Annotated in this window: 188 protein-coding genes and 1 riboswitch; of the genes, 83 read left to right on the forward strand and 105 right to left on the reverse strand. The window is 66.0% G+C overall.

Annotated features, from left to right (window positions below):
- Positions 1 to 13 precede the first annotated feature (13 nt).
- A complete protein-coding gene (gene ahcY / locus PTT45_RS20605; RefSeq protein ID WP_273815854.1) occupies positions 14 to 1,402 on the reverse strand; it encodes an adenosylhomocysteinase in 1,389 nt (462 codons plus the stop codon).
- A gap of 23 nt (positions 1,403 to 1,425) precedes the next feature.
- Positions 1,426 to 1,577, reverse strand: a riboswitch (S-adenosyl-L-homocysteine riboswitch).
- A 237-nt stretch (positions 1,578 to 1,814) separates the two neighbouring features.
- Between ahcY and PTT45_RS20610 the strand changes: the two genes are divergently transcribed.
- The 3 genes from PTT45_RS20610 to PTT45_RS20620 all read left to right on the forward strand — a co-directional run bounded on the left by PTT45_RS20610 (position 1,815) and on the right by PTT45_RS20620 (position 4,563).
- Positions 1,815 to 3,401 carry a methyl-accepting chemotaxis protein gene (locus tag PTT45_RS20610; protein ID WP_273815855.1) on the forward strand — a complete coding sequence of 529 codons (1,587 nt, stop codon included), beginning with the start codon at positions 1,815 to 1,817 and terminating at the stop codon, positions 3,399 to 3,401.
- Positions 3,402 to 3,643: 242 nt separating this feature from the next.
- Positions 3,644 to 4,048, forward strand: a complete 405-nt coding sequence (locus tag PTT45_RS20615) for an acyl-CoA thioesterase (protein WP_273815857.1) — start codon at positions 3,644 to 3,646, stop codon at positions 4,046 to 4,048.
- A 65-nt stretch (positions 4,049 to 4,113) separates the two neighbouring features.
- Positions 4,114 to 4,563 carry a c-type cytochrome gene (locus PTT45_RS20620; RefSeq protein WP_443218218.1) on the forward strand — a complete coding sequence of 150 codons (450 nt, stop codon included), beginning with the start codon at positions 4,114 to 4,116 and terminating at the stop codon, positions 4,561 to 4,563.
- 7 nt (positions 4,564 to 4,570) lie between these two features.
- Here the strand turns inward: PTT45_RS20620 and ligB are convergent, their stop codons facing one another.
- The 4 genes from ligB to PTT45_RS20640 form a co-directional block, all read right to left on the reverse strand.
- On the reverse strand, positions 4,571 to 6,229 hold the full coding sequence (ligB, locus tag PTT45_RS20625; protein ID WP_273815859.1) for an NAD-dependent DNA ligase LigB: 1,659 nt from the start codon (positions 6,227 to 6,229) through the stop codon (positions 4,571 to 4,573).
- A 63-nt stretch (positions 6,230 to 6,292) separates the two neighbouring features.
- Complete coding sequence (locus PTT45_RS20630; RefSeq protein ID WP_273815860.1) at positions 6,293 to 6,685, reverse strand: DUF1090 domain-containing protein; 393 nt, start codon at positions 6,683 to 6,685, stop codon at positions 6,293 to 6,295.
- 145 nt (positions 6,686 to 6,830) lie between these two features.
- The gene (gene metK / locus PTT45_RS20635) at positions 6,831 to 8,021 is read right to left on the reverse strand and encodes a methionine adenosyltransferase (protein ID WP_273815861.1); all 1,191 of its coding nucleotides are present in this window, start codon (positions 8,019 to 8,021) and stop codon (positions 6,831 to 6,833) included.
- A 15-nt stretch (positions 8,022 to 8,036) separates the two neighbouring features.
- Complete coding sequence (locus PTT45_RS20640) at positions 8,037 to 9,044, reverse strand: ArsR/SmtB family transcription factor (RefSeq protein ID WP_273815862.1); 1,008 nt, start codon at positions 9,042 to 9,044, stop codon at positions 8,037 to 8,039.
- Positions 9,045 to 9,257: 213 nt separating this feature from the next.
- On the opposite strand from PTT45_RS20640, the gene tkt reads away from it, so the two are divergent.
- The 11 genes from tkt to PTT45_RS20695 all read left to right on the forward strand — a co-directional run bounded on the left by tkt (position 9,258) and on the right by PTT45_RS20695 (position 18,922).
- On the forward strand, positions 9,258 to 11,258 hold the full coding sequence (tkt, locus tag PTT45_RS20645) for a transketolase (RefSeq protein ID WP_273815864.1): 2,001 nt from the start codon (positions 9,258 to 9,260) through the stop codon (positions 11,256 to 11,258).
- Between the two features lie 45 nt (positions 11,259 to 11,303).
- A complete protein-coding gene (gene epd, locus PTT45_RS20650; RefSeq protein WP_273815865.1) occupies positions 11,304 to 12,350 on the forward strand; it encodes an erythrose-4-phosphate dehydrogenase in 1,047 nt (348 codons plus the stop codon).
- Positions 12,351 to 12,372: 22 nt separating this feature from the next.
- Entirely contained in the window at positions 12,373 to 13,533 is a 1,161-nt protein-coding gene (locus tag PTT45_RS20655) for a phosphoglycerate kinase (protein WP_273815866.1), read from the forward strand.
- 108 nt (positions 13,534 to 13,641) lie between these two features.
- The gene (locus PTT45_RS20660) at positions 13,642 to 13,836 is read left to right on the forward strand and encodes a hypothetical protein (RefSeq protein ID WP_273815867.1); all 195 of its coding nucleotides are present in this window, start codon (positions 13,642 to 13,644) and stop codon (positions 13,834 to 13,836) included.
- Positions 13,837 to 13,857: 21 nt separating this feature from the next.
- A complete protein-coding gene (locus tag PTT45_RS20665; protein ID WP_273815868.1) occupies positions 13,858 to 14,169 on the forward strand; it encodes an MliC family protein in 312 nt (103 codons plus the stop codon).
- A gap of 197 nt (positions 14,170 to 14,366) precedes the next feature.
- Positions 14,367 to 15,431: a class II fructose-bisphosphate aldolase gene (fba, locus tag PTT45_RS20670; RefSeq protein WP_273815869.1), complete on the forward strand. Its 1,065-nt coding sequence runs from the start codon at positions 14,367 to 14,369 to the stop codon at positions 15,429 to 15,431.
- Between the two features lie 62 nt (positions 15,432 to 15,493).
- Positions 15,494 to 15,943, forward strand: coding sequence for a hypothetical protein (locus PTT45_RS20675; protein ID WP_273815870.1), 450 nt, complete (start codon positions 15,494 to 15,496; stop codon positions 15,941 to 15,943).
- A gap of 28 nt (positions 15,944 to 15,971) precedes the next feature.
- Complete coding sequence (locus PTT45_RS20680; RefSeq protein WP_273815871.1) at positions 15,972 to 16,469, forward strand: M48 metallopeptidase family protein; 498 nt, start codon at positions 15,972 to 15,974, stop codon at positions 16,467 to 16,469.
- A 15-nt stretch (positions 16,470 to 16,484) separates the two neighbouring features.
- Positions 16,485 to 16,916: a hypothetical protein gene (locus PTT45_RS20685; protein ID WP_273815872.1), complete on the forward strand. Its 432-nt coding sequence runs from the start codon at positions 16,485 to 16,487 to the stop codon at positions 16,914 to 16,916.
- A gap of 187 nt (positions 16,917 to 17,103) precedes the next feature.
- Complete coding sequence (locus PTT45_RS20690; RefSeq protein WP_273815873.1) at positions 17,104 to 18,153, forward strand: cyclic nucleotide-binding domain-containing protein; 1,050 nt, start codon at positions 17,104 to 17,106, stop codon at positions 18,151 to 18,153.
- A 13-nt stretch (positions 18,154 to 18,166) separates the two neighbouring features.
- A complete protein-coding gene (locus PTT45_RS20695; RefSeq protein ID WP_273815874.1) occupies positions 18,167 to 18,922 on the forward strand; it encodes a substrate-binding periplasmic protein in 756 nt (251 codons plus the stop codon).
- Between the two features lie 6 nt (positions 18,923 to 18,928).
- Here PTT45_RS20695 and PTT45_RS20700 read toward each other — a convergent pair whose 3' ends face one another.
- Positions 18,929 to 19,399 carry a transcription elongation factor GreAB gene (locus PTT45_RS20700; protein WP_273815875.1) on the reverse strand — a complete coding sequence of 157 codons (471 nt, stop codon included), beginning with the start codon at positions 19,397 to 19,399 and terminating at the stop codon, positions 18,929 to 18,931.
- Between the two features lie 98 nt (positions 19,400 to 19,497).
- Between PTT45_RS20700 and PTT45_RS20705 the strand changes: the two genes are divergently transcribed.
- Positions 19,498 to 20,268 (forward strand): substrate-binding periplasmic protein, encoded by a 771-nt coding sequence (locus tag PTT45_RS20705; protein WP_273815876.1) that lies wholly within the window; start codon positions 19,498 to 19,500, stop codon positions 20,266 to 20,268.
- Between the two features lie 7 nt (positions 20,269 to 20,275).
- Here PTT45_RS20705 and PTT45_RS20710 read toward each other — a convergent pair whose 3' ends face one another.
- Positions 20,276 to 20,734 carry a GNAT family N-acetyltransferase gene (locus tag PTT45_RS20710; protein ID WP_273815877.1) on the reverse strand — a complete coding sequence of 153 codons (459 nt, stop codon included), beginning with the start codon at positions 20,732 to 20,734 and terminating at the stop codon, positions 20,276 to 20,278.
- Positions 20,735 to 20,909: 175 nt separating this feature from the next.
- On the opposite strand from PTT45_RS20710, the gene PTT45_RS20715 reads away from it, so the two are divergent.
- Together PTT45_RS20715 and PTT45_RS20720 are read left to right on the forward strand one after the other, a co-directional pair.
- Positions 20,910 to 21,725, forward strand: a complete 816-nt coding sequence (locus tag PTT45_RS20715; RefSeq protein WP_273815878.1) for an HDOD domain-containing protein — start codon at positions 20,910 to 20,912, stop codon at positions 21,723 to 21,725.
- A complete protein-coding gene (locus PTT45_RS20720) occupies positions 21,700 to 22,596 on the forward strand; it encodes a hypothetical protein (protein WP_273815879.1) in 897 nt (298 codons plus the stop codon). The genes PTT45_RS20715 and PTT45_RS20720 overlap by 26 nt, the downstream gene beginning before the upstream one ends.
- Positions 22,597 to 22,602: 6 nt before the next feature.
- Here the strand turns inward: PTT45_RS20720 and PTT45_RS20725 are convergent, their stop codons facing one another.
- A complete protein-coding gene (locus PTT45_RS20725; protein ID WP_273815881.1) occupies positions 22,603 to 24,378 on the reverse strand; it encodes a diguanylate cyclase domain-containing protein in 1,776 nt (591 codons plus the stop codon).
- A 173-nt stretch (positions 24,379 to 24,551) separates the two neighbouring features.
- Between PTT45_RS20725 and PTT45_RS20730 the strand changes: the two genes are divergently transcribed.
- Entirely contained in the window at positions 24,552 to 25,418 is an 867-nt protein-coding gene (locus tag PTT45_RS20730; RefSeq protein ID WP_273815882.1) for a type 1 glutamine amidotransferase domain-containing protein, read from the forward strand.
- A gap of 6 nt (positions 25,419 to 25,424) precedes the next feature.
- Here the strand turns inward: PTT45_RS20730 and PTT45_RS20735 are convergent, their stop codons facing one another.
- The 7 genes from PTT45_RS20735 to glnA all read right to left on the reverse strand — a co-directional run bounded on the left by PTT45_RS20735 (position 25,425) and on the right by glnA (position 34,503).
- On the reverse strand, positions 25,425 to 26,609 hold the full coding sequence (locus PTT45_RS20735; RefSeq protein ID WP_273815883.1) for an NAD(P)/FAD-dependent oxidoreductase: 1,185 nt from the start codon (positions 26,607 to 26,609) through the stop codon (positions 25,425 to 25,427).
- Positions 26,610 to 26,678: 69 nt separating this feature from the next.
- On the reverse strand, positions 26,679 to 28,868 hold the full coding sequence (gene yccS, locus PTT45_RS20740) for a YccS family putative transporter (RefSeq protein ID WP_273815884.1): 2,190 nt from the start codon (positions 28,866 to 28,868) through the stop codon (positions 26,679 to 26,681).
- Positions 28,869 to 29,031: 163 nt separating this feature from the next.
- On the reverse strand, positions 29,032 to 30,465 hold the full coding sequence (gene ntrC, locus PTT45_RS20745) for a nitrogen regulation protein NR(I) (protein ID WP_273815885.1): 1,434 nt from the start codon (positions 30,463 to 30,465) through the stop codon (positions 29,032 to 29,034).
- Positions 30,462 to 31,544 carry a nitrogen regulation protein NR(II) gene (gene glnL / locus PTT45_RS20750; protein WP_273815886.1) on the reverse strand — a complete coding sequence of 361 codons (1,083 nt, stop codon included), beginning with the start codon at positions 31,542 to 31,544 and terminating at the stop codon, positions 30,462 to 30,464. The genes ntrC and glnL overlap by 4 nt, the downstream gene beginning before the upstream one ends.
- Positions 31,545 to 31,733: 189 nt before the next feature.
- Positions 31,734 to 32,360 carry a DUF4124 domain-containing protein gene (locus tag PTT45_RS20755; protein ID WP_273815887.1) on the reverse strand — a complete coding sequence of 209 codons (627 nt, stop codon included), beginning with the start codon at positions 32,358 to 32,360 and terminating at the stop codon, positions 31,734 to 31,736.
- Between the two features lie 10 nt (positions 32,361 to 32,370).
- Complete coding sequence (locus PTT45_RS20760) at positions 32,371 to 32,916, reverse strand: DUF4124 domain-containing protein (RefSeq protein WP_273815889.1); 546 nt, start codon at positions 32,914 to 32,916, stop codon at positions 32,371 to 32,373.
- Positions 32,917 to 33,096: 180 nt separating this feature from the next.
- Entirely contained in the window at positions 33,097 to 34,503 is a 1,407-nt protein-coding gene (gene glnA, locus PTT45_RS20765; RefSeq protein ID WP_273815890.1) for a glutamate--ammonia ligase, read from the reverse strand.
- 330 nt (positions 34,504 to 34,833) lie between these two features.
- Between glnA and thiI the strand changes: the two genes are divergently transcribed.
- The 7 genes from thiI to PTT45_RS20800 all read left to right on the forward strand — a co-directional run bounded on the left by thiI (position 34,834) and on the right by PTT45_RS20800 (position 46,162).
- Complete coding sequence (thiI, locus tag PTT45_RS20770; RefSeq protein ID WP_273815891.1) at positions 34,834 to 36,291, forward strand: tRNA uracil 4-sulfurtransferase ThiI; 1,458 nt, start codon at positions 34,834 to 34,836, stop codon at positions 36,289 to 36,291.
- A gap of 131 nt (positions 36,292 to 36,422) precedes the next feature.
- Positions 36,423 to 38,240, forward strand: coding sequence for a translational GTPase TypA (typA, locus tag PTT45_RS20775; RefSeq protein ID WP_192314906.1), 1,818 nt, complete (start codon positions 36,423 to 36,425; stop codon positions 38,238 to 38,240).
- Positions 38,241 to 38,522: 282 nt separating this feature from the next.
- Positions 38,523 to 40,583 (forward strand): methyl-accepting chemotaxis protein, encoded by a 2,061-nt coding sequence (locus tag PTT45_RS20780; protein ID WP_273815892.1) that lies wholly within the window; start codon positions 38,523 to 38,525, stop codon positions 40,581 to 40,583.
- 127 nt (positions 40,584 to 40,710) lie between these two features.
- Positions 40,711 to 42,474 (forward strand): phosphoethanolamine transferase CptA, encoded by a 1,764-nt coding sequence (gene cptA / locus PTT45_RS20785; RefSeq protein ID WP_273815893.1) that lies wholly within the window; start codon positions 40,711 to 40,713, stop codon positions 42,472 to 42,474.
- 147 nt (positions 42,475 to 42,621) lie between these two features.
- Positions 42,622 to 44,553 carry an autotransporter domain-containing protein gene (locus tag PTT45_RS20790; protein ID WP_273815894.1) on the forward strand — a complete coding sequence of 644 codons (1,932 nt, stop codon included), beginning with the start codon at positions 42,622 to 42,624 and terminating at the stop codon, positions 44,551 to 44,553.
- 272 nt (positions 44,554 to 44,825) lie between these two features.
- Entirely contained in the window at positions 44,826 to 45,977 is a 1,152-nt protein-coding gene (locus PTT45_RS20795; protein WP_273815895.1) for a PepSY-associated TM helix domain-containing protein, read from the forward strand.
- Entirely contained in the window at positions 45,974 to 46,162 is a 189-nt protein-coding gene (locus tag PTT45_RS20800; protein WP_273815896.1) for a hypothetical protein, read from the forward strand. Before PTT45_RS20795 ends, PTT45_RS20800 begins: the two co-directional genes overlap by 4 nt.
- A gap of 22 nt (positions 46,163 to 46,184) precedes the next feature.
- Here PTT45_RS20800 and PTT45_RS20805 read toward each other — a convergent pair whose 3' ends face one another.
- Positions 46,185 to 46,580 (reverse strand): YkgJ family cysteine cluster protein, encoded by a 396-nt coding sequence (locus tag PTT45_RS20805; RefSeq protein WP_273815897.1) that lies wholly within the window; start codon positions 46,578 to 46,580, stop codon positions 46,185 to 46,187.
- A gap of 287 nt (positions 46,581 to 46,867) precedes the next feature.
- A complete protein-coding gene (locus PTT45_RS20810) occupies positions 46,868 to 47,761 on the reverse strand; it encodes a LysR family transcriptional regulator (RefSeq protein WP_273815898.1) in 894 nt (297 codons plus the stop codon).
- A 123-nt stretch (positions 47,762 to 47,884) separates the two neighbouring features.
- Here PTT45_RS20810 and PTT45_RS20815 point away from each other — a divergent pair, with 123 nt between their 5' ends.
- Genes PTT45_RS20815 through PTT45_RS20830 form a run of 4 tightly spaced genes read left to right on the forward strand, consistent with a single transcriptional unit; the run spans position 47,885 to position 50,712 of the window.
- Positions 47,885 to 48,583, forward strand: a complete 699-nt coding sequence (locus PTT45_RS20815; protein ID WP_273815899.1) for an MOSC domain-containing protein — start codon at positions 47,885 to 47,887, stop codon at positions 48,581 to 48,583.
- Positions 48,580 to 48,816, forward strand: coding sequence for a hypothetical protein (locus PTT45_RS20820; RefSeq protein WP_273815901.1), 237 nt, complete (start codon positions 48,580 to 48,582; stop codon positions 48,814 to 48,816). Before PTT45_RS20815 ends, PTT45_RS20820 begins: the two co-directional genes overlap by 4 nt.
- Positions 48,809 to 50,005: an aminotransferase class III-fold pyridoxal phosphate-dependent enzyme gene (locus PTT45_RS20825; RefSeq protein WP_273815902.1), complete on the forward strand. Its 1,197-nt coding sequence runs from the start codon at positions 48,809 to 48,811 to the stop codon at positions 50,003 to 50,005. The genes PTT45_RS20820 and PTT45_RS20825 overlap by 8 nt, the downstream gene beginning before the upstream one ends.
- Entirely contained in the window at positions 50,005 to 50,712 is a 708-nt protein-coding gene (locus tag PTT45_RS20830) for a type 1 glutamine amidotransferase (protein ID WP_273815903.1), read from the forward strand. The genes PTT45_RS20825 and PTT45_RS20830 overlap by 1 nt, the downstream gene beginning before the upstream one ends.
- 8 nt (positions 50,713 to 50,720) lie before the next feature.
- On the opposite strand, the gene PTT45_RS20835 is transcribed toward PTT45_RS20830, so the two are convergent.
- From PTT45_RS20835 to PTT45_RS20885, 11 genes are all read right to left on the reverse strand, one after another.
- Positions 50,721 to 51,701, reverse strand: a complete 981-nt coding sequence (locus PTT45_RS20835) for an alpha/beta hydrolase (RefSeq protein WP_273815904.1) — start codon at positions 51,699 to 51,701, stop codon at positions 50,721 to 50,723.
- 130 nt (positions 51,702 to 51,831) lie between these two features.
- Entirely contained in the window at positions 51,832 to 53,256 is a 1,425-nt protein-coding gene (mdtD, locus tag PTT45_RS20840; RefSeq protein ID WP_443218219.1) for a multidrug transporter subunit MdtD, read from the reverse strand.
- Positions 53,257 to 53,322: 66 nt separating this feature from the next.
- Positions 53,323 to 53,496: a hypothetical protein gene (locus tag PTT45_RS20845; RefSeq protein ID WP_273815905.1), complete on the reverse strand. Its 174-nt coding sequence runs from the start codon at positions 53,494 to 53,496 to the stop codon at positions 53,323 to 53,325.
- Positions 53,493 to 54,620, reverse strand: coding sequence for a PepSY-associated TM helix domain-containing protein (locus PTT45_RS20850; protein WP_273815906.1), 1,128 nt, complete (start codon positions 54,618 to 54,620; stop codon positions 53,493 to 53,495). The genes PTT45_RS20845 and PTT45_RS20850 overlap by 4 nt, the downstream gene beginning before the upstream one ends.
- A 61-nt stretch (positions 54,621 to 54,681) precedes the next feature.
- Complete coding sequence (locus PTT45_RS20855; RefSeq protein ID WP_273815907.1) at positions 54,682 to 57,078, reverse strand: TonB-dependent siderophore receptor; 2,397 nt, start codon at positions 57,076 to 57,078, stop codon at positions 54,682 to 54,684.
- A gap of 89 nt (positions 57,079 to 57,167) precedes the next feature.
- Positions 57,168 to 58,109, reverse strand: a complete 942-nt coding sequence (locus tag PTT45_RS20860) for a FecR domain-containing protein (protein WP_273815908.1) — start codon at positions 58,107 to 58,109, stop codon at positions 57,168 to 57,170.
- Entirely contained in the window at positions 58,106 to 58,624 is a 519-nt protein-coding gene (locus tag PTT45_RS20865) for an RNA polymerase sigma factor (protein WP_273815909.1), read from the reverse strand. Before PTT45_RS20865 ends, PTT45_RS20860 begins: the two co-directional genes overlap by 4 nt.
- 100 nt (positions 58,625 to 58,724) lie before the next feature.
- A complete protein-coding gene (locus PTT45_RS20870; protein WP_273815910.1) occupies positions 58,725 to 59,417 on the reverse strand; it encodes a 3'-5' exonuclease in 693 nt (230 codons plus the stop codon).
- Entirely contained in the window at positions 59,414 to 61,333 is a 1,920-nt protein-coding gene (locus PTT45_RS20875) for a putative nucleotidyltransferase substrate binding domain-containing protein (protein WP_273815911.1), read from the reverse strand. The genes PTT45_RS20870 and PTT45_RS20875 overlap by 4 nt, the downstream gene beginning before the upstream one ends.
- A 66-nt stretch (positions 61,334 to 61,399) precedes the next feature.
- Positions 61,400 to 62,533, reverse strand: coding sequence for a YbfB/YjiJ family MFS transporter (locus PTT45_RS20880; RefSeq protein ID WP_273815912.1), 1,134 nt, complete (start codon positions 62,531 to 62,533; stop codon positions 61,400 to 61,402).
- Entirely contained in the window at positions 62,530 to 63,408 is an 879-nt protein-coding gene (locus PTT45_RS20885; protein ID WP_273815913.1) for a LysR substrate-binding domain-containing protein, read from the reverse strand. Before PTT45_RS20885 ends, PTT45_RS20880 begins: the two co-directional genes overlap by 4 nt.
- 81 nt (positions 63,409 to 63,489) lie before the next feature.
- On the opposite strand from PTT45_RS20885, the gene PTT45_RS20890 reads away from it, so the two are divergent.
- Entirely contained in the window at positions 63,490 to 64,533 is a 1,044-nt protein-coding gene (locus PTT45_RS20890; RefSeq protein ID WP_273815914.1) for an NAD(P)H-dependent flavin oxidoreductase, read from the forward strand.
- A 52-nt stretch (positions 64,534 to 64,585) separates the two neighbouring features.
- Here the strand turns inward: PTT45_RS20890 and PTT45_RS20895 are convergent, their stop codons facing one another.
- The 7 genes from PTT45_RS20895 to PTT45_RS20925 all read right to left on the reverse strand — a co-directional run bounded on the left by PTT45_RS20895 (position 64,586) and on the right by PTT45_RS20925 (position 73,452).
- Positions 64,586 to 64,990, reverse strand: coding sequence for a phosphate ABC transporter substrate-binding protein (locus tag PTT45_RS20895; RefSeq protein ID WP_273815915.1), 405 nt, complete (start codon positions 64,988 to 64,990; stop codon positions 64,586 to 64,588).
- Positions 64,991 to 65,001: 11 nt separating this feature from the next.
- A complete protein-coding gene (locus PTT45_RS20900; RefSeq protein ID WP_273815916.1) occupies positions 65,002 to 66,159 on the reverse strand; it encodes a porin in 1,158 nt (385 codons plus the stop codon).
- Positions 66,160 to 66,182: 23 nt separating this feature from the next.
- Positions 66,183 to 67,805: a methyl-accepting chemotaxis protein gene (locus PTT45_RS20905; protein ID WP_273815917.1), complete on the reverse strand. Its 1,623-nt coding sequence runs from the start codon at positions 67,803 to 67,805 to the stop codon at positions 66,183 to 66,185.
- A 414-nt stretch (positions 67,806 to 68,219) separates the two neighbouring features.
- Positions 68,220 to 69,311 carry a M14 family metallopeptidase gene (locus PTT45_RS20910; protein WP_273815918.1) on the reverse strand — a complete coding sequence of 364 codons (1,092 nt, stop codon included), beginning with the start codon at positions 69,309 to 69,311 and terminating at the stop codon, positions 68,220 to 68,222.
- Positions 69,312 to 69,469: 158 nt separating this feature from the next.
- Positions 69,470 to 70,939, reverse strand: a complete 1,470-nt coding sequence (locus PTT45_RS20915) for a CapA family protein (protein ID WP_273815919.1) — start codon at positions 70,937 to 70,939, stop codon at positions 69,470 to 69,472.
- A gap of 17 nt (positions 70,940 to 70,956) precedes the next feature.
- Positions 70,957 to 72,273, reverse strand: a complete 1,317-nt coding sequence (locus PTT45_RS20920) for an MFS transporter (RefSeq protein ID WP_273815920.1) — start codon at positions 72,271 to 72,273, stop codon at positions 70,957 to 70,959.
- Between the two features lie 3 nt (positions 72,274 to 72,276).
- On the reverse strand, positions 72,277 to 73,452 hold the full coding sequence (locus tag PTT45_RS20925) for a M20 aminoacylase family protein (protein WP_273815921.1): 1,176 nt from the start codon (positions 73,450 to 73,452) through the stop codon (positions 72,277 to 72,279).
- Between the two features lie 157 nt (positions 73,453 to 73,609).
- Here PTT45_RS20925 and PTT45_RS20930 point away from each other — a divergent pair, with 157 nt between their 5' ends.
- Positions 73,610 to 74,080 (forward strand): OsmC family protein, encoded by a 471-nt coding sequence (locus PTT45_RS20930; RefSeq protein ID WP_273815922.1) that lies wholly within the window; start codon positions 73,610 to 73,612, stop codon positions 74,078 to 74,080.
- A 1-nt stretch (position 74,081) separates the two neighbouring features.
- On the opposite strand, the gene PTT45_RS20935 is transcribed toward PTT45_RS20930, so the two are convergent.
- From PTT45_RS20935 to PTT45_RS20950, 4 genes are all read right to left on the reverse strand, one after another.
- Positions 74,082 to 74,993, reverse strand: a complete 912-nt coding sequence (locus PTT45_RS20935; protein WP_273815923.1) for a LysR family transcriptional regulator — start codon at positions 74,991 to 74,993, stop codon at positions 74,082 to 74,084.
- A gap of 131 nt (positions 74,994 to 75,124) precedes the next feature.
- Positions 75,125 to 76,501, reverse strand: coding sequence for a DUF1329 domain-containing protein (locus PTT45_RS20940; RefSeq protein WP_273815924.1), 1,377 nt, complete (start codon positions 76,499 to 76,501; stop codon positions 75,125 to 75,127).
- A gap of 11 nt (positions 76,502 to 76,512) precedes the next feature.
- A complete protein-coding gene (locus PTT45_RS20945; protein ID WP_273815925.1) occupies positions 76,513 to 78,297 on the reverse strand; it encodes a DUF1302 domain-containing protein in 1,785 nt (594 codons plus the stop codon).
- Positions 78,298 to 78,663: 366 nt separating this feature from the next.
- Positions 78,664 to 80,841 carry a malate synthase G gene (locus PTT45_RS20950; RefSeq protein ID WP_273815926.1) on the reverse strand — a complete coding sequence of 726 codons (2,178 nt, stop codon included), beginning with the start codon at positions 80,839 to 80,841 and terminating at the stop codon, positions 78,664 to 78,666.
- 273 nt (positions 80,842 to 81,114) lie between these two features.
- Between PTT45_RS20950 and PTT45_RS20955 the strand changes: the two genes are divergently transcribed.
- Both PTT45_RS20955 and PTT45_RS20960 read left to right on the forward strand, forming a co-directional pair.
- A complete protein-coding gene (locus PTT45_RS20955; RefSeq protein ID WP_273815927.1) occupies positions 81,115 to 81,570 on the forward strand; it encodes a GNAT family N-acetyltransferase in 456 nt (151 codons plus the stop codon).
- A gap of 24 nt (positions 81,571 to 81,594) precedes the next feature.
- Positions 81,595 to 82,113, forward strand: coding sequence for a glycine cleavage system protein R (locus PTT45_RS20960; RefSeq protein WP_273815928.1), 519 nt, complete (start codon positions 81,595 to 81,597; stop codon positions 82,111 to 82,113).
- Positions 82,114 to 83,175: 1,062 nt separating this feature from the next.
- On the opposite strand, the gene rarD is transcribed toward PTT45_RS20960, so the two are convergent.
- The 5 genes from rarD to PTT45_RS20985 all read right to left on the reverse strand — a co-directional run bounded on the left by rarD (position 83,176) and on the right by PTT45_RS20985 (position 88,242).
- Positions 83,176 to 84,072, reverse strand: coding sequence for an EamA family transporter RarD (rarD, locus tag PTT45_RS20965; protein WP_273815929.1), 897 nt, complete (start codon positions 84,070 to 84,072; stop codon positions 83,176 to 83,178).
- Positions 84,073 to 84,146: 74 nt separating this feature from the next.
- Positions 84,147 to 85,520 carry a putative bifunctional diguanylate cyclase/phosphodiesterase gene (locus PTT45_RS20970; RefSeq protein ID WP_273815930.1) on the reverse strand — a complete coding sequence of 458 codons (1,374 nt, stop codon included), beginning with the start codon at positions 85,518 to 85,520 and terminating at the stop codon, positions 84,147 to 84,149.
- Between the two features lie 156 nt (positions 85,521 to 85,676).
- The gene (locus PTT45_RS20975) at positions 85,677 to 86,651 is read right to left on the reverse strand and encodes a serine/threonine protein kinase (protein ID WP_273815931.1); all 975 of its coding nucleotides are present in this window, start codon (positions 86,649 to 86,651) and stop codon (positions 85,677 to 85,679) included.
- 49 nt (positions 86,652 to 86,700) lie between these two features.
- Complete coding sequence (locus PTT45_RS20980; RefSeq protein ID WP_273815932.1) at positions 86,701 to 87,447, reverse strand: TOBE domain-containing protein; 747 nt, start codon at positions 87,445 to 87,447, stop codon at positions 86,701 to 86,703.
- 60 nt (positions 87,448 to 87,507) lie between these two features.
- Positions 87,508 to 88,242 carry a ComF family protein gene (locus PTT45_RS20985; protein WP_273815933.1) on the reverse strand — a complete coding sequence of 245 codons (735 nt, stop codon included), beginning with the start codon at positions 88,240 to 88,242 and terminating at the stop codon, positions 87,508 to 87,510.
- Between the two features lie 60 nt (positions 88,243 to 88,302).
- Between PTT45_RS20985 and bioB the strand changes: the two genes are divergently transcribed.
- The 18 genes from bioB (at position 88,303) to PTT45_RS21075 (ending at position 111,224) form a co-directional block, all read left to right on the forward strand.
- On the forward strand, positions 88,303 to 89,358 hold the full coding sequence (gene bioB / locus PTT45_RS20990; RefSeq protein WP_043311075.1) for a biotin synthase BioB: 1,056 nt from the start codon (positions 88,303 to 88,305) through the stop codon (positions 89,356 to 89,358).
- Between the two features lie 109 nt (positions 89,359 to 89,467).
- Positions 89,468 to 90,637, forward strand: a complete 1,170-nt coding sequence (gene bioF, locus PTT45_RS20995; RefSeq protein ID WP_273815934.1) for an 8-amino-7-oxononanoate synthase — start codon at positions 89,468 to 89,470, stop codon at positions 90,635 to 90,637.
- Complete coding sequence (locus PTT45_RS21000; protein WP_273815935.1) at positions 90,630 to 91,361, forward strand: alpha/beta fold hydrolase; 732 nt, start codon at positions 90,630 to 90,632, stop codon at positions 91,359 to 91,361. Before bioF ends, PTT45_RS21000 begins: the two co-directional genes overlap by 8 nt.
- Complete coding sequence (gene bioC, locus PTT45_RS21005; protein WP_273815936.1) at positions 91,354 to 92,151, forward strand: malonyl-ACP O-methyltransferase BioC; 798 nt, start codon at positions 91,354 to 91,356, stop codon at positions 92,149 to 92,151. The genes PTT45_RS21000 and bioC overlap by 8 nt, the downstream gene beginning before the upstream one ends.
- A 1-nt stretch (position 92,152) precedes the next feature.
- Positions 92,153 to 92,842 (forward strand): dethiobiotin synthase, encoded by a 690-nt coding sequence (gene bioD / locus PTT45_RS21010; RefSeq protein WP_273815937.1) that lies wholly within the window; start codon positions 92,153 to 92,155, stop codon positions 92,840 to 92,842.
- Positions 92,843 to 92,938: 96 nt separating this feature from the next.
- Positions 92,939 to 93,223 carry a hypothetical protein gene (locus PTT45_RS21015; RefSeq protein ID WP_273815938.1) on the forward strand — a complete coding sequence of 95 codons (285 nt, stop codon included), beginning with the start codon at positions 92,939 to 92,941 and terminating at the stop codon, positions 93,221 to 93,223.
- A 59-nt stretch (positions 93,224 to 93,282) separates the two neighbouring features.
- Positions 93,283 to 94,026 carry a putative metalloprotease CJM1_0395 family protein gene (locus tag PTT45_RS21020; protein ID WP_273815939.1) on the forward strand — a complete coding sequence of 248 codons (744 nt, stop codon included), beginning with the start codon at positions 93,283 to 93,285 and terminating at the stop codon, positions 94,024 to 94,026.
- A 167-nt stretch (positions 94,027 to 94,193) separates the two neighbouring features.
- A complete protein-coding gene (locus PTT45_RS21025) occupies positions 94,194 to 95,999 on the forward strand; it encodes a phenylacyl-CoA dehydrogenase (protein WP_273815940.1) in 1,806 nt (601 codons plus the stop codon).
- A 158-nt stretch (positions 96,000 to 96,157) separates the two neighbouring features.
- Entirely contained in the window at positions 96,158 to 97,450 is a 1,293-nt protein-coding gene (locus tag PTT45_RS21030) for a GGDEF domain-containing protein (RefSeq protein WP_273815941.1), read from the forward strand.
- A 119-nt stretch (positions 97,451 to 97,569) separates the two neighbouring features.
- The gene (locus PTT45_RS21035; RefSeq protein ID WP_273815942.1) at positions 97,570 to 99,360 is read left to right on the forward strand and encodes an acyl-CoA dehydrogenase C-terminal domain-containing protein; all 1,791 of its coding nucleotides are present in this window, start codon (positions 97,570 to 97,572) and stop codon (positions 99,358 to 99,360) included.
- A 188-nt stretch (positions 99,361 to 99,548) separates the two neighbouring features.
- Positions 99,549 to 101,327, forward strand: coding sequence for an acyl-CoA dehydrogenase C-terminal domain-containing protein (locus PTT45_RS21040; RefSeq protein ID WP_273815943.1), 1,779 nt, complete (start codon positions 99,549 to 99,551; stop codon positions 101,325 to 101,327).
- 330 nt (positions 101,328 to 101,657) lie between these two features.
- Complete coding sequence (locus PTT45_RS21045) at positions 101,658 to 105,266, forward strand: DUF2339 domain-containing protein (RefSeq protein ID WP_273815944.1); 3,609 nt, start codon at positions 101,658 to 101,660, stop codon at positions 105,264 to 105,266.
- Positions 105,263 to 106,606 (forward strand): DUF3999 domain-containing protein, encoded by a 1,344-nt coding sequence (locus PTT45_RS21050; RefSeq protein ID WP_273815945.1) that lies wholly within the window; start codon positions 105,263 to 105,265, stop codon positions 106,604 to 106,606. Before PTT45_RS21045 ends, PTT45_RS21050 begins: the two co-directional genes overlap by 4 nt.
- 93 nt (positions 106,607 to 106,699) lie before the next feature.
- Positions 106,700 to 108,532, forward strand: a complete 1,833-nt coding sequence (estP, locus tag PTT45_RS21055) for an esterase EstP (protein ID WP_273815946.1) — start codon at positions 106,700 to 106,702, stop codon at positions 108,530 to 108,532.
- 153 nt (positions 108,533 to 108,685) lie between these two features.
- Positions 108,686 to 109,696 (forward strand): class 1 fructose-bisphosphatase, encoded by a 1,011-nt coding sequence (locus PTT45_RS21060; RefSeq protein ID WP_273815947.1) that lies wholly within the window; start codon positions 108,686 to 108,688, stop codon positions 109,694 to 109,696.
- A 2-nt stretch (positions 109,697 to 109,698) separates the two neighbouring features.
- On the forward strand, positions 109,699 to 110,301 hold the full coding sequence (locus tag PTT45_RS21065; RefSeq protein WP_273815948.1) for a DUF924 family protein: 603 nt from the start codon (positions 109,699 to 109,701) through the stop codon (positions 110,299 to 110,301).
- Between the two features lie 74 nt (positions 110,302 to 110,375).
- Positions 110,376 to 110,630: a hypothetical protein gene (locus tag PTT45_RS21070; RefSeq protein ID WP_273815949.1), complete on the forward strand. Its 255-nt coding sequence runs from the start codon at positions 110,376 to 110,378 to the stop codon at positions 110,628 to 110,630.
- Between the two features lie 57 nt (positions 110,631 to 110,687).
- Positions 110,688 to 111,224: a lipocalin family protein gene (locus tag PTT45_RS21075; protein ID WP_273815950.1), complete on the forward strand. Its 537-nt coding sequence runs from the start codon at positions 110,688 to 110,690 to the stop codon at positions 111,222 to 111,224.
- On the opposite strand, the gene PTT45_RS21080 is transcribed toward PTT45_RS21075, so the two are convergent.
- A complete protein-coding gene (locus PTT45_RS21080; RefSeq protein ID WP_273815951.1) occupies positions 111,221 to 111,712 on the reverse strand; it encodes a DUF2141 domain-containing protein in 492 nt (163 codons plus the stop codon). The genes PTT45_RS21075 and PTT45_RS21080 overlap by 4 nt on opposite strands.
- Positions 111,713 to 111,750: 38 nt before the next feature.
- Between PTT45_RS21080 and PTT45_RS21085 the strand changes: the two genes are divergently transcribed.
- From PTT45_RS21085 to PTT45_RS21100, 4 genes are read left to right on the forward strand one after another with little or no spacing between them, the layout of a single operon-like run.
- Complete coding sequence (locus tag PTT45_RS21085) at positions 111,751 to 112,599, forward strand: dialkylrecorsinol condensing enzyme (protein WP_273815952.1); 849 nt, start codon at positions 111,751 to 111,753, stop codon at positions 112,597 to 112,599.
- Positions 112,600 to 112,619: 20 nt separating this feature from the next.
- A complete protein-coding gene (locus tag PTT45_RS21090) occupies positions 112,620 to 113,771 on the forward strand; it encodes a beta-ketoacyl-ACP synthase III (RefSeq protein WP_273815953.1) in 1,152 nt (383 codons plus the stop codon).
- Complete coding sequence (locus tag PTT45_RS21095) at positions 113,768 to 114,175, forward strand: hypothetical protein (protein ID WP_273815954.1); 408 nt, start codon at positions 113,768 to 113,770, stop codon at positions 114,173 to 114,175. The genes PTT45_RS21090 and PTT45_RS21095 overlap by 4 nt, the downstream gene beginning before the upstream one ends.
- Positions 114,172 to 115,185 (forward strand): BtrH N-terminal domain-containing protein, encoded by a 1,014-nt coding sequence (locus PTT45_RS21100; protein ID WP_273815955.1) that lies wholly within the window; start codon positions 114,172 to 114,174, stop codon positions 115,183 to 115,185. Before PTT45_RS21095 ends, PTT45_RS21100 begins: the two co-directional genes overlap by 4 nt.
- Before the next feature lie 20 nt (positions 115,186 to 115,205).
- On the opposite strand, the gene PTT45_RS21105 is transcribed toward PTT45_RS21100, so the two are convergent.
- From PTT45_RS21105 to PTT45_RS21130, 6 genes are read right to left on the reverse strand one after another with little or no spacing between them, the layout of a single operon-like run.
- On the reverse strand, positions 115,206 to 115,763 hold the full coding sequence (locus PTT45_RS21105; RefSeq protein ID WP_273815956.1) for a hypothetical protein: 558 nt from the start codon (positions 115,761 to 115,763) through the stop codon (positions 115,206 to 115,208).
- Positions 115,760 to 116,857, reverse strand: a complete 1,098-nt coding sequence (locus PTT45_RS21110) for a beta-ketoacyl synthase N-terminal-like domain-containing protein (protein ID WP_273815957.1) — start codon at positions 116,855 to 116,857, stop codon at positions 115,760 to 115,762. The genes PTT45_RS21105 and PTT45_RS21110 overlap by 4 nt, the downstream gene beginning before the upstream one ends.
- A complete protein-coding gene (locus PTT45_RS21115; protein WP_273815958.1) occupies positions 116,854 to 117,117 on the reverse strand; it encodes an acyl carrier protein in 264 nt (87 codons plus the stop codon). Before PTT45_RS21115 ends, PTT45_RS21110 begins: the two co-directional genes overlap by 4 nt.
- Positions 117,102 to 118,286, reverse strand: coding sequence for an ABC transporter permease (locus tag PTT45_RS21120; protein WP_273815959.1), 1,185 nt, complete (start codon positions 118,284 to 118,286; stop codon positions 117,102 to 117,104). Before PTT45_RS21120 ends, PTT45_RS21115 begins: the two co-directional genes overlap by 16 nt.
- On the reverse strand, positions 118,283 to 119,167 hold the full coding sequence (locus tag PTT45_RS21125; RefSeq protein ID WP_273815960.1) for an ABC transporter ATP-binding protein: 885 nt from the start codon (positions 119,165 to 119,167) through the stop codon (positions 118,283 to 118,285). The genes PTT45_RS21120 and PTT45_RS21125 overlap by 4 nt, the downstream gene beginning before the upstream one ends.
- Entirely contained in the window at positions 119,160 to 119,567 is a 408-nt protein-coding gene (locus PTT45_RS21130; RefSeq protein WP_273815961.1) for a beta-hydroxyacyl-ACP dehydratase, read from the reverse strand. The genes PTT45_RS21125 and PTT45_RS21130 overlap by 8 nt, the downstream gene beginning before the upstream one ends.
- An 82-nt stretch (positions 119,568 to 119,649) precedes the next feature.
- On the opposite strand from PTT45_RS21130, the gene PTT45_RS21135 reads away from it, so the two are divergent.
- On the forward strand, positions 119,650 to 120,204 hold the full coding sequence (locus tag PTT45_RS21135) for a methyltransferase family protein (protein WP_273815962.1): 555 nt from the start codon (positions 119,650 to 119,652) through the stop codon (positions 120,202 to 120,204).
- A gap of 6 nt (positions 120,205 to 120,210) precedes the next feature.
- Here the strand turns inward: PTT45_RS21135 and PTT45_RS21140 are convergent, their stop codons facing one another.
- On the reverse strand, positions 120,211 to 120,642 hold the full coding sequence (locus tag PTT45_RS21140) for a hypothetical protein (RefSeq protein WP_273815963.1): 432 nt from the start codon (positions 120,640 to 120,642) through the stop codon (positions 120,211 to 120,213).
- 92 nt (positions 120,643 to 120,734) lie between these two features.
- Between PTT45_RS21140 and pip the strand changes: the two genes are divergently transcribed.
- The 5 genes from pip (at position 120,735) to PTT45_RS21165 (ending at position 124,862) form a co-directional block, all read left to right on the forward strand.
- On the forward strand, positions 120,735 to 121,706 hold the full coding sequence (gene pip / locus PTT45_RS21145; RefSeq protein ID WP_273815964.1) for a prolyl aminopeptidase: 972 nt from the start codon (positions 120,735 to 120,737) through the stop codon (positions 121,704 to 121,706).
- Positions 121,703 to 122,140, forward strand: a complete 438-nt coding sequence (gene dtd / locus PTT45_RS21150; protein ID WP_273815965.1) for a D-aminoacyl-tRNA deacylase — start codon at positions 121,703 to 121,705, stop codon at positions 122,138 to 122,140. Before pip ends, dtd begins: the two co-directional genes overlap by 4 nt.
- Positions 122,141 to 122,287: 147 nt before the next feature.
- Positions 122,288 to 123,079, forward strand: coding sequence for a transporter substrate-binding domain-containing protein (locus PTT45_RS21155; RefSeq protein WP_273815966.1), 792 nt, complete (start codon positions 122,288 to 122,290; stop codon positions 123,077 to 123,079).
- A 93-nt stretch (positions 123,080 to 123,172) separates the two neighbouring features.
- Complete coding sequence (locus tag PTT45_RS21160; RefSeq protein ID WP_273815967.1) at positions 123,173 to 124,135, forward strand: amino acid ABC transporter permease; 963 nt, start codon at positions 123,173 to 123,175, stop codon at positions 124,133 to 124,135.
- The gene (locus tag PTT45_RS21165) at positions 124,128 to 124,862 is read left to right on the forward strand and encodes an amino acid ABC transporter ATP-binding protein (RefSeq protein WP_043311109.1); all 735 of its coding nucleotides are present in this window, start codon (positions 124,128 to 124,130) and stop codon (positions 124,860 to 124,862) included. The genes PTT45_RS21160 and PTT45_RS21165 overlap by 8 nt, the downstream gene beginning before the upstream one ends.
- 55 nt (positions 124,863 to 124,917) lie before the next feature.
- On the opposite strand, the gene PTT45_RS21170 is transcribed toward PTT45_RS21165, so the two are convergent.
- From PTT45_RS21170 to ubiE, 10 genes are all read right to left on the reverse strand, one after another.
- Positions 124,918 to 125,340 carry a UPF0158 family protein gene (locus PTT45_RS21170; RefSeq protein WP_273815968.1) on the reverse strand — a complete coding sequence of 141 codons (423 nt, stop codon included), beginning with the start codon at positions 125,338 to 125,340 and terminating at the stop codon, positions 124,918 to 124,920.
- Positions 125,341 to 125,563: 223 nt separating this feature from the next.
- A complete protein-coding gene (locus PTT45_RS21175) occupies positions 125,564 to 126,271 on the reverse strand; it encodes a 16S rRNA (uracil(1498)-N(3))-methyltransferase (protein ID WP_273815969.1) in 708 nt (235 codons plus the stop codon).
- A complete protein-coding gene (tatC, locus tag PTT45_RS21180; RefSeq protein WP_273815970.1) occupies positions 126,268 to 127,044 on the reverse strand; it encodes a twin-arginine translocase subunit TatC in 777 nt (258 codons plus the stop codon). Before tatC ends, PTT45_RS21175 begins: the two co-directional genes overlap by 4 nt.
- The gene (gene tatB / locus PTT45_RS21185) at positions 127,041 to 127,418 is read right to left on the reverse strand and encodes a Sec-independent protein translocase protein TatB (RefSeq protein WP_273815971.1); all 378 of its coding nucleotides are present in this window, start codon (positions 127,416 to 127,418) and stop codon (positions 127,041 to 127,043) included. Before tatB ends, tatC begins: the two co-directional genes overlap by 4 nt.
- 3 nt (positions 127,419 to 127,421) lie before the next feature.
- Positions 127,422 to 127,688: a twin-arginine translocase TatA/TatE family subunit gene (locus PTT45_RS21190; protein ID WP_273815972.1), complete on the reverse strand. Its 267-nt coding sequence runs from the start codon at positions 127,686 to 127,688 to the stop codon at positions 127,422 to 127,424.
- 22 nt (positions 127,689 to 127,710) lie between these two features.
- Positions 127,711 to 128,043: a phosphoribosyl-ATP diphosphatase gene (locus tag PTT45_RS21195; protein WP_043311115.1), complete on the reverse strand. Its 333-nt coding sequence runs from the start codon at positions 128,041 to 128,043 to the stop codon at positions 127,711 to 127,713.
- Positions 128,036 to 128,434, reverse strand: coding sequence for a phosphoribosyl-AMP cyclohydrolase (gene hisI / locus PTT45_RS21200; protein WP_273815973.1), 399 nt, complete (start codon positions 128,432 to 128,434; stop codon positions 128,036 to 128,038). Before hisI ends, PTT45_RS21195 begins: the two co-directional genes overlap by 8 nt.
- Positions 128,435 to 128,515: 81 nt before the next feature.
- Positions 128,516 to 130,105 (reverse strand): ubiquinone biosynthesis regulatory protein kinase UbiB, encoded by a 1,590-nt coding sequence (ubiB, locus tag PTT45_RS21205; RefSeq protein ID WP_273815974.1) that lies wholly within the window; start codon positions 130,103 to 130,105, stop codon positions 128,516 to 128,518.
- On the reverse strand, positions 130,102 to 130,716 hold the full coding sequence (locus PTT45_RS21210) for a ubiquinone biosynthesis accessory factor UbiJ (RefSeq protein WP_273815975.1): 615 nt from the start codon (positions 130,714 to 130,716) through the stop codon (positions 130,102 to 130,104). The genes ubiB and PTT45_RS21210 overlap by 4 nt, the downstream gene beginning before the upstream one ends.
- On the reverse strand, positions 130,716 to 131,486 hold the full coding sequence (ubiE, locus tag PTT45_RS21215) for a bifunctional demethylmenaquinone methyltransferase/2-methoxy-6-polyprenyl-1,4-benzoquinol methylase UbiE (protein ID WP_273815976.1): 771 nt from the start codon (positions 131,484 to 131,486) through the stop codon (positions 130,716 to 130,718). Before ubiE ends, PTT45_RS21210 begins: the two co-directional genes overlap by 1 nt.
- Before the next feature lie 115 nt (positions 131,487 to 131,601).
- On the opposite strand from ubiE, the gene PTT45_RS21220 reads away from it, so the two are divergent.
- The 3 genes from PTT45_RS21220 (at position 131,602) to PTT45_RS21230 (ending at position 133,292) form a co-directional block, all read left to right on the forward strand.
- Entirely contained in the window at positions 131,602 to 131,880 is a 279-nt protein-coding gene (locus tag PTT45_RS21220; protein ID WP_273815977.1) for a polyhydroxyalkanoic acid system family protein, read from the forward strand.
- A gap of 123 nt (positions 131,881 to 132,003) precedes the next feature.
- The gene (locus PTT45_RS21225) at positions 132,004 to 132,453 is read left to right on the forward strand and encodes a phasin family protein (protein WP_273815978.1); all 450 of its coding nucleotides are present in this window, start codon (positions 132,004 to 132,006) and stop codon (positions 132,451 to 132,453) included.
- Between the two features lie 14 nt (positions 132,454 to 132,467).
- Complete coding sequence (locus tag PTT45_RS21230; protein WP_273815979.1) at positions 132,468 to 133,292, forward strand: phasin family protein; 825 nt, start codon at positions 132,468 to 132,470, stop codon at positions 133,290 to 133,292.
- Positions 133,293 to 133,371: 79 nt separating this feature from the next.
- Here PTT45_RS21230 and PTT45_RS21235 read toward each other — a convergent pair whose 3' ends face one another.
- The 10 genes from PTT45_RS21235 to PTT45_RS21280 all read right to left on the reverse strand — a co-directional run bounded on the left by PTT45_RS21235 (position 133,372) and on the right by PTT45_RS21280 (position 146,091).
- Positions 133,372 to 133,986, reverse strand: a complete 615-nt coding sequence (locus PTT45_RS21235; protein ID WP_273815980.1) for a TetR/AcrR family transcriptional regulator — start codon at positions 133,984 to 133,986, stop codon at positions 133,372 to 133,374.
- A gap of 78 nt (positions 133,987 to 134,064) precedes the next feature.
- Complete coding sequence (gene phaC / locus PTT45_RS21240) at positions 134,065 to 135,747, reverse strand: class II poly(R)-hydroxyalkanoic acid synthase (protein WP_273815981.1); 1,683 nt, start codon at positions 135,745 to 135,747, stop codon at positions 134,065 to 134,067.
- A gap of 157 nt (positions 135,748 to 135,904) precedes the next feature.
- Complete coding sequence (gene phaZ / locus PTT45_RS21245) at positions 135,905 to 136,762, reverse strand: poly(3-hydroxyalkanoate) depolymerase (protein WP_043311618.1); 858 nt, start codon at positions 136,760 to 136,762, stop codon at positions 135,905 to 135,907.
- Positions 136,763 to 136,930: 168 nt separating this feature from the next.
- On the reverse strand, positions 136,931 to 138,607 hold the full coding sequence (phaC, locus tag PTT45_RS21250) for a class II poly(R)-hydroxyalkanoic acid synthase (protein WP_273815982.1): 1,677 nt from the start codon (positions 138,605 to 138,607) through the stop codon (positions 136,931 to 136,933).
- Positions 138,608 to 138,918: 311 nt separating this feature from the next.
- Positions 138,919 to 139,290 (reverse strand): DUF971 domain-containing protein, encoded by a 372-nt coding sequence (locus PTT45_RS21255; RefSeq protein WP_273815983.1) that lies wholly within the window; start codon positions 139,288 to 139,290, stop codon positions 138,919 to 138,921.
- 53 nt (positions 139,291 to 139,343) lie between these two features.
- Positions 139,344 to 140,684: an ATP-dependent protease ATPase subunit HslU gene (gene hslU / locus PTT45_RS21260; RefSeq protein ID WP_273815984.1), complete on the reverse strand. Its 1,341-nt coding sequence runs from the start codon at positions 140,682 to 140,684 to the stop codon at positions 139,344 to 139,346.
- Between the two features lie 27 nt (positions 140,685 to 140,711).
- Positions 140,712 to 141,242: an ATP-dependent protease subunit HslV gene (gene hslV / locus PTT45_RS21265; protein ID WP_273815985.1), complete on the reverse strand. Its 531-nt coding sequence runs from the start codon at positions 141,240 to 141,242 to the stop codon at positions 140,712 to 140,714.
- Between the two features lie 95 nt (positions 141,243 to 141,337).
- The gene (locus tag PTT45_RS21270) at positions 141,338 to 142,024 is read right to left on the reverse strand and encodes an SPOR domain-containing protein (protein ID WP_273815986.1); all 687 of its coding nucleotides are present in this window, start codon (positions 142,022 to 142,024) and stop codon (positions 141,338 to 141,340) included.
- A complete protein-coding gene (argS, locus tag PTT45_RS21275) occupies positions 142,025 to 143,764 on the reverse strand; it encodes an arginine--tRNA ligase (protein WP_273815987.1) in 1,740 nt (579 codons plus the stop codon).
- 107 nt (positions 143,765 to 143,871) lie between these two features.
- Positions 143,872 to 146,091, reverse strand: a complete 2,220-nt coding sequence (locus PTT45_RS21280; protein WP_273815988.1) for a primosomal protein N' — start codon at positions 146,089 to 146,091, stop codon at positions 143,872 to 143,874.
- 163 nt (positions 146,092 to 146,254) lie between these two features.
- Here PTT45_RS21280 and rpmE point away from each other — a divergent pair, with 163 nt between their 5' ends.
- From rpmE to PTT45_RS21300, 4 genes are all read left to right on the forward strand, one after another.
- Complete coding sequence (gene rpmE, locus PTT45_RS21285; protein ID WP_043311131.1) at positions 146,255 to 146,467, forward strand: 50S ribosomal protein L31; 213 nt, start codon at positions 146,255 to 146,257, stop codon at positions 146,465 to 146,467.
- Between the two features lie 8 nt (positions 146,468 to 146,475).
- On the forward strand, positions 146,476 to 147,276 hold the full coding sequence (locus tag PTT45_RS21290; RefSeq protein ID WP_273815989.1) for a thermonuclease family protein: 801 nt from the start codon (positions 146,476 to 146,478) through the stop codon (positions 147,274 to 147,276).
- Positions 147,273 to 148,712, forward strand: coding sequence for a M48 family metalloprotease (locus PTT45_RS21295; RefSeq protein WP_273815990.1), 1,440 nt, complete (start codon positions 147,273 to 147,275; stop codon positions 148,710 to 148,712). Before PTT45_RS21290 ends, PTT45_RS21295 begins: the two co-directional genes overlap by 4 nt.
- A gap of 87 nt (positions 148,713 to 148,799) precedes the next feature.
- Entirely contained in the window at positions 148,800 to 150,068 is a 1,269-nt protein-coding gene (locus PTT45_RS21300) for a malic enzyme-like NAD(P)-binding protein (protein WP_273815991.1), read from the forward strand.
- Between the two features lie 60 nt (positions 150,069 to 150,128).
- Here PTT45_RS21300 and PTT45_RS21305 read toward each other — a convergent pair whose 3' ends face one another.
- Positions 150,129 to 152,543, reverse strand: a complete 2,415-nt coding sequence (locus PTT45_RS21305; protein WP_443218220.1) for a penicillin-binding protein 1A — start codon at positions 152,541 to 152,543, stop codon at positions 150,129 to 150,131.
- A 184-nt stretch (positions 152,544 to 152,727) separates the two neighbouring features.
- On the opposite strand from PTT45_RS21305, the gene PTT45_RS21310 reads away from it, so the two are divergent.
- From PTT45_RS21310 to PTT45_RS21365, 12 genes are all read left to right on the forward strand, one after another.
- A complete protein-coding gene (locus PTT45_RS21310) occupies positions 152,728 to 153,792 on the forward strand; it encodes a pilus assembly protein PilM (protein ID WP_273815993.1) in 1,065 nt (354 codons plus the stop codon).
- Positions 153,792 to 154,418, forward strand: a complete 627-nt coding sequence (locus PTT45_RS21315) for a PilN domain-containing protein (RefSeq protein ID WP_273815994.1) — start codon at positions 153,792 to 153,794, stop codon at positions 154,416 to 154,418. The genes PTT45_RS21310 and PTT45_RS21315 overlap by 1 nt, the downstream gene beginning before the upstream one ends.
- Entirely contained in the window at positions 154,415 to 155,041 is a 627-nt protein-coding gene (gene pilO, locus PTT45_RS21320; protein ID WP_273815995.1) for a type 4a pilus biogenesis protein PilO, read from the forward strand. Before PTT45_RS21315 ends, pilO begins: the two co-directional genes overlap by 4 nt.
- Entirely contained in the window at positions 155,038 to 155,565 is a 528-nt protein-coding gene (gene pilP, locus PTT45_RS21325; protein ID WP_273815996.1) for a type 4a pilus biogenesis lipoprotein PilP, read from the forward strand. The genes pilO and pilP overlap by 4 nt, the downstream gene beginning before the upstream one ends.
- A gap of 53 nt (positions 155,566 to 155,618) precedes the next feature.
- Complete coding sequence (pilQ, locus tag PTT45_RS21330) at positions 155,619 to 157,682, forward strand: type IV pilus secretin PilQ (RefSeq protein ID WP_273815997.1); 2,064 nt, start codon at positions 155,619 to 155,621, stop codon at positions 157,680 to 157,682.
- Between the two features lie 2 nt (positions 157,683 to 157,684).
- Complete coding sequence (gene aroK, locus PTT45_RS21335; protein ID WP_043311139.1) at positions 157,685 to 158,203, forward strand: shikimate kinase AroK; 519 nt, start codon at positions 157,685 to 157,687, stop codon at positions 158,201 to 158,203.
- A gap of 49 nt (positions 158,204 to 158,252) precedes the next feature.
- Positions 158,253 to 159,356, forward strand: coding sequence for a 3-dehydroquinate synthase (gene aroB / locus PTT45_RS21340; protein WP_273815998.1), 1,104 nt, complete (start codon positions 158,253 to 158,255; stop codon positions 159,354 to 159,356).
- Between the two features lie 9 nt (positions 159,357 to 159,365).
- A complete protein-coding gene (locus PTT45_RS21345) occupies positions 159,366 to 161,033 on the forward strand; it encodes an AAA family ATPase (RefSeq protein ID WP_273815999.1) in 1,668 nt (555 codons plus the stop codon).
- A gap of 247 nt (positions 161,034 to 161,280) precedes the next feature.
- Positions 161,281 to 165,729: a glutamate synthase large subunit gene (gene gltB / locus PTT45_RS21350; protein ID WP_273816000.1), complete on the forward strand. Its 4,449-nt coding sequence runs from the start codon at positions 161,281 to 161,283 to the stop codon at positions 165,727 to 165,729.
- Positions 165,730 to 165,762: 33 nt separating this feature from the next.
- Positions 165,763 to 167,181: an FAD-dependent oxidoreductase gene (locus PTT45_RS21355; protein ID WP_273816001.1), complete on the forward strand. Its 1,419-nt coding sequence runs from the start codon at positions 165,763 to 165,765 to the stop codon at positions 167,179 to 167,181.
- A 338-nt stretch (positions 167,182 to 167,519) separates the two neighbouring features.
- Complete coding sequence (gene hemE, locus PTT45_RS21360; RefSeq protein WP_273816002.1) at positions 167,520 to 168,587, forward strand: uroporphyrinogen decarboxylase; 1,068 nt, start codon at positions 167,520 to 167,522, stop codon at positions 168,585 to 168,587.
- A gap of 123 nt (positions 168,588 to 168,710) precedes the next feature.
- A complete protein-coding gene (locus tag PTT45_RS21365) occupies positions 168,711 to 169,055 on the forward strand; it encodes a YgiW/YdeI family stress tolerance OB fold protein (protein WP_043310238.1) in 345 nt (114 codons plus the stop codon).
- Positions 169,056 to 169,106: 51 nt separating this feature from the next.
- Here PTT45_RS21365 and PTT45_RS21370 read toward each other — a convergent pair whose 3' ends face one another.
- Positions 169,107 to 170,333: an MFS transporter gene (locus PTT45_RS21370; protein ID WP_273816003.1), complete on the reverse strand. Its 1,227-nt coding sequence runs from the start codon at positions 170,331 to 170,333 to the stop codon at positions 169,107 to 169,109.
- A 124-nt stretch (positions 170,334 to 170,457) separates the two neighbouring features.
- On the opposite strand from PTT45_RS21370, the gene PTT45_RS21375 reads away from it, so the two are divergent.
- Positions 170,458 to 171,363, forward strand: coding sequence for a LysR family transcriptional regulator (locus tag PTT45_RS21375; protein ID WP_273816004.1), 906 nt, complete (start codon positions 170,458 to 170,460; stop codon positions 171,361 to 171,363).
- Between the two features lie 25 nt (positions 171,364 to 171,388).
- Here the strand turns inward: PTT45_RS21375 and PTT45_RS21380 are convergent, their stop codons facing one another.
- From PTT45_RS21380 to PTT45_RS21485, 22 genes are read right to left on the reverse strand one after another with little or no spacing between them, the layout of a single operon-like run.
- The gene (locus PTT45_RS21380) at positions 171,389 to 171,832 is read right to left on the reverse strand and encodes an excinuclease (RefSeq protein WP_273816005.1); all 444 of its coding nucleotides are present in this window, start codon (positions 171,830 to 171,832) and stop codon (positions 171,389 to 171,391) included.
- A 21-nt stretch (positions 171,833 to 171,853) separates the two neighbouring features.
- Entirely contained in the window at positions 171,854 to 172,252 is a 399-nt protein-coding gene (locus PTT45_RS21385) for a hypothetical protein (protein ID WP_273816006.1), read from the reverse strand.
- Between the two features lie 24 nt (positions 172,253 to 172,276).
- Complete coding sequence (locus PTT45_RS21390) at positions 172,277 to 173,503, reverse strand: beta-ketoacyl-ACP synthase (RefSeq protein ID WP_273816007.1); 1,227 nt, start codon at positions 173,501 to 173,503, stop codon at positions 172,277 to 172,279.
- Positions 173,503 to 174,231, reverse strand: coding sequence for a 3-oxoacyl-ACP reductase FabG (fabG, locus tag PTT45_RS21395; protein WP_273816008.1), 729 nt, complete (start codon positions 174,229 to 174,231; stop codon positions 173,503 to 173,505). The genes PTT45_RS21390 and fabG overlap by 1 nt, the downstream gene beginning before the upstream one ends.
- Entirely contained in the window at positions 174,228 to 174,689 is a 462-nt protein-coding gene (locus PTT45_RS21400; protein ID WP_273816009.1) for a hotdog family protein, read from the reverse strand. The genes fabG and PTT45_RS21400 overlap by 4 nt, the downstream gene beginning before the upstream one ends.
- Positions 174,686 to 175,888 (reverse strand): beta-ketoacyl-[acyl-carrier-protein] synthase family protein, encoded by a 1,203-nt coding sequence (locus PTT45_RS21405; protein ID WP_273816010.1) that lies wholly within the window; start codon positions 175,886 to 175,888, stop codon positions 174,686 to 174,688. Before PTT45_RS21405 ends, PTT45_RS21400 begins: the two co-directional genes overlap by 4 nt.
- Positions 175,888 to 176,382 carry a hypothetical protein gene (locus PTT45_RS21410; protein ID WP_273816011.1) on the reverse strand — a complete coding sequence of 165 codons (495 nt, stop codon included), beginning with the start codon at positions 176,380 to 176,382 and terminating at the stop codon, positions 175,888 to 175,890. Before PTT45_RS21410 ends, PTT45_RS21405 begins: the two co-directional genes overlap by 1 nt.
- The gene (locus PTT45_RS21415) at positions 176,382 to 177,092 is read right to left on the reverse strand and encodes a class I SAM-dependent methyltransferase (RefSeq protein WP_273816012.1); all 711 of its coding nucleotides are present in this window, start codon (positions 177,090 to 177,092) and stop codon (positions 176,382 to 176,384) included. Before PTT45_RS21415 ends, PTT45_RS21410 begins: the two co-directional genes overlap by 1 nt.
- A 13-nt stretch (positions 177,093 to 177,105) precedes the next feature.
- Positions 177,106 to 178,353 (reverse strand): NAD(P)/FAD-dependent oxidoreductase, encoded by a 1,248-nt coding sequence (locus PTT45_RS21420; protein WP_273816013.1) that lies wholly within the window; start codon positions 178,351 to 178,353, stop codon positions 177,106 to 177,108.
- On the reverse strand, positions 178,340 to 179,488 hold the full coding sequence (locus PTT45_RS21425; protein ID WP_273816014.1) for a sodium:proton antiporter: 1,149 nt from the start codon (positions 179,486 to 179,488) through the stop codon (positions 178,340 to 178,342). Before PTT45_RS21425 ends, PTT45_RS21420 begins: the two co-directional genes overlap by 14 nt.
- Positions 179,485 to 181,812, reverse strand: a complete 2,328-nt coding sequence (locus tag PTT45_RS21430) for an MMPL family transporter (protein WP_273816015.1) — start codon at positions 181,810 to 181,812, stop codon at positions 179,485 to 179,487. The genes PTT45_RS21425 and PTT45_RS21430 overlap by 4 nt, the downstream gene beginning before the upstream one ends.
- Entirely contained in the window at positions 181,802 to 182,410 is a 609-nt protein-coding gene (locus PTT45_RS21435) for an outer membrane lipoprotein carrier protein LolA (protein ID WP_443218221.1), read from the reverse strand. Before PTT45_RS21435 ends, PTT45_RS21430 begins: the two co-directional genes overlap by 11 nt.
- Positions 182,407 to 182,832: an acyl-CoA thioesterase gene (locus PTT45_RS21440; RefSeq protein WP_273816016.1), complete on the reverse strand. Its 426-nt coding sequence runs from the start codon at positions 182,830 to 182,832 to the stop codon at positions 182,407 to 182,409. Before PTT45_RS21440 ends, PTT45_RS21435 begins: the two co-directional genes overlap by 4 nt.
- On the reverse strand, positions 182,825 to 184,366 hold the full coding sequence (locus PTT45_RS21445; protein ID WP_273816017.1) for an HAL/PAL/TAL family ammonia-lyase: 1,542 nt from the start codon (positions 184,364 to 184,366) through the stop codon (positions 182,825 to 182,827). Before PTT45_RS21445 ends, PTT45_RS21440 begins: the two co-directional genes overlap by 8 nt.
- Positions 184,347 to 185,291, reverse strand: coding sequence for an LpxL/LpxP family acyltransferase (locus PTT45_RS21450; RefSeq protein WP_273816018.1), 945 nt, complete (start codon positions 185,289 to 185,291; stop codon positions 184,347 to 184,349). Before PTT45_RS21450 ends, PTT45_RS21445 begins: the two co-directional genes overlap by 20 nt.
- Complete coding sequence (locus tag PTT45_RS21455; RefSeq protein WP_273816019.1) at positions 185,288 to 186,022, reverse strand: glycosyltransferase family 2 protein; 735 nt, start codon at positions 186,020 to 186,022, stop codon at positions 185,288 to 185,290. Before PTT45_RS21455 ends, PTT45_RS21450 begins: the two co-directional genes overlap by 4 nt.
- On the reverse strand, positions 186,015 to 187,679 hold the full coding sequence (locus PTT45_RS21460) for an AMP-binding protein (protein ID WP_273816020.1): 1,665 nt from the start codon (positions 187,677 to 187,679) through the stop codon (positions 186,015 to 186,017). The genes PTT45_RS21455 and PTT45_RS21460 overlap by 8 nt, the downstream gene beginning before the upstream one ends.
- Positions 187,676 to 188,221: a hypothetical protein gene (locus PTT45_RS21465; protein ID WP_273816021.1), complete on the reverse strand. Its 546-nt coding sequence runs from the start codon at positions 188,219 to 188,221 to the stop codon at positions 187,676 to 187,678. The genes PTT45_RS21460 and PTT45_RS21465 overlap by 4 nt, the downstream gene beginning before the upstream one ends.
- Positions 188,222 to 188,224: 3 nt before the next feature.
- Complete coding sequence (locus tag PTT45_RS21470) at positions 188,225 to 188,488, reverse strand: acyl carrier protein (RefSeq protein ID WP_043310265.1); 264 nt, start codon at positions 188,486 to 188,488, stop codon at positions 188,225 to 188,227.
- Positions 188,489 to 188,500: 12 nt separating this feature from the next.
- The gene (locus tag PTT45_RS21475) at positions 188,501 to 188,761 is read right to left on the reverse strand and encodes a phosphopantetheine-binding protein (RefSeq protein ID WP_192312272.1); all 261 of its coding nucleotides are present in this window, start codon (positions 188,759 to 188,761) and stop codon (positions 188,501 to 188,503) included.
- The gene (locus tag PTT45_RS21480; RefSeq protein ID WP_273816022.1) at positions 188,742 to 189,551 is read right to left on the reverse strand and encodes a lysophospholipid acyltransferase family protein; all 810 of its coding nucleotides are present in this window, start codon (positions 189,549 to 189,551) and stop codon (positions 188,742 to 188,744) included. Before PTT45_RS21480 ends, PTT45_RS21475 begins: the two co-directional genes overlap by 20 nt.
- On the reverse strand, positions 189,524 to 190,240 hold the full coding sequence (locus PTT45_RS21485; protein WP_273816023.1) for a beta-ketoacyl synthase chain length factor: 717 nt from the start codon (positions 190,238 to 190,240) through the stop codon (positions 189,524 to 189,526). Before PTT45_RS21485 ends, PTT45_RS21480 begins: the two co-directional genes overlap by 28 nt.
- 228 nt (positions 190,241 to 190,468) lie before the next feature.
- Between PTT45_RS21485 and PTT45_RS21490 the strand changes: the two genes are divergently transcribed.
- On the forward strand, positions 190,469 to 191,233 hold the full coding sequence (locus PTT45_RS21490; protein WP_273816024.1) for a ParA family protein: 765 nt from the start codon (positions 190,469 to 190,471) through the stop codon (positions 191,231 to 191,233).
- Positions 191,234 to 191,406: 173 nt separating this feature from the next.
- Here PTT45_RS21490 and PTT45_RS21495 read toward each other — a convergent pair whose 3' ends face one another.
- The 4 genes from PTT45_RS21495 to PTT45_RS21510 all read right to left on the reverse strand — a co-directional run bounded on the left by PTT45_RS21495 (position 191,407) and on the right by PTT45_RS21510 (position 194,322).
- Positions 191,407 to 192,201 carry a universal stress protein gene (locus PTT45_RS21495; RefSeq protein ID WP_273816025.1) on the reverse strand — a complete coding sequence of 265 codons (795 nt, stop codon included), beginning with the start codon at positions 192,199 to 192,201 and terminating at the stop codon, positions 191,407 to 191,409.
- A gap of 113 nt (positions 192,202 to 192,314) precedes the next feature.
- Complete coding sequence (locus PTT45_RS21500; RefSeq protein ID WP_273816026.1) at positions 192,315 to 192,758, reverse strand: YiiD C-terminal domain-containing protein; 444 nt, start codon at positions 192,756 to 192,758, stop codon at positions 192,315 to 192,317.
- Positions 192,759 to 192,855: 97 nt separating this feature from the next.
- Positions 192,856 to 193,290 carry a thioredoxin TrxC gene (gene trxC, locus PTT45_RS21505; protein WP_273816027.1) on the reverse strand — a complete coding sequence of 145 codons (435 nt, stop codon included), beginning with the start codon at positions 193,288 to 193,290 and terminating at the stop codon, positions 192,856 to 192,858.
- A 54-nt stretch (positions 193,291 to 193,344) separates the two neighbouring features.
- Positions 193,345 to 194,322 carry a sulfite exporter TauE/SafE family protein gene (locus tag PTT45_RS21510; protein WP_273816028.1) on the reverse strand — a complete coding sequence of 326 codons (978 nt, stop codon included), beginning with the start codon at positions 194,320 to 194,322 and terminating at the stop codon, positions 193,345 to 193,347.
- 184 nt (positions 194,323 to 194,506) lie between these two features.
- Between PTT45_RS21510 and PTT45_RS21515 the strand changes: the two genes are divergently transcribed.
- On the forward strand, positions 194,507 to 195,769 hold the full coding sequence (locus tag PTT45_RS21515; RefSeq protein WP_273816029.1) for an MFS transporter: 1,263 nt from the start codon (positions 194,507 to 194,509) through the stop codon (positions 195,767 to 195,769).
- A gap of 220 nt (positions 195,770 to 195,989) precedes the next feature.
- On the opposite strand, the gene PTT45_RS21520 is transcribed toward PTT45_RS21515, so the two are convergent.
- The 5 genes from PTT45_RS21520 to PTT45_RS21540 form a co-directional block, all read right to left on the reverse strand.
- Complete coding sequence (locus PTT45_RS21520) at positions 195,990 to 196,946, reverse strand: hypothetical protein (protein WP_273816030.1); 957 nt, start codon at positions 196,944 to 196,946, stop codon at positions 195,990 to 195,992.
- Between the two features lie 102 nt (positions 196,947 to 197,048).
- Positions 197,049 to 198,167 (reverse strand): hypothetical protein, encoded by a 1,119-nt coding sequence (locus tag PTT45_RS21525; RefSeq protein WP_273816031.1) that lies wholly within the window; start codon positions 198,165 to 198,167, stop codon positions 197,049 to 197,051.
- Positions 198,160 to 201,633, reverse strand: coding sequence for a toxin VasX (locus PTT45_RS21530; RefSeq protein WP_273816032.1), 3,474 nt, complete (start codon positions 201,631 to 201,633; stop codon positions 198,160 to 198,162). The genes PTT45_RS21525 and PTT45_RS21530 overlap by 8 nt, the downstream gene beginning before the upstream one ends.
- Complete coding sequence (locus tag PTT45_RS21535) at positions 201,630 to 202,526, reverse strand: DUF4123 domain-containing protein (RefSeq protein ID WP_273816033.1); 897 nt, start codon at positions 202,524 to 202,526, stop codon at positions 201,630 to 201,632. Before PTT45_RS21535 ends, PTT45_RS21530 begins: the two co-directional genes overlap by 4 nt.
- The gene (locus PTT45_RS21540) at positions 202,516 to 204,582 is read right to left on the reverse strand and encodes a type VI secretion system Vgr family protein (protein WP_273816034.1); all 2,067 of its coding nucleotides are present in this window, start codon (positions 204,580 to 204,582) and stop codon (positions 202,516 to 202,518) included. The genes PTT45_RS21535 and PTT45_RS21540 overlap by 11 nt, the downstream gene beginning before the upstream one ends.
- Positions 204,583 to 204,668: the final 86 nt, after the last annotated feature.

Here is a 204,668-nt window from a genome sequence, read left to right on the forward strand (position 1 = left end):
CCTTCCCGGTGCATCAGTAGCGGTAGGTGTCCGGCTTGAATGGGCCGGAGGCGTCGACGCCGATGTAATCGGCCTGCTGCTTGGTCAGCTGGGTGACCACGCCACCGAAGCCCTTGACCATCTCCAGCGCCACTTCCTCGTCCAGCTTCTTCGGCAGTACTTCCACGGTCAGGCGCTCGGCCTTCTTCTCGGCGGAGAGGTCGGCGTACTTCTGCTCGAACAGGAAGATCTGCGCCAGCACCTGGTTGGCGAAGGAGCCGTCCATGATGCGGCTCGGGTGGCCGGTGGCGTTGCCCAGGTTCACCAGACGGCCTTCGGCCAGCAGGATCAGGTAGTCGTCGTTGGTCGGATCGAAGCTGCCGGCGCCGGTACGGTGGATCTTGTGCACCTGCGGCTTGACCTCTTCCCACGCCCAGTTCTTGCGCATGAAGGCGGTGTCGATCTCGTTGTCGAAGTGGCCGATGTTGCACACCACGGCGCGCTTCTTCAGGGCCTTGAGCATGCCGGCGTCGCAGACGTTGACGTTACCGGTGGTGGTGACGATCAGGTCGATCTTGCCCAGCAGGGCGGCGTCGACGCTGGCTTCGCTACCGTCATTGAGGCCGTCCTTGTACGGGGAAACCAGCTCGAAGCCGTCCATGCAGGCCTGCATGGCGCAGATCGGGTCGACTTCGGAAACCTTGACGATCATGCCTTCCTGACGCAGCGACTGGGCGGAGCCCTTGCCCACGTCGCCGTAGCCGATTACCAGGGCCTGCTTGCCCGACAGCAGGTGGTCGGTGCCGCGCTTGATGGCGTCGTTCAGGCTGTGACGGCAGCCGTACTTGTTGTCGTTCTTGCTCTTGGTGACCGCGTCGTTGACGTTGATCGCCGGGACTTTCAGGGTGCCGGCCTTGAGCATGTCGAGCAGGCGGTGCACACCGGTGGTGGTCTCTTCGGTGACGCCGTGGATGCGCTCGAGCATCTGCGGGTATTTCTTGTGCAGGATCTCGGTCAGGTCACCGCCGTCGTCCAGCACCATGTTGGCGTCCCACGGCTGGCCATCTTTCAGGATGGTCTGCTCGATGCACCACTCGTACTCCTGCTCGGTCTCGCCCTTCCAGGCGAAGACCGGGATGCCGGCGGCGGCGATGGCAGCAGCGGCCTGGTCCTGGGTCGAGAAGATGTTGCAGGACGACCAGCGCACTTCGGCGCCCAGCGCGGTCAGGGTCTCGATCAGCACGCCGGTCTGGATGGTCATGTGGATGCAGCCGATGATCTTCGCGCCCTTGAGCGGCTGGCTGGCAGCGTACTTGCGACGCAGGCCCATCAGTGCCGGCATTTCCGACTCGGCGATGATCAGCTCTTTGCGGCCCCACTCGGCCAGGGAAATGTCGGCGACTTTGAAATCATTGAAAGCCATGCAATAGCACTCCATTCGTTGTCTGCGAATGGGCGCCGTTGATGCGTATGGTTAACGCCCCATCCGAGCCTGACAGACTGAGCATCTGGTTCGAGTCCGCCGCGGGGCATTGCTGGAATGCGGGGCTGGGGATTCGAAACAGATATTTCAGGCTGCTGCAGCGCCCCTCGGACAGGTGGCGGGCACGACCGGGCGGAGCCGATCGCGTGAAGCCCGGCGATTATAGCCAGCCAGACGGCTCAGCCCAAGGTCTTCCGTCGTCACGCGATGGGGCGTTGTGAGTACGTGGTGCACCTGGTTGGTGCGAAATCGCGCGAATGCCTGCCAGGCTAGGCCGCCAGCGCTGGCCATGATCTTGCTTGCAGCAGGTATTGGCCGCCGGTTTGGCGACCGTTCTGCCGGAGTCACCGCCATGTCGCCCACCCGCCTCTTCGACAACCTGCTGCGCCTGGTCGGCATGCGCACCCTCAATCAGCAGTTCCTGTTCTCCTACGCGCTGATGTTCGTGCTCGCCGTCACCGCTTCGGTGGCCCTGTACCTGAGCATGTCGGTGTCGCCGGAGACCATCAACGTGGCCGGCGCCCAGCGCATGCTCAGCCAGAAGATGACCAAGGAGGCGCTGCTGCTGCGCCAGGGCGCCAGCCAGCGCGCGGCGCTGGACGCCACCATCGCCCAGTTCGACCAGGCCCACCGCGACCTGCTGGCCGGCAATCCGGCGCGCAACATCAGCGTGATCCGCTCGCCGCAGATCCAGGCGCAGATGGCCAAGGTCGGCCAGCTGTGGAGCGCTTTCCGTCCGCGCCTGGAGCAGGTCGCTGGCGGTGGCGAGGCCGATCTGGGCGCGCTGGAGACGGCCTCGTTGACCCTGCTCAAGGAGATGAACCAGGCGGTGGGGCTGATGGCCGCACACGCCGAGAGCTCGCAGCGCCGGCAGATGTGGCTGGCCTTCGCCTGCGTGCTGGGCATCCTGGCCCTGGTGGTGCTCGGTCGGCAGTTCGGTCTCAGTCCGCTGATGCGCGACCTGCGCGCGGTGGAGGGGGCGCTGACCAAGGTCGGCGCCGGCGACTTCACCAGCGCCCTGCAGGGCGGCCAGGCGGACAACGAGATCGGCCGCATCTTCGCTGGCTACAACCGCATGCAGGAACAGGTGCGTGCGCTGCTGGCGCAGGTCAAGGACAGCGGTGAGCGCACTCGCCGGCATGTCGACCAGGCGGCCAGTGCCGCCGGTGCGGCGGGCGAAGACGTGCGCCAGCAGCACGAGGACCTGGACCAGGTGGCCACGGCGATGAACGAGATGAGCGCCACCGTGGCCGAGGTCGCACGCCACGCGGTGGGCGCTGCCGACTCCGCGCGTGGGGCCGACGGCCATGCCCGCTCCGGCCAGCAGGCCGTGCGGCGCAGTGCCGAACTGATCGAGGCGCTGACCGGTCAGCTGCAGCACAGCGGGCGCCAGGTCGAGCAGCTGGAGGCGGAGACCGCCGGCGTCGGCCAGGTGCTGGAGGTGATCACCGGCATCGCCCAGCAGACCAACCTGTTGGCGCTCAACGCGGCCATCGAGGCGGCGCGGGCCGGCGAGGCCGGGCGCGGCTTCGCGGTGGTTGCCGACGAGGTGCGCACCCTAGCCAGTCGCACCCAGCAGAGCACCGGCGAGATCCAGGCGATGATCCAGCGCCTGCAGGACGGCGCGCGCCAGGCGGTGGTGGCGATGCAGCAGAGCGAGGGCATGGCGCGGCAGAACCTGCAGCACATCGGCGAGGCAACGACGGTGCTCGGGCATATCGTCGGCGCGGTGGACAGCATCAATGCGATGAACGCGCAGATCGCCACCGCCGCCGAGCAGCAGAGCCAGGTGGCGGCGGAGATCGACCAGCGCATCGTGCACATCTCCGGTCTGGCCGAGCGCAGCCACGGCGATGCCGATCTGGTGGTGGAGGCCAGTTCGCAGATCCAGGCCGAGGTGCGCCGGCTCAACGAGCAACTCGGCCGCTTCCGCACCTGAGAACCTGCTTACGATCTCCTGGCTCGCGGCCATACGGCGTTAAAAACGACCTCGGAATGCTCATTTACCACTCGTAAACTCCGCTTCCTCTGCCGTTTTTAACGCCGTCTGGCTCTAATCCAGAAGACCGTAAGCAGGTTCTGAGTGGCTATCGGGCCGATTGAAAACCTTGCCGGGACATCGGCGCCGCTGCGGTTCATCCTGTCGCTCGAAACTGACCGACCAGACAGGAGAAAGTGGCGATGAAATTCCACACACGCAAATGGGTCAAGCCCGAAGACCTCAACCCCAACGGCACCTTGTTCGGTGGCAGCCTGCTGAAGTGGATCGACGAGGAGGCGGCGATCTACGCCATCATCCAGCTCGAGAGCCAGAGCGTGGTGACCAAGCTGATCTCCGAGATCAACTTCGTCAGCTCGGCGCGCCAGGGCGACATCATCGAACTGGGCCTGACCGCCACCGAATTCGGCCGCAGCTCGATCACCCTGCGTTGCGAGGTGCGCAACAAGATCACCCGCAAGAGCATCCTGACCATCGACCGCCTGGTGTTCGTCAACCTCGGCGCGGATGGCCTGCCGGCGCCGCACGGCAAGACCGAGATCACCTACATCCGCGACCGCTTCAAGGAAGAGCCTGCGACAGCCTAGCGCTTGGCGGGCGGGCGGAGACTGGCAATACTGTCGCCCCCTCCGCCCCTCACCGGCTGTAGATGATGAAGTCCAAACTGCTCCTGGCCCTGCTGGCCTGCACCCTGATGGCCGGCTGCGACCGGGTCGACCCCAATTCGCCGCTGGGCAAACGCCAGACGCTGTTCAAGGACATGCTGCGCAGCAGCGAGGACCTTGGCGGCATGCTGCGCGGGCGCCTGCCGTTCAACGAGCAGCGTTTCGCCGAAGGCTCGGTCAAGCTCGACGAGCTGTCGCGCCAGCCTTGGCAGTATTTCCCTCAGGTGCGCGAGAGCGGCGACGACAGCCACGCCCGCGACGAGGTCTGGCAGCGCCAGGAGCGCTTCCAACAACTGGCCAAGGAGCTGGAGGCGGCCACTGGCGAGCTGCGCTCGGCGGCGCAGGCCAAACCCTTGCAGCCCCAAACGCTGGAGGCTCCGGTGGCCAAGGTCGAGGCGGCCTGCAAGGCCTGCCACGAAGAGTTCCGCATCTACTAGTTACCGCCTAGAAGCCGGCGACCCCTGCGCTCTGCAGCTGCTCGCGCAGCTGCAGCACCTCCGGGTGGCGGAAGAAGGCTGCCAGCTGGGCTGCGCGGGTGGGCCCCACGCCAGCGTAGCTGTCCCAGTCGCCGACACTGCGCGCGGCCAGCGTCTGCCAGTCGCCCTGCAGCGGAGCCGAGCCACTCGGTGGCAGGCCCAGCGCCACCAGCCACTGCTGGAACGGGCGCTGGCGCGCGCCGGTGAAGCTCGCGTGCAAGTTGGCGGCGCTGCGCTGGCCCAGACCGGGTCGGGCGGCCAGGTCGCTCTCGCGCAGCTCCAGCCAACCGAGCAAACCTTCTAGTCGCAGCTTGTCCCAGGTGCCGGCGCCAACGCCGGACATGCCCAGCCCGCGCTTGCCGCCCAACCATTGCAGGCGCGCGGCGAACTGGCTCTCGCAGCCGGGCGTCGGCCGCCAGCAGCTCAGCGCATGGTGTTGCGCCGGGTCCGGCACGCGCAGTTCGGCGCGTTGCTGGCTGCGCCAGACCACGCTGTCGACGCGCGGGATGGTCAGGCCGGCGAGGGCAACCTGCACCTGATCACCGGGACGGATGTCCAGGGTCTGCCAGCGCTGCAGCGAGCCGAGGCCGACGCGCTGCACGCGGCGCCCATCGAGCTCCACCGGCTGTAGTTGCAACAGTGGCGTGATGCGCCCGGTGCGACCGATGCGGAACTGCACATCGCGCACCTCGGCCAGGGCCTGGCGTGGTGGATACTTCCAGGCTGCTGCCCAGCTCGGTGGCTCGGCGACCCAGCCATCGCCGCTGGGGCGACTGCCCTGGCGCAGTACCACGCCATCGCTGGCGAAGGGCAGCGGCTGGCGATACCAGCGCTCGCGCCACTGCTCGGCTTCTTCCACGCTGCGCAGCGGCAGAGTCAGGGCGACGCTGTCGCCGAAGCCCAGTTCGCGCAGGCCCTGCAGGCGTTCGGGCATGCTCGCGGGGCCGTTGGGCCAGTCCCAGACGAACAGGCCGATCTGCGCCGCTCGTGCCGCATCCAGCTCGCCGCGGGCCATGGCGCCGGCGGCCTGACCACGCAGGCCGTTGCCGCCATCGCGCGCCTGGACGTGGGCGGGGGTACGCCAATACAGCTCGCCCTGCAGGATCAGCTCGTCGTGGCGCGGCAGCTGCCGGGGAATGGCGTCGATCATGCGGGCGCGCGCCGTCCAGTCCTGGCCGCTGCGCCCGTCGCCGCGGCTGATCGCCTGCTGCAGGTTGCCGTCGCGGTAGACCAGGGTGACGGCCACACCGTCGACCTTGGGCTGGATCCACAGATCTTCGCGGCCGGACATCCAGGTGCGCACCGCCGCTTCGTCGCGCAGCTTGGCCAGGCCGGTCTGGGGTGCGGGGTGGATCAGCGGTCCGTTGGCGCCACGCAGCGTCGCATCGTCATGGTTGGCCGCCTGGGGAAAGCAGGCGCGCCATTGGGTCAGGCGACTACGGCTCTGGTCATAGATGTCGTCGTCGACCAGGGCGCGGCCCTGTGCGTGATAGGCCAGGTCCCATTCGGCGATGCGCTGCTCCAGGGCGGCGATCTCCTCGTGGGCACGGGTGGCGGGCCAGTCGGGGCAGGGGGCTGCTTGCGCCGCGCAGGCGAGCAGGCCGAATGAGGCGATCCAGCGGTACATGGCGAGCGTCCTTGCTCGTGAGTGACCGGCAATAGCCTAGTCGAGCCGTCGGACGGTGTCGGGTCAGCGTTGCAGGGCCTCCTGGGCTTCGCGCAACTCTTCGCGGGCCTCGGCCAGTTTGGCGCGGCGCTTCTCGACCTTTTCCGGGTCGTCCTTGCTCAGTGCCTTCTTCAGCTCGGCTTCACGGGTGCGCACCTCGTGTTCCGCCTCCAGCACCTTCTCTTCGCGCGACTTGTGCAGGCTGGCGTCGTCGCAGTGTTCGACGACCTGGCTCAGCGCCTCCTCAAGGCCGGACTGGCGGTCGCGATTGCCTTGCGCCTTGGCCTCCTCGATCTGCTGTTGCAGGTGTTCGCGCTTGGCGGCGCAGCCGGTGGTTTCGGCAGCTGTGGTTGGCAGGGCAGTGAGAGTGGCGCAGGCGGTAAGCAGGGTGATGGCCAGCAGATGCTGATGGGGCATGACGTGTTCCTCCTCGGTTGCAGAGTGGACCGCTGCGGGGCAGGGAGGGTTGCATGTTGGCATGGATCTGCCGGCCCGGCCTTGATGCAGGGCATAAAAAAACGCCGCCTGCCGGGTAGGCAGGCGGCGTTCTTGCGGCGCGGGCTTAGAGGCCGGCAGCGGCGCGCAGGTCGGCGACCTTGTCGGTCTTCTCCCAGGTGAAGGTGCTGAAGGTGTCGTTGCCGACAGTCTTCTGCTGCGGGGTGCGACCGAAGTGACCGTAGGCTGCAGTCTCCTGGTACATCGGGTGCAGCAGGTCGAGCATCTTGGTGATGGCGTACGGACGCAGGTCGAACACTTCACGCACCAGCTTGATGATCTTGTCTTCGGCGATCTTGTGGGTGCCGAAGGTGTTGATCGAGATGGAGGTCGGCAGGGCCACGCCGATGGCGTAGGACACCTGGATCTCGCAGCGGTCGGCCAGGCCGGCGGCAACGATGTTCTTGGCTACGTAACGACCGGCATAGGCAGCCGAACGGTCGACCTTGGATGGATCCTTGCCGGAGAAGGCGCCACCACCGTGACGGGCCATGCCGCCGTAGGAGTCGACGATGATCTTGCGGCCGGTCAGACCGCAGTCGCCCACCGGGCCGCCGATCACGAAGTTGCCGGTCGGGTTGATGTGGAACTGGGTGTCCTTGTGCAGCAGTTCGGCCGGCAGGGCGTGCTTGATGATCAGCTCCATCACGCCTTCACGCAGGTCGGCCAGCGACACTTCCGGGTTGTGCTGGGTGGACAGCACCACGGCGTCGATGCCGACCACCTTGCCGTTCTCGTACTGGCAGGTGACCTGGGACTTGGCATCCGGGCGCAGCCACGGCAGCAGGCCGGACTTGCGAGCTTCGGCCTGGCGCTCGACCAGGGCGTGGGAGAAGCGGATCGGTGCCGGCATCAGCACGTCGGTTTCGTTGCTGGCGTAGCCGAACATCAGGCCCTGGTCGCCGGCACCCTGGTCTTCCGGCTTGGCGCGGTCGACACCCTGGTTGATGTCCGGGGACTGCTTGCCAATGATGTTCATCACGCCGCAGGTGGCGCCGTCGAAGCCGACGTCGGAGCTGGTGTAGCCGATGTCGCAGATGACGTCACGGACGATCTGCTCGAGGTCGACCCAGGCGCTGGTGGTGACTTCGCCGGCGACGATGGCGACGCCGGTCTTGACCAGGGTTTCCACGGCCACGCGGGCGTGTTTGTCCTGGGTGATGATGGCGTCGAGGACGGCATCGGAAATCTGGTCGGCGATCTTGTCCGGGTGGCCTTCGGACACGGATTCGGAGGTAAACAGGGAGTATTCGCTCATTTTAAAATCCTATTCCTATTCATACCTGGTTTGGCGGGTTTGCTTCGCATCCGGCTTGGCGAAGTGCCGTACCTGAATCTGAAAGCCGTTCTTGAGGCCCACATAGAGGCTCTCGCCGGGCGTGAGCCCCGCGGCATCGGCCCAACGGGCCAGATCTTCCTGTTCGAAGCCGAGCCAGAGATCGCCGCAGGCCGTCCTGGCCCAGCTCTGGTCGTGGCTGCACAACTCGGTCACCAGCAGGCTGCCGCCGTTCTTCACCAGGCGGGCCAGCTGTTTCAGCGCCTCGGCCGGGGCGGCGAAATGGTGCAGGACCATGTTCACCACCACGCAGTCGGCGGCGCCGATTTCATCGTTCAGTGCATCGGCGAGCTGTAGCTCGACGTTGCCCAGTTGTTCTTGCTCGCAGCGCTGGCGAGCCAGCTCCAGCATCGCCTCGCTGTTGTCCAGCGCGACCACGCGGGCGAAGCGCCGCGCCAGTTCCGGCAGAAAGCCGCCGTCGCCGGGGCCGACTTCCAGCGCGGTGCTGCCGGCAGCAAAGCCCAGCGCATCGAGCAGGGCCAGCACGCTGTCGCGATACTGCGGCAGGCCGGCGATCAGGTCCTGCTGGGCCTGGAACTTGTCTGCTGTCTTGGCGAAGAAGTCGCGGCTGGCGGCGGCGCGCTGGGCGTGTACGGCGGCGATGCGCGCCTGTACCTCGTCCGGCAGTTGCAGGCCGTCGACCTCGGCCAGCAGCGCGCTGTGCAGCGCACCACCAAGCAGCTCGCCCTGCGGCAGGGCGCGGCGGTAGAAGATTGCGTTGCCCTCGCGGCGGGTGGCCACCAGGCCGGCCTGGGCCAGCACCTTGAGGTGGTGGCTCATGCCGGATTGGCCGATGGCGAAGATCTGCGCCAGCTCCAGCACGCCGAACGAATCGTTGGCCAGTGCGCGCAGCACGTTCAGGCGCAGCGGATCACCGCCGGCCTTGCACAGGGCAGCGAGTTCGTCGGCTGGCTCGAAGCGGAGCTGGGGCGCGCGCATGTTCATAAGGGCCGCAGTCTAGTCGGTCACTTTTCATCCAGCAACAGCAATATCAAAACTTTTTGATATTGCTTGGTGGGGCGGCTGCAATGCCTTGTACGGGCGTTGCTTGGCGGCTTTCGTCGATCTTTCATTGCCCCGACGGCGCCTGCTGGGCGAAAATACGCGCCTTTTTCCGCCCCCCTTCATTTAGAAGCAGCCCCCGCAGGAGATTCAGCGATGCCCAGCCGTCGTGAGCGAGCCAATGCCATTCGTGCCCTCAGCATGGATGCTGTGCAGAAAGCCAACAGCGGCCACCCAGGCGCCCCCATGGGCATGGCGGACATCGCCGAAGTGCTGTGGCGCGACTTCCTGCAGCACAACCCGAGCAACCCGAACTGGGCCGACCGCGACCGCTTCGTGCTGTCCAACGGCCACGGCTCGATGCTGATCTACTCGCTGCTGCACCTGACCGGCTACGACCTGGCCATCGACGACCTCAAGCAGTTCCGCCAGCTGCACAGTCGTACCCCGGGCCACCCGGAATACGGCTACACCCCGGGTGTCGAGACCACCACCGGCCCGCTGGGCCAGGGCATCGCCAACGCCGTCGGCTTCGCCATTGCCGAAAAAGTGCTGGGTGCGCAGTTCAACCGCCCGGGCCATGAAGTGGTCGACCACTTCACCTACGCCTTCCTCGGCGACGGCTGCATGATGGAAGGCATCAGCCACGAAGTCTGCTCGCTGGCCGGTACCCTGGGCCTGGGCAAGCTGGTCGCCTTCTACGACGACAACGGCATTTCCATCGACGGCGAAGTCCACGGCTGGTTCACCGATGACACCCCGGCGCGCTTCGAGGCCTACGGCTGGCAGGTGATCCGCAACGTCGACGGCCATGACGCCGACGAGATCAAGACCGCCATCGAGACCGCGCGCAAGACCAGCGACCGTCCGACCCTGATCTGCTGCAAGACCGTGATCGGCTTCGGTTCGCCGAACAAGGGCGGCAAGGAAGAGTGCCACGGTGCCCCGCTGGGCAACGACGAGATCGCCGCCACCCGCGCCGCGCTGAACTGGAACCATGGCCCGTTCGAGATCCCTTCGGAAATCTACGCCGAGTGGGACGCCAAGGAAGCCGGTGCCGCCCGTGAGGCCGCGTGGAACGACAAGTTCGCCGCCTACGCCGCCGCCCATCCGGAATTGGCCGCCGAGCTCAAGCGCCGCCTGGCTGGCGAGCTGCCGGCCGACTTCGCCGAGAAGTCCGCCGCCTACGTCGCCGAAGTGGCCGCCAAGGGCGAGACCATCGCCAGCCGCAAGGCCAGCCAGAACGCGCTGAACGCCTTCGGCCCGCTGCTGCCGGAGTTCCTCGGCGGTTCCGCCGACCTGGCCGGTTCCAACCTGACCCTGTGGAAGGGCTGCAAGGGTGTGGAATCCACTGACGCCGCCGGCAACTACCTGTTCTACGGCGTGCGCGAGTTCGGCATGAGCGCCATCATGAACGGCATCGCCCTGCACGGCGGCTTCATTCCGTACGGCGCGACCTTCCTGATCTTCATGGAATACGCGCGCAACGCCGTGCGCATGTCCGCGCTGATGAAAAAGCGCGTGCTCTACGTGTTCACCCACGACTCCATCGGTCTGGGCGAAGACGGCCCGACCCACCAGCCGATCGAGCAGCTGGCCAGCCTGCGTGGCACGCCGAACCTCGACACCTGGCGCCCGGCCGACGCCGTGGAATCCGCCGTGGCCTGGAAATACGCCATCGAGCGCAACGACGGCCCGTCCGCGCTGATCTTCAGCCGCCAGAACCTGCCGCACCAGAGCCGTGATGCCCAGCAGCTGGCCGATGTGGCCCGTGGCGCCTACGTGCTGAAAGACTGCGCCGGCGAGCCGGAGCTGATCCTGATCGCCACCGGTTCGGAAGTCGGCCTGGCCGTAGAGGCCGCAGGCAAGCTGAGCGAGCAGGGCAAGAAGGTCCGCGTCGTCTCCATGCCGTCGACCTCCGTGTTCGACCAGCAGGACGCTGCCTACAAGCAGGCCGTACTACCGCTGCAGGTCGGCGCGCGCATCGCCATCGAGGCCTCGCACGCGGACTACTGGTACAAGTACGTCGGCCTGGAAGGTCGGATCATCGGCATGACCACCTTCGGTGAGTCCGCCCCGGCCGCGCAGCTGTTCGAGGAGTTCGGCTTCACCGTCGCCAACATCCTGGAAACCGCCGCCGAGCTGCTGGACGCCTGATGCGCCCGGCCCCCTTGCATGAGGGGGCCACGCCGAGACCCCGCCATGGCCAAACGCCCGCTTAAAGTCGCCCTCAACGGATACGGCCGCATCGGCCGTTGCGTGCTGCGCGCCCTGCACGAGCGCGGCGCCGCGGCCGGCTTCGAGATAGTCGCGTTGAACGATCTGGCCGACCAGGCCAGCATCGAGTACCTGACCCGCTTCGACTCCACCCACGGCCGTTTCCCCGGCGAGGTGAAGGTCGACGGCGACTGCCTGCACATCAACGGCGACTGCGTGAAGGTCCTGCGCCAGAGCGAGCCAGAGGCTATCGACTGGGCCGGCCTGGGCATCGACCTGCTGCTGGAGTGCTCCGGCGTCTACCACAGCCGCGCCGATGGCGAGCGCTTCCTCAACGCCGGTGCGCCGCGCGTGCTGTTCTCCCAGCCGATGGCCGGCGAGGCGGATGTCGATGCCACCGTGGTATTCGGCGTCAACCAGCAGCGCCTGACCGGCGCCGAGAAGCTGGTGTCGAACGCCTCCTGCACCACCAACTGCGCGGTGCCGCTGCTCAAGCTGCTCGACGAGACGCTGGGCATCGAGTACGTGTCGATCACCACCATCCACTCGGCGATGAACGACCAACCGGTAATCGACGCCTACCACCATGAAGACCTGCGCCGCACGCGCTCGGCCTTCCAGTCGGTGATCCCGGTATCCACCGGCCTGGCTCGCGGTATCGAGCGCCTGCTGCCGGAACTGGCCGGGCGCATCCAGGCCAAGGCCATCCGCGTGCCGACGGTCAACGTCTCCTGCCTGGACATCACCCTGCAGGTCGCGCGCGACACCAGTGCCGCCGAGATCAACCGGGTGCTACGCCAGGCCGCCGAGGCCGGCCCGCTCAAGGGCCTGCTGGCCTACACCGAGCTGCCCCACGCCAGCTGCGATTTCAACCACGACGCCCATTCGGCGATTGTCGACGGCAGCCAGACCCGCGTGTCCGGCCCGCGCCTGGTCAACCTGCTGGCCTGGTTCGACAACGAATGGGGCTTCGCCAACCGTATGCTCGACGTCGCGGAACACTTCCTCGCCGTCTCCAACCCATCCAAGTAACCAGCCCCGTGAAGGACTGACCATGACCGTTCTGAAGATGACCGACCTCGACCTCGCCGGTAAGCGCGTGCTGATCCGCGAAGACCTCAACGTGCCGGTGAAGGACGGTGTGGTGAAGAGCGACGCGCGCATCCTCGCCTCCCTGCCGACCATCAAGCTGGCCCTGGAGAAGGGCGCGGCCGTGATGGTCTGCTCGCACCTGGGCCGCCCGACCGAGGGCGAGTTCTCCGAGGAGAACAGCCTGGCACCGGTCGCCGCCTACCTGAGCAAGGCTCTGGGCCGTGAAGTACCGCTGGTCAAGGATTACCTGGGCGGCGTCGAGGTGAAAGCCGGCGACATCGTGCTGTTCGAGAACGTGCGCTTCAACAAGGGCGAGAAGAAGAACGCCGACGAGCTGGCCCAGCAATACGCTGCCCTGTGCGACGTGTTCGTGATGGACGCCTTCGGTACCGCCCACCGCGCCGAGGGCTCGACCCATGGCGTGGCCAAGTTCGCCAAGGTCGCCGCTGCCGGCCCGCTGCTGGCTGCCGAGCTGGACGCCCTGGGCAAGGCCCTGGGCAACCCGGCTCGTCCGATGGCTGCCATCGTTGCCGGCTCCAAGGTCTCCACCAAGCTCGACGTGCTGAACAGCCTGAGCCAGATCTGCGACCAGCTGATCGTCGGCGGCGGCATCGCCAATACCTTCCTCGCCGCCGCCGGTTTCCCGGTCGGCAAGTCGCTGTACGAGGCCGACCTGGTCGACACCGCCAAGGCCATCGCGGCCAAGGTCAGCGTGCCGCTGCCGGTTGACGTGGTCGTGGCCAAGGCCTTCGCCGAAGACGCTGAAGCGACCGTGAAAGCCATCGCCGACGTCGCCGAAGACGACATGATCCTCGACATCGGCCCGCAGACTGCCGCGCAGTTCGCCGAGCTGCTGAAGTCGTCCAAGACCATCCTGTGGAACGGCCCGGTCGGCGTGTTCGAGTTCGACCAATTCGGCAATGGCACCAAGGTGCTGGCCCAGGCCATCGCCGAGAGCCCGGCGTTCTCCATCGCTGGCGGCGGCGACACCCTGGCGGCCATCGACAAGTACGGCGTGAACGAGCAGATCAGCTATATCTCCACCGGTGGTGGCGCCTTCCTCGAATTCGTCGAGGGCAAGGTCCTGCCGGCCGTGGAAGTGCTGGAGCAGCGCGCCAAGTAAGGCCCTGCCGACGATCATGTCGTCGGCAGCTTGAAGAGCATCGGCGCTAAACCAAAGTCCTCTTCGCGCGGTCCCTTGCACAGGAACCCCGGAGAAAGGAGCACGGTCATGCGCCAGCTCGCGATACTGTTACTCTGTGCCGGCCTCGCCGGTTGTAGTGGCAAGGGCTCGGCCCCCAGCACCTGCGAGGTGCTGAGCCCGCCCGAGATCATCCTGCCGACTACCCAGGACGACCAGCGGGTCGAGGCGCAGAGCAGCGGCGACCCGACGGTGAGCGGCAGCGAGCAGCAGAACTGCCCCTGACGTTCTGACATGGAGTGTGCGATGAGAGCATTGATCCTGGCGTTGTCCGCGCCGCTGCTGAGCGCTTGCGCCAGCCAGTCGGAGCCAGCCGACCAGTGGACCCGCTGGGTCTGCGACAGCCAGGCCGAAGTGCTGTGGCGACCGGTGGGCGACGAGGCAGTCGACCTGCGCCTGGGCGGCGGTGACATCGTCCACCGCCTGCAGCGCGAACCCTCGGGTTCCGGCGTGCTCTATAGCGACGGCATCCTGGCCTTCCACAGCAAGGGCGAGGAAGGCCTGGTGTACCGGGTGGCGGACAACGACCTGATCGGTCGCGGCTGCAAGGCACAGTAATTGCGGTAAGCAGGGCTCGGACCACGGTTCGGGCCGCTAGTGCGGCGGGCACCTAGCCCCGCCGGATTCGAATCCCGCGCGCCGAGAAGGGGCGCGGGGCGGGAGAGGGTGACCCCCGATCCCCTGAAACTTGAACAAGGCCCGCCGCTGCGGCAGGCTTGCACGATCAACGACCCATTCCGGGAGAAAGGAACACCATGGCACTCATCAGCATGCGCCAGATGCTCGACCACGCCGCCGAATTCGGCTACGGCGTGCCGGCCTTCAACGTCAACAACCTCGAGCAGATGCGCGCGATCATGGAAGCGGCCGACAAGACCGACTCCCCGGTGATCGTCCAGGCTTCCGCCGGTGCTCGCAAATACGCCGGTGCACCCTTCCTGCGCCACCTGATCCTGGCCGCCATCGAAGAATTCCCGCATATCCCTGTGTGCATGCACCAGGACCACGGCACCAGCCCGGACGTGTGCCAGCGTTCGATCCAGCTGGGCTTCAGCTCGGTGATGATGGACGGCTCCCTGCGTGAAGATGGCAAAACTCCGGCCGACTACGAATACAACGTCCGTGTGACCCAGCAGACCGTGGCTTTCGCCCACGCCTGCGGCGTGTCCGTGGAAGGCGAGCTGGGCTGCCTGGGCAGCCTGGAAACCGGCATGGCCGGTGAAGAAGACGGCGTTGGCGCCGAAGGCGTGCTCGACCACAGCCAGCTGCTGACCGACCCGGAAGAGGCTGCCGACTTCGTCAAGCGCACCCAGGTCGACGCCCTGGCCATCGCCATCGGCACCAGCCACGGCGCCTACAAGTTCACCAAGCCGCCAACCGGCGATGTGCTCTCCATCGAGCGCATCAAGGAAATCCACAAGCGCATCCCCAATACCCACCTGGTGATGCACGGCTCCAGCTCGGTGCCGCAAGAGTGGCTGAAGGTGATCAACGAGTTCGGCGGCGACATCAAGGAAACCTACGGCGTGCCGGTCGAGGAAATCGTCGAAGGCATCAAGCACGGCGTGCGCAAGGTCAATATCGACACCGACCTGCGCCTGGCCTCTACCGGTGCCATCCGCCGCATGATGGCCGAGCACCCGAGTGAGTTCGACCCGCGCAAGTTCTTCGCCAAAACCATCGTCGCCATGCGTGACATCTGCATCGCCCGCTACGAAGCCTTCGGCACCGCCGGCAACGCCTCCAAGATCAAGCCGATCAACCTGGAAGGCATGTTCCAGCGCTACGCCAGCGGCGAGCTGACCGCCAAGGTCAACTAAGCTAGCTGCTGCACCGAAAGCCCCGCTCTGCGGGGCTTTCGTCTATCTGGGGGGAGGGGAATATGCGGCCCATCGTGCGTGGCGTCTTGTGGGGCACCGTGCTGGTGCTCACCGGCTGCGTCCAGCAGGCGCGGCAGGCAAGCTCTGTCGAACCGGCTGCACCTGTGCTGGTGCTGGTCGATCCACAAAGCTGCGGCGAACGGGCGGATTGCACCACCAAGGTCTCGCGCACGCTGCTGTTCGTCTTCGACTATGCCGCCGCCGGTGGGCATCTGCTGCAGCGCCAGGGGCGGTTGTTGTTCACCCCGGATGAGGTCGCTCCGAGCGAGTGGCCGGCCATTGCCATTCGCCTGGCCGAGCCGGCTGACAGCCGCTTCGAGTTCGCTGCCGAATGCCAGGTTGCGCAATGCCGCTACGGCGCAGATGAGCTGCTGCGGGTCTATCGCAGCTATCTGGCTGATCGGCCCTGCTCGCTGTTGCTGGACGCCGCGGTGCGTGGCTGCGCGCCCTGATGGTGGCTGGCGGGGTTACACTGCGCCCATGAGCACGCCTTTCAAATACCTCCAGGGCTACCCGCCGCACCTGCAGCAGCAGGTGATGCAGATGGTCGCCGAGAATCGCCTGGGCGATTACCTGGCCAAGCGTTATCCCGATCGCCACCAGGTGCAAAGCGACAAGGCGCTGTATGGCTACACCACCGAGCTGAAACAGGAATACCTGCGCAGCGCGCCGGCCATCGACAAGGTGCTGTACGACAACCGCCTCGACCTGACTCATCGGGCGCTGGGCCTGCACACAGCGGTGTCGCGGGTGCAGGGCGGCAAGCTCAAGGCGAAGAAGGAGATCCGCGTGGCCGCGCTGTTCAAGGACGCTGCGCCGGAGTTCCTCAACATGATCGTGGTGCATGAGCTGGCGCACCTGAAGGAGGCCGAGCACAACAAGGCGTTCTACAAGCTGTGCCAGTACATGTTGCCGGACTACCATCAGCTGGAATTCGACCTGCGCCTGTACCTGACCTGGCGCGATCTGGCGGACTGACCACGGAGCGCTCTCATGGATGAGATCAACCCTTACGCCACACCGGGAAGTGCTTTGCGGCGGGATGTGGCGGTGGTTCTCGGCAAGCCACGCGGCTACGGCTGGTACAAGTGGTGCAGCCTGATCTACGGCGCTCTCGCCCTGCTTACCGCCCTGATCGCCTGGTTAAGCAAGGCGCTCAACTTGGCGCCGATGAGCCTCGTGGTGACGACGATCATCTTGGCGCCGTTGATCAGCTACTTGCTGATCACTACGCGTGCGCGTGCACTCATCTATCTGTGGCTGCCTCTGCACCTCCTAGGTGCTTTGATGTTGCTGGCCTTTGGCTTCGACAAAGTAAGCGAGGCTGGCCCCTTGAGGGCCGGCATCATCCTCTTCATGGTCGGTAGCAACCTGCTGTCCTGGCCGGCCAGCCTGTACTTCCACTGGCGCCTGGGCAAGAAGTAGGCAACGCCAGCCAGCCCACGTGAGCGCTGGCCTGTAGCCATCCATCACCGGCTTATCCACAGAGTCATCCCCGGCCTCTGTGCACAACCTGCTGATTCGAAAGCGCTTTTCTGGTGTGCGACCAATGGCATGGGGGTTGCCGGCGGGCGGTGCCATAGTGGTGACATCACTCGCAGGAGGGACCGCCATGAGCAGCGCCCCGCTTACGCCCGAGCAGCTGAGCAGCTTCAGTCCGATGGACTTCCTCACGCCTGCCTATCGGCAGCAGCTGCATGCCGGGCTCAAGTATCTGCAGCACCCGGCCGGCACCCAACTGCTGACCAAGGGCGAGCGCGCCCTGGCCCAGTACTACCTGCTGGAGGGCAAGGTGGCGGTGGATGCCGGGCCAACCCGGCAGACCATCGAGGGCGGCTCGCCCCAGGCGCACATGCCGCTCAACCCCGGGCAGACCAACCCGCACAGCATCAAGGCACTCACCGACGTGCGCCTGTTCGCCGTCGAGCACCAGTTGCTGGAGCGCTTGCTCGGCTGGAGCCAGGATGCTGCCTACCAGGTCAGTAGCCTGGGTGGCGGCATGGTCGAGGAGCACGACGAGGACGACTGGCTGGCGCGCCTGCTCAATACGCCGCTGTTCGGCCGCCTGCCGCCATCGCACCTGCATGCGCTGTTGGCCCGCTTCGAATACCTGGCGGTGCGTGCCGGCGAGGCGGTGGTCACCTATGGCGAGCCGGGCGAGCACTTCTACGTGATCAAGCAGGGGCGGGCGCGCATCAGCCTGCCGCAGGCCTATCGCGAACAACCGACCCAGGTGCTGGAACGCGGCGACTTCTTCGGCGAGGAGGCGCTGGTCAGCGGTGCGGTGCGCTCGGCCAGCGTGACCATGCTGGAGGATGGCGAGCTGGCCCGCCTGCACCGCGAGGTGTTCGTCGAGCTGGTGCGGCCGAGCCTGATTCCGCGCATCAGCGGCCAGGACCTGGATCGGCTGAGCCACCAGGGCAGCCGCAAGTACCTGCTGCTCGACGTACGCCTGGCGGTGGAATATCGCCTGGGCCACCTGCCGGACAGCTTCAACCTGCCGGTGGCCAACCTGCGCACGCATGCCGACAGCCTGGATCGTGCCACCTGCTACGTGGTCACCCCGGACGGCGGCATTCGCAGCGAGCTGGCCGTGCACCTGCTCAATCAACTGGGCTTCGACGCCTACCTACTGAGCGATACGACTCCCCAAGCGGCCTGAGCAGGAGCGCTACATGCGCCATCCCACGTTGTGCTCGTTGTTGCTGATGTTGTGCTGCGGGGTGTTTGCCGGTGTGTCGGCGGCCCGCGAGCTGCTGGTGGTCGGCACCAGCTTTCCACAGGTCTATGAGCGCGATGCCAGCGGTGACTTCACCGGCCTGGCCCCGGCGGTGCTGCGCCGCCTGGCGGCCGAACTGGGTGGCGAGCTGCGCTTCGAGCTGTACCCCTGGGCGCGTGCGCAGCGCATGGTCGAGCATGGCGAGGCGGACATCCTGGTCGGTCCCTATCGCACCGCCGAGCGCGAGGCGCGCTTCGCCTTCGCTGCCGAGCCCTTCTACCAGGACCGCATCCTGTTCTATGCGCGCATCGACCGGCGCGCGGATTGGGACGGCGACTATGCCAGCCTGGCGGGGCGCCGCGTCGCGGTGGTGCGCGGCTGGATCTACGGCCGCCAGTTCGAGGACGCGCGGGCGCGCCTGCAGCCGGTCACGGTGGAGTCGGTGAGCAACGGCCTGCGCATGCTCGCGGCTGGCCGCATCGACCTGCTGGCCAGCAACCAGCGCAACACCCAGCCGTATCTGACGGCGCCATTGCAGCAGACGGTCGCCGAGCTGCTGCCGCTGATCGACGTGCAGCGCGGCTACTTCGCCTTCCCGCGAGATCCCGACCACGACCGACTGCGCGAGCGCTTCGACCGCGCCTTCGATGAGCTGGTGGCCTCGGGGCAACTGGCGCGGCTGGCGGCGCCGCTCGGCGTCAGCGTGCCCTGAGCGGCGTCACTCCACGCGCAGGATCTGCCAGGTGGCAGGGCCGGCCTGCACCTCGTCGCCAGGGCCACGACCGAGCAGCTGGGCGCCGAGCGGCGCCTGGGTGGTGATCAGTACCACCTCCTGCCCATCGTGCTGCAGCTTGAGGCCGGCGCCATCCGGGCCGAGCAGCAGGCATTGCTGACGACCGGCGGCGTCTTCCAGCCAGATCAGGGCGCCGAGCTGGATGCCGCTGGCGTCGTAGTAGGCGCGCAGCTGCAGGGTGCGCCAGGCATTCAGCGCACGGCGGATTTCCTCGACCCGGCGCGACTGCCCGGCGGCCAGGTAGGAGGCCTCCAGGCCACGGGTGTCGTACTTGTTCTCCGCCTTGCTCTCCTCGTGGGTGGCGGCCTGGCGCGCGGTTTCGGCGGCGGCGACCAGCAGCGCGAGATCGGCCTCGAGGCGCTGGCATACCTGTTGCTGGAGGAGAAGCTTGTCCATGGTGCGACATCGGTGGTGGCGGGGCGTGCAGGGTAGCAGCCTCACCGGCGCCGGTCGCGAGTCCTACACTCTGATCGACCACGACCCGGTGAACTGCAATGCGTATTACCCGCTGGCTGGGATGCCTGTTCGCCCTGTGCCTCGCCGCCACCTCGCGCGCCGAGTCGCTGCAGCTGTATACCGAGGAATATCCGCCGCTGAACTTCGCCCGTGACGGCCGCCCGGTGGGGCTGGCGGTGGATCTGGTGCGCGAGCTGTTCGAGCGCACCGGCGATCACGGCGTGATCAGCGTGGTGCCCTGGGCGCGCGGCTACCAGGCGGCGCAGGACGAGCCGAACACGGCGCTGTTCGTCACCATGCGCACTCCCGAGCGCGAGCAGCGTTTCAAGTGGGTCGGCCCGCTGGCGATGGCCATCACCAGCTTCTATGCCCTCAAGGGCTCGGGCATCCGCATCGGTTCGCTGGAAGAGGCGGCGCAGGTCGGCACCATCGCCGTGCCGCGCCAGTGGTACAGCTACCAGGCGCTGCAGGGGCAGGGCCTGCCGAACCTGTACGGGGTGATCGGCCCGCAGCAGATGATGAGCATGCTGCGCCACGGCCGGGTGCCGGTGGTGGTGGCCGACAACCTGACCCTGGAGAGCCTGCTGGCCCTCGGCGGCCTGCGCCCGGGCAGCGTCGAGCCGCTGTATGGCTTCCTGCACAGCGAGGCCTACATCGCCTTCTCGCCGAGCACTGCCGACGCGGTGGTGCAGAACTGGCAGGAGGCGCTGGACTCGATGAAGCGCGACGGCAGCTTCGCCCTGATCTACCGGCGCTGGCTGGTGGAGCAGGAAATTCCCGCCGGCCTGCTCGACAGCGCCGCGCCCTGAACCGCGCCTACTGGCCGCTGCGGCGCATGCCGATGTGCGGGATGTCGTCTTCCAGGTACTCGTCGGTCACCGCGGCGAAGCCATAGCGCGCGTAGTAGCGCTGCAGGTGCGCCTGGGCGGAGAGGTAGACCGGCAGCCCCGGCCAGCGCTCGGCGCAGGCCTGCAGGGCGCGTTCCATCAACTCGTGGCCGAGGCCGCTGCCGCGCGCCTCGCTGGCGATCACCACGCGGCCGATCACCACCTCACCCTCGTGACGTTGCGGGTCGAGCAGGCGCAGGTAGGCCACCAGTTGGTCGCCGTGCCAGGCCAGCAGGTGGCAGGTATCGCCGAGCAGGTCCTGGCCATCCACCTCCTGGTAGGGGCAGTTCTGTTCCACCACGAACACGCGGGTGCGCAGCGCGAGCAGGGCATACAGCTCGTGCTTGTCCAGGTCGGAGTGGTGTTTGCAGTACCAGGTGAGGGTCATGGTGCGGGCCTTGCGCGTGAACGAGGTGCCGATCCTGCCACAGCCGGCGCGGGCAGTCGCGGCCGCCGGGGTGTTTCGCTGTCCACTGGCCAGGGGCCACCTACACTCGATGCTGGGGGCATGGAGGTGTGCTTTGGTTGGTGAGACTACGGAATATTCGATCTACCGGCGGGTCGTGTCGCAGCTGATGCAGGGACAGGAGCAGTTGCCCAGCCTGCCGGCGCTGACCCTGGACATCCGCCGGGCGCTGAGTGACGGGCGGATCACCACTACGGCGCTGGCGAAGCTGATCAGTCGTGCCCCGGCGCTGGCTGCGCTGCTGATGAAGCATGCCTCCGGGGCGCTGTACCGGCACCCGGTGGCGCCGCGCACGCTGCAGGACGTGATCGGCCTGCTCGGCATGCGTGAGGTGGACCGCATCACCATGGTGCACAGCATCAAGAGCCTGTTCACCCTGCACAGCCCGGCGCACAAGCGCCTGTTCCTCGAGGTGTGGGGGCGGCTGACGCTCAAGGCCAGCACCTGCGCCATGCTCGCCCGCCTGCTCGGCCACGTGACGCCGGAGCACGCGCTGCTGGCCAGCCTGCTCAGCGAGGTGGGTACCCTGGCGGTGCTCTCGGCCTTCCGCGACGAGGCGGACATTCCCTCCGGCGAGCTCTACTACAAGCTGTGCCGCGAATACAGCAAGTCGCTCGGGGTGATCGTGCTGAAGAAGTGGGCGGTGAACGACGAGTACATCTCGGTGATTCGCGCCGCCGGCAACTGGGCCAGCACCGAGGGCCACGAGCTGGGGCTTATCGACCTGGTCAACCTGGCCCTGTTCCATGCCATCAAGGAGCGCAACGTCGATGCCGATCTGCCACTGCTGGTGGAGCTGGCGGCCTTCCACAAGCTGCTGCCGCCGCTGAATTTCATCGGCGACAACGGTGAACTGGAACTGGTGGTCAACCACCGGGCGGACATCCATGCGCTGGCCGAGACGCTGTACTAGCCGCTGCTGCCTGCTGCTCGCCTTCCTCAGCCTCGGCAGCATTGCCCAGGCCGAGGAACGCTGGCGGGTGGTCGTGGCGGAGCTGGTCGGGGTGGCCGTGGAGGGCGAGCGCAATCCGCTGCTGGAGATGCTGGCTGCGCTGGACCAGCAGCTGGAGGGCGTGACGCTGGAGGTGCGCCTGCAGCCCTTCGCCAGGACCATGCTGCTGGTCCAGCAGGGCCGTGCCGAGCTGCAGTTTCCCTACATCGAGTTGCCGCAGGCGCCGGAAGGGCTGCGCTATGGCGAGGAGTCGATCGGCACGGTGCGCTTCATGCTCTATTCGCGCCGCGACCAGCCGCTGGCCCGCCGGCAGGTGATGAGCGAGCGCTGGCGCCTGAGCGAGGCACGTCTGGCGCAGAGCGGCCTGGGTTTCGATACCCAGCAACTGGAACGCCTGCGCCCGCTGTTCGGCCAGCGCTGGCGGCGGGAGCAGCTGGCTGTGCAGCTCGGTGATCGTCCCGAGCTGTCGGCGCTGGCCTTTCCCTACCGGATCGAGACGGACCGGGCGCATGTCGATGCGCTGGGCATTCCGGTGCTGCCCAGCAACAGCGTGGCCAGCAGCCTGGAGAAACTGGTGCGCCGGCGCATCGACGGCTATGTGCTGGCGCCGCTCAACGTCGAGCCGGAGATCGACCGCCTGCGCCTGCGCGACGAGCTGCAGGGAGTGGGCTTCGCCGACTACCGCGCCGGCTGGCTGGTGGCGGACACGCCGCAGGGGGCGGCCATCGCCACGCGGGTCAGCGCCGGCTTGCGGGCGCTCAAGGCCAGTGGTGAATTCGAACGTCTGATGGGGCCGATGCTGCGTCAGATGCAGGGCCGGGACTGGCCCTGAGCCGGCTCAGGAAGCGGAGCCCTGATCGACGCGCACGCCGTTGCGACCCTCGGCCTTGGCCTGGTACATGGCCATGTCGGCCTGGCGCAGGAGCAGAGTGGGGCTGTCCTCGCCATGGCTGAGGGCGATGCCGATGCTGGCGCCGACGAGGACCTCGCCCTGGGGCGTGGCGATGGGCTGGCCGAGCTGCCTGAGGATGCGCTCGGCCATCTCGCGTGCGTCCTGCTCGCCGGCGAGTTCCTCGCAGACCACCACGAATTCGTCGCCGCCGAGGCGCGCCGGCAGGTCGCAGTCGCGCACGCTGCTCTGCAGGCGCTGGGCGACCTGCTCCAGCACCAGGTCGCCGAGGGCATGGCCGTGCTGGTCGTTGATCGGCTTGAAGCCGTCCAGGTCGATCAGCATCACCGCCAGCAGGTCGCCGCTGCGCTGAGCGCGGCGCAGGGCCATCTCCAGGTGTTGCTGCAGGGCGTTGCGGTTGGCGATGCCGGTCAGCGGGTCCTGCAGGGCCAGGGCCTGCAGGCGCTGGTTGGCGGCGGCCAGCTCCTCGGTACGCTCGGCCACGCGCTGTTCCAGGCGACGCTCCTGGGCTTGCAGGCTCTCCTCGCGCAGGCGCTTGTGGGCGTTGAAGCGGGCGGCGAGGGCGAAGGACAGCAGGATCATCTCCAGCATCGAGCCGATCTGCATGGCGTGCAGGGTGAAGAAGTTCGACGGGATCAGGGCGAAGTTGCGCAGGGCCAGCAGGGCGGCGCCGCACAGCAGCATGGTCCAGGCCAGGGCGAAGAAGCCGGCGCCGGGCACGCGGTAGCGCACGCTGACGAAGGCCACGCTGAGCAGCACGGCGCAGACGCTGACGCCGGAGATGGACATGGTCTTCAGCGCCAGCGGCACCGGTAGCAGCAGGGTGGCCAGGGCGCAGGTGAAGATCACCACGAACCAGCGCCCGAGGAACCGGTCCCAGCGCGGCAACCACTGGCGCGTGTCGAGGAAGCTGCGGGCGAACAGCAGGGCGATGGCGCCGGAGGCGCAGATGCCGAACGGCAGTGCGCGGTTGGTCCACCAGCCGGCGCCCGTCCACAGCAGCTGGGCCCCCATGCCGTTGAGGCCGAGCAGGCCGATGCAGAAGGTGGAGACGAACAGCACGTAGTAGATGAAGGGCCGTTCGCGCAGGGCGATGAACAGCAGCAGGTTGTAGCTGCCCAGCGCCAGCAGGGCGCCGAAGTAGATGGCCTGCACCACGTAGCCACGGATGCTGTGCTGCTCGTGCTCGGCCAGGCCGTAGATGCTGGCGCTGAGCGTCATGCTGCCGGCGGAGCTGGCGCGCAGATAGAGGGTGCGGCGCTCGCCGGGGGCCAGATGCAGGTCGAACACCGGGGTGCGGTTGCCCACGCTGCGCTGCTCGTACACCACCATGTCGCCACCCTGGCTGAGACGGATGCCGTCGCTGCCGACGTCGAGCAGCTGCACCAGGTCGAGCGAGGGATAGTCCACTTCCAGGCGCCAGCGCCCCGGGCGGTCCAGCGTCGATTGCACCTCGAGGCGCAGCCAGATGGCGCCGCTGACGTAGCCGAAGCCCAGGTCGCGGCGCGTGGAACTGCTGCTGAAACGCTCGGGATGGGCGATCAGCTCGTCCAGCTGCAGGTGGCCATCAGGGTCGGCCAGGTAGTCGGCAACGCCATACAGGGGCTGGGCCTCGGCGTTCTTCGTCAGCTGCAGGGGCGCCGCCCAGCCGGGCAGGGCCAGCAGGCAGAGCAGGAGCAGCAACGAAGACAGAGCGGGGCGCATCAGGAGTCCATGGCGGTGTGCCGAGGGCCAATACTGGCAGAGGGCCAGGGTCTGCGCCAAGCCGGATGTGATCACAACTGGCATTGGCGGCGTGGCGCGCTGGCGTTTGCGGCCTGCCGTGATCGATGTCGGGCTGCTATGGTCTGTGCCCATCGCCCCTCGAGAGCAACGCCATGCCCGCGCCCTGCATCCTGATTCCCCTGCCGCGTCGTGACTTCGATCCCAGCGAGGCCGCCCTGGCCTGGCGTCAGCTGCACCGCGCCGGCTACCGGGTGTGCTTCGCCACGCCGGATGGGCAGCCGGCCGAGCCGGACCCGCAGATGCTCAGCGGTGAGGGTTTGGACGCCTGGGGGCTGATTCCCGGCCTGCGTCGCCTGCGCCTGCTCGGCCTGCTGCTGCGCGCCAATGGCGAGGCACGGCAGGCCTGCGCCGAGATGCTGGCCGATCCCGACTACCGCAACCCGCTGCGCCATGAGCGCCTGCGCGAGGAGGACTTCGCCGGCCTGATGCTGCCCGGCGGGCACTGGGCCCGGGGCATGCGCGAGTACCTGGAGAGCGCGCCATTGCAGGCGCTGGTGGCTGCCTTCTTCGCGAGCGACAAGCCGGTGGCCGCGGTGTGCCACGGCGTGCTGCTGGCGGCGCGCAGCAAGAGCGCCGATGGACGCTCGGTGCTGCACGGGCGCAAGACCACCGGGCTGACCTGGAAGATGGAGAAGACCGCCTGGGACCTGACCCGTTTCTACGGCCGCTGGTGGCAGGGCGATTACTACCGCACCTACTCCGAGGCGCCGGGCGAACCGGCCGGGCACATGAGCGTGCAGGGCGAAGTGGGGCGGGTACTGGCCAGCCCGGATGACTTCCTCGACGTAGCCAAGGACGCGCCCGACTTCTGGCGCAAGACCAGCGGCCTGCACCGCGACACGCCGGACGACAGCCGTCCGGCCTGGGTGGTGCACGACGGCAACTATGTGTCCGGGCGCTGGCCCGGTGACATGCACGAACTGATGCGGCGCTTTATCGAGCTGCTGCCGGCGGCCTGAGCTGGTTCAGACGAACTGAGCGGCGGCGTGGGCCGAAGCCCAGGCCCACTGGAAGTTGAAGCCGCCCAGGTGGCCGCTGACGTCCAGCACTTCGCCGATGAAGTACAGGCCCGGCGACTTCTGCGACTCCATGGTCTTCGACGACACCTCGCGGGTGTCGATGCCGCCCAGGGTCACCTCGGCGGTGCGATAACCCTCGGTGCCGGCCGGTACCAGCGTCCACTCGGCCAGCTTGGCCGCCACCGCTTCCAGCTCCGCCGGGGTGTACTGCTTGAGCGGCTTGCTGACGAACCATTGCTCGGCCAGCAGGCCGGCCATCTTCTTGGTGAACAGCTCGGCCAGCAGGGTCTTCAGCTCGCTGTTCGGCCGTTCGCGCTGTTGCGCCGCCAGCCACTCGGGCAGGTCGATGTGCGGCAGCAGGTTGATGCTGATGGCGTCGCCCGGTTGCCAGTAGGAGGAGATCTGCAGGATCACGGGGCCACTCAGGCCGCGGTGGGTGAACAGGATGTTTTCCTTGAAGCTCGTGCCGTTGCAGCTGACCACGCAATCCTCCACCGAGGTGCCGGACAGTTCGGTGCACAGCGCCTTGAGCTGTGGCTCGGTGATGGTGAAAGGCACCAGGCCGGCGCGGGTCGGCAGCAGGCTGTGGCCGAACTGCTTGGCCACCTGATAGCCGAAACCGGTGGCGCCAAGGGTAGGGATGGATAGGCCACCAGTGGCGATCACCAGCGACTCGCAGGCGAACTTGCCGGCACTGGTGTGCAGGGCGTAGCCGTTCTCGGTCTTGGCGATGGTCTCGACCGAGGTATCCAAGCGCAGGTCGACGCCGTGTTCGTCGCATTCGCTCAGCAGCAGGCTGAGGATGTCGCTGGCCTTGCGGTCGCAGAACAGCTGGCCGAGCTTCTTCTCGTGGTAGGGCACGTCGTGCTTGACCACCAGTTCGACGAAGTCCCACTGGGTGTAGCGGGCCAGCGCCGACTTGCAGAAGTGCGGGTTGTGCGAGAGGAAATTGGCCGGCTCGCAGTACATGTTGGTGAAGTTGCAGCGGCCGCCACCGGACATGAGGATCTTCTTGCCCGGCTTGTTGGCGTGGTCCAGCAGCAGGACCTGGCGCCCGCGTGCGGCGGCTTGCGCCGCGCACATCAGGCCGGCGGCGCCGGCGCCGATGATGATGACCGGGAAGAAGGACACGGCTGAACCTCGATGAGTCGCAAAGCCGCGCATTCTAGCGGAAAGCGCGGGCCGCCTTGGCGGCGCTCGTCAGGCCGCCTCGGCCTCGCGCTGTTCCGGGCGCTTCTGCAGGTGCGCCGTCAGCGTGCGCAGCGGCGCCAGCTGGCGGCAGATCAGGCCGAGCTGCACCTGCACCAGGCGGTGGCCCTCGTCCATCTCGTCGGGCAGCTGCTCCAACTCCTCGGCCAGGGCCTGGTCGGCCTCGTCGTACACCGCGACCGGCTGGCCACTCTGCAAGCCGCTGGCGATGGCGTCGAGGCTCTGGGTGATGTGGGCCACGGCGCGGTCGTGCAGGTCATCGCTGGCGTCGGCGGCGAGGCTGGCGCGGTGCGCGCCGAGGGCCGACAGGTAGCTGAGCAGGGTGTGCGACAGGACCAGGAAGCGGAAGCCGGTCTCGGCGTCCTTCCGGAAGTGGCCGGGCTCCAGCAGCATGTTGGACAGGGTGGTGGACAGCGCCGCGTCGGCGTTGTGCGCGTTGCGCCGGGCCAGGCGGTAGCTCAAGTCGTCGCGGGCGCCGGACTCGTACTGCTGCATGATCTGCAGCAGGTAGCGGCTGTTGCTGCTCAGGGTGCTGGCCAGCACCTGGTTGAGCTTGCGCCCCTGCCAGTCGGGCAGGATGAAGAACACCGCCAGGCCGGCGATCACCGTACCCAGCACCGTATCCACCAGGCGCGGCCAGAGCAGGGTGTAGGCGTCGCTGATCTGGTTGAAGCAGAGCACCACCACCAGGGTCATGGCCGTGGTGGCCAGGGTGTAGCGGTCGACCCGGTTGGTGAAGAACAGCACCCCGGCGGCCACGGCGAACAGCGACTGCAGCAGCGGATCGGGGAACAGGCGGATCAGCGCCCAGCCCAGGACCAGGCCGAGCATGGTGCCGCTGACCCGCTGCACCAGGCGCATGCGCGTGGCGCCGTAGCTGGGGCGGCAGACGAACAGGGTGGTGAGCAGTATCCAATAGCCCTGCTGCGGGTGAATCCAGTGCAGCAGGCCGTAGCCGGCGAGCAGCGCGGCGGACAGGCGCAGGGCGTGGCGGAACACCAGGCTGGTGGGGGTGACGTGCTGGCGCAGGCGCTCGAAGGCGTCCTTCAGGCTCTGCGGCGAGCGGTCGAGCAGGGCACTGTCCTGTTCGTCGGCCAGGGCGTCCGGGTTGCTGGCGCTGGACAGCTTGCGCTCGAGGGTGGCCAGGTTGCTGGCCAGGGCGCCGAGCGAGCGCAGCAGGCGGCGCCAGGCCGGGTTCTGCTGCTCGCGCAGGTAGGTCATGGAGGCGTCGAGGTCGGCCATGGCCTGGCTGTTGTCGTTGTAGTCGAACGGCTGGCGCAGGCGGATGGCGCGGCCCAGCGCCTGGCAGGCCTTGCCCTGCTGGCTGAGCAGGCGGCCGCAGCGGAACATCACGTCGCTGTGGAAGAAGGCTTCGGCCAGGGCGTTGTACGGGTAGTGCGAGGAGCTGGCGCGCTCGTGGATGTCCTGGGCGATGAAGTACAGCTTGAGGTAGCGGTTGGTCTTCTGCCCGCTGCGCTTGCGGCTCATGCGGTTGAGGATGATCTCCTTGGCCAGGTTCAGCGCGGTCACCACCCGGCCGTTCTGCCGCGCCAGCTCCAGGCGCCGCGCCTCGACGTCGAGCTGCTTGATCGGCTCGAACAGCGAGGCTTTCAGGCGCAGGTAGGCACCGAGCTCGTCGAACACCCGCGACAGCGCCTGCTGCACCGGTTGCTGGCTGAACAGCATGCTCCAGACGATGCCGAGCAGGCCGTACCAGGCCGCGCCGCCGATCAGCAGTAGCGGCTCCTGCCAGAAGGTGCCACCGAGGCCGCCGCGATGTTCCAGGCCGATGGCGGTGTAGATGGCCAGGATCAGCGTGGCCTGGGCCACCGTGGCATAGCGCTCGCCGATGCCGCCGAGCAGGGTCATGGCGAAGCTGGCCACGGCCAGGCCGACGCCGAACAGCAGCGGATAGGGGAACAGCAGCTGCACCGAGACCGCGGTGACGCCGAAGCAGGTCAGGGTCACCAGCAGGGCCTGGGTGCGGCCGCGCCAGTGGTCGTCGCTCTCGGCCAGGGCGCTGGCGATGCAGCCGAGGAACAGCGGGATGACGAAGGCGATGCGGTCCAGGTACCAGCACAGGGCCATGGCCCCGGCCAGGGCGATGAACACCCGCACGCCGTAGGTGAATTTGTCGCGCGCCCAGAGCTGGCGCAGGGTGTGGTTCAGCGATGAAGGCATGGGCGAACGGCTACCCGCCGAAAAATGAATGGATTGCCGGAGAAGACGGCAGAAGGCGCCTGCGAGGCACCATTTTTATCGACCTTTAGTGTGAGGATAGCGTGCACGCGGCGGCAACGAAAAACGGGCCCGCGGGCCCGTTTGTTGTGCAGCTGACGCCGGCTCAGTCCTCGCCGTCGTCGTCATCGCCGCCGTCGACCTTCATGCCCAGCTCCTTGATCTTGCGAGTCAGGGTGTTGCGGCCCCAGCCCAGCAGCACGGCGGCATCGCGGCGGCGGCCGGCGGTGTGCTTGAGTGCGGTCTCGATCATGATCCGTTCGAAGGCCGGCACGGCGCTGTCCAGCAGGCTGGACTGGCCGCGCGCCAGGGCCTGGTCGGCCCACTGGCGCAGGCCCTGCTCCCAGTTGGTCGCCGGGGCGTTTTCCTGGGGCTGGGTCAGCAGCTCCGGCGGCAGGTCGTCGATGTGCACCTCGCGACCGGAGGCCATCACGGTGATCCAGCGGCAGGTGTTCTCCAGCTGGCGCACGTTGCCCGGCCAGGGCAGGTGCTTGAGGTAGTCCTCGGTTTCGCTCTTCAGCAGCTTGGGCTCGACGGCCAGCTCCTGGGCGGCACGGCCGAGGAAGTGGCGGGCCAGGGTCGGGATGTCCTCGCGGCGATCGGACATGCGCGGGATGTGAATGCGGATGACGTTGAGGCGGTGGAACAGGTCTTCGCGGAACTTGCCGGCCTGCACCAGGGATTCGAGGTTCTGGTGGGTGGCGGCGATGATGCGCACGTCCACCTTCACCGGGGTGTGGCCGCCGACGCGGTAGAACTCGCCATCGGCGAGCACGCGCAGCAGACGGGTCTGGGTGTCGGCGGGCATGTCGCCGATTTCGTCGAGGAACAGGGTGCCGCCGTCGGCCTGCTCGAAGCGCCCACGGCGCTGGTTGGCCGCGCCGGTGAAGGCGCCTTTCTCGTGGCCGAACAGCTCGGACTCCATCAGGTCCTTGGGGATCGCCGCCATGTTCAGCGCGATGAACGGCGAGGCCGCACGCGGGCTGTGGCGGTGCAGGGCGTGGGCGACCAGCTCCTTGCCGGTACCGGACTCGCCGTTGATCAGCACGGTGATGTTGGAGTGGGACAGACGACCGATGGCGCGGAACACCTCCTGCATCGCCGGCGCCTCGCCGATGATCTCCGGGGTGCGCGACAGCGCGGCCGGCGCCTCCAGGCCCTGTTGCTCCTGGGCGTGCTGGAAGGCGCGCTTGACCAGCGATACCGCCTCGTCAACGTCGAACGGCTTGGGCAGGTATTCGAAGGCGCCGCCCTGGTAAGAGGCCACCGCGCTGTCCAGGTCGGAATGCGCGGTCATGATGATCACCGGCAGGCGCGGGTACATGTCGCGGATGCGTGCCAGCAGGTCGAGGCCGCTGGCGCCGGGCATGCGGATGTCGGAGATGATCACGTCCGGTTGCTGGCGGGTCAGGCGGGTCAGCACGCCATCGGCGCTGTCGAAACTCTGGGTGGTCATGCCCTCCTGCTGCAGGGCCTTTTCCAGAACCCAGCGGATGGAGCGGTCGTCATCGACGATCCAGACGGTTTCACTGCGGCTCATGGCTGTGTAGCTCCTTGGTCCAGGGGCAGGAAGATCGAGAACACGGTGTGGCCTGGATGGCTCTCGCATTCGATCAGGCCCTGATGCTGACTGATGATGTTCTGGGTGATGGCCAGGCCCAGGCCGGTGCCGTCCGGGCGACCGCTGACCATGGGGTAGAAGATGGTTTCCTGCAGTTCCGGCGGGATGCCCGGGCCGTTGTCGATGATCTCCATCTTCACCACCAGGCGATGCCGTGTATGGCCGATGGTGAACTGGCGCAGCGTGCGGGTACGCAGGCTGATGCGGCCCAGGCGCAGGTCGCTCTGGCTGGACAGCGCCTGCAGGGCGTTGCGCACGATGTTGAGCACGGCCTGGATCAGTTGCTCGCGGTCGATCAGCAGGTCGGGGATGCTCGGGTCGTAATCGCGCACCAGGGTGATGCTGCCCTGGGCCTCGGCCTCGATCAGGCTGCCGACGCGCTCCAGCACCTCGTGGATGTTGGTCATCGCCAGCGACGGCAACTTGTTCGAGCCGAGCATGCGGTCGACCAGGTTACGCAGGCGGTCGGCCTCTTCGATGATCACGTTGGTGTAGTCGCGCAGACCCTCTTCCGGCAGCTCGCGGGCCAGCAACTGGGCCGCGCCGCGGATGCCGCCGAGCGGGTTCTTGATCTCGTGGGCCAGGCCGCGAACCAGCAGCTTGGTGGTTTCCTGCTTGGACAGCTGCGCTTCTTCCTTGGTGATGCGCAGCAGGCGGTCACGCGGGTGCACTTCGAGCAGCAGCAGGGTCTGTCCACGGCTGAGGATCGGCGTCACCGCGTAGTCGACGGTGATGGTCTGGCCGGCCAGCGAGGTGAGCATGGCTTCACGCTTGGTGAAGGGATGCGCGTGCTCGACCGCCAGGCGCAACGAGCTGAGCGCCTCGGGCGACTCGGTGAACAGTTCACTGATGAACTGCCCGTGGCTACGTTGCCCGCTCACTGCCAGCAGCATCTCGGCGGCTGGATTCATGTACTCCAGGCAGAGCGCATCATTGAGCAGGATGGTCGCGGTGGTGAGGTTATCCAGCAGTAGGCGGTGCAGGGCGTCGTTGATCATGGCAGGTAGATGTCCCAGCGATGGGCAGGAAAATGCAAGAAGCAAACCAAAGCCCTGAAAAGACGCGTATCTCTGCCGGCGACCGCCTTTCTGGCTGCGTTTCAGCGCAGCCTGCGCGGTCGTCGATGAACCAAAACGGGGAGAGTATAGAAATCGGTGCGCCAATGCGCACCGATTTGGTGCGATCGATTAGTCGACGAAGGGAAGGATGCTGATGATGCCCTTGTCCGGCTCCTTCGGCTTGTCCTCGATCGGGCACTCCGGACGTACGCCCCAGTCCTTCTTCTTGCACGGATTGGCAGCGCGTTTCTCGTTGAGGGAGGTGCGCTTCATATGGAAAGGCTGGCTGGGGGTGCGTTCGACGATGCGCCCGGCGGCGTCGACTATCTCTACCGAGACCTGGTGAGTGCCACGGTCGATATTCTCGAGCGGGAAGACGGGGCTGCGCCCCGCTGTGCTGGCCGGCTTGCCATCAAGAATCAGGCGGAAGTTGTGGCCGGGATGGAGTGTGGGCTCGCTGGTGGCACTGATGATCAGGTTGCCGGCCATGTCCCTGATCACGGCATCTGGCTCGGGGACCAGAATCCGCAGCACCTGGTAGCTTGCTTCGGGGTCGATGGGCTGTGGTGGTGCAGGGGGAGCTGTGCGGGTGGCGCTCATGTCGTTGGCCGGCGCCAGCTCGATGCGTTCGGCGTGCCCCGAGGGAGGCTGGTCGGTGAAGACTCGATTGCCGTCTGCGTCTATGTAGGTGTACACGCCCGCCAGCGCTGGCAGGCAGAAAAGGCTAAGCAACAGGCCGAGTGGCAAGCGACGCATGGGAGTCCTATCAGGGGGTGGGTCGAGGCGTGGGTTTCACCCGGGCCGGGCTGTTGGTGCTTACTCGTTGCACGGTGAAGGTGATGCCAGCGCTTTGCTGGACCTGCTGGCCGCTGGCAACTACTTCAACGGCGAGGCTATGTTCGCCACGATCGATGTTGACCAGCTGGAGGCGCGGCACATTGGTCGGCTGACCGTAAGGCTGCCCGTCCAATAGCAGTCGCAGGCTATGGCCTGGTTGCAGGTCCGGGTCGATGTTGACCCCTACGGTGAAGGTGCCGTTGTTGGCGCGCAATGCCTCTTCGCTGGGAATGTCCGTCAGCTCGAGAAGGCTATAGGCGAACTGCTCCTGTCCCGAGTCTTGCGACTGCTGTGTCGCCTTTGGCTGCTGCGACTCCACAGTATTGGTGGGTGGCAGCTCGACCGATTCGGCGCTCTGGCCTTCCGGTGGCTGGTTGGTGAATACCGTGTTGCCGTTGGAGTCGGTGTACTTGTAGATCTGCGCGGCGGCCGGCAGGGCCAGGGTGCAGAGCAGGCAGGCGGTGAGCAGGCGCATCGGTAGGCTCCTGAGTGATCCTGCGGCAAGGTTTGCACTGGCTGGCGCGCCTGGCAAGTGCGAGGGTCTTTCAGCGTGTTGTGGCGCAAGGATTTTGCGCTGTACGTGGACAATCCCGGGACAAAAAAAGAGGCCTCCCGAAGGAGGCCTCTCAGATGAGCCGGAAAGCTCAGGTCTGGATCAGACGCTGTAGTACAGGTCGTATTCCAGCGGGTGTACGAAGGTACGTACTTTGATTTCTTCTTCGGATTTCAGCTCGATGTAGGCATCGATGAAGTCGTCGGAGAACACGCCGCCCTTGGTCAGGAACGCACGGCCCTTGTCCAGTTCTTCCAGGGCCTCTTTCAGGCTTCCGCAAACCTGCGGGATTTCCTTGGCCTCTTCCGGCGGCAGGTCATACAGGTTCTTGTCGGCGGCATCGCCAGGGTGGATCTTGTTCTGGATACCGTCCAGACCGGCCATCAGCAGAGCGGCGAAGGCCAGGTACGGGTTGGCAGCCGGGTCCGGGAAGCGCGCTTCGATGCGGCGGGCTTTCGGGCTGGAAACGTACGGGATACGGATCGAGGCGGAACGGTTGCGAGCCGAGTAGGCCAGCATTACCGGAGCTTCGAAGCCCGGGACCAGACGCTTGTAGGAGTTGGTCGACGGGTTGGTGAAGCCGTTCAGGGCCTTACCGTGCTTGATGATGCCGCCGATGAAGTACAGGGCGGTGTCGGACAGGCCGGCATAGCCTTCGCCAGCGAAGGTGTTCTTGCCTTCTTTGGCGATGGACAGGTGCACGTGCATGCCCGAGCCGTTGTCGCCGTACAGCGGCTTCGGCATGAAGGTGGCGGTCTTGCCGTAGGCATCGGCCACGTTGTGTACGCAGTACTTCAGGGTCTGAACTTCGTCAGCCTTGGCAACCAGGGTGTTGAACTTCACACCGATCTCGTTCTGGCCGGCAGTCGCCACTTCGTGGTGGTGAACTTCGATGACCAGGCCCATTTCTTCCATGGCGTTACACATGGCAGTACGGATTTCGTGGTCGTGGTCGCACGGCGGAACCGGGAAGTAACCACCTTTGACGGCCGGGCGGTGGCCCTTGTTGCCGGACTCGACGTCGGCGTCGGTCATCCAGGAGCCTTGCTCGGAGTAGATCTTGAACATGGAGCCGGAGATGTCGGACTTGAACTTCACTTCGTCGAAGATGAAGAACTCCGGCTCCGGGCCGACGAAGACGGTGTCACCGATACCGGTGGTCTTCAGGTAGGCCTCAGCGCGCTTGGCGATGGAGCGCGGGTCGCGGTCGTAGCCTTGCATGGTGCTCGGCTCGATGATGTCGCAGACCAGGATCAGGGTCGGCTCTTCGGTGAACGGGTCCAGTACGGCGGTCTCGTCGACCGGCAGCAGGATCATGTCGGAGGCTTCGATGCCTTTCCAGCCATGGATGGAGGAACCGTCGAACATCTTGCCGACTTCGAAGAATTCGTCGTCCAGGGCATCACGGGCCGGCATGGTCACGTGGTGCTGTTTGCCCTTGGTGTCGGTGAAGCGCAGGTCAACCCACTTCACGTCGTGTTCTTTAATCAGTTGAATCGACTTCGACATGCTGTCCTCCAGGTGGATGGGGCCGGCTTCGCCGGCCTCCAAAATAGGTGCTTGAGCCGGGCGCGATAGTCCGCCAGACCAGGCTGCCTCACAAGGGAGCAAATTGCATGCCACTGCCCCGGAATGGGTTCGGAGCCTGAAACACAGGGGCTGCGCGGGTTGTGGCGATTTTTTGAGCGATTTTGCGCACCGAATCGGTGCTGGATATTTGCCGTGAGCACTATTTTGGTGCTTTGTGGCGATCGAGATTGTTTTTGGTCAAACCTTGAGCAATTTCCGCTATAATCCGCGCCCCTGTTTTTAGGCCTAGCGCCCGGCGCTTGTTTTTCCATGAAGCTCATCGTCAAACCCTTCGCAGAAATCACCATCAAGAGCCGGCCGGTGCGCAAGCAGTTCATCCGCCAGCTGGCGAAGAACATTCGCACGGTACTGCGTGATCTGGACCCGGGTTTGGATGTGCAGGGCGAGTGGGACAACCTCGATCTGATCAGCCAGGTCAGCGAGCCCAAGGTGCAGGCCGAGATGTTCGAGCGCCTGCGCTGCACGCCGGGCATCGCCCACTTCCTCGAAGTGCACGAATATCCTTACGTCGATTTCGATGACACCTTCGAGAAATGCCGCGCGCATTTCGGTGCGCAGCTGGCGGGCAAGGTCTTCGCCGTGCGCTGCAAGCGTGCCGGCAACACCCACGACTTCACCTCGATGGAGCTGGCCACCCATGTCGGCAGCCGCCTGCGCCGCGAGTGCGGGGCCGCCGGTATCGACCTGAAGAAGCCCGAGGTCGAGGCGCGCTTCGAGGTGCGTTACGACCGTCTGCTGATCGTGCATGCCCAGCACGAAGGCCTCGGTGGCTACCCGCTGGGTTCGATCGAACAGACCTTGGTGCTGATGAGTGGCGGCTTCGACTCCACCGTCGCTGCCTATCAGATGATGCGTCGCGGCCTGCTCACCCACTTCTGCTTCTTCAACCTCGGCGGGCGTGCCCACGAGTTGGGCGTGATGGAAGTGGCCCACCACCTGTGGAGCAAATTCGGCAGCTCGCACCGCGTGCTGTTCATCAGCGTGCCGTTCGAGGAAGTGGTCGGCGAGATTCTCGGCAAGGTCGACAACAGCCAGATGGGCGTGGTGCTCAAGCGCATGATGCTGCGCGCCGCCAGCCGCATCGCCGAGGAGCTGAATATCGATGCGCTGGTCACCGGTGAGGCGATCAGCCAGGTCTCCAGCCAGACCCTGCCCAACCTCTCGGTGATCGACGCGGTCACCGACACCCTGGTGCTGCGCCCGCTGATCGCTGCGCACAAGCAGGACATCATCGACACCGCCACCGCCATCGGCACCGCCGAGTACGCCAAGAACATGCCCGAGTACTGCGGCGTGATCTCGGTGAACCCGACCACCCGCGCCAAGCCCGGCCGCATCGAACACGAGGAGAGCCACTTCGACATGGCTGTCCTCGAGCGTGCGCTGGAACGAGCGACCCGCGTGACCGTGGACAAGGTGATCGATGCACTGGGCCAGGACCTGCAGGTCGAGGAAGTGGCCGAGGCGCTGGCCGGGCAGATCGTCATCGACATCCGCCATCCGGATGCCGCCGAAGACGAGCCGCTCACGCTTCCGGGCATCGAGGTGCAGGCCCTGCCGTTCTACGCGCTGAACAACCGATTCAAGGAACTGGATGAGACCCGCCAGTACCTACTCTATTGCGACAAGGGTGTGATGAGCCGCCTGCACGCTCACCACCTGCTCAGCGAGGGACATGCGAATGTTCGCGTCTATCGCCCGCATTAAGCGTGCAGGTCTGCTCGGTGGCAGCATCCGCCACCGACCTCCCGACCCTGGCGCCGCGTAATCCCGAGTTCATAACGGCCAGGCAGACTGCAGGGCCAAAGCTTTCAGAATCATTAATCGAGACGACATCCGTGATCGAAAATCTCCGCAATATCGCCATCATCGCCCACGTCGACCATGGCAAGACCACCCTGGTAGACAAACTGCTGCGCCTGTCCGGCACCCTCGACCGCAAAGAAGCGGAAAACGAGCGCGTGATGGACTCCAACGACCAGGAAAAAGAGCGCGGCATTACCATTCTGGCGAAGAACACTGCGCTGAAGTGGGGCGACTACAACATCAACATCGTCGACACCCCCGGGCACGCCGACTTCGGCGGTGAAGTAGAGCGCGTGATGTCGATGGTCGACTCCGTACTGCTGGTGGTCGACGCCCAAGACGGCCCGATGCCGCAAACCCGTTTCGTGACCCAGAAGGCGTTCAAGGCCGGTCTGCGTCCGATCGTGGTAGTGAACAAGATCGACCGTCCGGGCGCGCGTCCTGACTGGGTTATCGACCAGATCTTCGACCTGTTCGACAACCTCGGCGCCACCGACGAGCAGCTGGACTTCCCGATCGTCTACGCCTCGGCTCTGAACGGCATCGCCGGTCTGGACCACGAGAAGATGGACGACAACATGGACGCCCTGTTCCAGGCGATCATCGACCACGTGCCGGCCCCCAAGGTCGACGTCGACGGTCCGTTCCAGATGCAGATCTCCCAGCTGGACTACAACAGCTTCCTCGGTGTGATCGGCATCGGCCGTATCGCTCGTGGCCGCATCAAGGCCAACACCCCGGTAGTCGCCATCAGCGACGACGGCAGCAAGCGCAACGGCCGTATCCTCAAGATCATGGGCCACTCCGGCCTGCAGCGCGTTGAAGTAGCCGACGCCGAAGCCGGCGACATCGTCTGCGTATCGGGCATGGACGAGCTGTTCATCTCCGACACCCTGTGCGACCCGCAGAACGTCGAAGCCCGTCCGCCGCTGACCGTTGACCAGCCGACCGTGAGCATGACCTTCCAGGTCAACGACTCGCCGTTCGCCGGTAAAGAAGGCAAGTTCGTCACCAGCCGCAACATCAAGGACCGTCTGGACAAAGAGCTGCTGCACAACGTGGCCCTGCGCGTCGAAGCGGGCGAGTCCGCCGAGAAGTTCAAGGTCTCCGGTCGTGGCGAGCTGCACCTGTCGGTACTGATCGAAACCATGCGCCGCGAAGGCTTCGAGATGGCCGTGGGCCGTCCGGAAGTGGTGATCATCGAGAAGGACGGCGAGAAGCAAGAGCCGTACGAGAACGTCACCATCGACATCGAAGAGCAGCACCAGGGCTCGGTGATGGAGCAGATGGGTCTGCGTAAGGGCGACCTGACCAACATGGTTCCCGATGGCAAGGGCCGCGTGCGGCTGGAATACACCATCCCGGCGCGTGGCCTGATCGGCTTCCGTAACAACTTCCTGACCCTGACCTCGGGCAGCGGCATCCTGACCTCGACCTTCAGCCACTACGGCGTGATCAAGGCCGGTGAAGTCAGCAACCGTCAGAACGGCGTACTGGTCTCCATGGCCACCGGCACCGCCCTGACCTACTCGCTGGAAACCCTGCAGAGCCGCGGCAAGCTGTTCCTGGCCCCGGGCGACGAGATCTACGAAGGCCAGCTGGCCGGCATCAACAGCCGTGACAACGACCTGGTGATCAACCCCACCAAGGGCAAGAAGCTCGACAACATGCGCGCTTCCGGCAAGGACGAAGTCATCGCCCTGGTTCCGCCGATCAAGTTCACCCTCGAGCAGGCGCTGGAATTCATCGCCGACGACGAGCTGGTGGAAGTGACGCCGAAGTCGATCCGCCTGCGTAAGAAAATGCTCAACGAGAACGACCGCAAGCGCTACGAGCGCGCCAAGGTCTGATCGATCTGAGTCGCTGAAGAAGCCCCCGCCGGCCTAGCCTGCGGGGGCTTTTTTCTGGGCGGCGAAATAGTGCTGATGACGCCTTTTTGCACCTTGATGGCGCAATGCTTCTATCGTTTGACTCATGAAGTCAGCGAGGCTTCCGATATCTAGTTTCTGGCATGGGCTCGCCGTTTTCGCGGCGGCAGGGCGCCAGCGGATAGCTTCGAAGTGGCGGGGTGCGTGGCTCGGCATTTGCTAGCTCAAGCGCTTCGCAGTTTCGTCCGATTCAGGAGTTCGACGATGAATGCGCTGTTGCTGCCTGGGGTAAATGCTCTCGAGAAGTTCAGCTTCGCTCGCAAGTTCCAGTTGCTGGCGCTGCTGTTCATCCTGCCGCTGGCCTATGCCGCCTGGTCCATCGGCGACAACTACCTGGGCAAGCTCGAGGTGGTCGATGGCGAGCATTCCGGCGTGTTGCAGCTGCAGGCCCTGGACCGGGTCGAGCAACTGCTGATTCGTCAGCGCAACCTCACCGCACGCTGGAAATCCACCGAACGCAACCGCGAGGCCAGTGCCGAGACCCAGGCCGCCATCGCTCGCCTGCAGCAGAGCGAGAGCGAGCTGGACCAGGCCCTGGAGGCGCTGCAGAAGGTATTGGCCAGCGAGGGCGCCAGTGAGCAGGCGCAAGCGGCCCTGCGTACCCTGCAGGGTGAACGCGCCGGGCTCAGCGCCCAGGCCCTGGGCAGCGTCGGCTGGTGGCCGGATGCCTATGATCGCTTCAGCCAGGCCTTGCAGCGCCTCGGCGCGCTGCGCGAGCAGATCGCCACCGAGAGCGGCCTGATCCTCGACCCCTGGCTGGAAACCTACCTGCTCATGCAGCTGGCCACCCAGGACTCGCCGCGCCTGCAGCAGCGCCTCGGCGTGCTCGCCAGCGTTGGCCAGGGCGCCGTGGCGGCCGGCCAGTTCAGCCTGCAGAGTCGCCTGCAGCTGCGCGAGATCCGTGCCGCCGCTGGTGAGTCGCGCCAGCAGCTGGGCAAGCTTGGCGAGCGCCTGAAGGACGAGCTGCCCAAGTCCCTTTCGAGCTGGAACCAGACCTATGCCCAGAGCCTCGCCGGCCTGGATGAATGGCTGCAGCAGCTGGACCAGAAGATGTACGGCGACGGCGGCATCCAGCTCGATGTGGCCGCCTTCGAGCAAGGCATGGACGGCGCCCAGCAACATATCGAGACCCTGCAGCGCGCCACGCTGGAGGCGCTCGACAGCCGCCTCGGCCAGTACCGGGCAATGGCCCTGCGCGCGCTGATCGTCACCCTCGGCGCCTTCGGCCTGATGGTGCTGCTGGCGCTCTATGCCCTGGTCTGCCTGCAGGCCTCCATCCGTGGCAGCAGCTGGCGTATCACCTCGTTGGCCCAGTCGCTGCGCGATGGCGACCTGCGCCGCCATGTCACCGTACATGGCAAGGACGAGCTGGCGCTGATCGGCGCGGCGCTGAATGACGCCGTAGCGCAGATGCGCGACTCGCTGCAGGGCGTGAACCGTGAGAGCGCCGAGCTGGGCGACACCGTGGTCACCTTGAGCGGGCAGGCCCAGTCGGCCCTGCGTGCAGTGGAGCAGCAACAGCAGCAGGTCAGCCAGATCGCCGCCGCGGCCACGCAGATGGCTGCAACCGCGCAGAGCGTGGCGGAGAACTGCGAGATGGCAGCGCAGGACGCCACCCAGACCCGCCACATCGCCGAGCAGAGCAACCAGCGCAGCCAGCAGACCACCGCCAGCATGCGCCAGCTCACCGCGCGCCTGGGCGCCACCGCTGCGGCGCTGAGCGAGCTGCGCGAGCAGGCGCAGCAGATCGATCGGGTGGTGGACGTGATCAAGGGCATCGCCGAGCAGACCAACCTGCTGGCGCTCAACGCCGCCATCGAGGCCGCCCGCGCCGGCGAGCAGGGGCGCGGCTTCGCCGTGGTCGCCGACGAGGTGCGCTCGCTGTCGCAGCGCACCCAGGAGTCGACCCGCGAGATCAGCGCCACGGTCGAGGCCCTGCAGCGCGTGGTGCTGCAGGCGGTGGAACTGATGCAGGTGGCCTGCGGCCAGGCCGAGGTGGACGCCGGCTCGGTCACCGAACTGGGCGAGCACCTGGGCGAGATCGCCGGCGCCGTGCAGCGTGTCAGCGACATGATCGCGCAGATCGCCACCGCCGTTGAGCAGCAGGCCGCCACGGCGGAGGAGGTCAGCGGCAACATCCAGCAGGTTGACCAGGCCGCTGCCAGCCTGCTGCACGGCGCCCAGGCCGTGCATGGCGTGGCCGACCGCCTCAGCCAGGGTAGCCGCGCACTGGCGCAGAACACCGCGCATTTCCATCTGGATTGAGCGGGTGCGTAACGACGAGCGGCGTGATCGCCGCTCGGCATTTCCTGACTTGTTTACAAAGTTTTCACGGCCATCCCGGCAGATTGCCCGCCCATAGGGGGATTCCCCGTTTCGCCTTGGGGCTGTGATGACAAACGCGCAACCTGCCGGCGCCACTCGCGCCGGAATCGACTGGGCCGGCTTGGGCTGGGCCTTCCTGTTCTTCTGGTACTTCTCCGGCGTGACCCACCTGCTGATCAAGCTCACCGACTCGGCGGGCTTCAGCGGCCTGCGTCAGTCGCTGGTCATGAGCCTGATCTGGCTGGTGCCGCTGCTGCTCTGGCCGGCGCGTGCGCGCAGCACCGCGGCGGTGCTCGGCGTGGTGCTGTGGCTGGCCTCACTGCCGGCGTTCGGCTACTTCCTGGTGTACGGCCAGGAGTTCTCGCAGAGCGTGATCTTCATCCTCTTCGAGTCCAACGTCGCCGAGGGTAGCGAGTACCTGGCGCAATACTTCACCTGGTGGATGCCGCTGGCCTTCGCCGCCTATGGCCTGGGTGGCTGGCTGTTGTGGCGCAAGGTGCGTGCGGTGCGCCTGCCTGGTGCTGCGCGGTTCGTGCTGCCGTTGGTGCTGGGGCCGGTGGTGCTCGGCTACCCGTTGGCCAAGGAGTACGTGCAGCAGGGCCATTGGGGCGAGGCGGTGGAGCACCTGCAGACGCGCATGGAGCCGGCGGTGCCCTGGCAACTACTGGTGGGCTACGAGAAGTACCGCACGCAGCTGAGCGAGATGCAGCGCCTGCTGGCCAGCAATGCCGCAGTGGCGCCGCTGCGTGACCTGCACGACCTGGCCGGCGATCAGCCGAGCACGCTGGTGCTGGTGATCGGCGAGTCGACCAACCGCCAGCGCATGAGCCTGTACGGCTACGGCCGCGAGACCACGCCGGGGCTGGACAAGCTGCGCGACCAGCTGGACGTGTTCGACAACGTGGTGACGCCGCGGCCCTACACCATCGAGGCGCTGCAGCAGGTGCTGACCTTCGCCGACCAGCAGAATCCGGATGCCTACCTGACCACGCCATCGCTGCTCAACCTGATGAAGCAGGCCGGCTACAAGACCTTCTGGATCACCAACCAGCAGACTCTGACCGAGCGCAACACCATGCTCACCACCTTCTCCAAGCAGGCGGACGAGCAGGTCTATCTCAACCAGAACCGCAACCAGAACGCCCGCCAGTACGACGGCGACGTGCTCGAGCCGTTCTCGCGGATGCTCGCCGATCCGGCGCCGCGCAAGCTGATCGTCGTGCACCTGCTCGGCACCCACATGAGCTATCGCTTCCGCTACCCGCCGGAGTACGAGCACTTCACCGATGCAGCCGGCGCACCACGGCACGTCACCGAGGCGCAGCTGCCGACCTACAACAGCTACGACAACGCGGTGCTGTACAACGACTTCGTCGTCTCCAGCCTGATCGAGCGTTTCTCCGCGCGCGATCCGAATGGCTTCCTGGTGTACCTCTCCGACCACGGTGAGGCGGTGTTCGATGCGCCGAGGCCCGAGGTGCTGGGGCGCAACGAGGGGCGGCCGACCTCGCCGATGTACACCGTGCCCTTCATCGTCTGGCGTTCGCCGCAGTGGCGTGCGGGGCATCCGCTGCAGCTCGCCGGTGACCTGGGGCGGCCATACAGCAGCGAGCACTTCATCCACACCTGGGCCGACCTGGCCGGGCTGCGCTTCGCCGAGTTCGATGCCAGCAAGAGCCTGGTGAGCAACACCTTCAAAGAGCGCCCGCTGCTGATCGGCGACCCTCAGCTGCCGCAGAGCCTGATCGACTTCAGCCTGATCAAGCCGCATCCCTCGGATGGCGAGCTGGCGCAGAAGGAGAGCGCACGCGGTACCGCCCAGCCGCTGTGATACTCCCTTGGAGCGACGTCCGCCGGGCGCCGCTCGATCCCTCATCCCAAGTAGGGAATTTGCACCGGGCGATGGTGCCTTCCCTCCTGGCTGTCCCTAAAGTCCCTGGCCGCTTGCCCATCACAACAAGAACAAGGGAAAGGGACAATGAAGCAACTACTGACTCCTCTGGCCTGCGCCTGCCTGCTGGCCGGCGCGGCCTCGGCCCATGCCGGCGCCTACAGCGGCATGGTGGTGTTCGGCGACAGCCTGAGCGACGCCGGGCAGCGCCCGGAGGCCGCGGCGCCGAGTAATCCGGTGCGCCATACCAATCGCGTGGGGCCGACCTACGCCGCCGGCGAGGCCTACGGCTCCACCTCGCCGATGCTGATCAACGACGGTCTCGGCCTGACACCGCAGGTAGCCTCGACCAACATCATGCGCGCGCTCAATGGCCAGGCCGATGGCAACAACTGGGCGGTCGGCGGCTACCGCACCGAGCAGGTCTATGACTCCATCACCGGCGTGTTCGATCCGGCCACCGGCCGAGGCGGCTCGCAGGTGCGCGCCGGCCTCAACTACAGCGACCCGCTGATCCGCCAGCGCGATGGCTACCTGGTGTACCTGCGCAACATGGGGCTGAGCGTCGACCCGAACACCCTGTTCTACGTCAACGGCGGCGGCAACGACTTCCTCCAGGGCCTGGTGGTGGATGACGCCAGTGCACGTCTGGCCGCCGGGCGCCTGGCCGCCGGTGTAGAGGCGCTGCAGGCGGCGGGTGGGCGCTACTTCATGGTGCCGCTGCTGGTCGACGTGCCCAGCCCGGCCTACGGCGGCCTGCTCAACCCGGCCCAGGAGGCGCTGGCCGCCAGCTTCAACGCTGAGCTGGCTACCCGGCTCGCGGCGGTGAACGCCGAGGTGATTCCGCTCAACGTGCCGCTGCTCTACCGCGAGGTGCTGGCCGACCCGGCGGCATTCGGCTTCGACCCGACGGAGAACCTGCTGGGCACCTGCTTCTCCGGCTGCGCCTCGATCAACCCGCAGTACGGCATCACCGGCCTCACCCCGGACCCGGATCGACTGATCTATGCCGACGTCGTCCACCCGAGCACGGCCATGCAGCGCATCCTCGCCGACCAGGGGCTGTCGATTCTCGCCGCGCCCTGGGAGATCAGCCGCCTGCCGCAGGCCGGCGAATCGGCGCTGCGCAGCAGCCGCGAGCAGCTGCGCCGGCAATTGTTGTCCGACTGGGGCGCCTGGCAGGGCGAGGGGCAGTGGCGCGGCTTCGTTGGCGGCGCGCTGCAGCGCAGCGACTACGACGGCGATGACACCGCCGCCGCGGGCGATGGCCGTAGCGAGGGCCTGGGTGTCGGAGCCAGCTACCGCCTGAACGAACAGTGGCGCCTGGGGCTGACCCTGGATGTGCAGAAGCTGGACATGGAAATGGGCGCGAGCGACTCGGACTACGGCCTGCACAGCTATCTGGCCGGCGCCTTCGCCCAGTACCAGGATGGCCTGCTGTGGGGCGACCTGGGCCTCAATGCCGGCTATCTGGACTACCACGACCTCAAGCGCCGCTTCGCCCTCGGTCGCACCACCCGCAGCGAGCGCGGCGACACCGAGGGCCAGGTGCTCGGCCTGGGTGGGCGCTTCGGCATCGAGCTGAGTCCGCTCGAGCGCCTGCGTCTGTCGCCATTCGTCAGCGCCGATATCGCGCGGATCGAGGTGGACGGCTACAGCGAGAGCGGAGCCAGCTCCACTGCCCTGAGCTACGGCGAGCAGACGCTCGACTCGCGCCGCCTGGGGCTCGGCCTGCAGGCGCGTTTCGCCCTGGCGGACGACGCCGAGCTGTACGTCGAGATCGTGCGCGAGCGTGAGTTCGAGGACGATGAGAGCGAAGTCGATATGTCGTTGAACAGCGTGCCGGGCGTCGACTTCAGCCTGGTCGGCGCGGCCCTGGATCGCGACCAGACCCGCGCCAGCCTGGGCCTGCGTCAGCGCCTGGCGGCAGACCTGTCGCTGCAGCTGGGCTACGACTATCGCAAGGCGGGCGACGATGATCTGCACGGCGTGGGGCTTAGCCTTTCGCTGGATTGGTAAGCACCAAGGCCCGGCGCATGCCGGGCCTTTTGCATGGCGGAGCGGCCAGTGCAGCGGCGTCGCCTGATCGTCTGTGGCACCGCTTTTTCGAGCGCCAAGTGACATCGCCCGTGCGCTCGTCCATCAGGTTGTCCTGCGAATGGCCGGCTAGGCGCTTGTTAGCGTTTCGATACACCGAATAGAATGAGATGAGTTCTCAAATGATTTTCGGTGTCGCTCGCATCTCATCGTTCCAGCGAGCAGGGACGCCCCATAACTAAAACGAGCCGAACATGACCGCCCGAGCCTTGCGCAACTGGTACCTGGTGCACAAGTGGACCAGCCTGATCTCCACCGTCTTCCTGCTGATGCTGTGCCTGACCGGGCTGCCGCTGATCTTCCACGAGGAGATTGAGCACTACTTCGAGCCGCACCCCGAGCTCAAGGAGGTCGTCGCCGACTCGTCGCGCATCGACTACGACAAGCTGATCGCCGAGGCGCTGGCGGTGCGTCCGGGCGAGGTGGTGCGCTTCGTCGGCTACGACCCGGAAGAGCCGCTGGGCTTCATCTTCACCGCGTCGTCTATACAGCCGCCACCGCTGGATGCCTATATCCAGACCTTCGATACCCGCACCGGTGAGCTGTTTCCCTCCGAGCCGCCGGAAGACGGCTTCATGACCCTGATGCTGCGCTTGCACACCGACATGTTCCTCGGCCTGCCCGGCTACCTGTTCCTCGGCTTCATGGGCCTGCTGCTGGTGGCCTCGCTGGTCTCCGGCGTGGTGGTGTACACGCCGTTCATGCGCAAGCTGGACTTCGCCACCGTGCGCACCGCGCGTAGCAGCCGCCTGAAGTGGCTGGACCTGCACAACGTGCTCGGCATCGTCACCCTGGCCTGGGTGCTGGTGGTCGGCGCCACCGGGGTGATCAACACCCTGGCGATTCCGATTCTCGGCCTGTGGCAGAACGGCCAGCTGGCGGAGATGACCGCGCCCTACAAGGACCTGCCGCCTCTGACCGAGCTGGGCTCGCTGCACAAGGCGCTGGAGACCGCACAGGCGGCCGCGCCGGACATGAAGCCGAGCTTCGTTGCCTATCCCGGCACCGACTTCAGCAGCCAGCACCATTACGCGGTGTTCATGCGTGGCGACACGCCGCTGACCGCGCGCCTGCTCAAGCCGGCGCTGGTCGATGCCACGACCGGCGAGCTGACCGACATGCGCGAGATGCCGATGTACGTGAAGACTCTGCTGATCTCCCAACCGCTGCACTTCGGTGACTACGGCGGCCTGCCGCTGAAGATCATCTGGGCCGTGCTCGACATCATCAGCATCGTCATTCTCGGCAGCGGCCTGTACCTGTGGCTCGGCCGCCGCAAGGCGCCCATCGAGAAACGCCTGGCGGAGCTGAACGCCGGTGGTCTGCTGGTGGAGGGCAAGGCATGAGACGCGGACTCTGGATGATCTTCCGCTGGCCCCTGGTGCTCGGTGTGCTGAGCCTGTTCGGCCTGCTCTCGGCGCTGGTCGGCGACGAGGTCTACGACCTGCTGTCCTGGCTCAGCCTGGGTATACCGCTGGTGCTGCTCGGCGTGGTCTGGGTGCGTATGCGCAACACGCGCAAGCCATCCTGACCACGCGGCCTTACGCCTGGCGTCAGCCCTTGGGGCGCCAGGCGCAGTAGCCCGGGCGCGGGCCGATGCGCGGGTGGTTGCGGCAGGTGTCCGGGCGCTTGTCGTAGACGGTGCACAGGCGGGTCTTGCGATCCAGGTACATGCAGTCGTCGTTGCTCATGCGGGTCAGGGTGAAGATGCCGGACTTCTGGTTGAAGCGCTCGATCAGCCCTTCCTTCTGCAGGCGCTTGGCGATGTTCTTCGGCGGCTCGCCGCGCTCGAACTCGTCGACCACGCCCAGGCGGATCAGGTCGACGATGCGTACTTCCACCGGCATGGTGCAGCAAGTCGACATGCAGCTGGTGCACATGTCCTTGTTGTACTTGGTCCAGGTTTCGACGCGGTCGATTTCCGCGGCAGCGATCAGTTGCGGTCTCATGTTCGGGCTCGGTGGTGCGTTGCAGGCGCGCGATGATAACGGCCGCCCAGGCTTTGTGAAGCCTTTCCCGCTCGATGGTTTTGTAATCTTTGGCTTACAAGGCGTGCTGGCGAACGCCGCTGTCGCTTCGGTGAGTACGAGATTAATCTTGCTTTCAAGGACTTAGCGCAGGAAGCGCATCGAATTACAGGGACATGAGGGAATGTTCGCCAGGATGGCGCACCGACCACGGATGTCAGGAACCAGTCTGCAGAACCCCGCGCAAGCGGGGTTTTTTCTTTTCTGCGCTACGCATTTCCCTTTACCACTTCTTCCAGCAGCTTGCGCAGCAGGTCGAGCGTCGGCTGTTGGCGCTGCGCATCACGGAACACCAGGCCGACCTTGAGCGGCACGCGCGGCTCGCTGATTGGCTTCCACAGCAATCCCTGATTGGCATGCAGCTGGCGCGCCCGGCCCGGCAGCACGGTGGCCAGGCCGGCCGAGTGCGGCAGGCTGTCGAGGATGCCGCTCATGTGGTTGAGCTCGGCCTGCACATGCGGGCGGCGGCCGAGCAGGGCCAGCTGCTCCTGCCAGATCTGCCGCACGCGGAACTCCTCGCCGAGCAGCAACATGGGCTGCTCCGCCGCCTGGGCCAGCGACACCTTCCTGAACTCGCGCAGCGCGTGATCCGGCGGCACCACCAGCTGCAGCTCGTCCTCGTACAGCTCCAGGCTGTGCAGCCCGGGCTGGCGCGGCGGCAGGAAGCCGATGCCGATGTCCAGGCTGCCACTGAGCAGGCGCCGCTCGATATCCAGACCGGACAGTTCGTAGATCTGCACCACCAGCTGCGGCTGGGCGGCGCGCAGCTTCTCCAGCAGGTGCGGCACCAGGCTGGCGTTGACCGTCTGCAGCACGCCGATGGCCAGGCTGCGCGGCGCCCGGCCACGGAAGCCGCGCAGGGCATCGCGCGCGCGCTCGAGGCCGTCGAGCAGAGGCAGTGCGTGGCTGTACAGGGTGTGGGCGGCGAGGGTCGGCAGCAGGCGCTTGCCGCTGCGCTGGAACAGTGCCACTTCGAGATTCTGTTCCAGCTGGCGGATCTGCTGCGACAGCGCCGGCTGCGAAAGGCTCAGGCGCTCGGCGGCGCGGCCGACATGGCCTTCCTCGTAGAGGGCGACGAAGTAGCGCAGCTGGCGAAAGTCCACGGGATTTCCCTCGGTTATCGATAACTTCAGCTTATCAATGAAGCTGGGAAATCGAAATGTCGTTCCGCTCGGCTGCTTCCTATCATGGCCGCATCAACAGCCGCGACAAGGGTGACGGAGGAAATGGGTAAGGCAGAGGTGGCAGGATTATTCATAGGAAAAGCCGTGGATGAAGGCCGCGGCTATGTCAGTGCGCTGGGCAAGCTGCCGGTGAGCGCCGAGGTATGGCTCGGCCCACTGGGGCTGGAGGGCGACGAGCAGGGCGACAGCCGCCACCACGGTGGCCCCGAGCGCGCCCTGCATCTCTACCCGTCCGAGCACTATGCGCAGTGGCGCCAGCGCTACCCGCAGCGCGACTGGCAGCAACCGGCCTTCGGCGAGAACCTGTCGAGCCGCGGGCTGCTGGAGAGCCAGGTGTGCATCGGTGACATCTTCCGCTGGGGCGACGCGCTGCTGCAGGTCAGCCAGCCGCGCTCGCCCTGCTACCGCCTGGCCGAGCGCTGGCAGCTGCCGGGCCTGGCGCTGCAGATGCAGAACAACGGCCTGTGCGGCTGGTTCTTCCGCGTGCTGCGCCCGGGCTGGGTCAGCGCAGCGCTGCCCCTTGAGCTGGTGCAGCGCAGCCACCCCGGACTGAGCGTGGCCCAGGCCATCCGCAGCTACTTCCAGTTCCCCCTCGAGCGTGGCGGCCTGCAACAGCTGCTGGCTTGCGAGTCCCTGTCCGAGCGCTGGCGCCACAGCGCCGCGCGGCGCCTGTCCAGCGGCCAGCTGGAAGACTGGCGCAACCGCCTGGAGGGCCCGGCCAGGCCGGCGCTGAGTGCATGAACGACTACCTGATCCAGCTGTATCGCGACGACTGCCTGTGGGCCGAGATGACGGTCGCCGGCGCTCGCCTGAGTGATGTGCGGGGCGAGTTGCAGAGCCGCTTCCCCATAGTCGAAGGCTTCAGCCTGCGCGTGCAGCAGCGCAAGGAACAACGCCGCATCGTCGAATGCGGTCCCGACGGCATTCGCCTGCTCGGTGTGCAGTATCAGTACCTGGAGTACGAAGATGCGTGATGACTGGTCCCGCGACCGCCTGATGAACACCGTGCAGCGCCCGGAGCAGCTGTTCGTGCGCGGCCAGGGCTCCTGGCTGTGGGATGCCGACGGCCGCTCCTACCTCGACTTCACCCAGGGCTGGGCGGTCAACAGCCTGGGCCACAGCCCGGTGGTGCTGGTGCGTGCGCTGCAGCGTCAGGCCAGCCAACTGATCAACCCCGGTCCGGCTTACTACAACAGCAGCATGCTCGAGCTGGCCGCGCGCCTGTGCCAGGCCACCGGCAGCGACCAGGCCTACTTCCTCAACAGCGGTGCCGAGGCCAACGAGGGCGCGATCAAGCTGGCGCGCAAGTGGGGCCAGCTGCACAAGGGCGGCGCCTACCGCATGGTAACCGCCGCCAACAGCTTCCACGGGCGCACGCTCGGCGCCATGTCCGCCTCCGGCAAGCCGGCCTTCCAGGCGCTGTACGAGCCCAAGGTGCCGGGCTTCACCAAGGTGCCCTACAACGACCTGGCGGCCCTCGACGCAGCGCTGGACGACGACGTGGTGGCGCTGATGCTCGAGCCGGTGCAGGGCGAAGCAGGCGTGTTGCCCGCCGAACTGGACTACCTGCAGGGCGCCGAGCGGCTGTGCCGAGAGCGCGGCATCCTGCTGATCCTCGACGAGGTACAGACCGGCATCGGCCGCTGCGGCAGCCTGCTGGCCGAGGAGCTGTACGGCGTGCGCGCCGACGTGATCAGCCTAGGCAAGGGCCTGGGCGGTGGCGTGCCGTTGGCGGCTCTGCTGGCGCGTGGCAATGCCTGCTGCTTCGAGCCGGGCGAGCAGGGCGGCACCTACCACGGCAATGCGCTGATGACCGCCGCAGGCCTGGCGGTGCTGGATGCCGTGCTGGAGCCCGGTCTGCTGGAGCAGGTGCGCACTACCGGCCAGCAGTTGCGCGAGGGCCTGGCGCGCGTCGGGCGCCGTTTCGGCGCCGGCGCGCCGCGCGGCCACGGCCTGCTGCTCGGCCTGCCGCTGGCTGCCGACAACGCCGCCCAGGTAGCTCGTGCGGCGCTGGGCGAAGGCCTGTTGATCAACGCTGCGCAGCCGGGCGTGCTGCGCTTCTCGCCGGCGCTGACGGTAAGCCTGAGCAATATCGAGGAAATGCTGCGGCGCCTGCACCGGGCGCTGGAGCGAGCGCGCCGGCCGGCGCAGGAGGTGGTGTGATGCGCGTGGCCATTCTGCAGCACGTGGCGTTCGAGGGGCCGGCACAGATCGGCCAGTGGCTGGACCAGCGCCGCCTGCTGGCGCAGGTGCATCACCTGTACGCCGGCGATGCGCTGCCGGCGCTCGACGATTTCGACCTGCTGGTGGTCATGGGTGGGCCGATGAGCGTGCATGACGAGGTCGAGCATCCCTGGCTGGTGGCCGAGAAGCACCTGCTGCGCGCGGCGCTCGATGCCGGCAAACGGGTGCTGGGCATCTGCCTCGGCGGCCAGCTGCTGGCCGAGGCGCTGGGCGGCGAGGTGCGGCTGGCCGACACGGCGGAGATAGGTTGGCACCTGATCGAGCAACATGCCGAAGCCAGCCAGTCACCGCTCGGGCGCATGCTGCCGCAACGGCTGATGGCCATGCATTGGCATGGCGAGACCTTCAGCCTGCCGGCCGGTGCCATCCCGCTCTACCACTCGGCGGCCTGCGCCCTGCAGGGCTTCGTCTGGAACGAGCGCGCCGTGGCGCTGCAGTGCCACCTGGAGAGCAGCCCGGCGAGCATCGAGCAGCTGCTCGCCGCCTGCCCGCAGGATCTGCAGCGGCCCGGCGCGGTGCAGGACGCCGCCACCATCCAGGCCGGCAGCGCCCACTGCTCCTCGCTCAAGGCCAGTCTGTTCCGCCTGCTCGACTACCTCAGTGGCCCGCACGCCAATCTGACCTGAGGTGCGTCTCAGGCGGCGCTGTCGTGCAGGATGCTGGTGCGGCGGAACTCGTCCTGCGGGAACACCCGGCCGCTGACCAGGCACTCGAACAGGTGGTCGAACACCACGCCGGGGATGCCCTTGGTACGCCCGCTGCGGAAATACGAGTGGCCCTTGGGGAAGTCGTACAGGGTGTTGATGTCGTCGCAGTCCACCGCGTAGACGTTCTGCGGCGTCAGCTCCAGGTTCTCCGGCCCGCTGTGGCCCAGGCGCCGTGAGGCGATGCGGTTCTTCAGGTTGGCCGCCTTGCTGCTGCGCAGGGCCATGTCGTCCGAGGCGTAGTACACCACCACGTTGCGCGAGGCGTGGGAGATCAGCTCGCCGCGCTGGCCGCGATGGATCGACTCGTTCTCGATGTCGGCGGCGACCAGGAAGGTGTTGCGGAACAGCATCGGCACGCCGCTGGCCAGGTCGTAGCGGTCCCACTCGCAGAGGGTCTCGCGCAGCACGCGGTTGCCCATGGAGTGGGCCAGCACGTTGATGCGCTTGAGGCAGCTGGCCTGGCCGGCCTCCTCGCGAGCCTTGCGCCAGGCGAGGAAGAAGCACAGCGCCCGAGCCAGCGACACGGCGCTGGAGTCGGCGGATTTCTGATCGTCCCAGTAGTCCTGGACGATGCCGCGGTCGTTGTCGCAGGGCCAGATCACCGGCACCACCAGCACCTCGCCGGGTGAGCGCAGCTCGCACAGGGCCTGGAACTCCTCGACCGCGTCGAACACGTCGTCCGGCAAGTTGGAATAGCCGTGGATGTACAGCAGCAGCTGGCGCTGGCGGGCTTCCTGCAACTGGCCGAAAAAGGCCTGGCTGCCGATCTCCACCAGCTTCTTCTTGCTCTTGCGCTCGCAGAAGAACACCGAGTTGCTCGGCGCGTTGTTGTCCAGGTCGAAGGCGAAGGGACGGTCGATCTCGGTCTTGATCGAGCCTTTGGGAAAGCGATTGGTGAGAAATAGCATGGCGGGCTCCCTGGCGGCTGAATGCGGCGGTTGGCGGCAGAACGGCGAGGGAGTGGGATTGCGCGCACCTGGGCTCCGGTCTCTGCCTGAGCTTGATGCTAGGCGGCCGCTGCGCTTTCGCCAGGGGCGATCAGTCGTCCGGCACGTTCTGCGGAGGGTTCACGCGGCGACCTTCGGCGCCGCTGAGCTGGAGGAAGATCGCGGCCGCCAGCATGGTCAGCACGCCGACGCAGAGGAAGGTGGCCTGGAAGGCGCCTAGCACGCTGTCGACCTCCTGGCCGATGTCCGCGGTGAAACCGCCGAGCAGCGCTGCTGCGCTGGCCACGCCGAGGCTCAGGGACAGCTGGGCGACCACCGAGAGCAGGCTGTTGCCGCTACTGGCGGAGCGGTCGTCGAGGTCGATCAGGGTCACGGTGTTCATCGCGGTGAACTGCAGCGAGTTGATGCCGCCGAGCACGGCCAGCTGGATCAGCAGCAGCCAGTACGGATGCTGCGGGTCGACCAGCGCCAGGCTGGCCAGGCCGACGCCGAGGGCCAGGGTGTTGCCGGTGAGAATGCTGCGGTAGCCGAAGCGCTCGATCAGCGGCCGCGCCAGCGACTTGGCCAGCATCGCCGCCAGGGCCAGCGGGATCATGCTCATGCCGGCCACGGCCGGCGAATGGCCGAGGGCGACCTGCAGCAACAGCGGCACCAGGAACGGCAGGGCGCCGCTGCCCAGGCGGGCGAACAGGTTGCCGAGGATGCCGATGGCGAAGGTACGGGTGTGGAACAGCCGCGGCGGGAACAGCGCGTGCTCGACCTGGCCGGCGCGCAGCCAGTAGGCCGCGAGGCATGCCATGCCGGCGAACAGCAGCATCAGCACGCGCAGGTGCGGCAGGTGCAGTTCGCCGAGGCCTTCCAGGGCGATGGTGATCAGCACCATCGCCGCGCCGAACAGCAGAAAACCCGGCGTATCGAAGCGGCTGCGCTCAGGGCCGCGCAGGTCGGGCATCACGCGCAGGGCGGCGATGCAGCCGAGCAGGCCGACCGGCAGGTTGATCAGGAAGATCCAGTGCCACGAGGCGTACTGCACCAGCCAGCCGCCGAGGGTGGGGCCGATCAGTGGGCCGAGCAGGCCGGGGATGGTGACGAAGCCCATGATCCGCACCAGCTCGCTGCGCGGGTAGGCGCGCAGTACCACCAGGCGCCCGACCGGCATCATCAGCGCGCCGCCGAGGCCCTGGACGATGCGTGCCAGGGCCAGCTGGGTGAGGCTGCCGGACAGCGCGCAGAGCAGCGAGCCGAGGCTGAACAGGAGGATGGCGCCGAAGAAGATGCGCCGGGTGCCGAAGCGGTCAGCGATCCAGCCGGAGGCGGGGATCAGCAGCGCCACGGTGAGCATGTAGGCGATGACCACCGACTGCATGCGCAGCGGGTCCTCGGCCAGGTCGTGGGCCATCGCCGGCAGCGCCGTGTTGAGGATGGTGCCGTCGAGGGTCTGCATGAAGAAGGCGATCGCCACGATCCACGGCAACAGGCGTGCGGTGCCGGGGGCGAGGGGGAGCTGGCTGGGCATGGCGGTCCTTGGAGCGGCTCTGGAACAGGACTCTAGGCCGCTCCGCCAGTCATTGCCAGCCCAGGTTCAGCGTCGTCGCGGCAACAGCGGCCAGATGCCGAGCGCGGCCGGCAGGCCCAGGCCGAGCCAGGCCAGAGCGTCCCACGGGCCGTCGCCGAGCAGCGCGGCGAACAGGCCGGCGGCGCTGAGCGCGCCGATCAGCGTGGGGATGGCGAAGGTCGAATCGCGCCAGCGCTTCATGCCACCACCTCGTCGCGCAGGGCCGCCCGCGGTGCACGGCGACGTACCCACCAGAGGTACAGGCCGCTACCGAGGACGATGATGGTCAGCACGTCGAGCACCGCCCAGAGGATCTGCATCGGCCGGCCGCCGTAGTCGCCGAAGTGCAGCGGCTGCGACATGGCCAGGGCGTCCATGTACCAGGGGCGGCTGGCCACGGCGGTGACCTGCAGGGTCTTGGCGTCGATCAGCACCGGCGTCCACAGGTGCGAGGTCAGGTGCGTGCTGCCCTTCATGAACACCGAGTAGTGGTGCTCGCTGGAGAAACGCGTGCCGGGGAAGGCGATGAAATCCGGCTGCATGCCGGGCGCCGCCTGTTGGGCGATGTCCAGCAGCTGCGTGGCCGGTGCGCGCTCGGTGAGCGGCGGGGCATCGCGGTAGGGCGCGACCATGGCGGTCAGGGTGTCGTTGCGCCAGGCGCTGATCAGCAGGTCGGCACAGGCGCTGATCACCCCGGTGACGCCCACGGTCAGGGCCCAGACCAGGGTGACGATGCCGATCAGGTTGTGCAGGTCGAGCCAGCGCAGGCGCGTGGACTTGTGCTGGCGCACCTCGGCGAACTGCAGGCGACGCATGAACGGCGAGTAGAGCACCACGCCGGAGATGATCGCGACCACGAAGAGAATGCCCATGAAGGCCAGCAGCAGCTTGCCGGGCAGACCGGCGAACATGTCCACGTGCAGGCGCAGCATCAGCATCATGAAGCCGCCGTTGGCCGCCGGCATCTCCACCGCCTCGCCACTACGCGCGTCGAGCATGAAGGTGTGCGAGGAGTTGGGCTCGGTACCGGCGGTGGCGGCCATGATGGTCACCACGCCGTTGGGTTCGTCGTCTTCCCAGCCAAGGTACTGCACCACCTCGCCGGGACGATGGCGCTCACCGGCCTCGACCAGCTGCTGCAGGTTCAGGCGCGGTGCGTCCGGCGCCATCTCGCGCAGCTCCGGTGCCTCGCCCAGCAGGTGCTCGATCTCGTGATGGAAGATCAGCGGCAGGCCGGTGAGTGCCAGCAGGAACAGGAACAGCGTGCAGATCAGGCTGGTCCAGGTGTGGATGACGGACCAGCGGCGGATGGTGGTGGATTTCATGAACCTTCCTGAAAGACCGAAGGCCGCGAAAGCGGCCTTCGGCTGGTGCGTGATGAGCCGTTTACCAGGCGTAGCTGACGTTGGCGATTACGCTGCGCTGATCGCCGTAGTAGCAGTAGTAACCGTCGCAGGTGGAAATGTAATCCTTGTTGAGCAGGTTCTTAACATTGAGCCCAACCGAAACTCCATCTAGAGAGTGGTTGGTACGGCCGAGGTCGTATTTAAGAGCTGCGTCGTAAACGGTGTAGGAGCCTGCATGGCCGATCCAGGTATTGGCACGATCGCCATAGGTGTCACCGACATAGCGCGCACCAGCGGCTACACCGAAGCCATTCAGCAGGCCGCTTTTCCAGCTGTAGTCGGCCCACAGGGACATTTGCTCTTCCGGCACCAGCTGTAGGCGATTACCGGCAAATTCGCCATCCAACTCCTCGCTCTTGGTGCGGGTATAGGTGGCAATCAGCTTGAGCTCTTCCGTCACGTTGCCGGTGGCTTCCAGCTCCAGGCCCTGGACTTTGACCTCACCGCTCTGGCTGGTCACTGGAATGCCGCCAATGCGCTCGGTGACGGAAACATTCTCCTGCCTCAGGTCGTATACGGCCGCGGTAAACAACGCATCCCAGCCCACAGGCTGATATTTCACGCCCAGCTCCCACTGTTTGCCTTCGGTTGGTTTCAGGGCTTCGGTGGCCGATGCACTAGCACCACTGGTTGCCTGGAAGGACTCTGCGTAGGACAGGTATGGCACTACACCAGAGTCGAATACATAGCTGATAGCTGCGTTGCCGCTGAACTCGCTGTCACGGTCGGTATTGGAGGCGTCGCCCTTGTTGTAGAACTCGGTACCGGTGTGTACCCAGTCACGACGGCCGCCAAGGGTCAGGCGCCAGTTGTCCAAGGACATCTGATCCTGAACGTAGAGGCCGGTCTGGCGCGACTTCTGGTTGTAGTCGTAGCCGTACAGGTTTGGGCTGCGCGGAGGGCGCACGATGACCTGGCCGTGCTGCGGGTTGTTGACGTTGGTCGACGGAACGGAGCCGAACAGCGAGATGTAGTTGGTGTTGGAGCGGGTGTGGTCGAGGCCGAGCAGTACGGTGTGAGCGATGCTGCCGGTGCTGAAGTCGGCCTGGAAGTTGTTGTCCACGGCGAACTGGCTGATGTCTTCGTCGGTTACGGTGCTGCTGCGACCGATGTTGCCGTCGGCGTCAATTGTGGACCATGGGTAGGAGCCGACGGTGATGCCTTGGAAGGACAGGTCGGTCTTGGTGTAGCGCAGGTTCTGGCGGAACTGCCAGACATCATCCAGACGGTGCTCGAAGGCATAGCCCAGCGCGTAGTAGGTGCGGTCGTAATATTCCCAGTCCGGGTCGCCCAGGTTCTTGTGGTGGGAAATATCGCCGACCGGCGAGGGCAGCTTGGTGCCCTGCACTGGCAGGAACTGGCTGGTGATGCCGGTATCGTCGCGAGTGAACTGGCTGAGGAAGGTCAGCTTGGTATCGTCGGCGATATTCCAAGTCAGGCTCGGGGCGATGTTGTAGCGCTGGTCCTTGACCTTGTCGATGTTGGTATCGCTATCGCGCACCACACCGCTCACGCCATAGAGGAACTGGCCCTGCTCATCGACTCTGCCAGTGCTGGCGAAGCTGATCTGGCGATGGTTGTTGTTGCCGTACTGCAGCTGCACTTCGTTAGCTGAGACTGCGCTGGGGCGACGGCTGACCATGTCGAGCATGCCCCCTGGCGGGGTTTGGCCGTAGACCGAGGAAGCAGGGCCGCGCAGCAGGGCGACACGTTCCAGGTTCCAGGTTTCTGCTTTCGGGCTGGCGTACACACCTTTGGGTAGCGGCAGACCGTCGAGGAACTGGGTGGGCACGAAGCCGCGTACTTTCATCCACTCGGCACGGGTGTCGCTGCCGTAGCTGCTGGCAACTACACCAGGCATGTAGCGCACGGCATCGTCGAGGTTCAGGACTGCGCGATCTTCCATCTGCTCGCGGGTGGCGACGGAGATGGAACGTGGGGCTTCAACCAGGGCGGTGTCGGTCTTGCTGCCGGCGGCGGTGCGCTTGGCCAGGTAGCCGGTGGTCGGGCCCCAGGCGTCTTCCGAGACTTCGCTGCCGCTGATGTCGCTGCTCGGCAGGGTCACGCCGTCGGCGGGGGCCAGGCTGTAGCTGCCGGCCGAGTTCTGCACCAGTTGCAGGCCGCTGCCCTGCAGGGCGGCGTTCAGCGCCGCCTCAGGCGCGTACTCGCCCTGCACCGGCTGGGCAGTCTTGCCACTGGTCAGCGCCGGGTCGATGCTCAGGACGATGCCGGCTTCGCTGGCAATGCGGCTGAGGGTGCTCGCCAGCGGCGCGGCCGGCAGCTGGTAGCTCTGCGCGAGGGCCAGGGTCGGCAGGCTGGAGAGGGTGATGGCGGCGGCCAGCAGGCTGGGGCGTAGCAGGTGCAGGGTGCGGGACATTGCGAACGGCTCCTAGAAGAGAAAGTCTCTCAATTCCTCCTTTGCCGAAGCAGAATCGAAAAGTGACAGGGGTGTTGCGAAATTTTTTCCTAGCGCTGCGCCGGCACCACTTTTACCCACCAGTCGGTGTAGCGCTCGATGCGCACCGGCAGGCTGGGCGGCAGCGCGGCCAAGGCCAGTTCGCTGTCGCGCAGCGGGAAGCTGCCGCTGATGCGCAGGTCGGCGATGCGCGGGTCGACGCTCAGGTAGCCCGTGCGGTATTCGCTCAGGCTGGCGAGCAGGTCGGCCAGGCGCTGGTTGTCCGCCACCAGCATGCCGTTGCTCCAGGCGCCGGCGCCCACCGCAGCCGGAATGTTCTGGCCCAGCGCATCGCTGCGCATCAGCACCTGCTGGCCGGCGTCGATCACCCGCTCCGCCGGCAGCTGCCGGGCGTGGGCGGCGACCGCCGACTGCAATACGGTCAGGCGCGTGGCATCGCCTTCACGGCGCACCAGGAAGCGCGTGCCGAGGGCGCGCAGGCTGCCCTGCTCGGTCACCACCAGGAAGGGACGCGCGTCGCCGTGGGCGGTCTCGACCAGGATCTCGCCGCTGCGCAGGAAGACGCGCCGCTCGTGCTCGTCGAACTGGATGTCCATGGCGCTGCGGCTGTTCAGCGTGACCTGGCTGCGGTCGGGCAACTGCAGCTCGCGTACTTCGCCGCTGCCGGTGCGTTCGTCGGCCAGGTAGTCGCTGAGCGGACGCTGGGTATTGAGCAGACCCAGGCTCAGGCCCAAGGCCAGTAGCAGGCCGAGCGCGCTGCGCGGGATGCGTCGGTTCGGCCGGGCGAGCAGGGCGCGGCGTGCCGGAGCCGGGGCGGCGATACCGAGCTGCTGGTCGAGCTCGCCGAGCTGCTGCCACACCCGCAGGTGCTCGGGGTGCAGCGCCAGCCAGGCGGAGAAGGCCTGGTAGTCCTGCGGGCTGGCCTCGCCGGAGCCGAGGCACAGCTGCCAGCCAATGGCCTCGTCGAGTACCTGCAAGGGCACGGCGCTCACTGCGGTTCACCGTGCACGGCGATGTAGCACTGGCGCAGGCCCTGGGCCAGGTACTGGCGCACCCGCGATACCGACACGCCGAGACGTTCGGCGATCTCGCCGTGGCCGAGGCCGTCGAGGCGGTTGTAGAGGAAGGCGGCGCGCGCCTTGCTCGACAGCTGGCCGAGCAGGCGGTCGACCTCGCGCAGGGCGTCCAGGGCCATGGCCTGTTCTTCCAGGCTGGGCTGCTGCGCTTCCGGCAGCTGCGCCAGTTCTTCCAGGTAGGTACGTTCCAGGGCGCTGCGGCGGAAGTGGTCGATCAGCAGGCCACGAGCGATGGTGGTCAGCAGCGCGCGGGGTTCGCGCGGCGCCTGCAGGTCGGGGCGACCGAGCAGACGCACGAAGGTGTCCTGGCCGAGGTCGGCGGCGCGCTGCGGGCAGTTCAGGCTGCGGCGCAGCCAGCCGAGCAGCCACTCGCGATGATCGCGGTAGAGCAGGCCAACCAGCTCGTTGTGGGTGTTTTCCCCGGCGGACACAGTCACCTCCACCCGGGGGCAGAAAGAGATAAATCGAGAATTGTTCTCAGATGATCTCAGATTGCCGCCAGTAATCGCAATCGTTGACGATAAGTGGCGTTCAGAGGGACGGGGCGAGCTGTCGGCGTTTCCAGGCCTGGGCCTGCTGTTGCAGCTCGGCGAGGTTGTCCAGACCCTGACGGCGGGCCTTGCTGAACAGGATCAGCGCCAGCTCGGCGGTAGCCAGGGCGTCGGCGCTGGCGTGATGGCGTTCACTGGCGAGCAGGCGGAAGTGCCCCAGCCAGTCGTCCAGGCCCTTGTGCGGCGGGGCCTCGGGGCACAGCAGCGGCGCCAGCACGGCGGCGTCGAGGAAGGGATGGTGCAGGCGATAGCCGAGCTCATCGCGCAGCGCGCGCTCCAGCATGTGCTGGTCGAACGGGGCGTGGAAGGCCAGCAGCGGGCTGTCGTCGACGAAGGCCATGAACTCCAGCAGGGCCTCGGCGGGTTCGCGTCCGGCGGCCACCGCGCTGGGCGCGATGCCGTGGATCAGCGTGCTGGGGCCGGCGCGGTGCTCGGGCTGGCGCAGGGTGCACTCGAACTGCTGGGAGAAATCGATGGCGCCGTTCTCGATCACCACCGCGCCGATGGCCAGCAGGTGGTCGCGCTGCAGGTTGAGGCCGCTGGTCTCCAGGTCGACCACCACCAGGCGCTGGCTGGCCAGGGGGCGTTCGTCCAGCGCCGCCGCTGCCGGCAGGCGCAGGCAGCGTGGGTCGATGGCGGGGGCGCGGCGCAGCCAGCCGCTGATCATCTTCATAGCTGGTAGCGCAGCGCCAGGCTGGTTTGCAGGCGCTGCGCCTGGCGGAAGGACTCGCGTAGGATACGCCGGTCCAGGTGGTTGAGGCTGTCCGGGTCGAGGCGGTTGGACAGCGGCAGATCTTGGGACGCCTGCTGCTGGTGCAGTTGCAGGCGGGTCTGCTGGATGAAGTGGTAGGCCTCCTCGAAGGCCGCGCCGTCCTGGGCATCTATGACCTGCAGGCGCACCAGTTCGGCGAAGCGCCGCAGGGTGTTGCTGTCCGTCACTCCATGGGTCAGTGCCAGTAGGCGCGCGCCATCGACGAAGGGGGTCAGGCCTTCTTCCTTGAGATCGAGGGTGTCCTTCTCGGCACCCTTGCGTGCCACCACGAAGTCACGGAAGCGCCCCAGCGGCGGGCGATGACGCAAGGCGTTGGCGGCCAGCAGGCGCTGGAAGATAGCGTTGTCGGCAATGTCGGCGTGCAGCTGGCGCTGCAGTTCGACGCAGCCCTGTTCGTCGCCCCAGACCACGCGCAGGTCGAAGTAGATGCTCGAGCCCAGAAGGTTCTCCGGGCTGGCCTCGCGGACGAAGGTGGCGAAGCGCCGTGACCACTCGCGGCGCGACAGGCACAGCTCGGGGTTGCCGGCCATGATGTTGCCGCGGCACAGGCTGAAACCGCATTCGGCGAGCAGCAGGTTGATGCGCCGGGCATAGGGCAGCAGGCGCCGGCGAATGCGCTCGGCCTCGCTGTCGTCGGTCGCCTCGAAGAGGATGCCGTTGTCCTGGTCGGTATGCAGGGTCTGCTCGCGGCGCCCCTCGCTGCCGAAGCACAGCCAGCTGAAGGCATGCTGCGGGTCGCCCAGCTCTTCCACGACCAGCTCGATGACCCGGCACACGGTCTGGTCGTTGAGCAGGGTCACCAGCTGGGTGATCTGGGTGGAACTGGCACCGTGGGCGAGCATGCGCTCGACCAGCAGGCGGATGTCGCTGCGCAGCGCCACCAGCGTCTCGATGCGCGGCGCCTGGCGGATCGTGCGCGCCAGGTGCACCAGGTCGACCCGCTGCAGGGCGAACAGGTCGCGCTCGGAGACCACGCCGACCAAACGCTCGTGCTCCACCAGGCAGACGTGGGCGATGTGCCGTTCGGTCATCGCCAGGGCCGCGTCGAAGGCCGAGGCCTGCGGCGGCAGGTGGAAGGGGCGCTGGGTCATCAGCGCGCTGATCGGCTGTTCCAGCGACTCGCCGTCGGCCACCACCCGGCGCAGGTCGCGCAGGGTGAAGATGCCCTGCGGGCGCGCCTGCGCGTCGACGATGACGATGCTGCCGACATGCTGTTCGTGCATGCGCCGCACGGCCTCGCGCAGAGGTGTGCCGGCGTCGCAGGCCACCGGCTGCTGCAGGGCCAGCTCGCGCAGCGGGGTATCCAGCGAGTACTGCGCGCCGAGGTTCTCGGCGGCGCGCAGCTGCACCTGCTGGTTGACCTGGTCGAGCAGGCTGCTGACCCCGCGCAGGGCGAAGTCACGGAAGGGCGCGGACTGAGCGAACAGGCGGACGAAGGCGTCCTTGGCCAGCAGCAGGCAGAAGGTGTCCTCGCCGGCCAGGTGTTCGGTGCGGGTGGCGCGCTCGCCGAGCAGCGCGGCCAGGGGGAAGCATTCACCGCTGGCGATCTCGAAGGTGGTCTCGCTGCCGCGCTTGGCCGAGTGCGGCCGCTCGCCGACCACCTGGCCCTGCTTGACGATGTAGAAGTGCTGCACCGGCCCTTCGCTCGGCTTGATGATGCTCTCGCCGGCGGCATAGAAACGCAGCTGGCAGTGCTCGACCAGGTAGGCCAGCTGGGCACTGTCCATCTGGTTGAAGGGCGGGTACTTGCGCAGGAACTCCATGGTGCCGTGGATGTTCTGCAACACGGCTGTCTTGCCTGCGGCGCTGGGCGACATGCGGCGTTCCCGCGGTTGTGGTTATGCGGCGATGGTCGCGCCTGCGGCGTGGCGCGGCCATTGGACCTAGGTCGCAGGCGCCCGCCGCAGCGGCAGGCTGAGCAGGGCGGCGAGCGCCAGCGCGCCGGCGGCGCTCAGCAGGGCTGGAGCGAAGTGCTGGTAGTGGCCGTGCAGGGCGCTGGCCAGCAGCGGGCCGGCGATCTGCCCGAGGCCGTAGCTGGCAGTCATCCAGGCAGCCAGGTGGGGCTTGTGCGCCGACTCGGCACGGGCCGCGGCCATGGCGATGGTCACCGTGCCCATGAAGGTACTGCCGACCAGCAGCGCGCTGAGCAGGCAGGTGCCGGCGCTGGCGTCGAGTGCCGGCAGGGCCACGCCGACGGCCTGCAGGCCGAGGTTCAGCGTCAGTGCGCGGCGGGTGCCCAGGCGCTCGCGCAGGTTGTGCCAGAGGAAGCACGACGGCGCTGCCCCCAGGCCGAACGCCGCCCACAGCTGCAGCGGGGCGACGGCCACTGGGCCGCCCTGGAGCAGTAGCGGCAGGTAGGTTGCGGTGATGATGTAGCCGAACCCGGCCAGCCCGTAGAGCCCCACCAGCCGGCCGGTCGGCAATGCTGGGGCCGGCGGCGCCAGCGGCTCGCTGACGAGCGTCGGAGTCGTGGGGCCGAGCGCACGCAAGGCCGGCAGGCCCAGCAGGGCGGCGGCCACGGCGAGCAATAGCCACAGGAAGTGGCTGTGGCCGCCGAGGGCCTGGCCGGCGGCGATCAGCTCGGCGGAGAGCAGGATGCCCAGCCCGACACCGCCATACAGCAGCGGTGCCGCCTGCGGATGGTGATCGCCACGCAGCAGCCACAGCGAGGCACCGACCAGGGTCAGGGCACTGGCTACCCCGGCGACGAAGCGCAGTGGCACGACGCTGACAATATCGGGCGCGACGGCCATGGCCAGCAGGCAGGCCAGGCTGCCGAGCAGGCCGACCCGGCACAGTGCCGCCGGCTGCCACGGATGCCGCCAGGCCAGCAGCAGGGCGCCGACCAGATAGCCGGCGTAGTTCGCCGAAGCGGCCAGTGCTCCGCCGTGCAGGTCCAGCACCCGGTCGCTGATCATCTGCGGGTAGAGGCCGGTGAAGGCGAAGCGACCGAAGCCCATGCCTACCGCCAGCAGCAGGGTGCCGGCCAGCGCGTCGAGCAGCGCGCGGCGTCTCACGCGGGGCTCCGCAGTACTTCGCGCAGGCGCTCGAAGGCGGCGCCGGCGTAGCCGCTGCGCTGGACCAGCAAGGTATCCAGCGCCAGCAGTGGCACCGATTGCACGGCTGGTGCCTGGCGCGGCAGTTCGAGCAGCGAGCGCGGTACCACGCCGACGCAGGCGCCGGCCGCCACGCAGGCGAGAATGCTGTGGTAGGAGCCCACTTCCTGCACACGCATGGGCGGGCCGCCGGCCCCCAGCCAGCTCAGGGCAATGTGGCGATAGCTGCAGCCCTGGGCGAAACCCGCCAGGGTGCGGATCTGCACCTGCTCGGGGCGGCTGACCGGCGGATGGTCGGCGGGCAGTACCAGCAGCAGTTCCTCGCGGAACACCGCCAGCGCCTCGACGCCCTGCGGCAGCGCTTCGGCCTGCCAGCGGTCCTGCTGCCAGCTGTGTGGCTGGGCGATCAGCGCGCAGTCCAGGCGTCGCGCCAGCACCGCATCGAGCAGCGCCAGACTGGGGCCGGTGCTGACCTCCAGGCTGACCTGCGGGTTTTCCCGATGGAAGTGCGCCAGCGGCTGCGGCAGGCGTGCCGCGGCGGTACTTTCCATGCTGCCCAGGCGCAGGCTGCCGCTCGGCGACTCGGGGTGCAGGGCCTGGCGCGCCTCGTCGGCCAGCGCCAGCAACTGTTCGGCATAGGCGAGGAAGGTGCGGCCGCGCTCGGTCAGCAGCATGCGCTTGCCCTCGCGCAGGAACAGGGCGGCGCCGAGCTCTTCCTCCAGCTGCTGGATGCGCGTGGTGACATTGGATTGCGCACGCTGCAGGTTCTGCGCGGCGCGGGTCACGCTCTGTTCGAGGGCGACGGCGCGAAAGATGGCGAGGTTGGTGAGATCCATGGGCTTCTATAAATCTCAAAATGAGAATAAAGTTTTAGTCATGATCTTGTTTTGAGATTAATTGGTCAATCGGAGGTTTGCATGTCGTCGCTGTGCACGTTGCTCGGAATCCAGCATCCCATCATCCAGGCGCCCATGGTCGGTGTGTCCACCCCGGCACTGGCTGCCGCGGTGTCCGAGGCCGGTGGCCTGGGCTCGCTGGGGCTTGGTGCCAGCACTCCGGCGCAGGCTCGCGAACTGATCGCACAGACCCGGGCCCTGACCGACAAGCCGTTCAACCTCAACCTGTTCTGCCACGCGCCGGCGCATGCCGACGCCGCGCGCGAGCAAGCCTGGCTGGAGCGCCTGCGGCCGCTGTTTGCCGAGTTCGGTGCCGAGCCGCCGGCGCAGTTGCGCGAGATCTACCTGAGCTTCCTGGCCGATCCGGCCATGCTGGAGGTGTTGCTGGAGCTGCGCCCGGCGGTGGTCAGCTTCCACTTCGGCCTGCCGGAGGTGGCGTGGATCGCGCGCCTCAAGGATGCCGGCATTCGCCTGCTGGCCTGCGTGACCACCGCCGCGGAGGCCCGTTTGGCCGAGGCTGCTGGAGTGGATGCGCTGGTGGCACAGGGTGTCGAGGCCGGTGGCCATCGCGGCGTGTTCACGCCTGAGAACGGTGATACCAGCCTCGGCACGCTCGCCCTGGTGCGCCTGCTGGCGCAGCAGTCGAGTCTGCCGATCATCGCCGCCGGCGGCATCATGGATGGTGCCGGCATCAAGGCCGCGCAGGCCCTCGGCGCCGCGGGCGTGCAACTGGGCACCGCCTTCGTGCTCTGCCCGGAGTCCGCCGCCAATGCCGACTACCGGGCGGCGCTGCAGGGCGAGAAGGCCTATCGCACCGAGATCACCGCCAACATCTCCGGGCGCCCGGCGCGTGGCTTGCCCAACCGGCTGTACGGCGAGCTCGGAGCGGCCCTGCCGGACTACCCGATCTGCTACGACGCGGCCAAGGCGCTGCATGCTGCTGCCAGTGCCCAGGGTAACCACGACTTCGCCGCCCAATGGGCCGGCCAGGGCGCGCCGCTGGCCCGTGAGCTGCCGGCGTCAGAGTTGGTGGCGACGCTGGTGAGGGAAATGCAGCAGGCATGAAAAAAGGCCGGTGGGTCACCCCACCGGCCTTTCTCATTGCACTACCCCGGGATCAGGGCAGGGTGAACAGCACCTTGACTTTGTCGGTCACGGCGGCCTTGTCCACGTAGCCGATGGCATCGGCTTCGGCGGCGACCTTGGCCACCACGTCGGCATCGCCGGCCACGCTCGGCAGCGGCTGGCCCTTGCCGGTGAACACCAGACCGGACCAGTAGGACTTCAGCTGGGCTTCGTTCTTGTTGGTGACCGATGTGTAGAACTTCTCCTTGGTCGGATTCCAGTCTTTCTGGTCGACGCCTTTCAGCGACTTGTTCTTGCCCAGGAAGATGTTGGCCACGTCGGACTGCGACGGCGCGGCGGACGCACCGGCGTTGACGATCACGGCGACTTCGGCCTGGGCCAGGGCGGCGAAGCCCAGGCTGGCGGCGGCGAAGAGAATGCGGACGGACTGCTTCATGTGCATGCTCCTCAGAATACGAAGTCGACGCCGGCGCTGATGATGTCGCCGTCATAGTTGCGGGACGGTACGCCGGCCAGGCCGTTGGTGCGGTCGTACACGGTGTTGTTGTACAGCTCCTGGGCGTCGCGCACGAACACGCCGTCGTAGCCGCCGCTGGTGTCGACGCGCTTGTACTCGCCCTTCAGGACTACGGTCGGCATCAGGTTGTAGTTCAGGCCGAGGGTCCAGGAGTTCTGGCGACCTTCATCCTCGTCCAGCTGGGCGTAGGTGACGTGGGCCAGGAAGTCGCCGAAGCGGCGGCCGCCCATCAGGTAGAAGGAGTCGGTGCTGGCGCTGCCGTCGTTCTCGATCACGCGGCTGGTCCACTCGTTGGCTGTAAGCCAGGTACCGTTGTCGTACTGGTAGCCGATCGAGGTGAACTTGCCCTTGTCCTTGTCCAGCGCCAGCAGGGTGGCGGAACCCGGGTTGCCGAAGATGTCGGTGAAGCTACCGGAGATCTCGGTGTCGATGTCGGCCTCGGCGTAGCCGATGCGCAGGGTGCCGAAGTCATTGGTGGCCAGGCTCACGCTGGCACCGAAGACGTTGTCGTAGTCGATGTCGAACTCGTCGTCGTACAGGTAGTAGTCGCGGTTCTTGGCGATGCCGCCGGCGAGCTGGAAGGACAGGGTGGCGAAGGACAGCGGCAGGTTGTAGACCAGGTCCGCACCTTCGTAGTTGGACAGCTGGACTTGGCTGTAGACCTCGTCCGGCAGGCGCAGCCAGGGGTAGCTGAAGCCTACGTCGATGCTCTCGGAGTACATGTACACCGGGGTGCGCAGACGGCCGAAGCGCAGCATCAGGTTATCGGTGCTCTGCCACGACAGGTAGGCCCACTCCAGGTTGCCTTTCCACTCGTCGCCATAGGCCTTGGCGGTGGTCTGCAGGGTCAGGCCGACGGTGTCGGTGACGCCGTAGGTCAGCTGGGCGCCGAACTTGCTCAGCTGGTCGCCACGCCAGGAGTCGGTGGTCTGGCCGGAGATGCCATAGCCACGGCCGTCGTCTTCACCACCCAGGTGGGTGACGCCGACGGTGCCGAAACCGTTGATGAGGGCCTCGCCTTGTTCCAGCGCGAATGCCGAGGTGCTGGCCAGGCAGATGGCCAGGCCGAGTACGCGGGCAGTAGTCATGCAGTGATGCTCCAATGAATGAATTAAACGCGGAATTGGGCTGTTGCCGCGCGCAGGTGGTCCCCTGTGCTGACCAGCTGCTCGCCTAGGCGCGCGGTGGCATCGGCCCCGTTTGCGGTTGCTTGTGCATCCTGCTGCAACACTTGGGTTTCTTGTTGGATGGAACTGGACAGGCCGATCTGCTCCTGGGTGAGCTGGGCGATGCCGGCGTTCAGTTCGTCGATCTGGCTCACCGCCACGGCGATGGACTCGAGCATGCGGGTAGCTTCCACCGACAGCTCGATGCTGTTCTGCGCCTTGTCGCCGTTGGCGGTCATCACATTGAGCACGCTGTTGGCGCTGTTCTGCAGGCGCTGGATGATCTGCTGGATCTCGGCGGTGGAGGCGGCGGTCTTCTGCGCCAGGTTACGCACCTCGTCGGCGACCACGGCGAAGCCGCGGCCCTGTTCGCCGGCACGGGCGGCCTCGATGGCGGCGTTGAGCGCCAGCAGGTTGGTCTGCTCGGCGATGCTGCGGATCACGGTAAGTACCGAGCCGACCTGCTGGGTTTCTTCCTCCAGCTGCTGCATGGCCTGCACGGCGCCCATCACGCTGTTGCCCAGGTCGCTGATGCTGGTGGACAGGCTGCCGATGCTGGCACGTGCGGTGCCGGCCTGGCGCGAGGCGTCGCCGGCGCCCTGCGAGGCTTGCTGCGAGCGATGCGCCACTTCCTGGATGCTGCTGGTCATGGTCTGGATGTCACGCCCGATCGAGTCGGTGTGGCCCTGCTGCGAGCGGGCGTTCTGCGTGGCGTCCTGGGTCAGTCGGTACAGCTCCTTGGACATGCCGCCCAGCGGGCTGGCGGCCTCGATGGTCTGGCGGATGGTGCCCTGCAGCTTGTCGAGGAAACCATTGAACAGCTGGATCATCTCGCCGATCTCGTCGCGCGAGTCGACGTTGACCCGGCGGGTCAGGTCGCCGTCGCCCTTGGCGATGGCCTGCAACGATCCGATTACGCCATGCACGTTGCCCATGATGCCGCGGATGATCACCCAGGCGCCGAGGCCGACCAGGGCCACCAGCAAGGCGCTGAGGATGTAGCCGGCGCGGGTGGTCTCGGCGTTGTCGGTACGTGCCTGGCCTAGGGTGCTCTGGAAGTCGTCGTAGGCGTGGGCGCGGAAGGTCTCGCCGAGCTTCTGCGCGGCGGCCAGGTCGCTGGCCATGCGGTCCAGATTGGGGCGCAGGTCTTCGAAGCCGGCGCTGCCCTTGATCAGCTGCTCGGAGGCGGACAGTGCGTTGTCGGCGTAGCGGCTGATGGCCTGGCGCCAGTCCTCCAGCTCGCCGGCACGCTCGCTGTTGGCGCGGGTCAGCGGCTGCAGTTGCTGTTGCAGGTTGGCGACGTCGGCCAGCACCTGGCGTGCCTCGTCTAGGGTTGCCAGCTCGCCGGCGGCCACCGCGCTGTTGAGGATGCCCGGCAGGCGGGAGAACTGGAAGTTCACCGCGTCGGCCTTCTCCAGCGTCGGGAAACTGTTGGTTTCCAGGGCATCCAGGCGGGCATCGTTGGCTGCCAGCTGGGTGGAGGTGTAGACCACGAACAGCAGCAGGCCGAGCAGGGCAACGGCGGGCAGCAGCGACAACTTCAGGGTCAGCGACAGATTCTTAAGCATTGGCAGGTACCCAAATCGGGGGCGCGAAGTGTACAGGAAGCCGTTTGGTGGCTAAAGGCCATCTATCGGTCATCCTGTGACCGGCGATGGTTTGGTTGTGGTCGTTATGTCGGCCGCCCCTCTTATTTCTATAGCTGCAAATCATCGGGCACGCCTGTGCCGCGACGTCGCATGTGCCTGGTCTGAATGCCGAAGCGAAACGGCAGAGTGTGCTGGGGAGGAGGGCGAAAGCGCCTGCTGGCGCGCGGTGCAGGGGACGTGCAGCGCAGCGGTTGGCAGCCGCGTGGCCGGCGTGGTGCCGGCGCGCTTGCCAGTGGCGCGTGCCGATGAACGGAGTGGGGCCGTTCGTGGGGAGGTGGGGCGAATAGATGGCGTGGCCTATTCCGCGGCTGCGCCGCGGAATAGGGGGGCTACTCAGGCCGGTAGCGGCGAGGCGAGGCCGGTCAGGGTCTGGTCGAGGACTTCGCGAGCCTGTTCCAGGATCTGCTGTTTCCAGTCGTCGGCATCGACGTAGAAGGCATCGCGCAGGCGGCGCTTGATCAATTGCTGCTGGGCCGCCGGTACCTGCGGGTTGCGGTACAGCCAGTGGTCGCCGCGCATGCCATTGAGCACCTGCAGGCCGGGCAGGGTGCCGTACTCCAGGGTCAGACCGTTGTACTCGGCCTGCGGGCAGAGCTCCGGCACCACGTTGTCGATGGTGCCATTGAGCTTGGCCGACACCGAGTTGCCCTCGGCGCTGTTGGTGACCTGATCACCCCACCAGCGACGGCAGCGGGCGATGTCTTCTGCTGTCTGCCGACCCTTGTAGATGCGCTCGCCGATGCCGCGCGGACCCAGGCCGGTGTGGATGTCGATCCAGCCCAGGCGGCGGCACTGCTGGCCGTGCTGGCGCAGCACCTGCTTCAGGGTGCGATTGCTCCAGGTGGCTTCGGTGCCGGCGAAGAACATGCCCTTGGGGTCGTTGTGCTGGCCACGCGAGATGGCGCCCTGCAGGGCCATGCGCCCGTGGCGCAGGGAGTAGCCGACCAGGCCCAGGGTGCTGAGCAGGGTTGGCGGCTGGCGCTTGGGCAGCAGCAGGTGGGCGATGGCGCGGTAGTCGGGGTTGTCCGGCAGCGGCTGGCTGAAATCGACGAAGTTGCGGTTGAGGTCGACGTTGTCCTCGGTCACCCGGCGCAGCCAGGAGAAGCCGTGCGGGTTGAGCGCATGGATGAACAGCACGGCCAGGTCGTCGCGCTTGCAGCGTTCGATCCAGGCCTTGTCGCGCAGGTGCTCGACCTGGATGCCGGAGCCGCAGAAGCCCTCCGCGCCATGGCAGGCGCTGCTGAGGATCAGCAGGTTGGCGGCGCTAGCTGCGCCGAGGCGGGCGACGTCCATCGCCAGTTCCTCTCCGTCGCGTCCGCGCAGCGGGTGGACATGGGATTCGACGCTCAGGTCGGCGGCGGCGCAAGCCTCGAGAAATTTCTGCCGGGCTTCGGCGTAGCTCTGCGAGAAGCTGGAGAGATCCATGTGGAAAGTTCCTTGTGGTGAAAGCAGCCCGCGGGGTTTCGCGGGCATGGCCGGGCCTGCGGCGCAGGCTTGTGGCCTGTGCCGGGCGACGGAGCGGTCGTGGGTTGGGGGCTTGCCCCGGGCTGGCGACCTTGTGGGGCGCTAGCCCTGGTTGGCGGTCATGAATCGATCACGACACGGCCGATGCTGCTCTGGCGTTCACCGTGCTGCACGGTCTCGATCTCGATGATGGTGCCGAACTCGGCGGACAGGTCGCGCAGGCGCTCGATGATGCTCTGTGCCTGGGAGTCGTTCTCCGCAGTGTCGAAGGCCAGACGCGGGATGCCGCGCTCGGCGTCGCGGCCGTTGAAGCCCAGCTCGATCGGGTACAGGAGCATCTCGCGCAGGGTGCCGTCGGCCTTGAAGTGGCACTCGGCGATCACGCTCTCGAACCATACCGGCTCGCTGAAGATGCCGACCACGCGCTTCCACTCGAGGAACTCGGCCGGGGTGGTCAGGCGCGGGTTGGTAATGCCCTTGGGCCCGACGAAGGCTTCGGCGGCCATCCACTCGCGGCTCTCCCACTTGTCCGCCGGCATCAGCTTCATGCTGTTGTCCATGAAGCAGAAGTTGCCCAGGGAATACAGCAGCGGCTTGCCCTTGTACACCTCAATGCCGCGGATCTGGTGCGGGCCGTGGCCGCAGAGCATGTCGGCGCCGCTGTCGACCAGGCTGTGGGCCAGGGTCGGCAGGTAGTTGGGCACCTCGATGCACTGGTTGTCCGGCTCGTGGGTGTGCTGGGCGACGATGGTGAAGTCGCTGCTCTGCTTGGCCTGGCGCAGGTTGCGCACGATATCGGCCTGGTCGAGCTTGTCGCACTCGTAGTGGATGCGCACGGTGCCCGGCGCGGCATTCGGGTCTACGCGGTAGTGCAGGGCCATGCCCAGGTGCACGCTGTGCTCGCCGTGCAGGGTGCGCAGCAGGTAGTGGTCCTGGAAGGCCTCCTGCTCGTTGAGGCGCTTGAGCACGGCGAAGTCCTGCGGCGATACCAGGCGATGCGGCGTGGTGCGCAGCGGGCTCAGGCCCGGACGTGGCGGCACCATGCCGAGGCCGTCGGCGGCCGGGGCGTTGGCCTCGAAGGTGGTGGCGTAGGAAATCAGCGAGACGCGCGCCTTGTCGGTGTTGACGAAGGCCGGCGCGCGCGCGGCGGCCAGGCTGGAGCCGGTGCCGGCGTGGGCGATGCCGGCGTCATCCAGCATCTCGTCGGTCATCTTCAGGCCAGCCGCGCCCCAGTCCAGTGCGTGGTTGTTGGCCCGCGACATCATATTGAAACCGATGCTGGCCAGGTCCGCCGGAGCATCGGCGTCGCTGAGCAGCCAGGAGAAACCGGACAGCGCCTCGGGGTAGCCGTCGTAGCGGTTGAAGTCGATCGCGGTGCACTCGTAGTTGCCTACCACCACGTCGCCACGCTTGAGGATATCGAGCAGTTCGGGCGACTTGCGCGCCAGTTTGTCGGCAATCGCGTGGGTGATGATGATGTCGCCGACGGCGACCACGCAGAAGCCGTCTTCCACGTCGGCGTTGCGCCAGGTCTCGGGTAGCTGGATGGACTCGGGGCGCTTCTGCGGCGAGGGGACTCGTTTGTGCATGGGGCAGACTTCCTGACTCAGGCCTGGCTCGCGGCCGGCGTATTGTTGGATTCGGTAGCGGATTGCGTGGTGAGGGCGGCCAGCTCGCGGCGGCTGCGCTCCGGGTCGACCAGGAATAGGGCGAGCAGGCCGCCGACGAGCAGCACCAGGCCGAACAGGCCGACGGCCAGCTCGAAGCCCTTGACCAGGTCGCCGCCTTCCCAGCCGATGGCCTGGCCGACCACGTGCGGGGCGATCATGCCGGCGCTGGTCATCAGGCCGATGTGGATCGCCAGCATGCTGCCGCGCTGCTTGGCCGGAGCGATGTAGGCGACGGCGGAGTTGGCGAAGGCCGGCACCAGGTTGACGATGGAACCGCCGACCAGATACAGCGCGATGGTCATGTTCACGCCCTGCTCGACGAAGCCCATCAGGCTCATCGCCACGCCGCCGATCAGGCAGGCCGCGGCGATCGGCACGGCCATGGCCACGCGCACGTTGGCGCCGCGCTTGAGGGCGCGTTGCGAGAGGGTGGAGACCAGCAGGTTGAGGATGATCACGCCGAGGGTGGCGGCCATCACCACGTAGCCCGATTGCATCGGGGTCATGCCCAGGCCTTTCTGCAGGTAGGTGGGAATCCAGCTGTAGATCAGCGCGGTCGGCAGGTAGATGCAGAAGCCGGCCAGGGTGACGAAGAAGAAGGTGCGGTTGAGTAGCAGGTGGCGGTAGGTGGTGGTGCCACCGGCGGCCTCGTCACTGGCGTCATCGTGCTGGCCTTCGCGGCCGACCAGCAGCCACAGCGCCAGCCAGAGCAGGCCGACGCCGGCGAGGATCAGGTAGCCGACGCGCCAGCCCAGGTGCTGGATCAGCAGCGGCAGCGACAGCGCGCCGAGGATCGCGCCGGACATGATCGCCACCTGGATCCAGGCCGCCGGCAGCACGCGCTCGCGCGGGGCGTACCACTTGAACGCGGCGTGCTGGGTCACCGCGGTGCCCGGGCCGCAACCGGCGCCGAGCAGCATGCGGCTGGCGACCAGGGCGAAGAAGCTGGTGCTGATGGCGGTGAGTACCTGCGCGGCCATCCACACCACCGACATGCCGGAGAGAATCCAGCGGCTCGGCACGCGGTTGGCGAGGAAGCCGACCAGCACGCCGGACACCGAGTAGAGGAAGAAGAAGGCGCTGCCGATGAAGCCGAACTGCTCGGGGGTGAGCTTCAGCTCGTCGATGATCTGCGGACCGGCGAAGGCGAAGATGGTCTTGTCCAGCACGCTGATGACCATCACGGCCAGCAGCATCGCGACCACCAGGGCCCGCTTGTCGTTGGCCCGCTTGTCAGTGGGGAGGGACGGCATGAGTCAGATCTCGCTCAGGTAGGTTTCCACCAGGCGCACCCACAGGCTCGCGCCGAAGGGGATGGCCAGGTCGTTGAAGTCGTATCCGGGGTTGTGGACCATGCAACCGCTGGGCCCGCTGTTGCCGTTGCCGGTGACGATGTAGCAGCCCGGGCGCACCTCGAGCATGGAGGCGAAGTCCTCGCTGCCCAGGTAGCCGCTCGGCACGCTGGTCAGCACGCCCTGCTCGCCGCTGATCTCGCGTGCCACCTGTTGCAGCAGGGCGGTCTCGGCCGGTGTATTCATCAGCACGCCGATGCGCTCGTCGTAGTGCAGGTCCAGCTCGATGTCGTGGGTCTGGGCCACGCCCTGGGCGATCGCGGTGATGCGCTTGCGCAGCAGCTTGCGGATCTCCGGGTTGGTCGAGCGCACGCTGAGCTTGAGCGTGGCGACATCCGGAATCACGTTGGCCGCTTCACCGGCCTGGATGGCGCCGACCGTGACCACGCCTACTTCGCCGGCCGGCACGTTGCGCGCGACGATGCTCTGCAGCGCGAGCACCAGTTCGGCGGCGGCCACCACCGGGTCCTTGGCCTTGTGCGGCATGGCGCCGTGGCCGCCGACGCCGATCAGCTTTATGGTCACTACATCGGACGAGGCGCTCATGGCGCCGGGCTGGGTGACGAACATGCCGACCGGCAGGCCGGGCATGTTGTGCAGCGCGTACACCGCGTCGCACGGGAAGCGTTCGAACAGGCCGTCCTCGATCATGCGCTTGGCGCCGCTCAGGCCTTCCTCGGCGGGCTGGAAGATCAGGTTGAGGGTGCCGTCGAAGGCGCGTGTCTCGGCCAGGTAGCGCGCCGCGCAGAGCAGGATGGCGGTGTGGCCGTCGTGGCCACAGGCGTGCATCTTGCCGGCATGTCGGCTGCAGTGCGGTACGCCACTCTCCTCGTGGATCGGCAGGGCGTCCATGTCGGCGCGGATGCCGATGTGCTTGCTGCCGTTGCCGCAGCTGAGCACGCCAACCACACCGGTACCGCCGATGCCCTCGTGCACCTCGTAGCCCCACTGGCGCAGCAGGCTGGCCACCAGTTGGCTGGTGCGCTGCTCCTCGAAGGCCAGTTCGGGATGCTGGTGGATGTCTCGGCGAATCGACGCGAATTCATCCTGCCAGGTCAGGATCTGCGGGATCAGCTGCATGTAGTTGTCCTTATGGTGCCGCCTAGGATGTGACGCAGCATGCCGCAGGTGGGCGATGCCGGATAATCACCTCTGCGCATGTGTATCGGCTTTGGTTATGTGCGCCGTCGCACCCGCTTGGTTATGCTGGCCCGCCATTCTGCTGCGGAGTGCCGCGATGGCCACGTACACCGCCGAAATCCTCTGGTCGCGCGGCGACCAGGACTTCCTCGACAACCGCTACAGCCGCGGCCACCTGTGGCGTTTCGATGGTGGCGTGGAGGTGCCGGCGTCGTCCTCGCCGCACGTGGTACCGCTGCCCGGCTCGCGTGAGGATGCGGTGGACCCGGAGGAAGCCTTCGTCGCTGCGCTGTCCAGCTGCCACATGCTCTGGTTCCTTTCGCTGGCGGCGCGCGATGGCTGGCGGGTGGACGCCTATCGCGACCAGGCCGAAGGCCGCATGGGCAAGAACGCCGAGGGCCGTCTGGCCATGACCCGCGTCACCCTGCGCCCGGCGGTGAGCTTCGCCGGCGCGGCGCCGAGCCGCGAACAGCTCGATGCGCTGCACCACGAGGCGCACGAGGAATGCTTTATCGCCAGTTCGGTGAAGAGCGAGGTGCTCTGCCAGCCACGCTACGCCGACGCCTGAATCAGTCGCCCAGCTTGGGCGCGTGCGGGCTCTTGTAGGCGTACACCAGTTCGTCGGCCAGGGCCTTGGCCTCGCGAGTCATCAGCTCCTGGTCGCGGCAGACCAGGGAGATGTTCATCGGCGGAACCTTCTCGGCGATGTCGAGGATCTCCAGCTCCTGGCCCAGGGCATGCACGCGCTCCAGCAGGCGCTGCGACCAGTAGCTGACCGCGTCGGTATTCACCGCCAGCTCGGAGAACAGCACCACCGAGGCGCACTCGGTGACGTTCTGCGGGTAGTCGATGTGGTTGTCGACGAACATCATGCCGACCTTGGACAGCTCCAGGGAGTCCTGCAGCAGCCACTCCTCGCCGACCAGCTCGCGCAGCGAACGTGCGCCGCGCAGCGGGTGGCCCTTGCGCACGGCCAGCACGGCGGGTTGCTCGTACAGCTCGGTCCAGTGGAAACCGTCGGCGCTGCGCGACTCCGGCAGCGAGGTCAGCACCAGGTCCAGCTGGCCCTCGCGCAGGCCTTCCATCAACTTCGACGGGCGCAGTTCATGGATCTGCACCTGCACCTTGGGATAGCGCTTGCGGTAGCGGCTGAGGCTGCTGATGAACTGCGCGCCGGGGGTGACCGGCGATACGCCGATCGACAGGCGACCATCCATCACGCCCTTGAGCGTGTCGATTTCCTCGCGGGCGCGGCGCACCTCCTCGAGGATCAGGCGCGCGCGGCGTACCAGGCGCTCGCCGAACTCGGTCACCGTGATCCCGCGATTGGAGCGCACCAGCAGGGGCACACCGAGTTCGGCTTCCAGTTCCTTGATGCCCTTGGACAGGGCCGGCTGGGAGATGTGCAGCAGGCGCGAGGCCTCCTGGATGCTGCCACTCTCGCTGATGGCGAGCATGGCACGGAGCTGGTGCAACTTCATGGGCGACGCCGGGGCTCGTTGAACGGAAGGGCGACTGTAAAACAAAAGGGCCGGGCACGGGCTCCGGCGGTGTAACCACAGATAAAAAAACGGCGGCCCGGAGGCCGCCAAGGTGGAGTGTTGCGTGGAGATTAACGAATGCCCGAGGCGCGCAGCGCGTTGGGGGTGAACTGCTTGCGGCTGTACTTCACGCCGAAGTCGTAGGCGTTCTTCTGCTCGTTGAACAGCGCGCCGACGGCGTAGCGACCGGACAGCACGTCGTAGTGGGTCTCGGCGCTGAACTGCGGGGTCTGCTGGTCGTAGAAGAACGTCGCGTGGCCCTCGGAGACGCGCCACAGTTGGCCGCGGCCGTCATAGGCATCGGCCTCGGCGGTCTGCCAGCTGTCCTCGTCGATGAACAGGTCACGACGCGAGTAGATGTGGCGCTGGCCCGGCTTCAGGGTGGCGGTCAGGTGCCACACGCGGTGCAGCTCGTAGCGGGTGTGGTCGGGGTTGAGGTGACCCGGCTTGATGATGTCGGTGTACTTCAGCTTGGGCGAGCTCAGCTTGTAGCTGTTGTAGGGGATGTAGATCTCCTTCTTGCCCACCAGCTGCCAGTCGAAGCGATCCGGCGAGCCGTTGAACATGTCGAAGTCGTCCATGGTGCGCATGCCTTCGGCACCGGGGCTGTCGTAGGCGATCTGCGGGGCGCGGCGCACGCGACGCTGGCCGGCGTTGTACTGCCAGGCCATGCGCGGTTCCTTGACCTGGTTGATGGTCTCGTGGACCAGCAACACGCCACCGGCCAGACGCGCCGGGGAGAGGAACTCCTCGCGGTACATGTACAGCAGGTTGGCCATCTCCGCCGGGGCGTAGTCGCTGAGGCCGACCGGGTAGGCCAGCTGCTGCTTGATCAGACTCGGGGTGAAGGCGCCATTGGTCTGCGGCGAGGCCTGCACCACCATGCGCTGGAACGACAGGCCGCGGTAGCGACCGATGTGGTTCCACACCACTTCCAGGCCGTTCTGCGGTACCGCGAACGGCAGGCCGCCACTGCGGTAGTTCTGCAGGCCGTTGCCGCCTTCGGCGAGCTGGGTATCGGCGGCGTTCAGGCGGCTGGTGTCCAGGTACTGCTTGGGCATGGTCACCGAGCGACGGGTCGGGTAGACCGGGATGCGATAGCTCTCCGGGTAGCGCTTGAACAGGGCGAGCTGGCCGGGGGTCAGCTTGTCCTTGTACTGCTCGGCGGTCTGCGCGGTGATGGTGAACAGCGGCTGGTCGGCGGCGTAGGGGTCGCTGAGGAAGCCGTCGGCGTCACGCTGGCCGGCATTCTGGGCCAGGCCGCCGGTCCAGGCGGGGATGCTGCCGTCGGCATTGCCGGCGGTTTCCGCGCCGACCGGGGTCAGGTCCTTGCCGAGGCGGGCGATCTGGTCGGCCGGTACCGCGGCCAGGGCCTGGCCTGCTGCGAGCAGGCCGAGGCCGAGTGCGCCTGCGCGCACCAGTTGCAGATGGATCTGGGAAAACTTCATGTGCATAAACCTCAGAAACTCATGCCGACGCTGAAGGCGAGGAAGTCGCGGTCGGTGTTGGTGTTGAAGTCGCCGCCGAAGTAGTTGGTGTAACTCAGGCTGGCGTTGTAGGTGGACATGTAGTCGGCATCCAGGCCAACGCTCACCGACTTGTTGCCTTCGGTGAACGTCGGGCCGTAGCCCTCGACGTCATGGGCGAAGGCCAGGTTCGGCTTGAGGTTTACCCCGGCGATGGCGTTGCTGAAGTCCAGCTGGGTGCGCAGGCGGTAGCCCCAGGAGTTCTGGGTGTAGAAGCCCTTGCTGGTGCACTGGTCCGGGTTGGCGGTGTTGAGCAACTCGGTGCACAGCTGGTTGCCGGTCAGGCCCAGCGCGGAGGCGTAGTCCGGCAGCTGGCCGAAGCCGTAGACGCTGCTGCGGCCGAAGCGCAGGTCGCTGCCGTCGGTGGCGCCGAGATCACCGATATGGCTGTAGCCCACCTCGCCGATGACGGTCAGGCGGTCGCCGCCCAGCACGTTGTCGAAGGTGTGCACGGCACTGACCTGGGCCTGGCTGAAGGGCATGCGCTTGTAGCCCTGCACCGGGTTGCCGTACCCGGCGCTGGACCAGCCGCTGTCGTAGATCGCCAGGCCATCGATGCCGAGCGCGTTGACCAGGCCGCTGACGCTGGCCGAGGTGGAGACGTCGGTACCGTTGAGTGCCAGTGGCATGTTCGGCCGGTGGCTGATCTCGCCGGACAGCGCCGTGCCGTCGGGCAGGGTGGTGGCGAAGCTCACGCCGTACAGGCGGATGTCTTCCGGGTAGTCCAGGTAGTAGCTGGCGCTGGCCGGGCCGGGCGCGCCGGTGACGGCGCTGAAGTCCGCTGCGCCGCCGGTCCACACGCTCTCCGGGGTGCGGCTGTGATAGTTCATGGCGTAGAAGCCGAACTCGGTGTCGTTCAGCTCCGGTGCCAGCCAGCGCAGGGCCACACCGAACTGGCCGCCGTCACGGGCCTCGCGATCCTTGCCGCGCGGTACCCAGCCATAGACCGACGGATCGCGATCGTAGTCGCTGCCGTAGGTGGTCATGCCGTAGTTGCAGCCCTTGGGAGATGGGTCGCCGCCGAAGAAGGTGCCGCAGTTGTCGAGGACGGTCTTCTCCCATTCGATCTGGTAGAAGGCCTCGGCGGACAGGTTCTCGGTCAGGCCCTGGGCGACGTACAGCATGTTCACCGGGATCAGGCCTTCCTTGATCTCCGAGCCCGGGCGGCGCAGGGATGCGGCGTCGGCCGGGTTGATGGCGTTGATGCTGTTCTGGATGAAGGTGCTCTCGCCCCAGCTCACAACCTGCTTGCCGGCGCGCACGCTGCCCGGCAGGTCGCCGATCAGGTAGTTGTGGTAGGCGAAGGCGTCCAGCAGTTCGAAGCCGGAAGACTGTGCGGCGCTGTCGCGGCCACTGTCATCGATGTCATAGAGCAGGCGGTGCTCGTCCTTCAGCTCGAAGTCGTACCAGTACTTGCCACGCAGGAATACGCCGCTCTCGCCGTAGCTCAGCTGCAGGTCGTGCACGCCCTTGAAGATCTTGGAGAAGGTCTCGCCCTTCTTGAAGTTCAGGCGGCCATCGTCACTGGTGCGGGTGGAGGCAGTGCCGCCGTTGGCCACGCCGATGAACTTGTCGTCGGCATCGGCCATCGACCAGCTGGCGCCGACCGACAGCGAGGAATCCAGACGGCCCTCGATCTCCCCAATGTTGAAGCTGGCGGCCTGGGCCGAAGACGCGCTTGCCAGTGCCACGGCCAATGCCAGTGCGTGGGGATGCATAGCCCCCGCGCCTGTTTTTGTTCTTTTCATGGAGCTCTCCTGCTGATCAAAGAAGGCCCGCGGCACACGCCGCGCGGCGCATCGCTTCTTTGCAGCCTGATGACAGGTGCCGGGGCATCCTAGGTAAGCCCCGGGCCCCTGACTTCTGAAAAATCCTTATGCCCATAGCCAAAGGTGAGGTCGGCCGCTGGGCTCTATGTCGCGGCATCCGCGCAAATCGGCGCAAACCCCGTGTTTGGCGGCTTGCGTGCACGTAGGCGTACATAACCTGGGGTTATCCCGATAAGCAGCTTTGTGCTTTCGCCCTTTTTTCAGGCATAAAAAAACCGCCCCGGAGGGCGGTTCCTTTCGCCTGATCTGCGTGTATCAAAGGCCGTTGGCGGCCTTGAACTCGCGGCGGCGACGGTGCAGGACCGGCTCGGTGTAGCCGTTCGGCTGCTTGGTGCCTTCGACCACCAGTTCCAGGGCGGCCTGGAAGGCGATGTTGCTGTCGAAGTTCGGCGCCAGCGGACGGTACAGGGCGTCACCGGCGTTCTGGCGGTCGACCACCGGGGCCATGCGCTTGAGACTCTCGACGACCTGCTCCTCGGTGACTACGCCGTGGCGCAGCCAGTTGGCCAGCAGCTGGCTGGAGATACGCAGGGTGGCGCGGTCTTCCATCAGACCGACGTCGTTGATGTCCGGCACCTTGGAGCAGCCGACGCCCTGGTCGATCCAGCGCACCACGTAGCCGAGAATGCCCTGGGAGTTGTTGTCCAGTTCGTTCTGCAGCTCTTCGGCGGTCCAGTTGGTGTTGGGCGCCAGCGGGATGGTCAGGATGTCGTCCACGGAAGCCGGGGTGCGCTTGGCCAGTTCGGCCTGACGAGCGAACACGTCGACCTTGTGGTAGTGCAGGGCGTGCAGGGTGGCGGCGGTCGGCGACGGTACCCAGGCGGTGTTGGCGCCGGCCATCGGGTGCATGATCTTCTGCTCGACCATGGCGGCCATCAGGTCGGGCATGGCCCACATGCCTTTGCCGATCTGGGCTTTGCCCTGCAGGCCGGTAGCCAGGCCGATGTCGACGTTGTTGTTCTCGTAGGCGCCGATCCACTTCTCGGATTTCATGGCGGCCTTGCGCACGACGGCGCCGGCTTCCATGGAGGTGTGGATTTCGTCACCGGTACGGTCGAGGAAGCCGGTGTTGATGAACACCACGCGCTCGCTGGCGGCCTTGATGCACGCCTTGAGGTTGACGGTGGTGCGGCGCTCTTCGTCCATGATGCCGACTTTCAGGGTGTTGCGCGGCAGGCCGAGGACGTCTTCGACGCGGGAGAAGATCTCGCCGGCGAAGGCGACTTCTTCCGGGCCGTGCATCTTCGGCTTGACGATGTACACGGAGCCGGTGCGGGTGTTCTTGCGGCTGGTGTTGCCATTCAGGTTGTGGATGGCGATCAGGCTGGTGAACAGACCGTCCTGGATACCTTCCGGGATCTCGTTGCCAGCGGCGTCGAGGATGGCCGGGTTGGTCATCAGGTGGCCGACGTTACGCACGAACAGCATGGAGCGGCCGTGCAGGGTCAGCTCGGAACCATCGGCCTTGGTGTAGACGCGGTCCGGGTTCATGGTGCGGGTGAAGGTCTTGCCGCCCTTGCTGACTTCTTCAGCCAGGTCGCCCTTCATCAGGCCCAGCCAGTTGCGGTAGACCACGACCTTGTCGTCGGCATCGACGGCGGCCACGGAGTCTTCGCAGTCCATGATGGTGGTCAGCGCGGACTCCATCAGCACGTCCTTCACGCCGGCGGCATCGGTCTGGCCGATGTTGCTGGTGGCGTCGATCTGGATCTCGAAGTGCAGGCCGTTGTTCTTCAGCAGCACGGCGACAGGCGCGGCGGCCTCGCCCTGGAAGGCGACGAACTGGGCAGCGTCCTTCAGGCCGGCGGTGCTGCCGTTCTTCAGGGTCACGGCCAGTTGGCCGTTGTTCACTACATAAGCAGTGGCGTCGACGTGGGAAGCGCCTTCCAGCGGGGCGGCCTCGTCGAGGAAGGCGCGGGCGAAGGCGATCACCTTGTCACCGCGAACCTTGTTGTAGCCCTTGCCCTTCTCGGCGCCGTTATCTTCGCTGATCACGTCGGTGCCGTAGAGGGCATCGTACAGCGAGCCCCAGCGGGCGTTGGAGGCGTTCAGGGCGAAACGCGCGTTCATCACCGGCACTACCAGCTGCGGGCCGGCCAGGCGGGCGATTTCGTCGTCGACGTTCTGGGTGGTGGCCTGGAAGTCGGCCGGCTCGGGCAGCAGGTAACCGATTTCCTGGAGGAAGCTCTTGTAGGCTGCGGCATCATGGGCCTGGCCCTTGCGAGCCTGGTGCCAGGCGTCGATCTGGGCTTGCAGGTCGTCGCGTTTGGCCAGCAGGGCGCGGTTCTTCGGAGCCAGTTCATTGATCACGGCTTCGGCGCCGGTCCAGAACTTGGCGGCATCTAGGCCAGTACCGGGAATGGCTTCATTGTTGATGAAGTCGTAAAGGGCTTTGGCGACCTGCAGACCACCAACTTGAACGCGTACAGTCATTGCTTGCCTCACTCTGCTCAGGACCAGCTCGGAACCAGGCGGGACGCCATGTAGTTCGAGCCGCGGAATACTACATGAAGCTGCGGGAAAAATCAGGCGAGTTGCGTCGCGGATAGACCGAAATGCACATATCAGTCACGTAGCGCCTAATATGTTCTCAGGAAATCCAATAATTGTTCCAGATAAAACTTTAAAGAGTACACAATTGTTCGGGCGGCGCTGCTGTGGCGCCGCGCCGCACCATCTATGCTGTGGGTTTCAGGGAGAAAACCAATGCCGATAACGCTTACCACCCGGGATGATCTGGACGTGCTGCTGCCGCTGTTCTGCGGCTATCTGAAGTTCTACCAGCGCGCGTATGAAGAGGAGGCCGTGCGCGCCTTCCTGGCGCAGCGCCTGGAGCGGGGCGATTCGGTGCTGCTGCTGGCCCGTGACGAGCAGGGCAACGCGCAGGGCTTCGTGCAGCTGTATGCCTTCTTCGCCTCGCTGCAGCTGGCGCCGGCCTGGCTGCTGAGTGACCTGTTCGTGGCGCCTGCCGCGCGTCGCCAGGGGCTGGCCGAACGGCTGATGAATGCGGCCCGCGCGCATGCCGAGGCCACCGGCGCCTGCGGCCTGCAGCTGGAAACGGCGAAGGACAACCACGCCGGCCAGGCGCTCTATGAAAAGCTTGGCTATGTGCGCGATGAGGTGTTCTATACCTATTGGCTCGGCCTGCCCGGCTCGGTCTGAAGCCCTGAACCCAAGGAGTTGCTCGTGGATCATCTGGTACTCACCGTCATCGCCCCCGACCAGCCCGGCCTGGTCGAACGCATTGCCCAGTGCATCGCCGCCCACGGCGGCAACTGGCTGGAGAGCCGCATGTCACGCATGGCCGGGCAGTTCGCCGGCATCCTCAAGGTAGCGGTGCCGGCCGAGGGCTACGACGAACTGGTCGACGGCCTGCAGGCACTGAACAGCCATGGCATTCGCGTGCTGGTGGCCGAGAGCGGCATCGACCCGGTATGCACCTGGAAGCCGATCCACCTCGACCTGGTTGGCAACGACCGCCCGGGCATCGTCCGTGACATCACCCGCCTGCTGGCCGAACAGGGCATCAACCTGGAGAGCCTGACCACCGAGGTAGCACCGGCGCCGATGAGCAGCGAGCCGCTGTTCCATGCCGAGGCTCTGCTGGCGGTGCCCCTGACCCTGTCGCTGGACCTGCTGCGCGACAGGCTGGAGAACCTGGCCGACGACCTGATGGTGGAGCTGAACCTGCGCAGCGAGGAATGATCCCCAGAATGCGGGGGTGAAGCTGTGGATAGTCTGGGGAGCCCCGGCGCACGACCTAGTGCCCCGGGGCTTTTTCATGCCTGGTTAAAAATCCCGCATATTCAATGGCTTGTGCACAAATAGCGGGGATGGATCTGTGGCTGGCCTGGGGATAGAACCGGCCATGCCACGGCCCGCCTGGCCTAGCGCCAGCTGTGCAGATTTCACGCAGCTTTGCCGCGGTGGATATCCACCAAAGCTGTGGATGAATCTGTGGGTTAGCTGGGGGGCTACCGCTGCAGGCCATGCAGGACGGGCGCTAGAGGGGGCCGCTCAGAAAACCGACAGCGCTGCGTTTGGCTGCACGGTGCAATGTCGTGCACAGCCCCTATCTCTCGCTCTCAATGATATCCACGGAAGCTGTGGAAGGATCTGTGGGCAGGCTGGGGGGATGAGGCTGCAGGCCCTGTAGTGCAAGGGTTGTAGGCCGTCGTTCAGAAAATCAACAGGCCGTGCCGGCTTGTGCACAAGTGACGTGGATGAGTCTGTGGGTAGCCTGGGGATGATCGCCTGCGCGCCCCGTCTGCCGGGGCATTGCGGCTGCTGGGTGAAAATCGGCCAGCGCTGCGCCGGCTCCAGACTATCCCCGGAAACTGTGGAGTTTCCTGTGGACAGGCTGGGGGACGGATACTGCACGCATACTGCGGCACGGCCTGCGGCGGACTGTTCAGAAATCCGGCAGGTGCGGGTGAGATTGCATGCAGAGGGGCAGGGCTTCTTGCGTCAGCCCGGAAGGGCGCGACGGGAACGACTTTTTCGGTCATCAGAAGGCTTGTGGCGTGCGGTGGATAACCGTTGTGGGGAAACGCCGTCGGGATATCCCCGCAAACCGGGGAAAGACCTGTGGGTAATCTGGGGGGAAGCCGGCGCAGGCCACGGCTGGCGCGGATTCTGTCGTAGCGCTCAGGAAATGCACAGGCCGCTGCAGCTTGTGCACAAAGCCTGGGGATGAAGCTGTGGAAAAGGTTGGGAATAACCGCGCCAGCCCAGCGCCGACGCGGCTTCGCTCGAACTGAGCGTTTTCTAGGCGGTTTGTCCGCGCCGACGCAGGCCCAGCCAGATGTCCAGGCTGTAGATCAGCAGCGCGGCCCAGATGCAGGCGAAGGACAGCATCTTGCTCGGTTCCAGCGTTTCGCCGAACAGCAGGACCGCCTGCAGCAGTACCAGGGTAGGCGCGATGTACTGCAGGAAGCCGAGCGTGGTGTAGGGCAGGTGGCGCGCGGCGGCGTTGAAGCACAGCAGCGGCACCAGGGTGATGGGGCCGGCGGCGACCAGCCAGAGCGCCTCGCTGCTGCTCCAGAAGTCGGCCTGGGTGCTGACCGACGCCGGGTGCAGGAGCAGCCAGCCGAGCGCCAGCGGTAGCAGCAGCCAGGTTTCCACTACCAGGCCGGGCAGGGCGGCTACCGGCGCCTGCTTGCGGATCAGGCCATAGAAGCCGAAGGTCAGCGCCAGTACCAGCGACACCCAGGGGATGCTGCCGACCTGCCATACCTGCTGCAGCACGCCCAGCGCCGCCAGGCCAACGGCGGCCCATTGCAGGCGGCGCAGGCGCTCGCCGAGCAGCAACATGCCGAGCAGCACGTTGATCAGCGGGTTGATGTAGTAGCCCAGGCTGGCCTCGAGCATGCGCCCGTTGTTCACCGCCCAGACGTAGACCAGCCAGTTGCTGGCGATCAGCAGGCCGCTGCCGGTCAGCACGGCGAGGCGCTTGGGGTTGTCGCGCAGCTCGCGCCACCAGCCGGGGTGCTTCCACAGCATCAGCAGCAGGGCGCCGAACAGCGCGGACCAGATGGCCCGATGCGAGATGATCTCCAGCGCCGGTACGCTCTGGATGGCCTTGAAGTACAGCGGGAACAGGCCCCAGATCAGGTAGGCGGCGATGCCGAGGGTATAGCCGCGGCTTGGGTGGGCGGTGGACATGGAATTCCTTGGTACATAGGCAGCTAACTAAAGGCTTCCGATTCTAGGCCGGCGGCCGCAGCTTGTCTGTCCGATCAGCTTTGCTTTGGCATGCCGTGCTGGCGGACAAAGGCCACGAAAGTCTCGAGCGGCAGTGGCTTGCTGAACAGGTAGCCCTGGAACTGCGTGCAGCCGTGCTCCAGCAGGAAGCGCTGCTGTTGCGGCGTTTCCACGCCCTCGGCCACCACACTCATGCCCAGGCTCTGGCCCAGAGTGATGACGGTGCGCACGATGGCCTTGCTGCTGTCATCGGTGAGCACGTCGCTGACGAACGAGCGGTCGATCTTCAGCTTGCTCAGCGGCAGGTTCTTCAGGTGCGCCAGCGAGGAGAAGCCGGTGCCGAAGTCGTCCAGGGAGAAGCGCACGCCGTGTTCCACCAGGGTGGCCATCTTGGCGGTCAGCTCGGCGACATCGCGGATGATCAGCGTCTCGGTCAGCTCCAGCTCCAGGTGCTGGGCGATGTGCGGCTGGCCGTCGAGGATGGCGAGCAGTTCGGGCACGAAGGCGGCCTGGCGCATCTGGTTCTGGCTGATGTTGACTGCCAGCTGCAGGTCATTGAATGCCGGATCGGCGCTCCAGGCCTGCAGTTGCGCGCAGGTCTTGCGCAGCACCCAGGCACCCAGCGGGATGATGAAGCCGGTCTTCTCTGCATGCTCGATGAAGTGCCCCGGCGGCAGCAGCCCGCGCTGCGGGTGCTGCCAGCGCAGCAGCACTTCGGCGCCGAACACTCGGCCGTGGATGTCCAGCTGCGGCTGGTAATGCAGGACGAATTGCTCCTCCTGCAGGGCGGTGCGCAGTTCCTGATCCAGCTGCAGGCGCTCCACCGCATCGGTCTGCAGGATGTGCAGCAGCATGAACAGCATCGCCATCGCGGCCAGGCTCTGTACCCAGGAGCCGACGCTGCGCAACGGATCGGGCAGGTTGTATTCGCGCAGCGGGCTCCAGGGCGAGGCAGCCAGGCAGGCGAACAAGGTCAGGCAGACCAGAGTCACGCCATGGCGCAGCCACAGCGGCTCGTCGCGGAAGGCCATCACCGCGGCCACCGCCAATGGCAGCAGGTAGAGATGGGTGGCGCGGGGCGCTGCCGCGGTGGGCGCATCCAGCACCAGGGTGGAGCCGACGATGACCAGGATCAGCGTGGCGAACAGCAGCAGGTTGGCGGTGCGTGGGTGGTGCTTGAGGCTCAGGGCGAGCACGCCGAGCCCGCTGAGGATCAGGGCCAGGTCCATCAGAACGATGGCCCAGGAGCCGCGCAGGCTGAAGACGATGCCCCAGACGCAGCCCATAGCGACCATCAACAGACCGGCCAGCAGGCGCATGCGCCGCTCGCGGCGGCGGCCTATCAGCGGCAGGTCGGCGCCGATCCAGAGGCTGCGAATGCTCTCTGCAGCTTTTGCGGGGCTAATCATCGAGGCTCCTTGAGGCGGGCATTCGCTGAGTGAATGCTCGCCGGCACGCACATCCCGGCCGGGCCACGATAACCCGCCCGGGCGTCTGAGCAAGTGAAGACGCTAGTTCGGCATTCTGCCGCTTCGCTCGCGTCTGCGCCTGCTGCGCCAGGTGCATCAGAACAGGCGCAGCGGCTCTTCATCCAGCGCCGCCAGCTGCTCGCGCAGGGCCAAGATCTGGTCGCCCCAGTAGCGCTCGTTGGCGAACCAGGGGAAGGCCAGGGGGAATGCCGGGTCGTCCCAGCGCCGGGCGATCCAGGCGCTGTGGTGCATCAGGCGCAGGGCGCGCAGCCCTTCGATCAGCGGCAGTTCGCGGGCGTCGAAGTCGTGGAATTCCTGATAGCCATCCATCAGCTCCGACAGCTGACCGAGGCGCTCCTGACGGTCGCCGGCGAGCATCATCCACAGGTCCTGCACCGCTGGGCCGCTGCGGCAGTCGTCGAGGTCGACGATGTGGAAGGCGTCGTCGCGGTGCAGCAGGTTGCCCGGGTGGCAGTCGCCATGCAGGCGGATCGGCGTGTAGCGCACGCGGGCGAACAGCTCGTCGAGGCGCTTAAGCAGGTCGCGCGCCACCGACTCGTAGGCCGGCAACAGGCTGCGCGGGACGAAGTCGCCTTCCAGCAGGGTGGCCAGCGAGGCGTGGCCGAAGTTGTCCACCGCCAGCGTCTCGCGATGCTCGAACGGGCGGCTGGCGCCCACCGCATGCAGGCGGCCGAGCAGCTGGCCGAGGCTGTACAGCTGGTCCAGGTTGCCCGGCTCCGGCGCGCGGCCGCCGCGGCGGGGGAACAGGGCGAAGCGGAAGCCGGCGTGTTCGAACAGGCTCTCGCCATCGCGCAGCAGCGGCGCCACCACCGGCACTTCGCACTCGGCCAGCTCATGGCTGAAGCTGTGTTCCTCGCGAATCGCCGCATCGCTCCAGCGGGCGGGGCGGTAGAACTTGGCAATCAGCGGCTCGCCGTCCTCGATGCCCACCTGGTAGACGCGGTTCTCGTAGCTGTTCAGTGCCAGCACGCGGGCGTCGCTGAGGTAGCCGAGGCTCTCGACGGCGTCGAGAACCAGGTCGGGGGTGAGGGTGGCGAAGGGATGGGACATGGGGCGCTCCGAAGTCAGGCGCCCAGTGTAACTGCTCGGCGGGGTCGCGTTAGGTCGTCGTGCCCAGCAGGACCTGGGCGGCGTTGACCCGCGCATGCACCGGGCGCCCGGGCGCGAGGTCGAGGGCGCGCAGTTGCCTAGCCTCGACCAGGGCGCACAGGCGCTGGCCGCCGCGCAGGGCGATGCGCACCTCGCAGGGGCCGTCGCCATCCTCCAGAACCTGCTCGACCTCGCCCGTCAGCGCGTCGGGGCCGGGCTCGCCCAGTTGCAGGCAGCCGGCCTTGAACAGGGCGATCACCGGGCTGCCGATGCTCAGTTCGAGACGCTCGGTACTGTCGTGGGTGATCTGCGCCTGCAGACGGTTATCATCGTCCAGAGCGATCTCGATCAGATCGTTGCGGCCCTGGGCGTGGATGGCCGCGACCCGTCCGCTAAGCTGGTTGCGCGCACTGGTGCGCAGCATCAGGCGGCCGAGCAGGGCCAGGTCTTCGCCCTGCTCGGCGGCGTCGAGAAACTGCGTCTGCAGCTGTTCCAGGCGCTGGTACAACTGCAGCAGGCGCTCGCCGGTGGCCGACAGCCGTGCGCCGCCGCCACCCTTGCCGCCGACGCTGCGCTCCACCAGCGGCCGCCCGGCCAGGTTGTTGAGCTCGTCGATGGCATCCCAGGCCGCCTTGTAGCTGAGCCCGGCGGCCTTGGCCGCGCGGGTGATCGAGCCCTGCTGCGCGACCTGTTGCAGCAGGGCGATGCGTTGCGGGCGGCGGGCGATGTGTTGGGCGAGGGTGGTCAGCAGGCTCATGGCGGTGCGCAACGGGTTTGGCTGTGGAGCGGCGCACGATGCGTGAGCCGCCGCGGGTCGTCAATCGCCCGGCTTGGGTGTGCGGGCCAGGCAGTAGACATCCACGCGGGCCGCGCCGGCGCCGAGCAGCAGGCGCGCCAGCGCTGCGGCCGTGGCCCCGGTGGTCAGTACGTCGTCGATCAGGGCGATATGCCGGCCCTGCACCTCGGCGCCAGTGGCGAGGGCGAAGGCCTGACGCAGGTTGCGCCGGCGCGCCGCGGCGTCCAGTTGTTGCTGGTGGGCGCCTTCCTGCTGGCGCAGCAGCCAGTCGCGCTGCTGCGGCAGTTGCAGGCTGGCGGACAGCCAGGTGGCGAGCATCTCGGCCTGGTTGAAGCCGCGGCTGCGCAGACGCTTGCGCCCCAGCGGTACCGGCAGCAGCAGGTCGGGCGGCGGTAGCCCCTCGGCGAAAGCGTGTTGCAGATGATGTGACAGCAACCCGGCCAGCAGACGTCCCATGGGCCAGTGTGCCTGGTGTTTGAAGCCGGTAATCAGGCTGTCGAGCGGGAAGGCATAGCGCCAGGCTGCCTCGACCCGGCTGAAGGGCGGTGGCCGGCGCTGGCATTCACCACAGGTCAGTCCCTCGGCCGGCAACGGCAGGGCGCAGATGCTGCAATGTCCGCCGAGCCAGGGCAGCTCGGCCTCGCAGGCGCTGCACAGCGGATGCTCGGTATCCGCTGTGTCGGTGCATAGCAGGCACTGTTGTTTGTTTTTTGTCCAGATGTAAACCGTATTGTCCGTGAGTGGTTGACAGCGCATGGTCCTTCCTTTGACTATGCCTCGCAGCCGTGTTGCACAGCCTAGAACAAGGAATACCCCATGAGCGCCAGTATCGCTTCCGTCACCCGTCACGATTGGTCCCTCGCCGAGGTGAAGGCGCTGTTCGAGCAGCCGTTCAACGACCTGCTGTTCCAGGCCCAGACCGTGCACCGCGCGCATTTCGACGCCAACCGCGTGCAGGTCTCGACCCTGCTGTCGATCAAGACCGGCGCCTGCCCCGAGGACTGCAAGTACTGCCCGCAGTCCGGCCACTACAACACCGGCCTGGACAAGCAGAAGCTGATGGAAGTGCAGAAGGTGCTGGAGGCGGCTGCCGAGGCCAAGGCTATCGGCTCCACCCGCTTCTGTATGGGAGCGGCGTGGAAGCACCCGTCGGCCAAGGACATGCCCTACGTATTGAAGATGGTCGAGGGCGTGAAGGCCCTGGGACTGGAAACCTGCATGACCCTCGGCAAGCTCGACCAGGAGCAGACCCGCGCCCTGGCTGAGGCCGGCCTCGACTACTACAACCACAACCTCGATACCTCGCCGGAGTTCTACGGCAACATCATCACCACCCGCACCTACAGCGAGCGCCTGCAGACCCTGGCCTACGTGCGCGATGCGGGGATGAAGATCTGCTCCGGCGGCATCCTCGGCATGGGCGAGTCGCTGGACGACCGCGCCGGCCTGCTGATCCAGCTGGCCAACCTGCCGGAGCATCCGGAATCGGTGCCGATCAACATGCTGGTCAAGGTTGAGGGCACGCCGCTGGCCGGTGAGAAGGACGTCGACCCGTTCGACTTCATCCGCATGCTCGCCGTGGCGCGGATCATGATGCCGAAGTCCCACGTGCGCCTGTCCGCCGGCCGCGAGGCGATGAACGAGCAGATGCAGGCCCTGGCCTTCTTCGCCGGCGCCAACTCGATCTTCTACGGCGAGAAGCTGCTGACCACCAAGAACCCGCAGGCCGACAAGGACATGCAGCTGTTCGCCCGCCTCGGCATCAAGCCGGAAGAGCGCGAAGAGCACTCCGACGAAGTGCATCAGGCCGCCATCGAGCAGGCCTTGGTCGAGCAGCGCGATTCCCAACTGTTCTACGACGCGGCGGTCTGATGCGTCGTGCGGTGGATGAGCGCCCAGCCATCCACCTCGCGCCGGCCCCGATTCTCTTCGTCGGGTGGATGACCCGCATGGGGTTGTCCACCGGCTTCTGGTGTTGCCCATGACCTTCGATCTTTCCGCCCGCCTCGCCGAGCGCCGCGCCGCCCATCTGTTCCGCCAGCGCCCCTTGCTGGACGGGCCGCAGGGGCCGCAGGTGCGCGTCGATGGCCGCGAGCTGCTGGCCTTTTGCTCCAACGACTACCTGGGCCTGGCCAACCACCCGGAGGTGATCGCGGCCATGCGCGCTGGCGCCGAGCGCTGGGGCGTGGGGGGCGGTGCTTCGCACCTGGTCATCGGCCACAGCACACCGCACCACGAGCTGGAGGAGGCACTGGCCGAGTTCACCGGGCGCCCGCGGGCGCTGCTGTTCTCCACCGGCTACATGGCCAACCTGGCCGCCGTCACCGCGCTGGTGGGGCAGGGCGACACGGTGCTGGAGGATCGCCTCAACCACGCTTCGCTGCTGGATGCCGGCCTGCTCAGCGGCGCGCGCTTTTCGCGCTACCTGCACAACGACGCGGTGAGCCTGAGCAAGCGCCTGGAGCGGGCCGAGGGCAATACCCTGGTGGTGACCGACGGCGTGTTCAGCATGGACGGCGACCTGGCCGACCTGCCCGGCCTCTGCGCCGAGGCACGCAGCAAGGGCGCCTGGGTGATGGTCGACGACGCCCACGGCTTCGGCCCGCTGGGCGCCGGCGGCGGTGGCGTGGTCGAGCACTTCGGTCTGGGCCTGGATGACGTGCCGGTGCTGGTCGGCACCCTGGGCAAGGCCTTCGGCACTGCGGGTGCCTTCGTGGCCGGCAGCGAGGAGCTGGTCGAGACGCTGATCCAGTTTGCCCGTCCGTACATCTACACCACCAGCCAGCCACCGGCCGTGGCCTGCGCCAGCCTGAAGAGCCTCGAGCTGCTGCGCACGGAAGGCTGGCGCCGCGAACACCTGAACAAGTTGATCGCGTGCTTCCGCGCCGGCGCGGCCGAGATCGGCCTGAGCCTGATGGACAGCCCGACCCCGATCCAGCCGATCCTGGTCGGCGACAGCGAGCGCGCCCTACAGCTCTCCGCGCTGCTCAAGGAGCGCGGCCTGCTGGTCGGTGCCATCCGCCCGCCGACCGTTCCGGCCGGGAGCGCGCGCCTGCGCGTGACCCTCTCCGCTGCGCACAGCGAGGCGCAGCTGGAGCGCCTGCTGGAGGCGCTGGCCGAGTGCTGGCCGCTGGTGAATCGTCATGCGTGATCATCTGATCCTGCTGCCGGGCTGGGGCCTGGGCAGCCTGCCGCTGGAGGTGTTGGCCGAGGCCCTGCGCGGCCTCGATCCGGCGCTCAAGGTGGAGATCGAGGCGCTGCCCGAGCTGACTCGCGGCGAGCCGCGCGACTGGCTGCTGGAGCTGGACGAGCGCCTGCCGCCACACACCTGGCTGGGTGGCTGGTCACTCGGCGGCATGCTCGCCAGCGAGTTGGCTGCGCTGCGTGGCGAGCGCTGCCGCGGTCTGCTGACCTTGGCCAGCAATCCCTGTTTCGTCGCCGGGCCGGACTGGCCGTTCGCCATGGACGAGGGCACCTTCAACGCCTTCGTCGACGGCTGTCGCTCTGATCCGACCGCCACCCTCAAGCGTTTCAGTCTGCTCTGCACCCAGGGCTCCAGCGAGGGGCGCGGCCTGGCCCGTCAGCTGCAGGCTGCCGCGCCGCAAGCGACCCCCGAGGTGTTGCTGGCCGGGCTGGAAGTGCTCGGCAACTTCGATGGGCGCAGCGCTCTGCAACGCTTCGCCGGGCCGCAACTGCATCTGCTGGCCGGCGCCGATGCGCTGGTGCCGGCCGAGGTGGCCGGCGAGTTGCTGGCGTTGCAGCCGGACATCGAGGTGGGCCTGATCGAGGAAGTCAGTCACGCCTTCCCCCTGGAGCGCCCGCACGAGGTGGCCGCCGCCATCCATGCCTTCATCACCGAGGTCGGCGATGTCTGAGGCCGTGACCGGCGGCCTGCCGGACAAGCGCCGGGTGGCCGGGTCGTTCTCGCGTGCGGCGGCCAGCTACGACGCCGTCGCCGAGTTGCAGCGCGAGGTGGGTGGCGAGCTGCTGGCCGATCTGCCGGATCTGGCACCGGCGCGCTGGCTGGACCTGGGCAGCGGCACCGGACACTTCACTCGCGCTCTGGGCGCGCGCTATCCGCAGGCCGAGGGCGTGGCCCTCGACCTGGCCGAGGGCATGCTGCGTCACGCCAGGCCGCTCGGTGGCGCCGGTCATTTCATTGCCGGCGATGCCGAGCACCTGCCGCTGCGTGATGCCAGCTTCGACCTGATCTTCACCAGCCTGGCCGTGCAGTGGTGCGCCGATTTCGCCGCTGTGCTGGCCGAGGCCCGGCGGGTGCTGCGTCCCGGCGGCGTGCTGGCGTTCAGCAGTCTGTGCGTCGGCTCCTTGCAGGAGCTGCGCGATAGCTGGCAGGCGGTGGATGGCTTCGTCCACGTCAACCGTTTCCGCCGTTTCGAGGATTACCAGGCGCTGTGCGCCGAGAGCGGCCTGCAGGTGCTGACGCTGGAGCGCCGCGCCAAGACCCTGCACTTCGCTGACCTGCGCGAGCTGAGCCGTTCTTTAAAGGACCTCGGTGCGCACAACCTCAACCCCGGCCGCCCCGGCGGGCTCACCGGCCCCGCGCGCATCCGTGCGCTGATGGAGGCCTACGAGCAGCGCCGCACCGAGCGGGGCCTGCCGCTCACCTATCAGGTGGTGCACGGCGTACTGCGCAAGGAAGAATGAGATGAGCCAGGCCTTCTTCATCACTGGCACCGACACAGAAATCGGCAAGACCACCATCGCCGCTGGCCTGCTGCATGCCGCACGGCGGGCCGGGCTGAGCACGGCGGCGGCAAAACCGGTGGCTTCCGGTTGCGTGCGCACCGCCGCAGGGCTGCGTAACGACGACGCGCTGGCCCTGCTCGCGCAATGCTCGCTGGCGCTGGGCTACGACGAGGTCAATCCGTTCGCCTTCGAGCCGGCGATCGCACCGCACCTGGCGGCGCGCGAGGCAGGTGTCGAGTTGAGCGTGGCGCGTCTGCTGCCGTCAGTGCAGCGAGTGCTGCAATACGCTGCGGACTTCACGGTGGTCGAAGGCGCCGGTGGTTGGCGGGTGCCGCTGACCGGCCGCGAGAGCCTCTCCGACCTCGCCGTGGCGCTGGACCTGCCCGTGGTGCTGGTGGTCGGTGTGCGCCTGGGCTGTATCAACCACGCCGTGCTCAGTGCAGAGGCGATCGAGCGCGATGGCCTGCGCCTGGCCGGCTGGGTGGCCAATATCGTCGATGCGCAGACCTCGCGCCTGGAGGAGAACCTGGCGACCCTCGCCGAGCGGCTGTCGGCGCCATGCCTGGGGCGTGTGCCACGGCTGGCTCAGGCGTCGGCCGAGGCGGTGGCGGCGCATCTCGATTTGCGCCCGCTCGGGGTCGCGTTATAAGCCGTTGATCGGTCATTGCTCATTTTTTGTACGTTTTTTGAGCATTTTCTGCTTCAATTGTCTGCACGAGTCTGTCCCCGTCAGGGAGTCATCAGCATGCAAATCTCCGGTAGCGCCTTCAGTGCGGGTCTCAGCGGCATCCAGGCCGGGCAACGCCGTGTCGATCAGGCGGCTGGCGAGATCGCCGGCAACACCCTGCCCGTGCAGCGCCCAGACCAGACCCCGCCGGCCCAGCAGGTCGAACCCAGCCCCGAGGCCCGCACCGATCTGGCCGAGAGCCTGGTGGGGCTGACCCAGGGCCGCAACGAAGTACAGGCCAGCGCGCGGGTGGTGGAAACCGCTGACGAAGTGCTGGGTACTCTGATCGATACCCGCGCCTGACCGGATTGTCGGCGCCGCAGTAAACCGAGGGCTCGCCCGGTCGGGCGAGGAGGGATGCAATGCAGATTGGTAGCGCCATGGCTTACGCGGCGCCCCTGTCGTCCTCCCTGGCGGCCCGCCCTCCTGCGTCCGAGCTTTCCCGTCCTGCCGATCCCGCTGCTGAGCCACTGGCCAGCGACAAGAACTCGTCCGAGCTGCGTGATGAGACGCAAAGCCCCGCCCGTACCGATGACGAAGGCGACGAGCAGTCGCCTCGCGAAACTCAGCAACAGCGCCAGGAACTCCTCGAGGTAGCCGAACTGGCCAGCCGTGACCGCGAGGTGCGCGCCCACGAGCAGGCTCACGCGGCGATTGGCGGTGCTCATGCTGGCGCTCCCACCTACACCTTCAAGCGTGGCCCGGACGGCAAGAGCTACGCCGTCGGTGGTGAAGTCAGCATCGACACCAGTCCGGTTCCCAACGACCCCGAGGCCACCCTGCGCAAGATGGAACTGGTGCAGCGCGCGGCCCTGGCGCCGGCCGAGCCTTCTGCGCAGGATCGCAGCGTCGCCGCCCAGGCGTCGGCCCAGGCCACGCTGGCGCGTGCCGAGCTGGCTCAAGTGCGTCGTGAGGAGGCAGCTGCCGCTATCGAAGAGCGCGCCGCGCAGCGCGAGGAGCGCCTGGCCGAGGAGGAAGAGCGTCAGGCGCTCGAGGCTGAGGCCGACGACGAGCAGCAGCCTGCGGCACCGCCGCCTAAACTGGATCTGTACCTGCGTCTGGCCCAGCTGCAGAGCCCTGCACCGATCGTCGATCTGCGGGCCTGAACGGCCCGGGCAGATGCTTGACAAGGGTAGGGCGTAAACGTATGTTTCAAACGCCTGTTTGATTGCCGGGCCGGTTCGTGCCTGCCGGGCGCTGGGAGAAATCCCGCGAACGACCGCTCCAGACGGTCACCCCAATACCAAGGAATCCACCGTAGAGGTTTACCGCTATGCCTGAGTACAAGGCCCCCTTGCGTGATATCCGCTTCGTTCGCGACGAACTGCTCGGCTACGAAGCGCACTATCAGAGCCTGCCTGGCTGCCAAGACGCCACCCCGGACATGGTCAGCGCCATTCTGGAAGAAGGCGCCAAGTTCTGTGAGCAAGTCATCGCTCCGCTGAACCGTGTTGGTGACCTCGAGGGCTGCACCTGGTCCGAGTCCGGTGTGAAGACCCCCACCGGCTTCAAAGAGGCCTATCAGCAGTTCGTCGAAGGCGGCTGGCCGAGCCTGGCTCACCACGTTGACCACGGCGGCCAAGGCCTGCCGGAGTCCCTGGGCCTGGCCCTGAGCGAGATGGTCGGCGAAGCCAACTGGTCCTGGGGCATGTACCCTGGCCTGTCCCACGGCGCGATGAACACCATCGAAGCCCACGGCACCGACGAGCAGAAGCACACCTACCTGACCAAGCTGGTATCCGGCGAGTGGACCGGCACCATGTGCCTGACCGAACCGCACTGCGGTACCGACCTGGGCATGCTGCGCACCAAGGCCGAGCCTCAGGCTGACGGCTCCTACAAAGTGTCCGGCACCAAGATCTTCATCTCCGCCGGCGAGCACGACATGGTTGATAACATCATCCATATCGTCCTGGCCCGCCTGCCCGACGCCCCGCAAGGCACCAAGGGCATCTCCCTGTTCATCGTGCCGAAGTTCAACGTGAACGCCGATGGCAGCGTTGGCTCGCGTAACGCCGTTTCCTGTGGCTCCCTGGAGCACAAGATGGGCATCCACGGCAACGCCACCTGCGTGATGAACTTCGACGGTGCCACTGGCTACCTGATCGGCCCGGCCAACAAAGGCCTGAACTGCATGTTCACCTTCATGAACACTGCCCGCCTGGGTACTGCTCTGCAGGGCCTGGCTCACGCCGAAATCGGTTTCCAGGGCGGCCTGAAGTACGCTCGCGAGCGTCTGCAGATGCGTTCCCTGACTGGCCCGAAAGCGCCGGACAAAGCCGCTGACCCGATCATCGTCCACCCGGACGTGCGTCGCATGCTGCTGACCATGAAGTCCTTCGCCGAAGGCAACCGCGCGATGGTGTACTTCACCGCCAAGCAGGTCGACATCGTCAAGTACAGCCAGGACGAAGAAGAGAAGAAAGCCGCCGACGCGATGCTGGCCTTCCTGACTCCGATCGCTAAGGCCTTCATGACCGAAGTCGGCTTCGAGTCGGCCAACCACGGCGTGCAGATCTATGGCGGCCACGGCTTCATCGCCGAGTGGGGCATGGAGCAGAACGTTCGCGACAGCCGTATCTCCATGCTGTACGAAGGCACCACCGGCGTTCAGGCCCTCGACCTGCTGGGTCGTAAAGTCCTGATGACCCAAGGCGAAGCCCTGAAAGGCTTCACCAAGATCGTGCACAAGTTCTGCCAGGCCAACGAAGGCAACGAAGCCATCAAGGGCCTCGTTGCACCGCTGGCACAGCTGAACAAAGAGTGGGGCGACCTGACCATGAAAGTGGGCATGGCCGCGATGAAAGACCGCGAAGAAGTCGGTGCCGCCTCGGTGGACTACCTGATGTACTCCGGTTACGCCTGCCTGGCCTACTTCTGGGCCGACATGGCGCGCCTGGCTGCCGAGAAGATCGCTGCCGGCACCGAGGACGAGGCCTTCTACAAGGCCAAGCTGCAGACCGCCCGCTTCTACTTCGAGCGCATCCTGCCGCGTACCCGTACTCACGTCGCCACCATGCTGTCCGGCGCCAGCAACCTGATGGACATGAACGAAGAGCACTTCGCTCTGGGCTACTAAGTCCGGTTCGACCTCAGGTCAGAAAACCGCGGCCCTCGGGCCGCGGTTTTTTATTGGGCGCAGGAAATGCAACCGACAGGCTGCGAAGGATTTCCGCTGCCGTTTGCGCGCGATACAGGCAAAATGCCGCATCTCTTCAATCCTTCGCGAAATCGCCCGTGCCCCGTCTCGCCGACTACCGTCCCGATCACCTGCTCACCTCGCTGCCATTGCTGGTCGCCGGACTGCTGATCGCGCGGCTGGGCCATCTCAACGAGTTCTTCCAGTCGCTGTTCAACGTGCTGCCGACCCTGCTCCTGCTGCTCGGTGGCGCGGTCTGCGTGGTCTATGGCCGCCAGCGCGAGCTGTCGTTGCTGGTGGTGGTGTATCTCGCCTACTTCCTGCTGGATACCCAGACCGATCACTTCCGCGAACACGGCCAGGTACGCGCCGACGCGGCGCTGGTATTCCACCTGTGCAGCCTGCTGCTGCCGCTGCTCTACGGCCTGTATGGCGCCTGGCGCGAGCGCAGCCACCTGGTGCAGGACCTGATCGCCCGCGCCGCCGTTTTGCTGGCGGTGGGCGGTACCTGCCTGGCGCTGGCACGACGCTTTCCGCAAGGCCTGCAGGCCTGGCTGGCGGAGGTGCACTGGCCGCTGTGGCACGGGCAGTGGATGAGCCTGGTCCAGCTCGCCTATCCGCTGTTCCTGATCGCCGCCGTCCTGCTGTTGGTGCAGTACCTGCGCCAGCCGCGGCCGCTGCACGCGGCGATCCTGCTCGGCCTGGTGGGCCTGCTGTGGATGCTGCCCAACACCTTCATCCTGCCGCATGCCCTGCAGGTGATGAGCAGCCTGGTGATGCTGATGCTGGTGGCGGCCGTGGTGCACGAGGCCTACCAGATGGCCTATCGCGACGAGCTCACCGGCCTGCCGGGGCGCCGCGTGCTGAACGACCGCTTGCAGCGCCTGGGGCGCAACTATGTGATCGCCATGGCCGACGTCGATCACTTCAAGAAATTCAACGACACCCACGGCCACGACGTCGGCGACGAGGTGCTCAAGCTGGTCGCTAGTCGCCTGCGCCGCATCGGTGGCGGAGGCAAGGCCTACCGTTATGGCGGTGAGGAATTCACGCTGGTGTTCCCCGGCAAGAGCCTAGACGAATGCCGGCCCCACCTGGAGGCGGTGCGCGAGGCGGTGGAGCACTACCCCCTGCAGCTGCGCGATCGCCAGCAGCGGCCGAAGAACGACAAGGAAGGCCGCCAACGGCGCAAGACCAGCGGCGCCGGCAGCGTCTCGGTGACCATCAGCATTGGCGTGGCCGAGCGCGAGGCGCACCAGCGCAACGCCGATGAGGTGATCCGCAGCGCCGACAAGGCGCTCTATGCGGCCAAGCGCGCCGGGCGCAACTGCGTGGTGGCGCAGGGCGAGAATCGCCGTGGTGCGGTGCGGGTCAAAGCGGGCGCCGACTGAGGCGGCGGGTTATGGCGCTGCATTCAGCGCGCGCAGCGTCATTGTCCCGCGGTAAGCCTGGCCGTTAGTTTTCCTCCACTCGCGTGCCGGTTGGGCGCGCCCCTTCCGGAGAAAACGCCATGCCCGATTACAAGGCTCCGCTGCGCGACATGCGCTTCCTGATCGACGAAGTCTTCGACTACGCCTCGACCTACCAGCACATCGGCGCCAGCGACGCGACCCCGGACATGGTCGGCGCCATCCTCGAAGAGGGTGCCAAGTTCTGCGAGCAGGTGCTCGCGCCGCTCAACCGCAGCGGTGATGAAGAAGGCGCGGTGTGGCAGGACGGCGTGGTGACCACGCCAGCGGGCTTCAAGGAGGCCTTCGCCCAGTACGTCGAGGGCGGCTGGAACGGCCTGTCGGCAGATGCCACCTACGGCGGCCAGGGCCTGCCGCATTCCCTCGGCCTGATCATCGCGGAGATGGTCAGCTCGGCCAACACCTCCTGGGCCATGTACCCGGGCCTGACCCAGGGCGCCATGTCGGCCATCCACGCCCACGGCAGCGAAGAGCAGAAGCAGACCTACCTGACCAAACTCACCGAGGGCACCTGGACCGGCACCATGTGCCTGACCGAACCTCACTGCGGCACCGACCTGGGCATCATCAAGACCCGTGCCGTACCCCAGGCCGACGGCAGCTACGCGATCACCGGCACCAAGATCTTCATCTCTGCCGGCGAACACGACATGAGCCAGAACATCGTGCACCTGGTGCTGGCCAAGCTGCCCGACGCGCCGGCCGGCACCAAGGGCATCTCGCTGTTCATCGTGCCCAAGTTCAACGTCCAGGCCGACGGCTCGGTGGGCGAGCGCAACGCCGTGTCCTGCGGCTCGATCGAGCACAAGATGGGCATCAAGGCCTCGGCCACCTGCGTGATGAACTTCGACGAGGCGCGCGGCTTCCTCATCGGCGGCGCCAACAAGGGCCTCAACTGCATGTTCACCATGATGAACCACGCCCGCCTGGGTACCGGCATGCAGGGCCTGTGCAACGGCGAGGCGAGTTACCAGGGCGCCGTGCGCTATGCCCACGACCGCCTGCAGATGCGCGCGCTGACCGGGCCGAAGGCGCCGGACAAGCCGGCCGACCCGATCATCGTGCACCCGGATGTGCGCCGCATGCTGCTGACCATGAAGGCCTTCAACGAGGGCAACCGCGCCCTGGCCTACTTCACCGCGCAGCTGCTTGACCTGACCCACAGCCAGGATGCCGAGGAGGTTGCCGCCGCGGAGAACCTGCTGAGCCTGCTCACCCCGATCTGCAAGGCGTTCATGACCGATACCGGTCTGGAAGTCACCAGCCTGGGCATGCAGGTGTTCGGCGGCCACGGCTACATCCGCGAGTGGGGCATGGAGCAGCTGATGCGCGACTGCCGCATCGCGCCGATCTACGAAGGCACCAACGGCATCCAGGCGCTGGACCTGCTCGGGCGCAAGGTGCTCGGCAGCCAGGGCAAGCTGCTCGCCGGCTTCACCAAGATCGTCCACAAGTTCTGCGAGGCCCAGGCCGAGCACCCGCAGCTCAAGGCGCAGGTTGGCGAGCTGGCCAGGCTCAACCGCCAGTGGGGCGAGCTGACCCAGCGCATCGGCATGGCCGCGATGAAGAACCCGGACGAAGTCGGCGCCGCCTCGGTCGACTACCTGATGTACTCGGGCTACGTCGTGCTGGCCTACTTCTGGGCGCGCATGGGCGTGGTGGCCCAGGCACAGCTGGACGCCGGCACGGCCGATGTCGACTTCTACCAGGCCAAGCTGGCGACCTGCGACTTCTACTACCGTCGCCTGTTGCCGCGCGCCGGCGCACACCTGGCATCCGCCGATGCCGGCAGCGAATGCCTGATGCGCCTGGCGGCCGAACAGTTCGTCTGACCGCCGGTCTGTGCTCGCAAAGGCCCGCCTAGTGCGGGCCTTTTGCATGGTGCAGGCGTGTCTGTAGGGTGTGAACTATCGGTCACAACGTGAACCTATGTGTCTGAAAAGTTGTTCGGTTAGACTCCTGAGCTCGCATCAATAGGCCGTGCTTCGGCCGTTTCGTGGCTTCGCTCGAGGATTTACCAATGGCCGACTACAAAGCTCCCCTGCGCGACATGCGCTTCGTTCTGAATGAAGTCTTCGACGTCTCCAAGCTGTGGGCCGAGCTGCCCGGCCTGGCCGAAGTAGTCGACGCCGACACCGCCTCCGCCATCCTCGAGGAAGCCGGCAAGGTCACCGGCGGCACCATCGCCCCGCTGAACCGCAGCGGCGACGAAGAAGGCTGCTCCTGGACCGACGGCGTGGTGAAGACCCCGGCCGGTTTCCCCGAGGCCTACCAGACCTACGCCGATGGCGGCTGGGTCGGTGTTGGCGGCTCGCCGGAATTCGGCGGCATGGGCATGCCGAAAGTGATCGGCGCCCAGGTCGAGGAAATGGTCAACTCGGCCAACCTGTCCTTCGGCCTGTACCCGATGCTGACTGCCGGCGCCTGCCTGTCGATCCTCAACCACGCCAGCGAAGAGCTGAAGGCGCAGTACCTGCCGAACATGTACTCCGGCGTCTGGGCCGGCTCCATGTGCCTGACCGAGCCGCACGCCGGTACCGACCTGGGCATCATCCGCACCAAGGCTGAGCCTCAGGCCGATGGCAGCTACAAGATCAGCGGCACCAAGATCTTCATCACCGGCGGTGAGCACGACCTGACCGAGAACATCATCCACCTGGTGCTGGCCAAGCTGCCGGACGCCCCGGCTGGTCCGAAAGGCATCTCGCTGTTCATCGTGCCGAAGTTCATGGTCAACGCCGACGGCTCGCTGGGCGAGAAGAACCCGCTGGGCTGTGGCTCGATCGAACACAAGATGGGCATCAAGGCCTCGGCCACCTGCGTGATGAACTTCGACGGCGCCACCGGCTACCTGGTCGGCGAAGTGAACAAGGGCCTCAACGCCATGTTCACCATGATGAACTACGAGCGCCTGGGCGTCGGCATCCAGGGCCTGGCCCTGGGCGAGCGTTCCTACCAGAGCGCCGTCGAGTACGCCCGCGAGCGTATCCAGAGCCGCGCGCCGACCGGCCCGGTGGCCAAGGAAAAGGCGGCCGACCCGATCATCGTGCATCCGGACGTGCGCCGTATGCTGCTGACCATGAAGGCGCTGAACGAGGGCGGTCGTGCCTTCTCCAGCTACGTCGCCATGCAGCTGGACACCGCCAAGTACAGCGAAGACAAGGAAACCGCCAAGCGTGCCGAGGAGCTGGTCGCCCTGCTCACTCCGGTCGCCAAGGCCTTCCTCACCGACATGGGCCTGGAAACCACCGTGCACGGCCAGCAGATCTTCGGCGGCCACGGTTTCATCCGTGAGTGGGGCCAGGAGCAGCTGATCCGCGACTGCCGCATCACCCAGATCTACGAAGGCACCAACGGCATCCAGTCGCTGGACCTGATGGGTCGCAAGATCGTTGGCAGCGGTGGCAGCTTCTACAAGCACCTGTCCGACGAGATCAAGGCCTTCGTCGCCTCCGCCGACGCTTCGCTGGGCGAGTTCACCGCACCGCTGAAAGCCGCCGTGGAGAACCTCGACGCGCTGACCGCCTGGGTCATCGACCAGGCCAAGGCCAACCCGAACGAAATCGGCGCCGCCTCGGTGGAGTACCTGCACGTGTTCGGCTACACCGCCTACGCCTACATGTGGGCCCTGATGGCTCGCGCCTCGCTGGGCAAGGAAGGTCAGGACGACTTCTACGCCAGCAAGCTGGGCACCGCGCGCTTCTTCTTCGCCCGCCTGCTGCCGCGTATCCACTCGCTGACCGCCTCGGTCAAGGCTGGTAGCGAGTCGCTGTACCTGCTGGACGCTGCTCAGTTCTGATAATCGGCCGACGATCTGCTGCGCGTCGGCCAGGCGTCGTTGAGACCGGGTTCAGAATGCTCATTTACTTTACGTAAACTGCGCTTCTTCACCCGATCTCGCCTAGCCTGGCTCTAGCTCGCGAGATCCTCGATCCGATTATGGATCGGTAGTGAAAAAGCCCCGCCTCGGCGGGGCTTTTTCATGGGCGGCGGAAACTGCGCAGAACGTGAGCAAGCGAAGCGTTGTGTCTGTGCGCCAGTTGGCCTACGTCTGTGTAGTGTCCACGGTGGGCGCCGATATACTCGGCCGACCTGCCGGGAGCGGCGGGACAGTTCAGGGACAAAGCGCATGCAATGGATCTTCATGCTGGTCGGCCTGGTGCTCGGTGCACTGGCCGGGGAATCGGTGACTTCGGCCCTGCTCGGCGGGCTGATCGGTCTGGGCCTCGGACAGGCGCTGCGCCTGCATCAACTGGCGACCGACAATGCCAGGCTGCGCGCGGAGCTGAAGGGCTTCGCCGAACGCTTCGAGCGTGGCACCACGACGCTGTACGAGCGCCTGGTCAAGCTCGAGAGCGGCCAGGGCGGTACTGTCGGCGAGCCGGTCGAGGAGCAACCCGTCCCTGTGGCGCCGGTTGCCGCCATGGCTCCTGAGGATGTCGAGCAGGCCACTCCGCCCGAGTCCGAGCCGGAGCCCATGGAGCTGGTCTGGGAGTTGCCGGAGCAGATCACCCCGGCGCCGCAAGCTGCTACCGAGGCCTCGCGCCCGGCCCCTGAAGAACCCGTTGCGCCACTGTCCGTAGCACCGCAGGCCAACGAGCCGCGTCGCCCGGCTGCACCGCGTGAACCTTCGGCCATCAAGCGCGCCATCGACGTTGCCCAGGCCTGGCTGCTGGGTGGCAACACCGTGCTGCGGGTTGGCGTGGTGCTGCTGTTCCTCGGCCTGGCCTTCCTCCTGCGCTACGCCACCGAGGGCATGGTGGTGCCGGTGGAGCTGCGCTACGCCGGCGTGGCGGCCAGCGCCATCGCCCTGCTCGGGCTGGGCTGGTGGCTGCGCCGACGCAACCCCAACTACGGTCTGATGCTGCAGGGCACCGGCATCGCCGTGCTGTACCTGACGGTATTCGCCGCCATGCGCCTGCACCCGCTGCTCGACCCCAAGCTGGCCCTCGGCCTGCTGGTGCTGGTCACCGCCTTCTCGGCCATCCTCGCCGTGGCGCAGAACGCCCTGGGCCTGGCGGTAGCGGCGGCGCTCGGCGGCTTCGCCGCGCCGATCCTCACCTCCACCGGCAGCGGCAACCATGTGGCGCTGTTCTCCTATTTCATCCTGCTCAACGCCGGCATCCTCGCCATCGCCTGGTTCAAGGCCTGGCGCCTGCTCAACCTGGTCGGCTTCGTCGGCACCTTCGGCATCGGCTTCGCCTGGGGCATTCGCTCTTACACACCGGAGCTGCTGTGGAGCACCGAGCCGTTCCTGGTGTTGTTCTTCCTGATGTACGTGGCCATCGGCCTGCTGTTCGCCCGGCGCAAGCTGCGTGAGGCGGCGGATGCCCCCGAGGAGCGCGACGAGTTGCTGCGCTGGGCCCGCGGGCGCGCCGACTATGTCGACGGCACAGTGCTGTTCGGCCCGCCACTGGTGGGCTTCGGCCTGCAGTACGCCATCGTCCAGCACCTCGAGTTCGCCGCCGCCTTCAGCGCCCTCGGCCTGGGTCTGTTCTATATGGTCCTGGCGCGCCTGCTGCGCGGGCGCAATGTGCTGTTGCTGATGGAGACCTGCCTGGCGCTGGGTGTGGTGTTCGCCACCCTGGCCATCCCGCTGGGCCTGGACGCACGCTGGACGTCGGCCGCCTGGGCAGTGGAGGGCGCCGGCATCTACTGGCTGGGCCTGCGCCAGGGGCGGCCGCTGGCGCGCACGTTCGCCTTGTTCCTGCAATTCGCGGCGGCGCTGGCCTTCCTCGACGGGATCAGCTTCTCCATCCCCAGCGACACGGTGCTCGACGGCGCACCGCTGGGCGCGCTGATGCTCGGGGTGGCGCTGTTGTTCAGCTTCTGGCAACTGCGCCAGGCTCCGGCTGACGTCAGCCGGGCCTGGGAGCGTCGTGGCCTGCCGCTGCTGGCGGCGGTCGGTCTGGGCTTCCTCTACCTGATCGCCCCGCTGTGCCTGGGCCCCGAAGGCACGGCCATCGCCTGGGCGCTGGCCGGCCTGGCGACGCTGTTTGCTGGCCTGCGCCTGCAGTCGCGCACCTTCCTGTTCACCGCATTCGCCATCCAGCTGCTTGGCGGCATGCTGTTCCTCGCACGGCTGCGCGGCGCCGATGCGGATGGCGCGGGCGTGCTCGACTCCGGCTGGCGCGGCCTGATGGTCTGCTCGCTGATCGGCCTGGCGCTGGTGGCCGGCATGCTGATCGCGGTGCGCGACAAGCTGGTCAGCGAGGACCGTGGCCTGATGCGCGGGCTGTCGCTGGTGATGCTGGTCGGTCTGCTGTTCGTCAACCTGGCGGTGCTGTTCGTGCTGCCCTGGCAGAGTGCCGCGGCGGTGTGGGCCGGTACTGGCCTGCTGATCATCTGGCTCAGCCTGCGCCTGCAGCTGCGTGCCAGCTTCCTGTTCGGCCTGCTGCAGCAGGTGGTCGGCGGCCTCGCCTTCCTCGCTGCCAGCCCGCTGCTGCTCGGCTATCTGCCCAGCGAGGGATTGCGTCCGCTGGCGCATGCTGGCTTCTTGGCACCGCTGGTGCTGGCCCTGGCCGCGCAGGTCGGTGCCTGGCGCTTGCGCCATGTGCTGTTACGCCAGCAGGCGGGCAACCTGGGTAGCCTGAGCTTGCAGCGCCTGTCGCAGATGTTGCTGGCCTGGGGCGCCGCCTGGTGGGCGCTGGCCCTGAGCAGCGAGGTGCTGCGCTTCGTCGCCGTCGAGCTGCAGGGCGCCGCGCTGCTGGCGCTGGCCGCGCTCAGCGTGGCGCTGTGGAGCTGGCTGGCCGGGCGCCTGCGCTGGCGTTCGCTAGCACTGCTGTGCAGCCTGCTGGTGCCGGCCGGCCTGGTGATCCTGCTGCACCTGGGCGAGCGTACCTACCATCCGGCGGCCGGTTTCGGCTGGCTTGGCTGGGGGCTGCTGTTCGCCGTGCACCTTTGGTCGCTCAAGCGTCTGGCCGAGCTGCTGCCTGCCGGCGTGCGCAGCGCGGCCCATGTGCTGGGTTGCTGGCTGATCCTCGGTGTATTGGCTCTGGAGCTGCGTTATCTGCTGATGCTGCTGGCCGAGCACTACAACGCCTGGCGCTGGCTGGGTTGGGCCGTGTTGCCGAGCGCCTTCCTCCTGGCCATGGCTGCCCCGCGTGCCTGGCCCTGGCCGGTAGCAGCCTACCCGCGCGAATACCGGGTGCTGGCCGCCGCACCGCTGGCGCTGCTGATGCTTGGCTGGCTGTGGCTGGCCAACATCGCCAGCGACGGCAGCGCCGATCCGCTACCCTACCTGCCGCTGCTCAACCCGCTGGAGCTGGGCATGCTGCTGGTGCTGCTGGCGATCTACGCCTGGCTGCGTGCGGGGCTGCCGCAGCTGGGGCTGGCGGCGCACAGCGAACGCATCGCGCAGATAGTCGCCGGCGCCACGCTGTTCGTCGTGCTCACCGCCACCGTATTCCGCGCCGCTCACCACTGGGGCGGGGTGCCCTACGAGCTGGATGCACTACTCGACTCGATGCTGGTGCAGGCCGGCCTGTCCATCGTCTGGACCCTGATCGCCCTGCCGCTGATGATCGTCGGCCACCTGCGTGCCCGCCGCGAGCTGTGGCTGCTGGGCGCGGCGCTGATCGCCGTGGTGGTGGCCAAGCTGTTCTTCGTCGAACTGGGCAACCGCGGTGGCCTGGAGCGCATCATTTCCTTCATCGGCGTGGGCGTGCTGTTGCTGGTGGTGGGCTACTTCGCCCCGCTGCCGCCCCGCAAACCCGAATCTGCACAGGTGAATGCATGAACAAGTGCTTGTCGATCGCCCTCGTGGCGCTGCTCGCCGCGCCGCTGGTGCAGGCCGAATACGCTACCCAGGTGCCGCTGACGCTGGAGGGCGAGGGCCCCTGGTATCGCCTGGAGTTGCCGCTCGGCATGCAGATGGCCGCCAGCCACGCCGACCTGCGCGACCTGCGGGTGCTCAACGCCGAGGGCGAGGAGCTGGCCTATGCCCTGACCCTGGGCAGCGCCTTGCCTGAGGAGAAGCGCCGCGAGGCCGCGGTGAAATGGTTCCCGCTGCGTGGCGCGGCCGATACCCAGGCGGCGCCGGCCATTCGCGTGCAACGCGGTACCACCGGCACCCTGGTGGAAGTAGCGCCGGAGCCGGCGGGGCAGGGCGAGCAGATCCTGCGCGGCTGGCTGCTGGATGCCAGTGCCTTCGACCAGCCGCTGCACCGCCTGCAACTGGACTGGAGCTCCGATCAGGAAGGCTTCCAGCGTTTCACCATCGAGGCCAGCGACGACCTGCAGCACTGGCAGCGCTGGGAAGACGGGCAGATCGCCCGCCTGAGCTTCGCCGACGAGCGTGTCGAGCAGCGCGAGGTGGAGTTGCCGGGGGCCAAGGCGCGCTACCTGCGTCTGCTCTGGCAGGCACCGCAACAGGCCCCGGCATTGCTGGTCGCGCGCCTGGTGAGTATCGAGAGCCAGGACTTGGCGCCGCCACTGGCCTGGTCCGCGGCGCTGGCGCCGACCTCGAGCAAGGTCGGTGAGTACAGCTGGGAGCTGCCACTGTCGCTGCCCCTGGAACGGCTACGGGTGACGTTGCCGGCCGGCAACGTGCTGGCGCCGGTCAGTCTGTCCTCGCGCAGCGCCGGCAAGCTGGAGTGGCAGCCGCTGACCAGTGGCCTGCTCTATCGTCTGCCGCAGGATGGCAAGGAAACACTGCAGGACCAGATCGAGCTATGGGGCACGCCGGTGCAGCAGCTGCGCCTGCGTGTCGACGCCCGTGGCGGTGGCCTCGGCAGCGAGGCGCCGACGATCCGCGTGGCGGTACGCGGCACCCAGGTGGTGTTCCTCGCCCGCGGCTCGGCACCCTATTGGCTGGCACTGGGCGATGCCTCGGCGCGCTCCGCGGCGTTGCCGCTGGGCACCCTGATCCCCGGCTACGAACCCAAACGCCTGGCCACCCTCGGCCGCGCCATCGCGCCTGAGGCCGTGCCGGCAGTGGTGCGTGAGGCGGCCGAAGCCGCGCAGTCCGCCGCGGACTGGAAACGCATCGGCCTGTGGGGCGTGTTGCTGGCCGGCGTCGCTCTGCTCGGCGGTATGGCCTTCAGCCTGCTGCGCAAGCCGCAGGCCAGTGAACACTAGTTCTCCGAAGCAAGCGCTTGGTGAATTGAGAAGAAAATCACGTTACAGTCACGGCGTTTCAAGCGGTCCAATAACAATCATAAGGACATCACGATGAAGCGCCTCCTGACTCCGCTGGCAGCCGCCTGCCTGCTCGCCGGCACCGCCCTGTCGGCACATGCATCTTCTTCCCCCTATTCCTCCATGGTCGTGTTCGGCGACAGCCTGAGCGATGCCGGCTGGTTCGATGATCCGGATGTCGCCGGTGGTCGTATGCGCTTCACCAACCGGGTAGGCCCGACCTATCTGCCGGGCGAGGCTTTCGGTCCCGTCGCACCGATGCTGCTGGGCTCCCGCCTGGGGCTGGGCGAGGAGGGCCTGGCTGCGGCCAACGATGGTGGCAACAACTGGGCGGTGGGTGGCTATCGCTCCGATGAGATTCTCGACTCGGTCAACAACGACTACCTGCCCACCACCGGCTTGCGGGCCGACCCCAACGCCCTGTACTACATCACTGGTGGCGGCAACGACTTCCTCCAGTTGCGCGTAACCGATACCGCCACGGCGCAGGCCGCCGCTGGGCGTGTGGTCGATAGCGTCGAAGTGCTGCAACAGGCCGGTGCGCGCTACATCATGGTCTGGTTGCTGCCTGACGTGGGTAAGACGCCGGCCATTTCCGGCACCGGCCTCGCTGCTACCGTTTCCCAGCTGGGTGTGGAGTTCAATGCGGAGCTGGTTCGTCAGCTGTCCGGCATGAGCGCCGAAATCATTCCGCTGAACATCCCGCTGATGCTCTCCGAAGTACTGGCCGATCCTGGTCGTTATGGGCTGGCAACCGACCAGGACCTGATCGGCACCTGCTTCGACGATTGTACGGTGCAGAATCCGGTCTACGGCATCAACGGCACCAACCCCGATCCGACCAAGCTACTGTTCAACGATGGCGTGCACCCGACCATCGCCGGGCAGACGCTGATCGCCGACTACGCCTATTCGCTGCTGTCCGCGCCCTGGGAAGTCAGCCTGCTGCCGGAGATGGCGCATGGCACCCTGCGCTCGCACCAGGATCAGTTGCGCGCCCAGTGGCAGGCGGACTGGGAGGCCTGGCAGGCGGTCGGTCAGTGGCGGCCTTTCGTCAACGGTGGCGGCCAGCGGCTGGACTTCGATACCTATGGTGGCAGCTCCGACGGCAACGGCTACAGCCTCAACTTCGGTGGCAGCTATCGCCTGGATGACGCCTGGCGCGTAGGCCTGGCTGCAGGCCTGTACGAGCAGGACCTGGAGGCCGGCGCGGCCGACTCCGACTACAACCTGCGCAGCTACCTGGGCACCGCCTTTGCCCAGTACCAGCAGAACCGCTGGTGGGGCGAGCTGGCGGCCAGCATCGGCTACCTGGATTACGACGACCTCAAGCGCAAGTTCGACATGGGCCCGGCCACTCGTAGCGAGAAGGGCGATACCGACGGCGACCTGTGGAGCCTGAGCGGTCGTGTCGGTTACGACATCGCCCAGAGCGTCGACAGCCAGTGGCACCTGAGCCCGTTCGTCAGCGCCGACTATGCGCGGGTCGAGGTGGATGGCTACTCCGAGGACAGCTCCAGCGCCACCGCGCTCAATTTCGGCGACCAGAAACGCAACTCCAAGCGCCTGGGTGTCGGCCTGCAGGGGCTGTTCGACCTGAACCAGCAGACCCGCCTGTTCGGTGAAGTGGCGATGGAGCGCGAGTACGAAGACGACGCCACCGACGTGGACATGTCGCTGCGCAGCCTGCCGACCATCGGCTACACCCTCGATGGCTACACCCCGGACGACAAGACCTGGCGCGCCAGCGTCGGTGTCAGCCACAAGCTGGCTGCGGGCCTGTCGCTGCGCGGTGCCTACACCTACCGCAACGCCGACGATCAGGATCAGCAGGGCATCAACCTGTCCCTGGCCTGGGACCTGTAAGCCACACCCATGTCCACGGCCCTGCAACGGGGCCGTGGCACTGAACTTCCTGCATGTCGCCATCCTCTCATCTGCTGTCGGTTTCGGCAGAGGCGCCGAAGCCTGCAAACGGTTAAACTGCCGCCGATTTTTCCAAGCTTCCGGAGCACCTCCATGTCGCGCGTCACTCTGAGCCGCTACCTGATCGAACAGACCCGTAGCCACAACACCCCGGCCGACCTGCGCTTCCTCATCGAGGTGGTCGCGCGCGCCTGTAAGGAAATCAGCCATGCCGTTTCCAAGGGCGCCCTCGGCGGCGTGCTCGGCAGCATGGGCACCGAGAACGTGCAGGGCGAGGTGCAGAAGAAGCTCGACGTGATCTCCAACGAGATCCTGCTGGAGGCCAACGAGTGGGGCGGCCACCTGGCCGGCATGGCTTCCGAAGAGATGGACAACGCCTACCAGATTCCGGGCAAGTACCCGAAAGGCGCCTACCTGCTGGTCTTCGACCCGCTGGATGGCTCCAGCAACATCGACGTCAACGTTTCGGTCGGCACCATCTTCTCCGTGCTGCGTTGCCCGGACGAATACCTGAGCCAGAACGACAGCCTGGACGAGAAGGCTTTCCTGCAGCCGGGCACCAAGCAGGTCGCCGCCGGCTACGCCATCTACGGCCCGCAGACCATGCTGATGCTGACCCTCGGCGACGGCGTCATGGGCTTCACCCTGGATCGCGAGATGGGCAGCTTCGTGCTCACCCACGACAACATCCGCGTGCCGGAAAGCACCGCCGAGTTCGCCATCAACATGTCCAACCAGCGCCACTGGGAAGCCCCGGTGAAACGCTATGTGGACGAGCTGCTGGCCGGCAAGGAAGGCCCGTTGGGCAAGAACTACAACATGCGCTGGATCGCCTCCATGGTGGCCGACGTGCACCGCATTCTCACCCGTGGCGGCCTGTTCATGTACCCGCGTGACGCCCGCGAGCCGGAGAAACCCGGCAAGCTGCGCCTGATGTACGAGGCCAACCCGATGTCGATGCTGATCGAGCAGGCCGGTGGTGCCTCCACCAACGGTACCCAGCGCATCCTCGACATCCAGCCGGAGTCCCTGCACCAGCGCGTGGCGGTGTTCCTCGGCTCGAAGGAAGAAGTCGAGCGCGCCACGGCCTACCACAAGGCCTGAGCGTGAACGCCTGGCAGCCGCTGCTGGACTGGTGGTTCGGTGCTACCGAAGCCAGCGCCGGCGAGGTGGCTGCCCGGCGCCAGGGCCTGTGGTTCGGCTACCGTGCCGAGCAGGATGACGAGGCCCGTCGCCTGTTCGGCGAGCCTTGCGCTGCGGCGCTTTCCGGTGGGCTGCAGGACTGGGCCGAACAGCCGCAGGGCTGGCTGGCGCTGATCCTGCTGCTGGACCAGTTGCCGCGCATGATCCACCGTGGCACGCCGCAGGCATTTGCCGGCGATGCACGCGCCAGGGCTCTGGTCCGCCAGGGGCTGGAGCGCGGCTTGGCCGAGCAGCTGCCGGCCATCCAGCGGGTCTTCGTCTATCTGGTGCTGGAGCATGCCGAAGATCTGGCGCTGCAGGACGAGGCGCTCCGCCTGTTCACTGCGCTGCTCGATCAGGCTTCTGCCAACGAATGCCAGCTGTTCGCCAACTATCTCGACTTTGCCGGACGCCACCGCCAGGTGATCCAGCGCTTCGGTCGCTTCCCCCATCGCAACGCGATTCTCGGCCGCGGCTCCACGGCGTCGGAGCTGGCCTTCCTCGAGGAACCTGGCTCACGCTTCTGAGGTCCGAGGGGCGCAGTCGGGCTGGTCCTGTGCCAAGCTCTGCTGCACTGTCCCCGTCTTCTGGAGCTCTCCTCATGTCGCTGCGCAATCTCGCTGTTCTCACCGCCTGCCTCCTGCTCGCCGCCTGCGGCAAGATCAATCAGGAGAACTACTCCAAGCTCAAGGCCGGCATGGCCAAGAGCGAGGTGGAGAGCATGCTTGGCAGCCCCACCGAATGCTCGGGCGCCGTGGGCCTGACCAGCTGCACCTGGGGCGACGAGAAGAGCTTCATCAGCGTGCAGTTCGCCGGCGACAAGGTGATGCTGTTCTCCGGTCAGGGCCTGAAGTAACTCGCTCGTTCTGCGCCAGCCGTGGTCGAAAGCGCACAGCCTTCGCGGAGATTCGCCATGCGCCCCATCCTCCTGTCTCTATTGTTCGTCCTCGCCGGTTGCGCCGGCTCGGGCGAGCCCGATCAGCCGCCACAGACCGCCGGCCAGGTCGACCTGCAGCGCTACCAGGGCACCTGGTACGAGCTGGCGCGCCTGCCGATGTTCTTCCAGCGCAACTGCGTGGCCTCCGAGGCGCATTACCGCCTGCAGGAGAGCGGCAGCGTCGCGGTCACCAATCGCTGCCGCACCGCCACAGGCGAGTGGCAGGAAGCGCTTGGCGAGGCGCGGCTGCAGCAGGAGGGGCGTACCGACAAGCTGTGGGTGCACTTCGATAACTGGTTCAGCAATCTCTTCCCCGGCCTGACCCGGGGCGAGTACTGGGTGCTTTACCTGGATGCGGACTACCAGACCGCGCTGGTCGGCCATCCGAATCGCGAATACCTGTGGTTGCTGTCGCGCTCGCCGGAGGTCGCCTCGGCGGTCAGCGAACGCCTGCTGGCCGAGGCGCGCAGCCGTGGCTACGACACCGCCGAGCTGGTCTGGCGCGAGGATTAGCGCCTGCCGCGCAGTTTCACCACGATCAGCGTATCGCCGCTGCCGTGCTCGAACAGGCACTGCGGTGGCTTCGGTTTGCCCTTGAACAGCGCAGGATTGCTCGAGAAACCCACCGGCTCGCGCGGCACGCCACGTGGGCTGAGGGCCAGCGTGCCGTCGCCGTCGAGGTCCTGGAACAGCTGCACGGCGTAGCGTCCTGGCGGCACATCGGTCAGGCGCAGCTCCGTCTCGCCGCTCTGCAATTGGCGCAGGATCTGCCCATCCCACTCGGGCTGATCGGCCGGCACCAGGGCCAGGTGCAGCGCGCCGATGGCCTGTTTGCCCTCGACCTTGACCAGAATGTCTCCGGCGCGCGTCTGTGAACTGACGAACAGCAGCGTCAGCAGGCACGGCCAGGTTACGGTTTGAAGAAATCGCTGTGGCATAATCCGGCCATTTTGCAGGGAATTGGCAAGGGATGCGTCAGGTTTTAGTGGTTCATTTTTCACAAACCGGCCAGTTGGATCGTCTGGTCCAATCGGTATGCGTGCCCCTGGAAAATGACCCCGGCGTGCAGGTCGACCATCTGCAACTGCAGCCGGCGCAGCCCTTTCCCTTCCCCTGGCCGTTCCTCGGCTTCTTCCGCATCTTCCCTGAAACCGTGCTGATGCGCCCGCAGCCGCTGCTGCCGCTGCAGGTGGACGCGGGCAAGCGTTACGACCTGATCATCCTCGCCTACCAGGTGTGGTTCCTCTCGCCGTCGCTGCCGGTGACCAGCTTCCTCGCCTCGCCGGAGGCGGCCAAGTTGTTCAAGGACACCCCGGTGGTGACCCTGATCGGCTGCCGCAACATGTGGCTGATGGCTCAGGAGAAGATCAAGACCAAGCTGACCGAGCTGGGTGCGCGGCTGGTCGACAACATTGCCCTGACCGACGCCTGCGGCACCGCCGCGAGCTTCCTGGCCACCCCCCTGTGGATGTTCACTGGCCGGCAGAAACCTTATTCCTGGGTGCCGCGCGCCGGCATAGAAGAGGGCGAGATCGTCGCTGCCAGCCGCTTTGGCGAGGCCATGGCGCGCCGCCTGAACGCCGACCAGCTGCCCATCGAGCAGCCCATGTTGCAGGGCCTTGGTGCCGTGCGTGTCGACGAGAAGCTGATCGGCAGCGAGAAGGTCGGCAACCGCAGCTTCCAGCTGTGGAGCCGCCTGCTCTCGGCGCTCGGCCCGCAGCAGAGCGCACGCCGAGGTGTCGGCCTGGTGGTTTACATCGTCTTCCTGATCTGCCTGATCATCACCGTGGTGCCGCTTGGCGCCCTGCTCAAGAAACTGCTGGCTCCGCTGTCCAGGGAACGGACTCTGCGTGAAAAGGCCTACTTCGCCGGCCCGTCCGGCGAGTGAAGTGACCCGAGGAATTCAACGTGGCCAATCCCGTCTTCATCAACCGCATCAGCGCCTACCTGCCGTTCGACCCGGTCGACAACGAGCAGATGGAAGAGCGCCTCGGCTTCGTCGGCGGCCAGCCGTCGCGGGCGCGGCGCCTGGTGCTCAAGCGCAACGGCATCCAGAGCCGCCACTACGCGATCGACCCGGCCAGCGGCCAGCAGGCGATGAGCAACGCGCAGATCAGCGCCGCCGCCATCCGTGACCTGCAGGCGCCGGGGTTCGATCTGGCTGAGCTGGACTGCCTGGTGGCCAGCACCTCGTCGCCGGACCAGACTATGCCCGGCCACGCGGTGATGGTGCACGGCGAGCTGGGCAGCCCGCCCAGCGAGGTGGTGACCACCGCCGGCATCTGCCTGTGCGGCGTGACCGCGCTGAAGTACGCCTACCTTAGTGTCGCCAGCGGCGAGAGCCGCAACGCCGTGGCCTGTGGCTCCGAAGTGGCTTCCGCGCTGATGCAGGCGCACAACTTCGACGCCGAGTACGAGCGTCGCGCCGCCGAGCTGGAGACCCACCCGGAGATCGCCTTCGAGAAGGACTTCCTGCGCTGGATGCTCTCCGACGGCGCCGGCGCCGTATGGTTGCAGGGCCAGCCCAATGCCCGCGGCCTGAGCCTGCGCATCGACTGGATCGACATCCTCTCCTTCGCCGACCAGATGCCGCCGTGCATGTACGCCGGCGCCGAGATGGAGGAGGGCGGCCTGACCGGCTGGAGCCGCTTCGCCGCCGACGAGCGCAACCGCCGCTCGGTGATGGCGATCAAGCAGGACGTCAAACTGCTCAATGACAACATCGTGCGCGTCACCGTGGTCGAGGCGCTCAAGCGCATCTTGAACAAGCGCGACCTGCGCGTGGCGGACATCGACCACTTCCTGCCGCACTATTCCTCCGAGTTCTTCCGCGAGCGCCTGGCCGAAGGCCTGGCCGAGGCCGACCTGCCGATTCCCCAGGAACGCTGGTTCACCAACCTGACCAGCAAGGGCAACACCGGCGCCGCCTCGATCTTCATCATCCTCGAGGAACTGTTCAACGGCGGACGCCTGCGCAGCGGCGAGCGCCTGCTCTGCTACGTGCCCGAAAGCGGCCGTTTCTCCAGCGCATTCATGCATCTGACGGTGGTCGGCCAATGAAGCTTGACGAGGTTCCCCAGGATCACAGCTCCACCTACGGCGGCCACAGCAAGCTGGTCTACGCCGTGGATGCCGAGGGTCACTACCAGCGCGCGCAGAGCGACGGCTGGGACACCGAGGCCTACGCCACCCAGCTGGCCGTGGCTGAGCTGGAGGCCCAGGAAGCCGAGGCCGAGACGGCCTGGCAGCGTGGCGAGCTGTCGCCGCTGAAGTGCCTGATGTATCGCTATCGCCTGGACGAGCCGGCGCTGGCGCAGATCACCGGGCTGTTCCAGTGGCGCATCCGCAGGCACTTCCGCCCGGCCATCTACCGGCGCCTGAGCGCCGCCATCCTCGCCCGTTACGCCGAAGCCTTCGGCCTGCCGGTGGAACAACTGATCGGCTACCAGAAGGCCCCGGCATGAGCAGCTTCGAACCGCATTTCCAGCATCGCCAGAGCGCCCACTGCGAGAGCGGGGTGATGGCCAGCCTGCTGAGCCATGCCGGCCTGCCGATGAGCGAACCGATGGCCTTCGGCCTTGCCTCGGGCCTGGCCTTCGCCTACCTGCCGATCGTCAAGCTCAGCGGCATGCCGCTGATTGCCTATCGCATGCCGCCCAAGCACCTGATCAAGACCCTGAGCAAACGCCTCGGCGCTCGTCTCAACAGCCGTACCTTCGGCAACCCCGAGCAGGGCCGCCGCGAGCTGGATGCGCTGCTCGACCAGGGTCGCCTGGCCGGCCTGCAGAGCTCGGTGTTCTGGCTGCCGTACTTCCCGCCGGAGATGCGCTTCCACTTCAACGCGCACAACCTGCTGGCCTACGGCCGCGATGGCGACGAGTACCTGATCAGCGACCCGGTGTTCGAGGAGCCGGTGCGCTGCGCCAGCGCCGACCTGCAGAAGGCGCGCTTCGCCAAGGGCGCGCTGGCGGCCAAGGGCCTGATGTACTGGCTCGATGACGTGCCGCAGGAGCAGGACTGGGAGAAGTTGATCCGCCAGGCCGTGCTCGGCACCACGCGCATTCTCGACGGCATGCCGTTGCCGTGGATCGGCATCCGCGGCATCCAGCACCTGGCCAAGCAGGTCGAGCAGCTCGATCCGGCGCAGACCAAGTACAACCGCCTGTACCTGACCCACATCGTGCGCATGCAGGAAGAGATCGGCACCGGCGGCGCCGGCTTCCGCTTCATGTACGCCAGCTTCCTGCAGGAGGCCGGCGAGAAGATCGGCGCGGCCGACCTGGGTGAGGCCTCGGCACGCCTGACCGCCATCGGCGACGACTGGCGTCAGTTCGCCTCCGCCTGCGTGCGCGCCAGCCGCAGCAAGGGCGAGGCGCCGGACTTCCGCCCCATCGCCGAGATGCTGCGTGGCATTGCCGGCCAGGAGCGGGCACTGATGAAGGAACTGGGCGCCTGGAGCAAGCGCAAGGCTTGAGCCGCAGATGCGGCTCGCCTTTATAGGGCGAGCCGGCTGACCTCGCTGCTCGCAGTCAGCGCGGCGAAATCCGCCGCCACTGTGGTCGGCGTGCCGCGCTCCAGCAGTGCCGCCTGCACACGGAAATCGCCCAGGTCTTCCACCACCACCAGCAGCGCCTGGCTGACCAGGCCATCGGCTAGGTCCAGCGCGGCCAGCCGCTGCAGTTGCGGCCACACCCGTGGGCCGGCGCCGACGAACAGATTCGGCCCTTCCAGCCCCAGTTGCTGGGCGACGTGGAAGCCGGCGGCATTGCTCACACTGTTGACGAACTCGAAGGGCTTGGGCTGGCGCTGCTGCACGCACACGGCGTCGAGCAGCGCGCCCATGGTTGGCCGCGCCGGGTGGCGCGAGGCCAGGTACAGGCCGCAGTCGCTGCGCACCTGCTCCTTGAGCAGTGCGGCGCCGAGCAGGGCCTGGAAGATCAGGCGGTCGATGCGCCGTGGTGGGCTGCTCAGGTACTGGCTGAGCGCGGCCTTCAGCGCCTTGTCGTCGAGGGCGGCGCTGCCGTGGATCTCGCTGGCGGCGACAACTTTCATGGCGCGATCCCCTGCAGTACCAGGCTGGCGTTGTTGCCGCCGAAGCCGAAGAAATTGGCCAGCAGCAGGGCGTCGGGCGCTACTGCCGTCGGCTCGCTGGGCAGCGGCAGCAGCGCCTCGCCGGCATAGTCCAGCGGCGGCAGCGTGCCTTGGCGCAGGGCGGCGAGCAGCAGCAGGGTTTCGCTCAGGCCGCAGGCGCCCAGGGTGTGGCCTAACCAGGGCTTGAGCACGGCCAGCGGTGGCATCGCCTCGGGATAGAGCAGGCGCATGCCGGCGCTTTCGGCCAGGTCGTTGGCGCCAGTGGCGGTGCCGTGCAGCTTGGCCAGGCCGATCTGCTCGGCTGTGACGCCAGCAGTGTTCAGTGCGCGCTGCATGACCCAGTCGATATGGCTGCCGTCCTCGCGGGTGGTGGTCAGGCTGCTGGTGTCGCAGGCGCTGAAGCCGCCGAGCAGCCTGGCCAGCGGTGCCGGGCCTGGTTCGAGGCCGAGCAGGGTGGCGCAGTAGCACTCGCCGAGCACCAGGCCATCGCGCTCGGGATGGAAGGGCCGGTAGGCGCCGCTGGGGCTGGTCAGGTCGAGGGCGCCGAAGCCCTGCTGGGCGATGGCGCTGGGCGTCTCGAAGGCCAACACCAGTACTTGTTTGTACTCACCACTGGCGAGCAGGCGCGCGCCATACAGCAGGCCATTGGCGGCGCTGGTGCAGGCGGTGTTGAGGGTGAAGGCATCTGCGAAGCCGTGACGCTGGCGCAGCCGTTCGGCCATCAGGTCCAGTGGCGTGGAGTGCTCGAAGCGAAAGCCGCCGTCGGCTGCCACTTGGGTTTCCAGCTCGGTGATATCCAGCGCGGTGCTGGCCACGATTAGCAGGCAGTCGGCGGCCGCTGCGTCGCCCAGGGTTTCGCTCAGCAGGCGATCCAGGCGTGCATCCAGCGTCTCGTCAGCAGCAACGGTGAAGTAGGGCCGTGGCTGCTGCAGTTCGTGCAGCTGGAAGGGCGTCGGCTGCGGCCGGTGATCGGCCAGCAGGTTGCGCGCCGCATCGCTCAGGTCGGCGCCGAGGGCGCTGTGCAGGGCGCCTCGTTGCAGGTAGACCGGGGTCATTTCTGGCTGCGGATAAAAGCGGCGATATCGGCGATGCTGGCGAGGATCTTGCGGCCGTCCTTGGCGCCCTCGATGCGCACGCCGTAGTGCTGCTGCAGGGCCAGCGACACCTGCAGGGCGTCCAGGCTGTCCATCTGCACGCGGCTCTTGGCGCCGAACAGCGGCTCATCGTCGGCGATGCTCTGCCAGTCGATGTCGTCTTCCTTGTCGCACTCGCGAATCAGCAGTTGCTTGAGTTGTTGTTCTAGTTGTTCGTCCATTGCGTTTGCTGCACTCGTCTGCGGAACAGAAGCCAGCCACCGCCACCCAGCAGGGCAGCCATCAGCAGCAGGCGGAAACAGTAGGGGGCGATGTCGGCGAGCGAACCCTGGCCCACCAGCAGGGTGAGGAAGGCATCCAGCGCCCAGCTCATCGGCGAGACTTCCGCCAGCTGGCCCATGGCCGCCGGCATCACGCTCTTCGGCACCATGATGCCGCCCAGGGCGGCGAGGATGATATTGATCCCGCCGCCAAGCAACAACGCCTGCTCGGCGCTGCGCGCCAGGGCGGCCAGCAATAGGCCGAGGCCGCAGGTGGCCAGGCTCAGGCTGATGGCGAGCAGGGCGTAGGCCGCCGGGCTGCCGGGCAGGGACAGGCCCTGCAGGCCGAGCAGCGGCAGGCCGTGGACGCCGATGCTTAGCAGCAGGGCGAACTGCACCAGGTTGATGGCGAAGTAGGGCAGCAGCTTGCTCAGGGCCAGCGTCGCCAGGCTGAGGTCGAGAGCGCGGAAACGCAGGAGGGCGCCGCTCTGCTGTTCGCGCTGGAAGCCGCCGGCCATCGGCAGGGCGACGAAGAACATGCCGAAGATCAGCCAGGCCGGCACGCTCAGCTGGCTGGCGTTGGCCCGGCCGCTGAGGTCGCCGCTGGCCAGCAGTTCGTGTTCCTCGACCTTGCTCTGGGTGCGCTGCTGCACCAGGGCCAGGCGCTCGGCCAGCGGCAGGCTGGCATCCAGGTCGCCGCTGTCTTCGAGGAAGGCGAGCAGGCGGGTTTGTGCCAGGGCGATGCGCACGGCGCCGCGCAGATGCTGGCGCGACAGCTTGTCCAGTTGCGGCGGGAAGCTCAGGGCCAGGCCCTGGCGTTCGTCGTCCAGCAGGGTCTCGCTGAAGTCAGCGGGCAGGCTGATCCTGGCGCTGCGCGTGTCACCCTGCTGCAGCAGTTCGCTGCCCGGCAGCTGGGCCTCCAGGGCTGCACGGAATGCCTGCTCGTAGCTGCCGTTCGATGAGGCTTCCAGCACCAGGCGCAGGGACGGCGGCTTGTCCTGCAGATAATTGGACATGGCGCCGGCCATCAGCACCAGGAACAGGGTCGGCATGATGAACAGCACGGCCAGCGCGTGCGGGTCGCACAGCATCAGCAGGAATTCCTTGCGCACCAGGGCCCGCAGTCTCATAGACGGCCTCCGTTGAGGCGCAGGTAGAGCTGCTCCAGCGAGGGCCGGCCGAAGCGCAGCAGATGTGGCAGCTCGGGGCGCTCGGCGAGGAAGCGGGTGATCTCCAGCAGCTGCGGGCCATCCAGCGCGGCGATGCGCAGGCCGCCCGGCAGTGCTTCGGCGTCCAGGTGCAGTTTCGTCAGCAGGTCGCGCAGGCCGGCGGGCTCTTCGTTCTGCCACTCCAGCAGCAGGCCGTGGCTGTCACCGAGCAATTGGCGGCTGTCCAGATCCAGGCGCACACGGCCCTCGTGCAGCAGGACGATGCGCTGGGCCACGCGCTCGATTTCGTCGAGGTAGTGGCTGGTGTAGATCACCCCGTGGCCTTCGCCGGTCAGGCGCTCGACGGCGCCCAGCAGCAGCTGGCGGCTGGCGGCGTCGACGCCCACTGTTGCCTCGTCGAACAGATACAGGCGCGCCGGCTGCAGCAGGCCGATGGCGAAATTCAGGCGGCGCTGCTCACCGCCAGACAGGCGCGCGGCACGGCGTTGCAGCTTGCTCTCCAGGGCGGTGCTGGCGATGCACAGCTCCAGGCGACGGGCGCGCTCGGCACCGCGCAGGCGGTAGAGGTCGGCGAACAGCTCGAGGTTCTCGCGCACCTTGAGTTCGGCATAGAAGGCCAGTTGCTGCGGCACCAGGCCGAGGCTGCGCTCGCCGTCCCAGCGGATCTCGCCCTGCTGCAACGGCAGCACGCCGGCCAGCAGGGAGAGCAGGGTGGTCTTGCCGGCGCCGTTGCTGCCGAGCAGGCCCAGGCACTGGCCGGGCTGCAGCTGCAGATCGATGTGCTGCAGGGCCGGGGTGTCGGCGCCGGGATAGCGGTGGACGATGTTGTTCAGCTCAAGCACGGATCAGTACCAGCAGGAGCTTGCCGTCCAGCAGCAGGCGCTGCTCGGCGTGGATGCTGAAGGCGTAGAGCGCGCCTGCCGGGCTCAGCGCCTCCTGGGTGGCGGCAACATGCAATGGGCCTTCACGGTGCTGTGGCTCATGGTGCAGCTGCAGCTGGGACAGCTTGCCGACCAGGGCCATGTCGATGGCGTTATCCTCGCCATATAGGGCACCATGCGCGGCGCACAGCTGGGCGGCGGCCTCGAACAGCAGGCAGGGCGAAGCGTCGTCGCCGAAGGCCTGCAGGTGATGCCAGGCGGACAGTCCCTCGATGCGGCCGGCGTCGTGACCGAGCAGGGCGTCCAGCCACAGGGCTTGGCCCTGGTGTGGCAGCAGGCTGTGCAGTTGGGTGCGGTCCATTGCGTACGCCGGAACTGAAGAGGCCGGCAGTGTATCAGAGGCCTGGACGGGGCTGGCGAAGCGGCAGACGGAGGAGAGCAGGATGGCGTGGCTGCAGGTGGCGGGATTTGTACTGGGTTCACTGGTGTTGCTGGGCATCTCCTGGCGCGCGCTGAAGAACACCCGTTCCCACGGCTTCTATCGCTTCCTCGCCTGGGAGGCGATGCTCGGTTTGCTGGTGCTCAATGCGCCGGTCTGGTTCGAGGATCGCTACGCCTTGCACCAGCGCGTTTCCTGGGTGTTGCTGTTCGCCTCGCTGAGCGTGCTGTTCTGCGGCATTTACCAGCTACGCCGTGACGGCAAGCCCAGCGAGAAGCGCCAGGATGACGAGCTATACGCCTTCGAGCGCACCTCGCAGCTGGTCACCGGCGGCATCTACCGCTTCATCCGCCACCCGCTGTTCTGCTCGCTGCTGCTGCTGACCTGGGGCATCGCCTGGAAGGACCTGCACGTTGTCACCCTGCTCCTGGGCGTGCTGGCCAGCGTGCTGCTGTACCTGGCAGCGCGGCGTGACGAGGCGGAGTGCCTGGCCTACTTCGGTGAGGCCTATCGCACCTACATGCAGCGCAGCCGCATGTTCATTCCCTGGCTGTTCTGAGCCGGCTCATTCCCAGTCCAGGCGCGCCAGCTTCCACTCGCCGTCTTCCAGCCACCATTCCAGGGTGACGCTGTAGTGGCGGGCGCTGTCCGGGATCAGCCCCTCGGCGCCGGTCACCGCGACTTCGGCGCGGGTGTGGCCCTTGTTGCTGTAAGTGGCGTCGACCTCGCTGCGCGTGCCGATGGCGATCACCCGCACCTGCTTGTGGCGCAGGAATAGCATGGCCATGGTGCGCTGCGCCCAGGCGCGGTCGTATTGCTGCTGGGCGCTGAACTGTGGGTGCAGCTGCTCCATGACATCGCCGGTGTTCTTGGCTTCGAGGTTGTCCTGCAACTGCTGAACGGCAGCTTCCAGGGCAGCCTGCGGGTCGCTTGAGGTACAGCCGCCGAGCAGTGCGCAGATCAGCAGAAAAGCGGGGATTAGTTGCGCTCGAGTCATGTTCAAGGTCCTTTTCATGGTTATGATGCCCGGCACGGCTGACCGTCGGCAGACGGTCTCAGGGACCATACGCACAGACTCGGGAGTGCGCCATGCTGACTTTGTATCCGGAGATCAAACCCCACGCCCGCCACGAGCTGGCGGTGGACGAGCCGCATGTGCTCTACGTGGACGAGAGTGGCTCTCCGGACGGTTTGCCGGTGGTGTTCATCCATGGCGGCCCGGGCGCCGGCTGCGATAGCGCCAGCCGCCGCTACTTCGATCCCAACCTGTACCGCATCGTCACCTTCGACCAGCGCGGCTGTGGCCGCTCCACGCCGCATGCCAGCCTCGAAGGCAACAATACCCAGACCCTGGTGGCCGACCTCGAGCGCATCCGCGAGCACCTGGGCATCGACAAGTGGCTGCTGTTCGGTGGCTCCTGGGGATCGACCCTGGCCTTGGCCTACGCCCAGGCGCACCCGGAGCGGGTGCACGGCCTGATCCTGCGCGGCATCTTCCTCTGCCGCCCGCAGGAGATCAGCTGGTTCTACCAGGAAGGCGCCAGCCGCCTGTTCCCCGATTACTGGGAAGACTACATCGCACCGATTCCGGTCGAGGAACGCGGTGACCTGGTGCAGGCCTTCTACAAACGCCTGACCGGCGCCGACCAGATCGCCCAGATGCATGCGGCCAAGGCCTGGTCCTGCTGGGAGGGGCGCACCGCCACCCTGCGGCCGAACCCGGTGGTGGTCGACCGCTTCAGCGAGCCGCAGCGTGCGCTGTCGATCGCCCGCATCGAGTGCCACTACTTCGTCAACAACGCCTTCCTCGAGGAAGACCAGTTGCTGCGCGACATGCCGAAGATCGCCCACCTGCCGGGCGTGATCGTGCACGGCCGTTATGACGTGATCTGCCCGTTGGACAACGCCTGGGCGCTGCACCAGGCCTGGCCCAACAGCGAGCTGCAGATCATCCGCGACGCCGGGCATGCCGCCGCCGAGCCGGGTATTACCGATGCGCTGGTGCGCGCCGCCGACCAGATGGCCCGGCGCCTGCTCGACCTGCCGCTGGAAGACGCGTGAAGCTGCTGATCCAGCGGGTGCGTGGCGCCCGCGTTGAGGTCGATAGCGAGATAGTCGGCGCCATCGACCAGGGCCTGCTGGCGCTGGTCGGCATCGAGCCGCAGGACGATGCGACGACCCTGGCCAAGGGCCTGCAGCGCCTGCTCAACTACCGGGTGTTCTCCGACGCCGACGGCAAGATGAACCTGTCGCTCAAGGACGTTGATGGTGGATTGCTGCTGGTCTCGCAGTTCACCCTGGCCGCCGACACCAAGAGCGGCCTGCGTCCGAGCTTTTCCACTGCCGCGCCGCCGGCCCAGGGCCTGGCCCTGTTCGAACAGCTGGTGAGCCTGGCCCGCGAGCAGCACCCGCAGGTGGCCACCGGGCGCTTTGGCGCCGACATGCAGGTGCACCTGGTCAACGACGGTCCGGTGACTTTTCTCCTCGACATCTGAACCGACCGGTCGTCGGTGCGGCGATCTGGCCCGATTCCTGCCTGCTTTGCGACTCGCCATCCACAGTTCGGGCGGTTAGGATTGCCCGCCTTGCCCCGGTGTCCGTGGGGGCGCATCCGTTTACGAGCTGTCCCTTAGGAGATAAGAATGAAGAAGTTTCTCGCATCTCTGCTGCTTTCCGCCTGTGCGGTGAGCGGCCTGGCCCACGCCGGCATGGTCGACGACGCGGTCAAGCGCGGCACCCTGCGCGTCGGCATGGACCCGACCTACATGCCCTTCGAGATGACCAACAAGCGCGGTGAAATCATCGGCTTCGAAGTCGACCTGCTCAAAGCCATGGCCAAGGCCATGGGCGTCAAGCTGGAGCTGGTGTCCACCAGCTACGACGGCATCATCCCGGCCCTGCTGACCGACAAGTTCGACATGATCGGTTCCGGCATGACCGTTACCCAGGAGCGCAACCTGCGGGTCAACTTCCCCGAGCCCTTCATCGTGGTTGGCCAGACCCTGCTGATCCGCAAGGACCTGCAGGGCGAGATCAAGTCCTACAAGGACCTGAACGATGCCAAGTACCGCATTACCTCGAAGATCGGCACCACCGGCGAAATGGTCGCCAAGAAGCTGATCGCCAAGGCCCAGTACCACGGCTTCGACAACGAGCAGGAAGCGGTAATGGACGTGGTCAACGGCAAGGCCGATGCCTTCATCTACGACGCTCCGTACAACGTCGTCGCGGTGAACAAGGCCGGCGCCGGCAAGCTGGTGTTCCTTGACGAGCCGTTCACCTTCGAGCCTCTGGCCTTCGGCCTGAAGAAGGGCGACCACGACAGCCTGAACTGGATCAACAACTGGCTGAACCAGATCAAGCACGACGGCACCTACGAGCGTATCCACACCAAGTGGTTCAAGAAGAACGACTGGCTGAAAGAGATGGAATAAACCCCGCGTCGGACTTCGGTCCTCGCTGGTGAAGACAGGCCCGGCCCACAAGGTCGGGCCTGTTTCTGTTCCCCGCCATGAGCGAGATTTCCCGTGATTAGAAAACATCGTCGTACCTGGCCCTGGCATGTCCTCACCGGACTGATCCTGGCCCTGGTGGCCTGGAGCCTCTGGTACTCCACTTCGCTGATCGCCTACGAGTGGCACTGGAATCGCGTGCCGCAGTACTTCGCCTACCAGGCCGAGGAAGCACAGCGCGCCGCCGACTACGGCAGCGTCAGCGCCATCACCGAGAGTGGCGAGCAGACCCGCGTGACCCTCACCGCCGAGGGCGGCGAGGAGCAGGTGCTGGAAATCGCCAGCGACAGCCTGCGGGTGGCCGAGGGCGACGATGTCAGCGAAGGCGACGAGATCGGCGTCACCCGCCACTGGGCCGCCGGCCCGCTGCTCTGGGGGCTGTGGACCACCCTGTGGATCTCCGTGGCCTCCGGCGCCCTGGCCCTGGTGATCGGCCTGGTCACCGGCCTGTGCCGGCTGTCGAGCAACCCGACCCTGCGCGACCTGTCCACCGTGTACGTCGAGCTGGTGCGCGGCACGCCGCTGCTGGTGCAGATATTCATCTTCTACTTCTTCATCGGCACCGTGCTCAACCTGTCCCGCGAGTTCGCCGGGGTCGCCGCGCTGGCGCTGTTCACCGGCGCCTATGTCGGTGAGATCGTCCGCGCCGGCGTGCAGTCGGTGGCCAAGGGCCAGAACGAGGCGGCGCGCTCGCTGGGCCTGACCGCCGCGCAGAGCATGCGCCACGTGATCCTGCCGCAGGCGTTCAAGCGCGTGCTGCCACCGCTGGCTGGGCAGTTCATCAGCCTGGTCAAGGACACCTCGTTGGTCTCGGTGATCGCCATCACCGAACTGACCAAGAGCGGCCGCGAAGCCATCACCACCTCGTTCTCCACCTTCGAGATCTGGTTCTGCGTGGCCGGCCTGTACCTGGTGATCAACCTGCCGCTGTCGCAGATCGCCAACCGACTGGAGCGGAGGCTCGGCAAAAGTGATTGAAGTCCGCAACCTGGTAAAAGTCTTCGACGCCCGCGGCCACGAAGTGCGCGCGGTGGATAACGTCACCACGCAGGTGCAGCGTGGCGAAGTGGTGGTGGTGATCGGCCCGTCCGGCTCCGGCAAGTCCACTTTCCTGCGCTGCCTCAACGGCCTGGAGGAGCTGGATGAGGGCTCGGTGAGCATCGACGGCGTCGACCTGGCCAACCCCAAGACCGATGTGAACGCCTACCGTCGCGAGGTGGGCATGGTGTTCCAGCACTTCAATCTGTTTCCGCACATGACCGTGCTGGAGAACCTGTGCCTGGCGCAGAAGATCGTGCGCAAGCGCGGCAAGGCCGAGCGCGAGGCCAAGGCCCAGGCGCTGCTGGCCAAGGTCGGCATCGCGCAGAAGGCCCACGAGTACCCCTCGCGCCTGTCCGGCGGCCAGCAGCAGCGCGTGGCCATCGCCCGCGCCCTGTGCATGGAGCCCAAGGTCATGCTGTTCGACGAGCCGACCTCGGCGCTCGACCCGGAGATGGTCGGCGAAGTGCTCGACGTGATGAAGCAGCTGGCCCAGGAAGGCATGACCATGGTCTGCGTCACCCACGAAATGGGCTTCGCCCGCGAAGTGGCCGACCGCGTGCTGTTCTTCGACCACGGCAAGCTGCTGGAAGACGCGCCACCGGCGCAGTTCTTCGCCCAGCCGCAGGATGCACGCGCGCAGAGCTTCCTGCGTCAGGTGCTGTAACGACAAACCGCCACGTATGTGGCGGTTTTTCTTTTACCTGCTGGGGCTGACAGGCTCAGTGCAGTGGCCTGGCTGGCTGTAGCTCGTTTTCCGCCAGCCAGTCCTGCGCCAGTTCGCGCAGGCGTTCGGCCTCGAAGCCCTGCCAGGCCTGCAGCAGCGCCGGGTACTGCATCAGCGCATGGATGAAGGTGCGCGCCGGGCGGCGGCCCTCCAGGGCTTGTTCCAGTTCGCCGTAGGCATGCGGGTGGATGACCTCGGCGAGGAACTCGCGCATCAGCTCCAGGCCGCCCTGTTGGTCCAGCGGCTCGACTAGCAGGAAGCGCTCCGGCTCGCTGCGCAGCAGGGTTTCCAGTTCGGGGTCGGCGTCTTCTTCGGGGATCAGCAGCACCTTGCCGCTGAGCAGGTCGAGGTAGTGATCGAGGCCCTCGGTGTTGAGGGCGCAGGCCAGTTGGTCCAGGTCGATGGTCAGTGGGCGCATGATCGGCTTCTCGACGGCTGAGGATGCCGTCAGCCTAAGCTGACCGATGTTTCAGAACAACGGCTTTCAGAGCCTGCCTACGATCTCACGAGCTAGAGCCATGCAAGGCAAAAACAGGCGAGGAAGCGGAGTTTACGAGTGGTAAATGAGCATTCCGAGACGCCGCGTCCCGGCCTGTTTTTAACGCAGCAGGGCCGACGCGCAGCAGATCGTAGCCAGGTTCTCAGAACAGGCGGGCGAGCAGCGCTGTGACCGCCGTTTCCACGCGCAGGATGCGCTCACCCAGCTGCACCGGCGCAAGACCGGCCTCGCCCAGCTTTTCCACTTCGTAGGGAATCCAGCCGCCTTCCGGGCCGATGGCCAGGGTCACCGCTTCGCTGAGGGCGCGTGGGCAGGCGGGGTAGTCGCCGGGGTGGCCGACCAGGCCCAGGGTGCCGGCGGCGATGCCCGGCAAGCGGTCCTCGACGAAGGGCTTGAAGCGCTTCTCGATGATCACTTCGGGCAGCACGGTGTCGCGGGCCTGTTCCAGGCCGAGGACCAGCTGCTCGCGGATGGCATCCGGTTCGAGGAACGGGGTCTGCCAGAAGCTCTTTTCCACCCGGTAGCTGTTGAGCAGCACCAGGCGCGGCACACCCATGGCGGCCACGGTCTGCAGCACGCGCTTGAGCATCTTCGGCCGGGGCAGGGCGAGCAGCAGGGTCAGCGGCAGCTTGGCCGGCGGCGGCTGGTCCAGCTCCACCTGCAGCTCGGCGTGTTGCTCATCGAGTGCCAGCAGGGTGCCGCGGCCCATCAGGCCGCCGAGGCTGCCGACGCGCAGCTGGTCGCCGGCTTCGGCACGGTGTACCTCGTGCAGATGCTTGAGGCGCCGGCCTTGCAGCACGGCGCGATCCGGCGCGACGAAGTCGGCCTCTTCGAGCAGCAGCAGGTTCATTGCAGCGGTGCGGGCGGCTGGTCGTCGCTCGGATCTTCCGGCTCGTGCTCGCTGCGCTTGCGCACCAGGCCGCCGAAGAACAGGCCGACCTCGAACAGCAGCCACATCGGCACGGCCAGCAGGGTCTGCGAAAAGATGTCCGGCGGGGTGAGGATCATGCCGACCACGAAGCAGCCGACGATCACGTAGGGGCGGCTCTTCTTCAGCGTCTCCAGGTCGATGATGCCGACCCACAGCACCAGGAAGGTGGCGACCGGGATCTCGAAGGCCACGCCGAAGGCGAAGAACAGGGTGAGGACGAAGTCCAGGTACTCGTTGATGTCCGTCATCATCGCCACCCCTTCCGGGGTCACGCTGGCGAAGAAGTGGAACATCAGCGGGAACACCAGGTAGTAGGCGAAGGCCATGCCGCCGTAGAACAGGAAGATGCTGGAAATCAGCAGCGGCATGGCGACGCGTTTCTCGTGCTTGTACAGCCCTGGGGCGATGAAGCCCCACACCTGGTGCAGGATGATCGGCACGGCGAGGAACAGCGAACACCACGCGGTCAGCTTGAACGGGGTGAGGAAGGGCGAGGCGACGCCGGTGGCGATCATCGTCGCGCCTTCCGGCAGGTAGGCGCGCAGCGGCGCCGAGACGAAGGTGTAGATGTCCTGGGCGAAGTAGAACAGCCCGGCGAACACGATGAAGATGGCCACCACGCAGCGCAGCAGGCGCGAGCGCAGCTCGGTGAGGTGCGCCACCAGGGGCATTTCGCTGTTCTGCTCGGTCATGGCTGGCGCGGCGGCTCCAGATTGTCTGGGGAAGGGGCCGGGGGCGTGGCTTCGGCGGCGGGGGCTGGGGCAGTGGGCGCCACAGGCGTCTCGCTGGCTGGTGCCGGCGTTTCGGTCGTGGTCGCAGCCGGCGGCTGGATCGACTGCTTCAACTCGCGCTCCAGCTGCAGGATCTGCTCGTTGTGCAGCTGCCGGCGAATCTCGTCGGCGCCCATTTCACGCTCCACTTCGGCCTTGATCGCGCTGAAGCTGCGCTTCAGCCGGCCGATCCACAGGCCGGCGGTGCGAGCCGCACCCGGCAGGCGCTCCGGACCGAAAACGATAAGCGCCACCAGCCCGACCAGCAGCAGCTCGGAGAAGCCGATATCGAACACGTCTTAGTCCTTGCGCGCCGGCTCTTCGACTCGCTGAGCCTGGGCGTCGATGGTCTGCGGCTTGTGCTGCACGTCGGCGCTGGCGGTGGGTTGTGCCGGTGCCTGCGGCTGCGCTTCGGCGGGCTTGTCCTCGTCGGTGTTCATCGCCTTGCGGAAGCCCTTGATGGTCTCGCCCAGGTCGGAACCGAGGTTCTTCAGGCGCTTGGTGCCGAACACCAGCACCACGACGATCAGGATGACGACCCAGTGTTTCCAGTCAAAGATACCCATGCAAGTAGTCCTCGTTATGAATTCAGGAAGTGGGGCGCGCCGCTTTCTCGTCGTGCCCGGAAAGTCCGAAACGGCGGTCCAGCTCGTCCAGCACGGCCTGCGGGTGCTGGCCGAGGGCGGCGAGCATGACCAGGCTGTGGAACCAGAGGTCCGCGGTCTCGTAGATCAGGTCGCTGCAGTCGCCGCTGGCGGCTGCGTCCTTGGCCGCCAGAATGGTCTCGACCGACTCCTCGCCGACCTTCTCCAGGATCTTGTTCAGACCCTTGTGATACAGGCTGGCCACGTAGGAGCTGTCCGGCGCCGCGCCCTTGCGCGCCTCCAGCACTTCGGCCAGGCGGGTGAGGGTGTCACTCATGCTTGTGCCCCTGGTAGATGGCGTGCGGGTCTTTCAGGATCGGGTCGACGGTCTGCCAGGCGCCGTTCTCGAAGACCCGATAGAAGCAGCTTTCGCGGCCGGTGTGGCAGGCGATGCCGCCGAGCTGTTCGACCAGCAGGATGATCACGTCGGCGTCGCAGTCCAGGCGCAGCTCGTGGAGCTTCTGCACATGCCCGGATTCCTCGCCCTTGCGCCACAGCTTGCCACGCGAACGTGACCAGTAGATGGCGCGCTGCTCGGCGGCGGTGAGGGCCAGGGATTCGCGGTTCATCCAGGCCATCATCAGTACGCGCCCGGTCTTGTGATCCTGGGCGATGGCCGGGACCAGGCCATCCTCGTTCCAGCTAATTTCGTCGAGCCAATCAGTCATTCGGGGCTCCGCCCATGGAGGGCGGCCTTGTGGTGAGTCGGTTAACTATCCGGTTAGTGTGCCAGCCGCGGCCTGCACTGGCTATCGGCGCAGGATCAACGCGAGGCCGGCGCCCAGGCTGAGCCAGGCGGCCCAGGCCGCCGGGGCCAGTGCCAGGCCCTGGCTGACGCCGCCAGCCACCAGCGCCGCACCGAGCAGGCGCAGCGACCAGCCTCGATGCACGGGTGTCTCCACGCTGGGCGCTGGGCGCTGCTGGTTGAGCTTCTCCAGGGTGTCGCGGGCCATCTGCGACAGGTGCGGTACCTGCTCGGCCTGCTGCTGCAGGTTGCGCAGCAGGTGCATGGGGCTGACGCGCTCGCGCATCCAACGCTCGAGGAACGGCTGGGCGGTGCTCCACAGATCCAGGTCCGGATACAGCTGGCGGCCCAGGCCCTCGATGTTGAGCAGGGTCTTCTGCAGCAGTACCAGCTGCGGCTGCACTTCCATGTTGAAGCGGCGCGCGGTCTGGAACAGGCGCAGGAGAACCTGGCCGAAGGAGATGTCCTTCAGCGGCTTCTCGAAGATCGGCTCGCACACGGTGCGGATGGCCGCCTCGAAGTCGTTGACCCGGGTCTCGGCCGGCACCCAGCCGGAGTCGATGTGCAGCTGGGCCACGCGGCGGTAGTCGCGCTTGAAGAAGGCGATCAGGTTGCGCGCCAGGTAGTCCTGGTCTTCGTCGGTGAGGCTGCCGACGATGCCGCAGTCGATGGCGATGTACTGCGGGCTCCACGGCGTGCGGGTGGCGACGAAAATGTTGCCGGGGTGCATGTCGGCGTGGAAGAAGCTGTCGCGGAATACCTGGGTGAAGAAGATTTCCACGCCGCGTTCGGCCAGCAGTTTCATGTTGGTGCGCTGGTCGGCGAGCACCGCCATGTCGGTCACCGGCACGCCGTAGATGCGCTCCATCACCATCACCTTGGGCCGGCACCAGTCCCAGTACACCTGCGGCACGTAAAGCAGCGGCGAGTCCTGGAAGTTGCGCCGCAGCTGGCTGGCGTTGGCCGCCTCGCGCAGCAGGTCGAGCTCGTCGTAGATGGTTTTCTCGTAGTCCGACACCACTTCGATCGGGCGCAGGCGGCGGGCATCGGCCGAAGCCTTCTCGGCGATGCGCGCGGCGAGGAACAGCCAGGCCAGGTCGGAACGGATGATCGGCCGCAGGTTGGGGCGGATCACTTTGACCACCACTTCCTCGCCGCTCTTCAGCTGCGCGGCGTGCACCTGCGCGATGGAGGCGGAGGCCAGCGGGGCCACGTCGAAGCGAGCGAACACCTCGCCGACCTTGGCGCCGAGCTGCTGCTCGATGCGCTCCACGGCGTGCTCCGGATCGAACGGCGGCACCTGGTCCTGCAGGCGTGCCAGTTCGTCGGCGATGTCTGGTGGCAGCAGGTCGCGGCGGGTGGAGAGCAGCTGGCCGAACTTGATGAAGATCGGACCGAGGTCTTCCAGCGCCAGGCGCAGGGCCTCGCCGCGGCTCAGTTCGAGCTGGCGTCGCGGCAGCCAGCGCCAGGGCAGGGCGAAGCGCAGGGCGCGCATCCAGGTGGGCAGCGGCAGGTTCAGCAGCAGGTCGTCCAGGCGGTAGCGGATGACCACGCGCAGGATGCGCAGCAGGCGGCGGGTGGCGAGCAGGCTCATGGGGTCTTGTTCAGGTTCCGGGCAAGGTGGTCGATGCGCGCGTCGAGGCGATCGAGGGCCAGCTTGAGGTCGTCCAGTTCGTCGAAGCGGGCCTGGGCTTCGCGCTCGCCGACCAGGCTGCGCGACTCCTCGGCCAGGTAGTCGGCCAGGGTTTGGCGCAGGCTGTCGAGGCTGTCGCCAGCCCAGTTCACGCGGCTGCGCAGGTGGCCGGCGAGCAGCTGGCTGCCGACCGGGCCGAGCCAGCGCGACAGTTCGTATTCCCAGTCGAGCTCCAGGTCCTGGAGGATGCCGGCCAGTTCCAGCAGCACGGCGCTGTCACCACTCAGGGTGACCTCCGGGCGATGCAGGATGGCGGTCTTGTCCTTGGCCAGGGCCAGGCGCAGCAGGCTGCTGGCGGGTGCGCTGAGCACGCAGTCGGCACCTTCCCAGTGGCTGGCCAGTTGCAGGCCGTCGGCGCCAGGGAGGATGAACAGCTTGAGTGCCGGGCTCTGGCAGTCGACTTCGATCAGCTTGCCTTCCAGCCGGGCGAGGCGAGGCAGCGCGGTGCTGTCCATCTGCAGCACGCGGTTGAGGCCGAGCTCGACGCCGGCCAGCAGACCGGTGAGCAGCATCAGGGCTTGATACCGCGGTGCAGGGCGACGATGCCGCCGGTCATGTTGTGGTAGGTGACGCGCTCGAAGCCGGCCTCGACCATCATGGCCTTGAGGGTTTCCTGATCCGGGTGCATGCGGATCGACTCGGCCAGGTAGCGGTAGCTCTCGGAATCGTTGGTGATCAGCTTGCCGGCCAGCGGCATGAAGCTGAACGAGTAGGTGTCGTAGGCTTTGGCCAGCAGCGGGTTGCCGGGCTTGGAGAACTCCAGCACCAGCAGGCGGCCGCCCGGCTTGAGCACGCGCAGCATGGAACGCAGGGCGTTTTCCTTGCGCGTCACGTTGCGCAGACCGAAGGCGATGGTGACCACGTCGAAATGGTTGTCCGGGAAGGGCAGCGCCTCGGCGTCGGCCTGCACGAACTGCACGTTGCCGGCCACACCCTTGTCCAGCAGACGATCGCGACCGACCTTGAGCATGGAGTCGTTGATGTCGGCCAGCACCACCTCGCCGGTCGGACCGACCAGGCTGGAGAACTTTCGGGTGAGGTCGCCAGTGCCACCGGCGATGTCCAGCACGCGGTTGCCCGGACGCACGCCGGACAGCTCGATGGTGAAGCGCTTCCACAGGCGGTGCAGGCCGCCGGAGAGCACGTCGTTCATCAGGTCGTACTTGGCCGCCACCGAGTGGAAGACTTCGGCGACCTTCTCCGCCTTCTGGCTCTCAGGCACATCCTGGAAGCCGAAGTGGGTGGTCTTGTCCTGCTCTGCGGCCTTGCGCGGGTCGTTCATGTCGCGGTCACCTGAATCGAAGTGGCGGCCATTCTAAACCCGCAGCCTGCCTTTGTCTTGGCGCCGGGTGGAGCTGTTATAGTCGGGCGACATCAGGTCGCAGCCGGAGTCAGGCATGAGTCGTATCACCGTCGAACGTTCCCATTCCCTTGGCCTCGCCGTCGCCCGCGAGAAGGCCGAGGCACTGGCCCAGCGCCTGGCCAGCGAGTACGACGTGAAGTACCGCTGGAGCGGCGACACCCTGGAGTTCAAGCGCAGTGGCGCCGACGGCAGCATCGCCGTGGCCGACGACAGCGTGCGTGTCGAACTCAAGCTCGGTCTGCTGCTGTCCGCCCTCGGTGGCACCATCAAGCGCGAAATCGAGGAGACCCTCGACAAGCACCTCAAGGCCTGAGCCGGGGCGAGGTGCGACAAGGTGTCCGCCGCCCTAGTATGTGGTTTCTAATTTTTCTCACTACCTTGCACTCAAGTCCTGGCAAAGGATGACCAGTCCATCACTTTGAATGCGAGGTGCACCATGGCCACTAAAGTCGCCGCCAAGAAGAAAGCCGTAGTCGCGAAAATCGAAGACAAAGCCACCGTCCTCACCGATGTCAAAGCCTATGCCCGTCGGGTCTGGCTGGCAGGCCTGGGTGCCTACGCCAAGGCCGGCGCCGAAGGCGTCGATTACTTCAAGGAGCTGGTCAAGGCCGGCGAAGGCGTCGAGAAGCAGGGCAAGAAGCTGGTGAACGAGCAGGTCGAGGCCGCCAACAGCCAGATCGAGACTCAAATCAAGAGCGTCAAAACTGGCGTTTCCGAAGTCAAAGGCAAGGTCGAGGTGCAGTTCGACAAGATCGAGAAGGCCTTCGACAACCGCGTGGCCAGCGCTCTGAATCGCCTTGGTATTCCCTCCAAGCAAGATGTTGAGGCACTCTCTGCTAAGCTGGACGAGTTGAATGCTTTGCTTGAGCGTGTGGCGCGTACCTAACTAAGGAGAGCAGGATGGCTGTTAAGAAACCTACCGCTGCAAAACCGGCGGCAAAACCGGCGGCCAAGAAGCCGGTTGCCAAGAAGGAAAGCAACTCCTGGATCGGCGAGGTCGAGAAGTACTCGCGGCAGATCTGGCTGGCCGGCCTCGGCGCTTATTCGAAGATCAGCAAGGACGGCAACAAGCTGTTCGACGGTCTGGTCAAGGATGGCGAGAAGGCCGAGAAGAAGGCCAAGACCGAAGTCGACAAGCAACTGGATGTGGTCAAGTCCAGCGTCGGCACCACCGTCGGTTCGGCCAAGTCGAAAGTCGACGAAGTCAAAGGCAAGGCCATTGGCAAGTGGAGCGAACTGGAAGAGGCTTTCGACAAGCGTCTTAACAGCGCCATCTCTCGCCTGGGTGTGCCCAGCCGCAATGAAGTGAAGTCGCTGCAGACCAAGGTCGACAGCCTGACCAAGCAGATCGAGAAGCTCACCGGTCAGTCGGTCAAGCCGGTCGCCAAGACCGCCGCCAAACCGGCAGTCAAAGCCGCTGCCAAACCAGCTGCGAAACCCGCTAGCAAGGCTGCAGCTAAACCTGCCGCCAAGCCTGCTGCGAAGCCAGCCGTCAAGGCCGCTGCCAAGCCGGTAGCGAAGCCTGCGGCTAAACCGGTAGCTGCCAAGCCTGCGGCCAAACCCGCTGCAAAACCGGCCGCCAAGCCGGCAGCCGTGAAGAAGCCGGTGGTGAAGAAGCCTGCCGCGCCGAAACCGGTCGCTGCCAAGCCCGCCGCTCCGGCGCCGGCTCCGGCTGCTACCCCGGCACCGGCCGCTGCACCGGCAACTCCCGCTACTCCGTCCTGATCGTTCCGCAGGATGACAAAACGCCCGGCCTAGTGCCGGGCGTTTTGCATTTCAGGGGAGCTCGGTAAGGCGGGCGTCTTCAGGCTTCGAGATAGCGATGCGCGATGCGCTCGGCGGCGTGGCGGGAGTCGTCGGCCAGGTGCGGGGCGACCAGCATCATCACCTGGAACACCACCAGGCGTACTTCGCCGCTGGCGCCGATGATGCGCTGGTAGTCGAGGGAGAACAGCAGGGTCAGGGTGATCTGCTCGACCAGTTGGCCGAGCGCCTCGGTGTCGCTGCGCAACTGGCCCAGCGCCTTGAGGCGGGCCAGTAGGCTGGCCAGGGTACGCTTGAGCTGGTTGAGCCACTGGCGGATGCCACGGCTCAGCTTGGGCAGGCGGCCGGAGAGGTTGGAGAGGTCCTGGAACAGGAAGCGGTACTGGGCCAGGCGCTCGACGATCAGGTGCAGGAACAGCCAGTAGTCCTCGGCGCCCAACTCGGCCTCGGCCGGTGGGTCGAGCAGGGGCGCAAGGGCGGTCTGGAAGCGCTCGAACAGCTCCATCACCAGCGGCTCCTTGCCATGGAAGTGGTAATAGAGATTGCCTGGGCTGATGCCCAGCTCGGTGGCGATTTCGAGGGTGGAGACGTTGGGTTCGCCCTGTTCGTTGAACAGCTGCAGGGCGCAGTCGAGAATGCGGTCGCGGGTCTTCATTCCATGATCTTGATTGGCCGCCGGAGCTCCGACGATAACCGGCCGGGGCGGCGCCCGGCCAGCGCTTTTCGCCGTGCCTCAGCGCACGTGGACGTAGGTACCCGGCGAGTTCTCCATGGCTGGGTACTTGTTGCTGCCGACACTGAAGATGGTCTCGCGTTGCTCGCCCGAGCGTTGCTGGATCCATTCCAGCCATTGCGGCCACCAGCTGCCTTCCTTCTTCTGCGCGTCGTGATACCAGGCGCGCGGGTCGCTGGTCATCTTGCCGTTCTCGAAGTAGGTGGCCTTGGGGTTGCCCGGCGGGTTGAGGATGCTCTGGATGTGCCCGCTGTTGGACAGGACGAAGCGGCTGTTGCCGCCCAGCAGCAGGGCCGAGCGATACACCGTGTCCCACGGCGTGATGTGGTCGTTGATGCCGGCCACGCTGAAACTGTCCAGATTGACCTTGGACAGGTCGATCGGCGTGCCGCACACCTCCAGCGCGCCGGCACGGCTCAGCGGGTTGTGCTTGAACAGGTCGAGCAGGTCGCCATGCATCGCGGCCGGCAGACGGGTGTTGTCGTTGTTCCAGTAGAGGATGTCGAACGCCGGCGGCTCCTTGCCCATCAGGTAGTTGTTGACCCAGTAGTTCCAGATCAGGTCGTTGGGGCGCATCCAGGCGAACACCCGCGCCATGTCGCGGCCATCCAGCACGCCGCTCTGGTAGGAGCGGCGCTTGGCCGACTCCAGGGTCTGCTCGTCGGCGAACAGCATCGCCGGGCTTTCCACCTGGGCGTCCAGCAGGCTGACCATATAGGTGGCGCAGCCGATCTTGCGCAGCTGGCGCTTGGCCTGCAGATGGCCCTGCAGGGCGGCGACGGTCAGGCCGCCGGCGCAGGCGCCCATCAGGTTCACTTCCTTGCTGCCGGTGATCGAGCGGCACACTTCGGTGGCCTCGTCGACGGCCTGCACATAGCTGGACAGGCCCCACTCGCGATGGCGCGCATCCGGGTTGCGCCAGCTGATCATGAACACCTGCAGACCGTTCTTCAGGCAGTACTGGACGAAGCTCTTCTCCGGGCTGAGGTCGAAGATGTAGAACTTGTTGATCTGTGGTGGCACCACCAGCAATGGGCGCTCGTACTGTTTCTCGCTCATCGGCTTGTAGTGGATCAGTTCGAACATCTCGCAGCGGAACACCACCGAGCCCGGGGTGATGGCGAGATTACGGCCGACCTCGAAGGCGCGCTTGTCGACCTGTTGCGGCATGCCGGCGTTGTGCAGCAGGTCGTCGAACATCTGCCGCGCGCCGCGCAACGCGCTGCTGCCGCCGCTGTTGAACAGTTCCTTGACCGCCAGCGGGTTGAGCAGCGTGTTGGAGGGCGACAGCGCGTCGTTGAGCAGGGAGAAGAGGAAGTGCGCGCGGGTGCGATCATCCGGCGACAGGTCGCTCTCGTCGATCCACGCCTTGAGCTGCTTCTGCCAGGCCAGGTAGGCCTGCAGGCTGCGGCGGTAGAACGGATTGAGGTGCCAGGTCGGGTCGGCGAAGCGGCTGTCCTGCGGGTTGGGCTGGTACGGCGTATCACCGAGCAGGACCCGTCCCAGCTGCTTGCCGAACGCCAGCAGGTGTCGCGTGCTGTGCATCGGCTGGCGCAGGCCCTGGAAGGCCAGGGTGCGTAGGGTGGAGGTGAGGTCGCGGCCGCGCAGACCGACCATCGCGCTCTGCGCATTCATGAAGTGTGCGGGTACCGGCATGGATCCCGGTGCATTCTTGTCACGCATGGGGCTGGCTCCGTCATCGTACTGTCACGTCCAGTGACAGCAAGGCTTGTACCAAAGCGCGCCGGAGGGCATTCCAGACTGCCGCGCGAAAATTCTTCCTTGCCCGGCAGGCGTCGCCTTGGGGCGGGCCGGCCGGTGTAGCACTACTGTTGTGCGATCAGTGACTGCGGATCGGTTGCGGCTGCGGATGCATGACTGCGCGCTGCCGTTCCTCCTGCAGGAATTTCATGATGATCGGCGCCACTGCTTCGGCGCGCGTCACGAGGAACAGGTGACCGTCGTCGATCACGTGAAGTTCCGAATTGGGAATGCGCCAGGCCAGCAGGCGCATGTTGACCAGCGGGATGAGTGGATCGTCGTCGCCCGCCAGTACCAGCGTAGGTTGGCGAATGCGATGCAGCCAGTGGATGCTGGTCCAGCCGAGGCCGGCGAACAGCTGCCAGTAGTAACCCATCTTGCCGCCCGAACGGACCTTGCTGGCGTGTGCCAGGGCCAGCTTGGGGTCGCGGCGGAAAGCGCCGCCGTAGATGTCCGGGGCAATGTGCACGCCGTAGGAAGGTTGGATGTAGCGTTTGGGGCTGGCCATGCGCCAGAGCACCTTGGGCTTGCCCGGCACCATCACCGCGCCGGCCGAGGTGGCGGCCAGCACCAGCTTCTTGCAGCGCTCCGGGTAGTCGTGGGCGAACTGCTGCGCCAGCGCGCCGCCCCAGGACACGCCGATGGCGTTGACCTGGCCATAGTCCAGGTAGTCGAGCATGCGCGCGGCCAGCTTGGCCAGGCCGGGGAAGCGATACGGTGTGCTCGGCGTAGACGAGCCGCCGACGCCGGGAACGTCGAAGGCGATCACTTCCAGGTCGGGGTCGAGCGCCTGGACGAAGGGCATCACCAGCTCCAGGTTGGCGCCGATGCCGTTGAAGATCAGCAGCGGCGTGAGGCTGCTACTGCCCGGACGGACGGCGGTGCGGATGATCTGGCCATCCAGCTCGATGGAGCGAAATGCGAAAGGTTGCGGCATGCGCTAGGCCCTATACATGGATCTGCGGAGAGCGTCCCTCCTGGGCCGCTCGCCAGTCTCCCGCCCCGTGGCGGGCGCCGCCACGAGCATCGGCCCGGGGCGGCGTGCGGCACTTCCGGGTGCCGCGGGCATTACTGCGCAAAGCTCAGCGCTTACAGAAGTTATAACTCAGCGTTCGTGTACGTAGGTCCCCGGCGAGGCCTCGCCCGGTGCATGGGCCTTGTTGCCCAGCGCAGCGGGCGCCTTCTTCATCTTGCCCGAGCGCTCGGCCAGCCACTGCTGCCAGTGCAGCCACCAGGAGTCCGCGTGCTTGGTGGCGTTTTCCAGCCACTGGCGCGAGTTCGGTGCCTGCTCGCTGGTGGAGAAGCGTGCCTTGGGGTTGCCCGGCGGGTTGAGGATGCTCTGGATGTGGCCGCTGTTGGATAGCACGAACTCGACCTTGCCGCCGAACAGCAGCGAGGACTTGTAGCAGGCTTCCCACGGGGTGATGTGGTCGGTGGTGCCGGCTACGCAGTAGATGTCGCTGGTGACCTGCTTGAGGTCGATCGGCGTGCCGCAGACTTCCAGGGCATTGGGGCGGGTCAGCGGGTTGGTCTTGAACAGCTCGATCAGGTCGCCGTGCAGGGCGGCGGGCAGGCGGGTGGTGTCGTTGTTCCAGTAGAGGATGTCGAACACCGGCGGCTCGTTGCCCAGCAGGTAGTTGTTGACCCAGTAGTTCCAGATCAGGTCGTTGGGGCGCATCCAGGCGAAGACCTTGGCCATGTCCTTGCCTTCCAGCACGCCGGATTGGTAGGAGCGGCGCTTGGCGGCCTCGAGGGTCTTCTCGTCGGCGAACAGGGCGACCTGGGTGTCGAGCTTGGTGTCCAGCACGCTGACCAGCAGGGTCATCGAGTTGACCTTCTTCTCGCCCAGGGCGGCGTAGTGGCCGAGCAGCGAGGAGATGGTGATGCCGCCGGAGCAGGCACCGAGCATGTTGATGTCCTTGCTGCCGGTGATGGCGGTGACCACGTCGACGGCTTCCTTGAGCGCCTCGATGTAGGTCGACAGGCCCCATTCGCGTTGGGCCTTGGTCGGGTTGCGCCAGCTCACCACGAAGGTCTGCACGCCGTTGCGCAGGAGGAAGCGGGCGACGCTCTTCTCCGGCGACAGGTCGAATACGTAGAACTTGTTGATCTGCGGCGGCACCACCAGCAGCGGCCGCTCGTGCACCTGCTCGGTGGTCGGCTTGTACTGGATCAGTTCCAGCAGGTCATTGCGGAACACCACCGCGCCTTCGCTGGTGGCCAGGTTCTTGCCGACCTCGAAGGCATCCATCTTCACCTGGCTGGGCATGCCGCCGTTGTTGACGATGTCCTTGGCCAGGTGGGAGAGGCCATCCAGCAGGCTCTTGCCGCCGGTTTCGAAGAAGCGCTTCACGGCCGCCGGGTGGGCCATGCTGTTGGTCGGGGCCATGGCCTCGGTCATCAGGTTGATGACGAAGTGGCCGCGACTGGTGTCCTGCTCGGTGAGGTTGCTGTCCTCGATCCACTCGTGCAGCTCCCGGCGCCAGGCCAGGTAGGTCTGCAGGTAGCGGCGGTACAGCGGGTTCTGGCTCCAGGCCGGGTCGGCGAAGCGGCGGTCGTCCGCATCCGGGGCCAGTTCGGACTGGCCGAGCACGACGTTCTTCAGCTCGAGGGCGAAGTGGGTGACGTGCTTGGCGCTATGAAAGGGTTGCTTGATGGCCTGGGCCAGCACCATTCGGGCAGAAGTGAGTAGGTCCTTGCCGCGCAAGCCAATCACCGGGTTCAAACCCAAGGTGTTCTCCGAGGCTTGGCGATGCAGGTCTTCGTTATTCTTGTAAGCCATCTACGACGCTCCATTGTCCTGAGGCAAATACCAACTAGCTGTGTGAAGGGCACAGGGCGAAGGGCTGGTACTGCTCGGGTTGCCGGGTGCGGATTGATCTCCGCGCATTCTTCGCATCTGCCCAGGGCAAATGCATGGAACCTGCCAGTTCCTTGGTTACCCGAGTTTCCATTTTTGCGCAAGCGCGCGAGTAGCTGCTGTGCGGCGCGCGGGAGTATGCCGAGCGCGATTAGAAAATGCGCTCTAGGCGTGAAGGCAATATGACGGAAGTGGCGTGCCAGAGCCTGGCAAAAATTTTTCGGCGAGGCGGTTCAGAGCATCAGGCGCACGACCGACTCGCTCGGATCGCGTGACTTGCCGGCGGCGGCCAGCTGTTCCAGATAGTCGGCCCACAGCTGTTCCTGGCGGGTAGCGAGCTGGTAGAGGTAGTCCCAGGTATACAGGCCGCTGTCGTGGCCATCGTCGAAGCACAGTTTCAGTGCATAGTTGCCGGCCGGCTCGACGCGGCTCAGCGCGACGTTCAGCTTGCCATGCTGGAGGATCGGCTTGCCGTGGCCCTGCACCTCGGCCGAGGGCGAGTGCACGCGCAGGAATTCGGCGCCGAGGCTGTAGCGTTCGTCACCATAAGCCAGCTCCAGGGTGCGGGAGGCCTTGTGCAGTTTGATGGCGGTGGGCATGCGCATCGCGGGGAGTCCTGAAGCGGGGTGGATAACGCATTATCCACTCCGCGCGCGCATCAGAGAATGTAGCGCGACAGGTCTTCGTCCTTCGCCAGCTCGCCGAGGTGGCCGTTGACGTAGTCGGCGTCGATGCGGATCGGTTCGCCGTTCTGCTGGCCGGCCAGGTCGCCGGCGCTGAAGGAGACTTCCTCCAGCAGGCGTTCGAGCAGGGTGTGCAGGCGACGGGCGCCGATGTTCTCGGTCTTCTCGTTGACCTGCCAGGCGATCTCGGCGATGCGCTTGATGCCGTCGGCAGCGAACTCGATGTTCAGCCCTTCGGTTTTCAGCAGCTCGCTGTACTGCTCGGTCAGCGCCGCGTGCGGCTCGGTGAGGATGCGCTCGAAGTCCTCGGGCGACAGCGGCTTGAGCTCGACGCGGATCGGCAGGCGGCCCTGCAGTTCGGGCACCAGGTCGCTGGGCTTGGCCAGGTGGAAGGCGCCGGAGGCGATGAACAGGATGTGGTCGGTCTTGACCATGCCCAGCTTGGTGTTGACGGTGCAGCCTTCGATCAGCGGCAGCAGGTCGCGCTGCACACCCTCGCGGGACACGTCGGCGCCGCCGACGTTGGCGCGCTTGGCGACCTTGTCGATCTCGTCGATGAACACGATGCCGTGCTGCTCGACCGATTCCAGGGCGCGGGCCTTGAGGTCTTCTTCATTGACCAGGCGCGCGGCTTCCTCGTCGCGCACCAGCTTGAAGGCTTCCTTGACCTTGAGCTTGCGACTCTTCTTCTTGCCCTTGGTCAGGCCGGAGAACAGATTCTGCAGCTGGCTGGTCATCTCCTCCATGCCCGGCGGGGTCATGATCTCGACGCCGGCCGGCTGTTCGGCCACCTCGATGTCGATTTCCTTGTCGTCCAGCTGGCCCTCGCGCAGGCGCTTGCGGAACAGCTGGCGGGTGTTGGAGTCCTGGGTCGGCGCCGGGTCGTCGTTGAAGCCGACACGGGCTGGCGGCAGCAGGGCGTCGAGAATGCGTTCCTCGGCGGCGTCCTCGGCGCGGTGGCTCATCTTCTGCACTTCCTGCTCGCGCAGCAGCTTGAGCGCGGCATCGGCCAGGTCGCGGATGATCGATTCGACGTCACGGCCGACATAGCCGACCTCGGTGAACTTGGTCGCTTCCACCTTGAGGAACGGTGCGTTGGCCAGCTTGGCCAGGCGGCGGGCGATCTCGGTCTTGCCGACGCCGGTGGGGCCGATCATCAGGATGTTTTTCGGTGTCACTTCCTGGCGCAGCTCGGCCGGCAGCTGCATGCGCCGCCAGCGGTTGCGCAGGGCGATGGCCACGGCGCGCTTGGCGTCGTCCTGGCCAATGATGTGGCGGTCCAGCTCGGACACGATTTCACGGGGGGTCATGGGCATGCAGGCTTGCTCCAGCAGAAACCGCGCTTACTCGGCGCAGTCTTCCTCTTCGATAGTCAGGTTCTGGTTAGTGAAGACACAGATGGAACCGGCAATGTTCAATGCCGCCTCGGTGATTTCACGCGCACTCAGGTCGGTCTTCTGCAGCAGGGCCATGGCCGCGGCCTGGGCGAAACCGCCGCCGGAGCCCATGGCGATCAGGCCGTGTTCGGGTTCGACCACGTCGCCGTTGCCGGTGATGATCAAGGATGCGTCCTTGTTGGCCACTGCCAGCATGGCTTCCAGGCGGCTCAGCGAACGATCGGTACGCCAGTCCTTGGCCAGCTCGACGGCGGCGCGCACCAGATGGCCCTGGTGTTTCTCCAGCTGGCCCTCGAAGCGTTCGAACAGGGTGAAGGCGTCGGCGGTGGCGCCGGCGAAACCGGCCAGCACCTGGCCGTGGTAGAGGCGCCGGACCTTCTTGGCGTTGCCCTTCATCACGGTGTTGCCGAGGGAAACCTGGCCGTCGCCGCCCATGACGACTTTGCCGTTGCGGCGGACTGAAACGATGGTGGTCAAGGGTGAATCTCCACGCAGCGGGGCTGATATGCCCGAATGGAGATCAGATGGGGTGGCCCGTCCGGCTTTTCAACCGGAGCGGGCAACTTGATGGCTCAGCGGCTCTGCCGCTGTTGTAGCAAGAGATTGCTGAAGCCGCTGCCGGCCAGCTGCTTCTGCGCGGCCGCCAGCTGTTCACGGCTGGCGTAGGGCCCGACCAGCACGCGGAACCAGTTCTCCTCGCGCACCTTGCCGGACTCCACCTGCACGTTCTCGCCGAGCAGGAGGATCTGCGCGCGCACCTTGTCGGCGTCCTCGCGCTTGCGGAACGAGCCGGCCTGCAGGAAGAACTGGGTGGTGACCGGCGCCTTGGCCACCACGGGCGGCGGAGGCGGAGTCTGGCCATTGAGCAGGGCCTCGGCGCGGGCGGCGTCGATCTTCGCTGCTTCTTCCGGCGTCACCGGCTTGGTTTCTGGTGGCTTGGGCGCGTCGGCCGGCGGCAGGGAGTCCGGCGGCACTATGACCTCGGACTCCGGCAGCAGCGTGTAGAAGTCGTACTTGGGCTTGGTCGGCTCGGCGGCCACCTGCGGCTTCTTCTGCTGCTCGGCGGCGCGCTTCTGCTCCTCGGGCTTGGCCCGCTTCACGTCGTCGCGGCCCGGCTCCAGGCTGAACAGGAACATGAAGAAGCCGCCGATGACCAGGCCGCAGGCCAGCCACACCCAGCCCGGCACCGGCTTCTTCGCCGGCGCCTGGTAGCGGCTCGCGCCGCGCTTGGGAGCGGGCTTCTTCTTCGCTGCCGCCACTTACATGCGCTCCAGGGTCGGCAGGCCGAGCAGTTCCAGGCCCTGCTTGAGGGTGCGGCCGGTCAGGGCGGCCAGGCGCAGGCGGCTCTGCTGGGTGGCTTCATCCTCGGCACTGAGGATCGGGCAGTTCTCGTAGAAGCTGGAGAACAGGCCTGCCAGGTCGTACAGGTAGCTGCACAGCAGGTGCGGGGTGCCTTTTTCGGCGACGCTGGCGAGCAGCTCGTTGAACTGCGCCAGCTTGGCGCCCAGCGCCTGCTCCTGGTCGGTGACCAGGGCGATCTTGCCGCCGATCTCGCTGACATCCTTGCCCAGCTTGCGGAACACGCTGGCCACGCGGGTGTAGGCGTACAGCAGGTAGGGCGCGGTGTTGCCCTCGAAGCTGAGCATCAGCTCGAAGTTGAAGCTGTAGTCGCTGGTGCGGTGCTTGGACAGGTCGGCGTACTTCACCGAGGCGATGCCGACCACGCGGGCGATCTCGCGCAGCTCGTCTTCGCCGAGGTCCGGGTTCTTGCCCTTGACCAGGGTGTAGGCGCGCTGCTCGGCTTCGTCGAGCAACTCGACCAGCTTCACGGTGCCGCCGTCGCGGGTCTTGAACGGGCGGCCGTCCGGGCCGTTCATGGTGCCGAAGCCCATGTGCTCCATCTCGAAGCTGGCAGGCACGAAGCCGGCCAGGCGCGCAGCGGCGAAGACCATCTGGAAGTGCAGAGCCTGGCGCTGGTCGACGAAGTACAGGGCGCGGTCGGCCTTCAGTACACCGGCGCGGTAGCGGGTGGCGGCCAGGTCTGTGGTGGCGTACAGGTAGCCGCCACCGGCCTTCTGCACGATCAGCGGCAGCGGGTTGCCTTCCGAGTTCTTGAACTCGTCCATGAACACGCACTGGGCGCCATTGTCCTCGGTCAGCAGGCCCTTGGCCTGCAGGTCGGCGATGACGTTGGGTAGGTCGTCGTTGTAGGCGCTCTCGCCCTTGACGTCGGCCATGCTGAGTTTCACGCCCAGGCGGTCGTAGAGCGCCTGGCAGTGGCTCAGGGAGATGTCGTTGAAGCGGTTCCACAGGCGCAGGCACTCGGCGTCGCCAGCCTGCAGCTTGACCACCAACTCGCGGGCGCGGTCGGCGAACTCGGCGGACTCGTCGAAGCGCTTCTTGGCGGCGCGGTAGAAACCTTCCAGGTCGGCCAGCTCGCTCTCGGCGGCAGCCGGGTTTTCCTGCATGTAGGCCAGCAGCATGCCGAACTGGGTGCCCCAGTCGCCCACGTGGTTCTGGCGGATCACCGTGTCGCCGAGGAACTCCAGCACGCGTGCCACGCTGTCACCGATGATGGTCGAGCGCAGGTGGCCAACGTGCATCTCCTTGGCCAGGTTGGGCGCCGACAGGTCGACCACCACGCGCTGCGCCGCGCCGTTCTTGCGTACGCCTAGCTTGGCGTCGGCCAGGGCGGCCTCCAGGCGATCGGCCAGGGCGTCGCTGTTCTGGAAGAAGTTGAGGAAGCCGGGGCCGGCGATGTCCACCTTGCTGATGCCGGCGTCGGCCGGCAGCGCGGCGACCAGCTTTTCGGCCAGGTCGCGCGGCTTCATGCCGGCCGGCTTGGCCAACATCATGGCGATGTTGCTGGCGAAGTCGCCGTTGCTCTTGTCCTTGGTGTTCTCCACCTGGATCGCCGGAGTCAGGCCCTCGGGCAGCACGCCCTCGGTGGTCAGGCTGGTCAGGGCTTGCTGGATCAGGTGGCGAATCGTGTCTTTCATGGTCTGCTCGGTCGGCCGCGGCTGGTCGAAAACTGCGCATTATAGAGGCAGCCATCCGCAGCAGGCCACCCGCAGGCGGGGCCTCGTCGCTCGTGATTGGGATCGGGCTAGAACAGGTCGATCGGGTCGACGTCCAGCGACCAGCGCACCGCGCGGCCCTCGGGCATGGCCTCGAGGATCGGCAGCCAGTGGGCCAGCAGCTTGTGCAGCGGCGCGCGGCTGGCGCACTGCAGCAGCAACTGCGCGCGGAAGCGCCCGGCGCGGCGCTCCATCGGCGCCGGTACCGGGCCGAGCAGTTCGATGCCGGCCAGATGCAGTTCGTCGCGCAGTTGCTCGGCATAGGTGCAGGCCTGGTCGAGGAAGCCCTCGGCCTGGCCCGGCTTGTGCGCCTCGCCGCGCAGCAGGGCGAGATGGGCGAAGGGCGGCAGGCCGGCACCGCGGCGCTCGCTCAGGGCCTGCTCGGCGAATGCCGGATAGCCCTGCTCGGTGAGCTGCACCAGCAGCGGATGGTCGGCCAGGTGGCTCTGGATGATCACCTTGCCCGGTTCCTCGGCGCGCCCGGCACGCCCGGCCACCTGCACGGTGAGCTGGGCCATGCGCTCGCTGGCGCGGAAGTCGGCGGAGAACAGGCCGCCGTCGGCGTCGAGGATCGCCACCAGGGTCACGCGTGGGAAGTGGTGACCCTTGGCGAGCATCTGGGTGCCGACCAGGATGCACGGCTCGCCCTTGTTGATGGTGGCGAACAGCTTGTCCATGGAGCCCTTGCGCGAGGTGCTGTCGCGGTCGATGCGCAGCACCGGGAACTGCGGGAAGAGCAGCGCCAGACGCTCCTCGGCACGCTCGGTGCCGGCGCCGACCGGGCGCAGGTCGACCTGGTTGCACTCCGGGCAGTTGCGCGGCGGCCGCTCGACATGGCCGCAGTGGTGGCAGCGCAGCTCGTTGTGGCGCTGGTGCAGGGTCATGCGCGCGTCGCAGCGCGGACACTGGCTGATCCAACCGCAGTCATGACACAGCAGGGTGGGCGCGAAGCCGCGGCGGTTGAGGAATACCAGCACCTGCTGGCCGGCTTCCAGCGTCTGGCGAATGGCCTGCTGCAGCGGCCCGGAGATGCCGGCGTCGAGCGGCAGGCTCTTCACGTCCAGGCGCAGGAAGCGTGGCTGCTGGGCGCCACCGGCACGCTGGGTCAGCTTGAGCAGGGCGTAGCGTCCGGCATGGGCGTTGTGCAGGCTCTCCAGCGAGGGCGTGGCCGAGCCGAGCACGATCGGCAGGCTCTCCTGGCGCGCGCGCACCAGGGCCAGGTCGCGGGCGTGGTAGCGCAGGCCTTCCTGCTGCTTATAGGAAGCGTCGTGTTCCTCGTCGACGATGATCAGGCCGGGGTTCTTCAGTGGCGTGAACAGCGCCGAGCGGGTGCCGATCACGATGTCGGCCTCGCCGTCACGCGCCGCCAGCCAGGCGTCCAGGCGCTCGCGATCATTGACCCCGGAATGCAGCAGGGCGATGCGTGCATTGAAGCGGCGGGCGAAGCGCTCGACCGTCTGCGGCCCCAGGTTGATCTCGGGGATCAGCACCAGCGCCTGCTGACCGGCTTCCAGACAATGGCGGATCAGCTGCAGGTAAACCTCGGTCTTGCCGCTGCCGGTGACGCCGTACAGCAGGTAGGCGCCGAAGTCGCCCATGCCGGACTGCACGGCATTGAAGGCGGCGCGCTGTTCGGCATTGAGTGGCAGCTCCGGTTGCGCCAGCCAGCCGCCGTGGCGCTCCAGTGGCGCACTGCGGCGTACCTCGACGCGGGCCAGGCCCTTCTCCAGCAGCAGGTCGAGGCTGTCCTTGTTCAGCTGCAGTTTGCTCAGCAGTGCATGCGGTACGCCGTGGTGATGCTGGGCCAGGGCGCGCAACGCTTCGCGCTGGCGCGGCGCGCGGGCCAGGCGCGGGTCTTCCGGGCTGGCGCCTTCGGTTGCGTGCCAGTAGCGCTCCTGGCGTACTTCGGCGGGCTCGCCCTGGCGCAGCAGCACTGGCAGGGCCCAACTCAGGGTGTCGCCGAGGCTGTGCTGGTAGTACTGGGCCGTCCACAGGCACAGCTTGAACAGCGGCGCCGGCAGTGGCGGGGTGCGGTCGAGCAGTTCCAGGGCCGGCTTGAGCTTGTCCCGCGGCACGTCGGTGCTGTCGGCCAGCTCCACCAGTACGCCGATCACTTCGCGCCGGCCAAACGACACACGCAGGCGCGCGCCGGGCTGCAGCGCCGCACGCGGCACGCCTTGTGGCGCCAGGTAGTCGAACAGGCGGCGCAGTGGCGAGGGCAGGGCGAGGCGCAGGATGGTGTCGGGCACAGCAGGCTCCAGTAGCGAGGCGGCGATGCTAGCACGGCCGCACGTCGCCCAGGATCGCCGCCGGCTTGCGTGGGGGTGTTGGTCTGGTATAGTGCGCGGCCTATTTCCGTGCGGTACTTGGCAGCGAGCCGAGTGGCGGCACACTTAAACCGAGGAAAATACGATGAAAGCCGATATCCATCCGCAATACGAAGAAATGGTCGCCACCTGCAGCTGCGGCAACGTGATCAAGACCCGTTCGACCCTGTGCAAGCCGATGAGCCTCGACGTTTGCTCCGAGTGCCACCCGTTCTACACCGGCAAGCAGAAGATGCTGGATACCGGCGGCCGTATCGATCGCTTCAAGCAGCGTTTCGGCGTGTTCGGCAGCAAGTAAGCCGAATAGTGGTGCAAGCCACATTGCTGAAGAAGGCGTCCCTGGTGGGCGCCTTTTTCGTTTCTGTCTGCCTGGTTTCCCCGGCTCAGGCCTTCTGCCCACTGGCCAGCGACCTGGCGCCGCAACGCGTGGCCAAGGTGGTGGACGGCGATACCCTGCGCCTGGCCGATGGCCGCAGCGTGCGCCTGATCGGCATCAACGCGCCGGAGCGTGCGCGTGACGGCCGCCCGGCCGAGCCCTTCGCCGAGGCGGCGACCAGGCGCCTGCAGGCGCTGGTGGCGGCCAATGACGGGCGCGTTGGCTTGCGTGTCGGCACCAAGGCCCGTGACCACTACGGTCGCACTTTGGCTCACGCTTACGACGGCGGTGGACACAATCTGGAAGCACAGCTGCTGGCCGAGGGGCTGGGCTACCGCGTGGCATTCGAACCGGCCACCGGCCTCGAAGACTGCCAGCGCAGCGCCGAGGATGAGGCGCGCGAGCAGCGCGTCGGTCTCTGGCAACAGGCGCGAGTCACCACTCCCTTCGATCTGCGCAGCGGCGGCTTCGCCCTGGTGCGTGGCAAGGTCGAGCGGGTACAGCGCAATCGCGGTAGCCTGTGGATCGAAATGGACGGCCCGCTGGTGCTGCGCGTCGAGCTCAAGCTGCTGCGCCATTTCGATGTGGCTGCCTTACAGCGCCTGGCCGGACGTGAAATCGAGGCGCGTGGCTGGGTGATTGACCGCTCGCGGCGTGGCGGCGTACAAGCGGAGCAGGCCCGCTGGATGCTGCCGTTGACCCATGCAGCCATGCTCGAGGTGTTGCCATGAAGCTGCGTCTGTTCCTGCTGTTGCCCCTGCTGTTCCAGCTCGTCGGTTGCGCGGTCAACCCGGCCACCGGCAAGACCGACTTCGTGATGATGAGCGAGGAGCAGGAGATCGACCTGGGGCGCAACTACGCCGAGGAGATCGCCAAGCAGTATCCGCGCTATGCCGACGAGAAGCTGCAGGCCTATGTGCAGCGGGTCGGCGAGCGGGTCGCGCGTAACAGCCACCGCGGCAACCTCGACTATCGCTTCACCGTCGTCGACTCGCCGGACATCAACGCCTTCGCCATTCCCGGCGGGCACATCTACATCCATCGCGGCCTGATGGCCTACCTGGGCTCCGAGGCAGAGCTGGCCGCCGTGCTCGGTCACGAGGTCGGTCACGTCACCGCCCGCCACAGTGTGCGCCAGCAGAGCCAGTCCACGGCCTGGGGCATCCTCGGCCAGGCGGTGGCCATAGGTACAGGCGTCGGCGCCGCGGGTGACGTGACCAATGCGCTGGGCACCGCCTTCGTGCGGGGCTATGGCCGCGACATGGAGCTGGAGGCCGACGGCTTCGGTGCCCAGTACCTGGCGCGCAGCGGTTACGACCCGCAGGCGATGATCGAAGTGGTCAAGGTGCTCAAGAGCCAGGAGGACTTCGCCCGTGACGAGGCCCAGGCCAAGGGCCAGGAAGCAGCGCCGGCCGGCTATCACGGCCTGTTCGATACCCACCCGGACAACGACACTCGTCTGCGCCAGGTAGTGGCTTCGGCCAGCCCGCTGGTCAGCGGCAAGGGCGAGGTGGGGCGCGATGCGTACCTGAAGATGATCGACGGCATGCCCTTCGGCGACTCGGCCGAGGCTGGCGTGCAGCGCGGCCAGCGCTTCTACCATGTCGGCCTGGACTTCACCCTGGCCTTCCCGCAGGGCTGGGGGCTGATCAATCGGCCGGATGCGGTGATCGTCCACAGTGGCGACGAGCAGGCTTTCCTGGTCATGAGCATGCAGGGGCTGAAGGAGAAGACCGACTCGCAGTCGTTCATTCGCGAGCGTACCGGCGGCCGCGGTCTGACCGGCGAGCAGAGCCTCAAGCAGAACGGCCTGGATGTGACGACCGGCGTGCTGCAGGGCAACGGCGCCAAGCGGGTGGCGGTGATCGTGCGAGATCGCGAGGCCTTCCTCTTCGTCGGTGCGGTCAAAGGTCGCGCCTCGCTGGAGAGTGCCGACGAACAGTTCATGCAGGTGGTGCGCAGCTTCCGCCCCCTGCAGGCCGGCGAGCGTGAGCAGGGTCAGCCCTGGCGCCTGCATCTGGTACAGCTCAAGGCCGGACAGAGTCTGGAGGAGTTGAGCCGACAGATGGGCGGCGAGGGCGACAAGCTGAAGCGCTTGCGCCTGCTCAACGGTCTGTATCCGACCGGTCAGCCACAACCTGGCGATTGGCTCAAGGTGGTTCGCTGAATCGCCGCGAGCCCCGATCTTGTGGGCCTTGAGCACTTTGCGTATGCTCGGCCGCCTGCCTGTCACTGCAAAGCGGAAATAGCCGAAATGTCTGATCTGAAAACTGCCGCTCTCGAGTATCACGCTCAGCCCCGCCCGGGCAAACTCAGCGTCGAACTGACCAAGCCCACCGTCACCGCCCGTGACCTGTCCCTGGCCTACAGCCCGGGTGTGGCAGAGCCGGTACGCGAGATCGCCCGCGATGCCGAACTGGCCTATCGCTACACCGGCAAGGGCAACCTGGTTGCAGTGATTTCCGATGGCACCGCTATCCTCGGCCTGGGCAACCTCGGCCCGCTGGCCTCCAAGCCGGTGATGGAAGGCAAGGGCGTGCTGTTCAAGCGCTTCGCCGGCATCGACGTATTCGACATCGAAGTCGACTCCGAGAGCCCGCAGGCCTTCATCGACACCGTCAAGCGCATCTCCATCACCTTCGGTGGCATCAACCTCGAAGACATCAAGGCGCCCGAGTGCTTCGAGATCGAGCGCGCGCTGATCGAACAGTGCGACATCCCGGTGTTCCACGATGACCAGCACGGCACCGCGATCGTGACCGCGGCCGGCATGCTCAACGCCCTGGAAATCGCCGGCAAGACCCTGGCCGACGCCAAGATCGTCTGCCTCGGCGCCGGCGCTGCGGCTATCTCCTGCATGAAACTGCTGGTGAGCATGGGTGCTCAGGTCGAGAACATCTACATGCTCGACCGCAAGGGCGTGATCCACGCCGGTCGTGACGATCTCAACCAGTACAAGGCGGTATTCGCCCACGCTACCGACAAGCGCAGCCTGGCTGACGCGCTGGAAGGCGCCGACGTGTTCGTCGGCCTGTCCGGTGCCAACCTGCTGAGCCCGGATGATCTGCAGCGCATGGCGCCGAACCCGATCGTCTTCGCCTGCTCCAACCCGGACCCGGAAATCAAGCCGGAGCTGGCGCATGCCACCCGCAACGACGTGATCATGGCCACCGGTCGTTCCGACTACCCGAACCAGGTCAACAACGTGCTCGGCTTCCCCTTCATCTTCCGCGGTGCCCTGGACGTACGCGCCACCCGCATCAACGAGGAAATGAAGATCGCCGCCGCCAACGCCCTGCGTGAACTGGCCAAGCTGCCGGTACCGCAGGAAGTCTGCGACGCCTACGGCGGCATCGAGCTGAGCTTCGGTCGCGAGTACATCATTCCGAAGCCGATGGATGCACGCCTGATCACCGTGGTGGCCGACGCCGTGGCCAAGGCTGCGATCGAGAGCGGTGTGGCGACCCTGCCCTATCCGAAGCACTATCCGCTGAAGTCGGTGGACGAAGTGTTCAACGGCTGATCACCGTGCAATAAAAAAGCCCCGCAATGCGGGGCTTTTTTATTGCTGGTCCTGTACCGATCAGAACAGGTCGATCGGTGCCGACTCGTCGCCTGGCAGCGGGCTGCCAGGGATGCCCAGTGCCGGGTCCAGCTCGCTCATCGGTGGCGGCGAATCCTCGCTCTTGAACAGCTCGAAGTAGGCATCCGGCGTGCCGGGCGAGGCGGCGCGGCCGCTCACCGGGTCGACGCGCAGGCTGAGCAGGCCGGCTGGCTCCGGCGGCAGGTGATCCGGCTTGTCCTTCAGGGCTTCTCCCATGTAGCTCATCCAGATCGGCAGGGCCACGGTGCCGCCGTACTCATGGCGGCCCAGGCTCTCCGGCTGGTCGAAGCCGACCCAGACGGTGGTCATGTAGTCGGCGTTGTAGCCGGAGAACCAGCTGTCCTTGGACTCGTTGGTGGTGCCGGTCTTGCCGGCCAGGTCGCCACGGCCCATGGACAGCGCGCGGCGGCCGGTGCCGCGCTTGATTACGTCCTGCAGCATGCTGGTCATGATGTAGGCGGTGCGCTCGTCGATGATCTGCTCGGCCAATACGGGCTGTTGCGTCTCGGCGTTGGGCTCCTCGATCAGCAGGGCAGCATTCTGCTCCTCGACCAGCTGCGCGCTTTCCGGCGTGCGCGGAGGGTTGGCGATGAACAGTGGCTTACCGTCACGGCTATCGATGCGCTCGATCAGGTACGGCTGGATCTTGCGCCCGCCGTTGGCGAAGGCGCTCCAGCCGCCGGCGATTTCCAGCGGCGTCAGGCCGGCGGTGCCGAGGGCCAGGGACAGGTTGCGCGGCAGCTCCTGGCGGTTGAAGCCGAAGGTGCTGATGTAGTCGAGGGTGTAGTCGATGCCGATGGTCTGCAGCAGGCGGATCGACACCAGGTTGCGCGACTTGTACAGCGCCTCGCGTAGGCGGATCGGGCCGAGGAAGGTGTTGTTGTCGTTCTTCGGGCGCCAGGCTTCTTCCATGCCGGCCTCCTGGAACACGATGGGGGCATCGTTGACCAGGCTGGAGGCGGTGAAGCCGGCATCGAGCGCTGCGCTATAGATGAAGGGCTTGAAGCTCGAGCCCGGCTGGCGCTTGGCCTGGGCAGCGCGGTTGTAGTTGCTCTGCTCGAAGGAGAAGCCGCCGACCAGTGCGCGGATTGCGCCGTTTTGCGGGTCGAGAGATACCAGCGCGCTCTGCGCCGCAGGAATCTGGCGGAACAGCAGGGTGCCGTTCTCGGCGTCTGCCTCGACACGTACCAGGTCGCCGATCTGCGCGACATCGGCCGGCGACTGCGGGCGCGGCCCCAGGCTGTTGGTGTTGAGGAAGGGGCGGGCCCATTTCATGCTGTCCCAGGCCACCGGCTGCTCCTCGCCGCTGCGCAGCAGGACCATGATGCCGCTCTTCTCCACCTGGGTGACGATCGCGGGCTGCAGGCCGCCGATGCTCTTGTGCTTGGCCAGCTCCTGCTGCCAGGCCTCACGGGTGAGGCCGGGGAGGCGGGTCTCCGGGCCGCGGAAGCCATGGCGCTGGTCGTAGGCGATCAGGCCGTCGTGCAGGGAGCGATTGGCGGCGTCCTGCAGGCTGGACGGTACGCTGGTGGTGACGCGGAAGCCTTCGGTGTAGGCGTCGCTGCCATAGCGGCCGACCATCTCGGCGCGAGCCATTTCGGCGATGTAGGGGGCATTCAGCTCGATCGGTTGCACGTGGTGGCGGGCGTCGATGGGCTCGGCCATGGCGGCCTGGTAGCGCGCCTGGTCGATGGCGCCGAGCTTGAGCATGCGGCCGAGAATCCAGTCGCGTCGCTCCTTGCTGCGCTGCGGATTGACCAAGGGGTTGTAGCGCGAAGGTGCCTTGGGCAGGCCAGCGATCATCGCCAGCTGGCCGAGGCTCAGGTCGCGGATGGATTTGCCGTAGTAGACCTGGGCGGCAGCCTCGACACCGTAGGCGCGGTTGCCCAGGTAGATCTTGTTGACGTAGAGCTCGAGGATCTCGTTTTTGCTCAGCTCACGCTCGATCTGTAACGCCAGCAGGATTTCATTGATCTTGCGCGAGAAGCTGCGCTCGTTGGTGAGGAAGAAGTTCTTCGCCACCTGCATGGTGATGGTGCTTCCCCCGGTCTGGATGTGGCCGCTGGCCAATAACTGCGTAGCAGCGCGCATCAGGCTGGTGAAGTCGACGCCATAATGGTTGGCGAAATTGTCATCCTCGGCCGCCAGGAGGGCGCGGATGAAGTCCTGCGGGATGTCGTCGAAGCGAATCGGCGAGCGGCGCATCTCTCCGAATTCGGCGATCAGCTTGCCGTCGGTGCTATACACCCGCAGCGGTATCTGCAGCTGGATGCTGCGTAACGATTCGACGGAAGGCAAGCCAGGGCTAAGATAGAGAAAGGCCCCACTGAAACTGAGCACTAACCCGCAAAAAGCGGCGACGCAGGACCACCAGAAAAACTTCAGCAAACGCATCAAGGTTCTTGGAATTCCAGATAAAAGAATGGGTTAAGTGGTGCGCGGTGCGAAAAGAGGAAAACTGTTCACATTATAAGCGGTTTTTTTGCAGGGGAGCCATTTGCGCTTCTGTCAAGACTGCTATTTAATGTGGAAAAACATAAATAGTCCGTAAGTCTCGGATGCAGATAGGAAATCGGTCGTGCTAGGGCTCTTCAATAAGAAAGCGAACACGCTTCTGGGGATCGACATCAGTTCGACCTCGGTGAAGCTCCTTGAATTGAGTCGCTCCGGAAGCCGCTACAAGGTAGAGGCCTACGCCGTCGAGCCGCTCCCCCCAAATGCTGTAGTCGAGAAGAACATCGCGGAGCTGGAAGGGGTCGGGCAGGCCCTTTCGCGCGTTCTGAGCAAAGCCAAGACCGGCGTGCGTACTGCCGCCGTCGCTGTGGCAGGCTCTGCGGTGATCACTAAGACCATCGAGATGGAAGCTGGGCTCAACGATGACGAGCTGGAAAACCAGCTGAAGATCGAAGCTGATCAGTACATTCCTTATCCTCTTGAAGAGGTTGCCATCGACTTCGAGGTTCAGGGGGTGTCCGCGCGCAATCCCGAGCGAGTCGAAGTGCTTCTGGCAGCTTGTCGAAAGGAGAACGTCGAGGTGCGCGAAGCTGCCCTTGGTCTCTCCGGTCTGACTGCGAAGGTTGTTGACGTCGAAGCGTACGCGCTGGAGCGTGCCTACGGCCTGCTTGAGTCGCAGTTGGGCGGCAACACCGATGAGCTGACCGTGGCGGTTGTCGATATTGGCGCCACCATGACCACTCTGAGTGTTCTGCATCACGGGCGCACCATCTATACCCGCGAACAGCTCTTTGGCGGTCGTCAGTTGACCGAAGAAATTCAGCGCCGCTATGGGCTCTCGGTCGAAGAAGCTGGTCTTGCCAAGAAGCAAGGCGGTCTGCCGGACGATTACGAGAGCGAAGTGCTGCAGCCATTCAAGGAGGCTGTGGTTCAGCAGGTTTCACGCTCGTTGCAGTTCTTCTTTGCTGCTGGCCAGTTCAATGATGTGGATTACATTCTCCTGGCTGGCGGCACCGCATCCATTCCCGATCTGGATCGCTTGATCCAGCAAAAGATCGGCACTCCCACCTTGGTTGCCAATCCCTTCGCCGATATGGCTCTGGGTGGCAAAGTCAATGCCGGTGCGCTGGCTAGCGATGCGCCGTCGTTGATGATTGCCTGCGGTCTGGCGATGAGGAGTTTCGACTAATGGCGCGGATTAACTTACTTCCTTGGCGCGAGCAGCTTCGAGAGGAGCGTAAGCAGCGGTTCATTGCTGCAATGGGCGGTGTTCTCTTGGTCGCGGGTGGGCTGGTCTTTTTGGGTGGGCAGTATCTTAACTCTGCAATTGAGCAGCAAAATGCCCGCAATAACTATGTGAAAAGAGAAATTGCGGCTCTTGATGCTCGGATTGCAGAAATTAAGGATCTGAGAGAGCGGCGCGCTCAGCTCCTTGAGCGGATGAAGATTATTCAGGACTTGCAGGGTAATCGGCCGATTATCGGGCATATTTTTGATCAGCTTGTGAGGACGCTGCCGGATGGGGTGTTCTTTACGGCGATTGATCGTAAGGGTGATTTAATTTCGATTGTTGGTAGTGCTGAATCGAATAATCGTGTTTCTAGCTTGATGCGAAACTTGGATGCTTCTGAATGGCTTAAGTCGCCTAATTTGGCAGAAGTTAAAGCGATAACTGCGGGTGAAGTTGATCAGGCTAATGTCTTTAAACTGACGGTAAAGCAAACGCGTCCGGGGGTGCTTGAGGAAGAGTCTGTGTCGACTGGGAAGGCTGCAGGTGGTAAGGCCCGTCAAAAGAAGTCAGGTAAGAAATCATGAGTCTTTCGGACGCCGTAGAATCGTTACGGAAGGTAGATCTTTCCGAGCTTGATGCTAATAATCTTGGCTCTTGGCCGCTGCCGATCAAAGTCATTACGTGCTTGCTCTTGTTTGTTGCAGGGCTTGGTCTTGGTTATTACTTTTATCTGCAGGATTTGCAGGGGCAGTTGCAGGGGAGGCAGGCTCAAGAAGAGAGTCTGAAGCGCGAGTTTTCTGATAAGGCTGCTCAGGCTGCGAATCTGGATGCATATCGCGTGCAGATGAAAGAAATGGAAGAGTCCTTTGGCATGCTGCTGCGCCAATTGCCAAGTGATACTGAGGTGCCAGGGCTGTTGGAGGATATAACTCGAACTGGCTTAGAAAGCGGTCTCGAGTTTGAGGAGATTAAGCTTCAGCCGGAAAGCGTCCAGCAGTTCTATATTGAGTTGCCTATTCAAATATCGGTTGTGGGTTCTTATCACGATTTGGCAACTTTTGTCAGCGCAGTGGCCAGTCTTCCTAGGATTGTTACTCTGCACGATTTTGATATTAAGCTCACCGAGGGTGATGGCGGTAATTCTCGTTTGGCTATGAGTGTTTTAGCTAAGACCTATCGCTATAACGAGGGGGGGCTTAAGAAATGATTTACTCCCGTAGCGTGAGTGTGCTGCTCAGTGTTTTGTTGCTGTCTGGTTGCGCGGGGGGGGAGGATTTCTCTGATTTGCGCCAATATATGGATGATGCGCGTGCGCGGCCGAAAGGGAGCATTGAGCCGCTGCCTAAGTTCTTACCATATGAGCCCTTTACTTATAGTGCGGCTTCGCTGCGTAACCCCTTCCAGCCCCCTGTGAAGGTCGAGTTGGCCAGCCGGAGCAAGGGCTCGAAAGATATCAAGCCAGACGAGACTCGAGTGAAGCAATTCCTTGAAGGGTTCAATATCGAAGTCTTTGAGATGGTCGGAACTCTTCAGAACGATTCGGGTGTATATGGTCTCGTTAATGGGGCTGGAGGAGTTCACCGAGTTAAGGTGGGTGACTATCTGGGGCGTAATCACGGGCGCATTGTGACTGTAGATGAGGCTCAAATTGACGTCATCGAGATTGTCCCGGATGGAGAGGGTGGTTGGCTGGAGCGCCCACGCAGCATCTCCCTAAAAAGTCGCTCATAGTGGCGGGGTCGATTATGAAAAATAACTACAGTTCTGCTAAACGGAAGCTTTCCATGAATAAGGCCTTTTCTCGCTTGGGCGTTTCATTGCTGCTGGCCGGTTTCGCTCCAAGTCTGCTGGCGGCCAATCTGCAAAAATTGGATGTGGCAGCGCTGCCAGGGGACAAGGTAGAGCTGAGACTGAGCTTTGATGAGCCTGTTGCTGCACCTCGCGGCTATACCATCGAACAGCCGGCTCGGATCGCTCTTGATTTGCCGGGGGTCTCTAGTCAGCTGGGCGCAAAGAATAAAGAGCTAGGTGTTGGTAACGCTCGTAGCGTTACAGTTGTAGAGGCGCAGAACCGGACCAGGCTGATCATCAATCTTTCCACGTTGGCTCCATACAGCACTCGCAGTGACGGTAATAGTGTGGTTGTCGTGGTTGGTGACTCTTCCACGGCCTCTGCGTCTGTGTCTGCACCTGTGGCATCCGCACCTGCCGCCAAGGCTGCGCCAGTAGCTGCGGTTGGTCGTTCGATTCGTTCGATTGACTTTCAGCGGGGTACTGCTGGTGAGGGCAACGTTGTGGTGGAACTTTCTGATCCCAGCGTGAGTCCGGACATTCAGGAGCAGGGCGGAAAGATTCGTGTCGAGTTTCCTAAAACTCAACTGCCGGAGAGCCTTCGTGCACGGCTTGACGTGAAAGATTTTGCTACTCCTGTGCAGTTTGTTAATTCCGTGGTGCAAGGAGACAAGGTCAGCATTAGTATTGAACCGACGGGGCTCTATGACTATCTTGCGTTCCAGACGGATAATAAGCTGACTATTAGCATCAAGCCTTTAAGTCCTGAGGATGTTGAGAAGCGCAAGTCTGAAAGCTTTGCTTATTCTGGCGAGAAGCTGTCTCTCAACTTCCAAGATATTGATGTTCGTTCTGTGCTTCAGCTTATCGCAGACTTTACTAATTTGAACTTGGTTGCCAGCGATACCGTGCAGGGCAACATTACCCTGCGTCTGCAAAATGTGCCTTGGGATCAGGCTCTGGATCTGGTGCTGAAGACTCGCGGCCTGGACAAGCGGCAGGTCGGCAATGTTTTGCTGGTTGCGCCGGCTGATGAAATTGCGGCTCGTGAGCGTCAAGAGCTTGAGGCAAAACAGCAGTTGGCTGAGTTGGCCCCTCTGCGTCGGGAAGTGGTGCAGTTGAACTACGCTAAGGCTTCGGATATTGCCAAGCTCTTCGAAGATGCAGGCAAGGATGGAACCTTGGACAAGGATATGCGCGGGAAGGTTATCTTCGATGATCGTACCAATAGCATCATCGCGTACTTGACCCAGGAGCGTTTGGATGAGCTGCGCAGGATCGTGACTCAGCTTGATATTCCGGTTCGGCAGGTTATGGTTGAGGCGCGTATCGTAGAGGCCAATGTCGACTTCGATAAGGAGTTGGGCGTCGAGTGGCGTGGTGTTGGCCTCGGTGATAACAACTGGGTGGTAGGTGGTACCAATAGTGTTGAGAAAGACACCGATCCGCTGGAGTTCCAAGGCGGTACTTTCGTCGACATGGGCGCTGCCGGGCGCACTTCTGGCTTGAACCTGGGATTCATTACCGATAACACTCTGCTAGACCTTGAGTTGTCAGCGATGGAGAAAACCGGTAACGGTGAGATCATCTCCCAGCCGAAGGTGGTGACCTCGGACAAGGAAACCGCAAAAATCCTCAAGGGCACAAAGATCCCGTACCAAGAGGCATCTTCTAGCGGTGCTACCTCGGTAGCCTTCGCGGAGGCCAACCTGTCTCTTGAAGTGACCCCGCAAATCACTCCGGATAATCGCGTCATCATGGAGGTCAAGGTCAACAAGGATGCTGCTGACTTTGCTAACCAGGTCGACGGTACCCCGTCCATCCAGACCAACGAGGTTAATGCCAAGGTTCTGGTGACTGACGGTGAGACCATCGTAATTGGTGGCATCTTCAGTAATACCCAGTCCAAGGCTGTGGATAAGGTGCCTCTTCTGGGAGATATCCCTTATATCGGTCGCCTCTTCCGTCGTGATGTGGTTCAGGATTCCAAGGCCGAGCTGCTGGTGTTCCTGACCCCTCGCATCATGAACAACCAGGCCATTGCGGTTAGCAACTAATAGTGCAGAACGTAGTCTTGGTAGGCCCGATGGGGGCTGGTAAGAGCACCATCGGGCGGTTGTTGTCGAAAGAGCTGAAGCTGCAGTTCAAGGATTCAGACAAGGAGATCGAGCATCGTACCGGTGCCGATATCCCTTGGATCTTTGATGTGGAGGGCGAGCAGGGTTTCCGCGAGCGCGAGCAGTTGATGGTCGTGGAGCTCTGTGAGCTTGAAGGTGTGGTGATCGCAACAGGCGGCGGCGTGGTGCTGCGACCAGAGAATCGGCAGGCGCTGCGTGCCGGTGGGTGGGTTGTCTATCTGCATGCCTCCGTCGAGCAGCAGTTGGAGCGCACATCGCGGGATCGTAATCGGCCTCTGCTGCGCAATGCTGAGCCTGGCAAGGTATTACGCAATCTGATGGATATCCGTGATCCGCTATATCGAGAGATTGCGGATGTGATCATCGAAACGGATGAGCGGCCGCCGCGTATGGTGGTTCAGGAAATCATCGAGCGCCTCAGGGCTCTGCCTCCCCGTTAAAGAGCGCTTCCATCTGCGTTATCCTATGCCCTTTCTACTCGGGGGCTTCATGCAGACTCTTACCGTCGATCTAGGCGAACGCAGCTATCCCATCTACATCGGAGAGGGGTTGCTCGCTCGCCCCGATCTGTTCAAGCCGCATCTCGCCGGTCGGCAGGTGGCGATAGTCACCAATGAAACCGTCGCTCCCCTTTATCTGGATACGCTGAAGCAGTCTCTGGCTGGTCAGGACATCGCTACCGTGATTCTTCCGGATGGCGAGGTCTTCAAGACCTGGGAAACTCTGCAGTTGATTTTCGATGGCCTGCTTCAGGCCCGTCATGATCGCAAGACCACCGTTGTCGCTTTGGGCGGCGGGGTCATCGGTGACATGGCCGGTTTTGCGGCGGCTTGCTATCAGCGCGGTGTCGACTTCATTCAGGTTCCGACCACTCTGTTGTCGCAGGTGGATTCCTCCGTGGGGGGCAAAACCGGCATCAATCATCCGCTGGGCAAGAACATGGTCGGGGCTTTCTACCAGCCCAACGCTGTCGTTATCGACACCACTGTTCTCGGTACTCTTCCCGCTAACGAGCTGTCGGCCGGATTGGCCGAGGTGATCAAGTACGGGTTGATCTGCGATCTGCAGTTCTTGGGCTGGTTGGAAGAAAATATCGAGGCCTTGCGTCAACTGCAGCCTGCTGCACTGATCGAGGCCATCGAGCGCTCCTGCGCGGCGAAAGCTCGGGTGGTCGGTGTAGATGAGCGAGAGTCGGGCCTGCGCGCGATTCTCAACCTTGGGCATACCTTCGGCCATGCCATCGAGACGCACATGGGCTACGGTGAGTGGCTGCATGGTGAGGCGGTGGCTGCCGGTACTGTCATGGCGCTGGAAATGTCGTCGCGCCTTGGCTGGATATCTGTCGCCGATCGCGATCGTGGTGTTCGTCTGCTGTTGCGCGCAGGGCTGCCGGTGGTGCCGCCGGCCGAGATGGGGCCTGAGGATTTTCTCGAGCATATGGCGGTCGACAAGAAGGTGCTCGATGGGCGTCTGCGCTTGGTGCTGCTGCGCAGTCTCGGTGAGGCCGTGATTACTGATGATTTCCCGCGGGAAGTCCTGGATGCCACCTTGCGCGCCGATTACCGCGCGATACTGGCTCAGCTTGGAGAATAAGAGAGCTACATGAGCAGTTTGCACGCCGACGAGGCCTTCCTCGCGCATTACCAGTTCAGCCACGACCCCTTTGCCGCTCGGGTCCCGGGCTTTCGTTTCTATCCCGCCCAACGCAAGCCGGTGCTGGGGCAGCTTCACCACTTGGCGCGCTACAGCCAGCTGCTGTTGGTGGTGACCGGGCCGCATGGCAGTGGCAAGACATTGCTGCGCCAGGCGCTGGTGGCGAGCACCAACAAGCAGTCCGTGCATTCGGTGGTGGTCTCCGCCCGCGGGGCGGGGGATGTGGTGGGCGTCCTGCGCCAGGTTGCCCAGGGCTTGGGTATGCAGCAGGTCGACGTGCGCAGCATCCTGGCGCAGGTCGCTCAGTTGGCTCTGACCGGGCAGGAAGTCTATCTGCTGGTCGACGACGCCGAGCAGCTGGCTGATTCCGCCCTGGACGCGCTGTTTACCCTGGCGGCGGGCAATGCCGATGGCCGCCCGCATGTTTTCCTGTTCGCCGAGAGCGACATCCTGCCGCGACTCGAGCTGCTGGCCGATGGCGAAGAGCGCTTCCACGCAATCGAGCTTCTGCCATACAGCGAGGATGAAACTCGCGAGTATCTGGCTCAGCGCCTGGACGGAGCCGGCCAGGGTGTCGATGTGCTCTCCGATGATCAGGTCACCGACATTCACCTGAGTTCCGGGGGATGGCCGGGAGCGATCAATCAGGCCGCGCGCGATACCTTGGTTGAAGCGATGCTGGCCAGTCGAGCCGGCGCCGGTGGGCGCGCGGGTGCTGGCCTGCCGAAGAAGCATTTGCTTGCCGTCGGCGTGGTGGCGCTCGCGCTTGGTGCTGCCTGGTTGATGCAGGGGCGTACCGAGAGCACTCCACCAATGGTCACCGAGGCGCCGATCGAACTGGTGCCGCAAGCTAGTGCGCCTGCGGTCGTTGAGGCAGGCAAGCCAGCTGCTCCAGCTTCGGGGGCGGCTGTGGAGTTCAGTGGTGCCAGTCAGCCTTTGCCGTTGCCGCTGGTGGGCGAGGCTCAGCCGGTGATTCGTGAGCCGCTGGCCCAGGCTTCTGGTATGGATGAGGGCGACGAGGGTGGCTCTGCTGGCGCGCAGGCGCCTGTATCGGCTGCTACGCCGCCAGCGCCAATAGTGACTCCGGTACCGGTCACCTTGCCGGTGGTGCCAACGGTTGCCAGTGCTGCCGCGTCCAAGCCGATAGTGCCGACTCCGACTCCGACTCCGACTCCGACTCCGACTCCGACTCCGACTCCGGCGCAGCCTGCGGTGAGTGCCAAGCCGGCTCAGGCGTCGGTCGCTCCGGTTGCGAAACCGACGCCTGCCAAGCCAGCTGCTCCTGCGGCCAATGCGGCGCCGTCTGTCTCCAGCGCAGCTCCTGCGCCAGGGGCGGAGTGGTATGCCAGTCGTCCGGCTGGCAACTACGCCCTGCAGATACTCGGAACCCGTTCTGAGAGCAGCGCCAAGGCGTTCGTCGGCAAGAATGGTGGTGAATACCGCTACTTCAAGAAGCTGCACCAGGGGCAGGCGCTCTACGTGGTGACCTACGGCCAGTTCTCCAGTCGTGCAGCAGCGCAGTCTGCCATCAAGTCTCTGCCAGCCAGTGTGCAGGCCGGCAAGCCCTGGCCGCGCAGCTTCGCCAGCATCCAGCAGGAGGCAGTACGGGCGCGCTAGTGGCCCGTGAATTGCCTTTCATTTGATGACCGATTGGTGCTAGCACGGCCTTTCGGTCATCGCCTTTCGCGCAAGCGACAGAAGGTTTCATCAGGTCGTCATCGAAGATTTGTGACGACCTAGGTGGCTATGTACAATGTCCCCCCTTTGCCTGCGCCAAGCTGGGGTGTTTCCCTGCGCGGTCGGCAGCTAGGTCGATGAATTAGAAAGCAATTTGCCCATTAGAGGCAGCCTGGTGAGAGTGTCTATGAAAGCAGGTCTATACCATCCTGATCAGTTCAAGGATAACTGCGGCTTCGGTTTGATCGCCCATATGCAGGGCGAGGCGAGCCATCATTTGCTGAATACTGCGATTGAAGCCCTGACCTGTATGACCCACCGCGGTGGTATCAACGCCGACGGTAAGACCGGTGACGGTTGTGGTCTGCTGATCCAGAAGCCCGATCTGTTCCTGCGCGCAGTCGCCAAGGAAGAGTTCGGCAGCGACCTGCCGCAGCAATATGCAGTGGGCATGGTCTTCTTCAATCAGGATTCGGCCAAGGCCGAGTCTGCCCGTGCCAACATGAACCGCGAGATCGAGGCCGCAGGCCTGCAGCTGGTCGGCTGGCGCAAGGTGCCGATCGACACCAGCGTGCTCGGCCGCCTGGCCCTGGAGCGCCTGCCGCAGATCGAGCAGGTGTTCATTGGCGGTGAAGGCCTGGATGACCAGCAGTTCGCCATCAAGCTGTTCAGCGCCCGTCGTCGCTCCTCGGTGGCCAACGCCGCCGACACCGACCACTACATCTGCAGCTTCTCGCCGAAGACCATCATCTATAAAGGCCTGATGATGCCGGCGGACCTGCAGCAGTTCTATCCGGACCTCGGCGACGAGCGCCTGCAGACTGCCATCTGCGTATTCCACCAGCGCTTCTCCACCAACACCCTGCCGAAATGGCCGCTGGCGCAGCCGTTCCGTTTCCTCGCCCACAACGGCGAGATCAACACCATCACTGGCAACCGCAACTGGGCCCTGGCCCGTCGTCTGAAGTTCGCCAACGACCAGATCCCCGATCTGGAGGAGCTGGGCCCGCTGGTCAACCGCGTCGGCTCCGACTCCTCGAGCATGGACAACATGCTCGAACTGATGGTCACCGGTGGTATCGACCTGTTCCGCGGCGTGCGCATGATCATTCCGCCGGCCTGGCAGAACGTCGAGACCATGGACTCCGACCTGCGCGCATTCTACGAGTACAACTCCATGCACATGGAGCCGTGGGACGGCCCAGCCGGCGTGGTGCTGACCGACGGTCGCCATGCCGTCTGCCTGCTCGATCGTAACGGTCTGCGCCCGGCGCGCTGGGTCACCACCAAGAACGGCTACATCACCCTGGCGTCGGAAATCGGCGTGTGGGACTACAAGCCGGAAGACGTGATCGCCAAGGGCCGTGTCGGCCCAGGCCAGATCCTCGCGGTGGACACCGAGACCGGCCAGGTGCTCGACACCGACGCCATCGACAATCGCCTGAAGTCGCGCCACCCGTATAAACAGTGGCTGCGTCAGGGCGCCGTGCGCATCCAGGCCAGCCTGGAAGACCGCGACCACGGTTCGCCGTTCTACGACAGCGACCGTCTCAAGCAATACATGAAGATGTTCCAGGTCACCTTCGAGGAGCGTGACCAGGTGCTGCGCCCGCTCGGTGAGCAGGGCCAGGAAGCGGTCGGCTCGATGGGTGACGACACGCCGATGGCCGTGCTGTCGCAGCGCATCCGCTCGCCGTTCGACTACTTCCGCCAGCAGTTCGCCCAGGTGACCAACCCGCCGATCGACCCGCTGCGCGAGTCGATCGTGATGTCCCTGGAGATCTGCCTGGGCGCCGAGCGCAACATCTTCGAGGAATCCCCGGCCCACGCCAGCCGCGTCATGCTGAGCAGCCCGGTGATCTCCCCGGCCAAGTGGCGCGCGCTGCTGAACCTGAGCACCCCGGGCTTCGAGCGTCATGTCATCGACATGAACTACGACGAGTCCGTCGGCCTCGAGGCTGCGGTGCGCAACATGGCCGACCAGGCCGAGGAGGCCGTGCGCGCCGGCAAGGTGCTGCTGGTCCTCTCCGACCGTCACATCGCTCCGGGCAAGCTACCGGCGCACGCCGCGCTGGTTACCGGCGCCGTGCACCATCGCCTGACCGAGAAAGGCCTACGTTGCGACTGCAACATCCTGGTCGAGACCGCGACTGCCCGTGACCCGCACCACTTCGCCGTGCTGCTGGGCTTCGGTGCCTCGGCGGTGTACCCGTTCCTCGCCTACGAGGTCCTGGGCGACCTGATCCGTACCGGCGAAGTACTGGGCGACCTCTACGAGGTGTTCAAGTACTACCGCAAGGGCATCTCCAAGGGCCTGCTGAAGATCCTGTCGAAGATGGGTATCTCCACCATCGCCTCCTACCGCGGTGCGCAGCTGTTCGAGGCCGTCGGCCTGGCCGACGAAGTCACCGACGTGTGCTTCCGTGGCGTCGCCAGCCGCATCCAGGGTGCGCGCTTCGTCGACATCGAGGGCGAGCAGAAGCTGCTGGCCAACGAGGCCTGGAACAACCGCAAGGCCATCCAGCAGGGCGGTCTGCTCAAGTTCGTCTACGGCGGCGAGTACCACGCCTACAACCCGGACGTGGTCAACACCCTGCAGGCCGCCGTGCAGCAGGGCAGCTACGAGAAGTACCAGGAGTACGCCGCGCTGGTCGACCAGCGCCCGGTGTCCATGCTGCGCGACCTGTTCCAGCTCAAGCTGGCCGATAAGCCGCTGAGCCTGGACGAGATCGAGCCGCTGAACGAAGTGCTGAAGCGCTTCGACTCCGCGGGTATCTCCCTCGGCGCGCTGTCGCCAGAGGCCCACGAAGCCATCGCCGAGGCGATGAACCGCCTGGGCGCGCGCTCCAATTCCGGTGAGGGCGGCGAAGACCCGTCCCGCTACGGCACCGTGCGCAGCTCCAAGATCAAGCAGGTCGCGACCGGCCGCTTCGGTGTAACCCCGGAGTACCTGGTCAACGCCGAAGTGCTGCAGATCAAGGTGGCCCAGGGCGCCAAGCCCGGTGAAGGCGGCCAGCTGCCGGGCGGCAAGGTCAACGGCCTGATCGCCAAGCTGCGCTATGCCGTGCCGGGCGTGACCCTGATCTCGCCGCCGCCGCACCACGACATCTATTCGATCGAAGACCTGTCGCAGCTGATCTTTGACCTCAAGCAGGTCAACCCAGCCGCGCTGGTCTCGGTCAAGCTGGTAGCGGAAGCCGGTGTCGGCACCATCGCCGCAGGCGTGGCCAAGGCCTATGCCGACCTGATCACCATCTCCGGCTACGACGGCGGCACCGGCGCCTCGCCGCTGACCTCGATCAAGTACGCTGGCTCGCCGTGGGAACTCGGCCTGGCCGAGACCCACCAGACCCTGCGCGGCAACGACCTGCGCGGCAAGGTCCGCGTGCAGACCGACGGCGGTCTGAAGACCGGTCTCGACGTGATCAAGGCAGCCATCCTCGGCGCCGAGAGCTTCGGCTTCGGTACCGGGCCGATGGTCGCTCTGGGCTGCAAGTACCTGCGTATCTGTCACCTGAACAACTGCGCCACCGGCGTGGCCACCCAGAACGACAAGCTGCGCAAGGACCACTTCATCGGCACCGTCGAAATGGTGATGAACTACTTCACCTACGTCGCCGAAGACACCCGCCAGTGGCTGGCCAAGCTGGGCGTGCGCAGCCTCGGCGAGCTGATCGGCCGTACCGATCTGCTCAACGTGCTGCCGGGCGATACCGACAAGCAGGGCAACCTGGATCTGACCCCGCTGCTCGGCAGCGACCATATCCCGGCCGACAAGCCGCAGTTTTGCGAAGTCGAGAAGAACCCGCCGTTCGACCAGGGCCTGCTGGCCGAGAAGATGGTCGAGCTGTCCCTGGCTGCGATCACTGGCAAGACCGGTGGCGAGTACGAACTGGACATCTGTAACTGCGACCGCTCCATCGGTGCCCGTGTTTCCGGCGAAATCGCCAAGCAGCACGGCAACCAGGGCATGAAGGACGCGCCGATTACCTTCCGCTTCAAGGGTACTGCGGGTCAGAGCTTCGGTGTGTGGAACGCCGGCGGCCTGCACCTGCGCCTGGAAGGCGATGCCAACGACTACGTCGGCAAGGGCATGACTGGCGGCAAGCTGGTGATCACCCCGCCGGCCGGCAGCCCGTTCAAGACCCAAGAGTCGGCCATCGTCGGCAACACCTGCCTGTACGGCGCCACTGGCGGCAAGCTGTTCGCTGCCGGCACCGCGGGCGAGCGTTTCGCTGTGCGTAACTCCGGTTCGCATGCCGTGGTTGAAGGTACCGGTGACCACTGCTGCGAATACATGACCGGCGGCTTCGTCTGCGTGCTCGGCAAGACCGGCTACAACTTCGGTTCCGGCATGACCGGCGGCTTCGCCTACGTGCTGGACCTGGACAACGGCTTCGTCGACCGCGTCAACCACGAGCTGGTGGAAATCCAGCGCATCAGCAATGAGTCCATGGAGGCGTACCGCAGCCACCTGCACGGCGTGCTCGCCGAGTATGTGGCGGAAACCGCCAGCCCGTGGGGTGCTCACCTGCTGGAGAACCTGGACGATTACCTGCGCAAGTTCTGGTTGGTCAAACCGAAGGCCGCGAGCCTCGGTTCGCTGCTCTCCAGCACCCGTGCCAACCCGCAATAACAAGCGCCTGAAGTGGTTTGATGAGGTTTTGAAATGACTGAACGTCTGAACAACGACTTCCAGTTCATCGAGGTCGGGCGCAAGGATCCGAAGAAGAAGCTCCTGCGCCAACGCAAGCGCGAGTTCGTGGAAATCTACGAACCGTTCAAGCCGGCCCAGGCGGCCGACCAGGCACACCGTTGCCTGGGTTGCGGCAACCCGTACTGTGAATGGAAGTGCCCCGTGCACAACTTCATTCCGAACTGGCTCAAGCTGGTCTCGGAAGGCAACATCCTGGCGGCGGCAGAACTGTCGCACCAGACCAACACCCTGCCGGAAGTGTGCGGCCGCGTGTGCCCGCAGGACCGTCTGTGCGAGGGTGCCTGCACCCTCAACGACGGTTTCGGCGCGGTGACCATTGGCTCGGTGGAGAAGTACATCACCGACACCGCCTTCGCCATGGGCTGGCGTCCGGACATGTCCAAGGTCAAGCCGACCGGCAAGCGTGTTGCCGTGATCGGTGCCGGCCCGGCCGGCCTCGGCTGCGCCGACGTGCTGGTGCGCAACGGTGTGACCCCGGTGGTGTTCGACAAGAACCCGGAAATCGGTGGCCTGCTGACCTTCGGCATTCCCGAGTTCAAGCTCGAGAAGAGCGTGCTCAGCCGTCGTCGCGAAGTGTTCACCGGCATGGGTATCGAGTTCCGCCTGAACACCGAGATCGGTGTCGACATCACCATGCAGCAGCTGCTGGATGAGTACGATGCCGTGTTCATGGGCATGGGCACCTACACCTATATGAAGGGCGGCTTCCCGGGCGAGGACCTGCCGGGCGTCACCGACGCACTGGACTTCCTGATCGCCAACGTCAACCGCAACCTCGGCTTCGAGAAGTCTCCGGAAGACTTCATCGACATGAAGGGCAAGCGCGTAGTCGTGCTCGGCGGCGGCGACACCGCGATGGACTGCAACCGCACCTCCATCCGCCAGGGGGCCAAGGCTGTGACCTGCGCCTACCGTCGTGACGAAGAGAACATGCCGGGCTCGCGCAAGGAAGTGAAGAACGCCAAGGAAGAGGGCGTGAAGTTCCTCTTCAACCGCCAGCCCATCGCCATCGTCGGCGAGGACAAGGTGGAAGGCGTGAAGGTGGTCGAGACCCGTCTCGGCGAGCCGGACGCCCGTGGCCGTCGCAGCCCCGAGCCGATCCCGGGCTCCGAGGAAATCATCCCGGCCGAAGCCGTGCTGATCGCCTTCGGTTTCCGCCCGAGCCCGGCCGCCTGGTTCGCCGATTTCAAGATCGACATCGACAGCCAGGGCCGTGTAGTGGCGCCGGAGAAGAACCAGTTCAAGCACCAGACCAGCAACCCGAAGATCTTCGCCGGTGGCGACATGGTCCGTGGTTCCGACCTGGTGGTGACCGCGATCTTCGAAGGTCGCAACGCTGCCGAGGGCATCCTCGACTACCTGCAGGTCTAAGCTGCTGCGCTCGGCCAGGCGTTGTTGAAAACAGGTTCGGAATGCTCATTTACAACTCGTAAACTGCGCTTCCTCACCTGTTTTCGCCTAGCCTGACCTTCGCTAGCGACGCTTAGCGAGCGATCCACGTCGCGGCATATCGTCGCGATAGACAAAAGGCACGGCACCCGCCGTGCCTTTTGTTTTTGGGTCTGCGAAAATGCCCGCACTTTTTCTGCGCCAAGGCGCGCGGCGTTCCTGCGATCCGGGAGCCCGCCCGGAGGAAGGGGGACGCCACTGAAGCGGCCGCCGCATACTCCCGCCGCAACGCTCCCTGCCGATTTCCAGGAACCCTGCCGATGTCCGCCCTGAAGAACGACCGTTTCCTGCGCGCCCTGCTCAAGCAGCCCGTCGACGTTACCCCCGTCTGGATGATGCGCCAGGCCGGCCGTTACCTGCCGGAGTACCGCGCTACCCGCGCCAAGGCCGGTGATTTCGTCAGCCTGATGAAGAACCCGGAACTGGCCTGCGAGGTCACCATCCAGCCGCTGGACCGCTACCCGCAGATCGATGCCGCGATCCTCTTCTCCGACATCCTCACCATCCCCGACGCCATGGGCCAGGGCCTGTACTTCGAGACCGGCGAGGGCCCGCGCTTCAAGAAGGTGATCAGCAGCATGGCCGACATCGAGGCCCTGCCGATTCCCGATGCCGAGCAGGACCTGGGCTACGTGATGGACGCCGTGCGCACCATCCGCCGCGAGCTGAACGGCCGCGTGCCGCTGATCGGCTTCACCGGCAGCCCCTGGACCCTGGCCACCTACATGGTCGAGGGCGGCTCCAGCCGCGACTTCCGCAAGTCCAAGGCGATGCTCTACGACAACCCGCAGGCCATGCACGCGCTGCTCGACAAGCTGGCCCGCTCGATCACCGCCTACCTCAACGGCCAGATCAAAGCCGGTGCCCAGGCCGTGCAGATCTTCGATTCCTGGGGCGGCGCGCTGTCCTCGGCGGCCTACCAGGAGTTCTCCCTGCGCTACATGAAGCAGATCATCGATGGCCTGATCCGCGAGCACGACGGTCGCCGCGTACCGGTGATCCTGTTCACCAAGGGTGGCGGCCTGTGGCTGGAGTCCATGGCCGACACCGGCGCTGAGGCCCTGGGCCTGGACTGGACCTGCGATATCGGCAGCGCCCGTGCCCGCGTCGGCGACAAGGTGGCCCTGCAGGGCAACATGGACCCGGCCGTGCTGCATGCCAAGCCGGAAGCCATCCGCACCGAGGTGGCGCGTATCCTCGCCGCCTATGGCCGGGGCAACGGCCAGGTGTTCAACCTCGGCCATGGCATTACCCCGGAAGTGCCGCCGGAGCACGCCAAGGCCTTCTTCGAGGCGGTGCATGAGCTGTCGGCGCAGTACCACGCCTGATCGCTCCCTGCGTACCCGAAACGCCCGGCCCGTGCCGGGCGTTTTGCTTTGCCCGCCGATTCAGCTTCGCTTCAGCTGGACTGGTTAGTCTGATGCCACACCCACCCGGTAAGGATCGGAACCATGAAAGCTCGCTATCTCACCCTGCTCGTCGCGCCCCTGTTCAGCACCGCCGTATTGGCCGCCGGCTACACCGGCCCGGGCGCCCAGGCCATCAACAGCGTCGCGGCGGCCCAGGAGGCCGGTGACGATGCGCATGTGGTGCTGCAGGGCCACATCACCCGCAAGCTTGGCGACGAGAAGTACGAGTTCAAGGACAGCACCGGCACCATCACCGTGGAGATCGATGATGAAGACCTGCCGCCGGTGGCCTTCGACGACAAGACCCAGGTCAAGCTGACCGGCGAAGTCGACAAGGGGCTGATCAAGCGCGAGATCGACATCGACCTGGTCGAGATCGTGCAGTAAGCCAAGAGAGTGAAAAACGCCGGCGCATGCCGGCGTTTCTGTATGCGGGCTTCAGGCCGCTTCCGGCAGGCGGCTGAGGTGCAGCGCCGCGAGCAAAGCGGCCACCAGCAGCGCGGCGATGAACAGCGCGACGCCCGTCCAGCCGAAGTCGTGCCAGAACAGCCCGCCTGCGGTCCCCGCCAGGCTCGAGCCCAGGTAGTAGCTGAACAGATACAGCGACGAGGCCTGGCCGCGGGCCTGCTGCGCACGACGGCCGACCCAGCTGCTCGCCACCGAGTGGGCGCCGAAGAAGCCGAAGGTGAACAGCAGCATACCGCCGAGAATCGCTGGCACCTGCGGCAACAGGGTCAGCAGCAGGCCGGCGAGCATCAGCACGATCACCGCCCAGAGCACCCGCCGGCGGCCCAGGCGGTCGGCCAGCGCGCCGATCTTCGCCGAGCTGTAGATGCCCGACAGGTAGACCACCGAGAGCAGGCCGACCAGCGCCTGGCTCAGGTGATAGGGCGCATCCAGCAGGCGGTAGCCGATGTAGTTGAACAGGGTGACGAAGGCGCCCATCAGCAGGAAGGCTTCGAGGAACAGCCAGGGCAGGCCGCGGTCACGCAGGTGCCGGACAAAGGCCTGGCCGATGCGCCGCACGTCCAGCGGCGCGGGCTTGAAGTGGCGCGACTCCGGCAGCACGCGCCAGAACAGCAGGCCGGCGAGCAGCGCCAGCAGGCCTAGGCTGCCCACCGCCCAGCGCCAGTCGACGAAATCCACCAGCACCCCGCTGATCAGCCGCCCGCCCATGCCACCGATGGCATTGCCGGCGATGTACAGGCCCATCGACAGCCCCAGGCAGTCGGGGTCGATCTCCTCGCACAGGTAGGTCATGGCCACGGCGGCCAACCCGCTGAGGGCCAGGCCGAGCAGCGCGCGAGTCACCAGCACGCCTTCCCAGGTCGGCATCAGCGCGCCGGCCAGGGTCAGTAGTGCGGCGCACAGCAGCGAGGCAACCATCATCGGCTTGCGCCCGACGGCGTCGGACAGCGGCCCGGTGAACAGCAGGCCGACGGCCAGCATGATGGTCGAGATCGACAGCACCAGGCTGCTCTGCGCCGCGCTGAGGGCGAACTCCTGTGACAGCACCGGCATCAATGGCTGCACGCAGTAGAGCAGGGCGAAGGTGGCGAAGCCGCCGGCGAACAGGGCGAGGGAGGTGCGGGTGAACTGCGGCGTGCCCTTGGCGATGAAGGCGTCAGGGTTGTGCAGGGATGTGGCGACGGCGTTCACGGGCAACCTCTGTAGCGACAGACCGGACAGGCTCTGGCCGGTAAACGCTGACAGGGTAGAGAGATGGAAATATGATCTCCAATATATTGATCGTCACGTTTGATATCTGAAAAGTATCAATTGGAGTCCCATGGAGCTGCGTCATCTGCGCTACTTCGTGGCGGTGGCCGAGGAGCTGCACTTCGGCCGTGCCGCCGAGCGCCTGAACATCTCCCAGCCGCCGCTGAGTCAGCAGATCCAGGCGCTGGAGCAGGCGATGGACGTGCGCCTATTCGAGCGCACCAACCGCCGTGTGGCCCTGACCGAGGCGGGGCGGCTGTTCCTCGACGAGGCCAGGGCGATCCTGCAGCGTGTCGAGGGGGCAGTGCAGCTGGCCCAGCGCGCGCAGCGCGGCGAGCTCGGCGAGCTCAAGGTCGGCTTCACCGCCTCGGCGCCGTTCACCTCGATCATGCCGCGCAGCATCCTGGCCTTTCGCCAGGCGCGTCCGGACGTGCACCTGAGCCTGCTGGAGATGAGCAGTGGTGCGGTGGTGCAGGCGTTGCTGGATCGGCAGATCCAGGTCGGCGTGCTGCGCCCCTTCGCCCTGCCGGACAGCATCGAGGCGATCGAGCTGTTCCGCGATCCGCTGGTGGCGGTGTTGCGCGCCGACCATCCGCTGGCGTCCGGCAGCGAGGAGGGGCTGTCGCTCAGCGCCCTGGCCGAGGAGCCCTTCGTGTTCTTCCCGCGTAGCTACGGCACCGGCCTGTTCGATCAGCTCAACGAGCTGGCGCGCCAGGCAGGCTTCATCCCGCGCATCGCCCAGGAGGCGAACGAGGCGATGACCATCATCGGTCTGGTGGCGGCGGGCATGGGGGTGTCGATGTTACCGGAGTCGTTCCGGCGCACGCGCGTGGATGGCGTGGTCTACCGCACCCTGCTCGATCCGGGCGCGACATCGGCGATCTGGCTGGCGCGGCGCCGCGATGAGCGGGTGCCGCAGGCGCTGGCGTTCGTCGAGATGATGACGCGCCAGGTGGCGGCGCTCCGGGCCGAATGAGGCGGCCCGGACGCCGAGGTGGAGCTTACTTGACGTTGGCCAGGTCGGCCTTCAGGGCGACACCGGCCATGATGGCGCCGGCGTGGCACTCGTACTTCTGCGCGTCGGAATAGACCACGTTCTTGTAGTTGCTGACGATGTTGACCACGGCATTGGCACCGGCCTGCTTGGCGGCGTTCTGCATGCGGATCAGTGCGGACTGCAGGGCCCAGGAGCAAGCGCCTTCGTCGCTCTTGTTGAAGGCGTTGGTCTTCTGGCTGGTGGTGACGCCGGATTTGACCACGCTGACGGTGCCGGCCGGCTTGGTGCCCGCCAGGTAGAACTTCACGCTGCCATCCAGACGGTTGGCGGCCAGGGCCTCCTGCACGGCCTGCTCGAACGGCAGGAAGTGGGTGGTGTCACGCGCCTGGCTGATGCCCGGGATAACAGCGAAGAGCAGGGCGGCCAGGGTCCAGTTTTTCAGTTTCATGGTCGTCTCCTTGACGAAAGGTCACGGGGTTGGGGAAAGGTTGAGCTGATGTTCGATCTCTAGCTTGAGGTACTTCACCCAGCGATTGTAGGTGCGATGAATCTTGCCGTTCTTGTGCTCAAGGCCCTGGCTGCTGCGATAGCGGATGAAGATATCGCGCGGGTTGTAGTCGATGGTGATGGCCGCCTGGTGGCGTTCACGCACCAGGATGTCGGCCTGCACGCGGCCCGGCTGGACCTGGCCGACATGCCAGCGATAGGTCTTCAGGGCGCTGAGAATGGCCTGCTCGATCTGCAGATCGCTGATGGCCGAGCCTGGCGGCAGCTCGATGGTTGGCGTGTCGACCGGCTGCAGCGTGCTGCAGGCGGCCAGGCCCGAGACGATCAGGTCGAGCAGTAGGGTGCGAAGCAGTACGGGCATTCAGAGACTTCCTTGTGTCTGCGCTCAGTTCCAGCGCTTGAAGATCAGCGAGGTATTCACCCCGCCGAAGGCGAAGTTGTTGTTCATCACGTACTGGTGGCTCATCTGGCGGAACTCGCCGCGCAGGTAGTCCAGCTCGCCGCACTCCGGGTCGACATTGTCCAGATTCAGGGTGTGCACGTAGCTGTCCGAGTTCATCATTTCGATGCTGAACCAGGACTCCAGCGCGCCGCAGGCGCCCAGGGTGTGGCCGAAGAAACTCTTCTGCGAGCTGATCGGCATGCGCGGGCCGAACAGGCTGCTGGTGGCCAGACTCTCGGCCGCGTCGCCCTGGGCGGTGGCGGTGCCATGGCCGTTGACGTAGCCGATGGCGGTGGGCTCGAGACCGGCATCTTCCAGGGCCAGCTCCATGGCGCCGCGCATGGTCGCCTGTTCCGGCTTGGTGGCGTGGATGCCGTCGGAGTTGCAGCCGAAGCCGACGATCTCGGCGTGGATGGTCGCCCCGCGCGCGAGCGCGTGCTCCAGCTCCTCCAGAACCAGGATGCCGGCGCCTTCGCCGATCACCAGGCCGTCGCGGCCGGCGTCGTAGGGGCGTGGCGACAGGTGTGGGGTGTCGTTCTTCAGGCTGGTGGCGTAGAGCGCGTCGAACACCATGGCCTCGGTCGGGCACAGTTCCTCGGCGCCGCCGGCCAGCATCATCTTCAGGCGGCCGAACTTGATTGCCTCGTAGGCGTAGCCGATGCCCTGGCTGCCGCTGGTGCAGGCGCTGGAGGTCGGGATCAGACGACCCTTGAGGCCGAAGAAGATGCTGATATTGGCCGCCGTGGTGTGCGGCATCATGCGGATATAGGAATTGGCATTGAGGCCATCGGCGACCGAGTTGAGCAGCATATTGCCGAACGCCTTGATCTCGTCGGTGCTGCCGGTGGACGAGCCGCAGGCCACGCCCATGCGGCCGTCCTGGATGCGCTCGTCACCGAGTAGGCCGGCATGCTCCAGGGCGCGCTCGGCGGCGTACACCGCCAGCTTGGACACGCGACCCATGCTGCGGGTCTGCTTGCGCGACCAGTGCTTGGGCTGGACGAAGTCGTCCACCGGGCCACCCAGGCGGGTGTTCAGCTCGGTGAAGCGATCCCACTCGTCCATGCGGCGGATGCCGCTGCGGCCTTCCCTGAAGGCGGCCGAGATGGTCGGCCAGTCGCTGCCCAGCGAGGTGATACCGGCCATGCCGGTGACGACTACACGTTTCATCAACACAAACCACCGTTCACCGCGAGGACCTGGCGGGTAATGTACGCCGCCTCGTCGGACATCAGGAAATTCACTGCCCCGGCCACTTCTTCGGGGGTGCCCATGCGCGCGGCCGGAATCATCTTGAGGATCTCGTCCACCGGTACCAGGTCGTCGAGGATCTCGGTGTCGATCAGCCCCGGCGCCACGCAGTTGACCGTGATCTTGCGCTTGCCCAGCTCGATGGCCAGGGCCTTGGCGGCGCCAATCACGCCAGCCTTGGAGGCGCTGTAGTTGACCTGGCCGCGGTTGCCGATCAGCCCGGAGACCGAGGTGATGCAGACGATGCGCCCGGCCTTGCGGCGGCGGATCATCGGCATGGTCAGCGGGTGCAGCACGTTGTAGAAACCGTCCAGGTTGGTGCGCAGCACCTGGTCCCAGTCCTCATCGCTCAGCGCCGGGAAGGCGCCGTCGCGGGTCAGCCCGGCGTTGCATACCACGCCGTAGTAGGCGCCGTGCTGTTCCACATCGGCTTCCAGCGCTGCGCGGCAGGCGGCGCGATCGGAGACGTCGAACTGCAGGATGCGCGCCTGCTGGCCCAGCTCGGCGATCTGCGCCTGCACGGCCTCGGCCTCGTCGCGGCGCGAGCGGCAGTGCAGGACGATGTCGTAACCGGAGCGGGCCAGGCGCAGGGCAATGGCGCGGCCGATACCACGGCTGGAGCCGGTGACGAGGATGGTTTCAGTCATTGCGATTGCTCTTGCTGCTCTTGTAGGTAGCTCGCCACTTCCGGCGGGCGGAACACATTGAGGCGTGCCTCGGCATGAATGTCGGGGCCGTCCAGATGGCACTCGAACACGCCCATGCCGTTGTCGTCCTGCAGCGAGCGCAGGGCCTTGATGCGCAGCTCGGCACCGGCCGGGAAGCGCTCGACGTTGCACTCGAACTTGCGCGTGCCGAGGAGGAAGCCCAGTTCCACCGGCAGTCCGGCCTGGCGCGCCTGGCAGCCGGCGTAGGCGGCCACGCTCTGCGCCATCAGCTCGATACCGACCCAGGCCGGCAGGCTGCCGTCGGCCTGGCTGAACAGGCCGCCGGGGCGCACGGTGAGGCGGGTCTCGATGTCCTCGGCGCCAAAGCTCAGCACCTCGTCGATCAGGATCATGTCGCCGGCATGCGGCACCAGTTCGGCGATCGGCCACAGGCTCATGGTGCGTCTCCCTGTGTGGCATCACCCAGGATCAGCGCGACGTTGTTGCCACCGAAGGCGAAGGAGTTGCTCATCAGCCGGCGGCCGCTGCTGCGCGCCAGCTGATCGCCAGCGCCGACCAGTTGCAGCGGTTCCAGCGCCGGGTCGGCCTGGCCGTCCCACAGGTGTGGCGGCAGCAGGCCGTCGCGGTTGTGTTCGCTCAGGGTCAGCCAGCAGAAGGCCGCCTCCAGCGCGCCGGCGGCGCCCAGGGTGTGGCCGGTCAGCGGCTTGCTCGACGAGCAGGGCACGCCGGCGGGGAACAGGCCGCGCACGGCCTTGCTCTCCATCGCATCGTTGTGCGCCGTGGCGGTGCCGTGCAGGTTTAGGTAGTCGATATCGCTGGGCTGCAGGCCGGCGCTGGCCAGGGCCTTTTCCATCGCCGCACGGGCGCCGAGACCCTCGGGGTGCGGTGCGGAAATATGGTGAGCGTCGGAGGTGGCGGCGCCGCCGAGGAAGGCGATCGGGCTGCTCTCGCGGGTCATGAGGAACAGGGCGGCGCCCTCGCCGATATTGATGCCGTGGCGGTTCACCGAGAAGGGATTGCACGGCTCGGCGGACACCGCTTCCAGCGCCGAGAAGCCGTTCAGGGTCAGGCGGCACAGGCTGTCCACGCCGCCGCAGATCACCGCGTCGCACAGGCCCTGCTGCAGCAGGCGATGGGCGCTGAGCAGGGCGCGCGCGCTGGAGGTGCAGGCGGTGGACTGGCAGTACACCGGGCCGGCCAGTTGCAGCCAGTCGGCGAGGAAGGTGGCCGGCGCGGCCATCTCCTGCTGGGCGTAGTCGTATTCGGCGGGCACTTCGCCCTCGTGCAGGAAGCTGGCGATGCCGTCGCTGGCCTCGCGGATGCCCGAGGTGCTGGTGCCCAGCACCAGGCCGACACGGGCGGCGCCGTAGCGGGCGATGGCGGCGCGCAGCTCGGGCTCGATCTGTTGGGCGGCGGCCAGTAGCAGCTGGTTGTTGCGGCTGTGGGCGGCCTCGAAGCCTGCCGGCATGGCCGGCAGAGCGGCACGCACGGCGCCAACGGTGAGACGGCGGTCAGTGACCCAGCCGTCCTCGGCGCGCATGCCGGAGGCATCGCCGGCCAGCAGCGCGTCGGCCACTGCCTGCTTGCCTTCGCCCAGGGCGCACAGCAGGCCGAGGGCATTTAAATAGCTGGGCATCAGTTGCCTTCTTCTTGGTTCAGCGCGCACACCCGATAGCTGAGCTGCGGTGCGGCGAGGGTGAAGTCCAGTGCGGAACGGTAGCGGATTAGCCAGTCCGGGTTAAGCCGGCGCTGACCATCGGCGCCGCGCTGCCAGCTGCCCGCGGGGTAGGCGGTCAGCGCGTCATCGGTGCTGAGGGCGAACAACAGGGCGGCGAACAGCTCGCGGGCCTCGGCATTCGGTGGCAGCAGGCCGTCGTTGCGCCACTCGCCGTCTTGCAGCAGCTGGCGCGCCAGCGGCACGCCGAGCGGGTCGAACAGCGACCAGCGCAGCGCCTCGCCTTCGGCCTGGATCACCAGCAGCCAGTCGCGCTGCTCAGCACTCTGCGTGCGTTCGATCTGCAGGCTGATGGGCAGTGCGGCTGTCAGTGCGGGGCTGCTCACCGGCACGGGCGTGTGCCCGGCGCAGGCGCCGAGCAGCAGGGTCATGGCGAGCAGTACAGCGCGCAGCATCACGGCTTGCGGGCCACCGCGTTGACCAGGGTCTCGTCGCGCTGGCCGAACGACTTGGCCTTGACGATGCCCCAGCGCTCCAGCAGGCCGAAGTCCTTGGAACGGCTCCACCACAGGTAGGGGTAGGAGACGTTGTGTTCCTCGAACTGGAAGCCCTGCTGGCGCAGCATGCCCAGGTATTCCTCGGCGCTCTTCTGCACATGCATCGGGTGGCGGAACAGCCAGCGGATCACCCAGGTGTCGATGTAGAACTTGGTCGACTCGGCGAACAGCAGCAGGCCGCCCGGTTTCAGCACACGCCAGAACTCGGCCAGGGCCTGTTCCTGCTCGACCAGGTGGTGGAAAGTCTGGTGGCAGAACAGGATGTCGACGCTGGCGTCCGGCAGGTCGATGGCCGCGCAGTCGCTGGCGATCAGCTGCACGTCGAGGCCCAGACGCTCGGCCTCGGCGCGCGAGCAGTCGAGGCTGTGCGGGTCGGCATCCAGGCCGATCATCCGCGCCGGGGCGAAGGCCTCGTTGAGCAGGCCGAACGAGCGGCCCTGGCCGCAGCCGGCGTCGAGCAGCACCGGTGCCTGCGGCAGTGGCGCGTCGACCAGGCGCTTGAGGTCGTTGATCGCCACGCGCAACACGTGGTGGTGCCACACGTGGCTTTGCAGGAACCAGAAGCCGAAGCGGGTTTCCTCGACGTAGGTAGGGGCGGCGCGTTCCATCGACAGGGTTTCCTTAATTGGTCGCGCAGATCTCGGCCAGCACGCCCAGGCGGCGCTTGGGCTCGGCGACATAGGGGTTCTTCTCGTCCCAGGCGTAGCCGGCGAGGATCGAGGAGATCATGCGGCGGATCTCCGGCGTGGCCTTCTCGTAGAAGATCACGTCCTGGAAGGTGCCATCGTACCAACCCTGCACATACACGCGGAACGTATCCACGCCGCGCTTGAGCGGGATGGCGAACTCGTTCTCCCAGTCCACCGCCTCGCCGCTGAGCTGGCGGTGCAGCAGCCCGGCGGCCATGCTCGCCGAGCGCATGGCGATGGTCACGCCGGAGCTGAACACCGGGTCGAGGAACTCGGCGGCGTTGCCCAGCAGGGCGAAGCCCGGGCCGTGCAGGCTCTTGACGTTGGCCGAGTAGCCGCCGATGGCGCGCGCCGGGGTGTCCCACACGGCGTTCTCCAGCACCCGGCTCAGCGACGGGGTCTCGGCAACGAACTGCTTGAGGCAGGCGTCGAGGTCCTTCGGGTAGCCCTCGTAGTGCTCGGCGGCGGAAACCACGCCCAGCGAGCAGCGGCCGTTGCTGAACGGGATGGTCCAGAACCACACGTCACGCAGGGTCGGATGGGTGGTGATGAGGATCTTCTCGCGGTCGAAGCCGGAGGCCGGGTCGATGCGGTCCTCGATGTGGGTGAACACCGCCTGGCGGATCGGGAAGGACGACGGCGTGTCGAGGTCGAGCAGGCGCGGTAGCACACGGCCATAGCCGCTACCGTCGAGGACGAAGGCGCACTCGACTTCATATTCGTGGCCGTCGGCCAGGCGACGTACCGACAGGCGCGGGCAGTCACCGGCGAAGTCGGCGGCGTAGATCTCTTCCTCGTAGCGGATCTCCACGCCCTGCAACTCGGCCTGGTCGGCCAGCAGCTTGTCGAAGTCGGCGCGGATCACCTGGTAGGTCGAGCCCTTGCCTTCGGTGAATTTGTCGCGGAAGTCGAACTCGGTGTAGCGCTCGCCCCAGGCGAAGGCCGCACCGTGTTTGGTCTGGAAGCCGGCGGCGGTGACCGCCTCGAGCATGCCGGCCTCCTCGACGAAGTCGAGGCAGTGCGACAGCAGGCTCTCGCCGATGGAGAAGCGCGGGAAGCGCTGGCGCTCCAGCACCAGTACGTCGTGGCCCTGGCGCTTGAGGATGGCGGCGGCGATGGCACCGGAAGGGCCGGCGCCGATGACGACGATCTGACGTTGTTCGACTTCAGGAGACTTCATAGCGGCTTCGTGCCTCGTTGTTGTGGACATGCCTGCCGAGCAGCGCCGGCAGCAGAGTGGAAAACAGGCTCATCAGCAGCAGGCCGAAGTAGATCAGCGAATCGATCAGCTGCAGCTGCAGGAGCAGATTGAGGAAGACGATTTCGGTGAGGCCGCGGATGTTCAGCAGCAGGCTCTCGCGCCACTTCACCCGCGCCGCGGCGCTCGGGTCGGCCCAGTGCAGACCGAGCCAGCTGCCGAGCACTTTGCTCAGTACCGGCAGCGCCAGCAGGATAGCGATGACCAGCCATGAGTAGTCTTGACCTATGCCATGGAAGTCCACGCGCAACACGCCGAAAGTCAGGATCAGCGGCACTGCCAGGCCGTTCATCAGCAGCTTCCAGGCGCGCTCCGGCAGCGGCAGCACGAATGGCTGCTTGAGCCAGCCCAGGCACAGCATGTAGGCGATGCCGAAGACCAGCGCGTTGAGCTTGAGCTGCTGGAACAGCAGCATCAGGGCAAAGAACGGCAGGCTGTAGAACAACGGGTGGCGCAGCTTGAGCAGGCGCAGCAGCAGCGGCAGGGCGGCGGCCAGCAGCGGCCACAGCAGCGCGGCCGGGTGGCTGCTGCCCTGGGCCAGGCCGAACAGGCTCCAGCACAGGAAGTCCATCAGGATCGCCGCATGCAGCAGGCGTTTGGTGTCCGCCGCCGGGTAGCCGATGCTCTGCAGGAACAGGTACAGCACCGGGATCGCGGTGATCGAGAACAGCAGGCCGATGCCCACCGAGCTGAGCCAGCTGCGCTCGCCGGGCAGCAGCCAGAGCGAGCAGGCCAGGCCGGCCAGCATCGGCACCAGGAAGCTGGGCAGGGCGATCTTCACGCAGGCCGGGCTGAGATCGAGGTCGATCACGTCGCTGAGGATGTAGCCCAGCAGCAGGGCGAAGCACAGGCCGTAGAGCATGCTCAGCCAGGTCGGCGCCAGCAGGTCCTGGGCGCTCAGCTGCCAGTGCGGCTCGACCCACAACAGCAGCAGGGTGGGAATGGCGATGGCCGCCACCAGCAACTGACCGACGATGGGGATCAGCCGGCGCCCGCCGATGATCGCCATCAGGGCGTAGATCGCCAGGGCCAAAAGCCAGAATCCGAGCACGGTCACGCGAGTACCTCCTTGTGCGGCCGCGTGGCGGCCCAGGGCGAGAGCAGGAAACAGAACAGCAGGCCGAGGCTGATGGCCAGGCCGAAGTTGGCGATGGCCGGGGTCTGGCTGATCAGCAGCAGACCGAACGACATCCACGCGGTGAGCGCCGAGAGCAGGGTGCCGAGCAGGCTCACCGCCGGCCCGCCGATGTTCTCGCGCATGAGGATCGCGTAGTCGACGCCGATGGCGGTGATCAGCAGCAGGCCGAACAGGCTGAACAGGGTCAGCGGCTGGCCCAGCCAGCCGAGGCAGGCCAGTGCCGCCAGGGCCGAGAGCAGGGGCAGGCAGATCACCCGTAGCGCGCCGCCGAGGCCGAAGGGCAGGCACAGCAGCAGAAAGATGGCGGCGCTGGAGATCAGCTTGAGCTCGGCGGCGCTGAGCTGGGTGGCAGCGAACAGGCCGTTCAGCTCACCCAGGCGGTCGATCAGCTGCACGCCTGGCAGCCCTTCGGCGGCCTGTTGCAGCAGGGCCGCATCGTTCAGGCCCTGCAGGCTGACGATGCCGGCGACTTCGTTCTCATGACGGCCCAGCCACAGCGGGCGCCAGGCTTCGCCCAGCGGTCCGGCCAGGGCTGCTGCCAGGTCGGGTTGCGGCGAATTCAGCAGCTCGTTCAGTTCTGCGCGCAGGGCCTCTTGCGGCAGGCCGAGGTCGAGCAACGGTTGCCAGTGTTGCGGCAGTTTGGCCAGTGCGGCGCGCAGCGGCGCCAGTTCGCTATCGGGCGCTGCCAGCTGGCTAAGGGCGCGGTAGCCGCGCAGATGACCGGCGGCGATGGCGGCGTCCAGACGTGCACTGAGTTCGGCCTGACGTTGCAGCAGCTGTTGTTCGTCGGCGCCGCGTACCAGGAAGAACTGGCTGGTGGGCTGCTGGCCGGTCAGCTCGGCGATGCGCCGGGCCTCGCTCATCAGCCTCGGCTCCTGGCCCAGCCACTGGCGCAGGTCGTTCTGCGGCGCCAGCTGCCACAGGCCACCGGCGCAGAACGCCAGCAGGAGCGCTAGCCACGGCCAGCTGCCAGTGCGCGCCAGCAGGCGTTCGCGGCGTTGTACCAGGCGCTCTGCCGCGCCGCGCAGGCTGGCCGGCGGCGCCAGGCGCAGGTTGTTCAGCCAGGCCGGCAGCAGGCACACCGAGCACAGGTAGGCGCCGATCAGGCCGGCGGCGGAGAACAGGGCGATCTGGGTCAGCGCCGGGAAAGGCGTGAAGGCTAGCGCCACGTAGCCGGCCAGGTTGGTGCCCAGGCTCAGGCTCAGGCCCGGCAGGGTCTCGCGCAGGGCGGCCCAGCTCGACCACTGGCCGTCGCCCCAGCTCTTGCTCAGGTAGTGCTGCGGGTAGTCGGCGGCGACACCGACCAGGCTAGCGCCGAGCACCAGGGTCAGCGCGTTGATCTGGCCGAACACCAGCACGCAGGCGGTGCAGCCGGCCAGCAGCGCCACGCCCATCGGCAGCAGGCTGACCAAGATGCGCGGGCGGCGGAAGGCCAGCAGCAACAGCAGCAGGGTGCCTAGGGTGGCACCGCCGCCTATCAGGGCGATCTCGCGGGTGGCCTTGGCCTGGCCGGCTGCCGCGTGCAGGGCGCCGCCGGCCGCCAGCAGCTGGCCGCCTTCTGCACTGACGTGCTGGCGCAGCTCGGCGACGGCGGCGGCGATCTGCGGCGGCGCCTGCATATCGAAGGCATCGCCGCGGGTGCGCAGGCGCAGCAGCGCCCAGGTGGTACCGTCGTCCTGCAGCAGCAGGGCGCCGCTACCGAGGTCGGCCTGGATGCGGCTGCCGGGGTTGAGCGTCTGCTGGGCGCGCAGGCCGAGGCCTAGCCAGTCCTGCTCGGTGGGCAGCAGGCCGAAGCCGGCGAAGGTGTCGAACAGCTGCTGCGCGCGCTGCTCGATGAAACTGTCCGGCTGCTCGATCAGCAGCTGGCGGTCGGCCGGCGCCAGCAGGGCCAGGCGTTCGCCGCGCAGCTGCTGGCGGATGGCCTCGAGATCGGCCTGCAGGCTCCACTGCACCTTGTCGAAGCGTCCGCTGGCCTGCCACTGCTCGCCGGCCTGGCGCACCAGTTCGATGGCGCGCTCGCGCTGCGGTTGGCCGATAAGGATCAGCAGCTCGCGCGACAGCGGCTCCTGCATGCGCTGCTCGGCCTGCTGCACCAGCTCGTCGCCGGCACCTTTGGGCAGCAGGGCGAGCATGCTGGCCTGCACCGGCGGACCGTCGCGCCACTGCCAGGCCGCCAGCGCCAGCAGGGCCAGGAGCAGGGCGCCGAACAGGCGCGGCAGCAGGCGTTGGGCGCTAATGGACAAGGTCGCCGCGCTCCTGCTCGGTCAACGCGTCGCCAGCCTGGCTCTGCGGCATCTTCAGGACAGTGCGGTCGCCCTGGGTCTCGATCAGTTCGATGCGCTCGACCAGCGCGCCACCGTCGATGCGGATGGCGCTGAAGATCTGCTTGAGCAGCAGCGAGTGCGGCGTGAGTTCGAGCTGCCAGGCGTGCTGTTCGCCACTGAGCTTGAGGTCGAAGTCGCGCTCCAGGCCCGAACGGTCACCCTTGAGCACGGCGAGGAACAGGCGGCTCTGCTGGGCGGCCACATCCTGGCCTGGCTGCTGTTGCCAGCCTTCGGCGGTGCGGCGGGCGATGCCGGCATCGTCGATGCGGTAGTCCTGCTTCAGCGGCTTCTGCAGCAGCCAGAGCAGGCCGTGCTCGCGCGACAGGGTGAACTGACCCTGGCTGCTCAGCGGGGTGGGCAGCGCGCGCAGGTGCTTCTCCTGCACGAAGGGGCCACGCACCACCGTGGGCTTGGCCAGCTGGGCGCTGAGGTCGGCCAGGTCGAAGGCATGGGCCGCCGGCATCAGCGCCAGCAGCAACAGGCCCAGGCCCCCACGCAACAGCGGACGCAATCTCACCCGATGACCCTGGCGACGGCGTCGGTGAACACCTTGGGCGAGGCCAGCAGCATCTCCCGCGTGGCGATCTCCACCGCCACCTGCACGCTGCTGCCACGGGTCATGCGCTCGCCGGTCGCCACATCGGTGATCAGGTAGTTGATCTTCAGGCGGTTCTCCCACTCCACCAGGTCGGCGCGCACCTTGATGCGCTGGCCGAACTGGGCGCCACGGATATAACGCACCTGCATGTCGATGATCGGCCAGGCGTAGCCGGCGTCGCGCATCTGCCGGTAGTTGTGGCCGAGCTTGTCGAGCAGGGCGCAGCGCGCCTCCTCGAAGTATTTGACGTAGTGGCCGTGCCAGACCACTTCCATCATGTCGACGTCGAAGAACGGGACGAGAATCTCGATCTCCGCCTGCAGCACGCCTTCCTTACGCATACAGCCCCCAGTGGCGCGTGCGGATGCGCACCAGGCACAGGCGCAGCTCGCCTTCCAGGGCGCGGTCTTCGATCACCGGCGGGAAGTCGACGGCGAGCTGTTCGCGCATGGCGGCCAGCGGTGCGGGGATGTCGCTCTTGCCGGCGCGCTCGCGCAGCCACACGCCCTGGTTGGCGGCCAGCAGGGTGGCGGCGGCGACCTGCTCGGTCAGCTCCAGGCTGCGCAGGGCGTCGCGCGCGGCGATGGTGCCCATGCTCACCTTGTCCTGGTTGTGGCACTCGGTGGAACGCGAGAACACGCTGGCCGGCATGGTGTTTTTCAGCGCTTCGGCGGTCCAGGCGCTGGTGCCGATCTGCACGGCCTTGAAGCCGTGGTTGATCATCGCGGTTTCCGCCGGGGCGCCGGACAGGTTGCTCGGCAGGCCGTGGTTGTAGCGGGTGTCGACCAGCAGGGCGAGCTGGCGGTCGAGCAGGTCGGCGACGTTGCCGACCAGGTTCTTCAGGCTGTCCATGGCGAAGGCGATGTGCCCGCCGTAGAAGTGGCCGCCGTGCAGGGTGCGCTCGGTCTCGGCGTCGAACAGCGGGTTGTCGTTGGCGCTGTTCAGTTCGATCTCGATGAACTGGCGCAGCAGGCCCAGGCTGTCGGCCAGCACGCCGAGCACGTGCGGTGCGCAGCGCAGCGAGTAGCGGTCCTGCAGGCGGTGCAGCGGCGGCAGCGGCTCGGCCACGGCCAGGTCTTCGCGCAGCCAGGCGGCGACCTGGGTCTGCCCCGGGTGTGGCTTGGCGGCGAACAGGCGCTCGTCGAAGTGTTCCGGGTTGCCTTCCAGCGCCACCACGTTGAGCGCGGTGATGCGCGTGGCCAGCTGCAGCAGGTAGTCGGCGCGCGAATAGGCCAGGCAGGCCAGGGCGGTCATCACCGCGGTGCCGTTCATCAGCGCCAGCGCTTCTTTCGGGCGCAGGGTCAGCGGCGTCCAGCCGAGTTCCTTGTGCACGTCGGCGGCGCTGCGGCGCTCGCCCTTGTACATCACCTCGCGCTCACCACTGAGGGTGGCGGCCACATAGGACAGCGGGGTCAGGTCGCCGCTGGCGCCGACCGAGCCTTCTTCCGGGATCAGCGGCAGCACGTCGTGTTCGAGGAAGGCCTGCAGGCGCTCCAGCAGCTCCACGCGCACCCCGGACACCCCGTGGCACAGCGACTGCAAACGGGCGGCCAGCACGGCGCGGGTGCTGGCCTCGTCGAGCAGCTTGCCCAGGCCGCAGCCGTGGAAGGTGAACAGGTGCTGGGGCAGCGCCTCGACCTGGTGCAGCGGCACGGCCACCACGCAGGAGTCGCCGTAGCCGGTGGTGACGCCGTAGATCACGCCTTCCTTGTCCAGCAGGGTGTCGAGGAAGCGCGCGCCCTTGGCGATCTTCTCGCGGTAGGCGGCATCGTTCTGCAACTGGGCACGGGCGCCGCGTTGGGACAGGGCGACCACTTGTTCAATGGTCAGCTGCTGTTCGCCGAAGGTCACGTGGTCAAGCGGGTAGGTCGTCATGCTCGTTCCAGAACGGGTAGAAGTTGAACCATTGCTGCGGAGCGTTCAGGCAGCGTTCGCCAAGACGCTCGGCATAGCGTTGTACCCAGCCGCGGATCACCTCTTCCCGCTCGCGGCGCGTCCACTGGATGCGCTCGGCGAAGGGTTCGAGGATCACCTGGTAGCGGCCGTCGATCTTCAGGCAGCTCATCAGGTTGACCGGGCATTGCAACAGTCCCGCCAGCAGCCACGGGCCCTGGGGGAAGGCGGCCGAGTGGCCGAGGAAATTCACGCTGACATTGCGCCCGCCGTGCAGCGGCACGCGGTCGCCGGCAATCGCCAGCCACTCGCCGCGCTCCAGACGCTCGGACAATTGCAGCATGATCGCCGCGTCCAGTTCGCTGACCTGGATCAGGCGCAGGTGGCTGGCGCCGGCCTCGCCGAGCAGGCGGTTGAACTGCTCGGCGTGCTTGGTGTGCACCAGCACGTTCATCTGCACCTTCTCGCCCAGCTCGGCCAGGGCGCGGCACACCTCGAGGTTGCCCAGGTGGGCGCCGACCAGCATCTGCCCGCGTGGCTCGCGGTGCAGCTGGCCGCGCAGGTCGTGGGGGTCGATCAGGGTGATCTGCTCTAGGCCGAGGCGGCCGTTCCACACGTCGAGCTTGTCCAGCAGGGCATCGGCGAAGGCCATGAACTGGGCGAACACCGAGCCGAAGCGCGGAGCCAGCTCGCTGCGGCCGCTCCAGGCGGCCAGGTTGTGTTGGTACTGGCGGATGCTGCGTCGTGCCTGGCGGCCGAACAGGAAGAAGTACAGGACGATGGCGTACAGCAGCGGCGTCAGCGCGCGGCGGCCGAGCACGCGCACGGCGCCGGCGGTGAACTTCATCAGCAGGAAGTGGCCGCGCTCGCGCTGGCCGGCCCAGTGTTCGGCCTTCTGCCCGTTCATCCGCGCCACCTGCACCAGAGGATCAGCGGCGCGCGCAGCAACATGCCGAAGAACAGCTTGGCGTGCATTTTGGAGATCAGCGCGTTGTCATGGAACAGGCGGAAGTGCGACAGGCCGTCCAGCGGGTAATGCACCTTGGTCGGCAGCCACTGCATCGGCTGGTTGCGCCAGGCCAGGCGCACCAGGATCTCCGGGTCGAAGTCCATGCGCTTGCCCAGGTTGCAGGCCTCGATCAGCGCCACTGTGGCCGGTAGCGGGTAGACGCGGAAGCCGCACATGGCATCGCGGATCGACAGCGACAGGCTGTTGATCCACACCCACACGTGGGTCAAGTAACGCGCATACAGGCGGCCCTTCGGCACGCTGGCGTCGTACTGCGGGTAGCCGCAGACCAGCGCCTGCGGATGCTCGCGGGAGGTGCCGAGGAAGGTGGCGATATCGGCCAGGTCGTGCTGGCCGTCGGCGTCCACCTGCAGGGCGTGGGAGAAGCCCAGGCGCTGCGCCTCGCGCAGGCCGGCCATGACCGCGCCGCCCTTGCCCTGGTTTACCGGCAGGCGCACCAGGTAAGTATTTTCTTGAGCTGCCAGTTCATTCATAACCGCCGCGCAGGCTGCGCTGGAGGCATCGTCGACCAGCACGCAGGGCAGGCCGGCTTCGTGCAGCGCGGTGACCACCACGGGCAGCGCGTGCTCGTGGTTGTACACCGGGATCACTGCGCAGGGCTTATGCACTGGCGGCTCCCAGCAGGATGCGGCCCGAGGAGCACGGCGCCTCGCCGTTGCGGTAGGCGAAGTACAGCTTGCCGCGCTCGGCGTCGAAACGCAGGGTCAGCTGGATGCGGTCGCCGGGGCGTATCAGTTGCTGGAACTTGAGCACTTCCATGCCGCAGAAACGCGGCGGCAGCTCGTCGATCAGGCTGCGCGCCAGCTGCTGGGCCCAGTCGATCTGCACCACGCCGGGCAGTACCGGGGTCTGCGGGAAGTGGCCGGTGAAATGGGCCAGATCCGGCGGCACGTCCAGCTCCAGCTGCCATTCGCCGTCGACCAGCTCGGCGGTGCGCGGCTCGACGCGGGTCGGGCGCGGCGCGGCGACCAGCTCGTCGACCTTGCTCTGCGCCAGCTTGCCCTGGCTGCTGTAGGGCAGCTCCAGCAGCAGGCGCCAGCGCCGTGGCAGGGCGATGGCCTCGCAGTGACCGGCCAGGTGCTTGCGCAGGGTTTCGGTGACAGTCTTGCGGCCCTGGTTGCGCAGGGCGTGCAGACCGGCCGGGCTCAGCGCCAGCAGGGCGCCGAGGAAGGCACGGCCCTCCTGAATCACGCCGAGGCGGGCGTCGGCGACCCACTCATGATTCAGCAGCGCCTGCTCCAGCATGGGCAGGGAGATGCGTTTTTCTTCCAGCTTGACGATGCGATCCAGGCGGCCGCGCAGGGCGAAGCGGCCATCGGCCTGCAGCTCGGCTGCGTCGGCGCTTTGCTCGACATGTCCGGCCGGCAGGTAGGGCGAGGCGATGCGCAGGGCACCTTCGTCGTTCAGGCTCAGTTCCACGCCGGGGAACGGCTGCCACAGCTCGCCACCCTGGCGCCAGGCGATGCCGCCGGTCTCGGAGCTGCCGTAGATCTCGCTCGGCTGCTGGCCGAGCTGGCTGCCCAGCTCGACGGAGACTTCTGCCGGCAGCGCGCCGCCGGAGGAGAACACCCGGCGCACCGCGCCGAGGGCGTTCCAGTCCAGGTTGTCGCCCATGCGCTTGAGCAGCGCCGGGCTGGCCACCCAGGCGAAGGCTGGCTGACCCAGACTCTCGCGCTGCAGGTCTTCGGGGAAGGGCAGGGCGCGGCGCCAGAACGGCCGGCCGGCGCACAGCGGCCACAGCACGCGGAACAGCAGGCCGTAGATATGCTGGGCGGCGACGCTGCCGAAGATGGTCGCGTTGGCCAGGTCTTGGCCCCACAGCTGTTCCAAAGCGTCGACCTCATTGGCCAGCTGGCGCAGGGACTTGTCGATCAGCTTGGGTTCGCCGCTGGAGCCGGAGGTGCACAGGGTCAGGCGGCAGGTATCGAGATTCAGGGCGGCGGGAGCAAGGGGCTCGCCATCTAGATCGGCGAGCGAGTCCAGCCACAGATCGGCCTGCTCGCTCAGGCGCTGGCGGCTTTGCGCCTGGGCATCGGCCGGCAGCAGCACGGCGACGCCGGCACGCCAGGCACCGAGCAGGGCGATGGCCAGCTCGCCGGCGTCTTCCAGGTACAGCGCCACGCGCTGCACGCCGCGCGCCTGCAGCGCACCGGCCAGGCGCAGGGCACGCTGTTGCAGCTCGGCATGGTCGAGCGCCGGCTCCAGCGCCACGGCGCGGCCGGCCAGGGGTTGCAGCAGATGGTCGGCGAGTGCCAGCCAGCTCATCCATGTCTCCTTACTTGCTGGCGGATCAACCACTCAGCGGCGAACAACAGGCCCATCAGGGCATAGGCGATCAGCCCGGTGTACAGCGTCCACCAGCTCAGCGGCGCCCACAGGGTCAGGGCCACCACCACCAGGGCGTTGACCAGGAAGAAACCGGCCCAGACCCCGGTCACCTTGCGCGTGTAGCGCACCGCGTGCTCCGGCAGCTCCGGCTCGCGCAGGCGCGCCAGGCGCTCCACCAGCGGCGGGCCGAACTTTAGCGACAGGCCGAACAGCGCCAGCAGCATCAGGTTGAGCAACACCGGGTACCAGCGCAGCAGCGCCGGCTCGCCGGCCAGGCCGAGCAGTACGCAGAAGGCCAGGGCGGCGCCGGCCATCCAGCGGCCACCGGGCTTCTCGCGCTGCGTCAGGGCGCGCGCCAGCCACAGGCCGCCGAGCAGGGCGGCGAACAGGCGTGGCGACAGGTGCTCCATGCCGTAGTACACGGCGAAGGGGTAGAGCAGGCCGGCCACCACCAGCAGCAGGCCAAGCAGACGAGCCATGCGTCAGCCAGCGGTCGTTTCGGCGTTGACCACCTGGTACACGGCCTCGACCACGTCACCGACGGTACGCACGGCCTTGAACTCCTCGGCGGCGATCTTCTTGCCGGTCTGGCGCTTGATGTGATCGATCAGGTCGACGGCGTCGATGCTGTCGATCTCCAGGTCCTCGTAGAGGTTGGCCTCGAGGGTGACGCGCTCGGCGTCCAGCTCGAACAGCTCCACCAGGGCTTCCTGCAGGGTGGCGAAAATCTCTTCACGGCTTTTCATGATCGTGCGTCCTCAGGCGGCCTGTTTCGAGGCGACGAAAGCGGCCAGGCTGGCGACGTTGGCGAAGTGTTGGCGGGTGTCCTTGGCTTCGGCGTCGATCTTGATGCCGAAACGCTTCTGGATGGCCAGGCCCAGTTCCAGGGCGTCCACCGAATCCAGGCCCAGGCCTTCGCCGAACAGGGTCAGGTCGGCGGCGATGTCTTCGGCGGCCATGTCTTCCAGGCCCAGGGCCTCGATGATCAGGTGTTTGATCTCAGTTTGCAGATCGCTCATCTGTTGCGAGCTCCTTCATGAAGTGTTGGTGCAGATGGTCATTGAGCTTGCGCGAGGCAATCGGCAACGGGGCCAGCTCGGTGAATTGCCGCGGGTCGATATCCTCCCCGACTCGCAGGCGAAAATGGAAACGGCGCGACGGAATGCTGTACCAGGGCTCGGCCTTGGTCAGGGTGGTCGGCGTCACGCTGATCACCACCGGGGTGACGATGCTGGCGCCACGCACCGCAATGGCCGCTGCGCCACGGTGAAATTCCGGTACTTGCCCCGGTGTGGTGCGCGTGCCCTCGGGGAACACGATCAGGGTCTGGCCTTCCTGCAGGGCGCCGGCTGCTTCGTCGAGCATGTCCATGCTGCCGCTGTTGCTGATGAAGCCGGCGGCGCGGATCGGCCCGCGCATGCAGGGGTTGTCCCACAGGCTCTGCTTGACCACGCAGTTGGCGTCGCGGATGAAGGCGATCAGCACCACCACGTCGATCAGCGAGGGGTGGTTGGCGATCACCATCTGCCCCGGACGGCCGAGGCGCTCGGCGCCCTCGACCTCGTAGGTCAGCACGCCGGTGCGGAACATGAACTGGACGAACCAGTAGAAGGTGCGGCTGACCACGGCGCGCGCGCGGGTGCGGTGGGCCAGGGCGTCGCCCGGCAGCAGGGCGAGCAGCGGGAAGACGACGATGCGCAGCAGCACGCCGCCGATGCCGAACAGCGAGAAGCTCAGCGCGGTGGCGATCAGGCGCCACCAGTAGGGCGCGCTGTAGGCACTCAGGCCTTGCTGCGAGACCAGTTCCATTGTCGGCGTTTCCAGTGGTGTTGCAGGGAGGTCGTGCCGCCGCTCAGGGCGCGGACCAGTTCCAGGGCGTGTGGCCATGCAGTGCGCGGGCCGGAGCCCTCGACGAGTTGCAGCTGCCAGTCCGTGCCGGGCCGCAGCAGCAGGGCTACGGCGTAGGGGAAGGGCACGTCGTCGATATAGGGGCGATACAGCTCGGGCGGCGTCTCCTCGGCGACGATCAGCAGCACGCCGGGTGCGCCCTCGCCGAGCAGGGTGGCGGCTTCCAGCAGAGCCTGCTCCAGGCCGTCGCCTTCGGCGGCCAGGGCGGTCATTTCGCTGGTGTCGCCACGCTGGATCGACCACAGGCCGATGATCGCGTTGTGCACCGAGAGGCTGAACTGGGTGGGCGAGAGCGGCTCGTCGTGGGCCAGGTCGCTGAGGATCGCCAGGGTGCGCGGGGTTTCGCCGTGACGCGAGGCGAAAACCAGGGGCATGGGGCCGTACTCTTTGGCCAGCGGCCAGGCGACGTGGAAGGCCATGCGTGCCAGGCGGCTCAAACGCCGGCGCTGCATGGCCGGAAGAAAGCCGACATCGGGCTGTTCGCCGCCGTCCTGCGGGGCGAAGGGGGCCTGTTGCCAGGCGTGCCAGTCGGCTGTGCTGTCCAGGCCAGGGGCCCAGGCACGCCAGTGTTCGATCCTGAATTGAGTCACGCTGAGAGCTCTTCTCGGCCCGTCGGGAGGGCATCCTTGTCAACGACTGGTCCGGCGGGAGCAGGCGGGACCATGGCGAGGTGCTGGCATTATCCAGACCGTGCGCGGCCCGCGCAAACTCCAATATGACCGACCGGACAGGAGGAACGCGCCCGAGCCGCATATTCCTCGCCCTTGACACGGGCTTTGCATAGAATCCCAGACCATCTGCGATCAGGGAGGTGTCACATGCGGCGCGTGGTGTTCAATCAGAAGGGCGGCGTAGGCAAGTCCAGCATTGCCTGCAATCTGGCGGCGGTGAGTGCGGCGGAGGGGTATCGCACCCTGCTGATCGACCTGGATGCCCAGGCCAACTCGACCCATTACCTCACCGGCCTGACCGGCGAGGACATTCCCATGGGTATCGCCGACTTCTTCAAGCAGACGCTCTCGGCCACGTCCTTCAAGAAGGGCAAGGTGGATATCTACGAGACGCCGTTCGACAACCTGCACGTGATCACCGCGACCGCGGAGCTGGCCGATCTGCAGCCCAAGCTGGAGCAGAAGCACAAGATCAACAAGCTGCGCAAATTGCTGGAAGATCTGTCCGAGGACTACGATCGGATCTACCTGGATACTCCGCCGGCGTTGAACTTCTACACGGTTTCCGCGCTGATCGCTGCCGATCGCGTGTTGATCCCCTTCGATTGCGACAGCTTCTCGCGCAATGCCCTGTATGGCCTGCTGCAGGAAATCGACGAGCTGAAGGATGATCACAACGAAGACCTGCAGGTGGAGGGCATCGTGGTCAATCAGTTCCAGCCGCGCGCGACCCTGCCGCAGCAGCTGCTCGATGAACTGGTCGCCGAAGGTCTGCCGGTACTGCCGGTGAACCTGATGAGTTCGGTGAAGATGCGTGAGTCGCACCAGGCCTGCATGCCGCTGATCCACCTGGACCGCAGCCACAAGCTGACCCAGCAGTTCGTCGAGCTGCACAATCTGCTGGAAAGCTGAGTTTTCTCAGTCATGAAAAAGGCGCCCTAGGGCGCCTTTTTCATTTCTATGGTGGAGAGCCCGCGAGCTAGAGCCAGGCTAGGCGAAATCAGGCGAGGGCGCGGAGTTTACTCGTTGTAAATGAGCAGCCCGAGCCTGATTTCAACGACGCATGGCCGACGCGCAGCTGGCTCTCAGCGCACGACGAAGATGTCGCAGGGTGCCTTGTGCAGGTAATGCTGCGCCAGGCTGCCGAGCAGGGCCTGCGACAGCGCGCTGCGGCCGTGGCTGCCGAGTACCAGCAATTGCGGCTGCTGGCTGGCGATGTGCTCCTGCAGGGTGCGCAGGATGCCGCCGGTGCGCACTTCGTGGCTGAGCTTGGGTGCGTTGGCGGGCAGGCGCAGCGCCTCGTCGTGGATCAGCTGGTCGATCAGTGCGCGCTGGGTCAGCAGTTCGGCCTGCTGGGCATTGCCCTTCTGCTGCGGTTCGAATACGTGCAGGGCATGGATGTTCGCCTCGCTCGGCAGCAGCAGCCCGGCCTGGTGCAGGGCGGTGCAGGCACACAGCGAGAAGTCGATGGCGGCCACCGCGCTGCGGTAGGGCTCGGCCTCGTCGCGGGCGGCGAGCAGCAGTGGCACCGGGCAGCGCCGGGCGATGCGGTCCAGGGTGGTGCCGGAGAACAGCTCGTGGCGCTGATGGTGGGCACCGAGTACCAGCAGGTCGGCGCCACTCTGTTGCACCTGTTCCAGCACGCCCTCGGCGGGCTTGCCCTGGCACAGGCGCAACTGGCTGCCGGGCGGGGCGAAGGCGGTGAGGCTGCGGTCGAGCGTCTGCTCGATGCGTTCGCGCTCGGCCTGGCCCAGCTTGGGGTCGAACACGTGTAGCAGGGTCAGCCTGGCGTTGTGCTGGCGGGCGATCTGGGCGGCGCGGCGAAGGGCTAGATCGGCGGTGTCGCGCAGGTCGTGCGCGATAAGGACGTGTCCTGTCATTTCGTTCCCCTTGGGGCGCCTCGTCCATGCGCGGCGCCAGTGAAACCTCTGCGGGTTTTTTAGAATGTGCTTTCTAAATAGACCCGCTTGGGCTCGGGGACAAGTCCCGTACGTCAGTGTTTACGCAATTGATAGAGAGCGCTCGTTTCGGCCACCACTTCGCCGCTGCCGTCGCGCAGCTGCAGCTCCAGGCGGTAGTCGGCTTTGCCAGCCAGTTCGGCCTCGGCCTGGATGCGTTCGATCTCTGCGGCATCCAGTCGCGCCTCGACCGAGATGTCGCTGGTGGCCGGCCGGCGGAAGCGCAGGTTCATTTCCTTGATCAGCGGGTAGAAGCGCTGCACGTCGAAGCTGGTGAGGAACAGCGCTCCACCCGGGATCTCGGCCAGGGTGAACAGCGCGCCGGCATAGAGGGTGCCGATGTGGTTCTGGTTGCCGGCCAGCGGCATGCGCAGGCGCACGAATCCGGGTTCGAGCTGCTCGGCCTTGAGGCCGCAACGTTTGACGAAGTCGATCTTCTCTTCGGTGAATACGCGGGCCATCTCGGCGGGTAGCGGCATGGCGGGGCTCCTGGCAGGGTTGCCCCGAGACTAGCCGCTGGCGCGGTGGCGGCAATGACCGCGGCGCTCGTCGCGGCTGACCGATCCGCTCAGATCGTCAGATGCCCTGGCTGCGCAGCCAGCCGAGCAGCTGTGGCAGCGGCAGGGCGCCGGCCTGGCGAGCGACTTCGACGCCGCCGCGGAACAGGATCAGGCTGGGGATGGAGCGGATGCCGAGCTGCCCGGCCAGTTGCTGGTTGGCCTCGCTGTCCAGCTTGCCCAAGCGGCAGCGACCCTGCAGCTGGCTGGCGGCCTGCTGGAAGGTCGGTGCGAAGGCCTTGCACGGCCCGCACCAGTCGGCCCAGACATCGACCAGCAGCGGCAGGTCGCCCTTGAGCTGGGCCGCGAAGCTCGCCTGGGTCAGTTCGAAGGGTTTGTCGGGCAGCACGGCGCTCTTGCAGCGTCCGCAGATCGGCGCATCGCTCAGGCGCTCGCCGGGAATGCGGTTGAGGCCATTGCAGGCGGGGCAGGGAATCAGCAGGGGTTGGCTCATGTCGGTGTCCTCCTGTCGCCTAGATGGAGGTGACAGGCGTGCAAAGCAAGGGCGTCAGAACAGCGACTTGTAGATGTTGAAGGCGCTGATCAGGGTGATCAGGCAGCCAACGATGGTCATCAGGGTGCGCGCCGGGATCTTCTTGCACAGGAGAGCGGCGAACGGTGCGGCGAACAGGCCGCCGAAGACCAGGCCCGCAACCATCAGCCAGGTATCCAGCTCGCCGGCCAGCAGGATGAAGGAGGCCGCGCTGGACAGGGTCAGGAAGAACTCGGCGAAGTTGACCGAGCCGATGGTGGTGCGCGGGTCGCTACCGGAGCCGATCAGGCTGCTGGTGACCACCGGGCCCCAGCCACCGCCGCCGGCGGCGTCGACGAAGCCGCCGAACAGGGCCAGCTTGGCCACGTGCTTGGGCGCCTTGCGCTGGGCCACATGCAGGTAGGCCTTGCGCAGGATGTACAGGCCCATCAGCAGCAGGTAGGCGGAGATGAAGGGCTTCATCACTTCGCCATCGAACTGGGTGATCAGGATGGCGCCGAGCACCGCGCCGATGATGCCGGGCAGCAGCAGGCGCAGGAACAGCGACTTGTTGACGTTGCCCAGCTTGACGTGGGAGATGCCGGACAGGCCGGTGGTGAACACTTCGGCGATGTGTACGCTGGCGCTGGCAGCAGCCGGTGAGGCGCCGGCGCTGAGCAGGAAGGTGGTGGCGGTGATGCCATAGGCCATGCCCAGGGCGCCATCCACGACCTGGGCGAGGAAGCCGACGGCCACCGCGCTCCAGAAGGTCGGGTTGCTCAGCGCGGCTTCGACGATCTGCATGCCGGTCTCGCCGCCGTGGTCGCCGAAGAACAGGCGCCAGGCCAGGAAGCCGAGCAGGCTGACCAGGATCAGCACCGCCGCCCACATGGCGGCGCGCAGCACGGGGTGGTTGTCCGGGTGCGAGACGTAGTCTTCCACCGGCGGCAAGCCGAGTGCTTCATGCTCCGCGTTGAGCGGGCTCTGGCTGAGGTCGAGGTCGCGGATCTTCATGCAACGGCTGCCTGACAGTGGGTGGTAGAACAGGCTGGAATAAGCAGGCGGCGAAGATAATGGCCTTTGCTTAGATAGTCTAAGAATGTTTGTGTAGGTTTATATTCTTTTTGGTTTTGTACGGAGATTGCCTGGCTGCATCGCCCTGGCCTAGGCTTGGCCACCTTTCTCGCAGGGATGCCCCATGACCTCCAGTGCCCGCCCGAGCAATACCACCCTGGTGCTGCTGGCCTCCCTCTACTGCGCCCAGGGCCTGCCCTCGGGGTTGGTAGCGCACTCGCTACCGGTGTTGCTGCGTCAGCATGGCGTCGACCTGGCGCTTATCGGCCTGCTCAAATTGCTGGCGCTGCCCTGGCTGCTCAAGGTGCTGTGGGCGCCCTGGATAGACCGCATCGGCTCGCGCCGCCTCGGACATCATCGCGGCTGGATCCTGCCGCTGCAGGGCACGGTGATTCTCTGCCTGGCGAGCCTAGCGCTGATTGCCCCGCAGGCATTGTTCGAGTCGGCCTTCTGGCTGCTGCTGGGCACGTTGCTGATCATCAACCTGGCTGCCGCGTCCCAGGACGTGGCCACCGATGGCCTGGCCGTGCGCCTGCTGCCGGAGCGCTGGCGCGGCCTGGGCAACAGCCTGCAGGTGGGCGGCTACAAGGTCGGCATGCTGGCCAGCGGCAGCGGCCTGCTGCTGGTGATCGGTGGGCTGGGCTGGAACCTGTCGATCGGACTGCTGGCCGGGGCGCTGTTGCTGCTGACCCTGCCGATCATTCTGTTCCCGGAAAAGCGCCTGTTGCCGCAGCACGCCGAACAGTCCGAGCCCGCCGGCCCCGGCCTGCTCTGGCACCACTACAAGGGGCTGCTGGCCCAGCCGGGCATGCTGGCCTGGCTGGCGGTGGTGCTGACCTTCAAGCTTGGCGATGCGCTGGGTTCGCCGATGATCAAGCCGATGCTGGTGGACCAAGGCTGGACCACCACCGACCTCGGCCAACTGACCCTGATCAGCAGCCTTGCCGGCATCGGCGGCGCCCTGCTCGGCGGCCTGCTCTACGCCCGCTTGGGAGCCCTGCGTTCACTGCTGATCTTCGGCGCCCTGCAGGCGCTAGGCATCGCTGGCATGGCGCTGTTGGTGGGCAGAGGTGCCGATACGGAACTGGTCTACGCGATCTCGTTGTTCGAACAGATCGCCGACGGCATGTCCACCGTGGCCCTGTTCGCCGTGATGATGCGCATGTGCCGCCCCGAGCACGAAGGCGCCGATTTCACCCTGCAGGCCAGTGCGCAGATTCTCCTGGCGGGGCTGGTGGGCGCCTGCAGTGGGGTGCTGGCCAAGGTGGTGGGGTATCAGATGCTGTTTGTATCGGCCGGAGTTCTGGCGGTATGCATGCTTATGCTATTGCCCTGGTTCTTCGTGCGACATTTGTCGGCTGAGCGCGTTTCGACCGTTCAATCCTGAGCATTACCAGCGTGGGGGCCTGGGTTGCTCGTTGTCGGTTGGAACCTTGGCGTGGGCTATTCCAGGGCTTTGCGTAGGCTACTGACGCCGAAAGCCTCCACGCTTCACTCTTGCACGCCTTAAGCCTGCGTTCCCGCTGCGGGGCGAACGAGTTGGTGTGCGAACCATCTGTACTCAAGTGTGTGCTGAGGTGGTCTGCGGTTAGAGCGATGAAAGAAACCTAACCTGTTGTGGTAGGTGATTCGGTGGACGGCTCGGCGAATTTGATCTGGTAGTAACCCAGCAGGTTTTGACCCTTGGCGAAGGCCTTGCGTATATCTGCGCTCTCCTTGAGCAGTGTTTCGCTCGGCTTTGCATGCTGGTCTGCAGGCAAGGGCTGCGACCAGTCCAGCACTTCCTGTGGAAAGACGGCCTTGGGGCGGCGGTTGACCCACTGGGCGATATGGCAGGGTAAAGTCCAGCCGCTGCAGAACTGGATGACCAGAAAGCCGAAGACATAGCGCGGCCACCAGTGCTCATTGCGGTACACACCTCGGCACATGTGGAAGTAGGCCACGGTACCCTCCTGAAACTCTTCATCGGACAGTACTGGCGTGGGCAGGGCCGCAGTGCCTTCTTCCATATACATACGAATGGCTTCCCACTCGCTGACCGCCAGGCCCAAGTTGCCGCTGGGTATGGTGACCCAATAGACATCGCCGCTACTGGCGTTACGCAGGCCGAGCATCAGGGCAAAGCTGGGCATGACGGCGTACTGGCTAACGATCTGACTGGCCGAAACGCAGGCAATCACCTCTTCCCAGGACACATAGACCGGAGCCTCGCCGCGAAACACCAGGGCGGCTTCGCGGCGCTGGCGGTTAAAACGGACAGGGGATCGGGAGCCGATACTGCGGACAAGGCGGAACATGTTGTAGCCGGCCAAGGCAGCCATGCAGGCAATAAAGCCCCACATAATCGGGTTAAGTTCGTAGTGCAGCCAACTGGGCCAGAACGGCTCTTTATCTCGTCTGAGCCAGGCACCCAAACCCGCTGCAAAGAAGTGCAATATCACCAGTGCCATGACTGAGCCGATATAGGCCCGTGCGGCGAATTCGACGCTGGCCTGGCCGGCGGCTACATCCAGAAAGACCTCATTGGCCTCCTGATGTAGGTTCTGCCCGCTGAGGGCTGGCATGCCGGTAGGCACCGGCTGGGGCGCCAAGTAGAACACCTCGGTGCCGGCTTCACGCTCGAAGTCCCCTGCGTGGGGTAGGCGTTCATGCGGGCTACCAGACATTCAGCTAGTTGCCTCGCCGTTTGCCGGATGACTCTTGTCCTTGCCGCGGCGCTTGCGACTCGGTGAGATGTTGCTGGGCATATTCTCCGCCGGCTCGCTGAAAGAGGCCTTGAAGTACTGCATAAAATTCAGTCCGCGAGCGTAGGCAGCCTGGACTTCGGCGCTTTGTTTCAACAGTTCTGCGCTGGGTTTGGCCCATTGCTCGGCAGGCAGGGGTTGAGACCATTCGCGAACGGCTTTGGGAAAGCCGGCCTTGGGCAGGTGACTGAACCACTCGGCCACATGGCAGGGGATGGTCCATCCGGTGAAGAACTGCAATAGCCACCAGCTGCGATAGCGGATAAAGCCGAGCTCTTCGCGGTAGATATCGCAGGCCGCCCGGAAGTAGGCGAGGCTGCCTTCCTCATGCTCAGCTGGCGGTGGTGGTGGCAGGGCGTCGGGGCCTTGTTCCATAAAGATGCGCAATGCCTCCCACTCGCTGACGGCAAACATCAGGCTGGGTGATGGCACGGTGAGCCAGTACATCTGCCCTTCCAGCGTGTCGCGAAAGCCAAGACGTAGGGCGAAATGGGTGTTGAGCGCATATTGGGTGATGGTCTGTTCCACCGAGGCGCAGGCGATTAGCTCTTCCCAGGGGATAAAAGCTGGTTTGCCCTTGGCAGGCACATAACAGACCTCGCGGCGCTGGCGATTGAAACGTATGGGGGGATGCCGGGTTTCCTGGTAGACGGCATAGGCGAAGATGCCTCCAAAAGCTGTGGCGAAGAACAGCATGAAGAGCCACATGTACCAGTTCATAAAAAAGAACTTCAGAACAAAGTTCCAGATTGATGAGCCACGATCAACATAGTCAACCCATCCCAGAAAAATGGCACATGTAAAGAAAAAGACTAAGCCTGCGATAAGGGTCCCCATGGTGACCCGTACGCCGAACTCGATACGCCCAGTGCCTTGGGCAAAATCCAGGTAGGTGGAGTTGATTTCACGGTGCATCTGTTGAGCACTGATTGCCGCCTGACCGGTCGGCACCGGGCGGGGCGCCAGATAGAGGATTTCCAGGCCCGTTTGACGCTCGATATCGCCTGCTTGAGGCAGGCGTTCGTATTGGCTGTCAGGCATGCAGGTGCTCCGGCATGATCGTGATGAATGTCGTCGTCGAGCTAGGTGGTGGGCTGGTTTTGGCGGCGGTGATCGGCTTTTTCAGTTGGGTCATCACCAAGGGCAGGCTGTAATGCAGGTAGCCCTTGTCACCCAGCAGCGGCTTTTCAGCCATCTCTGGCTGGCAGACCAAACGTAGCGATAACATGCTTTGTGGGCCGAACCAGTCAATGGGTAGACGTAATTCCAGGGCCAGGGGCTCGCGACTGATCACGCGGAGCCTATCGCGTAGCTCTTGCCCCACATCCCGCACATGTTCAAACCCGCCGCGCAGTTCGGCGGTCCAGAACAAGGGGTGCTCCGCCAGGCTGGCGGCACGTAGGCCAGGCACATCTAGGCGATAGCTACGCCACAGTTCGCCGTCGCCGCGGTCTTGGGTCGGGCCAATTTCACTTATCAAAGGTTTCAAAGTTGCCTCGGCCAACGCCTGGTAGTGACTGGTCCAGTCCCAGGCCTTGTCTTCGAGGCCCCAGCAGCTTTGCAGCAGCCAGCGTTGGTGATCGTCCAGGTTGAAGTAGTTGTAGAGCGTTTCTCCGCCAATCTGGAGGCCGGTAAAAGCCAGTCCCCAGGGGCTGATACGGGTGGCGAACGTCATGAAGCGTACGCCGCGGGTTGCCCAGGCAGCGGACAGCGCGGCGCGCCTGGTCAGGGCCGGTGTTTCCCCCATCAGTGTTGTGGCTTCGCGACCCAGCAGGAAAATATCTATTCCTCCTTTGACTGTGGTCGCGGCCCCGACTGCGGTGCTGCCCATATCTCCGGCCAGGGCCATGGCCGCGCCGACTCTCTCGCCTGTGGTTCCCGTAAGCAGGGCATCGGTCCATTTGTTCCAGTTCTGCAAGGTCGTGCCCAGAGCGGCGAGCGTGGCAAAGAAGCTGATGGGGGTTCCCAAGGCCAGGCCCAACTTGCCGAGGCGGACTGAGAAAAGCGCTCCTGAGCGTGGCTGAGTGCTGGTATTCAGAGCCTTGAGCACGGTATCCACCATGGCGATATGGGCGCCTTGGTAGATGGACAGACCTGCGGAAACAGTGCCTGAGAGTGCCCCTGCCATAATAAAGAACTCTTTAGGAGTTCTTTGATCTGCTCCGAGGGTGCGCCATGTGCCCAGCGCTGCCATAGCATTCTGTATTTGCGCATAGAACAATACGCTGGGTAGCCAGGCACTCTTGAAGGCGGCCTTGTAGGTGCCGGCAGTACCGTAGCCCTTGAGCTGGCCGCTGCTCATGCGGCGTATCTCATTCTCCAGCGCGACCTGCTGGGCCGCATCCAGCCCACGAATACGTACTCCATTGTGACCTTGGGCCAGGGTGCTGGTTGGGCTTAGGTTGTGCTCCAGTTGCAGGCGGAGCTTGTCGCGTTGGGTGCGAATTTGAACCAGTTGCTGGTTGTAGGCCTGCTTTAGCTTTTTGGCCTGCTCGCGTTGCGCCGGGGGAAGGCTGCGCTTCTTGCTGTCGCGTTGGGCTTGATTGCGCTTTACGACTAGTTCGTCCTCGGTTCTGATCAGGTTGTTGAAGTCAGCCAGGGTGGTGGTGAAGCGCTGGATTTCATTAGGTTTGGCCGGATCCAACCAGGCTTCTTGTTGTCGCAGGGCAAGCAGTTGACCGAGGCGCTGGCCATTGTTGGCATGACTGTCGAACTCATCGAGCAGCTTATCCAGGTTGCCGGTCTGGAGTTGTGCCTGGGCCTTTTGCAGCCATTTGTCGGTCCGCATGGCAAGTGCCGGCACATAAGCCGCATTGATCACCAGACTGACCTGTTGAGCCTGAGGTGACAGGCTCAGGCTTTTGGCCCAATAGCTGCCCAGCAGGCCATCGATGTCTTCCTGTTTGGCAAGTGCCTTGGCCATCGCCTTTTTGACATTGCCGACCTTCTCCAGCCACTTGGCGATTTTGGGAATTTGCTTGGAGAGAAATGCTTCGGTAAGGCGAGTCTGGAAGGCAGGCAGCACATAGTAGGGATAGGTATGGAAGTACTCGCCGATGGCCGCGAGGCTTTCCTCGGTACGACACAGATCGCGGACGCAATTCTGTTCGGTGACCAGCGCGGCCATTAACTGATCGGGATGGTCTGGGTCGAAGTACCAGGCACTGCGGTGGAATTCGCCTTTGGTGAAGATGGTTATCCGGTCGTCGGTTATACGGTCCAGGCGGGAGGTCCAGCGCTTGAGATGAATCCTTTCATCTTCAAGGTATTTCTGCATTTCCTCGTGACGGACTAGGTCGTGGATACCGCGGGCGCCCCAGCCTTTCCCCTCTAGGGTCCCTTCGTGCTGGTCTTCGAGTATTTCGATGTCGTCCTCAAGGTCGTCGTACAGGTCTTCACCGAGCGCGTCGATCATGGCTTGTTTTTTGGCATCCATCTCCCGCTTGGCTGCAATGGTGCGAGGATCGGATACGACGTTGCGGGCGTAATAGCCGCCAACCTTCTCCGCCACCGGGGGACGACGCTTCTCCCACAGCCACTTATTGCGAGCTTGAATGTAGGCGTAGATTTTCTCGCGCTGGGCAGGGGTAGTTTTATTGAACAAGTCTTCACTGGTGCCGGCTTGGCGAGCGGTGGAGTTGTTCACTGTCATCAGCGTCTCGATATAGCTGCCAATGACGTATTTCAGCTCTTTGCGTTGCTGCCCGACCCAGCTTTCGATCCAGCCGACGACCTTGTCCTGCTCGTCGGCTAGGTCACGCATGACGCCGATGCTGTCCTTGAGCACCAGATAGAGGTGGTCGTGCTCGTACTTGGGCAGTAGGGCTTTCTTCACTTCGCCGAGCTGGGTCTTGCGGTAGAGCGGTTGGTGTTCCCAGCAATAGTCCTGGCTTTCCTCGGGGTGGGCACCCACCGGGGCCTTGGTAGAGGCAGGCTGTTCGGCCAGTTCCGCTATCCATTTGGCGGCCTGTTTCTCAGTCAGGAGGAGGGGGCCACCTTTTTCGCAATCGGCTTTTGTTAGATCGACCACTTGCATGAAAAGGTCGCGCTCTGCTCGGCTCTTGAGCATTTGTGAGCATTTGAAGGCGGTCCACTGCACTTCCGAAAAGCTGACATGCAGGGTACTTCCGCGCGGAAAGACCAAACGATCATCTGTCAGGTTGCCCTGACGCTTGTCCTGCGTGGCCTCCTTACCTTTCCAGAGAAACTTGGTGACAGAACCTTTCTCTACCCGGTACTCATGCAAATAGCCGGTGCTGTTATCAATCACATACAGCCAGCCATCTCGTATTAACCGGATGCCCAGTGGCCTCGATTTGAGTTTGTAAGGCACTGCTACTTCGCTGGCTGGGTCGAGGCGCTCTACCAAGCCATAGCGCAGTGGCAGCAGTTGCACTTTGTTCTTCATCAACGGACATGCGCCGCTTGTGGCCTTGGCGTCGCTGCTGCTCTTGGGCGCCAGGTTCGGATTCTTGCCGCTGCTGCGTGGTGGTTGCTGGGCGGTCATGTGGGATTCCTTTCCATGGACTCGGCTCGCTCCCAGGCCAGCTCGGCGGCCTGCTCGATACGCTGTTCGGGAGATGCTGCGGAGGGCGTATTCAGCAAGGCTGCGATGTCAGCGTGCCGCTCCAGGGCATGCTCGCCGAGAAAGCCAAAAATGTTGGCGTATAGGGTGATGGCTCGCTCGCTGTTGAAACCGCGCGCATAGGCATTCGAGGCAAGCCCGTGTAAATGCTGCCAGCGCTCCGGCCCCTGCAGCTGGGGCTGATAGCTGGGGAAGAACTCATGCATATGTGCATCGAGCTGGATGACGCAGCTGCGCAGGCTGACCTCTCCCAGCAGTTCCAGCTGATCCTCGGAGAGTTGATAGGGTTTCTCCCGGGCGATTCTGGGACCGGTCGCCGGGCGGGGATACTGGCGCCAGGCATGTTTCGTGCGATCTATCAGGGCAATAAGCTCGAATGGCCCGAACAGGGTGGCATCGCCTATCTGCATGGCATGTTCGAGCAAGGCTCCGGCTACCGCCGGGTCGGCCAGGCGAAGGAGTATTTCTTCGCCGAGAGGGTGCCTGACGCTGCTTAGCCAGCGTAAGTGCATCAGTTGATCTTCCCGGTCGGCTTTGCTGAACAACAGATAGCCCCATTCCTCATCGGCATGCTGCAGATGCTGAACGAGCGCCGGATCACCAGGGCCACTCAGGCGCACCAGGCAAGGAGAGACGTCGCTCAGGTCGGACCAGCGGGTACCTGCATACAGCGGTTCGAAGTCAGGCTCTGGGTTCCACTCATAGAGTCGGCGGGGTAGTTCTTCCACGCTGATGCCGTCGAGCAGAAGGCTCACCTGGGCATCCCATGGCAGTCCGGCCGGCAGCTCGGAATGCGGGCGGTCATTACTCGGCATCCGCAGCCTCCCGCTTGGCTGCTTCGCAGATGGCACATAGCGGTTTCTTCTGCATCAGCGCTTGGCGTTGCGCCTGGATCAATAGTTCGCCTGCTTTATCACTGTCAGCAGCTACCACCTTGCCCGGCAGGATGGGCGCCGCACCTGTTCCACCACCCGGCCCTCCACCCGAGTTGATCTTGATCTGCGGGCCGACCAGGGTGACGCCGCTGGCGTCCAGTTTGATGAAGCTGCCGGCGGCCTTGAAGGTGAGTTCAGCGCCGGCTTCGAGGATGACTTTGAGACCGCTGGAGAGGTGTATCTCGTTGCCCGCCTCGACAAACTGCCCCGTGCCCAGCTTCACATGCTGATTGGTGGCCACGGTGAGGTGGTCGTTGGCGCGGATCTCGGTCTTGCGATCCTTGTGGGTAGTGTGGTGTTCCTCGGCTTTCAGCTCGGTGTAGCTGTTGGCTTCGACGGTGTCGTGGCGCTCGTGGCCGATGCGGATCTTCTGGTCGTGTTCGACGTTCTCGTCCCAGTTCTTCTGGGCGTGGATGTAGATCTGCTCCTGGCCCTTGCGGTCCTCGATGCGCAGCTCGTTGTAGCCGCCACCGCCCGGGCTGCTCAAGGTCTTGAAGACGGTCCTGGTCTTGTTCGCCGGCAGGTCGTAGGGAACGACATGTTCCTTGTGGTACAGACAGCCGGTGACCAGGGGTTGGTCGGGATCGCCCTCCAGGAAGGTGACCAGCACCTCCATGCCGATGCGCGGAATGGCGATGCCGCCGTAGCGGTCACCGGCCCAGCTGGAGCTGACGCGCAGCCAGCAGCTGGTGGTGTCGTCGGCCTGACCTTCGCGGTCCCAGTGGAACTGCACCTTCACCCGGCCGTACTGGTCGCAGTGGATCTCTTCACCCTTGGGGCCGGTGACCACGGCGCTCTGGCTGCCGAGGATGCGCGGCTTGGGGTGGTCCAGCGGCGGCCGCCAGGGTGTGTCCCACGGCGTGGCGCTGAAACGGTTGCGGTAGCCCTGGTTGAAACCGTCGTCGGCTTGTCCTGCTTCCTTGCGGCCGCCGAGGAAACTGGTGATGGACTCTTCCAGCACCTGGGGCTGCTTGCCCTCGTGGTGGATCTCGTTGAGTAGCCACAGCTGGTTCCAGTCCGCGCGCGGATGGGCGGAGAGGTCGAGGAAATGGCCTGTGCGCAGCAGCGGCTGATCGCTCTCGCCTTCGGCCAGCTGCTGGTCGCTGCGATGGCGTTCCAGGGCGCGCTGGCTCAAGTGCTTGCCACGGCCGCGCTCGGTGAAGCGGCCGGGGTAGTCGTAGTCTTCCAGGTCCGGCTTGGCCTCGCCTTTGTGGGCCGCTTCCAGCAGCAGACGCGGCTTCTCGAAGTCGTAGTCGCGGCGGGTGACGCGGCTGGTGCGGGTGGCCAGGCGCAGGGCGAAGCGCTTGATCACCGGCTCGTCCGCCACCAGGCCGGAGTCCTGCTGGTAGGCGGTGGTAGCAAGCTTGGGAAAACCGGTCTGGTCGTCGCCAAACACCAGCACATGGCCATCGGGCGTGTGCTGGAAGTGGTAATGGATGCCTTCTTCCTCGCACAGGCGCTGGATGAAGTGCAGGTCGGATTCGTCGTACTGCACGCAGTAGTCGCGAGCCGGATACGTACCGCCCAGCTGGAAGCGCTGACCACTGCCTTCGAGGACGCCGTGGTCGCTCAGTACCTGGGCGACGATCTGCGGCACCGTGAGGTGCTGGAAGATGCGCTGATTAACCCGGTGGCCGAGCCAGGCCAGCTGCGGGCGCAGGGTCAGGTGATAGCGGGTCAGGCGTTGGCCGGAATCGCCCTGGGCGCAGGCATGGACCTGGGCGTGGATGCCGTTGCCCTGCGCATCCAGGGTGAGAAAGGCCGGCTGGCCGAGCAGCGTGTCCAACTCCAGGTCCGGACGCTGGCTGACCAGCGTGACCTCGAACACGAAGGGCTGGCTGAGTACCTCGTGGCCGGTGAACTCAAGCACCTGAAAATCGTGCTCGACGCCGGGCAGGCTCAGGCTGAAATGCGTCTGGTTGGCGGGGGCGAACATCCGTTGTTCCTTCTGCCGAAAGGGCATCGGCCAGGAGGCCTGGCCGATGGGCCAGCTCGCGTACCTGCGAGCCTGGGCATTGTCGG

This window comes from Pseudomonas sp. Gutcm_11s, from assembly GCF_028649395.1.
Taxonomy (GTDB): Bacteria; Pseudomonadota; Gammaproteobacteria; order Pseudomonadales; family Pseudomonadaceae; genus Aquipseudomonas.

Bases quoted from the DNA above. Each gene is read 5' to 3' on its own strand.
- ahcY (WP_273815854.1), bottom strand. From the start codon at position 1,402: ATGGCTTTCAATGATTTCAAAGTCGCCGACATTTCCCTGGCCGAGTGG.
- PTT45_RS20610 (WP_273815855.1), top strand. From the start codon at position 1,815: ATGTCGCCCACCCGCCTCTTCGACAACCTGCTGCGCCTGGTCGGCATG.
- PTT45_RS20615 (WP_273815857.1), top strand. From the start codon at position 3,644: ATGAAATTCCACACACGCAAATGGGTCAAGCCCGAAGACCTCAACCCC.
- PTT45_RS20620 (WP_443218218.1), top strand. From the start codon at position 4,114: ATGAAGTCCAAACTGCTCCTGGCCCTGCTGGCCTGCACCCTGATGGCC.
- ligB (WP_273815859.1), bottom strand. From the start codon at position 6,229: ATGTACCGCTGGATCGCCTCATTCGGCCTGCTCGCCTGCGCGGCGCAA.
- PTT45_RS20630 (WP_273815860.1), bottom strand. From the start codon at position 6,685: ATGCCCCATCAGCATCTGCTGGCCATCACCCTGCTTACCGCCTGCGCC.
- metK (WP_273815861.1), bottom strand. From the start codon at position 8,021: ATGAGCGAATACTCCCTGTTTACCTCCGAATCCGTGTCCGAAGGCCAC.
- PTT45_RS20640 (WP_273815862.1), bottom strand. From the start codon at position 9,044: ATGAACATGCGCGCGCCCCAGCTCCGCTTCGAGCCAGCCGACGAACTC.
- tkt (WP_273815864.1), top strand. From the start codon at position 9,258: ATGCCCAGCCGTCGTGAGCGAGCCAATGCCATTCGTGCCCTCAGCATG.
- epd (WP_273815865.1), top strand. From the start codon at position 11,304: ATGGCCAAACGCCCGCTTAAAGTCGCCCTCAACGGATACGGCCGCATC.
- PTT45_RS20655 (WP_273815866.1), top strand. From the start codon at position 12,373: ATGACCGTTCTGAAGATGACCGACCTCGACCTCGCCGGTAAGCGCGTG.
- PTT45_RS20660 (WP_273815867.1), top strand. From the start codon at position 13,642: ATGCGCCAGCTCGCGATACTGTTACTCTGTGCCGGCCTCGCCGGTTGT.
- PTT45_RS20665 (WP_273815868.1), top strand. From the start codon at position 13,858: ATGAGAGCATTGATCCTGGCGTTGTCCGCGCCGCTGCTGAGCGCTTGC.
- fba (WP_273815869.1), top strand. From the start codon at position 14,367: ATGGCACTCATCAGCATGCGCCAGATGCTCGACCACGCCGCCGAATTC.
- PTT45_RS20675 (WP_273815870.1), top strand. From the start codon at position 15,494: ATGCGGCCCATCGTGCGTGGCGTCTTGTGGGGCACCGTGCTGGTGCTC.
- PTT45_RS20680 (WP_273815871.1), top strand. From the start codon at position 15,972: ATGAGCACGCCTTTCAAATACCTCCAGGGCTACCCGCCGCACCTGCAG.
- PTT45_RS20685 (WP_273815872.1), top strand. From the start codon at position 16,485: ATGGATGAGATCAACCCTTACGCCACACCGGGAAGTGCTTTGCGGCGG.
- PTT45_RS20690 (WP_273815873.1), top strand. From the start codon at position 17,104: ATGAGCAGCGCCCCGCTTACGCCCGAGCAGCTGAGCAGCTTCAGTCCG.
- PTT45_RS20695 (WP_273815874.1), top strand. From the start codon at position 18,167: ATGCGCCATCCCACGTTGTGCTCGTTGTTGCTGATGTTGTGCTGCGGG.
- PTT45_RS20700 (WP_273815875.1), bottom strand. From the start codon at position 19,399: ATGGACAAGCTTCTCCTCCAGCAACAGGTATGCCAGCGCCTCGAGGCC.
- PTT45_RS20705 (WP_273815876.1), top strand. From the start codon at position 19,498: ATGCGTATTACCCGCTGGCTGGGATGCCTGTTCGCCCTGTGCCTCGCC.
- PTT45_RS20710 (WP_273815877.1), bottom strand. From the start codon at position 20,734: ATGACCCTCACCTGGTACTGCAAACACCACTCCGACCTGGACAAGCAC.
- PTT45_RS20720 (WP_273815879.1), top strand. From the start codon at position 21,700: ATGCGCTGGCCGAGACGCTGTACTAGCCGCTGCTGCCTGCTGCTCGCC.
- PTT45_RS20725 (WP_273815881.1), bottom strand. From the start codon at position 24,378: ATGCGCCCCGCTCTGTCTTCGTTGCTGCTCCTGCTCTGCCTGCTGGCC.
- PTT45_RS20730 (WP_273815882.1), top strand. From the start codon at position 24,552: ATGCCCGCGCCCTGCATCCTGATTCCCCTGCCGCGTCGTGACTTCGAT.
- yccS (WP_273815884.1), bottom strand. From the start codon at position 28,868: ATGCCTTCATCGCTGAACCACACCCTGCGCCAGCTCTGGGCGCGCGAC.
- ntrC (WP_273815885.1), bottom strand. From the start codon at position 30,465: ATGAGCCGCAGTGAAACCGTCTGGATCGTCGATGACGACCGCTCCATC.
- glnL (WP_273815886.1), bottom strand. From the start codon at position 31,544: ATGATCAACGACGCCCTGCACCGCCTACTGCTGGATAACCTCACCACC.
- PTT45_RS20755 (WP_273815887.1), bottom strand. From the start codon at position 32,360: ATGCGTCGCTTGCCACTCGGCCTGTTGCTTAGCCTTTTCTGCCTGCCA.
- PTT45_RS20760 (WP_273815889.1), bottom strand. From the start codon at position 32,916: ATGCGCCTGCTCACCGCCTGCCTGCTCTGCACCCTGGCCCTGCCGGCC.
- glnA (WP_273815890.1), bottom strand. From the start codon at position 34,503: ATGTCGAAGTCGATTCAACTGATTAAAGAACACGACGTGAAGTGGGTT.
- thiI (WP_273815891.1), top strand. From the start codon at position 34,834: ATGAAGCTCATCGTCAAACCCTTCGCAGAAATCACCATCAAGAGCCGG.
- PTT45_RS20780 (WP_273815892.1), top strand. From the start codon at position 38,523: ATGAATGCGCTGTTGCTGCCTGGGGTAAATGCTCTCGAGAAGTTCAGC.
- cptA (WP_273815893.1), top strand. From the start codon at position 40,711: ATGACAAACGCGCAACCTGCCGGCGCCACTCGCGCCGGAATCGACTGG.
- PTT45_RS20790 (WP_273815894.1), top strand. From the start codon at position 42,622: ATGAAGCAACTACTGACTCCTCTGGCCTGCGCCTGCCTGCTGGCCGGC.
- PTT45_RS20795 (WP_273815895.1), top strand. From the start codon at position 44,826: ATGACCGCCCGAGCCTTGCGCAACTGGTACCTGGTGCACAAGTGGACC.
- PTT45_RS20800 (WP_273815896.1), top strand. From the start codon at position 45,974: ATGAGACGCGGACTCTGGATGATCTTCCGCTGGCCCCTGGTGCTCGGT.
- PTT45_RS20805 (WP_273815897.1), bottom strand. From the start codon at position 46,580: ATGAGACCGCAACTGATCGCTGCCGCGGAAATCGACCGCGTCGAAACC.
- PTT45_RS20815 (WP_273815899.1), top strand. From the start codon at position 47,885: ATGGGTAAGGCAGAGGTGGCAGGATTATTCATAGGAAAAGCCGTGGAT.
- PTT45_RS20820 (WP_273815901.1), top strand. From the start codon at position 48,580: ATGAACGACTACCTGATCCAGCTGTATCGCGACGACTGCCTGTGGGCC.
- PTT45_RS20825 (WP_273815902.1), top strand. From the start codon at position 48,809: ATGCGTGATGACTGGTCCCGCGACCGCCTGATGAACACCGTGCAGCGC.
- PTT45_RS20830 (WP_273815903.1), top strand. From the start codon at position 50,005: ATGCGCGTGGCCATTCTGCAGCACGTGGCGTTCGAGGGGCCGGCACAG.
- PTT45_RS20835 (WP_273815904.1), bottom strand. From the start codon at position 51,701: ATGCTATTTCTCACCAATCGCTTTCCCAAAGGCTCGATCAAGACCGAG.
- mdtD (WP_443218219.1), bottom strand. From the start codon at position 53,256: ATGCCCAGCCAGCTCCCCCTCGCCCCCGGCACCGCACGCCTGTTGCCG.
- PTT45_RS20845 (WP_273815905.1), bottom strand. From the start codon at position 53,496: ATGAAGCGCTGGCGCGATTCGACCTTCGCCATCCCCACGCTGATCGGC.
- PTT45_RS20850 (WP_273815906.1), bottom strand. From the start codon at position 54,620: ATGAAATCCACCACCATCCGCCGCTGGTCCGTCATCCACACCTGGACC.
- PTT45_RS20855 (WP_273815907.1), bottom strand. From the start codon at position 57,078: ATGTCCCGCACCCTGCACCTGCTACGCCCCAGCCTGCTGGCCGCCGCC.
- PTT45_RS20870 (WP_273815910.1), bottom strand. From the start codon at position 59,417: ATGAAGATGATCAGCGGCTGGCTGCGCCGCGCCCCCGCCATCGACCCA.
- PTT45_RS20875 (WP_273815911.1), bottom strand. From the start codon at position 61,333: ATGTCGCCCAGCGCCGCAGGCAAGACAGCCGTGTTGCAGAACATCCAC.
- PTT45_RS20885 (WP_273815913.1), bottom strand. From the start codon at position 63,408: ATGGATCTCACCAACCTCGCCATCTTTCGCGCCGTCGCCCTCGAACAG.
- PTT45_RS20890 (WP_273815914.1), top strand. From the start codon at position 63,490: ATGTCGTCGCTGTGCACGTTGCTCGGAATCCAGCATCCCATCATCCAG.
- PTT45_RS20895 (WP_273815915.1), bottom strand. From the start codon at position 64,990: ATGAAGCAGTCCGTCCGCATTCTCTTCGCCGCCGCCAGCCTGGGCTTC.
- PTT45_RS20900 (WP_273815916.1), bottom strand. From the start codon at position 66,159: ATGACTACTGCCCGCGTACTCGGCCTGGCCATCTGCCTGGCCAGCACC.
- PTT45_RS20905 (WP_273815917.1), bottom strand. From the start codon at position 67,805: ATGCTTAAGAATCTGTCGCTGACCCTGAAGTTGTCGCTGCTGCCCGCC.
- PTT45_RS20910 (WP_273815918.1), bottom strand. From the start codon at position 69,311: ATGGATCTCTCCAGCTTCTCGCAGAGCTACGCCGAAGCCCGGCAGAAA.
- PTT45_RS20915 (WP_273815919.1), bottom strand. From the start codon at position 70,939: ATGCACAAACGAGTCCCCTCGCCGCAGAAGCGCCCCGAGTCCATCCAG.
- PTT45_RS20920 (WP_273815920.1), bottom strand. From the start codon at position 72,273: ATGCCGTCCCTCCCCACTGACAAGCGGGCCAACGACAAGCGGGCCCTG.
- PTT45_RS20925 (WP_273815921.1), bottom strand. From the start codon at position 73,452: ATGCAGCTGATCCCGCAGATCCTGACCTGGCAGGATGAATTCGCGTCG.
- PTT45_RS20930 (WP_273815922.1), top strand. From the start codon at position 73,610: ATGGCCACGTACACCGCCGAAATCCTCTGGTCGCGCGGCGACCAGGAC.
- PTT45_RS20935 (WP_273815923.1), bottom strand. From the start codon at position 74,993: ATGAAGTTGCACCAGCTCCGTGCCATGCTCGCCATCAGCGAGAGTGGC.
- PTT45_RS20940 (WP_273815924.1), bottom strand. From the start codon at position 76,501: ATGAAGTTTTCCCAGATCCATCTGCAACTGGTGCGCGCAGGCGCACTC.
- PTT45_RS20945 (WP_273815925.1), bottom strand. From the start codon at position 78,297: ATGCATCCCCACGCACTGGCATTGGCCGTGGCACTGGCAAGCGCGTCT.
- PTT45_RS20950 (WP_273815926.1), bottom strand. From the start codon at position 80,841: ATGACTGTACGCGTTCAAGTTGGTGGTCTGCAGGTCGCCAAAGCCCTT.
- PTT45_RS20955 (WP_273815927.1), top strand. From the start codon at position 81,115: ATGCCGATAACGCTTACCACCCGGGATGATCTGGACGTGCTGCTGCCG.
- rarD (WP_273815929.1), bottom strand. From the start codon at position 84,072: ATGTCCACCGCCCACCCAAGCCGCGGCTATACCCTCGGCATCGCCGCC.
- PTT45_RS20970 (WP_273815930.1), bottom strand. From the start codon at position 85,520: ATGATTAGCCCCGCAAAAGCTGCAGAGAGCATTCGCAGCCTCTGGATC.
- PTT45_RS20975 (WP_273815931.1), bottom strand. From the start codon at position 86,651: ATGTCCCATCCCTTCGCCACCCTCACCCCCGACCTGGTTCTCGACGCC.
- PTT45_RS20980 (WP_273815932.1), bottom strand. From the start codon at position 87,447: ATGAGCCTGCTGACCACCCTCGCCCAACACATCGCCCGCCGCCCGCAA.
- PTT45_RS20985 (WP_273815933.1), bottom strand. From the start codon at position 88,242: ATGCGCTGTCAACCACTCACGGACAATACGGTTTACATCTGGACAAAA.
- bioB (WP_043311075.1), top strand. From the start codon at position 88,303: ATGAGCGCCAGTATCGCTTCCGTCACCCGTCACGATTGGTCCCTCGCC.
- bioF (WP_273815934.1), top strand. From the start codon at position 89,468: ATGACCTTCGATCTTTCCGCCCGCCTCGCCGAGCGCCGCGCCGCCCAT.
- PTT45_RS21000 (WP_273815935.1), top strand. From the start codon at position 90,630: ATGCGTGATCATCTGATCCTGCTGCCGGGCTGGGGCCTGGGCAGCCTG.
- bioC (WP_273815936.1), top strand. From the start codon at position 91,354: ATGTCTGAGGCCGTGACCGGCGGCCTGCCGGACAAGCGCCGGGTGGCC.
- bioD (WP_273815937.1), top strand. From the start codon at position 92,153: ATGAGCCAGGCCTTCTTCATCACTGGCACCGACACAGAAATCGGCAAG.
- PTT45_RS21015 (WP_273815938.1), top strand. From the start codon at position 92,939: ATGCAAATCTCCGGTAGCGCCTTCAGTGCGGGTCTCAGCGGCATCCAG.
- PTT45_RS21020 (WP_273815939.1), top strand. From the start codon at position 93,283: ATGCAGATTGGTAGCGCCATGGCTTACGCGGCGCCCCTGTCGTCCTCC.
- PTT45_RS21025 (WP_273815940.1), top strand. From the start codon at position 94,194: ATGCCTGAGTACAAGGCCCCCTTGCGTGATATCCGCTTCGTTCGCGAC.
- PTT45_RS21035 (WP_273815942.1), top strand. From the start codon at position 97,570: ATGCCCGATTACAAGGCTCCGCTGCGCGACATGCGCTTCCTGATCGAC.
- PTT45_RS21040 (WP_273815943.1), top strand. From the start codon at position 99,549: ATGGCCGACTACAAAGCTCCCCTGCGCGACATGCGCTTCGTTCTGAAT.
- PTT45_RS21045 (WP_273815944.1), top strand. From the start codon at position 101,658: ATGCAATGGATCTTCATGCTGGTCGGCCTGGTGCTCGGTGCACTGGCC.
- PTT45_RS21050 (WP_273815945.1), top strand. From the start codon at position 105,263: ATGAACAAGTGCTTGTCGATCGCCCTCGTGGCGCTGCTCGCCGCGCCG.
- estP (WP_273815946.1), top strand. From the start codon at position 106,700: ATGAAGCGCCTCCTGACTCCGCTGGCAGCCGCCTGCCTGCTCGCCGGC.
- PTT45_RS21060 (WP_273815947.1), top strand. From the start codon at position 108,686: ATGTCGCGCGTCACTCTGAGCCGCTACCTGATCGAACAGACCCGTAGC.
- PTT45_RS21070 (WP_273815949.1), top strand. From the start codon at position 110,376: ATGTCGCTGCGCAATCTCGCTGTTCTCACCGCCTGCCTCCTGCTCGCC.
- PTT45_RS21075 (WP_273815950.1), top strand. From the start codon at position 110,688: ATGCGCCCCATCCTCCTGTCTCTATTGTTCGTCCTCGCCGGTTGCGCC.
- PTT45_RS21095 (WP_273815954.1), top strand. From the start codon at position 113,768: ATGAAGCTTGACGAGGTTCCCCAGGATCACAGCTCCACCTACGGCGGC.
- PTT45_RS21100 (WP_273815955.1), top strand. From the start codon at position 114,172: ATGAGCAGCTTCGAACCGCATTTCCAGCATCGCCAGAGCGCCCACTGC.
- PTT45_RS21105 (WP_273815956.1), bottom strand. From the start codon at position 115,763: ATGAAAGTTGTCGCCGCCAGCGAGATCCACGGCAGCGCCGCCCTCGAC.
- PTT45_RS21110 (WP_273815957.1), bottom strand. From the start codon at position 116,857: ATGACCCCGGTCTACCTGCAACGAGGCGCCCTGCACAGCGCCCTCGGC.
- PTT45_RS21115 (WP_273815958.1), bottom strand. From the start codon at position 117,117: ATGGACGAACAACTAGAACAACAACTCAAGCAACTGCTGATTCGCGAG.
- PTT45_RS21120 (WP_273815959.1), bottom strand. From the start codon at position 118,286: ATGAGACTGCGGGCCCTGGTGCGCAAGGAATTCCTGCTGATGCTGTGC.
- PTT45_RS21130 (WP_273815961.1), bottom strand. From the start codon at position 119,567: ATGGACCGCACCCAACTGCACAGCCTGCTGCCACACCAGGGCCAAGCC.
- PTT45_RS21135 (WP_273815962.1), top strand. From the start codon at position 119,650: ATGGCGTGGCTGCAGGTGGCGGGATTTGTACTGGGTTCACTGGTGTTG.
- PTT45_RS21140 (WP_273815963.1), bottom strand. From the start codon at position 120,642: ATGACTCGAGCGCAACTAATCCCCGCTTTTCTGCTGATCTGCGCACTG.
- pip (WP_273815964.1), top strand. From the start codon at position 120,735: ATGCTGACTTTGTATCCGGAGATCAAACCCCACGCCCGCCACGAGCTG.
- PTT45_RS21155 (WP_273815966.1), top strand. From the start codon at position 122,288: ATGAAGAAGTTTCTCGCATCTCTGCTGCTTTCCGCCTGTGCGGTGAGC.
- PTT45_RS21170 (WP_273815968.1), bottom strand. From the start codon at position 125,340: ATGCGCCCACTGACCATCGACCTGGACCAACTGGCCTGCGCCCTCAAC.
- PTT45_RS21175 (WP_273815969.1), bottom strand. From the start codon at position 126,271: ATGAACCTGCTGCTGCTCGAAGAGGCCGACTTCGTCGCGCCGGATCGC.
- tatC (WP_273815970.1), bottom strand. From the start codon at position 127,044: ATGACCGAGCAGAACAGCGAAATGCCCCTGGTGGCGCACCTCACCGAG.
- PTT45_RS21190 (WP_273815972.1), bottom strand. From the start codon at position 127,688: ATGGGTATCTTTGACTGGAAACACTGGGTCGTCATCCTGATCGTCGTG.
- PTT45_RS21195 (WP_043311115.1), bottom strand. From the start codon at position 128,043: ATGAGTGACACCCTCACCCGCCTGGCCGAAGTGCTGGAGGCGCGCAAG.
- hisI (WP_273815973.1), bottom strand. From the start codon at position 128,434: ATGACTGATTGGCTCGACGAAATTAGCTGGAACGAGGATGGCCTGGTC.
- ubiB (WP_273815974.1), bottom strand. From the start codon at position 130,105: ATGAGCCTGCTCGCCACCCGCCGCCTGCTGCGCATCCTGCGCGTGGTC.
- PTT45_RS21210 (WP_273815975.1), bottom strand. From the start codon at position 130,716: ATGCTGCTCACCGGTCTGCTGGCCGGCGTCGAGCTCGGCCTCAACCGC.
- ubiE (WP_273815976.1), bottom strand. From the start codon at position 131,486: ATGAACGACCCGCGCAAGGCCGCAGAGCAGGACAAGACCACCCACTTC.
- PTT45_RS21220 (WP_273815977.1), top strand. From the start codon at position 131,602: ATGAGTCGTATCACCGTCGAACGTTCCCATTCCCTTGGCCTCGCCGTC.
- PTT45_RS21225 (WP_273815978.1), top strand. From the start codon at position 132,004: ATGGCCACTAAAGTCGCCGCCAAGAAGAAAGCCGTAGTCGCGAAAATC.
- PTT45_RS21230 (WP_273815979.1), top strand. From the start codon at position 132,468: ATGGCTGTTAAGAAACCTACCGCTGCAAAACCGGCGGCAAAACCGGCG.
- PTT45_RS21235 (WP_273815980.1), bottom strand. From the start codon at position 133,986: ATGAAGACCCGCGACCGCATTCTCGACTGCGCCCTGCAGCTGTTCAAC.
- phaC (WP_273815981.1), bottom strand. From the start codon at position 135,747: ATGCGTGACAAGAATGCACCGGGATCCATGCCGGTACCCGCACACTTC.
- phaZ (WP_043311618.1), bottom strand. From the start codon at position 136,762: ATGCCGCAACCTTTCGCATTTCGCTCCATCGAGCTGGATGGCCAGATC.
- phaC (WP_273815982.1), bottom strand. From the start codon at position 138,607: ATGGCTTACAAGAATAACGAAGACCTGCATCGCCAAGCCTCGGAGAAC.
- PTT45_RS21255 (WP_273815983.1), bottom strand. From the start codon at position 139,290: ATGCGCATGCCCACCGCCATCAAACTGCACAAGGCCTCCCGCACCCTG.
- hslU (WP_273815984.1), bottom strand. From the start codon at position 140,684: ATGCCCATGACCCCCCGTGAAATCGTGTCCGAGCTGGACCGCCACATC.
- argS (WP_273815987.1), bottom strand. From the start codon at position 143,764: ATGAAAGACACGATTCGCCACCTGATCCAGCAAGCCCTGACCAGCCTG.
- rpmE (WP_043311131.1), top strand. From the start codon at position 146,255: ATGAAAGCCGATATCCATCCGCAATACGAAGAAATGGTCGCCACCTGC.
- PTT45_RS21295 (WP_273815990.1), top strand. From the start codon at position 147,273: ATGAAGCTGCGTCTGTTCCTGCTGTTGCCCCTGCTGTTCCAGCTCGTC.
- PTT45_RS21300 (WP_273815991.1), top strand. From the start codon at position 148,800: ATGTCTGATCTGAAAACTGCCGCTCTCGAGTATCACGCTCAGCCCCGC.
- PTT45_RS21305 (WP_443218220.1), bottom strand. From the start codon at position 152,543: ATGCGTTTGCTGAAGTTTTTCTGGTGGTCCTGCGTCGCCGCTTTTTGC.
- PTT45_RS21315 (WP_273815994.1), top strand. From the start codon at position 153,792: ATGGCGCGGATTAACTTACTTCCTTGGCGCGAGCAGCTTCGAGAGGAG.
- pilO (WP_273815995.1), top strand. From the start codon at position 154,415: ATGAGTCTTTCGGACGCCGTAGAATCGTTACGGAAGGTAGATCTTTCC.
- pilP (WP_273815996.1), top strand. From the start codon at position 155,038: ATGATTTACTCCCGTAGCGTGAGTGTGCTGCTCAGTGTTTTGTTGCTG.
- pilQ (WP_273815997.1), top strand. From the start codon at position 155,619: ATGAATAAGGCCTTTTCTCGCTTGGGCGTTTCATTGCTGCTGGCCGGT.
- aroB (WP_273815998.1), top strand. From the start codon at position 158,253: ATGCAGACTCTTACCGTCGATCTAGGCGAACGCAGCTATCCCATCTAC.
- PTT45_RS21345 (WP_273815999.1), top strand. From the start codon at position 159,366: ATGAGCAGTTTGCACGCCGACGAGGCCTTCCTCGCGCATTACCAGTTC.
- gltB (WP_273816000.1), top strand. From the start codon at position 161,281: ATGAAAGCAGGTCTATACCATCCTGATCAGTTCAAGGATAACTGCGGC.
- PTT45_RS21355 (WP_273816001.1), top strand. From the start codon at position 165,763: ATGACTGAACGTCTGAACAACGACTTCCAGTTCATCGAGGTCGGGCGC.
- hemE (WP_273816002.1), top strand. From the start codon at position 167,520: ATGTCCGCCCTGAAGAACGACCGTTTCCTGCGCGCCCTGCTCAAGCAG.
- PTT45_RS21365 (WP_043310238.1), top strand. From the start codon at position 168,711: ATGAAAGCTCGCTATCTCACCCTGCTCGTCGCGCCCCTGTTCAGCACC.
- PTT45_RS21375 (WP_273816004.1), top strand. From the start codon at position 170,458: ATGGAGCTGCGTCATCTGCGCTACTTCGTGGCGGTGGCCGAGGAGCTG.
- PTT45_RS21380 (WP_273816005.1), bottom strand. From the start codon at position 171,832: ATGAAACTGAAAAACTGGACCCTGGCCGCCCTGCTCTTCGCTGTTATC.
- PTT45_RS21385 (WP_273816006.1), bottom strand. From the start codon at position 172,252: ATGCCCGTACTGCTTCGCACCCTACTGCTCGACCTGATCGTCTCGGGC.
- PTT45_RS21390 (WP_273816007.1), bottom strand. From the start codon at position 173,503: ATGAAACGTGTAGTCGTCACCGGCATGGCCGGTATCACCTCGCTGGGC.
- fabG (WP_273816008.1), bottom strand. From the start codon at position 174,231: ATGACTGAAACCATCCTCGTCACCGGCTCCAGCCGTGGTATCGGCCGC.
- PTT45_RS21400 (WP_273816009.1), bottom strand. From the start codon at position 174,689: ATGAGCCTGTGGCCGATCGCCGAACTGGTGCCGCATGCCGGCGACATG.
- PTT45_RS21405 (WP_273816010.1), bottom strand. From the start codon at position 175,888: ATGCCCAGCTATTTAAATGCCCTCGGCCTGCTGTGCGCCCTGGGCGAA.
- PTT45_RS21410 (WP_273816011.1), bottom strand. From the start codon at position 176,382: ATGCTGCGCGCTGTACTGCTCGCCATGACCCTGCTGCTCGGCGCCTGC.
- PTT45_RS21415 (WP_273816012.1), bottom strand. From the start codon at position 177,092: ATGGAACGCGCCGCCCCTACCTACGTCGAGGAAACCCGCTTCGGCTTC.
- PTT45_RS21420 (WP_273816013.1), bottom strand. From the start codon at position 178,353: ATGAAGTCTCCTGAAGTCGAACAACGTCAGATCGTCGTCATCGGCGCC.
- PTT45_RS21440 (WP_273816016.1), bottom strand. From the start codon at position 182,832: ATGCGTAAGGAAGGCGTGCTGCAGGCGGAGATCGAGATTCTCGTCCCG.
- PTT45_RS21445 (WP_273816017.1), bottom strand. From the start codon at position 184,366: ATGACGACCTACCCGCTTGACCACGTGACCTTCGGCGAACAGCAGCTG.
- PTT45_RS21450 (WP_273816018.1), bottom strand. From the start codon at position 185,291: ATGAACGGGCAGAAGGCCGAACACTGGGCCGGCCAGCGCGAGCGCGGC.
- PTT45_RS21460 (WP_273816020.1), bottom strand. From the start codon at position 187,679: ATGAGCTGGCTGGCACTCGCCGACCATCTGCTGCAACCCCTGGCCGGC.
- PTT45_RS21465 (WP_273816021.1), bottom strand. From the start codon at position 188,221: ATGGCTCGTCTGCTTGGCCTGCTGCTGGTGGTGGCCGGCCTGCTCTAC.
- PTT45_RS21470 (WP_043310265.1), bottom strand. From the start codon at position 188,488: ATGAAAAGCCGTGAAGAGATTTTCGCCACCCTGCAGGAAGCCCTGGTG.
- PTT45_RS21475 (WP_192312272.1), bottom strand. From the start codon at position 188,761: ATGAGCGATCTGCAAACTGAGATCAAACACCTGATCATCGAGGCCCTG.
- PTT45_RS21480 (WP_273816022.1), bottom strand. From the start codon at position 189,551: ATGGAACTGGTCTCGCAGCAAGGCCTGAGTGCCTACAGCGCGCCCTAC.
- PTT45_RS21490 (WP_273816024.1), top strand. From the start codon at position 190,469: ATGCGGCGCGTGGTGTTCAATCAGAAGGGCGGCGTAGGCAAGTCCAGC.
- PTT45_RS21495 (WP_273816025.1), bottom strand. From the start codon at position 192,201: ATGACAGGACACGTCCTTATCGCGCACGACCTGCGCGACACCGCCGAT.
- PTT45_RS21500 (WP_273816026.1), bottom strand. From the start codon at position 192,758: ATGCCGCTACCCGCCGAGATGGCCCGCGTATTCACCGAAGAGAAGATC.
- trxC (WP_273816027.1), bottom strand. From the start codon at position 193,290: ATGAGCCAACCCCTGCTGATTCCCTGCCCCGCCTGCAATGGCCTCAAC.
- PTT45_RS21510 (WP_273816028.1), bottom strand. From the start codon at position 194,322: ATGAAGATCCGCGACCTCGACCTCAGCCAGAGCCCGCTCAACGCGGAG.
- PTT45_RS21515 (WP_273816029.1), top strand. From the start codon at position 194,507: ATGACCTCCAGTGCCCGCCCGAGCAATACCACCCTGGTGCTGCTGGCC.
- PTT45_RS21520 (WP_273816030.1), bottom strand. From the start codon at position 196,946: ATGCCAGCCCTCAGCGGGCAGAACCTACATCAGGAGGCCAATGAGGTC.
- PTT45_RS21525 (WP_273816031.1), bottom strand. From the start codon at position 198,167: ATGCCTGACAGCCAATACGAACGCCTGCCTCAAGCAGGCGATATCGAG.
- PTT45_RS21530 (WP_273816032.1), bottom strand. From the start codon at position 201,633: ATGACCGCCCAGCAACCACCACGCAGCAGCGGCAAGAATCCGAACCTG.
- PTT45_RS21535 (WP_273816033.1), bottom strand. From the start codon at position 202,526: ATGCCGAGTAATGACCGCCCGCATTCCGAGCTGCCGGCCGGACTGCCA.
- PTT45_RS21540 (WP_273816034.1), bottom strand. From the start codon at position 204,582: ATGTTCGCCCCCGCCAACCAGACGCATTTCAGCCTGAGCCTGCCCGGC.